This is a genomic window from Enterobacter sp. 4974935 (genome assembly GCF_058661735.1).
On sequence record NZ_JBZWGT010000003.1, the window covers coordinates 4,223,338 to 4,452,170 of the forward strand.

General features: G+C 54.8%; 214 protein-coding genes, 2 tRNA genes, 3 rRNA genes, 3 pseudogenes and 1 other annotated feature (2 of these 223 only partly in view). Of the genes and pseudogenes, 109 read left to right on the forward strand and 113 right to left on the reverse strand.

The genetic code is table 11. The annotated features are described in order from the left end of the window. From AC4OVS_RS21425 to coaD, 6 genes are all read left to right on the forward strand, one after another. Positions 1-534: the final stretch of a glycosyltransferase family 4 protein gene (locus tag AC4OVS_RS21425; protein ID WP_023299023.1), read on the forward strand. The gene continues 594 nt to the left of window position 1, outside the view; only the last 534 of its 1,128 coding nucleotides appear in the window; its start codon lies beyond the left edge, outside the window; the stop codon is at positions 532-534. 2 nt (positions 535-536) lie between these two features. After that, positions 537-1,637 (forward strand): glycosyltransferase, encoded by a 1,101-nt coding sequence (locus AC4OVS_RS21430; RefSeq protein WP_023299022.1) that lies wholly within the window; start codon positions 537-539, stop codon positions 1,635-1,637. Between the two features lie 11 nt (positions 1,638-1,648). After that, on the forward strand, positions 1,649-2,638 hold the full coding sequence (locus AC4OVS_RS21435) for a glycosyltransferase (RefSeq protein WP_491922696.1): 990 nt from the start codon (positions 1,649-1,651) through the stop codon (positions 2,636-2,638). Positions 2,639-2,704: 66 nt separating this feature from the next. Continuing rightward, the gene (waaA, locus tag AC4OVS_RS21440) at positions 2,705-3,979 is read left to right on the forward strand and encodes a lipid IV(A) 3-deoxy-D-manno-octulosonic acid transferase (RefSeq protein WP_003860874.1); all 1,275 of its coding nucleotides are present in this window, start codon (positions 2,705-2,707) and stop codon (positions 3,977-3,979) included. Next, entirely contained in the window at positions 3,979-4,749 is a 771-nt protein-coding gene (locus AC4OVS_RS21445; RefSeq protein ID WP_045621030.1) for a glycosyltransferase family 2 protein, read from the forward strand. Before waaA ends, AC4OVS_RS21445 begins: the two co-directional genes overlap by 1 nt. Before the next feature lie 3 nt (positions 4,750-4,752). After that, positions 4,753-5,232, forward strand: coding sequence for a pantetheine-phosphate adenylyltransferase (gene coaD, locus AC4OVS_RS21450; protein ID WP_022646622.1), 480 nt, complete (start codon positions 4,753-4,755; stop codon positions 5,230-5,232). Between the two features lie 2 nt (positions 5,233-5,234). On the opposite strand, the gene mutM is transcribed toward coaD, so the two are convergent. From mutM to radC, 4 genes are all read right to left on the reverse strand, one after another. Beyond that, positions 5,235-6,044 (reverse strand): bifunctional DNA-formamidopyrimidine glycosylase/DNA-(apurinic or apyrimidinic site) lyase, encoded by an 810-nt coding sequence (gene mutM / locus AC4OVS_RS21455; RefSeq protein WP_003860879.1) that lies wholly within the window; start codon positions 6,042-6,044, stop codon positions 5,235-5,237. Between the two features lie 72 nt (positions 6,045-6,116). Continuing rightward, complete coding sequence (rpmG, locus tag AC4OVS_RS21460) at positions 6,117-6,284, reverse strand: 50S ribosomal protein L33 (RefSeq protein ID WP_003024094.1); 168 nt, start codon at positions 6,282-6,284, stop codon at positions 6,117-6,119. Between the two features lie 22 nt (positions 6,285-6,306). Next, positions 6,307-6,543, reverse strand: a complete 237-nt coding sequence (rpmB, locus tag AC4OVS_RS21465; protein WP_002436699.1) for a 50S ribosomal protein L28 — start codon at positions 6,541-6,543, stop codon at positions 6,307-6,309. A 217-nt stretch (positions 6,544-6,760) separates the two neighbouring features. Then, positions 6,761-7,426 (reverse strand): RadC family protein, encoded by a 666-nt coding sequence (radC, locus tag AC4OVS_RS21470; RefSeq protein ID WP_022646621.1) that lies wholly within the window; start codon positions 7,424-7,426, stop codon positions 6,761-6,763. Positions 7,427-7,599: 173 nt separating this feature from the next. Here radC and coaBC point away from each other — a divergent pair, with 173 nt between their 5' ends. The 3 genes from coaBC to slmA all read left to right on the forward strand — a co-directional run bounded on the left by coaBC (position 7,600) and on the right by slmA (position 9,965). Beyond that, positions 7,600-8,811 carry a bifunctional phosphopantothenoylcysteine decarboxylase/phosphopantothenate--cysteine ligase CoaBC gene (coaBC, locus tag AC4OVS_RS21475; protein ID WP_087878399.1) on the forward strand — a complete coding sequence of 404 codons (1,212 nt, stop codon included), beginning with the start codon at positions 7,600-7,602 and terminating at the stop codon, positions 8,809-8,811. Further along, complete coding sequence (gene dut / locus AC4OVS_RS21480; RefSeq protein WP_015570042.1) at positions 8,789-9,247, forward strand: dUTP diphosphatase; 459 nt, start codon at positions 8,789-8,791, stop codon at positions 9,245-9,247. Before coaBC ends, dut begins: the two co-directional genes overlap by 23 nt. 121 nt (positions 9,248-9,368) lie before the next feature. Further along, positions 9,369-9,965: a nucleoid occlusion factor SlmA gene (gene slmA / locus AC4OVS_RS21485; protein ID WP_003860901.1), complete on the forward strand. Its 597-nt coding sequence runs from the start codon at positions 9,369-9,371 to the stop codon at positions 9,963-9,965. A gap of 82 nt (positions 9,966-10,047) precedes the next feature. Here the strand turns inward: slmA and pyrE are convergent, their stop codons facing one another. Together pyrE and rph are read right to left on the reverse strand one after the other, a co-directional pair. Next, positions 10,048-10,689: an orotate phosphoribosyltransferase gene (gene pyrE / locus AC4OVS_RS21490; protein ID WP_023305206.1), complete on the reverse strand. Its 642-nt coding sequence runs from the start codon at positions 10,687-10,689 to the stop codon at positions 10,048-10,050. Positions 10,690-10,755: 66 nt separating this feature from the next. After that, positions 10,756-11,472, reverse strand: a complete 717-nt coding sequence (gene rph / locus AC4OVS_RS21495; RefSeq protein ID WP_015570044.1) for a ribonuclease PH — start codon at positions 11,470-11,472, stop codon at positions 10,756-10,758. Positions 11,473-11,597: 125 nt separating this feature from the next. Between rph and AC4OVS_RS21500 the strand changes: the two genes are divergently transcribed. Both AC4OVS_RS21500 and AC4OVS_RS21505 read left to right on the forward strand, forming a co-directional pair. Further along, positions 11,598-12,461 (forward strand): YicC/YloC family endoribonuclease, encoded by an 864-nt coding sequence (locus AC4OVS_RS21500; protein ID WP_003860907.1) that lies wholly within the window; start codon positions 11,598-11,600, stop codon positions 12,459-12,461. Between the two features lie 205 nt (positions 12,462-12,666). Next, a complete protein-coding gene (locus AC4OVS_RS21505) occupies positions 12,667-13,284 on the forward strand; it encodes a trimeric intracellular cation channel family protein (protein WP_023299016.1) in 618 nt (205 codons plus the stop codon). Between the two features lie 2 nt (positions 13,285-13,286). Here the strand turns inward: AC4OVS_RS21505 and ligB are convergent, their stop codons facing one another. Further along, positions 13,287-14,957, reverse strand: a complete 1,671-nt coding sequence (ligB, locus tag AC4OVS_RS21510; RefSeq protein ID WP_491922697.1) for an NAD-dependent DNA ligase LigB — start codon at positions 14,955-14,957, stop codon at positions 13,287-13,289. 251 nt (positions 14,958-15,208) lie between these two features. Here ligB and gmk point away from each other — a divergent pair, with 251 nt between their 5' ends. From gmk to recG, 5 genes are read left to right on the forward strand one after another with little or no spacing between them, the layout of a single operon-like run. Then, the gene (gene gmk / locus AC4OVS_RS21515) at positions 15,209-15,832 is read left to right on the forward strand and encodes a guanylate kinase (RefSeq protein ID WP_006177710.1); all 624 of its coding nucleotides are present in this window, start codon (positions 15,209-15,211) and stop codon (positions 15,830-15,832) included. 54 nt (positions 15,833-15,886) lie between these two features. After that, positions 15,887-16,162, forward strand: a complete 276-nt coding sequence (gene rpoZ, locus AC4OVS_RS21520) for a DNA-directed RNA polymerase subunit omega (protein ID WP_000135058.1) — start codon at positions 15,887-15,889, stop codon at positions 16,160-16,162. Between the two features lie 19 nt (positions 16,163-16,181). After that, positions 16,182-18,296, forward strand: a complete 2,115-nt coding sequence (gene spoT / locus AC4OVS_RS21525; RefSeq protein ID WP_022646616.1) for a bifunctional GTP diphosphokinase/guanosine-3',5'-bis pyrophosphate 3'-pyrophosphohydrolase — start codon at positions 16,182-16,184, stop codon at positions 18,294-18,296. Positions 18,297-18,300: 4 nt separating this feature from the next. Beyond that, a complete protein-coding gene (trmH, locus tag AC4OVS_RS21530; RefSeq protein WP_032622047.1) occupies positions 18,301-18,990 on the forward strand; it encodes a tRNA (guanosine(18)-2'-O)-methyltransferase TrmH in 690 nt (229 codons plus the stop codon). 3 nt (positions 18,991-18,993) lie between these two features. Continuing rightward, complete coding sequence (recG, locus tag AC4OVS_RS21535; RefSeq protein WP_023299014.1) at positions 18,994-21,075, forward strand: ATP-dependent DNA helicase RecG; 2,082 nt, start codon at positions 18,994-18,996, stop codon at positions 21,073-21,075. A 3-nt stretch (positions 21,076-21,078) separates the two neighbouring features. Here the strand turns inward: recG and gltS are convergent, their stop codons facing one another. Next, on the reverse strand, positions 21,079-22,281 hold the full coding sequence (gltS, locus tag AC4OVS_RS21540; protein ID WP_006812438.1) for a sodium/glutamate symporter: 1,203 nt from the start codon (positions 22,279-22,281) through the stop codon (positions 21,079-21,081). 225 nt (positions 22,282-22,506) lie between these two features. Here gltS and xanP point away from each other — a divergent pair, with 225 nt between their 5' ends. Next, on the forward strand, positions 22,507-23,898 hold the full coding sequence (gene xanP / locus AC4OVS_RS21545; protein WP_032626600.1) for a xanthine/proton symporter XanP: 1,392 nt from the start codon (positions 22,507-22,509) through the stop codon (positions 23,896-23,898). Positions 23,899-24,016: 118 nt separating this feature from the next. After that, positions 24,017-25,711: an AsmA family protein gene (locus tag AC4OVS_RS21550; RefSeq protein ID WP_395036727.1), complete on the forward strand. Its 1,695-nt coding sequence runs from the start codon at positions 24,017-24,019 to the stop codon at positions 25,709-25,711. 129 nt (positions 25,712-25,840) lie between these two features. Here AC4OVS_RS21550 and yicI read toward each other — a convergent pair whose 3' ends face one another. Then, positions 25,841-28,159, reverse strand: coding sequence for an alpha-xylosidase (yicI, locus tag AC4OVS_RS21555; RefSeq protein ID WP_491922698.1), 2,319 nt, complete (start codon positions 28,157-28,159; stop codon positions 25,841-25,843). 12 nt (positions 28,160-28,171) lie between these two features. After that, positions 28,172-29,563: a glycoside-pentoside-hexuronide family transporter gene (locus AC4OVS_RS21560; protein ID WP_491922699.1), complete on the reverse strand. Its 1,392-nt coding sequence runs from the start codon at positions 29,561-29,563 to the stop codon at positions 28,172-28,174. 288 nt (positions 29,564-29,851) lie between these two features. Between AC4OVS_RS21560 and AC4OVS_RS21565 the strand changes: the two genes are divergently transcribed. Continuing rightward, a tRNA-Sec gene (locus AC4OVS_RS21565) sits at positions 29,852-29,946 on the forward strand. A gap of 121 nt (positions 29,947-30,067) precedes the next feature. Further along, positions 30,068-31,867, forward strand: a complete 1,800-nt coding sequence (locus AC4OVS_RS21570) for a hypothetical protein (RefSeq protein WP_491922700.1) — start codon at positions 30,068-30,070, stop codon at positions 31,865-31,867. Positions 31,868-31,884: 17 nt separating this feature from the next. On the opposite strand, the gene AC4OVS_RS21575 is transcribed toward AC4OVS_RS21570, so the two are convergent. Then, a complete protein-coding gene (locus AC4OVS_RS21575; protein ID WP_049042829.1) occupies positions 31,885-32,076 on the reverse strand; it encodes a toxin-antitoxin system HicB family antitoxin in 192 nt (63 codons plus the stop codon). A gap of 125 nt (positions 32,077-32,201) precedes the next feature. Between AC4OVS_RS21575 and AC4OVS_RS21580 the strand changes: the two genes are divergently transcribed. From AC4OVS_RS21580 to AC4OVS_RS21595, 4 genes and pseudogenes are all read left to right on the forward strand, one after another. Beyond that, positions 32,202-32,543 carry a SymE family type I addiction module toxin gene (locus tag AC4OVS_RS21580; RefSeq protein WP_491922701.1) on the forward strand — a complete coding sequence of 114 codons (342 nt, stop codon included), beginning with the start codon at positions 32,202-32,204 and terminating at the stop codon, positions 32,541-32,543. Positions 32,544-32,593: 50 nt separating this feature from the next. Beyond that, positions 32,594-33,004, forward strand: a pseudogene (locus AC4OVS_RS21585) (virulence RhuM family protein); the annotation flags it as partial. A 154-nt stretch (positions 33,005-33,158) separates the two neighbouring features. Continuing rightward, positions 33,159-33,509: a type II toxin-antitoxin system RelE/ParE family toxin gene (locus AC4OVS_RS21590; protein WP_491922702.1), complete on the forward strand. Its 351-nt coding sequence runs from the start codon at positions 33,159-33,161 to the stop codon at positions 33,507-33,509. Continuing rightward, positions 33,506-33,805, forward strand: a complete 300-nt coding sequence (locus tag AC4OVS_RS21595) for a helix-turn-helix domain-containing protein (protein ID WP_023299004.1) — start codon at positions 33,506-33,508, stop codon at positions 33,803-33,805. Before AC4OVS_RS21590 ends, AC4OVS_RS21595 begins: the two co-directional genes overlap by 4 nt. Before the next feature lie 64 nt (positions 33,806-33,869). On the opposite strand, the gene AC4OVS_RS21600 is transcribed toward AC4OVS_RS21595, so the two are convergent. The 3 genes from AC4OVS_RS21600 to AC4OVS_RS21610 form a co-directional block, all read right to left on the reverse strand. Beyond that, a complete protein-coding gene (locus AC4OVS_RS21600; RefSeq protein ID WP_491922768.1) occupies positions 33,870-34,751 on the reverse strand; it encodes a GlxA family transcriptional regulator in 882 nt (293 codons plus the stop codon). A 242-nt stretch (positions 34,752-34,993) separates the two neighbouring features. After that, positions 34,994-35,473, reverse strand: coding sequence for a YqeJ family protein (locus AC4OVS_RS21605; protein WP_491922703.1), 480 nt, complete (start codon positions 35,471-35,473; stop codon positions 34,994-34,996). A gap of 1 nt (position 35,474) precedes the next feature. Further along, the gene (locus AC4OVS_RS21610) at positions 35,475-36,263 is read right to left on the reverse strand and encodes a winged helix-turn-helix domain-containing protein (RefSeq protein ID WP_046621813.1); all 789 of its coding nucleotides are present in this window, start codon (positions 36,261-36,263) and stop codon (positions 35,475-35,477) included. Positions 36,264-37,097: 834 nt separating this feature from the next. Here AC4OVS_RS21610 and AC4OVS_RS21615 point away from each other — a divergent pair. The 6 genes from AC4OVS_RS21615 to AC4OVS_RS21640 are packed head-to-tail and all read left to right on the forward strand — an operon-like array spanning position 37,098 to position 43,133. Beyond that, positions 37,098-37,700, forward strand: a complete 603-nt coding sequence (locus AC4OVS_RS21615; protein WP_491922704.1) for a helix-turn-helix domain-containing protein — start codon at positions 37,098-37,100, stop codon at positions 37,698-37,700. Positions 37,701-37,752: 52 nt separating this feature from the next. After that, positions 37,753-38,337: a fimbrial protein gene (locus tag AC4OVS_RS21620; RefSeq protein WP_491922705.1), complete on the forward strand. Its 585-nt coding sequence runs from the start codon at positions 37,753-37,755 to the stop codon at positions 38,335-38,337. Positions 38,338-38,390: 53 nt separating this feature from the next. Next, positions 38,391-39,068: a fimbrial biogenesis chaperone gene (locus tag AC4OVS_RS21625; RefSeq protein ID WP_232934669.1), complete on the forward strand. Its 678-nt coding sequence runs from the start codon at positions 38,391-38,393 to the stop codon at positions 39,066-39,068. A gap of 23 nt (positions 39,069-39,091) precedes the next feature. After that, positions 39,092-41,617, forward strand: coding sequence for a fimbria/pilus outer membrane usher protein (locus tag AC4OVS_RS21630; RefSeq protein ID WP_491922706.1), 2,526 nt, complete (start codon positions 39,092-39,094; stop codon positions 41,615-41,617). Next, positions 41,608-42,126, forward strand: coding sequence for a fimbrial protein (locus AC4OVS_RS21635; RefSeq protein ID WP_038415006.1), 519 nt, complete (start codon positions 41,608-41,610; stop codon positions 42,124-42,126). The genes AC4OVS_RS21630 and AC4OVS_RS21635 overlap by 10 nt, the downstream gene beginning before the upstream one ends. Then, entirely contained in the window at positions 42,126-43,133 is a 1,008-nt protein-coding gene (locus tag AC4OVS_RS21640; protein ID WP_491922707.1) for a fimbrial protein, read from the forward strand. Before AC4OVS_RS21635 ends, AC4OVS_RS21640 begins: the two co-directional genes overlap by 1 nt. Before the next feature lies 1 nt (position 43,134). On the opposite strand, the gene AC4OVS_RS21645 is transcribed toward AC4OVS_RS21640, so the two are convergent. Next, positions 43,135-43,659 carry a lipocalin family protein gene (locus AC4OVS_RS21645; protein ID WP_023305169.1) on the reverse strand — a complete coding sequence of 175 codons (525 nt, stop codon included), beginning with the start codon at positions 43,657-43,659 and terminating at the stop codon, positions 43,135-43,137. A gap of 117 nt (positions 43,660-43,776) precedes the next feature. On the opposite strand from AC4OVS_RS21645, the gene AC4OVS_RS21650 reads away from it, so the two are divergent. From AC4OVS_RS21650 to AC4OVS_RS21670, 5 genes are all read left to right on the forward strand, one after another. Further along, a complete protein-coding gene (locus tag AC4OVS_RS21650) occupies positions 43,777-44,502 on the forward strand; it encodes a MerR family transcriptional regulator (protein WP_022646597.1) in 726 nt (241 codons plus the stop codon). A 99-nt stretch (positions 44,503-44,601) separates the two neighbouring features. Beyond that, entirely contained in the window at positions 44,602-45,012 is a 411-nt protein-coding gene (uraH, locus tag AC4OVS_RS21655; RefSeq protein ID WP_017383647.1) for a hydroxyisourate hydrolase, read from the forward strand. Between the two features lie 102 nt (positions 45,013-45,114). Next, on the forward strand, positions 45,115-46,074 hold the full coding sequence (locus AC4OVS_RS21660; protein WP_022646596.1) for a YbgA family protein: 960 nt from the start codon (positions 45,115-45,117) through the stop codon (positions 46,072-46,074). A gap of 145 nt (positions 46,075-46,219) precedes the next feature. Then, positions 46,220-47,308, forward strand: a complete 1,089-nt coding sequence (locus AC4OVS_RS21665; protein WP_023298997.1) for an AAA family ATPase — start codon at positions 46,220-46,222, stop codon at positions 47,306-47,308. A gap of 262 nt (positions 47,309-47,570) precedes the next feature. Next, positions 47,571-48,053 carry an Hcp family type VI secretion system effector gene (locus AC4OVS_RS21670; protein WP_023298995.1) on the forward strand — a complete coding sequence of 161 codons (483 nt, stop codon included), beginning with the start codon at positions 47,571-47,573 and terminating at the stop codon, positions 48,051-48,053. A gap of 24 nt (positions 48,054-48,077) precedes the next feature. On the opposite strand, the gene AC4OVS_RS21675 is transcribed toward AC4OVS_RS21670, so the two are convergent. The 14 genes from AC4OVS_RS21675 to AC4OVS_RS21740 all read right to left on the reverse strand — a co-directional run bounded on the left by AC4OVS_RS21675 (position 48,078) and on the right by AC4OVS_RS21740 (position 61,327). After that, positions 48,078-48,395 (reverse strand): DUF1493 family protein, encoded by a 318-nt coding sequence (locus tag AC4OVS_RS21675; protein ID WP_023298994.1) that lies wholly within the window; start codon positions 48,393-48,395, stop codon positions 48,078-48,080. Continuing rightward, complete coding sequence (locus tag AC4OVS_RS21680) at positions 48,395-48,847, reverse strand: STM2901 family protein (protein WP_032646726.1); 453 nt, start codon at positions 48,845-48,847, stop codon at positions 48,395-48,397. Before AC4OVS_RS21680 ends, AC4OVS_RS21675 begins: the two co-directional genes overlap by 1 nt. 123 nt (positions 48,848-48,970) lie before the next feature. After that, positions 48,971-50,221 (reverse strand): HlyD family secretion protein, encoded by a 1,251-nt coding sequence (locus AC4OVS_RS21685; protein WP_491922708.1) that lies wholly within the window; start codon positions 50,219-50,221, stop codon positions 48,971-48,973. A 6-nt stretch (positions 50,222-50,227) separates the two neighbouring features. Then, a complete protein-coding gene (locus AC4OVS_RS21690; protein ID WP_491922709.1) occupies positions 50,228-50,977 on the reverse strand; it encodes a hypothetical protein in 750 nt (249 codons plus the stop codon). Then, a complete protein-coding gene (locus tag AC4OVS_RS21695; protein ID WP_032626638.1) occupies positions 50,974-53,070 on the reverse strand; it encodes a peptidase domain-containing ABC transporter in 2,097 nt (698 codons plus the stop codon). The genes AC4OVS_RS21690 and AC4OVS_RS21695 overlap by 4 nt, the downstream gene beginning before the upstream one ends. 67 nt (positions 53,071-53,137) lie before the next feature. Then, the gene (locus tag AC4OVS_RS21700; protein ID WP_001196016.1) at positions 53,138-53,323 is read right to left on the reverse strand and encodes a hypothetical protein; all 186 of its coding nucleotides are present in this window, start codon (positions 53,321-53,323) and stop codon (positions 53,138-53,140) included. Positions 53,324-53,346: 23 nt separating this feature from the next. Next, positions 53,347-53,541, reverse strand: a complete 195-nt coding sequence (locus AC4OVS_RS21705; RefSeq protein ID WP_022646586.1) for a hypothetical protein — start codon at positions 53,539-53,541, stop codon at positions 53,347-53,349. Positions 53,542-53,614: 73 nt separating this feature from the next. Next, positions 53,615-54,268 carry an EcpB family pilus assembly chaperone gene (locus AC4OVS_RS21710; protein ID WP_006812468.1) on the reverse strand — a complete coding sequence of 218 codons (654 nt, stop codon included), beginning with the start codon at positions 54,266-54,268 and terminating at the stop codon, positions 53,615-53,617. A 6-nt stretch (positions 54,269-54,274) separates the two neighbouring features. Then, entirely contained in the window at positions 54,275-55,873 is a 1,599-nt protein-coding gene (locus tag AC4OVS_RS21715) for a fimbrial adhesin EcpD family protein (RefSeq protein ID WP_491922710.1), read from the reverse strand. Further along, the gene (locus AC4OVS_RS21720; RefSeq protein WP_491922711.1) at positions 55,851-58,445 is read right to left on the reverse strand and encodes a CS1-pili formation C-terminal domain-containing protein; all 2,595 of its coding nucleotides are present in this window, start codon (positions 58,443-58,445) and stop codon (positions 55,851-55,853) included. Before AC4OVS_RS21720 ends, AC4OVS_RS21715 begins: the two co-directional genes overlap by 23 nt. A 6-nt stretch (positions 58,446-58,451) precedes the next feature. Continuing rightward, positions 58,452-59,129, reverse strand: coding sequence for an EcpB family pilus assembly chaperone (locus tag AC4OVS_RS21725; protein WP_022646582.1), 678 nt, complete (start codon positions 59,127-59,129; stop codon positions 58,452-58,454). 45 nt (positions 59,130-59,174) lie between these two features. Beyond that, positions 59,175-59,798: a common pilus major fimbrillin subunit EcpA gene (locus AC4OVS_RS21730; protein WP_003860995.1), complete on the reverse strand. Its 624-nt coding sequence runs from the start codon at positions 59,796-59,798 to the stop codon at positions 59,175-59,177. Between the two features lie 227 nt (positions 59,799-60,025). Further along, positions 60,026-60,496: a FidL-like protein gene (locus AC4OVS_RS21735; protein ID WP_022646581.1), complete on the reverse strand. Its 471-nt coding sequence runs from the start codon at positions 60,494-60,496 to the stop codon at positions 60,026-60,028. Positions 60,497-60,514: 18 nt separating this feature from the next. Then, on the reverse strand, positions 60,515-61,327 hold the full coding sequence (locus tag AC4OVS_RS21740; protein WP_022646580.1) for a winged helix-turn-helix domain-containing protein: 813 nt from the start codon (positions 61,325-61,327) through the stop codon (positions 60,515-60,517). Between the two features lie 374 nt (positions 61,328-61,701). On the opposite strand from AC4OVS_RS21740, the gene AC4OVS_RS21745 reads away from it, so the two are divergent. The 4 genes from AC4OVS_RS21745 to AC4OVS_RS21760 are packed head-to-tail and all read left to right on the forward strand — an operon-like array spanning position 61,702 to position 66,619. Next, entirely contained in the window at positions 61,702-62,286 is a 585-nt protein-coding gene (locus tag AC4OVS_RS21745) for a fimbrial protein (RefSeq protein WP_022646579.1), read from the forward strand. 52 nt (positions 62,287-62,338) lie between these two features. Then, on the forward strand, positions 62,339-63,031 hold the full coding sequence (locus tag AC4OVS_RS21750; protein ID WP_232934673.1) for a fimbrial biogenesis chaperone: 693 nt from the start codon (positions 62,339-62,341) through the stop codon (positions 63,029-63,031). A gap of 15 nt (positions 63,032-63,046) precedes the next feature. Beyond that, positions 63,047-65,539 (forward strand): fimbria/pilus outer membrane usher protein, encoded by a 2,493-nt coding sequence (locus AC4OVS_RS21755; RefSeq protein ID WP_058677111.1) that lies wholly within the window; start codon positions 63,047-63,049, stop codon positions 65,537-65,539. 15 nt (positions 65,540-65,554) lie between these two features. Next, the gene (locus AC4OVS_RS21760; RefSeq protein ID WP_022646577.1) at positions 65,555-66,619 is read left to right on the forward strand and encodes a fimbrial protein; all 1,065 of its coding nucleotides are present in this window, start codon (positions 65,555-65,557) and stop codon (positions 66,617-66,619) included. 6 nt (positions 66,620-66,625) lie between these two features. On the opposite strand, the gene AC4OVS_RS21765 is transcribed toward AC4OVS_RS21760, so the two are convergent. Continuing rightward, positions 66,626-67,261, reverse strand: coding sequence for a LuxR C-terminal-related transcriptional regulator (locus AC4OVS_RS21765; RefSeq protein WP_032622107.1), 636 nt, complete (start codon positions 67,259-67,261; stop codon positions 66,626-66,628). Positions 67,262-67,830: 569 nt separating this feature from the next. Here AC4OVS_RS21765 and AC4OVS_RS21770 point away from each other — a divergent pair. After that, entirely contained in the window at positions 67,831-68,451 is a 621-nt protein-coding gene (locus tag AC4OVS_RS21770) for a LuxR C-terminal-related transcriptional regulator (protein WP_015570093.1), read from the forward strand. A gap of 76 nt (positions 68,452-68,527) precedes the next feature. Then, positions 68,528-69,208, forward strand: a complete 681-nt coding sequence (locus tag AC4OVS_RS21775; RefSeq protein ID WP_491922712.1) for an EAL domain-containing protein — start codon at positions 68,528-68,530, stop codon at positions 69,206-69,208. 18 nt (positions 69,209-69,226) lie between these two features. Here the strand turns inward: AC4OVS_RS21775 and nlpA are convergent, their stop codons facing one another. Further along, positions 69,227-70,027 carry a lipoprotein NlpA gene (gene nlpA / locus AC4OVS_RS21780; protein WP_048966522.1) on the reverse strand — a complete coding sequence of 267 codons (801 nt, stop codon included), beginning with the start codon at positions 70,025-70,027 and terminating at the stop codon, positions 69,227-69,229. 229 nt (positions 70,028-70,256) lie between these two features. Then, positions 70,257-71,756: an MDR family MFS transporter gene (locus tag AC4OVS_RS21785; RefSeq protein WP_032626657.1), complete on the reverse strand. Its 1,500-nt coding sequence runs from the start codon at positions 71,754-71,756 to the stop codon at positions 70,257-70,259. Positions 71,757-71,834: 78 nt separating this feature from the next. Here AC4OVS_RS21785 and AC4OVS_RS21790 point away from each other — a divergent pair, with 78 nt between their 5' ends. Further along, positions 71,835-72,482, forward strand: coding sequence for a TetR/AcrR family transcriptional regulator (locus tag AC4OVS_RS21790; protein ID WP_032622106.1), 648 nt, complete (start codon positions 71,835-71,837; stop codon positions 72,480-72,482). Here AC4OVS_RS21790 and AC4OVS_RS21795 read toward each other — a convergent pair. Further along, positions 72,479-72,898 (reverse strand): GNAT family N-acetyltransferase, encoded by a 420-nt coding sequence (locus AC4OVS_RS21795; protein WP_058677106.1) that lies wholly within the window; start codon positions 72,896-72,898, stop codon positions 72,479-72,481. The genes AC4OVS_RS21790 and AC4OVS_RS21795 overlap by 4 nt on opposite strands. A 185-nt stretch (positions 72,899-73,083) precedes the next feature. Between AC4OVS_RS21795 and AC4OVS_RS21800 the strand changes: the two genes are divergently transcribed. From AC4OVS_RS21800 to AC4OVS_RS21820, 5 genes are all read left to right on the forward strand, one after another. Continuing rightward, positions 73,084-73,653 (forward strand): TetR/AcrR family transcriptional regulator, encoded by a 570-nt coding sequence (locus tag AC4OVS_RS21800; protein WP_022646570.1) that lies wholly within the window; start codon positions 73,084-73,086, stop codon positions 73,651-73,653. Between the two features lie 147 nt (positions 73,654-73,800). Continuing rightward, entirely contained in the window at positions 73,801-74,922 is a 1,122-nt protein-coding gene (locus tag AC4OVS_RS21805) for an efflux RND transporter periplasmic adaptor subunit (protein ID WP_421767847.1), read from the forward strand. Further along, the gene (locus AC4OVS_RS21810) at positions 74,922-78,032 is read left to right on the forward strand and encodes an efflux RND transporter permease subunit (RefSeq protein ID WP_367075526.1); all 3,111 of its coding nucleotides are present in this window, start codon (positions 74,922-74,924) and stop codon (positions 78,030-78,032) included. The genes AC4OVS_RS21805 and AC4OVS_RS21810 overlap by 1 nt, the downstream gene beginning before the upstream one ends. Further along, positions 78,032-79,396 carry an efflux transporter outer membrane subunit gene (locus AC4OVS_RS21815; RefSeq protein ID WP_023298975.1) on the forward strand — a complete coding sequence of 455 codons (1,365 nt, stop codon included), beginning with the start codon at positions 78,032-78,034 and terminating at the stop codon, positions 79,394-79,396. The genes AC4OVS_RS21810 and AC4OVS_RS21815 overlap by 1 nt, the downstream gene beginning before the upstream one ends. Before the next feature lie 120 nt (positions 79,397-79,516). Continuing rightward, a complete protein-coding gene (locus AC4OVS_RS21820) occupies positions 79,517-79,813 on the forward strand; it encodes a YicS family protein (RefSeq protein ID WP_022646567.1) in 297 nt (98 codons plus the stop codon). A gap of 50 nt (positions 79,814-79,863) precedes the next feature. Here AC4OVS_RS21820 and AC4OVS_RS21825 read toward each other — a convergent pair whose 3' ends face one another. Then, positions 79,864-80,814, reverse strand: a complete 951-nt coding sequence (locus AC4OVS_RS21825; protein WP_022646566.1) for a LacI family DNA-binding transcriptional regulator — start codon at positions 80,812-80,814, stop codon at positions 79,864-79,866. A 293-nt stretch (positions 80,815-81,107) separates the two neighbouring features. Here AC4OVS_RS21825 and AC4OVS_RS21830 point away from each other — a divergent pair, with 293 nt between their 5' ends. The 6 genes from AC4OVS_RS21830 to AC4OVS_RS21855 all read left to right on the forward strand — a co-directional run bounded on the left by AC4OVS_RS21830 (position 81,108) and on the right by AC4OVS_RS21855 (position 87,032). Next, a complete protein-coding gene (locus tag AC4OVS_RS21830; RefSeq protein ID WP_003861034.1) occupies positions 81,108-81,422 on the forward strand; it encodes a PTS sugar transporter subunit IIB in 315 nt (104 codons plus the stop codon). Positions 81,423-81,433: 11 nt separating this feature from the next. Next, complete coding sequence (locus tag AC4OVS_RS21835) at positions 81,434-82,759, forward strand: PTS sugar transporter subunit IIC (protein ID WP_022646565.1); 1,326 nt, start codon at positions 81,434-81,436, stop codon at positions 82,757-82,759. Between the two features lie 17 nt (positions 82,760-82,776). Next, on the forward strand, positions 82,777-84,153 hold the full coding sequence (locus AC4OVS_RS21840; protein WP_491922713.1) for a glycoside hydrolase family 1 protein: 1,377 nt from the start codon (positions 82,777-82,779) through the stop codon (positions 84,151-84,153). A 5-nt stretch (positions 84,154-84,158) separates the two neighbouring features. Continuing rightward, positions 84,159-84,461 (forward strand): PTS lactose/cellobiose transporter subunit IIA, encoded by a 303-nt coding sequence (locus tag AC4OVS_RS21845; protein WP_014168006.1) that lies wholly within the window; start codon positions 84,159-84,161, stop codon positions 84,459-84,461. A 138-nt stretch (positions 84,462-84,599) separates the two neighbouring features. Then, positions 84,600-85,979, forward strand: a complete 1,380-nt coding sequence (locus AC4OVS_RS21850; protein WP_022646562.1) for a carbohydrate porin — start codon at positions 84,600-84,602, stop codon at positions 85,977-85,979. A gap of 147 nt (positions 85,980-86,126) precedes the next feature. Then, complete coding sequence (locus AC4OVS_RS21855) at positions 86,127-87,032, forward strand: EamA family transporter (RefSeq protein WP_023298973.1); 906 nt, start codon at positions 86,127-86,129, stop codon at positions 87,030-87,032. A gap of 113 nt (positions 87,033-87,145) precedes the next feature. Here the strand turns inward: AC4OVS_RS21855 and nepI are convergent, their stop codons facing one another. The 12 genes from nepI to AC4OVS_RS21915 form a co-directional block, all read right to left on the reverse strand. Next, complete coding sequence (gene nepI, locus AC4OVS_RS21860; protein ID WP_023298972.1) at positions 87,146-88,336, reverse strand: purine ribonucleoside efflux pump NepI; 1,191 nt, start codon at positions 88,334-88,336, stop codon at positions 87,146-87,148. 100 nt (positions 88,337-88,436) lie between these two features. Beyond that, positions 88,437-88,889, reverse strand: coding sequence for a DUF1198 domain-containing protein (locus tag AC4OVS_RS21865; RefSeq protein WP_014830062.1), 453 nt, complete (start codon positions 88,887-88,889; stop codon positions 88,437-88,439). A gap of 151 nt (positions 88,890-89,040) precedes the next feature. Next, positions 89,041-90,045 (reverse strand): alpha/beta fold hydrolase, encoded by a 1,005-nt coding sequence (locus AC4OVS_RS21870; protein WP_023298971.1) that lies wholly within the window; start codon positions 90,043-90,045, stop codon positions 89,041-89,043. A gap of 161 nt (positions 90,046-90,206) precedes the next feature. Beyond that, positions 90,207-91,598: a hexose-6-phosphate:phosphate antiporter UhpT gene (gene uhpT, locus AC4OVS_RS21875; protein WP_023298970.1), complete on the reverse strand. Its 1,392-nt coding sequence runs from the start codon at positions 91,596-91,598 to the stop codon at positions 90,207-90,209. A 132-nt stretch (positions 91,599-91,730) separates the two neighbouring features. Continuing rightward, positions 91,731-93,041: an MFS transporter gene (locus AC4OVS_RS21880; protein ID WP_491922714.1), complete on the reverse strand. Its 1,311-nt coding sequence runs from the start codon at positions 93,039-93,041 to the stop codon at positions 91,731-91,733. Further along, positions 93,034-94,539, reverse strand: a complete 1,506-nt coding sequence (gene uhpB / locus AC4OVS_RS21885; RefSeq protein ID WP_491922715.1) for a signal transduction histidine-protein kinase/phosphatase UhpB — start codon at positions 94,537-94,539, stop codon at positions 93,034-93,036. The genes AC4OVS_RS21880 and uhpB overlap by 8 nt, the downstream gene beginning before the upstream one ends. Then, on the reverse strand, positions 94,536-95,129 hold the full coding sequence (gene uhpA, locus AC4OVS_RS21890) for a response regulator transcription factor UhpA (protein WP_022646555.1): 594 nt from the start codon (positions 95,127-95,129) through the stop codon (positions 94,536-94,538). Before uhpA ends, uhpB begins: the two co-directional genes overlap by 4 nt. 125 nt (positions 95,130-95,254) lie before the next feature. Next, entirely contained in the window at positions 95,255-95,542 is a 288-nt protein-coding gene (ilvN, locus tag AC4OVS_RS21895) for an acetolactate synthase small subunit (RefSeq protein ID WP_045336030.1), read from the reverse strand. A 3-nt stretch (positions 95,543-95,545) separates the two neighbouring features. Continuing rightward, positions 95,546-97,234 (reverse strand): acetolactate synthase large subunit, encoded by a 1,689-nt coding sequence (gene ilvB / locus AC4OVS_RS21900; protein ID WP_491922716.1) that lies wholly within the window; start codon positions 97,232-97,234, stop codon positions 95,546-95,548. Positions 97,235-97,340: 106 nt separating this feature from the next. Continuing rightward, a complete protein-coding gene (gene ivbL / locus AC4OVS_RS21905; protein WP_057979964.1) occupies positions 97,341-97,439 on the reverse strand; it encodes an ilvB operon leader peptide IvbL in 99 nt (32 codons plus the stop codon). A gap of 100 nt (positions 97,440-97,539) precedes the next feature. Continuing rightward, a complete protein-coding gene (locus tag AC4OVS_RS21910; RefSeq protein ID WP_127350064.1) occupies positions 97,540-97,983 on the reverse strand; it encodes a helix-turn-helix domain-containing protein in 444 nt (147 codons plus the stop codon). Continuing rightward, positions 97,980-98,294 (reverse strand): type II toxin-antitoxin system HigB family toxin, encoded by a 315-nt coding sequence (locus tag AC4OVS_RS21915; protein ID WP_479438235.1) that lies wholly within the window; start codon positions 98,292-98,294, stop codon positions 97,980-97,982. The genes AC4OVS_RS21910 and AC4OVS_RS21915 overlap by 4 nt, the downstream gene beginning before the upstream one ends. A 486-nt stretch (positions 98,295-98,780) precedes the next feature. Between AC4OVS_RS21915 and tisB the strand changes: the two genes are divergently transcribed. From tisB to emrD, 4 genes and pseudogenes are all read left to right on the forward strand, one after another. Continuing rightward, a complete protein-coding gene (gene tisB / locus AC4OVS_RS21920) occupies positions 98,781-98,870 on the forward strand; it encodes a type I toxin-antitoxin system toxin TisB (RefSeq protein WP_022646551.1) in 90 nt (29 codons plus the stop codon). 64 nt (positions 98,871-98,934) lie between these two features. Next, complete coding sequence (locus tag AC4OVS_RS21925) at positions 98,935-99,381, forward strand: GNAT family N-acetyltransferase (protein ID WP_023298965.1); 447 nt, start codon at positions 98,935-98,937, stop codon at positions 99,379-99,381. 62 nt (positions 99,382-99,443) lie between these two features. Then, positions 99,444-99,862, forward strand: a pseudogene (locus AC4OVS_RS21930) (EamA family transporter). 175 nt (positions 99,863-100,037) lie between these two features. Continuing rightward, the gene (emrD, locus tag AC4OVS_RS21935) at positions 100,038-101,222 is read left to right on the forward strand and encodes a multidrug efflux MFS transporter EmrD (RefSeq protein WP_171936585.1); all 1,185 of its coding nucleotides are present in this window, start codon (positions 100,038-100,040) and stop codon (positions 101,220-101,222) included. Here emrD and AC4OVS_RS21940 read toward each other — a convergent pair. After that, positions 101,128-102,213 (reverse strand): annotated as a pseudogene (locus AC4OVS_RS21940) (cellulase family glycosylhydrolase); the annotation flags it as partial. The gene emrD and the pseudogene AC4OVS_RS21940 overlap by 95 nt on opposite strands. Positions 102,214-102,310: 97 nt before the next feature. Between AC4OVS_RS21940 and dsdA the strand changes: the two are divergent. Next, entirely contained in the window at positions 102,311-103,597 is a 1,287-nt protein-coding gene (dsdA, locus tag AC4OVS_RS21945; RefSeq protein ID WP_126291609.1) for a D-serine ammonia-lyase, read from the forward strand. Between the two features lie 32 nt (positions 103,598-103,629). Here the strand turns inward: dsdA and AC4OVS_RS21950 are convergent, their stop codons facing one another. The 4 genes from AC4OVS_RS21950 to AC4OVS_RS21965 all read right to left on the reverse strand — a co-directional run bounded on the left by AC4OVS_RS21950 (position 103,630) and on the right by AC4OVS_RS21965 (position 107,348). Continuing rightward, the gene (locus AC4OVS_RS21950) at positions 103,630-103,977 is read right to left on the reverse strand and encodes a DUF202 domain-containing protein (RefSeq protein WP_022646545.1); all 348 of its coding nucleotides are present in this window, start codon (positions 103,975-103,977) and stop codon (positions 103,630-103,632) included. Continuing rightward, a complete protein-coding gene (locus AC4OVS_RS21955) occupies positions 103,967-104,314 on the reverse strand; it encodes a YidH family protein (RefSeq protein ID WP_003861080.1) in 348 nt (115 codons plus the stop codon). Before AC4OVS_RS21955 ends, AC4OVS_RS21950 begins: the two co-directional genes overlap by 11 nt. Positions 104,315-104,406: 92 nt before the next feature. Continuing rightward, positions 104,407-105,729, reverse strand: coding sequence for a 6-phospho-alpha-glucosidase (locus tag AC4OVS_RS21960; protein WP_063199808.1), 1,323 nt, complete (start codon positions 105,727-105,729; stop codon positions 104,407-104,409). Further along, positions 105,726-107,348 carry an alpha-glucoside-specific PTS transporter subunit IIBC gene (locus AC4OVS_RS21965; RefSeq protein WP_171936799.1) on the reverse strand — a complete coding sequence of 541 codons (1,623 nt, stop codon included), beginning with the start codon at positions 107,346-107,348 and terminating at the stop codon, positions 105,726-105,728. Before AC4OVS_RS21965 ends, AC4OVS_RS21960 begins: the two co-directional genes overlap by 4 nt. A gap of 221 nt (positions 107,349-107,569) precedes the next feature. Here AC4OVS_RS21965 and AC4OVS_RS21970 point away from each other — a divergent pair, with 221 nt between their 5' ends. Next, positions 107,570-108,316 (forward strand): GntR family transcriptional regulator, encoded by a 747-nt coding sequence (locus tag AC4OVS_RS21970; RefSeq protein ID WP_022646541.1) that lies wholly within the window; start codon positions 107,570-107,572, stop codon positions 108,314-108,316. Here the strand turns inward: AC4OVS_RS21970 and AC4OVS_RS21975 are convergent. The 3 genes from AC4OVS_RS21975 to ibpA all read right to left on the reverse strand — a co-directional run bounded on the left by AC4OVS_RS21975 (position 108,284) and on the right by ibpA (position 111,093). Continuing rightward, positions 108,284-109,945, reverse strand: coding sequence for a putative transporter (locus AC4OVS_RS21975; protein ID WP_022646540.1), 1,662 nt, complete (start codon positions 109,943-109,945; stop codon positions 108,284-108,286). The two genes, AC4OVS_RS21970 and AC4OVS_RS21975, sit on opposite strands and share 33 nt — an antisense overlap. A gap of 172 nt (positions 109,946-110,117) precedes the next feature. Then, on the reverse strand, positions 110,118-110,546 hold the full coding sequence (gene ibpB / locus AC4OVS_RS21980) for a small heat shock chaperone IbpB (protein WP_491922717.1): 429 nt from the start codon (positions 110,544-110,546) through the stop codon (positions 110,118-110,120). 136 nt (positions 110,547-110,682) lie between these two features. Continuing rightward, positions 110,683-111,093: a small heat shock chaperone IbpA gene (ibpA, locus tag AC4OVS_RS21985; RefSeq protein WP_003861094.1), complete on the reverse strand. Its 411-nt coding sequence runs from the start codon at positions 111,091-111,093 to the stop codon at positions 110,683-110,685. Further along, positions 111,087-111,161, reverse strand: a sequence feature (ROSE (Repression Of Heat Shock gene Expression) occurs in the 5'-region of heat shock genes and acts as an RNA thermometer to modulate expression.). Its footprint overlaps the gene before it by 7 nt. Before the next feature lie 247 nt (positions 111,162-111,408). On the opposite strand from ibpA, the gene AC4OVS_RS21990 reads away from it, so the two are divergent. Then, a complete protein-coding gene (locus AC4OVS_RS21990; RefSeq protein WP_032622035.1) occupies positions 111,409-111,741 on the forward strand; it encodes a YceK/YidQ family lipoprotein in 333 nt (110 codons plus the stop codon). Here AC4OVS_RS21990 and AC4OVS_RS21995 read toward each other — a convergent pair. From AC4OVS_RS21995 to AC4OVS_RS22030, 8 genes are all read right to left on the reverse strand, one after another. Further along, positions 111,738-112,967 carry a YidR family protein gene (locus tag AC4OVS_RS21995; RefSeq protein WP_491922718.1) on the reverse strand — a complete coding sequence of 410 codons (1,230 nt, stop codon included), beginning with the start codon at positions 112,965-112,967 and terminating at the stop codon, positions 111,738-111,740. The two genes, AC4OVS_RS21990 and AC4OVS_RS21995, sit on opposite strands and share 4 nt — an antisense overlap. 51 nt (positions 112,968-113,018) lie before the next feature. Continuing rightward, on the reverse strand, positions 113,019-114,356 hold the full coding sequence (locus AC4OVS_RS22000) for an MFS transporter (RefSeq protein ID WP_161177384.1): 1,338 nt from the start codon (positions 114,354-114,356) through the stop codon (positions 113,019-113,021). Positions 114,357-114,536: 180 nt separating this feature from the next. Beyond that, positions 114,537-115,685 carry a galactonate dehydratase gene (dgoD, locus tag AC4OVS_RS22005; RefSeq protein ID WP_003861103.1) on the reverse strand — a complete coding sequence of 383 codons (1,149 nt, stop codon included), beginning with the start codon at positions 115,683-115,685 and terminating at the stop codon, positions 114,537-114,539. Next, on the reverse strand, positions 115,682-116,299 hold the full coding sequence (locus AC4OVS_RS22010; RefSeq protein ID WP_063150660.1) for a 2-dehydro-3-deoxy-6-phosphogalactonate aldolase: 618 nt from the start codon (positions 116,297-116,299) through the stop codon (positions 115,682-115,684). Before AC4OVS_RS22010 ends, dgoD begins: the two co-directional genes overlap by 4 nt. Then, the gene (locus AC4OVS_RS22015) at positions 116,283-117,161 is read right to left on the reverse strand and encodes a 2-dehydro-3-deoxygalactonokinase (RefSeq protein ID WP_023298955.1); all 879 of its coding nucleotides are present in this window, start codon (positions 117,159-117,161) and stop codon (positions 116,283-116,285) included. Before AC4OVS_RS22015 ends, AC4OVS_RS22010 begins: the two co-directional genes overlap by 17 nt. Then, positions 117,158-117,847 carry a D-galactonate utilization transcriptional regulator DgoR gene (gene dgoR / locus AC4OVS_RS22020; RefSeq protein WP_003861109.1) on the reverse strand — a complete coding sequence of 230 codons (690 nt, stop codon included), beginning with the start codon at positions 117,845-117,847 and terminating at the stop codon, positions 117,158-117,160. The genes AC4OVS_RS22015 and dgoR overlap by 4 nt, the downstream gene beginning before the upstream one ends. Positions 117,848-118,073: 226 nt before the next feature. Further along, a complete protein-coding gene (gene yidA, locus AC4OVS_RS22025; protein ID WP_023298954.1) occupies positions 118,074-118,886 on the reverse strand; it encodes a sugar-phosphatase in 813 nt (270 codons plus the stop codon). Positions 118,887-118,999: 113 nt separating this feature from the next. Next, positions 119,000-120,025: a zinc-dependent alcohol dehydrogenase family protein gene (locus AC4OVS_RS22030; protein WP_491922719.1), complete on the reverse strand. Its 1,026-nt coding sequence runs from the start codon at positions 120,023-120,025 to the stop codon at positions 119,000-119,002. A 110-nt stretch (positions 120,026-120,135) separates the two neighbouring features. Between AC4OVS_RS22030 and AC4OVS_RS22035 the strand changes: the two genes are divergently transcribed. Continuing rightward, positions 120,136-121,071, forward strand: coding sequence for a LysR family transcriptional regulator (locus AC4OVS_RS22035; protein ID WP_155019283.1), 936 nt, complete (start codon positions 120,136-120,138; stop codon positions 121,069-121,071). A 34-nt stretch (positions 121,072-121,105) separates the two neighbouring features. Here AC4OVS_RS22035 and gyrB read toward each other — a convergent pair whose 3' ends face one another. Genes gyrB through dnaA form a run of 4 tightly spaced genes read right to left on the reverse strand, consistent with a single transcriptional unit; the run spans position 121,106 to position 127,118 of the window. After that, positions 121,106-123,517, reverse strand: a complete 2,412-nt coding sequence (gene gyrB / locus AC4OVS_RS22040; RefSeq protein ID WP_063137909.1) for a DNA topoisomerase (ATP-hydrolyzing) subunit B — start codon at positions 123,515-123,517, stop codon at positions 121,106-121,108. A gap of 28 nt (positions 123,518-123,545) precedes the next feature. Then, the gene (gene recF, locus AC4OVS_RS22045; protein WP_022646527.1) at positions 123,546-124,619 is read right to left on the reverse strand and encodes a DNA replication/repair protein RecF; all 1,074 of its coding nucleotides are present in this window, start codon (positions 124,617-124,619) and stop codon (positions 123,546-123,548) included. After that, positions 124,619-125,719, reverse strand: a complete 1,101-nt coding sequence (gene dnaN, locus AC4OVS_RS22050; protein ID WP_003861122.1) for a DNA polymerase III subunit beta — start codon at positions 125,717-125,719, stop codon at positions 124,619-124,621. Before dnaN ends, recF begins: the two co-directional genes overlap by 1 nt. Before the next feature lie 4 nt (positions 125,720-125,723). After that, positions 125,724-127,118, reverse strand: a complete 1,395-nt coding sequence (dnaA, locus tag AC4OVS_RS22055) for a chromosomal replication initiator protein DnaA (protein WP_003861124.1) — start codon at positions 127,116-127,118, stop codon at positions 125,724-125,726. Between the two features lie 638 nt (positions 127,119-127,756). On the opposite strand from dnaA, the gene rpmH reads away from it, so the two are divergent. The 6 genes from rpmH (at position 127,757) to AC4OVS_RS22085 (ending at position 133,116) form a co-directional block, all read left to right on the forward strand. Then, a complete protein-coding gene (gene rpmH / locus AC4OVS_RS22060; RefSeq protein ID WP_000831330.1) occupies positions 127,757-127,897 on the forward strand; it encodes a 50S ribosomal protein L34 in 141 nt (46 codons plus the stop codon). A 16-nt stretch (positions 127,898-127,913) separates the two neighbouring features. Beyond that, positions 127,914-128,273, forward strand: coding sequence for a ribonuclease P protein component (gene rnpA, locus AC4OVS_RS22065; protein WP_006808764.1), 360 nt, complete (start codon positions 127,914-127,916; stop codon positions 128,271-128,273). Continuing rightward, positions 128,237-128,494, forward strand: coding sequence for a membrane protein insertion efficiency factor YidD (yidD, locus tag AC4OVS_RS22070; protein ID WP_001307474.1), 258 nt, complete (start codon positions 128,237-128,239; stop codon positions 128,492-128,494). The genes rnpA and yidD overlap by 37 nt, the downstream gene beginning before the upstream one ends. Before the next feature lie 2 nt (positions 128,495-128,496). Next, the gene (gene yidC, locus AC4OVS_RS22075) at positions 128,497-130,140 is read left to right on the forward strand and encodes a membrane protein insertase YidC (RefSeq protein ID WP_023298949.1); all 1,644 of its coding nucleotides are present in this window, start codon (positions 128,497-128,499) and stop codon (positions 130,138-130,140) included. A 72-nt stretch (positions 130,141-130,212) separates the two neighbouring features. Next, complete coding sequence (gene mnmE / locus AC4OVS_RS22080; protein WP_022649885.1) at positions 130,213-131,577, forward strand: tRNA uridine-5-carboxymethylaminomethyl(34) synthesis GTPase MnmE; 1,365 nt, start codon at positions 130,213-130,215, stop codon at positions 131,575-131,577. A 318-nt stretch (positions 131,578-131,895) separates the two neighbouring features. Further along, positions 131,896-133,116 carry a tyrosine-type recombinase/integrase gene (locus tag AC4OVS_RS22085; protein WP_491922720.1) on the forward strand — a complete coding sequence of 407 codons (1,221 nt, stop codon included), beginning with the start codon at positions 131,896-131,898 and terminating at the stop codon, positions 133,114-133,116. Between the two features lie 56 nt (positions 133,117-133,172). On the opposite strand, the gene AC4OVS_RS22090 is transcribed toward AC4OVS_RS22085, so the two are convergent. Further along, the gene (locus AC4OVS_RS22090; RefSeq protein WP_324286082.1) at positions 133,173-134,618 is read right to left on the reverse strand and encodes a caspase family protein; all 1,446 of its coding nucleotides are present in this window, start codon (positions 134,616-134,618) and stop codon (positions 133,173-133,175) included. 755 nt (positions 134,619-135,373) lie between these two features. Here AC4OVS_RS22090 and AC4OVS_RS22095 point away from each other — a divergent pair. The 7 genes from AC4OVS_RS22095 to AC4OVS_RS22125 all read left to right on the forward strand — a co-directional run bounded on the left by AC4OVS_RS22095 (position 135,374) and on the right by AC4OVS_RS22125 (position 142,620). Beyond that, the gene (locus AC4OVS_RS22095) at positions 135,374-135,682 is read left to right on the forward strand and encodes a phage integrase N-terminal domain-containing protein (RefSeq protein WP_228339091.1); all 309 of its coding nucleotides are present in this window, start codon (positions 135,374-135,376) and stop codon (positions 135,680-135,682) included. Between the two features lie 312 nt (positions 135,683-135,994). Further along, on the forward strand, positions 135,995-138,178 hold the full coding sequence (locus AC4OVS_RS22100) for a M23 family metallopeptidase (RefSeq protein WP_324286081.1): 2,184 nt from the start codon (positions 135,995-135,997) through the stop codon (positions 138,176-138,178). Continuing rightward, complete coding sequence (locus AC4OVS_RS22105) at positions 138,175-138,870, forward strand: hypothetical protein (RefSeq protein ID WP_228339089.1); 696 nt, start codon at positions 138,175-138,177, stop codon at positions 138,868-138,870. The genes AC4OVS_RS22100 and AC4OVS_RS22105 overlap by 4 nt, the downstream gene beginning before the upstream one ends. A 162-nt stretch (positions 138,871-139,032) precedes the next feature. Continuing rightward, positions 139,033-140,208, forward strand: a complete 1,176-nt coding sequence (locus tag AC4OVS_RS22110) for an MFS transporter (RefSeq protein ID WP_032677160.1) — start codon at positions 139,033-139,035, stop codon at positions 140,206-140,208. Beyond that, positions 140,177-141,148, forward strand: a complete 972-nt coding sequence (yidZ, locus tag AC4OVS_RS22115; protein WP_022649883.1) for an HTH-type transcriptional regulator YidZ — start codon at positions 140,177-140,179, stop codon at positions 141,146-141,148. Before AC4OVS_RS22110 ends, yidZ begins: the two co-directional genes overlap by 32 nt. A 122-nt stretch (positions 141,149-141,270) precedes the next feature. After that, positions 141,271-142,017, forward strand: coding sequence for a 4'-phosphopantetheinyl transferase family protein (locus AC4OVS_RS22120; protein WP_023298947.1), 747 nt, complete (start codon positions 141,271-141,273; stop codon positions 142,015-142,017). Between the two features lie 36 nt (positions 142,018-142,053). Next, positions 142,054-142,620, forward strand: coding sequence for an NADPH-dependent FMN reductase (locus AC4OVS_RS22125; protein WP_022649881.1), 567 nt, complete (start codon positions 142,054-142,056; stop codon positions 142,618-142,620). A 91-nt stretch (positions 142,621-142,711) separates the two neighbouring features. On the opposite strand, the gene adeP is transcribed toward AC4OVS_RS22125, so the two are convergent. Next, the gene (gene adeP / locus AC4OVS_RS22130) at positions 142,712-144,049 is read right to left on the reverse strand and encodes an adenine permease AdeP (RefSeq protein WP_139152660.1); all 1,338 of its coding nucleotides are present in this window, start codon (positions 144,047-144,049) and stop codon (positions 142,712-142,714) included. Between the two features lie 165 nt (positions 144,050-144,214). Between adeP and yieH the strand changes: the two genes are divergently transcribed. Continuing rightward, the gene (yieH, locus tag AC4OVS_RS22135) at positions 144,215-144,880 is read left to right on the forward strand and encodes a 6-phosphogluconate phosphatase (protein ID WP_022649879.1); all 666 of its coding nucleotides are present in this window, start codon (positions 144,215-144,217) and stop codon (positions 144,878-144,880) included. 85 nt (positions 144,881-144,965) lie between these two features. On the opposite strand, the gene phoU is transcribed toward yieH, so the two are convergent. The 20 genes from phoU to asnC all read right to left on the reverse strand — a co-directional run bounded on the left by phoU (position 144,966) and on the right by asnC (position 164,907). Further along, positions 144,966-145,691 carry a phosphate signaling complex protein PhoU gene (gene phoU, locus AC4OVS_RS22140; RefSeq protein WP_003861153.1) on the reverse strand — a complete coding sequence of 242 codons (726 nt, stop codon included), beginning with the start codon at positions 145,689-145,691 and terminating at the stop codon, positions 144,966-144,968. 26 nt (positions 145,692-145,717) lie between these two features. Beyond that, complete coding sequence (gene pstB, locus AC4OVS_RS22145) at positions 145,718-146,491, reverse strand: phosphate ABC transporter ATP-binding protein PstB (RefSeq protein ID WP_003861154.1); 774 nt, start codon at positions 146,489-146,491, stop codon at positions 145,718-145,720. A gap of 47 nt (positions 146,492-146,538) precedes the next feature. Further along, positions 146,539-147,429: a phosphate ABC transporter permease PstA gene (gene pstA / locus AC4OVS_RS22150; protein ID WP_022649878.1), complete on the reverse strand. Its 891-nt coding sequence runs from the start codon at positions 147,427-147,429 to the stop codon at positions 146,539-146,541. Continuing rightward, on the reverse strand, positions 147,429-148,388 hold the full coding sequence (gene pstC / locus AC4OVS_RS22155) for a phosphate ABC transporter permease PstC (protein WP_022649877.1): 960 nt from the start codon (positions 148,386-148,388) through the stop codon (positions 147,429-147,431). The genes pstA and pstC overlap by 1 nt, the downstream gene beginning before the upstream one ends. Positions 148,389-148,515: 127 nt before the next feature. Beyond that, on the reverse strand, positions 148,516-149,556 hold the full coding sequence (gene pstS, locus AC4OVS_RS22160) for a phosphate ABC transporter substrate-binding protein PstS (protein WP_022649876.1): 1,041 nt from the start codon (positions 149,554-149,556) through the stop codon (positions 148,516-148,518). Between the two features lie 278 nt (positions 149,557-149,834). Then, complete coding sequence (gene glmS, locus AC4OVS_RS22165) at positions 149,835-151,664, reverse strand: glutamine--fructose-6-phosphate transaminase (isomerizing) (protein WP_032626716.1); 1,830 nt, start codon at positions 151,662-151,664, stop codon at positions 149,835-149,837. A gap of 240 nt (positions 151,665-151,904) precedes the next feature. Then, positions 151,905-153,275: a bifunctional UDP-N-acetylglucosamine diphosphorylase/glucosamine-1-phosphate N-acetyltransferase GlmU gene (gene glmU / locus AC4OVS_RS22170; protein WP_491922721.1), complete on the reverse strand. Its 1,371-nt coding sequence runs from the start codon at positions 153,273-153,275 to the stop codon at positions 151,905-151,907. Between the two features lie 138 nt (positions 153,276-153,413). Beyond that, a complete protein-coding gene (locus AC4OVS_RS22175; protein WP_006177560.1) occupies positions 153,414-153,833 on the reverse strand; it encodes a F0F1 ATP synthase subunit epsilon in 420 nt (139 codons plus the stop codon). A gap of 20 nt (positions 153,834-153,853) precedes the next feature. Then, a complete protein-coding gene (atpD, locus tag AC4OVS_RS22180) occupies positions 153,854-155,236 on the reverse strand; it encodes a F0F1 ATP synthase subunit beta (protein WP_003862362.1) in 1,383 nt (460 codons plus the stop codon). A 31-nt stretch (positions 155,237-155,267) separates the two neighbouring features. Next, complete coding sequence (gene atpG / locus AC4OVS_RS22185) at positions 155,268-156,131, reverse strand: F0F1 ATP synthase subunit gamma (RefSeq protein ID WP_003862364.1); 864 nt, start codon at positions 156,129-156,131, stop codon at positions 155,268-155,270. A 51-nt stretch (positions 156,132-156,182) separates the two neighbouring features. After that, positions 156,183-157,724, reverse strand: coding sequence for a F0F1 ATP synthase subunit alpha (atpA, locus tag AC4OVS_RS22190; RefSeq protein WP_006808751.1), 1,542 nt, complete (start codon positions 157,722-157,724; stop codon positions 156,183-156,185). Between the two features lie 12 nt (positions 157,725-157,736). Continuing rightward, a complete protein-coding gene (atpH, locus tag AC4OVS_RS22195) occupies positions 157,737-158,270 on the reverse strand; it encodes a F0F1 ATP synthase subunit delta (RefSeq protein ID WP_003862369.1) in 534 nt (177 codons plus the stop codon). A gap of 14 nt (positions 158,271-158,284) precedes the next feature. Next, entirely contained in the window at positions 158,285-158,755 is a 471-nt protein-coding gene (gene atpF / locus AC4OVS_RS22200) for a F0F1 ATP synthase subunit B (protein ID WP_003862370.1), read from the reverse strand. A 48-nt stretch (positions 158,756-158,803) separates the two neighbouring features. Further along, complete coding sequence (gene atpE / locus AC4OVS_RS22205; RefSeq protein ID WP_000429386.1) at positions 158,804-159,043, reverse strand: F0F1 ATP synthase subunit C; 240 nt, start codon at positions 159,041-159,043, stop codon at positions 158,804-158,806. A gap of 49 nt (positions 159,044-159,092) precedes the next feature. Then, a complete protein-coding gene (gene atpB, locus AC4OVS_RS22210; RefSeq protein WP_022649873.1) occupies positions 159,093-159,908 on the reverse strand; it encodes a F0F1 ATP synthase subunit A in 816 nt (271 codons plus the stop codon). Between the two features lie 8 nt (positions 159,909-159,916). Beyond that, the gene (gene atpI / locus AC4OVS_RS22215; RefSeq protein ID WP_003862375.1) at positions 159,917-160,297 is read right to left on the reverse strand and encodes a F0F1 ATP synthase subunit I; all 381 of its coding nucleotides are present in this window, start codon (positions 160,295-160,297) and stop codon (positions 159,917-159,919) included. A 616-nt stretch (positions 160,298-160,913) separates the two neighbouring features. Continuing rightward, positions 160,914-161,537: a 16S rRNA (guanine(527)-N(7))-methyltransferase RsmG gene (rsmG, locus tag AC4OVS_RS22220; protein WP_022649872.1), complete on the reverse strand. Its 624-nt coding sequence runs from the start codon at positions 161,535-161,537 to the stop codon at positions 160,914-160,916. A 107-nt stretch (positions 161,538-161,644) separates the two neighbouring features. After that, positions 161,645-163,534, reverse strand: a complete 1,890-nt coding sequence (gene mnmG / locus AC4OVS_RS22225) for a tRNA uridine-5-carboxymethylaminomethyl(34) synthesis enzyme MnmG (protein ID WP_022649871.1) — start codon at positions 163,532-163,534, stop codon at positions 161,645-161,647. Positions 163,535-163,908: 374 nt separating this feature from the next. Beyond that, positions 163,909-164,358: an FMN-binding protein MioC gene (gene mioC, locus AC4OVS_RS22230; RefSeq protein ID WP_032626719.1), complete on the reverse strand. Its 450-nt coding sequence runs from the start codon at positions 164,356-164,358 to the stop codon at positions 163,909-163,911. 90 nt (positions 164,359-164,448) lie between these two features. Continuing rightward, complete coding sequence (gene asnC, locus AC4OVS_RS22235; protein WP_003862383.1) at positions 164,449-164,907, reverse strand: transcriptional regulator AsnC; 459 nt, start codon at positions 164,905-164,907, stop codon at positions 164,449-164,451. A gap of 151 nt (positions 164,908-165,058) precedes the next feature. Here asnC and asnA point away from each other — a divergent pair, with 151 nt between their 5' ends. Continuing rightward, positions 165,059-166,051: an aspartate--ammonia ligase gene (gene asnA / locus AC4OVS_RS22240; RefSeq protein ID WP_491922722.1), complete on the forward strand. Its 993-nt coding sequence runs from the start codon at positions 165,059-165,061 to the stop codon at positions 166,049-166,051. On the opposite strand, the gene viaA is transcribed toward asnA, so the two are convergent. Both viaA and ravA read right to left on the reverse strand, forming a co-directional pair. Continuing rightward, positions 166,052-167,503 (reverse strand): ATPase RavA stimulator ViaA, encoded by a 1,452-nt coding sequence (viaA, locus tag AC4OVS_RS22245; protein ID WP_048966198.1) that lies wholly within the window; start codon positions 167,501-167,503, stop codon positions 166,052-166,054. It abuts the gene before it with no gap. After that, positions 167,497-168,993 (reverse strand): ATPase RavA, encoded by a 1,497-nt coding sequence (gene ravA, locus AC4OVS_RS22250; RefSeq protein WP_022649869.1) that lies wholly within the window; start codon positions 168,991-168,993, stop codon positions 167,497-167,499. The genes viaA and ravA overlap by 7 nt, the downstream gene beginning before the upstream one ends. A 222-nt stretch (positions 168,994-169,215) precedes the next feature. Between ravA and kup the strand changes: the two genes are divergently transcribed. The 7 genes from kup (at position 169,216) to rbsR (ending at position 177,601) form a co-directional block, all read left to right on the forward strand. Continuing rightward, a complete protein-coding gene (gene kup, locus AC4OVS_RS22255) occupies positions 169,216-171,084 on the forward strand; it encodes a low affinity potassium transporter Kup (RefSeq protein ID WP_006808744.1) in 1,869 nt (622 codons plus the stop codon). A 662-nt stretch (positions 171,085-171,746) separates the two neighbouring features. Next, positions 171,747-172,166 carry a D-ribose pyranase gene (rbsD, locus tag AC4OVS_RS22260; RefSeq protein WP_003862392.1) on the forward strand — a complete coding sequence of 140 codons (420 nt, stop codon included), beginning with the start codon at positions 171,747-171,749 and terminating at the stop codon, positions 172,164-172,166. A 7-nt stretch (positions 172,167-172,173) separates the two neighbouring features. Continuing rightward, entirely contained in the window at positions 172,174-173,679 is a 1,506-nt protein-coding gene (gene rbsA, locus AC4OVS_RS22265) for a ribose ABC transporter ATP-binding protein RbsA (RefSeq protein WP_150312272.1), read from the forward strand. 4 nt (positions 173,680-173,683) lie between these two features. Beyond that, positions 173,684-174,649: a ribose ABC transporter permease gene (gene rbsC / locus AC4OVS_RS22270; protein ID WP_022649866.1), complete on the forward strand. Its 966-nt coding sequence runs from the start codon at positions 173,684-173,686 to the stop codon at positions 174,647-174,649. A gap of 27 nt (positions 174,650-174,676) precedes the next feature. Continuing rightward, the gene (rbsB, locus tag AC4OVS_RS22275; protein WP_003862397.1) at positions 174,677-175,567 is read left to right on the forward strand and encodes a ribose ABC transporter substrate-binding protein RbsB; all 891 of its coding nucleotides are present in this window, start codon (positions 174,677-174,679) and stop codon (positions 175,565-175,567) included. Positions 175,568-175,675: 108 nt separating this feature from the next. Next, entirely contained in the window at positions 175,676-176,605 is a 930-nt protein-coding gene (gene rbsK, locus AC4OVS_RS22280; RefSeq protein WP_003862399.1) for a ribokinase, read from the forward strand. Between the two features lie 3 nt (positions 176,606-176,608). Beyond that, entirely contained in the window at positions 176,609-177,601 is a 993-nt protein-coding gene (rbsR, locus tag AC4OVS_RS22285) for a ribose operon transcriptional repressor RbsR (protein WP_072202236.1), read from the forward strand. On the opposite strand, the gene mdtD is transcribed toward rbsR, so the two are convergent. Both mdtD and AC4OVS_RS22295 read right to left on the reverse strand, forming a co-directional pair. Then, entirely contained in the window at positions 177,567-179,000 is a 1,434-nt protein-coding gene (mdtD, locus tag AC4OVS_RS22290) for a multidrug transporter subunit MdtD (protein WP_491922723.1), read from the reverse strand. The two genes, rbsR and mdtD, sit on opposite strands and share 35 nt — an antisense overlap. Continuing rightward, a complete protein-coding gene (locus AC4OVS_RS22295; RefSeq protein ID WP_023298937.1) occupies positions 178,997-179,704 on the reverse strand; it encodes a FadR/GntR family transcriptional regulator in 708 nt (235 codons plus the stop codon). The genes mdtD and AC4OVS_RS22295 overlap by 4 nt, the downstream gene beginning before the upstream one ends. Before the next feature lie 455 nt (positions 179,705-180,159). Between AC4OVS_RS22295 and AC4OVS_RS22300 the strand changes: the two genes are divergently transcribed. The 4 genes from AC4OVS_RS22300 to rrf all read left to right on the forward strand — a co-directional run bounded on the left by AC4OVS_RS22300 (position 180,160) and on the right by rrf (position 185,133). After that, positions 180,160-181,701 (forward strand): 16S ribosomal RNA (locus AC4OVS_RS22300). A gap of 84 nt (positions 181,702-181,785) precedes the next feature. Next, positions 181,786-181,861 (forward strand) — tRNA-Glu (locus AC4OVS_RS22305). Positions 181,862-182,043: 182 nt separating this feature from the next. After that, positions 182,044-184,948: ribosomal RNA gene (locus tag AC4OVS_RS22310) — 23S ribosomal RNA — on the forward strand. A 69-nt stretch (positions 184,949-185,017) separates the two neighbouring features. Then, positions 185,018-185,133, forward strand: a 5S ribosomal RNA gene (gene rrf, locus AC4OVS_RS22315). The 16S, 23S and 5S rRNA genes sit together here with 1 tRNA gene alongside, the layout of an rRNA operon. Positions 185,134-185,232: 99 nt before the next feature. On the opposite strand, the gene mobB is transcribed toward rrf, so the two are convergent. Continuing rightward, positions 185,233-185,736 carry a molybdopterin-guanine dinucleotide biosynthesis protein MobB gene (gene mobB / locus AC4OVS_RS22320; RefSeq protein WP_491922724.1) on the reverse strand — a complete coding sequence of 168 codons (504 nt, stop codon included), beginning with the start codon at positions 185,734-185,736 and terminating at the stop codon, positions 185,233-185,235. Further along, positions 185,733-186,317: a molybdenum cofactor guanylyltransferase MobA gene (gene mobA, locus AC4OVS_RS22325; protein ID WP_022649860.1), complete on the reverse strand. Its 585-nt coding sequence runs from the start codon at positions 186,315-186,317 to the stop codon at positions 185,733-185,735. Before mobA ends, mobB begins: the two co-directional genes overlap by 4 nt. 68 nt (positions 186,318-186,385) lie before the next feature. On the opposite strand from mobA, the gene AC4OVS_RS22330 reads away from it, so the two are divergent. The 3 genes from AC4OVS_RS22330 (at position 186,386) to dsbA (ending at position 188,368) form a co-directional block, all read left to right on the forward strand. Next, positions 186,386-186,655: a YihD family protein gene (locus tag AC4OVS_RS22330; protein WP_003861904.1), complete on the forward strand. Its 270-nt coding sequence runs from the start codon at positions 186,386-186,388 to the stop codon at positions 186,653-186,655. A gap of 75 nt (positions 186,656-186,730) precedes the next feature. Continuing rightward, complete coding sequence (locus AC4OVS_RS22335; protein WP_022649859.1) at positions 186,731-187,717, forward strand: serine/threonine protein kinase; 987 nt, start codon at positions 186,731-186,733, stop codon at positions 187,715-187,717. A 27-nt stretch (positions 187,718-187,744) separates the two neighbouring features. Then, entirely contained in the window at positions 187,745-188,368 is a 624-nt protein-coding gene (gene dsbA, locus AC4OVS_RS22340) for a thiol:disulfide interchange protein DsbA (RefSeq protein WP_022649858.1), read from the forward strand. Positions 188,369-188,389: 21 nt separating this feature from the next. On the opposite strand, the gene yihG is transcribed toward dsbA, so the two are convergent. Beyond that, the gene (gene yihG / locus AC4OVS_RS22345) at positions 188,390-189,298 is read right to left on the reverse strand and encodes a 1-acylglycerol-3-phosphate O-acyltransferase, YihG family (protein ID WP_022649857.1); all 909 of its coding nucleotides are present in this window, start codon (positions 189,296-189,298) and stop codon (positions 188,390-188,392) included. Positions 189,299-189,737: 439 nt separating this feature from the next. Between yihG and polA the strand changes: the two genes are divergently transcribed. Continuing rightward, a complete protein-coding gene (polA, locus tag AC4OVS_RS22350) occupies positions 189,738-192,530 on the forward strand; it encodes a DNA polymerase I (RefSeq protein WP_022649856.1) in 2,793 nt (930 codons plus the stop codon). Between the two features lie 166 nt (positions 192,531-192,696). After that, positions 192,697-192,744, forward strand: a complete 48-nt coding sequence (spfP, locus tag AC4OVS_RS22355) for a small protein SpfP (protein WP_071892919.1) — start codon at positions 192,697-192,699, stop codon at positions 192,742-192,744. A gap of 97 nt (positions 192,745-192,841) precedes the next feature. Here the strand turns inward: spfP and yihA are convergent, their stop codons facing one another. After that, positions 192,842-193,471 (reverse strand): ribosome biogenesis GTP-binding protein YihA/YsxC, encoded by a 630-nt coding sequence (yihA, locus tag AC4OVS_RS22360; protein WP_003861913.1) that lies wholly within the window; start codon positions 193,469-193,471, stop codon positions 192,842-192,844. A 580-nt stretch (positions 193,472-194,051) separates the two neighbouring features. On the opposite strand from yihA, the gene yihI reads away from it, so the two are divergent. Together yihI and hemN are read left to right on the forward strand one after the other, a co-directional pair. Then, positions 194,052-194,567 (forward strand): Der GTPase-activating protein YihI, encoded by a 516-nt coding sequence (gene yihI / locus AC4OVS_RS22365; RefSeq protein WP_022649854.1) that lies wholly within the window; start codon positions 194,052-194,054, stop codon positions 194,565-194,567. A 188-nt stretch (positions 194,568-194,755) separates the two neighbouring features. Beyond that, positions 194,756-196,129, forward strand: coding sequence for an oxygen-independent coproporphyrinogen III oxidase (gene hemN / locus AC4OVS_RS22370; protein WP_491922725.1), 1,374 nt, complete (start codon positions 194,756-194,758; stop codon positions 196,127-196,129). Positions 196,130-196,229: 100 nt separating this feature from the next. Here hemN and AC4OVS_RS22375 read toward each other — a convergent pair whose 3' ends face one another. From AC4OVS_RS22375 to glnA, 4 genes are all read right to left on the reverse strand, one after another. Further along, positions 196,230-196,340, reverse strand: a complete 111-nt coding sequence (locus AC4OVS_RS22375) for a YshB family small membrane protein (protein ID WP_017382667.1) — start codon at positions 196,338-196,340, stop codon at positions 196,230-196,232. A 110-nt stretch (positions 196,341-196,450) separates the two neighbouring features. Beyond that, entirely contained in the window at positions 196,451-197,863 is a 1,413-nt protein-coding gene (gene glnG, locus AC4OVS_RS22380; protein WP_022649852.1) for a nitrogen regulation protein NR(I), read from the reverse strand. 11 nt (positions 197,864-197,874) lie between these two features. Then, positions 197,875-198,924 (reverse strand): nitrogen regulation protein NR(II), encoded by a 1,050-nt coding sequence (gene glnL, locus AC4OVS_RS22385; protein ID WP_003861923.1) that lies wholly within the window; start codon positions 198,922-198,924, stop codon positions 197,875-197,877. Positions 198,925-199,091: 167 nt separating this feature from the next. Then, positions 199,092-200,501 (reverse strand): glutamate--ammonia ligase, encoded by a 1,410-nt coding sequence (glnA, locus tag AC4OVS_RS22390; RefSeq protein ID WP_023298930.1) that lies wholly within the window; start codon positions 200,499-200,501, stop codon positions 199,092-199,094. A gap of 377 nt (positions 200,502-200,878) precedes the next feature. Here glnA and typA point away from each other — a divergent pair, with 377 nt between their 5' ends. Further along, positions 200,879-202,702: a ribosome-dependent GTPase TypA gene (gene typA / locus AC4OVS_RS22395; RefSeq protein ID WP_022649851.1), complete on the forward strand. Its 1,824-nt coding sequence runs from the start codon at positions 200,879-200,881 to the stop codon at positions 202,700-202,702. Between the two features lie 79 nt (positions 202,703-202,781). Here typA and ompL read toward each other — a convergent pair whose 3' ends face one another. The 7 genes from ompL to yihU all read right to left on the reverse strand — a co-directional run bounded on the left by ompL (position 202,782) and on the right by yihU (position 211,519). Next, positions 202,782-203,468, reverse strand: a complete 687-nt coding sequence (gene ompL, locus AC4OVS_RS22400) for a porin OmpL (protein ID WP_032626918.1) — start codon at positions 203,466-203,468, stop codon at positions 202,782-202,784. 74 nt (positions 203,469-203,542) lie between these two features. Further along, complete coding sequence (locus AC4OVS_RS22405; protein ID WP_022649849.1) at positions 203,543-204,967, reverse strand: MFS transporter; 1,425 nt, start codon at positions 204,965-204,967, stop codon at positions 203,543-203,545. 43 nt (positions 204,968-205,010) lie between these two features. Beyond that, positions 205,011-206,393 carry an MFS transporter gene (locus tag AC4OVS_RS22410; protein WP_022649848.1) on the reverse strand — a complete coding sequence of 461 codons (1,383 nt, stop codon included), beginning with the start codon at positions 206,391-206,393 and terminating at the stop codon, positions 205,011-205,013. A 45-nt stretch (positions 206,394-206,438) separates the two neighbouring features. Continuing rightward, the gene (locus AC4OVS_RS22415; protein WP_252066429.1) at positions 206,439-208,463 is read right to left on the reverse strand and encodes an alpha-glucosidase; all 2,025 of its coding nucleotides are present in this window, start codon (positions 208,461-208,463) and stop codon (positions 206,439-206,441) included. 16 nt (positions 208,464-208,479) lie between these two features. Continuing rightward, complete coding sequence (gene yihS / locus AC4OVS_RS22420; RefSeq protein WP_252066430.1) at positions 208,480-209,721, reverse strand: sulfoquinovose isomerase; 1,242 nt, start codon at positions 209,719-209,721, stop codon at positions 208,480-208,482. A gap of 14 nt (positions 209,722-209,735) precedes the next feature. Next, a complete protein-coding gene (gene yihT / locus AC4OVS_RS22425; RefSeq protein ID WP_023298926.1) occupies positions 209,736-210,611 on the reverse strand; it encodes a sulfofructosephosphate aldolase in 876 nt (291 codons plus the stop codon). Between the two features lie 17 nt (positions 210,612-210,628). After that, the gene (gene yihU / locus AC4OVS_RS22430; RefSeq protein WP_022649844.1) at positions 210,629-211,519 is read right to left on the reverse strand and encodes a sulfolactaldehyde 3-reductase; all 891 of its coding nucleotides are present in this window, start codon (positions 211,517-211,519) and stop codon (positions 210,629-210,631) included. A 155-nt stretch (positions 211,520-211,674) separates the two neighbouring features. Between yihU and AC4OVS_RS22435 the strand changes: the two genes are divergently transcribed. The 8 genes from AC4OVS_RS22435 (at position 211,675) to nadS (ending at position 217,170) form a co-directional block, all read left to right on the forward strand. Then, entirely contained in the window at positions 211,675-212,571 is an 897-nt protein-coding gene (locus AC4OVS_RS22435) for a sugar kinase (protein ID WP_332954010.1), read from the forward strand. A gap of 34 nt (positions 212,572-212,605) precedes the next feature. After that, positions 212,606-213,406, forward strand: a complete 801-nt coding sequence (locus tag AC4OVS_RS22440; RefSeq protein WP_023298924.1) for a DeoR/GlpR family DNA-binding transcription regulator — start codon at positions 212,606-212,608, stop codon at positions 213,404-213,406. A gap of 118 nt (positions 213,407-213,524) precedes the next feature. Continuing rightward, positions 213,525-214,124: a glucose-1-phosphatase gene (gene yihX, locus AC4OVS_RS22445; RefSeq protein ID WP_023305109.1), complete on the forward strand. Its 600-nt coding sequence runs from the start codon at positions 213,525-213,527 to the stop codon at positions 214,122-214,124. After that, complete coding sequence (locus tag AC4OVS_RS22450) at positions 214,118-214,999, forward strand: virulence factor BrkB family protein (RefSeq protein ID WP_023298923.1); 882 nt, start codon at positions 214,118-214,120, stop codon at positions 214,997-214,999. Before yihX ends, AC4OVS_RS22450 begins: the two co-directional genes overlap by 7 nt. Further along, positions 214,996-215,433, forward strand: a complete 438-nt coding sequence (gene dtd, locus AC4OVS_RS22455; protein WP_063146849.1) for a D-aminoacyl-tRNA deacylase — start codon at positions 214,996-214,998, stop codon at positions 215,431-215,433. The genes AC4OVS_RS22450 and dtd overlap by 4 nt, the downstream gene beginning before the upstream one ends. Before the next feature lie 44 nt (positions 215,434-215,477). Next, the gene (fabY, locus tag AC4OVS_RS22460) at positions 215,478-216,419 is read left to right on the forward strand and encodes a fatty acid biosynthesis protein FabY (protein WP_022649838.1); all 942 of its coding nucleotides are present in this window, start codon (positions 215,478-215,480) and stop codon (positions 216,417-216,419) included. Between the two features lie 148 nt (positions 216,420-216,567). Further along, complete coding sequence (locus AC4OVS_RS22465; RefSeq protein ID WP_045308723.1) at positions 216,568-216,879, forward strand: toxin HigB-2; 312 nt, start codon at positions 216,568-216,570, stop codon at positions 216,877-216,879. Continuing rightward, the gene (gene nadS / locus AC4OVS_RS22470) at positions 216,880-217,170 is read left to right on the forward strand and encodes a NadS family protein (RefSeq protein WP_032626927.1); all 291 of its coding nucleotides are present in this window, start codon (positions 216,880-216,882) and stop codon (positions 217,168-217,170) included. A 41-nt stretch (positions 217,171-217,211) separates the two neighbouring features. Here nadS and fdhE read toward each other — a convergent pair whose 3' ends face one another. The 4 genes from fdhE to fdnG are packed head-to-tail and all read right to left on the reverse strand — an operon-like array spanning position 217,212 to position 222,735. After that, on the reverse strand, positions 217,212-218,141 hold the full coding sequence (fdhE, locus tag AC4OVS_RS22475; protein ID WP_022649835.1) for a formate dehydrogenase accessory protein FdhE: 930 nt from the start codon (positions 218,139-218,141) through the stop codon (positions 217,212-217,214). Then, positions 218,138-218,773 carry a formate dehydrogenase cytochrome b556 subunit gene (fdoI, locus tag AC4OVS_RS22480; protein WP_006808711.1) on the reverse strand — a complete coding sequence of 212 codons (636 nt, stop codon included), beginning with the start codon at positions 218,771-218,773 and terminating at the stop codon, positions 218,138-218,140. The genes fdhE and fdoI overlap by 4 nt, the downstream gene beginning before the upstream one ends. Continuing rightward, entirely contained in the window at positions 218,770-219,672 is a 903-nt protein-coding gene (gene fdxH / locus AC4OVS_RS22485) for a formate dehydrogenase subunit beta (protein ID WP_491922726.1), read from the reverse strand. The genes fdoI and fdxH overlap by 4 nt, the downstream gene beginning before the upstream one ends. A 12-nt stretch (positions 219,673-219,684) precedes the next feature. Further along, positions 219,685-222,735 carry a formate dehydrogenase-N subunit alpha gene (fdnG, locus tag AC4OVS_RS22490; RefSeq protein WP_124304381.1) on the reverse strand — a complete coding sequence of 1,017 codons (3,051 nt, stop codon included), beginning with the start codon at positions 222,733-222,735 and terminating at the stop codon, positions 219,685-219,687. A gap of 371 nt (positions 222,736-223,106) precedes the next feature. Here fdnG and fdhD point away from each other — a divergent pair, with 371 nt between their 5' ends. Continuing rightward, positions 223,107-223,943 carry a formate dehydrogenase accessory sulfurtransferase FdhD gene (gene fdhD / locus AC4OVS_RS22495; protein WP_045308722.1) on the forward strand — a complete coding sequence of 279 codons (837 nt, stop codon included), beginning with the start codon at positions 223,107-223,109 and terminating at the stop codon, positions 223,941-223,943. A gap of 114 nt (positions 223,944-224,057) precedes the next feature. Then, a complete protein-coding gene (locus tag AC4OVS_RS22500) occupies positions 224,058-224,270 on the forward strand; it encodes a YdgH/BhsA/McbA family protein (RefSeq protein ID WP_003861966.1) in 213 nt (70 codons plus the stop codon). Positions 224,271-224,310: 40 nt separating this feature from the next. Here AC4OVS_RS22500 and AC4OVS_RS22505 read toward each other — a convergent pair whose 3' ends face one another. Together AC4OVS_RS22505 and AC4OVS_RS22510 are read right to left on the reverse strand one after the other, a co-directional pair. After that, complete coding sequence (locus AC4OVS_RS22505; RefSeq protein ID WP_022649832.1) at positions 224,311-224,634, reverse strand: AzlD domain-containing protein; 324 nt, start codon at positions 224,632-224,634, stop codon at positions 224,311-224,313. Next, on the reverse strand, positions 224,634-225,293 hold the full coding sequence (locus AC4OVS_RS22510) for an AzlC family ABC transporter permease (protein WP_003861971.1): 660 nt from the start codon (positions 225,291-225,293) through the stop codon (positions 224,634-224,636). The genes AC4OVS_RS22505 and AC4OVS_RS22510 overlap by 1 nt, the downstream gene beginning before the upstream one ends. 103 nt (positions 225,294-225,396) lie before the next feature. On the opposite strand from AC4OVS_RS22510, the gene AC4OVS_RS22515 reads away from it, so the two are divergent. The 4 genes from AC4OVS_RS22515 to AC4OVS_RS22530 form a co-directional block, all read left to right on the forward strand. Further along, the gene (locus AC4OVS_RS22515; protein WP_022649830.1) at positions 225,397-225,945 is read left to right on the forward strand and encodes a helix-turn-helix domain-containing protein; all 549 of its coding nucleotides are present in this window, start codon (positions 225,397-225,399) and stop codon (positions 225,943-225,945) included. Between the two features lie 465 nt (positions 225,946-226,410). Beyond that, on the forward strand, positions 226,411-226,950 hold the full coding sequence (locus tag AC4OVS_RS22520) for a fimbrial protein (RefSeq protein WP_022649829.1): 540 nt from the start codon (positions 226,411-226,413) through the stop codon (positions 226,948-226,950). Positions 226,951-227,009: 59 nt separating this feature from the next. Continuing rightward, a complete protein-coding gene (locus tag AC4OVS_RS22525) occupies positions 227,010-227,738 on the forward strand; it encodes a fimbrial biogenesis chaperone (RefSeq protein WP_491922727.1) in 729 nt (242 codons plus the stop codon). 35 nt (positions 227,739-227,773) lie between these two features. Next, on the forward strand, positions 227,774-228,833 hold the start of the coding sequence (locus tag AC4OVS_RS22530) for a fimbria/pilus outer membrane usher protein (protein WP_491922728.1). The gene runs 1,463 nt beyond the window's last position; 1,060 of the gene's 2,523 nt are visible here — the first part of the coding sequence; its start codon is at positions 227,774-227,776; its stop codon lies beyond the right edge, outside the window.

Below are 228,833 nucleotides of genomic sequence, written 5' to 3' on the forward strand. Positions count from 1 at the left end.
TTTGGCTTACCCGCTGATGCCGTCATTTTCTGCTTCGTGGGTTCAGGGTTTGAACGCAAGGGGCTGGCAAGCGCTATTCAGGCTATAGCAGGAACATCGGCGTGGCTGGTTGTGGTCGGTCAGGATAAAGCGGAAAGCCGTTATCGCGACCTCGCCCGTTCATTAGGCTGTGAGGGGCAAATCCGTTTCCTGGGGATGCAAAAAGAGACGCTGCCATTTTATCAGCTTTCTGATGGTTTACTGCTGCCGACGCTGTATGATCCTTTCCCTAACGTCATACTTGAAGCAATGGCCTGTGGATTGCCCGTCATTACGTCAGAGAGTTGCGGTGGTTCAGAATTTATTGAGCAAGGCCAGAACGGGTTTTACTGTGATGCACTTGATATCCACACATTGAAGGAGGCCGTCATGTCCATCCCTTCACTGGAAAAAAATAACAATATGGGGCTTGCGGCGCGTGAACGCGTTAGAGAAGCAACCCCTGAAAAACTATCAAGTCAGCTTATTTCGCTTTATCAAAAATTACTGGATTAATAATGCGCATCCTAATGATTATTGATGGTTTACCCGGTGGAGGAGCCGAAAAAACGGTTCTCACCCTCTCCAGCGGACTGACAGAACTGGGGCATCAGGTCACCCTTTTCTCCTTACGGAAGGTGTGCGACTACGCCATTCCGGAAGGCATCGATTTTCAGGTCGTGCAGGATACCTGTAAAAAACCCTGGCGGAAGCTGACCGAGATCCCGCGTCGCGCCCGTTTGCTGGATCGCGCCATTGAGCAGGCAGAACGCAGCGGTAAATTTGACGTCGTCTTCTCGCATCTGCATAAAACCGACCGTATCGTGGCGCACAGCCGCGTGCTGGATCGCGATAAGGTCTGGTTTTGCGTACACGGGATGTTCTCCTTCTCCTATTTGCGCCATCGCAGCGGGCTTTCTCGCTGGTTTAAGCATTATAAAATTCGTCATACCTATGAAAACCGCAACGTGGTGGCGGTATCCGGCGCCGTGCTGCACGATCTGTCTGAAGTACTCGCGATCCCCCTGCGGCGCAAAGCGGTTATCCATAACCCGTTTGATATCCCTGAAATTCAGCGTCTGGCGGAAGCGCCCTTTGAGATGCAGGGGCAGAATTACATTATCCACGTTGGCCGTTTTCATGAGCACAAACGTCACGACCGGCTGCTTCGCGCGTTCGCGATGAGCAAGATTGACGCATCACTGGTGTTGATGGGCAAAGGCTCTGACGTGAAAATTAACCAGCTCAAACAGCTTGCCGCTAAGCTGGGAATTGAAAACAAGATCGTCTTCCGCCCGTTTGAAACCAATCCTTATCCGTGGATCAAAGGTGCACGCCTTTTAGTGTTAAGTTCCGACTGCGAAGGTTTTGGTAATGTACTGGTAGAGTCCATTATCTGTCAGACCCCACCGGTGAGTACAAACTGCCCTGGCGGCCCTGCTGAGATCCTTACTGGCCCCCTGGCGCGCGGTCTGACCGCGTTAACCGACGAATCACTGGCGAATACCCTGGCAGAACTGTATGCCTCTCCGCCGGTTGTTGATCGCGAAACGATCGCATCGTTCGGTATCAACGCCATTTGCCAGCAATACATTGCTTTGGTCGACAACCAAAAATAATCAGGTTTCATATGCAAAATTCAGCGCCTTTATTAAGCGTGGTGGTTGCCGTTTATAACGGTGAAGCTTTTCTCGATCAGTTCTTTACCTGCCTTGTAAATCAACACATCGACAGTATGGAAGTCATCATCGTGAATGACGGCTCCACTGACCGCTCGATGCAGATTGTCGAAAAATGGTGCGAACAGCTGCCACAGATGCAGGTTATTGAACAACCTAATCAGGGCGTGTCCATCGCGCGTAATACCGGCCTGGCCGTTGCGACCGGCCAATATCTCTCTTTCCCGGATATTGATGATGTCTTCAAACCCGGCATGTACCAGCGTCTGCTGGATATGGCCGTCACACAGAACCTGGATGTCGCCACCTGCAATGGCAACTACGTCTGGGAAAATAACAAAAAACCGTCTCGCCCTATCTTCCCTGAAGATAAGCTCGCCTCAACGAGCGTCATGAATGGCGCGGCATGGTTAAAAAAGGCGCTGGATTCACGTAAGTTCCTGCATGTGACCTGGCTGAATATCTATCGTCACGATTTTATTCGTCAGCACGGCTTCCGTTTCGAGCCTGGCCTGCGCCATCAGGATATCCCGTGGACGACTGAGGTGCTGCTTGCTGCGGAACGCGTTCAGTACACCAGCGAACGCTTTTACGACTACTACATTCACTCCGCCTCGGTATCGCACACCCCGGATAATGACGACACGCTGATTCGCTCAGCACGCCATTACATGAAGATCCTGAAGATGCTTGATGCCATTAACCAGCGCTACCCGGATAAAGTGAAAAATATCCCGGCCTGTCACTGGCAAATCGCCAAAGAGGGTCTGGGAATTATTCATACCTTCGGCAACATGAAGGATGAAGCGAAGAAATCAATGATAATCAAAGAGTTCTTCGACACCGGGATCTGGAAGCTCATCTGGAAAAGTGCCAAAAGCCCGCGTTTGCGCTGGCGCCTGGGCCGACGCTACTTCCGTTTAAAACGGTATCTGGCATAAGAGATAGCTTTAGCACGCTTAAATGCTTAGAATTTCCCGGCCGAAACTAAAAAAACGGATAATCGCTTGGAATTGTTGTATACCGCCCTGCTCTACATCATTCAGCCACTGGTGTGGCTGCGACTGTTGCTTCGTAGCCGTAAAGCGCCTGCGTACCGTAAACGCTGGGCCGAACGCTATGGCTACTGCCGCAATAAAGTGGCGCCGGACGGTATTCTGCTGCATTCCGTGTCAGTTGGGGAAACGCTGGCCGCCATTCCACTGGTGCGTGCCTTACGCCATCGTTATCCGTCACTGCCCATCACCGTCACCACGATGACGCCAACCGGCTCAGAGCGCGTGATGTCTGCCTTCGGTAAAGACGTGCATCACGTCTACCTGCCGTACGATCTCCCCTGCGCCATGAACCGTTTCCTGAATACCGTTCGCCCTAAACTGGTGATCGTCATGGAAACTGAACTGTGGCCGAATATGATTTCCGCCCTGCATGCCCGTAAAATTCCTTTGGTTATCGCCAACGCGCGTCTGTCGGAACGCTCGGCGAAAGGGTACGGCAAGCTGGGTAAATTTATGCGTCGCCTGCTCAGCAAAATTACGCTGATCGCCGCGCAGAACGAAGAAGATGCCGCGCGCTTTATCGCCCTCGGCCTGAAGCGCAACCAGCTTGCGGTCACGGGTAGCCTGAAGTTTGATATTTCCGTCACCCCTGAACTCGCCGCCCGTGCGGTAACGCTGCGTCGTCAGTGGGCGCCGCGTCGCCAGGTCTGGATTGCCACCAGCACCCATGACGGCGAAGAGGCCATTATTCTTCAGGCTCACCGCCAGCTGCTGGAAAAATTCCCTGATTTACTGCTGATTCTGGTTCCTCGACATCCTGAGCGTTTTAAAGATGCCCGGGAGATGGTGCAAAAAGGCGGTTTCAGCTTCACCCTGCGCAGCAGCGGCGAAATCCCCTCTGGCAGCACGCAGGTGGTGATTGGCGATACGATGGGCGAACTGATGCTGCTGTACGGGATTGCCGATCTTGCATTCGTTGGCGGAAGCCTGGTGGAGCGCGGTGGTCATAACCCGCTGGAGCCGGCAGCCCACGCCATTCCCGTGCTGATGGGTCCACACACGTTTAACTTCAAAGATATCTGCGCGAAATTGCAGCAAGCCGATGGCTTAATCACCGTGACCGATGCGGACTCGGTGGTCAAAGAGGTCTCAACCCTTCTGACTGACGAAGATTACCGCCTGTGGTACGGTCGTCACGCCGTTGAAGTCCTGCATCAGAACCAGGGTGCACTGACCCGTCTGCTGCAACTTTTGCAACCTTACCTGCCGCAGCGGAGCCACTAATGTCAACGCGTCTGTCGGTCGTGATGATCGCCAAAAACGCCGCCGACCTGCTTCCGGATTGCCTGGCCTCTGTTGCCTGGGCTGACGAAATCGTCATTCTCGATTCCGGAAGTACGGACAATACGGCGGACGTTGCCCGTGCAGCCGGGGCAAAAGTCTTTACCGACACCGACTGGCAGGGCTACGGTATTCAGCGTCAGCGTGCGCAGGGTTACGCCACAGGCGATTACGTGTTGATGATCGATACCGATGAGCGCGTCACCCCGGAACTCCGACAGGCCATTCAAACGGTGCTTGCCGCGCCACAGCCCGGCGCGGTCTACAGTATCGCGCGTCGTAACTATTTCCTGGGCCGCTTTATGCGCCACAGCGGCTGGTACCCCGACCGCGTGATGCGCCTCTATGCCCGCGAGCGTTATCAGTACAACAACAACCTGGTCCATGAGTCTCTGGCCTGCGATAACGCTCAGGTCATCCCCCTGACGGGCGATCTGCTTCATCTGACCTGCCGCGATTTCGCCAGCTTCCAGCGGAAACAGCTGAACTATGCCACCGCCTGGGCACAGGAGCGGCATGCGCGCGGCAAGAAGGCCACGCTGACCGGCATCTTCACCCATACGCTGGGCGCGTTTCTGAAAACGCTGCTGCTACGTGGCGGCGTGCTGGACGGCAAGCAGGGCTGGTTACTGGCGGTAGTGAATGCCCAGTATACTTTCAATAAATACACCGAGCTGTGGGCGCTGAACCGCGGCTACTCAGAGAAAACGTGAGCCATGAGCACAAAAGCGATTTATCCGGGTACCTTCGATCCGATCACTAACGGTCATCTTGATATCATCACCCGTGCGGCGTGTATGTTCGACAAGGTGATTCTGGCCATTGCCGCCAGCCCGAGCAAAAAGCCGATGTTTGACCTGAACGAACGCGTGCAGCTTGCCACCGATGCGATTTCGCATTTGTCGAATGTTGAGGTCGTCGGATTCAGCGATTTGATGGCAAACTTTGCCCGTGCCCAGCAGGCCAATATCCTGATCCGCGGTCTTCGCGCGGTAGCAGACTTCGAATATGAGATGCAGCTGGCGCACATGAACCGCCATCTGATGCCGGAGCTGGAGAGCGTATTCCTGATGCCCTCCAAAGAGTGGTCCTTCATCTCTTCTTCGCTGGTGAAAGAGGTGGCGCGCCATCGCGGGGACGTTACCCACTTTCTGCCGGTTAACGTCCACCAGGCGTTGATGGAAAAGTTAAAGTAACCCTACTTCTGGCACTGACGGCAGTAAAACGTGGCGCGCTGAGCGTGCTTCGTGGCAATAATCGGCGTCCCGCATGCTCTGCACGGTTCCCCCTTACGACCATAAACCTGCAACTCCTGCGCAAAATAGCCCGGCTTCCCGTCGCTTTGCAGAAAATCCTTCAGCGTCGTCCCGCCCTGCTCAATTGAGCGCAGCAGTACCGCTTTAATCACTCTGACCAGCAGCTCGCACTCCTGCGCAGACAGCGAAGAGGCCAGCCGATCGGGATGGATCCCGGCGGCAAACAACGATTCGCTGGCATAGATATTCCCCACGCCCACGACCAGCTTGTTATCCATCAGCCAGGGTTTAATCGGGGTTTTCTTTTTCGCGCACTTCTCTTTGAGATAATCTGCGTTAAACGCCTCTGAGAGCGGCTCAGGTCCAAGATGCGCCAGCACGTTGTGCCCTTCCAGCTCTTTGGTCCACAGCCATGCACCAAAGCGACGCGGGTCGGTGTAACGCAGCACCTTGCCGTTACTCATCACCAGATCAACGTGGTCGTGCTTTTCCGCAGGCAACTCTTCGGTGAGGATGCGCAGGCTTCCCGACATGCCCAGATGGATAATGATCCAGCCGTCAGGCAGCTCCAGCAGCAGGTATTTCGCGCGGCGCTGTACGCTCAGGACGGGTTTATCGCTTAACGCGTGGATCTCATCGGACACCGGCCAGCGCAGACGCCCGTTGCGAACGACAGCATGAAGAATAGTCGCGCCAACCAGATGGGGCTCAATGCCGCGGCGGCTGGTCTCTACCTCAGGTAATTCAGGCATGGTTCCTCCGTTGAGATGCAGAATGCAAAAAACCCCGCAGTTGCGGGGTTTTTCAATACAAGGAGACTAAAATTATTTGATTTTAGCTTCTTTGTACAGTACGTGCTGGCGTACAACTGGATCGAATTTTTTCAGTTCCAGTTTTTCCGGCTTAGTACGTTTGTTCTTCGTGGTGGTGTAGAAGTGACCTGTACCAGCAGAAGAAACCAGCTTGATTTTCTCGCGAATACCTTTAGCCATGATTTATTTCCTCTTTAAGTACTTAGTACTTTTCGCCACGGGCACGCAGTTCGGACAGAACTGTATCGATGCCTTTCTTATCGATTACACGCATACCTTTAGCAGATACGCGCAGGGTGACAAAACGCTTCTCGCTCTCAACCCAGAAACGGTGAGAGTGCAGGTTCGGCAGGAAACGGCGTTTAGTCGCGTTCAGTGCGTGGGAACGGTTGTTACCGGTCACCGGACGCTTGCCAGTAACTTGGCAGACTCGGGACATGTCTATTCTCCAAAAATCAAATTAGCTCGAGCTTCGTATGGGGTATCGGCGCCTCGTCAGGCTTTACAGCCCGGTCATCGCATAGTTCTATTGAACTCTCGATTGCCAGGCCCAAATGCCAAACCCGAGATTCTCAAAGGTGGCGTAGTATACGCTGACTCGGCGGTGTGCTCAAGTCCCGAACAGACAAAGATCCCGATGGATCGCGAGAAAAGGCCTAAATCCAGCCACGTTCGGCAAAAGAAATGTACTCTCCGCGGCCAATTATCAGATGGTCCAGCACACGAATGTCCATGAATTGACAGCATTTGATAATACGTTCGGTAATTGCTTTGTCAGCTCTGCTTGGTTCTGCACAGCCAGAGGGGTGATTATGCGCGAGGATCACGCCGGCTGCATTCACTTTTATCGCTTCCCGCACAATTTCACGCGGATGCACCTCAACGTGGCTCAATGTTCCCGAAAAAAGGCGGGTATGTTTCAGTACCCGGTTTTTGTTGTCGAGAAAGATCACCATAAAGATCTCCCGCTCCAGATCGGAAAGCTGGCTTTGCAGAAATTCGCGGGTCATATCGGGGGTGAGGATCGGGTCTTCTTCCTCCATACGCACGTTGTAAAATCGCCGGGCCAGCTCCGCAATGCCCCGCAGCTGGGCATATTTCGCCACGCCAATGCCCTCAACGTGCGTAAACGCCTCCAGCTCGGCGGTCAACAATCCATACAGTGAGCCGAAATGCTCTATCAGCTCTTTCGCCAGCGTAAATACCGTTTTCCCCGGCGTGCCTGTGCGTAAAAAGAGCGCCAGCAGCTCGTCGTCCTTTAACAACGTGACGCCATGGCGCAGCATTTTTTCACGCGGTAGCAGCAGTTCAGTCTCTTCCATGCCCGGCCTCCTTCTGTTTGCCATTATGCTGCCACAGGCAAATTCGGGGCTCGACGCTGGCGTTTCGTTCTTGCGTAGCGCCTCGCAAAGTGAATTAAGGACATCATCACCCCGTTTTAGGGATTGTGATAAAATGCCCGCTCTCTGGTGAAACCCAACAGGAAAGAATCATGATGAGCCTGGCCGGTAAAAAAATCGTTCTTGGCGTCAGCGGCGGTATTGCTGCCTATAAAACGCCAGACCTGGTGCGCCGTTTGCGCGAGCGCGGGGCCGACGTACGGGTCGCGATCACCGAAGGCGGCAAAGCCTTTATCACCCCGCTGAGCCTGCAAGCCGTCTCGGGATACCCGGTATCCGACAGCCTTCTCGACCCGGCAGCCGAAGCCGCAATGGGCCATATTGAGCTGGGGAAATGGGCCGATCTGGTTATCCTTGCCCCCGCCACGGCAGATGTAATTGCCCGCGTGGCGGCCGGGATGGCGAACGATCTGGTAACGACCATTTGCCTCGCCACGCCTGCGCCCGTCGCGGTTGTACCCGCAATGAACCAGCAGATGTATCGCAACGCCGCTACCCAGCATAATCTGGATACGCTGGCCTCGCGCGGCCTGCTAATTTGGGGACCGGAGAGCGGCAGCCAGGCCTGTGGCGACGTGGGGCCAGGGCGTATGCTCGACCCATTGACGATTGTTGATATGGCCGCCGCCCATTTCTCGCCTGTCAACGATCTGCAACATCTCAACATCATGATTACCGCGGGCCCCACGCGCGAGCCGCTGGATCCGGTGCGATACATCACCAACCACAGCTCCGGCAAAATGGGCTTTGCGATTGCTGCCGCGGCAGCCAAACGAGGCGCGAACGTGACGCTGGTGAGCGGCCCGGTGTCGCTTACCACCCCTGCGTTTGTGCGGCGTATTGATGTAACTACCGCGCTGGAAATGGAAGCCGCCGTACAGGCGCATGCTCAACAGCAGCATATTTTTATCGGCTGTGCGGCCGTCGCTGATTACCGCGCCGAAACCATTGCCGACGCCAAAATTAAAAAGCAAGGTGATGAATTAACAATAAAAATGGTGAAGAATCCGGATATCGTTGCCGGTGTCGCCGCATTGAAAACTCATCGTCCTTACGTTGTTGGGTTTGCCGCAGAAACGAATAATGTGGAAGAATATGCCCGGCAAAAACGTACCCGCAAAAACCTCGATTTGATTTGCGCGAACGACGTATCGCTGTCCACGCAAGGATTTAACAGCGACAGCAACGCATTGCACCTTTTCTGGCAGGATGGAGATAAAGTCTTACCGCTTGAGCGCAAAGAACTCCTGGGCCAACAATTACTGGACGAGATCGTTACCCGTTATGATGAAAAAAATCGACGTTAAGATTCTGGACCCGCGCGTTGGCGAGCAATTTCCGCTGCCAACGTATGCCACCTCCGGCTCTGCCGGTCTTGACCTGCGCGCCTGTCTCGATGACGCCGTAGAACTGGCGCCGGGTGCAACGACCCTGATCCCGACCGGGCTGGCGATTCACATTGCTGACCCGTCACTGGCAGCGGTGATCCTGCCGCGCTCTGGCCTGGGCCATAAGCATGGCGTCGTGCTGGGTAACCTGGTCGGCCTGATCGACTCTGACTATCAGGGTCAGCTGATGGTATCCGTCTGGAACCGTGGCCAGGACAGCTTCACCATTGAACCGGGCGAGCGTATCGCGCAGATGGTGTTTGTACCGGTGGTGCAGGCAGAATTTAACCTGGTGGCAGACTTCGACGCTACCGACCGTGGCGAAGGCGGCTTCGGCCATTCCGGGCGCAAATAACCGCCCGACAAACACGCATCTCACAGCGCCATAATGCAATAACAAACCGCAAACGTCAGTTTGCGGGTCGCTGTGTGGTTGCCAGCCTGACAAGTGCTTATTTTCAGGGGTATTTTGTAACATGGCAGAAAAACAAACCGCGAAAAGGAATCGTCGCGAAGAAATACTTCAATCTCTGGCTCTGATGCTTGAATCCAGCGACGGCAGTCAACGCATCACCACCGCCAAGCTGGCGGCCTCTGTGGGCGTGTCAGAGGCGGCGCTGTATCGTCATTTCCCGAGCAAAACCCGGATGTTCGACAGCCTGATCGAGTTTATCGAAGATAGCCTGATCACGCGCATCAACCTGATTCTGAAGGATGAAAAAGACACCAGCACGCGTCTGCGTCTGATTGTGCTGCTGATTCTGGGCTTTGGTGAACGTAACCCGGGTCTGACCCGTATTCTTACCGGCCACGCGCTGATGTTTGAACAGGATCGTCTGCAAGGCCGTATAAACCAGCTTTTTGAGCGTATCGAAGCCCAGCTTCGTCAGGTTCTGCGCGAGAAGAAAATGCGGGAAGGCGAGGGATATAATACGGATGAGACGCTGCTGGCAAGCCAGATCCTGGCATTTTGCGAAGGGATGCTCTCCCGGTTTGTGCGCAGCGAGTTTAAATATCGACCAACGGACGATTTTGACGCCCGCTGGCCGTTAGTGGCAGCACAATTACAGTAACGCCATCGCCGGATGGCGGCTTCGCCTTATCCGGCCTACGAACAGGTAGGCCCGGTAAGCGTAGCGCCACCGGGCAACGCAATTAAACCCCGAACTCTTCGCGATACGCTTTTACCGCCGCCAGGTGATCCGCCATCTCAGGCTTCTCTTCCAGATATGCAATCAGGTCTGTCAGCGTGATGATAGAGATCACTTTGCAGCCATAATCGCGTTCCACTTCCTGAATAGCAGAGATGTCGCCACGCCCGCGTTCCTGACGATCAAGCGAAATCAGCACACCCGCAAGCGTTGCACCGTTAGCCTGGATAATCTCCATCGATTCACGGATCGCGGTGCCTGCGGTGATCACGTCATCCACCAGCATCACGCGGCCCTGCAACGCACTGCCGACCAGATTGCCGCCTTCACCGTGGGTTTTGGCCTCTTTACGGTTAAAGCAGTACGGTACGTCGCGGTCATGGTGCTCCGCCAGCGCCACCGCCGTGGTGGTTGCAATTGGAATGCCTTTGTACGCGGGGCCAAACAGCAGATCGAAATCAATCCCGGAATCCACCAGCGCTTCGGCATAGAAGCGGCCTAACAGTGCCAGGTCGCGCCCGGTATTAAACAGCCCGGCGTTGAAGAAATACGGGCTTTTACGCCCGGATTTCAGCGTGAACTCGCCAAACTTAAGTACCTGCTTGTTAAGCGCAAACTCAATAAACTGGCGCTGATACGATTTCATGGATTTGCTCCTTTGTCTTTTCAGTCTTACAGGCAAAAAAAAGGCGACTCATTGGTCGCCTTAAAATCAATTTTCTAACGCCGCTTTCTGCGTCGCTACAATAGATTCAATACCCCCTCGGGCCAACGCCAGCAAGGTGAGCAGTTCTTCGTGAGTGAATGGCTCGCCTTCTGCCGTGCCCTGCACTTCAATGATGCGACCATCTTCGGTCATCACCACGTTCATGTCGGTTTCTGCGGCAGAATCTTCAACGTATTCCAGATCGCAAAGCGCTTCGCCGTTAACAATACCAACGGAGACAGCAGCAACCATCCCTTTCATTGGGTTGGTTTTCAGCTTACCGGCGGCAACCAGCTTGTTCAGCGCATCTGCCAGCGCCACACAGGCACCGGTAATGGAGGCCGTACGCGTGCCGCCATCGGCCTGGATCACGTCGCAGTCCAGCGTGATGGTGAACTCACCCAGCGTTTTTAAGTCAACCGCGGCGCGGAGCGCACGTGCGATCAGGCGCTGGATCTCCATAGTACGGCCGCCCTGCTTACCTTTTGCCGCTTCACGGGCATTACGGGTATGGGTTGCGCGCGGCAACATACCGTATTCGGCGGTGATCCACCCCTGCCCCTGACCTTTCAGGAAGCGAGGCACGCCCTCTTCGATGGACGCGGTGCAAAGCACCTTGGTGTCACCAAACTCAACCAGCACGGAGCCTTCAGCGTGTTTTGTATAGTTACGGGTCAGGGTGACGGGACGCACCTGGTTGGCGCTACGACCTGCTGGACGCATGATGGATTCTCCGGCTTGAAACGAATGTGGCTGCGCATTATACGGATAAAGGACGCTTATTCCTATCCTGAGAAGCCCCTGAAAGCTATAATCCCCCCATCTCTCCTTTAAAAACGGGAATGTCTATGATCCGCAGTATGACCGCCTACGCCCGGCGTGAAATCAAGGGTAGCTGGGGTAGCGCTACCTGGGAAATGCGCTCGGTAAACCAGCGCTATCTGGAAACATATTTCCGTATGCCGGAACAGTTCCGCAGCCTGGAGCCTGTGGTGCGTGAGCGTATCCGTACGCGTCTGACCCGCGGGAAAGTGGAATGTAACCTGCGTTTTGAGCCCGATGCCAGTGCACAGGGCGAACTGATCCTGAACGAAAAGCTGGCAAAACAGCTGGTTAATGCGGCGAACTGGGTCAAAATGCAAAGCGATGAAGGCGAGATCAACCCGGTTGATATTCTGCGCTGGCCTGGCGTGATGGCCGCCGGAGAGCAGGATCTGGACGCGATTACCGCTGAAATCCTGGCTGCACTCGACGGCACGCTGGATGACTTTATCGTTGCCCGCGAAACCGAAGGCCAGGCGCTGAAAGCGATGATTGAGCAACGCCTTGAAGGCGTGAGCGCCGAAGTGGCTAAAGTGCGCGCTCATATGCCAGAAGTGCTGCAATGGCAGCGTGAGCGTCTTGTCGCCAAACTGGAAGAGGCGGAAGTTCAGCTGGAAAACAACCGTCTGGAACAAGAGCTGGTGCTGATGGCGCAGCGTGTAGACGTGGCTGAAGAGCTGGATCGTCTGGAAGCGCACGTTAAAGAGACCTACAACATCCTGAAGAAGAAAGAAGCGGTAGGCCGCCGTCTCGACTTTATGATGCAGGAGTTCAACCGCGAGTCGAACACGCTGGCGTCTAAGTCTATCAATGCAGAGGTGACCAATTCAGCAATTGAACTGAAGGTCCTGATTGAGCAGATGCGCGAGCAGATCCAGAATATCGAGTAATACCTTTCAGGGTGGTGTCTGGCACATCACCCATTACTTTTTCTAAGCCTTATTTATCCTTACTTTCTTTGCCTCCCGCCTTATCACAAGCCCGCCTGGCATGCGTTGATAAATTCCTTTAGGGCAAATCCCCTCGCCTTAGAAAATCTCAATCGTGATCTTGCGCACAAATCGCTAACCTCCTCCACTTCATTCCGGAGGGTTTATGCTGCTTCACATTCTCTATCTTATTGGCATTACCGCTGAAGCCATGACCGGCGCGCTTGCCGCCGGACGTCGCCGAATGGACACCTTCGGCGTGATCATTATTGCCACGGCCACTGCGCTCGGCGGCGGGTCCGTGCGCGATATCCTGCTTGGCCATTATCCGCTCGGCTGGGTTAAAAACCCTGAGTACGTCATTATCGTGGCAACGGCAGCCGTGCTAACCACGATTGTAGCCCCGGTGATGCCTCATCTGCGCCGCTTGTTCCTGGTGCTGGATGCGCTTGGGCTGATTGTTTTTTCCATCATTGGCGCACAAATTGCTCTCGATATGGGTGAAGGCCCGGTTATCGCCACCATTGCGGCGGTGATCACGGGCGTGTTTGGCGGGGTGCTGCGCGATATGTTCTGCAAACGTATCCCGCTGGTTTTCCAGAAGGAACTGTACGCCGGCATCTCCTTTGCCGCGGCAGTGCTTTATGTCGCCTTGCAGCACTATGTCACAAACCACGATGTGGTCGTTATCTCCACGCTGCTGTTTGGTTTCACCGCGCGTATGCTGGCATTGCGCCTGAAGCTGGGCCTGCCGGTTTTTCATTACAAGCACAACGCGCATTAATGTCAGAACCCGTTAATGTGCTGCTCAGCCAGCCACCTTGCCAGCCTATCAACGGGAGGCGCATGCAGCCAGGTAACGACCTGCTGCGCCTTCTCTTCACCTGTTCCCGGCAAAGCCTGCCAGTCAGCGGCGCTCCGCTGATTCAGCGCCTGCCACGACGCCGCCCCAACCGCATTCAGCGTGGCTTTTGTCAGCGGGATCCCCATCGCTGTGACCCAGCGAATAAAAGGTTGTTTGCGCACAATATTAAAACGATGCCAGAGCGATAACCCGCGCCCGGCGGAAAAGCCAGGCGTGGACTGTAGCTGCGCCTGCGTCAGTGTTAACCACGAAAAAATATGCTCGAAACGATGCGCCTGATGAAGCGTTCGCCAGCCCGCCTCGCCTAACCCCTCGATCCCTAGCCCTTGTTTCGAGCTAAGCCACGTCAACCGGGCAAAGAACTGTTCCATACACGCTGGTGAGGCATAAAAACAGGTCAGCGAGTGGTACTGCAGGGCCGGAGGTTTTGGTTTTTCCCTGTTCGCTCCCCGCCAGACAACTCGATCGAATCGGGGGATCCCCTGCCCGGCGAGGCTTATCAGAACCTGATCGCCGGGAACAATATCCAGCCGCTGCCAGCGTGTGACCGACCCCAGGCTCACCCGCCGCACCTGTTTATCATCAAGCTTTACTGGATCCAGTTCGGCTACAACGGACACCTTGCCCGTTCGCCCGACGCCAAACTGTATCCCTCGCACTTCAGCAACCTGAGCGACAGGCGTATATTTCCATGCGACAACCCAACGGCCTTCACCGGGTAACCAACCGTCGCCCGCGGGTTCATCCGCTGAACGCACCACAATGCCGTCCGTGGCAAAGGGCAATGCTGTTGTATGCCACGCTGAACGCTGCGCTTCGACCGCATTCACAGACGCGGCGGGCAGCGTATAACGCGCCGTCAGGGTGAACCCGGCTTTTGACAACGCATCCAGAGATACCTGCATCTCTTTAGGTCCATCCGGCCAGGCCCAGATAAACACGCCGAGCTGCCTGAGAAGTGCGCTATCGTTATGACGCATCATGGCGCCCGCCACTTTTGCCCGCATGTTCATCCCCCCCATCTGACGCTGGATGTGGTTTTCATGAATCCAGAACAGTTCACCCTGTAAGACGCTATTTGCCAGGGGGCCGGACAGGTTTTGCGGAACAGAGGGGATTGATCGAACCTGCGCCGTCCAGTCTTCACCTTTCACACCGTTGCCACGGCTAATGGCCCGGACAAGCTTCCCGCCCTGGTACACCAGCGTCACAGCCACGCCATCCACTTTGGGCTGCATCCAGAGATGTTGCCGGGCTCGCATCCACTGGCTGAGCTCAGCTTTACTGGCAACCTTATGCACGCCCGTATGCGCAACCGGGTGTGTCACACTACCTGTCAGAGGTGGCGGTCTCTCTTCGGAAGAGACATGACCAAAGCAGCGCTGCCACTGGTTCAACCGCGCGTTAAGCTGATCGTAAACCCCGTCATCAACGTCACTGACTCCCTGCTTCCAGTAAGCATCGTCCCAGCGTTTGATCTGCGCGCTCAGCGCTACAATTTCCTTTTCTGCTTTTGCCTGCGACCATACCGGGCATACCGCTAACCCGGTGCTACACCACAACAGCGCAAACCCGCTTATCCATCGCCACATTATTACCCCTCCTTTGCGTTGGAGGAGGTATAACCCGGTATTGAAAACGACGCGAATGGCAACGTTACGCTTTACGAGGCGTTATCCAGCGTTTCTTTTTGTTGCTGCAAACCGCAGACAAAACCTGAAAACGGCACGCAAAATTTAATCATCCACGGGAAAAAGTGTGACAAAGGCTACGTCACACAGCGGCGACGTGTATAATAAGCCCGTATGTAGGACTTCTTCGTTAACACATACAAAAGACTCTCATGGCTCAAGGCACGCTTTATATTGTTTCTGCCCCTAGTGGCGCGGGTAAATCCAGCCTTATTCAGGCACTGTTAAAAACCCAACCGTTGTACGATACGCAGGTTTCTGTTTCTCACACCACGCGAGCACCGCGTCCGGGTGAGGTGCACGGTGAACACTATTTCTTTGTGAATCACGACGAATTCAGAGCGATGATTGGCAGAGACGCGTTTCTTGAACACGCAGAAGTATTCGGTAACTACTACGGTACTTCGCGTGAAACCATTGAGCAGGTTCTGGCGACCGGCGTGAACGTGTTCCTGGATATCGACTGGCAGGGCGCGCAGCAAATTCGTAAGAAAATGCCTGATTCGCGCAGTATTTTTATTCTACCGCCATCGAAAGATGAACTGGATCGTCGCCTGCGTGGTCGCGGCCAGGATAGCGAAGAAGTTATCGCGAAGCGTATGGCACAGGCTGTTGCAGAAATGAGCCATTACGCGGAATATGATTACCTTATTGTGAATGATGATTTTGATGCCGCGCTGAGCGATCTCAAAACTATCCTTCGCGCAGAACGTCTGCGTATGAGCCGCCAGAAGCAGCGACATGACGCATTAATCACCAAACTGTTGGCAGACTGAACCCACTTTCAGTATCATGCCCAGTCATTTCTTCACCTGTGGAGCATTTTAAGTATGGCACGCGTAACTGTTCAGGACGCTGTAGAGAAAATTGGTAACCGTTTTGACCTGGTACTGGTCGCCGCGCGTCGCGCTCGTCAGATGCAGGTAGGCGGTAAAGATCCGCTGGTACCGGAAGAAAACGATAAAACCACCGTTATTGCACTTCGCGAAATCGAAGAAGGTCTGATCAACAACCAGATCCTCGACGTGCGTGAGCGCCAGGAGCAGCAAGAGCAGGAAGCCGCAGAACTGCAGGCCGTAACCGCCATTGCTGAAGGTCGTCGTTAATTAAACCTGCGGGTCGCCCTTGTATCTGTTTGAAAGCCTGAATCAACTGATTCAAACCTACCTGCCTGAAGACCAGATTAAGCGTCTTCAGCAGGCGTATCTCGTTGCACGTGACGCTCACGAGGGCCAGACACGTTCAAGCGGTGAACCCTATATCACGCACCCGGTAGCGGTGGCCTGTATTCTGGCCGAGATGAAACTCGACTACGAAACGCTCATGGCCGCCCTGCTGCATGACGTGATTGAAGATACCCCTGCCACCTACCAGGACATGGAACAGCTGTTTGGCAAAAGCGTTGCCGAGCTGGTGGAAGGGGTCTCTAAGCTTGATAAGCTGAAATTCCGCGATAAGAAAGAGGCGCAGGCCGAAAACTTTCGCAAGATGATCATGGCGATGGTGCAGGATATCCGCGTCATTCTCATCAAACTTGCTGACCGCACCCACAATATGCGCACGCTGGGCTCACTTCGCCCGGATAAACGTCGCCGCATCGCCCGTGAAACCCTCGAAATCTACAGTCCGCTGGCGCACCGTTTAGGTATTCATCACATTAAAACCGAGCTGGAAGAGCTGGGTTTTGAAGCGTTATACCCGAACCGCTATCGCGTGATTAAAGAGGTGGTGAAAGCCGCTCGCGGTAACCGTAAAGAGATGATTCAAAAGATCCTCTCTGAAATCGAAGGGCGCTTGCAGGAAGCCGGTATTCCGTGCCGCGTCAGCGGTCGCGAAAAGCATTTGTACTCTATCTACTGCAAAATGGTGCTCAAGGAGCAGCGTTTTCACTCGATCATGGATATCTACGCGTTCCGCGTCATCGTCCACGACTCGGACACCTGCTACCGCGTGCTGGGGCAGATGCATAGCCTGTACAAGCCACGTCCGGGGCGCGTCAAAGATTACATCGCCATTCCAAAAGCGAACGGATATCAATCTTTGCACACCTCCATGATTGGCCCGCACGGCGTTCCGGTTGAGGTGCAAATTCGTACCGAAGACATGGATCAGATGGCGGAAATGGGTGTCGCGGCGCACTGGGCTTATAAAGAGCATGGCGGCGAAAGCAGCACCACCGCGCAAATCCGCGCCCAGCGCTGGATGCAGAGCCTGCTGGAGCTGCAACAGAGTGCAGGTAGCTCGTTTGAATTTATCGAGAGCGTTAAATCCGATCTCTTCCCGGATGAGATTTACGTTTTCACGCCGGAAGGGCGCATTGTCGAACTGCCTGCGGGCGCGACGCCGGTCGACTTCGCTTACGCCGTGCATACCGATATCGGCCATGCCTGCGTGGGTGCCCGCGTCGACAGGCAGCCTTATCCGCTGTCGCAGCCGCTCTTCAGCGGGCAGACTGTCGAAATTATTACCGCGCCGGGCGCACGTCCTAACGCCGCCTGGCTGAACTTTGTCGTGAGCTCAAAAGCGCGCGCAAAAATCCGCCAGCTGCTGAAAAATCTCAAGCGCGACGACTCCGTTAGCCTGGGGCGTCGTCTGCTCAATCACGCGCTGGGTGGCAGCCGCAAACTGGCAGAGATCCCCCCAGAAAACATTCAGCATGAGCTGGAGCGTATGAAGCTCGCCTCGCTGGATGACCTGCTGGCAGAGATTGGCCTCGGAAACGCCATGAGCGTGGTCGTAGCGAAGAACCTGCAACAGGGCGAAACGACAGCCGTTCCTGCTAACGCGCAAAATCATGGTCACCTGCCAATCAAAGGCGCTGACGGGGTGCTCATCACCTTCGCCAAATGCTGCCGCCCTATCCCGGGCGACCCGATTATTGCGCACGTCAGCCCGGGTAAAGGGCTGGTGATCCACCACGAATCCTGCCGTAACATCCGTGGCTATCAGAAAGAGCCTGAGAAGTTCATGGCGGTCGAATGGGATAAAGAGACAGCGCAGGAATTTATCACTGAAATCAAGGTGGATATGTTTAACCACCAGGGTGCACTGGCGAACCTGACGGCAGCGATCAACACGGCCTCGTCAAACATTCAGAGCCTGAATACTGAAGAAAAAGATGGCCGCGTTTACAGCGCCTTTATTCGCCTGACCGCCCGTGACCGCGTACATCTGGCCAATATTATGCGCAAGATCCGCGTGATGCCGGATGTCATTAAAGTCACCCGTAACCGAAACTAGCATTATGAATTCAACACGTTACGAGCGAATCTGCGAAATGCTCGCCAGGCGTCAGCCTGATCTGACGGTCTGCATGGAGCAGGTCCATAAACCTCATAACGTCTCTGCTATCGTCCGCACCGCAGATGCCGTCGGCGTGCATGAAGTCCACGCCGTCTGGCCAGGCGCACGTATGCGTACCATGGCCTCCACCGCCGCAGGCAGCAACAGCTGGGTATCCGTGAAAACTCACCAGACTATTGGTGAAGCGGTCTCGCACCTGAAAGGGCGTGGCATGCAGGTCCTGGCAACCAACCTCTCTGCTAAAGCCGTGGATTTCCGTGAGATCGACTACACCCGTCCGACCTGCATTTTAATGGGCCAGGAGAAAACGGGGATCACGCAGGAAGCACTGGATTTGGCTGACCGGGACATCATCATTCCGATGATCGGCATGGTCCAGTCACTCAACGTGTCGGTCGCCTCAGCGCTGATCCTGTATGAAGCGCAGCGCCAGCGTCAGAATGCCGGAATGTACGAGCGCAGCAACAGCATGCTGCCGGAAGAGGAGCAGCAGCGCCTGCTGTTTGAAGGTGGCTATCCGGTGCTGGCTCGCGTTGCGAAGCAGAAGAAATTGCCTTACCCCCACGTCAACGCGCAGGGCGAAATTGAAGCCGATGCCGAGTGGTGGTCCACCATGCAGTACGCAGGGTAAATCATGAAAGGCCGCCTGCTGGACGCCATACCGCTCAACAGCCTGACGGGCGTGGGCGCGGCACAAAGCAGTAAACTGGCGAAGATTGGCCTGCACACCGTGCAGGATCTCCTGCTCCACCTCCCCCTGCGTTACGAAGACCGTACTCAGCTTTATAAAATTGGCGATCTGCTGCCCGCTATTTACGCCACCGTTGAAGGGGAAGTGCTGAACTGCAACATCACCTTTGGCGGACGCAGGATGATGACCTGCCAGATCAGCGACGGCACCGGCATTCTCACCATGCGCTTTTTCAACTTCAATGCGGCGATGAAAAACAGCCTTGCCACTGGACGACGCGTACTTGCGTACGGTGAAGCCAAACGGGGCAAATACGGCGCGGAGATGATCCACCCGGAATACCGCGTGCAGGGCGATCTCAGCTCACCTGAGCTACAGGAGACGCTCACGCCGGTCTATCCAACCACCGAAGGCATTAAGCAGGCCACGCTGCGCAAGCTCACCGACCAGGCGCTGGAGCTGCTCGATACCTGCGCCATTAACGAGCTGCTGCCGCCGGAGCTGGCGCAGGGCATGATGAGCCTGCCGGAGGCGTTGCGCACCCTGCACCGTCCACCGCCAACGCTTCAGCTTGTTGATTTAGAAAGCGGTAAACATCCCGCCCAACGGCGTCTTATCCTTGAGGAATTACTGGCTCACAACCTGAGCATGCTGGCCCTGCGCGCAGGTGCGCAGCGTTTCCACGCGCAGCCATTAAGCCCGCATGATGAGCTCAAAGATAAGCTGCTGGCCACACTGCCGTTTAAACCCACTGGCGCCCAGGCGCGGGTCACCGCCGAGATCGAACGCGATATGGCGCTGAATGTGCCGATGATGCGCCTGGTGCAGGGCGACGTGGGTTCCGGGAAAACGCTGGTTGCCGCATTGGCCGCTTTACGCGCTATCGCCCACGGCAAGCAGGTGGCGCTGATGGCACCGACAGAACTGCTGGCCGAGCAGCACGCCAACAATTTCCGTAACTGGTTCGCCCCACTGGGGATCGAAGTGGGCTGGCTGGCCGGGAAGCAGAAGGGCAAAGCACGTCTTGCGCAGCAGGAAGCTATTGCCAGCGGGCAGGTGCAGATGATTGTCGGCACGCACGCCATTTTCCAGGAACAGGTGCAGTTTAACGGCCTGGCGCTGGTCATTATCGACGAACAGCACCGCTTTGGTGTTCATCAGCGTCTGGCGCTGTGGGAGAAAGGTCTGCAACAGGGCTTCCACCCGCATCAGCTGATCATGACCGCCACGCCGATTCCGCGCACCCTGGCGATGACGGCCTATGCCGATCTGGATACCTCCACCATCGACGAGTTGCCGCCGGGCCGAACGCCGGTGACCACGGTTGCCATACCGGACACGCGGCGCAGCGACATCATTGACCGCGTGCGCAACGCCTGTACGCAGGAAGGGCGTCAGGCGTACTGGGTCTGCACCCTGATTGAAGAGTCTGAGCTGCTGGAAGCGCAGGCTGCCGAAGCCACATGGGAAGAGTTAAAGCTCGCCCTGCCAGAGCTGAACGTCGGTCTGGTTCACGGGCGCATGAAGCCTGCCGAGAAGCAGGCGGTGATGCAGTCGTTCAAACAGGGCGAGCTGCACTTACTCGTTGCGACCACGGTTATCGAAGTGGGCGTGGATGTGCCGAACTCCAGCCTGATGATTATTGAGAACCCGGAGCGTCTGGGCCTGGCGCAGCTCCACCAGCTACGAGGCCGCGTGGGCCGTGGCGCGATCGCCTCTCACTGCGTGCTGCTCTACAAAGCCCCGCTGTCGAAAACCGCGCAGATGCGTTTGCAGGTATTACGCGACAGCAATGACGGCTTCGTCATTGCGCAAAAAGATCTGGAGATCCGCGGCCCGGGTGAACTGCTGGGCACACGTCAGACGGGTAACGCCGAATTTAAAGTGGCGGATTTGCTGCGCGATCAGGCCATGATCCCCGAAGTACAACGCCTTGCGCGTCATATTCATGAACGCTACCCCGAACAGGCGGCAGCGTTAATTGAACGCTGGATGCCGGAAACCGAGCGGTATTCCAACGCCTGACGGTCAGCCAAACATCGGCAGCATCAGGTAGAGCTTAATGACCAGCGCGTTGACGATATCAATGAAGAATGCGCCCACCATCGGCACCACCAGAAACGCCATGTGCGACGGGCCGAACCGTTCGGTGATCGCCTGCATATTCGCGATGGCCGTTGGTGTCGCTCCCAGACCAAATCCACAGTGACCCGCAGCCAGTACCGCCGCATCATAGTTTTTGCCCATCATGCGCCAGGTAACAAAGATGGCATACAGCGCCATAAACACGGCCTGTACCGCCAGGATCGCCACCATCGGCAGCGCCAGCGAGGCCAGTTCCCACAGCTTGAGGCTCATCAGCGCCATCGCCAGGAACAGCGACAGGCTGACGTTCCCCAGCACGGACACCGCGCGTTCGAAGACGCGGTAGAAGCCCATCTGCGCCAGACCGTTGCTCAGGATCACCCCGATAAACAGCACGCAGACAAAGGTTGGCAGTTCGAAAGCCGTTCCCGCCAGCCATTGCGCAACGATTTTGCCCACGGTGAGGCAGATGGCAATCATGGCGATGGTTTCAATCATCACCAGCGAGGTGATGCTGCGACCAACGTCCGGTTTTTCGAACGCGGTCGGCACCATTTCATCGTCTGGTCTGCCTTCCGGCGTAGTGGAATGTTTCACCAGATAGCGCGCCACCGGGCCGCCAATCAGCCCGCCAAGCACCAGGCCAAAGGTCGCGCAGGCCATAGCCACTTCCGTTGCGTTTTCAAAGCCATAGCGTTCGATGAACAGCTTGCTCCACGCCGCGCCCGTTCCGTGACCACCTGACAGGGTAATCGACCCCGCCAGCAGACCCATCAGCGGATCCAACCCCAGCAGCGACGCCATACCGATGCCGATGGCGTTTTGCATCAGCAGCAGGCCCACCACAACAATCAGAAACACGCCCAGCACCTTGCCGCCTGAACGCAGGCTTGCGAGGTTAGCGTTCAGGCCGATAGTGGCAAAGAAGGCCAGCATCAACGGATCTTTCAGGGACATATCAAAATCAATTTCCCAGCCCATGCTTTTTTTCAGCACCAGCAGGGCAAGCGCCACCAGCAATCCACCGGCGACAGGTTCAGGAATGGTGTACTTTTTCAGAAAGGAAACACTGTGTACCAGCTTGCGACCAAGCAGAAGAACCAGCGTTGCGGCAACAAGGGTCGACAACGTATCGAGATGAATCATAAAAGGCTCCTGTTATGCGCGTGTTCCATACACACGCGGCGTTATCCTGGGCCGGGTGATGCTCGTCATGAGCCGCCGGCGCGAAAAGTGTAATTTTTTTTTCCTGTTCGTTGTAGAAAACCTGCTCACACCGGCAGATTTTCTCTCTTTTTTTTGCCGGCAATCGTTTGCTTTTACCAGGTGGTCAGCTAAAATGCCCGCTTTTCCACCGTGGGATTGCCGCCGATGTCTGTTAACACTCTGGAGTCTGCTGATGCGCAACCGATTGCGCAGAAGCAAAACAGTGAACTGATTTACCGCCTTGAAGATCGTCCCCCGCTGCCTCAAACCCTGTTTGCCGCCTGCCAGCATCTGCTGGCGATGTTCGTTGCGGTCATCACGCCGGCTCTGCTGATTTGTCAGGCGCTGGGGTTACCGGCGCAGGATACGCAACACATCATCAGTATGTCTCTGTTCGCTTCCGGTGTAGCCTCCATCATTCAAATTAAAGCCTGGGGTCCGGTGGGTTCGGGGTTGCTGTCGATTCAGGGCACCAGCTTTAACTTTGTGGCGCCGCTGATCATGGGCGGTACGGCACTGAAAACCGGCGGCGCAGATGTCCCGACGATGATGGCGGCGCTATTCGGCACCCTGATGCTGGCAAGCTGCACAGAGATGATAATCTCCCGCGTTCTGCACCTTGCGCGCCGGGTGATCACCCCGCTGGTCTCCGGCGTGGTGGTGATGATTATCGGCCTGTCGCTGATTCAGGTGGGTCTGACCTCCATCGGGGGCGGCTACGCGGCAATGAGCGACCATACCTTCGGCGCGCCGAAAAACCTGCTGCTGGCAGGCGTGGTGCTGGCGATCATTATTCTGCTTAACCGCCAGCGTAACCCGTACCTGCGCGTGGCTTCGCTGGTGATCGCCATGGCGGCCGGTTACCTGCTGGCGTGGGCGCTGGGCATGCTGCCGGAAAACACCACCCCAACCAACAGCGCGTTGATTACCGTGCCAACGCCGCTCTACTACGGCCTGGGCATTGACTGGAGTCTTCTCCTGCCGCTGATGCTGGTCTTTATGATCACCTCGCTGGAAACCATTGGCGATATCACTGCCACCTCCGACGTGTCCGAGCAGCCGGTCTCCGGCCCGCTGTACATGAAACGTCTGAAAGGCGGCGTGCTGGCGAACGGACTGAACTCGTTTGTCTCGGCGGTGTTCAACACATTCCCGAACTCCTGCTTCGGCCAGAACAATGGCGTGATCCAGTTGACCGGCGTGGCCAGCCGCTACGTGGGCTTCGTGGTGGCGCTGATGCTGGTGGTCCTCGGCCTGTTCCCGGCGGTAAGCGGGTTTGTGCAGCACATCCCTGAGCCGGTCCTGGGCGGCGCGACGCTGGTCATGTTCGGTACCATCGCGGCCTCCGGCGTGCGTATCGTCTCCCGCGAGCCGCTGAACCGCCGCGCAATCATGATTATTGCGCTGTCTCTCGCCGTAGGACTTGGCGTCTCCCAGCAGCCGTTGATTTTGCAGTTTGCCCCGGACTGGGTGAAAAACCTGCTCTCTTCCGGCATCGCCGCGGGCGGTATTACCGCTATCGTGCTGAATCTCATTTTCCCGCCTGAAAAGAACTGATCCCCACACGGCAGGCTGTCAATGCCTGCCGTGACATCTCTTTACACCATTCCCGCCTTGAGCATTGCGCATAAATCGTGCATAACACCCTTATGTGCGTTTCGCGGGAAGGAAGACCATGAAATTTATTGGAAAGCTGCTTATCTATCTTCTGGTAGCCCTGCTCATTGTAGTGCTCGCCTTTTATTTTCTGCTCCAGACCCGCTGGGGCGCATCGCAGGTCAGTAGCTGGATCACGGTGAATACCGATTACGAGCTCAACTTTGACCTGATGGATCACCGCTTTTCATCCCCTTCTCACATTCTTCTGGAAAACGTTACCTTCGGACGAGATGGCAAACCGGCCACGCTGGTCGCTAAAAAAGTGGATATTGGCTTAAGCAGCCGCCAGATCACCGACCTGCTGCATATGGACGCCATCACCCTGTTCGATGGCACGCTGAATTTATCTCCACAGACGGCGCCGCTGCCGTTCCAGGCCGATCGTCTGCAACTGAATAACATGGCCTTTAACAGCCCGAATACGGAGTGGGATCTCAGTGCGCAAAAGGTGACCGGTGGCGTCAGCCCGTGGCAGCCCGAGGCGGGGAACGTACTGGGGAAAAATGCGCAAATCCAGATGAGCGCCGGGTCGCTCACGCTCAACGGCATACCGGCCAACAACGTGCTGATTCAGGGACAACTCAACGGCAAAGAGGTGGTGCTCAATACCATCGGTGCCGATATGGCGCGCGGCTCGCTTACGGGGTCGGCTCAGCGTAATGCCGACGGTGGCTGGGTTATCGACACCCTGCGTCTGAATGAGATACGCCTGCAAAGCGACAAATCGCTGCTGGATTTCTTCGCCCCTCTCTCCACCCTGCCTTCGTTACAGATTGGGCGGCTGGAAGTGACCGATGCCCGTCTACAGGGGCCAGACTGGGCGGTAACCGACCTTGATCTTAGCCTGCGTAACCTCACCCTGAGTAAAGGAGACTGGCAAAGCCAGGAGGGACGGTTATCCATGAACGCCAGCGAATTTATCTACGGCTCGCTGCATCTTTTTGACCCTATCCTGAACGCGGAATTCTCCCCACAGGGCATTGCGCTGCGTCAGTTCACTTCCCGCTGGGAAGGGGGCATGGTGCGCACCTCCGGCAACTGGCTGCGCGACGGGAACGCGCTGGTGCTGGACGACGTTGCCATTGCCGGGCTGGAATATACGCTTCCGGAAAACTGGAAAACGCTGTGGATGGATCCGCTCCCGGCATGGCTGAACAGCGTGACGCTGAAAAAATTCGGCCTGAGCCGCAACCTGGTGATCGACATCGATCCGGCGTTCCCATGGCAGATCACCTCCCTCGACGGTTATGGCGCTAATCTGCGTCTGGCGCAAGACCATAAGTGGGGCGTGTGGGGCGGTAACGCAACCCTGAACGGGGCGGCAGCAACCTTTAACCGCGTCGACGTGCGACGCCCGTCGCTGGCGCTGAATGCCAACGCCGCAACGGTAAACATTACCGACCTGAGCGCCTTTACCGAGAAAGGGATCCTGGAAGCGACCGCCACCGTGTCACAGCTGCCACAGCGACAAACCACCGTGAGCCTGAACGGGCGCGGTGTACCACTCAACGTTTTGCAGCAGTGGGGCTGGCCAGCGCTGCCGATTGCGGGCGACGGCAATATTCAGCTCACCGCCAGCGGCAGCGTGCAGGCGAATGCGCCGCTGAAGCCGACGGTGAACGGGAAGCTTAGCGCGGTGAATATGGATAAACAGCAGGTGCAACAGACCATGACCCGCGGGATGGTGTCGGCGGTGGCTCCGGCACAGTAAAAAGCCGGGTGGCGGCTTCGCCTTACCCGGCCTACGAGGTTTTGGTTCCCTCTCCCCGTGGGTGAGGACATCAGACCGCATAATTACCGTAGGCCCGGTAAGCAAAGCGCCACCGGGCATTTTTCCAGCTCAGAGGTGGATCACCACCTCATCCCCCTCGGCTTTCACCACCACACCCCACTCGCTGCCCGCATGTGAACCGCCTTTCACGCCGCCAACCTTTTGCACGTTGCGCAAGCACACCGACCAGTTTTGCGCATCTCCCGCGCCGGTAAAGGTCACGACGTCGCCCTGACGTGACGCCTTCAGCGTAAACACCACAGAACCGTCCGCCGCAGGCACTTCGCTTACCGCCGTTGCGCCATCGCTCAGGTTGAAGAGCTGGAAGGCTGTCCCCTCGTGCCACGCATAGTCCGGCTTCTGGTTATTATTGCCGAGCGCCAGCAGCGTGTTGTCGCGCACATAGACCGGCAGGCTCTGGAAATCGTGCTGCTGCTTATGCCAGCGGCTGCCCTCGATTACATCGTTGTGCCACAGGTGCGTCCAGCGCCCTTCCGGCAGCCAGAACTGCACGTCGCCCGCCTCGGAGAACACCGGCGCCACCATCATTGAATCCCCCAGCATGTACTGGCGGTCAAGGTAATCGCACGCCGGGTCGTCCGGGAACTCCAGCATCATCGCCCGCAGCATCGGCGTGCCGAACTCGCGGGCCAGCGCAGCCTGACGATACAGGTACGGCATCAGCTGGCATTTCAGCTGGGTGAAGTGGCGCACCACGTCGCAGGACTCATCATCGTACGCCCACGGCACGCGGTAGGATTTGCTGCCGTGCAGGCGGCTGTGGCTGGAGAACAGCCCGAAAGCGCACCAGCGTTTGTAGACGTGTGCCGGAGCGGTGTTTTCGAACCCGCCGATATCGTGGCTCCAGAATCCGAAGCCGGACAGGCCAATCGACAGCCCGCCGCGCAGGCTTTCCGCCATCGATTCATAGTTGGCGTAGCAGTCGCCGCCCCAATGCACCGGGAACTGTTGCGCACCCACGGAGGCAGAACGGGCAAACAGCACCGCCTCTTCTTCTCCCACCGTCTCTTTCAGCACGTTCCACACCAGTTCGTTGTAGATGTAGGCGTAATGGTTGTGCATCTTCTGCGGATCGGAACCGTCAAACCACTGGACGTCCGTCGGGATACGCTCGCCGAAGTCGGTCTTGAAGCAGTCGACGCCGATCTCCACCAGGCCTTTCAGCTTGTCGGCGTACCACAGGCACGCGTCCGGGTTGGTGAAGTCGTAGATCGCCAGCCCCGGCTGCCATTTGTCCCACTGCCACAGGGAGCCGTCCGGGCGCTTGAGCAGGTAGCCCTTCTCTTTCAGCTCACGGAAGATCGGCGATTTCTGGCCGATGTACGGGTTGATCCACACGCAGACCTTCAGCCCTTTCTCTTTCAGGCGGCGGATCATCCCTTCCGGGTCGGGGAAGGTCACCGGGTCCCACTCAAAATCGCACCACTGGAAGGCTTTCATCCAGAAGCAGTCGAAGTGGAACACGTGCAGCGGCAGGTCGCGCTCGGCCATGCCGTCGATAAAGCTATTGACCGTCGCTTCGTCGTAGTTAGTGGTGAAGGAGGTGGTCAGCCACAGGCCGAACGACCACGCAGGCGGCAGCGCCGGACGGCCGGTGAACTGCGTATAGCGGTTTAATACCTCTTTTGGCGTCGGGCCGTCGATCACGAAGTACTCCAGATACTCCCCTTCCACGCTGAACTGCACTTTGGAGACTTTTTCGGAGCCGACTTCAAACGAGACGTTCTCGGGGTGATTCACCAGCACGCCGTAGCCGCGGTTGGTCAGGTAGAACGGGATGTTTTTGTAGGACTGCTCGGTGCTGGTGCCCCCGTCGCGGTTCCAGGTTTCGACCGTCTGGCCGTTGCGCACCAGCGCGGTAAAGCGCTCGCCCAGGCCGTAGACCGTTTCCCCCACGCCCAGATCCAGACGTTCAAACACATAGTTGCGATCGGTGTTGGTATCCTGCACGTAGCCGTTGTTTTTCAGCTGGCTGCCGGTAATGCGCTGGCCGTTGCGCAGGAAATCCAGCGCCCAGAACTCGCCTTTGGCGACGCGCACGCTGACGCTGCCGCTTTTCAGCTCGGCAAATTCGGCGTTGTTTTCAATCTCAACTTTTACATCCTTCAGAACGTTCAGCGGATAGTGCGGGCCGTTGTTCAGCGCACCCTGGAAGTGTTCGATGCGCACCCCGACAATCCCCTCCTGCGGGGCAAACAGGCGCACCGTGAACATCAACGTGTCCAGCTGCCAGGTGCGTTCGCGCACGTCACGCGGCGCGACGTACACCACCAGGTCATTGCCCTGCTGCTCCACGTCGAACACCTGGACCGGATACGTCACGTTAAGGCCCGGTTGAATAAGCCAGTTTCCATCACTGATTTTCATGCATACGTCCTCTTAGTTCTGCAATTCTTTGCTGACCGGCAGGTTTTCAAACTCCTGCTGATTGCGGCGCGCGCCCTGCGCCAGCTCGCGCAGGATTTTGGTCAGGAAGGGGGTTTTCAGCGTGTAGTAGCGTTTGGCGATAATGGCGCTCAGCACGTAGCAGATCGCCGGTGCCAGGGTAAATAGACCGATAATGATGCTGATGGTCGCGCTGTTCTGGGTTTTGGCCGCCGCGTTGTAGCCGCCGCCTGCCAGCATCCAGCCGATCATCGCCCCGCCCAGCGCCAGGCCGAGCTTCAGCACAAACAGCGTGCCCGCGAAGCTGATGCCGGTCAGACGTTTGCCGTTGGTCCATTCGCCGTAGTCGACGGTATCGGACATCATTACCCACTGAATCGGCGTCACCAGCTGGTGCAGCACGCCGATAACGAAGATGAAGCCGAACATCAGCACGGTGGCATGCATCGGCACGAAGAACATCGCCACGCTGACCACCGCCAGCGCGGCGTTGGTCCACCAGAAGATGCTGACCTTGCACTTCCAGTCGGTGAGCGGTTTCGCCAGCGCGGAGCCAATCAGGTTGCCGACGCAGTAGGTCGTCAGGAAGGCGACGAACACCTCCGGCGAGCCCATGATCCAGGTGCAGTAATACATCATCGCGCCGCCGCGCACGCAGACGGCGAGGATGTTGAGGATGGTCAGCACGCCGACGATGCGCCACTGGTCGTTTTGCCAGATATCACGCAGATCTTCACGCATGGAGGTGGTGCTCGGCGGCACCTGGATGCGCTCTTTGGTGGTGAAGAAGCAGAACGCCAGCATCAGGAACGCGACCACCGACAGCACGGCGATCCCGCCCTGGAAGCCGAATGCCTTATCGTCGCCGCCAATCAGGTTCACCAGCGGCATCATCAGCACCGTAGAGAGCATGCCGCCCGCCGTCGCCAGCACAAAGCGCCAGGACTGGAGGGAGATACGCTGCGTCGGGTCGTTGGTGATCACGCCGCCCAGCGCGCAGTACGGGATGTTGACCACGGTATAGAGCAGGGTCAGCAGGGTGTAGGTGATGGCGGCGTAAACCATTTTACCGTTGAGGCTGAGGTCCGGCGTGGTATACGCCAGCACGCAGACGATGCCGAACGGGATCGCGCCGAACAAAATCCACGGGCGGAACTTACCCCAGCGGCTGCGGGTGCGGTCGGCAATCAGCCCCATGCAGGGGTCGGAGATTGCGTCCAGCGCACGCGCCAGCAGGAACATGGTGCCGACAAACCCGGCGGGAATACCAAAAATATCGGTGTAGAAAAACATCATGTAAAGCATGACGTTATCAAAAATGATATGGCTGGCGGCGTCTCCCATGCCGTAGCCAATCTTCTCTTTTACTGACAATACTTCGCTCATATTTTTATCCTTCACGCTGTAGGGGGCGCTGAGACCGGTTGCATTGGTTTTAAACCATTGTTTCAGGAGCGGGTATTGCGTTTTCTGGTTAAGAGATTACGTTTCTTGTTTTTTGTGATCGGGATAAAAGTTGATGAGCACGAAATGCTAACCTGAGGATTTTCTTAAGAATTAGCTGAAACAGGGGGATTCAGGTCAAAAGAGAGGTGAAAAAAGTGGTGTGGGGTATGTGGTAAATGCCTGAAAGTAGCTATAATGCGCCCCGCCTCCATGTAGCAATCGAGGCGCGGAAGATCGTCATCTCCGGTGAGGTGGCTGGACTTCAAATCCAGTTGGGGACGCCAGCGTTCCCGGGCAGGTTCGACTCCTGTGATCTTCCGCCAAAAATGTCATAGATTTCCAAGTATTTACCTACGTTTTGTTCATTTTGCGGTCTACTTCACATTTTCATTTGTAAAATAAATACAATCATCTTATTTCTATCTACAAATAAATGAGATCGTTATGAACGATATTCAAAAGGAACACCTTTCACCTTTTTTCTCTATTCTAGTTGGTTTTAATAAATCAAATTACACAGCTAAATTTTTACATGAATCCATCATGAAAATCATTGATACAAAAATTCATAATGAAGGAGAAATAAAGAAATATTTAACCACTACTGAAATCATTAAAGAATCCACCGTGTTCATTTCTCCTTACTCAATAAATAAAGTACCCAGTTGGACTAAAAAAAATGATATACATGATATTGAAAATCATGTTGCACTGACTTTTACTCGAGGCAATTATGTTGCTTTTTATTTTTCTGAAAAAGGAATGAAAGATTCGATAAGAGAATATTTTAAGAGTACCATATTGCCAAATCTACATCCTGTAGAAATATCGCATTTAAATCATTTGTTTATTGACGAAGACAATATCAAGATGCTTTGGCTTTTAGGCATACATGGAAAAAATACATTTAAGGCTGATTCAAAAGTACTAGGTGGTAATAGCGTAGCAGAGTCTTTAGATCCACTTGAAGACCAATCTTACATGATGTCTGCTGTAAGAACAGAAATCGGAAATAATAATAAAACCATTGGTCTAAATCCTTTCAAGTCATCTATCTGGAAGGGACCTTGCAAAGATTGGGTTACTTTTGAAAACAACGTCATAGAAATATTGGACATGCTAAATTCCAATAATCAAAACAATTTATCTCCTATAGGTATTCTCGCTAGCCCAATAAATGATCTCAAAAATGTAATTGATGCCTATGATTTTTCGATAATTGACCCAGATTTCATTTCCTATGAATTGCCACTTAAAAAATTAGATTTATTAAGGAACATCAGAAATAAATATAGAATAGAAATTTCATTAACGCTTAATGCATCATTTACCCTAAAGGTGTTTTATGAAAACTCCTACTGCGGTGATATTCAAGTAGCGCTTAAAATAAAAGATTATATTACTAGTTTTGAAATTATTAGCCAGCAGCATGCCCCACAAAAGAAAGATTTACTTAATAAGTATGCGAAAGTTTTTAAACATTCTGATTTAATTAAGTGCTGGTATGAATCAGGACATGCAGTAGTAAACAGTTGGACTTTTAAGACTGACTACAAAGATGTTACTTATAATGGTTTTATCTGGGCAGATTTTGAAAAGTATGATATTTGTAAAGAAAAACCATTAAACTCAGAAAAACTCGATTTAAAACAAATAGGAAAACAAGATTCTCTATTTTGTTGGGTTAAAAACCGCTGGAATAGCCGCTGGGACACGTTTGATAAATTCAACACAACCGAAAAACCGAATGGATGGCTCTATTGTGACGATGGCGCTGGTGAGAAAGCAGACTTTATCCATATTGACGATCATAATGATCAAACGATCATATCATTGATTCATATTAAAGCAGCCAATAGTAATAGTAGCAGCAGAAGAGTATCAGTTGGCGCTCATGATATTGTCTTAAGTCAAGCAGTCAAAAATTTGAGATATGCAAACCGTAAAAATCTCATCCAAGATCTTACAGAAAGAACTACCAGCTCTCAGTACAAGATGTGTTGGTTTGAGAATAAATTAATTCAATCTTCGGACTTTCTTACCAAACTTTCATCATTGAACTCAAACCCGACTAAAATAAAAACTCGGGTCATAGTTATACAACCTCATACAACAAAAAGTTATTATACAAAAACACAAAATAATAACATCAAAAGACAGTTGGATGTTTTATTAGTCAGTTCAGACAATGCGATAAAATCATCTGGCGCAGATTTTCATATAATTGGTTTTAACGACGACTGATTTTAAATAAAAAAATTTTAACCGTTAGGCTTTATTCCCTTATTACGCAACGCCTCCCTCGCCAGTTCCTTCAACCAGCTGGCGAGGCTCACCCCTTCCTCAGCCGCTACCGCATCCAGCTGTTCCTTCAATGCCGGATCAATACGCATTTTAAACTGCGGAGACTGCCCACCGCCTTTTGGTTTTTTTTCGCGCGATATGATTGACATGAGGCCACCTATCCATCTACTCTGACATGCATAGGAGGCCACCTAATCCTCCTGTATTAGCAACGCTCCGAAGTGCGGGAACACAACCGGAGCATCTAACCTCACCAACTATCAAGGAGTTGATTATGGCTGATTCGCATTCTACCCCAGACACCGACCAATCCGGAACCGAGCGTTCGTTAATTGTGGGATACCGCCCGAATGTTTACGACAAATCTACGCCAAAAATCATCCTTTCCGGCAAGTGGCTGCGCGCGGCGGGGTTTGATACCGGGCAGCAGGTCACGGTAAAGGTCATGAAAGGATGCATCGTTCTGGTGGCGTATAACGAGCATGAGCAGCGTTTGCAGGACGATTATAAACGGACGAAAGCAAAGCTTATTGAGATAGAGGACGCGCTTGCAGCGATCCAAATTCCACATGCTGGAAAGCGCCTCGCAAAATCAAATACAAACCACCTGGCTTAGCGGCTGTTTCTGGCATACTACCTGCCTGGTGCATTAGATGTGGAGGCGACATGGCAGATAAAGACGTAATCCAATCCCCGGCAGGCGAATTTGTTATGTTTGCCAGTGATGATGGAACGGTTCGCATCACATGTCGCTTTAAAAATGAAACACTCTGGCTGTCGCAAGCAGCCAGAGCGGCTCTTTTTCAGGTCACACCGCAAGCCATAACTCAGCATATCAAAGCAATTTATGAAGAGGGTGAACTTGAATAAAAAGTAACTTGTAAGGCTTACTTACAGGTTCAGCAAGAAGGACAATCGCAACACATTTCACTATTGCCTTTCCGGCTTCCTCGCTTTCGGTTAGGGCAGATCAGGCGCTCCAGGAATAACTGGTAAATGGCTTTGTTATGGATAACAAGTGCCTGAAGAATCTCCCTGTTGGATCCCCTACATGTTTATTTCGAAGAAATGCTGGAAAGCGCCTCGCAGTTTCTCACTTGCACCATCCGTTTGATATCCCTTCTTTGTCATACTCCTGCCACTCACGCCCTGGCTGCCACTGACAGCCATTGCATTTATCAACTACAGCTTATATTCTTTTTATAAGCTACAGCTTATCATGGACGAAAGCATGTGGACGGTACTGTTTAGTAAGGTATTCGAGCAATGGTTGCTTGAACAGGAAGATGGGTTGCAGGAAAAGGTACTGGCAGACCTGTTAAATCTACAGAATTATGGACCGCGTCTTCCTCGTCCCTATGCGGATACCGATAAGGGCTCACAGTATAAGAATATGAAAGAGTTACGTATTCAATATGCAGGTCGCCCGGTTCGTGCGTTCTTCGCGTTTGATCCTGTACGTCAGGCCATTGTGCTTTGCGCGGGCGATAAGCGTAATGACAAAACCTTTTATGAAAAACTGATTCGCATTGCAGATGCCGAATTCACCCTTCATCTGACAAGCCTGGAGGCAGCCAAGTGAAAACCTTAAATGAAGTGATTGCGTCACGCTCACCGGAAAGCCAACAGCGCATTCAGGAGATGGCAGAGGAAATGTTCCTCGAAACCGGTCTGCAACTTCTGCGTGAAGAGCTCCAGCTTTCGCAAAAACATGTCGCCGATCTTATGGGCGTAAGTCAACCTGCGGTAACACAGCTGGAGCAGCGTGGAAACGATCTGAAGATTGCTACGCTTAAGCGTTACATCGAAGCGATGGGCGGAAAACTTAGCATTAACGTGGAACTACCCACTGGCAAGCAGGTTGCGTTTCATCTCTAGCGCGATTGTATCTGTAGTTGATGGCGCAACTATATAAGCCGCATTTTACATCCACCTCAGAAAATTAATTCTGCGACGTGCGCCACACCCCAGGCGTACAACCATACTCCGTCTGAAAATGACGAATAAAGTGCGCGCAGTCGCTGAATCCCATCCGCTGCGCAATATCCGTCACGCTTTGCTGCGAGTTCTTCAGCAGCCAGCAAGCATAGCGCAGTCTGGCGCTGCGGATAAATTCGCGGGCCGTTTTGCCGAATTCTGCGTGGAACAGACGGTTGAGCTGGCGTTCACTCAATGCCACTTCTCGCGCAAGCCCGGCGGTAGTGAGCGGCCGGGTCAGGAACTGTTCAATCAGCATGACGGCGCGGCGCAACCGCGAGTCAGGGATAAGCGCAAAATTAGCCGGACGCGGGGTGGCAATTTCATGCGGAACGAGCGACAAACGCTGACAGATGGTGCTGGCGATATCATCCCCGGCATGGGCGCGGATAAGCTCAGTTGCCAGCGTCAGGGTGGAAATACCGCCCGGGCAGGTCAGCACATCACCATCGTCGATGAAATCATACCCTTGCTCAGCATAAACCAGCGGGAAAGCCTGCCGAAATGCATCAAGGTGGAAAGGATGGATGGACGCTCGTCGTTCATTCAGCAATCCTTCCTGTGCGAGGACAAAACTGCCGGTGCCAATGCCAATGAGCGGAACCCCGGCATGGTGGGCATGTGCCAGATACGCTTTATCCCCCTGATATCCTAAGTCCAGATACTGCAATTCACCGCCGATAACAGCAAGGTAGTTAAAACTGTCCGGCGGCCCATGGGGAGAATCCGGCCTCATGATAATCCCCGCATTGCTGATAATCGGGATATCAGGAAATTCACTTATCAGGCTGATTTTAAATGCTAATTTATCCTGAGCTTTCGCTGCATAACGCAGCGCTTCCAGCAATCCAGATACCGCCAGAAGTGAATAACGGGGCCATAATATCAACCCAATATGCAGACACTTTTCCGGTACTGATTTCCCCCCATCGGAGGAGTCAAATACACTTTTCATTTACTTGCCAAATTTAAAATTAATTACATTATCGCAACATGATCTGTCGCACTTTATATTTCTAAGATAATCCTGATATTTTAAATCAAGCATAAATGAGACGGGAGGAAAATATAATGCTTTTCTCGTTTACATCATTCTTTTTTTGAACCACGACACACATATGTCGGTAATGTTCCTAAGGTAAAGATATAGTTACCATTATGTTGTTCATTGATACGCATATAAATACTCTTGCCCGGATAGACAAAAAATTGCGGTTCATATTTTTCCAGCCAGCTGTCTTCGACATTATCGTCCGGGAACGTCATATTTTTTTCTGACGTCAGCAAATAGAGGCGATCTTTTCTCTCCACCCGAAAGGAAATTTTCCTGTCGATGGTTTTACCCGGATCGCTCTTTGCCCGGCCATTCATGCTCAGGGTGCCGAATTTCCCGTCGAAGGTGTAATTCAGCCAGACCGTCAGCGTCTCATCCGGATGGTGCTGTACCAGATTAGCCTGGCATGAAAAAGGCTGAACGTAAGATCGGTGCCACAGGTAATAGCCCGTCAGCACGCCTGACGTGACGAGGCCCGTCACGATGACATACAGCATCTGCCGAAAACGAGTCATGCTAGCTATCCTTCAGGAAATAATCAGATATACAGCGGTTCGGTTCTTTCATTGGCCGGTCGCAGCGAATAACCGACGCACGAGGAAGCAGGGCGTACCAGCTGATGTAAACCCAGGGATATTGCGCGCATTCAGCCTTGAATTGTTCTACATAGGTCAGCGCGGAAGCGCGTTCAGCGTGAGTCTGAATGTCGTTCGCAAGATAAACGCGACAGGCCCCGACGGATGCCGCAAAACGATAATCCTCAACAAAACGGTTTTCCCTGGCGCTCATATATCCCGTCACGCCTGCCCCGGCCAGGATGACCAATAGCCCCATGACGACAGCCAGCCAGCGCGTGGGCTTCCTGGCAACGGGCGCTGCTGGCTCGGAGGATGCAGAGACCTCCTCGATCGCTGGCACCTCCTCACATTGTCCCTCTGCGGGTTGAGGCGCGACAGGCGAAGGCTCTCTGACGGTTATTTGCGTGTCGCTTGCCAGCGTCAGCCCAATACGGGGAATGGTAACGATAGGGTCAGTTTCAAAACCAATCTTTTTGAGCCCTTTGCGCAGAATGGAGATGTTCTGGTAATAGGTATTGGAGGAGACAAGCATGCCGCGGCTTTGCCAGACAATATCAAGGAACTCTTGCTGAGTGACAATCGACCCCGCTCTGTCGATTAATAACAACAGGCATCGGCCTGCTGGCGAATTTAACACAACCACACGGTCAGGATTGTTGATATCACGTAACGTGCTGGCCGCAGGATGAAATTCGACGATATTATTTATAATGTAATGCTTATGCATAGGGGCAGTATGAATTCTCCGGTTAACAGATGTTGAACCTGAGTCACCGCATGTATGTGATGACATTCGCGTCGGGATTAATGTGACTGATTAACGGCATGCTGTATATCTTCGCCATTGGCGAAAAATCTTAATTTATATTTCATCCCTTAAACTTCACTGAACCTGCATAAGAACTCAACCCTTGTAGAATGCGGCTTGCAGAGCCGCTTCATCCGCGATCATCCTCATTATGATGTTTTGTGAAGTGAATTTCCGCTCCACAGAAGTATCTGACTATCGGCAGCATCTCATTTATCAGAGCCTCTCCTTTTGGCGCACCCCTCGCCTCTTGACATTGACAAATATCTACATAAAAAAACATTGTACGCCACGGACATACGTGTCTGAAATATTCAGCCCCCTTAAGCCTTAAGTTTTCTCAACCTGACCAATATCAATAAGTTACATGGTTTTTGTATGCTTTTTACCCACCTCTCTATCAGTTTTTATCGATGATAACATTCGTAAATTGTTATTCCCCGTCAGCAACTTCACACCCGCACTGACACCAGATGACAAACTCCTTACAAAACATTTATCAAAGCTAAATTTTCATTAAAAATAGCGGCTATCATAATTTACAGAAAGCGAAGCGGAATAAGACCAATCAGAGGGAAGCGTCGTAACCGGTCTCGATCTCAGTAATTAATACAATTTTAGATTAATTCAGATTACCTCTTTATTGGCCGACGTATAGTAGGCCTACACTATGCAATACGTCATTGCTTCGAGAATACTGGCGATACCCTTATAAATAATTCGCCTGATTACTATTATAAATCGAGGAATAACATGACGAACAATAACCAAATAACACAGCATATTACTGTTGCATTGATGGGCGGCGATCATTATGCAAGAAACGGCATTAAAACGTTATTACTCAGCATCCGCGACGACCTACACATCATTATCATCGAAGGAGGTTATCAGGAACTGGATAAGGCGCTGTCATCGATTCGTATCGATATCTTATTTATATCCGGCGCAGAGAAATACCATACAGGGTATGGCTCACTGAAATATTTAAAAAACATCAAAGCCACGCATCCAGAGGTGATTATCTGCCTGTACTCAACCTCTGCCCATTCCCTGTTATGGGCCAGGGAAGATATTGATGCCTATATCTCGCTACAGAACACGGTTTATCAGTGGCGGATAAAGCTAGCAAAAATGGTCGATAGCCATTATCGGCCCCAAAAGCAGCCAGCGGCGTTATCGCTGACGCCTGGAGAAAGGAGGGTATTAAAGGAACTCAGGAACGGACTGGATATACGTTACATCGCAGAACTGGAGAAACTTTCTTATCGCCGCGTGAGCGCTTTAAAAAGCTCAGCGATAAGAAAACTCGGGCTCAGGAATAAGACAGATTTGCTGGTCTTTTTAACCAGTTAGACCTGCCGCTTTCAGAGCAAATCTCGTAATAAAAAAACCAAGGAACCATGAAATGAAAGCACGCCTTACTTGCCATTCTCTGCTGGCATTAAGCATTGCCGCCCTGCTGCCAGAGGGCTCAGCACTGGCCACCACCACCAGCGGCGGCACGGTTAACTTTAGCGGTAAAGTGGTGACCTCCGCCTGTGCCATCAGCGCCGGTAGCGCGAATATCGACGTCGACATGGGTGAAGTGCGTACCGCCACGCTGGCTGCCGCAGGCAGTGAAGCCAGTACCGCAAAAGCCTTCTCCATCACGCTGGAGGATTGCGAAATCGCCGATACCTCCGCGTCCACGGAAGATAACCCCATTGCCGCAACGACCGTGGCTATCACCTTCACCGGTACGCCGGACAGTACCGATGTGAATAGCCTGGCCGCGGGAGTAAACGGCGGCGCGGGCTCGGCGCAGCATGTCGCTATCCGTCTTTATGACGAACAGGGCAACGTCGTCAGGCTGGGTGAGCCGGCAGCAGCGATCCCCCTGCGTGCGGGGGCGAACACCCTGAACTTCAGCGCGAAATATTACTCCCCACTGGGCAACGCCACGGCGGGTGATGCCAGCGCGGTCGCAACCTACACCGTGACCTATTCGTAATCTTCAGGCCCGGTCTGCTGGCCGGGTCTGACTCAGCTTTCAGGAGACGCACAATGCGCGTAAACACATGGATTTGTCTGGCTGGCACGTTATGTTCATCCGCCGTGTATGCAGGCGGCGTGGGGTTGGGTGCAACGCGGCTGGTCTACGCAGGCGCGACGACGCAGACGATGATGCAGGTAAGAAATACCCACCCTGATGCCACGTTCCTGATCCAGTCATGGATGGAAGACGAGAAAGGGAGCCGTACCAACGACTTCGTCATCACGCCGCCGCTGTACGTCATGAAGCCCGCCAGCGAAAGCGCGGTGAAAATCATGTTCAGCGGCAACGCACTGCCAGCCGATCGCGAAACGCTGTACTGGATGACGGTCAAAGCTATCCCACAGCAGGTTAAAAACGGTTCCGGCAATTCGCTGCAATTCGCCTCTGCCAACCGCATCAAGGTCTTTTATCGCCCTGAGTCGCTTCGGGAAGGCGCAGGAGAGGCATGGAAAAACCTTGCAGGCGCCTACCGCGCGGGCAAGGTCACGCTGACCAACCCAACGCCGTATTACCTCACCACCATTAACCTGAAAATTGATGGCAGGCCGGTGTCGCCCGTCATGGTGCCGCCGAAAGCCAGCGTGACGCTGGCAGACACCTTCAGCCATGCGAGCAGCATGAACTACCAGACGATTAACGATTATGGGGCCTGGACGCCCGTCACCCGCACGTCATTGTCCCAATAATAAAAACAGTAAGGCGTGACCACATGAAAATTAAAATCCTGTGCGCCACGGCGATCGCCCTGGTGATTCGGCAAGCCGTGGCTGCCGAAAGCGAGCTGCACTTTAATCCTGCGTTTCTTAACGGCGAACAGGCAAACAGCGCCGACCTCGCCTGGGTCAACGCCGGGAGCGCGTTGCCGCCGGGCGAGTACAATCTTAACGTGTATATCAACACCCAGTTCGCGTTCACAGGTAACGTCACGTTTCGCGTCGCTGAAAACACCGCCGGTGAAGCCCTGCCGTGCCTTACACCTGCGCAATTCGCCGCACTTGGCATCGACAGCCGTCAGGCGAAAGGGGGTGAGCTGTCGCCTGCGCAGCGCTGCATTTTTTTAACCCAGTCATTCGCCGATACCCGGTTTGATTTTGACCAGAGGACGCTTACCCTCAACTTCACCGTACCGCAAAGCGCGATGCGCGCTCTGCCGCGCGGGTACGTCAGCCCGGAGAGCTGGGAATCCGGCATCCCTGCCGCGTGGCTGAACTATGTGGTCAATGGCGCGAATAATGACTACCGGGGCGAGACGCGTACGCGGGAACAACAGCTGTTTGTGAGCCTGAACAGCGGCGCCAACCTGGGCGCATGGCGGCTGCGTGATTTCACCACGTGGACCAAAGAGAGTAACGAGCTCACCCACGTCCAGACCTGGCTACAGCGGGATATCCGCGCCCTGCGTGCCCAGGTTTATGCCGGTGAAACGTTCACCTCATCGCAGGTGTTTGACGCCGTTGGCCTGCGTGGGATTGCCCTGAAGACCGATGACAATATGTTGCCCGCCAGCCTGAGCGGTTACGCGCCTGAAGTGCGCGGCATCGCGCGCAGCAATGCCACGGTGACGGTTCGCCAGAACGGTAACGTTATCTATCAAACCTCGGTTCCGCCGGGGGCGTTTGTGCTGAAAGATCTCTATCCAACCTCTTCCGGCGGCGATCTCGCGGTCACCATTCAGGAGAGCGACGGCAGCCAGACGCAATACACCCTGCCCTTTGCCAGCGTGCCGAATCTGGTGCGTAACGGTCAGGTGAAATATGCTCTGGGGGCCGGGAAATACCGCCCTGCGGGCAATCAGATCTCGCCCTCCTTCGCGCAGGGCGAGCTGTTCCTGGGCTGGCGATACGGTCTCACGTTTTATGGCGGGGCGCAGTTTTCCGATCGCTACAACGGCCTGGCCTTAGGTATCGGGCAGAATCTCGGCCGCTTTGGCGCCTACTCCCTCGACCTCACCCATGCCCGCAGCCAGCTGGCTGATAATCAGCACTACACCGGGGATTCGGTGCGCCTGCGGTACAGCAAGCTGCTGAACGATATCGGTACGCGGGTCAATTTCTTCTCGCTGCGTTACTCAACGGCAGGGTTTTATACCCTCAGCGATACCACTTACAAAGGCATGGCGGGCGGAGCGCCAGAACAGACCGTAGAAGACGATGGCACCGTCACCACCCGCTACGACACGGTTTACAACCTGCATATGTCGCGTAAGGCAAAAAATCAGCTGCTGTTGTCGCAGCCGATGGGCGAATACGGCGCGCTGTCTCTGTCCTGGGATCAACAAACCTACTGGAATACGTCAAAAACCACGCAAAGTTTGCAGTTCGCGTGGAACGCAACGTTTCGTAATCTGTCGCTTGGCATCAGCGCCCAGCGTAGCTCTAGCCTGTACGACAACAAGAAAGACAATATCCTTGCGTTGTCCCTGTCGGTGCCGCTGGGTAACCCGGCGCTGTCGACCCGTCTCCGTTTTACCGCTACCCATGCGGATCCCGCTGGCACCACCGCCAGTACCGGTGTCAGTGGTTATCTGCCGGGACAGGAGAATCTTTTCTATAGCGTCAACCAGCGCTACAGCGCGCAGCAGCACTACGGCGGCGATGCCGCGCTGCAATACGAGGGCGCGTGGGGAGACTATAACCTGGGCTACAGCTACGCCGGTGACTCCCGCAACCTCAGCTACGGGATGAGCGGCGGCGCGGTGCTGCATGAGGATGGCCTGACGCTGAGCCAGCCGCTCGGTAACACCAATATCCTGGTGAAAGCCCCGGGCGCCAGCCATGTCGCCGTGCTCAACCACAAGGGCATCAAAACCGACAGCCGGGGCTATGCGGTGATCCCGTACGCCACGCCGTATCGCGTTAATCAGGTTGCGCTGGATGTCACCACCGTGGGCAATGACGTGGAGCTTGAGAACGCCATCGCCAATAAAGTCCCCACCGACGGGGCACTGGTTCGCGCCACCCTCACCACGCGTCAGGGGGCAAAAGCGATGTTTATCGTGCGTCACGCTAAAGACGTGCTCCCCTTCGGCACGCTGGTCTCGTCAGAGGATGACAACGCCAGCGGTATCGTCGGCGATGGCGGCAGCGTGTATCTGACCGGCCTGTCAGCGAAGGGAACATTGCATGCCGTATGGGGACGCGACAGCGCCCAGCGCTGCACGATCCGCTATGCGTTGAACCCGAAAAATTATCAGGCCCGCACCGGGCTGTATTCCCAGGAGGTCATATGTCAGTAACCGTCCGGTTTCTCCCCCTGATCCTGCTGATGTTCATCACCGTCCCCGTACGCGGCTATGACGTGCTGGTTTCCGTTACCGGCAACGTGATCGGCAATACCTGTATTGTCTCGGAAGATTCGAAGGAGCAAAACGTGCCGCTGGGCACCCTCGGCGTAAAGCAATTTAGCGAGGCGGGGGCAGTCAGCAATATCAAAACGCCCTTCACGCTCACCCTTGAAGCGTGCGGCCCTACCTTTGCTGGCGTGAAAATCCGCTTCAGCGGTACGCCGGATGACGAAAACCCGCAGCTTCTGAAAGTCGCTGACGGCGGCGCGACCGGCGTGGCGGTGCAGATTCTGGATAAAGACAGCGTACTTATCCCGCTGGACACCCAAACCACTGCTTACGGCGCGGCGGGGGATGACAGCGTAAAAATGACCTTCTATGCGCGACTGGCCGCCACGGGTGCGCCGGTCAATGCCGGAGACGTTTCGGCAGTGGCGACCTGGACGACGGAGTATCAATAATGCGTTTACTGTTTTTAGGCCTGTTTTTCATGACGTCTCAGGCACTTGCCCTCTCCTGGACATCGGATATCACACTTTCACCCACGCCCATGTCCTGGTCCGGCCCGGCAGATTCCATCGTGCCTGGAAAGACGATCGGCTCTGAATGGAGCGCCACTGCGCGCGTCTCGGAAGTGTTCTGGTGCGGCCTGGTATTTACCTGCTCCAAAGGGACGCTGGAGCCGAGCAGCAGCGTAACGGCCACCGGCATCACGGTTATTCTTGATGGCGCAAATTACATGGTATTTGAAACGGGCGTGCCCGGCATCGGCTTCATTCTTGGGCTTAAAGATTATAACGGCACCACCTATGTCCCGATGCAGACGGGCATTACGCAGAGTTATCCGGCCGACGGGACTAACGGTTACGCCTCCACACTGGGCTGGTCGGCAAAAGTGACGTTTATCAAGACCGGCGTTCCGCTGAAATCCGGCGTATACCAGACCCCCACCATTAATGCGGCGATCCTGACGGCCTATAACAACGAAGTGAAAACCGCGCAGGTGATCATCAACCCGACCACCATCACGGTGACGGCAAGCGGCTGCACGGTAGGCACGAAAAGCGCCAACGTCGACCTGGGCACCATTGATGTTCACACGCTACCCAGCGTAGGCAGTACCTCGCCATCGGAGGCGTTTAACGTCAGCCTGACCTGCGATGAGAACGTGGCGGTTAACGCAGTAATGACCGATCAGACCACGCCGTCAAATACCTCGTCGGTCGTGACGCTGACCGGGGACTCCACAGCCTCCGGCATTGGCGTGCAGTTTTTCTATAACGGTACCGGGCCGCTGATGATGGGGCCAGACAGCTCGGCCGCAGGCACGACGGGACAGTTTTTCATCCAGACCACCAGCGCAGCACAAACGCTGTCGCTGCCGTTCCAGGCGCAGTACGTCCGAACCGGAGAGCTGGTCCCCGGCTCGGCTAACGCCCTGGCGAGCATTACGTTTTCGTATCAGTAGGTCAGTGTTTAACCCACACCAGCTGATCGACCCGGAATCCCAGATCGCGTGCGGTATTCAGGTAGTCCTGTTTTACCGCATCCGGAATGGTCGGGGTGCGCGATAAAATCCACAGGTAGTCGCGGTTCGGGCCGCTGACCAGCGCGTACTGGTACTTATCGTCCAGCTTGATCACGTTATAGCCGCCGTAGAACGGGCCGAAGAACGATACCTTCAGCGCAGCCGTAGTCGGTTCGCCGGTAAAGTACGCCTTTCCTTCGCTCTCATTCCACTTGTTCTTCACCGGATCATAGCCACGATTCAGCACGCTGATACCGCCATCGCTGCGCTTGCCGTACGTCGCGGTCACCTGTTCCAGACCGCGCTCGAAGCGATTTTCCAGTCGGGCGACTTCATACCATTTGCCGAGATAGCGGCTGGCATCAAAGCCGGTAATGGGCTGCACGCCTTTCGGCGGCGTGGGAGATTTACAAGCAACCAGCGTCAGCGCAATGGCGACACCGGTAACGACAGGCCATAGCCTCATGAGAACTCCTTTCATTTACGCGGTTGGACGTTAAGTGTAGCGCACCCGTGCGGCGCTTCATCCCGTCGGGGAATATTCGTAGTATATTGAGACTACTCCTTCTCTTCGGATGCAGACATGGCTTACTCCATCGGCGAATTCGCCAGACTCAGCGGCATCACCGCCACCACGCTGCGGGCGTGGCAGCGACGCTATGGATTACTCAAACCCGAGCGTACGGACGGCGGTCACCGCCTGTACAGCGATGAGGACGTTCAGCAGGCGCTGAAAATCCTCGACTGGGTTAAAAAAGGCGTACCCATCGGCCAGGTAAAATCACTGCTGGAACGCCCTGTGCCGCGCCGCGCCAATAACTGGCAAACCCTGCAACAGGCCATGCTGCAAAAGTTGCAGGAGGGGAAAATTGAATCCCTGCGTCAGATGATTTACGACGCCGGACGCGAATACCCAAGGCCAGAGCTGGTCACTAACGTGCTGCGTCCGTTGCGCAGCCAGATATCGGCCAACGTCGCCGCCGCTATGACGCTGCGTGAGATCCTCGACGGCATCCTCATCGCCTACACCTCGTTTTGCCTTGAGGGCGATAAAAAAGCGCCGGGCGATAACATCCTCATCAGCGGCTGGCATCTGAACGACCCGTGTGAGATCTGGCTTGAAGCCCTGACGCGCACCGGCCAGGGCCACCGCATCGACATACTGCCGGTTCCCCCTGCCGCGCTGGCCCCGGAAATTTTTCCGGATCGCAAATGGCTGCTGGTTACCAGCGGTAAACTTACCGCCGCGCGGAAAAAGCAGGTTGCGCAGTGGCAGCAGCAGGTTTCCCTTGAGGTAATTATCCTCTGATTATTTTCTGCTGTGGCAAACTTCACGAAAAGTTGAATATTTTTTCGCGCAGCGAGTGCTAACGTTTTCCTGTCACCGACAACTCAACAGGAAAACACGATGAAAAAGACACTCCCTCTGATGATGCTGGCTACAATGGCTTTCGCCCCTGCCGCATTCAGCGCCCCGGCAGGCACCCTGAGCGTCCACGTTCTGGACCAGCAAACCGGTATGCCGCCAGCGGATGTGGCCGTCACGCTGGAAAAGCAGGAGCAGGACAAGTGGACCCCGATTGCCAGCGGTAAAACCGACCACGACGGGCGTATTAAATCGCTCTATCCGCAGGATCAGGATATGGCGCCAGGCGTCTATAAAGTGACCTTCAAAACCGCAGATTACTTCCACGGCAAAAAGCTGGACTCCTTCTTCCCGGAAGTGCCGGTGCTGTTCACCGTCACCCGCACCAATGAAAAACTGCACATCCCGCTTCTGCTCAGCCAGTACGGTTACTCAACCTACAAGGGCAGCTGATTGCTCTTGATTTTAAAGACGATTAAAAAATAATCCCGCCAATACTTGGACAAACTCGCATTGTTGTGTAACTTTTAGATATGAGATCGGGAGGTGCACACCATGACAACAAAACCTGTGCTGGGTATTAGCGGATGTTTGACCGGTTCCGCCGTTCGCTTTGACGGCGGGCATAAGCGTATGGGCTTTGTGATGGATGAGCTGGCGCAGTGGGTCGCTTTCCGCCCGGTATGCCCTGAAATGGCTATCGGCCTGCCCACGCCTCGTCCGGCGCTGCGCCTGGTGATGACCACCGGCGGCGAGACAGAAATGCGGTTCAGCAAAGCGCCCCACGATGACGTCACGCAGAAGATGGCCGCATTTACGGCAGATTATCTGCCGAAAATCGGCGATCTGTCGGGGTTTATCGTCTGTGCAAAATCCCCCAGCTGCGGCATGGAGCGCGTGCGGCTGTACGACGAAAACGGCAACCGGGGCCGCAAGGAGGGTGTCGGGCTGTTCACCGCCGCCCTCCTTGAAACTTTCCCCTGGCTGCCCGTCGAAGAAGACGGTCGCCTGCACGATCCGGTACTGCGGGAAAACTTTGTTGAGCGCGTTTTTGCCCTCCACGAACTGAACGTAATGCGTAAAAATGGCCTGACGCGCCGTGCCCTGCTGGACTTTCACAGCCGCTATAAGCTTCAGCTTCTGGCGCACCATCAGGCAGGCTACCGTGAAATTGGCCCGTTCGTGGCATCACTGCACGAGTGGGACGATCTGGACGCGTTTTTCGTGGCCTATCGCGACAAACTGATGAATATCCTGAAAAAACCCGCTTCGCGGAAGAATCACACTAACGTGCTGATGCACATTCAGGGCTATTTCCGTAACCAGCTGAACAGCCGCCAGCGCGGAGAACTGCGTGATGTGATCCTGCATTACCGGGACGGACTGCTGCCGATCCTCGCGCCGCTGACGCTGCTTAAGCATTATCTGGCTGAATACCCTGACCGGTATCTGATGACGCAAAACTACTTTGATCCCTATCCTGATGATTTGGGTCTGCGTCTGGCCGTTACCTGATAAGAAAGAAGCGAAGGCCCATTGACCCACAGAGGCCCAAAGCTGTACCCCGTTTAGACGACACCCTCACTGTCGTCTTTTTTTTGCGCTCAGCGTAAAATACTGTAATTCTGTACAGGTTAAGCATGCACAGCGGAGTACCCCGATGATCAAAAATCTGCATATTCAGAACTACCGCTCAATTCGCGATATGTCGCTTGAGCTGGAACAGCTCAACATCGTGTTCGGCCCCAACGGCACCGGAAAATCCAATATTTATAAAGCGATTTACCTGATGCACAGCGCGGCGCAGGGGCAATTCTCCCAGGCGCTGGCAAACGAGGGGGGAATTTTGAAAGTGTTCTGGGCGGGCAAAACCCGCAGCGACCAGCTGCGGCGCATGAACCTGGCGGTGGAAACGGAAACCTATGAATATGAGCTTCAGGTCGGGTTCGTGGAAAAGCTGCCCTATCCCTCACAGTTTCAGCTCGATCCGGTGATCAAAGAGGAAGCTATCTGGCTGAGCGGCCAGCACCGTCGTCCGTCGTCACAGCTGATGAAGCGTAAGAATCAGGCGGTTTTCCTGAACAACGTGCATCACGAAAAAGTGACCCACAGCGGTACGCTGTATGAGAACGAGTCGGTGTTCGGGCAACTCGGTGAACCGCACCTCTATCCCGAAGTGTCGCAGATGCGCGAGTCCCTGCGTAACTGGCGCTTTTATCATGAGTTTTCCGTCTCATCCGGCTCGGCGATCCGTGCGCCGCAGGTGGGTTTTCGTTCCCCGGTGCTGGCCAGCGACGGCGCGAACCTGGCCGCCGCGTTTCAGACCATTGTCGAAATTGGCGACGAGCTGCTGCTGATGCGCATTCTCGACCAGGCCTTCCCCGGCTGCGTGTTTTACAGCGACAACACCGGCGGGCGCTTCCGCATGATGATGCAGCGCGAGGGGCTGAGCAGGCCGCTGGAACCGGCAGAGTTCTCCGACGGGACGCTGCGTTTTCTGTGCCTGGCGGTGGCGCTGCTAAGCCCGCGCCCTCCCGCATTTATCGCCCTCAACGAACCGGAAAACAGCCTGCATCCGCAGATGCTGCCCGCTCTGGCAAGCCTCATTGCCGAGGCCAGCCGCTACTCGCAGATCTGGCTCACCAGCCACTCGCCGGAGCTGGCGCAGTTGATTGAGAAGCACCGATCGTTTTCGCTGTATCAGCTGTCGATGGTGGAGGGGGAGACGCGGATGGAGCGGCTGGGGTAATTGTCATCCTCACCGGTAGTGCTGAGAGAACCGCTTTTTATCTTTTCTGGAAGCGTCATAAGTTAACTCCTTATTTTGGTTAAAATCTGCCTGGTCAATGTCTTAAAAGGACATCGATTGGGAGTAAACATGATCTGGTTTCACCTTTCCATGCGGATAGCGGACATACGCTGGAGCGTATTGACATACTTGATGGAAAAAATAGGTATGGGGTTTTCAAGCGCAATAATGACGTTATTCAACAAAATAAGGAAATAGGGAAATGTCTATACCAGCATACTTATGGCTTAAGGACGACGGTGGAGCATTAATCAAAGGCGGAGTTGATGTTCAGCACAGAGAGTGCAGCATTGAGGTTAAAGGGTTCCACCACAATCTCATGATCCCAACAGATAACGCAACCGGCAAAATAACCGGTACACGTATGCATTCCCCTATGCTGATCATTAAAGAATTCGACTGCTCTAGCCCATATCTTTATAAAGCAGTTGCGACAGGTCAAAGCCTGGTGTCAGCAGAAATAAAATGGTATCGGATCAACTACTCTGGTCAGGAAGAGGAATACTTCAACATGCTGCTTGAAGGCGTGCGAATAGTTTCGATTTCACCGGCAATGGCGCCAGGGGATAACCCTAACGAAAACCATATGGAAACGGTCGAACTGCGTTACGAGAAGATTACCTGGAAGCATAACGACGGGAACATTATCTTCAGCGATGCATGGAACGAACGCCAGTCAGCATAGAACGCACAAGGGGCGCTTAGCCCCTTAATCATACAACCAGCGCCCCGCTTTGGCAGACTCAATTATCATTTCGAGCGTTAGCGGCTTGTACTGACGATCTCGAAACTTCTTTCTTAGCCCAAACTGGAACCAAAAAAGCTCGGGCTCAAAGTAGTTATCCATGACAAAGTTGCTGTGCTCAATTTCATACCGGTTGAAAAGGTCGAGCAGCATCTCCTCCAGATCTTCAGGTACGAGGTTAAAATGCTCCTGGAAGGTCCATTCCTTCAGGGCAGGACGCTTGCGCTCACTGTAGTTCTCAGTAATGTAATCTAAAAATTCCTGCTCATCCGGCAACAACATTAGAAATAGGTCCAGGCAATCCGATCTTTCGGTCGGGCAATGAGGTTGTACTTGTTTCTGGTTTCTCTGGCAACTAGGGCAAAGATAATTACCGCCTGGGCATAGCCAACAAAGGGAACTGCTCTTCCCACGACGGCCCCAACCTTATTTGTCTGTCTGGTTTTACCCATACCGATGATAGTCTCCACTCTCATGCCTTCAGGAAAGTGGACCCCCTTTAAAATGCGACGCGCTACCTTGGACGCGATACTTGTACGCGAACCGGACGCACCCAACACCTTACGCTTGGGTAATATAGGCTGCCCCGCCAGGATTGTTGCAGCAGTCTCCACAGTTACGCCCAGATGGTTCGCCAGACCCTCAGCGAATATCAGCAAAAATAGCTCCTGTGGGGTTACGTTCGCATTCCCGTGATAGAAATACGTCCCGCCAGATTCCTCTACTGTGTCCATAGCATAATCCATTAATCAAAGAGATAAAGGTTAAACCCTTATATTTGTTAAGGATAACAAGGCAATACCACTTTGATTAAATTCAGAAAAGTGCCTGCATAAATGCTTCAAAATGAAATCGGGTCAATCGATAAACCGCTTGCGTACCCTTTCCAGCGGCGCAATCAGCAGATTGATGAGCGGCTTACGATCGATAACGATATCGGCGTTCACCGTCATCCCGCCCATCAGTATGCGCTTTTTCTTGTCCGGGTCGGTAAACCAGGAGGGGACGCGCACTTTAGCCAGGTAGTAGTTCTGCCCTTCCTGGAGCGGGATCAGCGCCGAATGGGCATCAATGTTTACCTCATAGAAATCGGACAGCGTCGCCTCCACGGAACCGTATTTGTCCACGGGCCAGGAGTCGAAGCGCAGCTTGACCTTATCGCCTTTCGCCACGCGCCCCACCCCCGTTGCCGGAACATACAGGTACCCCTCCATCGTCGCCGCGGTATTTTTACGGATCACCACCACCACCTCGCTGTTTTGCGTAATGGCCCGGCCTGGCGGGAAGTTAATCGCCACCACGTAGCCATCTGAAGGGGCCAGCATCGCCATGGTGGAACTCCCCCGGCTGGACAGGTTGCGATCGATTTCGCTGATGCGGTTTTTCACGTACAGCTGCTCTTCGCTCAGCGAGTCAATTTGCGACTGGGTGCTGTCGGTCAGGCTGGTTTTGCGCGCCTCAAGCTCAAGAATAGTGCTCTCCTCCAGCGTCAGGTTGAGCTGGGCGTTGAGCACATCGTTATGGCTTTTATCGAGATCCACTTTGGAGACATAGCCCTTCCCGGAGACGGATTTCCACGCCTCGTAGGTGTCGGTGCTGTTTTTTAACAGCGCGCGCAGCTTCTTCACCTTATCGCGGGAAACGGCGATCTGCTTGTCAGTGAGAGCCAGCTGCTGCGCCAGATTTTTGCGATACGACGCAATCGAGTCCTCAATGGCCTGGATGCGCTGCTCGCTGCGCTTTTTCTCCGCTTCCATCTGCTGGCGGTCAAACTGCACCACCGAGCCCTGCTTGCCGCCATAGTCCTGCGACACGGTGAACAGCGGATCGTTTTCCTTCACGTACTGGCCGGGCCGGACGGCAAAATCAACAAGGGTTCCGGACTCTCTGGCGCGCACCTCCACATCGCCCTGCGCCGGGATCAGCACCCCGCGTGCCAGCGTGGTTTCCGAAAAGTTGAAAGCAATCGCAAAGACCAGCAGGCAGAGAAAAAAGGCGATGAACAGCGTCAGCACGGTTTTCAGCCGCGGCGCGTTGATTTGATAGCTTTTTGAGAAGTGGTGCGGGATTAGCGCCCGACGCTGTCGGCTTCGGTTTTTTAATTTCACGATATGTCATCCATGATAAATCACTGAAAGATCGTCCCATCCACTCCAGAGCGTGGGGGTTTTGCGCAGCGCGTTCAGCGTGTCGGCGGCGGCCAGACGGTAATCCTCTGGCGCATACGCCTGGCTCTCCTGCCCAAACTCTGCCGCGTGCAGCGAACAGACCGGCAGCAGCGTTCGGACGCTGTAGCCATAACGGGATAAAAACCGCGTGGAGACGTCCGTTAACCACGCCTTGCGATCGCCTGCCTGAATTGGGAACAGTGGCGCATCCGGCAGGCGTTCATCCATCAGCAGCACCGTCACCAGGCGCTGAGGGGCGAAAAACGAGCCGGCGCGCCGTCCGTCGTGTGCGGCCATCAACTTGTGCAGCGCAGGGTGACGGGTAATAAACTGAAAGCGCACATCATCTGGCGCGGTGGCGAGCAACGCATCCATAATCAGGCCAAAGCCCGCCCAGCGCATGCCCAGTAGCAGGGTGCGAGATGAACTGTAAAACCCCTGATCCTGCGTCCACTGCGCCACGTACGCATGCAGATCGAAGCGAACGTTGCGCGCCCACAGCGCGGGCGGGAAAATCTGTTCCACGAAGTTAAACCCGCTCAGCTCATGGGCATTCTGATGCAGAAAATCAGCCGGCACATCGGCCTCCGGGCAGGGCATAAACTGGCTGTAGTTTTGCGCAATCCGGTTTGCCATTAAGGTGCGTCCGGCCTGGCGCGCGCAGAGTCGGGCATAGAGACGCGGCAGAAACATCATTGCTCACTCTCCCGCAGGGTGCCGTTTTCCATGGTATAGAGACGCCCCTGACAGCCCACCACGTCCGGCGAGTGGGTAACAAATACCAGGCCAATCCCCAGGCTACGCAGGTTCGCCAGCACCTTTTGCGCGGTGGTCTTATCCAGGTTCGCCGTCACTTCGTCGCAGAGCAGTAGCTTAGGCTGGCTGTACAGGGCGCGCGCCAGGACCAGACGCTGCATCTCCCCGGCCGAGAAAAAGGTGTTCCCCGGCAGCATCTCCGTTTCGTAACCGTGCGGCAGACGGGCGACGACGTGGTCCACTTCCGCCAGCCGACACGCGGCGATGACCTGCTCTTTATCCGGCGCGCTGTCAAAGCAGGCGATGTTGTCCAGAATCGAGCCGGTGAAGAGAATATCGTCTGCATGGACAATGCGGATGTGCTGGCGCAGCGAGGAAAGATCGCACTCTTCAATGGGGATCTTATTGATCCGCAGCGTGCCAGACGATGACAGCAACATGCCGGAGATCAGACGCAGCAGCGTGGTTTTTCCCGACCCGCTCTGGCCCACAATCACCGCCTCTTCGCCCTGCTTCAGGGTCATGTTGATATGCTGTAGCGTGGCCTCCCGGCCCGGATAGGCAAATGAGACATCCTCAAATTGCAGACAGACCGGCGAGGTGACAATCCGCTTCCCAAACTGGCTGGTTTCAGAGGGGGCAAACAGCAGGTCGCCCACGCGATCCAGCGGCCCCTTAAGGGCATTTTTGTCCAGCAGCTTCTGCGCCACCTGCACCATGGCATCGGAAAAATAGCGCTTATAGCTGATATAGGCGTACAGCATCCCGATACTCATCTGCCCTTCCAGGATCAGCCACGCGCCAAAGCAGACCACCAGCAGCTGCTCGGCATTGATCACCAGCAGCGAAGCCACGTCAAAGCGGGCCAGCAGCCGCTCTTTACGCATCAGCCCGGCGATGTGTTCGCGCTGGGATTTGTCCATCACCGCATCCCGGGCCTGCTCCATATTGTTCGCCTTGAGCGTAATGATCCCTTTCTGTGTCTCTACCAGCAGAGATTCATACTGGGCGGTACGCTCGATGGAGTCATCCACCGCGCGTTGATAGGGGCCGATCAGCGAAAAGCGGATCAGGAAAAACACGCCCATCAGCAGCATCGTCAGCAGCGCAATTTTGACGTTATACAGCAGCATAAACAGCAGGCTGGTGACGGCGATCAGGCTGGAAAAGAGAATTTGCACGTAACCATTGCTGATGAACTCCGCGCAGGCGTGGAGCGATTTTTCAATAGCCAGCACGATGCCCGGCGGGCGCGAGCGGAACCAGCTGGTCTGGGTGCGCAGCATGTAGTGGCGCACGGACTGGCTTAAATCGTCATAGGCAATGTTACGCATCAGGATCTCAAGCAGCTGCTTGAGGAATTTACCGATGACTTCAAAGATAAAGACGATAGCGAAGATCGCGGTGAGCAGGATCACCAGATCGCTGTCGCTGCGGGAAATGGCCTCATCCATAATCAGCTGCACGTAGGTGGGGCTCGCCAGCATGGTGATGAGAGTAAAAATACAGAGCACAAACAGCAGCAGCTGGCGCTGGAACAGGCTCGGAGATTTATTGGCTAACCGGCCAAGCGTGAGCTTTTCATCCGGGGATTTCTTTTCGAAACACGGCGTGGGCTTAAGCTCAAGCACATACCCGGAAAACAGTTTTTCTGCCTCTTTCAGGCGGTAACGACGCACGCCGCTGGCCGGGTCGTGAACGGTCACGCTGCGGCTGTCGATCTTCACGATGACCACGAAATGGTTGCCGCGCCAGAAGGCGATGAGCGGCAGCTCAGACGTTTCTATTTCAGTGATTTCGCCTTTAAGCACCCGGCCAGACATATTTTTATCGCTGGCAAGGGTCAACAATTCCGCCATTGAGGTTCCCGCATCGGCGGAAACGGAAATCTCCCGGCGCAGCTGGCTGACGGAGACATGGTGGTCATAGTGCCCCAACACCATCGCCAGGCAGGCCAGTCCACATTCGGTAAATTCATGCTGGCGAATAACAGGGGTCTTACCCTGTTTTTTATACTGAAAGAGCGAAAACATAATGATCCGTGGCTGAAATAAAAAAATGGCCCGGCAATGCGGGCCATGCGTACAACGTGCTTCTCGCTTAGGCGCTGAAGAAACCGCCGATGAAGCCGCCCACCAGGCCGAATACGCCGCCGATGGTGCCGCCCAGCGCGCCTAACATCTGGCTGCCCGCGTTATAGCCCGCGCTTGCGCCCTGAATAGCGGCAGCAAACGGATCCCAACCACCGATGATGGCCTGTGCTTTTTTGAAATCGATAACTTGCATGATACTTTTCCTGTAAACGTGAATTAGTTGTAGCTACCAACCAGCGCGCCCAGGAAGCCCATTGCGCCACCCAGAACTCCGCCAACCACACCGCCAACCATGCCCATGATGCTGGCGCCAGTGTCGTAACCCAGCTGTGCACCTTTAACCAGACCAGCGAACGGGTTTAACGCGCCGCCAATAATGTCTTTCGCTTCTACGAATGAAATCGCTTTCATTTTTATCTCCTGTAGTGATGGATCTTTAGCATGATGCTAAAGGCTAATTTCCTTTTATGAAGGAAAGCGGTTGCTACGGGCAGGTGGTCAGCGGAATGATTTTATTGCCATAAATAATCATTCGCCTTGCAGCCTGCCCGGCATTATCTATTTCCAGCCGTTGCCCCGGAGGAATATATTTTGAATTATTGTATTGCGTACTGCACCCGACCGAGGAAACATATTTAAAATAGGTATTCCCGGTATTACTCACCACCCCGTTGCTAAACGCATAATCAAAATGTCGTGTCCATGGACGGACAATCAAAATAGCCTCAAGCGAGACCACCACATCCGACTGGATGCGCTGGCCTTTGCGCGTGATGACCTTTGCCTGGAGCGGCGTCTCGGTGAATTTTACGCGATAGTATCGCTCTTTGTTGTCATGCGGGCCGGTATAGTAAAATTTAAAACCCGCGCGCTCACCGCTCCCCAGCGTTAATTGCTTAGGCGAATACATGACTTCGCCGTCTTTTATTTCGGTTTCTTTTCCCTTCTCTTTAGGAACGTCTACCTGAATAAGCGAAACGGTATAATTCTGACGTTCGCTGGTATCGTTTTTTATCGGCTGAAAAACAACTTCTCTTTCGGGAAGAAAATCAATATTCAGACTTTCGATAATTAAAGCATTTGCCCCTGTGGAAATGAAGCAATTTATTGCAAAAATAGCCAGGAATTTTCCAGTCATGGTTGATTAATTCCAGGATGCGCTAACATCTATTCTTCCCTGCGCGGTCACTTCGCCAAACCAGCTATTTCCGTCATAGGTGGTCTTCGATACCGGATTATCCATAACGAACTGGAGGATCAGCGGTGTTTTCCAGAGCCACATATCGGTCACGCCGGAACTCATTTTGTCCCACTCTTCCGCATGGGTGGCCGGCGCCGGGATCGACAGTACCTCGCCTTTACAGTTATGCGCCATACGCGTCTGGCTTTTCCCCACCAGCACGTTGCCAGGAATGGGAACCGTAAAGCCGTTGCCGCTGAAGGCGCAGTAGTCCACCCCATTCAGGCTTTGAGTAGGCCCGGTGACTTTTACCGTGACCGCCATCGCCGCATCTTTTTGCGCCCCGCTGTAGGTGATGGTGTAGGGGATCTCAATGGGCGTTTCGCCGATGGCGCCTTTCCCGGAGCCGCCCAGACCGTCAGGATCGAGGGCGTAATCCGGGTTGTCGGGCGTAATCTCCAGCCCCGGCTGAATAGGGTTAATCACCAGGCCACCCCCCGGCTGGAAGCAGAAATCCGCCGCCAGCGAGCTGTTGCCGGGCGTCAGGCACAGGCTGACGATATTGCCAATGCTGCTGCCGTCCCCCGCCTGCGCCACGCTCAGAATTAACGCTTTCGGCAAAAATATTTTAAGGTACGCTTTGCCGCCGTTTTTCTGCGGCGCCGCGAGGAAGGTGTTTGCCAGGACACGCGTATCACTCAGGATACCGCCGGAGATACTGTACCAGGTGTTTTCATCGAAGGTCAGCTCGGCGGCAAGCCCGGTGCCGCCGTTCATGTGCGATTGCAGCACGCTGTTGACGCGGGAAGAGGTGAGCGCCAGCCCCCCGTTGTAACCGGAGATATCTTCCCCAACAAACGTGTATTCAAGCAGGTCGCACAGCACGCCAGAGACCGTGTTGCGGGTGTATTTGGTGCAGGTGGCCCCTGTTGATCCATCGACAATCGTCACCTCGCCGCTGATCGGGTCAATCCCCAGGTTGAGCGCCCTGGAGTTGGTCATGGTCAGCGTGCCCACCTTGTGAAGCGTATTGGTGGTGGTCACTTTGTTGATGGAGCTGATTTGCGGCGTGGAGGTGATGGTCACTTCATCCCCTGGCGCGGCGTTGAGCAGATAGTTAAAGAACGGATCGCCCAGGACCCAGCGCCCGTATGACGTGCCGGGCTCCATCACCGGCGGCTTGACCACCATCGACGTATCGGTATAGCGGGTCGTCGGGGTGTACCCCGTGTTGCCGCAGGACGAGGAACACGCCGTCCCTTTAAAGAACGGAGAGGCGCTGGAACCGGTCACCGAAAAGTCGATGGTCAGCGCGCTGCCTGCCGGACCGCTGTAGCTGTTGTCCGGGATGTAAGTGGCGATACCGTTATTCGTTTTCGCGCTCAGCGTCGGCCACTCACGCGAACCGTGTAAAAACGCGGTCGAGGTGCTGTTCAGACTAAACAGCCCCGCGCTGTTTCCCGTACCGTTATTGTCCGGATTATTAATGGCGAAATAGGGCAGCTCCTGCGCATGGGCCACCGCGCTCATCAGCAGCAAATTAAGAGCGAATATCTTTTTCATCGTCACGTTCCTGCGTTCCTTTTGCTTCCTGCCAGACGAAATCGCCTTTGTCGCAGGAGATGTCCCCGAGCCACAGCGCACCGCGGTTAGACTCAATGTCCAGGCGCACTTCGCAGACGCTGTCGTCCGGCGTGGCGATACTCAGGACAGGGTTGTTCTTATCAACGTCGATCACGAAGCGTCCGTCGTTCTCCGTCCGGGTCAGCCCAACGTGGTTTTTGATCTGCGTGGCGCCAATCGGATTGCCGTTTGCATCCACAAGGCGGCCAAACAGGGTGACGATTTTCTTCACCTGCGGCTTCATCACCACGGTATTGCCCGGATAAACCGTGATATGGCGACGCGCATTCGCGCCAATCTCATAGCTTTCCGTACCGGTTTCACTGTTCATCACTTCCAGGTCATAAGCCTGGTATGCCGGCAGCGACAGCCAGGTTTTATCCCCTTTGATGCGTTCTGCCCGGCCGTTAAGCTTCAGGGTCAGCGCTTCATCAGATTTGAGACCGGTACTGACAATCACCCCTGCGCTTTCGGTGCCTTTCCCGGCGGCGATGGCCTCTTTGGACCAGCCCACGCTGCCGTCACTGGTCAGCGTGGAGTTCCATCCTTTACTCATGCCGCTCTGGACGCTGAGGATGTTGCTGTTCCACGGCGTGTCGAAGTTCACGCTGCCGCCGCCGCTTACGCTGCGATCCTGGCGGCTGTTAAAGGCTTTCGAGACGTTGGCGGTGGCCGATTTCAGGTAATCGCCTTCAAACTGGCGGCTGGCGCTGACGTTCAGCGCCGTGCCGGTATCGCGATTGTGGGAAACGCCAACCGACACGGTATTGCCGAGCGGTATGGCGAAATCGAGCATCACGTAGCGATCTTTCTCTTCGTAATACCCGTCGTATTTGTTGCGCGACATCCCCACCCGCAGGCGCGCCGTACCGTAGCGACCGGCGTATAACCCCTGGGAGTAGTCCAGCTGATAGCGTTTATAGCGATAGAGGTCGTCCTCCTGACGCATCAGGCTCAGGTTGCCCGCTGAGGGCAGGCCGAACGACGGCAGGCTAAAGGAGGCGCCCCAGGTGTTGCCCTTGCTCTCATAGATATCGAGGAACTTGCCGCTGGAGAGCTGTTCATGGGAGTACCAGACCGAACCGATCTGCCACGGCAGGCTGAGATTCGCGCCGTAGTTGGCGCGGTACGTTCCGTCGGAGGCGGCCATGGTCTGGGTATTCACTGAGAAATAGCCCGTCAGGTTCATGGAGGCCCACAGCTCGCTGACGATGTGTTCCCGCATCATGTAGGTGGAGGCGTTCCAGTCGACCATCCCGCTGCGCTTGCTGAACGAGGCCCCCACCAGCGACATGGTGTCTTTATGTTTGGTGTCGTAATCGTAGTAGTAGGTGTTGTCCTGCTCGTTTTTGTGTTTCGCGTATTTTTTATAATTGACGACGGATTTATCGCGGCTATACATCCCGCCCCACATCTGCCAGCGCAGCGTTTCCGACACGTTGCTGGAGAACGGCTTATTCACGGTGTACATGCTACGCGACACGGTGCGGCTTCCGCTCACCACCTCAACTTCGATGCTGTAGATCCCGTAGGGCAGGCTGCTGGTGTCAATTTCATGGTTGCCGACATCAAAGCGCTGAATCCCGATAAGCTGCCCGTCACGACGAATACGGGCCTCGCCCGCCGTGGGGAAATAGACCACCACCGGCGTCAGAGAGAGCGAGTTATCGCGCTTACGGGAGTTGGCCTGGTTGCCCATGGAAACGCCGTAGACTTCACCGCCGGAAATCCCGCTGACGCTCGCCAGAGACTGCATCGCCCAGCCGTTCAGCATGCCCGCGGCGTAGCGCATCCCCTGATAGTCGCGCTCCCACATAACCGCATTCATCTGGGTATCGCTGCTGCTCTCGTTGACGTAGCCAGAGCCGTCGATCAGCACATGATCAACGCCCATTGAGATCCAGTTTCTTGCGTTCAGATACCCCGACGACCAGCTGTCACCGTAGCCGCTCTCGGTGTGATACGCCCCGAGGTTGTAGGAGAACGTGCCGCTCAGGTCGTCAGACTCCGGCGCATCAATGTCCACCTCACGCGGGCGAATATTCACCCCGTAGTCGCTCTGCGACAGATTCAGCAACAGGCGCATTTTTTTCTGATCCAGCTCGAACGCGGACCCCGTACTTACCGGAATGCGCATCTGGTCATCAAACTGCTTGTCGTTAATGCTCTGCAATAACGTTCTCATCTCTTTTGACAGACGAATGCCGTTATCAGACTCCTGGACCTGAACGTCCCTCAGCCCCAGCTTCAGATCTTTTGCAAAGAGCGTCACGTCACCGATACGAACATATTCGCTCGCCGTGCCTTCGTGGTTCCCTTGTTGTGCTGAGTGTGAACGCGTATTCACCAGATAGACGGGAATTTTGATCCCCTGCTCCAGCAGTGCATAAAGCGAGTCGGGAAAACGGTAATTAGCGATAACCACGGAGCTTGAGGCTGCATGCGCAAGCGCGGGCAGCGTGCCGGATGCGCAAGCCATCATCACCGGCAACACTAATTTATTTTTCACCATGCATCCTTACTTAACAGGTATGAACTGTTTCAGGTCCCATATTCCGAGATGAAAATGGTTATCCGTAACGTTGATATCCTCGATAGCGCGCGAGGTATCCGGCATCAGGTAGAAGTTTTTGGTACACGGCGTAGTCGGTGATTCCGGATTCGGCTTCAGGCAGGTTCCGGTCGCATTGACGCGAAAAGCGGTGTTGCCCTTATTCGTTATTTTCCCCGCCACATAGACGAAGTCGATCTTCTTATCACGGGGCTGAACCACCAGAATGGTGCTCACCACCGCGCGCGTCATCCCGGTACCGTTTTTTGGTGAACCGCTGTCCACCTCTTCGCTCACCCCTTCATCAGTGAAGGTAATGCGGTAGTAACGCTCTTTGTTATCGGCGTTCCCGTGATAGTAAAATTTGACAATATTGCTGGTACCGGCGGGCATTACCATGCGCGTGGGCGTCAGCAACAGCTCGTCCACTTTCTCCGGATTAATGACGATCCCTTCATCCATTGGGCTACTGATCCGCTGTGCGCGAACAGAAACAATACGCACGCTGTCTGCTTCGTTTTTTATTTCCTTGGCGGTGGAGTCAGCATCCGCAGGAATAATGGTGGTGACTTTTCCCACATTAATGGCCAGCGCGGAGGAAGAGATAAATAATAAAAATAAGAAGGCGGATTTGAGGTTAAACATGCTATTTCCCTAAACAGGGGCTTGCGCCCCTGGATCGATCAGGCCTTAGCCCCAGGTTGCGCGGAACGCAACAGATACGGTCCCTTCCCACAGGCTGTTGGTCAGGTCTTTGAACTCTTTCGCAGTACCCGCGTTGTCCTGAGCGGAGTCAACGTAGAAGACGAATTTGTCCTGGCCGGTAATTTCGGTATCTGCCGCCGCGCCTGCGCTGGTGGTCAGGTTCCACAGGCCAGAAGAGACGCCGGTGTTAGAAGAAGAATCAACCAGCGTGGTCCATGCGGTTGATTTCGCCCCCACGGTGCCACCGATAGAGCCCAGGTCGTTACCGCCCCAACGCGCACCCACTTTCAGCTTGGTCGCTTCACCGCCCACGCTGAACAGCGTGTTGTTTGAATCGTCGAGGATAGCTTCGAGTTTGAAGCTGGTCGCCGTAGAGTGATCGCCACGGATAGCCACATCAAACAGACCGGTATCGGTGTTGAAAGATTTGGTATTGGCGCTGTAAACGAAGTTCAAAGCACGCGTTGGCGTAACAACCAGGTCGGATTCGCTGTCTTTGGTCGCGGTTGCCTGCCAGGTGGCAGAAGCCGTCGTTTCTGCTGCATTAACTGCGCTCAGGGCAGAAACAGACAACAGGGAGCCCAGAACGATAGCGTTCAGTTTGTTCATTTATTTAGTCCTTCAAAAAAGAATCCACGTGTATAAAAAGGGGAGCCCCTTTTTCGAGGCGGAGTATAGACAGCCGCAAAATAACGAGGCAATACAGAAAAATTCACTCGCCGGAGAATAACAATAAAAATATAAATAAATTTCTCGTATCTTATTGTTACATATTGAGTAAATCACTCAATTTCCCGAGCAATAGATAAATATCGATTTTTCAATAAAGAGAAATATCAGGACGTCGGAACAGCCACACACATCATTACAGGCAAAACCAGCCCCTTAATTAACCAGGCGTGCGGTTTAACGCGGGTAATATAGAAGAAGTTGATATTATCAAGTAACATTTCGTTTACAACGCCATCCGGCGCCGCATCATCTTCAGATTTATTCAGCTTTTTATCCTTAATATAAAAGATATTGCTTCCGTCGACTTTTTCCACGCTGAGTGTGTAATTTCTGTCAATCAGGTAGCTTTTGCCCTCTTTCTTGAGTACGCCTTTATGAATAACCGTCACAACATCTTTGTTGTTAAACAGGAAAAGCGTGGTTAGCGACATATCGGTTAACTCACCCGTGGAATAGGTTTTCCAGGAAATGGTATCTGACTGGCAGCCAAACCCCTCATCCTGCGTTCTGGTAAAATAGATCCACAACAACGCGATGGCAGACAGCGCCAGTACGATACTGAACAGTACACTCATTTTAGTCCTTGACATATTTTAACTCCCGGTCAGGCTTCTGTAAGAAATGCAGTTCTTATAATCGTCGATACTGTCCTGCTGATAACAGATGGCCAGGAAATAATTTTCTATCTGCGACTTTTTAAACCTGGAATAGTAAGCATCTGCAACCTGGTGTTGACAGTCGATATGTTGACTGGCAATGACCTCTTTTACGTGATTAAAGTAGTGCTGTCGCGGCTGATACATATTCTTATCGATCAGGTATACCGTACACCGGTCCACTTTACCGAGCAGATGCATATCAGAATCTTTCAGGCTCTCGGCATAGGAATCCCTTTGGTGCAACAGTAAAACAGCGGTGCCGATAACGGTAATCAGTAATAACGTGCAAAGAGAAATAAAGAGTCTGTGCAGCGATATTAATTGTTTAGGCGGATCGGCATCTTTCTTATGCGCTAGCGTATCGAATGCTTCAGAGGCAGATTGCTCACTAAGCGTTGAAACGACCGGCGGCCTGACCGTGTGATGTTCAATATGCGCGGCAAGGCTAAATCCCTTGCCACGTATCGTTTTTATCAGTAAAGGATCGCATCCTAAAGTACGAAATGCTTTTCTGATTTCACTTATGGCAACATTCAGACTTACCGAAGAACCAGAGAAACCATGATCCTCCCAGACCTTCTTTATCAGGTCGTCTCTGTCGAGAGTTTTACCATTATTGATGATAAGTTCATAAAGCAGACGACCCGCCTGGTTAGATAACTTAATGGATGACTCTTCCTCTCCATTAATCATGATCATACCGGTGTCGACTTCATAAAGCATTGTAAGATCAATGAGATACTTCATATTATTATTACGCCATTGTTAAAATTATGTGCATTTGCCAGGCAATAATAAGTCTAAAGTTTGTGTGGTCAAGTCGCGTGATATTAATTGAGAGATGAATTCATAAAGCTTCATTAATTAACAATTATTAAATCATTAATAAAAATATTCGAACTAACGCATTTAGGTTAAAACATTAAAAAAAACTAACTCGCAAGATTATAATCTTAAACTTTAGAAGTTGTTGGAATAATGTTTTGTTATGTACTTTTTTAGTGCAACATAATATCGTCAAAGCATTCTCCCGAGTCGCCATGCGTCTAGCCGGTACATCAGGGACATGTGTAGCCGATTAACATTCATTTTAAATAACACAAATCTTCATGGAGTTTATCATGTTCAAATCGATCATGACCGTATCACTGCTGGCCGCCGCTATTGCTTCTACCAGCGCAGTTGCCGCAGACAATTCGGCGGGTGGTATCATTAACTTTACCGGCGCTATTACCGATACAACCTGTACCATTAACGGCGGTAAAAGCGCGGACTTTACCGTTGCGCTTTCCCCTATTTCGGTAAAAGATGCAGGCACCACGGTTGGCCTGATCACTAAGAATAAAAAATCTATTGCGCTGACGTTCTCAGGTTGTTCACCAGCAGCCGGAACAACCGGTACCCCGCTGAAAGTGTATTTCTCCAGCGCGGATAATATTTCCACTGACGGTAAATACCTGCTGAATAACAGCGTGAACGAAAGCGATGCCAGTGTGGCACGTAATGTCGGTTTTGCGTTAGTGGAGCCAGGTTCGTCTACGCCAATTACCCTGAACCAGCCTTACACTACGGATATTATGGGTACAGCGACCGCGCCAGATTCCGAGACGCTGACGCTGGATGTTTATTACTATAAAACGAACGCCGCTGCCGCCACCGTGGGCGAGTTAAGCTCCAACGTAACGTATACCATTTCCTACCTGTAATAATGATTATACAGGCTCTGTTTTCGCAGAGCCTGTATTTAAGGTTGCAATCATGCGCAAGACAATTTTGCTGGCAGGCTTACTGCTAAGCACCGGTCACTCATGGGCCAATATTGTCATTAATGGAACCCGTGTCCTTTATCCTGAAAATAACAAAGAGGTGATCGTCCAGTTAATGAATACGGGCGATGCGCCCGCTCTGGTGCAATCCTGGATAGATGACGGTGATATTAATTCCACGCCGGAAACAGCCAATGTGCCGTTTCTGCTGTCGCCGCCGGTGATAAAAGTTAACGAACATAATGGCCAACAGCTTCGTATTAAAAAGCTGCCGTCCAGCTTGCCTGCGGATCGCGAATCCGTCTTTTTCCTGAATGTCCTCGACATTCCGCCCAGACCTGAAAATCTGCAAAATCAGAATACCGTTCAGCTGGCGATTAAATCCCGTATCAAACTTTTTTACCGGCCCGCTGCGCTGAAAGGCACGCTGGATGACGCGGTGGCGAAACTGACGCTCGCCGCCGAAGGCGATCGCTTTCGCATTACAAATAACAGTCCGTTCCATATTACGGTCGCCAATATTTCGCTGGGTAAAACGAAATTGCTCCAGGAGTCCCCGATGGTTTCCCCATTTGGGCAGCTGACGGTCGCCGCAAAAAATACGGTTAATCGCGGACAGACCTTCCAGCTGATGTATGTGGACGATCTTGGCGCGTATAAAACCCGGACTTTCACCAGTCAGTGATCGGAAAGACTCACCATGAAAATGAAACAAAACAGACTCTGTCTGCTGGCAGTCTGCACGCTTCTGCTTTCGCATAAATCAGGGGCCGTCTCGTTTGATCCCTCCCTGCTTGCTGGCGCATCCGGTGAGTCCGATCTGTCTCGCTTTTCCGAAAACAACGCCATGCCTGCCGGCAGTCAGGAGATGGATATCTACGTAAACGGCAGCTGGAAGGGACGTTATACCGTCATCTACGGCGAGCAGCGTGACGACATCCGCCTTGCCTGGAAAGATGCCCGGTCGCTTGGCATCAACACCACGTCCGTGCCTGCGCCCGCCATTGCGCACGGGCAGGTGCAGCTGCGCGATCTGGTTCAGGGCGGTGAAGTCAAAACCGATACCAGCACCCTGAGTCTGGCGCTTACCGTTCCGCAGGCGGCCGTGCTGCGTACTGAAGAAGGTTACATTGCCCCCCAGTTTTGGGACGAGGGGATCCCGGCGCTGATGCTCTCGTGGAACACGACCTGGTATAACACCCGTGCAAAAGGCGCTGCGAAAGACACAAATGATGATTTTTATGCCGGGCTGGATTCCGGCGCCAACCTGTTCGGCTGGCAGTTTCGCGACAGCAGCGCCTGGCGGAAAACGGCCAGCGGAGAGAGTAGCTGGCAGAATAATACCCGCTACCTGCGCCGTCCCCTGGCCTCGCTGAAATCCAACCTGACGCTGGGTGACTTTTATATTCCTGGCGATCTGTTTGATTCCCTGCGCGTGCGCGGCGTGTCGCTGGCGTCGGACATGAAGATGCGCCCAAATTCACAGCAGGGTTTTTCACCGGTGGTTCACGGCGTGGCACGGACGAACGCCCTGGTGAAAGTTATCCAGAATGGCAACGTGATCTATCAGGAGAACGTACCGCCGGGCCAGTTTACCCTCGACAGCATTCAGCCTACCGGCTCTGCGGGCGATTTGCTGGTGGTGGTGCGTGAAGCGGACGGTTCACAGCAGTCCTTCACGGTGCCGTTTTCCGCCGTGCCCGGGATGCTAAAAGAAGGGGTGAGTCAGTACAGCGTGGTGGCGGGTAAAGTGCACCAGAACACGCTCGATGCCGAACCCGCATTCATGCAGGCCACGCTGCGCTACGGGTTTAATAACCTCATCACCGGGTATACCGGGACGATTATTAGCGATAACTACCAGGCCGGGCTTGTCGGTACCGGGTGGAACCTTCCGTTTGGCGCGGTCTCGTTTGATGTCACCCACGCCAAAACCACCCTCCAGGATCGCACCAGCAGCGGTCAGAGTTATCGCGTGTCGTACAGCAAATTTATCGATACCACCGCCACCAACTTCACCCTGGCGGCCTATCGCTATTCCACTAAAGGCTATTACAGCTTCAGCGACGCGCTCTATTCGCGCGAAGGGTATCAGCGCCTGAGAGCGCAGTACGACGACTATGAAGATCGATTTGGCGTTGCGCCCGACATGTCGCTAAGCACCTGGGATGCCCTGCGCGCGGCGCAGCCCAAGAATACCTTTACGCTTAACCTTAATCAGCGCCTGCTCAATAACTGGGGCACGGTATTTGTCTCCGGCACACAGCGCGATTACTGGAACTCACAGCAAACCACGCGCGAATACCAGATGGGCTATTCCAACGCCATCGGCCGCGCCAGCTATACCCTGTCGGCCAGCCGGGTACGGAACAGGGACAGTGAAGAAGAGACGCGCCTTTACCTCTCCCTCAGCCTGCCGTTCTCGCTGTTTGATAATAATGCCTGGATCACCTCCAGCCTGACGGCCAGCGATTCGCATTACGAGCAGAGCAATATCAGCATGAGCGGGAACGCGCTGGCGTCGAACCGCCTGAGCTACACCCTCTCCGGCAGTAATGCGCGGGGGGGTAAAAATGCGGCAAGCGTTAACGCCGCGTACCGTTCGAACTTCGCGACACTCGGTGGCTCTTACAGCGAATCCTCCGACTACCGCCAGACCGGGCTCAGCGGACGGGGAAGCCTGGTGGCCTACCCGTGGCACGTTCTCGCCTCAAACGAAACCGGCACAACCATGACTATCGTCGATGCGCCAAAAGCGGAGGGACTGATGGTGAACGGCGATGAAAGCATTATGACGAACCGCGATGGCGTGGCGCTGGTGCCTTACGCCACCCCGTATCGCAAAAACGCCATTACGTTATCGCAAACGGAAAACAGCGCTGGCGCGGAGGTGATCGGCAACATGGCTAACGTGGCCCCTTACGACGGGGCGGTGAGCTACATCCGCTTCGAAACAGACAAACGCCAGTCATGGGTACTTCATGCGACGCGTGCCGACGGCAAACCGCTGCCCTTTGGTACCGAAGTGCTTGATGAACACGGTGAATCTGTCGGGTATGTCGGCCAGGCCAGCGTACTGTATATCCGCGCTGAACAGCCGCCACGCGCGCTCAACGTGCATCTCCGGGGCGGGAAGTGCGAAATCTCCGCCCCAGCCTGGGGGTTGAACAGCCCCTCATCGGTTTGCCATTAATTACGGATTATCAAAATGTTACGATCATTCATATTCCTGCTCCTCTCCAGTATTAGTGGGATGAGCTATGCCACCTGCTCCGGCAGCAGCATCGTTTATGGCACACCGATTACCATTGATTTATCGGATAAGCTGAGCCCGGCCACGCCCACATGGACCGGCAGCTTCAGCACCCAGTACAGCGGCTCATTCAACTGTACGACAGGTAACAGTGAATTTTCTTACACGCCGATCCTCTCGACCGACAGCAAATACGCGACCATCCTCGGGTTCAGCAATAACAAGTATATGGTGCGGGCGGAGATCACCAATCCCCCGGCCAATAAAACCCTGACTGCCAGCGGTAGCCATACGGCGTCTGAGCTGAACACACCGTTTACGGTTCGCTTCACCCTCGTTAACCAGAGCGGCACTACCCTGACGGGGGATACGGCGAACATGAGCGACGTTCTGTTCGTCAGCGACATGAGTGGGCTATCCTTCTGGGAAATCATCACCTGGCCAATCAATCAGGTCATCAAGATAGCGCAGTGGTTATTCAGCGGGTTCAAGTGGCCTTACGACAACCGCGATATGTTTGGTCAGCCGATGATCATCAAATACGCGCCAAAACTGACTACCTGTTCCTTTGATAATGCGGGGCTGACCGTAGCGCTGCCGACGCTCGGCATTCCCCAGCTCAGTGCATCCTCACAGCCGGGGCTGACGCCTTTTTCACTGAACATGAGCTGTCAGAACGTCGGGGTTAACGGCAATTCCGATCGGGCAATTGAGATGTTTCTGTCCAGCACGCAGCTGCTCTCAACCGACAGCTCAGTGCTGATCGACAGCAGCAGTAGCGCGGCGCAGGGCGTGGGGCTACGCCTGATAAAACGTGACGCCCCGCAAACGCCGGTGACCTTCTCTACCTCAACCACCAGCCGTGGCAACGCCACGATGATTTTCAGCGTGGCGGCTGGCGCGGCGCTGGACGAACATTTCACCCTTCCGATGGCGGCGTACTATTACGTGTGGGCGCCCGCCCAGGTGAGCCAGGGTAAGATCAATACATCGGCTACGCTGAATATTATCTATCCCTGATGTGAGCTATTTCTCCATCTTTCCAACCGCTTGCACATACTTAATCAGTTCGCTGTGGTTGGAAAGATTCAGCTTTTTCATCGCATTGTGCTTCTGCGTCGCAATGGTACTGACCGAACGGTTTCGATGACGGGCAATCTCCGTCGTTGAAAATCCTTCCACGATAAGATGGAGCACCTCCCACTCTCTGGCCGAGAGGATGGAGCGCGCCCGGGAACCGGACCGCATTACCCGCCTGAGCCACGAAGAGATCGACGGTGTTTGCCCGTCCGCCATGAGCAACGCGGGTAATTCCTTTTTCAGTTCAGTCAATTCATCCTGCTGACTGATGGTTAATTCAAATTTCATCTCCAGAACTTTTTTTAACAGCCCGTAAGGCAGCTCGGGCACCAACAGAACACGCCTGACGTGATGGGTTTTACATAAAGATGTAAAACGGCTGCTGACCTCCGCACTCCACTCTTTATGATTAAGCAGATAATTAAATTCAGTGAAGAAAACATCCACGTTATTATCCGCGACCGCCGCCAGCGCCTGTTCAGTGGAATCGACCTGAGTAATGTTCAGTACGTAATCGGGTAAAAGATCATGGAGCGCCCGGAATATTATCTCTTTAAATATATTTATTTTGTAAAACACCATTACCCTTACGATACGTTCAGTATTATTCATGTCTTTTCTAAATTCTCGTGACCGGAGGAAAATGATAATAGTTTATGTACTCACCACTCACAACCTCTTCGCGCCAGGATTTTATCCTTCTCAGGCTTAAAAATCTGAACAAGGACATTAAATTTATAGAAAAAATTCTATTTTATTCTGCACGCCGTTTCCTCTTGCAGATAAAGCCTTGTCGATAACCCTGCCGCGATCACAATTTTTCTTTCAGGAATAGCAGTAAACCACTGAAAAAACGGTGGATAAACCCCATCAATCGACCTTCTGATGCTTATTAACCGCCCATTCACAGAATAAAAATCTGGCATGAATATTATTAGAAGATTAAAACAATTGCATATACCATTAAAACCATTTTTCAATTTTATCTTCCTCTAATAATTGGCATCGGCTTTACTCGACGGTTTGTATTGGCTTACATTGATGCCATCGCATCGCGTTATTTAAAAAGTGCTCGCCATTCTTTTAATAAGAGAGTGCGAACCGCCATTTTCTCTTATATGGACTGTTTACTCAGCGAAAGGAGAATGCCAATGCAAAATAAAAAAACAATTCACGTTGCCGTTGTTGACAGCTGCGAATTCACGATGATTGGCCTGCAATCGCTCGGAAAGCGTGAGCCTGATGAAAAACACGACGTTATTTTCCATGGGTTTACCCATATCGAAGAACTTGCTATGAGTGAACAACTCTTTGATATCATCATTTATGATCCGTTGAATACGCGTCATTTCCGGGTGACGACGAATGACGACATTCTCTGTATTAAACAGAAACAAGTGACGGCGAAGATCTATATCTATTCGTTATCCGCTGGCTATTTGAAATTCAAACATGTTGATGGGGTAATCAGCAAAAGAGTCTCCCTGGGGGATATCAAAGCGCTGTGGCAAATACTGATGAGCCAGACGCCGCAAGAGTCTGGTCGTTACAACGTAGGCATGACTACCCGCTTACGCACCCCGGCGAGGCTGTCCAGCGAGGAGGCCAGCGTATTGCGCGGCTATTCCTGTAATCTCAAAACCAAGCAAATCGCCCGTCAGCTGGGGTGTAACGTCAGGCTGGTTTACTTTTATAAAAACAACGCCATGAACAAGCTTAAGGCCGTGCGTGGCCCCTCGTTTTACCAGAGCATTCGCTGGATCCTGAATTAAGAATTTGACCGTGTGTCGTTTGCCTTTTGTTCCCGTGTCCGCGGGAACCTTTTTTTCATTTCCTGAAGGCTGTTCCATGTATACCGTTCTTCCCTCTCCCCTGTTGCAACGTATCTCAGGGCTGCGATTCCAGCCGCTTGTCGATCTTCATTCGGGCCAGATGTTCGCGCATGAAGTTCTCGTGGAGATCCATAACGTCAATCTGGAGATATTGTTTGCTTCTCTGCCTTCGCGCAGCGCGCTGCAAATCTTCTTCTGGCAGGCCAACACCCTGTTACAGATACCCGTCCGGGACGCTTACTGGCTAAACCTTCTGGCAGAGCACCTTCTCGACGAACGCGCTATCCGGTTGTTGCTGGCGTTACGCCATCAGCAGCGGTTAACGATTGAAATTCAGGATCCTCTCACCATCACACGGCTGAGTAAGGCTGAGCAACATCGTCTTCATGCCACGCTTGTTCGGTTAAAAGAGGCGGGATGGCAAATCTGGCTGGACGATTTAACCCGGGAGTTGGCTGAGGCGTTCGCGCGGCTTGCGCTGCCACTGGATGGGGTAAAAATTGACCGCTCAGCGCTGCGCGAGCGAGCGCCGCTTGCCCCGTTTGTGCAGGAGGTCAGGGCAGGTATCGCGCAATCAATTCTTATCGAAGGCATCGAGAATTCGCGGGATCTGGCGCGCGCCCGCACGTCTGGCGCACAGTCTGGCCAGGGTTTTCTGTGGCCCGAAAGCCGCACCGATGCCCGCGTAACGCTGTGAGGGCCAGCTTACCGTGGCCTACCAGCCCGGCACCGCACCGCCGTTAAAAATGGTCTCTGCCGCTTTCGCCACTTCCGGCGACTGATAGGACTGGATAAATTCCTTCACGTTTTCGGCGTCTTTGTTGTCTTCTCGCGTGACCACTATATTCACGTAAGGCGAGTTTTTGTCCTCAATAAAGACGCTGTCATGTACCGGAGACAGCCCCGTTTGCTGAAGATAGGTGGTACTGATGATGGCCACATCCACTTTCGGATCGTCCAGCACGCGCGGCAGCTGCGCCCCTTCCAGCTCCATAATCTGTAAGTTTTTGGGATTCGCGGTAATATCCAGCGCCGTCGGCAGCAGGCCAACATCTGGTTTAAGGGTAATCAGCTTCTCTTTTTGCAGCAGCAACAGCGCGCGGCCGAGGTTGGTGGGATCGTTTGGAATCGCAATGGTTGCGCCATCCTTCAGCTCAGACACCGATTTAATCTTTCTGGAGTAACCCGCCATCGGGAAGACGAAGGTATTGGCCACGGCGACCAGCGTGTAATTGTGCGCCTTGTTATCTTGTGCAAGGAATGGGCGATGCTGGAAGACGTTGGCGTCCAGTTCGCCCTGGTTGGTGGCATCGTTGGGTAGCAGCGAGCCGCTAAAGCCCACCAGCTCAACATCCAGACCGTATTTCTCCTTTGCCACCTTTTTGGCGACTTCCGCCACGTCCTGCTCAGCGCCATTAATCACGCCGACTTTAATGTGTTTGGCATCATTGCCGCCTTGATCGCAACCTGCCAGCAGCAGGGCCGCGAGCACCAGAGCACTCAACTGAAATTTCACGAGACAGTTCCTTTCGACAGTGGTTTTGAAGACTATATCGACAACGAGACGGCAGGCTAAAAAACGAAAAGGAATCAGTAAGACGGTTAAGTTATATGCGGCCTGTTGCCGGGTGGCGCTGCGCTTACCCGGCCTACGTAACGGGCGAAGTGTAGGCCCGGTAAGCGTAGCGCCACCGGGCGATGGGCATCAGGCTACGGTAGTCCAGGCGCAAGCAGAACCGCTAACCTCACGCCTGCCGACGCAGCGGCGCTTCGCGCAAAAACCACGACAGCACAAACGCCAGCACCATAATCCCCGCCGCCAGCATAAACACCGCATGGATAGCCGAGCCGAACGCATCCAGATAGTCCAGACGCAGGGCATCAGGCAGATGGTGAATGGCAACGGGATTAAGTTCGCGCGGCAGTTCCGCCCCTTCCGGCAGCCTGTCGATCAGCCCTGATTGCAGAATATGGGTGAACACCGCGCCAAACAGCGCAACGCCAATCGCCCCGCCAATGGAACGGAACAGCGTCACCCCAGAGGTCGCTACGCCGTATTGATCGGCTGACACGCTGTTCTGCACCGCCAGCACCAGCACCTGCATCACCAGTCCCAGCCCCATGCCCAGCACGCCGGTAAACAGGTACAGCTGCCAGGTTGGGGAGGTGATTGAAATGCGCGTCAGTAACGCCATCCCCACCACGCCGAGCAGCGTGCCGAGGATCGGGAACAGACGGTATTTCCCGGTGCGGCTGATGATGCGCCCGCTGATGATGGAGGTGAGCAACAGCCCGCCCATCAGGGGGATCAGCTGCAAGCCGGCCTGCGTTGGCGTGGCGTCTTTCACCACCTGTAAATAGAGCGGCAGGAACGTTACCGAGCCAAACAGGGACATGCCGATGATAAAGCCAATCAGGCTACAGAGCAGGAAGCTGCGGTCGCGGAAGAGCGACAGCGGGATAATCGGCTCCCACGCCAGCCGCTCTTCGTAAATAAACCCGGCGATCCCCGTCAGGCCGAAGGCCAGAATGCACCACAGCTGCGGGTCGTTCCATTGGCGGATCGTACCGCCCTCGGTGGTAAACAGAATGATGCACAGCAGCGCCATGCTGAGGTAAATCGCCCCCAGGTAATCAATCTCATGCTTGCTGCGCCGCGCGCTGCCGTGGAATACCGCGCCAATCACCAGCAGCGCAAACAGCCCCAGCGGCAGGTTGATGTAGAAAATCCAGCGCCAGGATGCATGCTGAACGATAAACCCGCCGATCAGCGGGCCTATCACCGTCGCCAGGCCAAACACGCCGCCAAACAGCCCCTGATAGCGACCCCGATCGGCAGGCGGGATCACGTCCGCCACGGCGGCCATGCTGATCACCATCAGGCCGCCGCCCCCCAGCCCTTGCAGGGCGCGCATCAGCACCAGCTGGGTCATGTTCTGCGCCAGGCCACACAGCGCAGAGCCCACCAGGAAAAGCACTATTGCGATTTGCAGGACGATTTTACGGCCAAACAGATCGCCGAATTTGCCATACAGCGGCACCACGATGGTCGAACTGAGGATATAGGCTGTCACCACCCAGGAGAGCTTATCCAGCCCGCCCAGCTCGCCGACGATGGTCGGCAGCGCGGTGGAGACAATGGTCTGATCCAGCGCCGAGAGCAGCATCACCAGCAGGAGTGCGCTGAACAGCAGCTTAATCGACGGCGCCTTTTTCGCAGGTTGAGTCATTACGTCAGACTCCATAAGAGATCGCTTGAAATTAATTAATCGAATAATTAATATTCAGGTAAGTTATGGATAAGATCAAGAGACAGCGTGACCGTGCCAGCACTAAAAGACAATTCTGAACCCCGCCGCCCCGGACGTCCGCGCGGCGGCAAGCGCGTTACCGCCAGCCGCGAACAGCTGCTGGACATCGCCCTGAACCTCTTCTCCCGCCAGGGGATCGCCAATACGTCGTTGAACGCTATTGCCCGCGAAGCCGGCGTGACGCCCGCCATGCTGCACTACTACTTCAACTCCAGAGAACAGTTGCTGGATGCGATGATTGAGGAGCGCTTCCTGCCGTTACGTGAGCGGATCGGGGCAATTTTCGCCGACAACCGGGATTCGCCGGTGGATGCCCTGACGGAAATGGTCAGGGTGCTGGCCGAACTGGCGGAAAAGTATCGCTGGTTTGCCCCGCTGTGGATGCAGGAGGTGATCGGCGAGATGCCAGTACTGCGTACGCATTTGCAGGAGCGCTTTGGCGATGAGAAATATCACACCACGCTGGCAACCATCAAAGGCTGGCAGCAGGAAGGAAAGCTGAATCCGGCGCTGGCCCCCGAACTGCTGTTCACGACGCTGCTGAGCCTGGTGCTGGTGCCGTTCTCTCGCATGCGCAATGACGAGAGGCTTAATGCCCTCTCGCCGGAGATCGTTGTGCGCCACGTGTTAGCCGTGATCGGCAACGGGATCGGCGGTTAAAGATCCCTGGTCAGATAGTGTCTCTGCATTCCCTGATAAGGGTAATCCTGTAAGGACATCTGCACCTGATAACCCTGTTTTTCATAGAACGGACGCGCCTGGAAGCTGACCGTATCCACCAGCGCGTGACGGCACCCTTTGCGACGGGCCTCCTCTTCAGCCGTTTTGATCAGCTGGCTGCCGACGCCCGTTCCCCGCACCCTGTCGCTGACCCACAGAAAGTCGATATTCAGCCAGTCGCCTTTACGTACGCCGATTAACCCGCCCAGCATGACGCCGCTGTCGTCCCGCACATATACGCCAATATCGCCACTAAACGTCGCCAGATCTAAATACTGCGCGTTATAGGCTCTTAGCCCCGTTAATAATTCTTCTTTTTCTTCAGCCGTGACTTTATCTGTAATGCTCAGGTGCATAAATCTCTCCTTATTTTCAGCGCAATCTGAATATCTCACAGCTTAACCTTCATAAAAACTCCTTATTTCCTCCATTGTTTAAACAAGGAAATATTCATTCAATATGTAAATAAAAAAAACCTTTCCAATAGGCTCCGAAAACGTATAATGAGAACGATCATTCTCACTTTTTACGGTAGCCGACGATGAGCACAAAGCTGGAAGAACGACAAAAACTACGGCAGGACGAAATCATCACCGCCGCGCGCCGCTGCTTTCGCGCCAGTGGATTTCACGCTGCCAGCATGTCGCAGATCGCCAGCGAAGCCAGGCTCAGCGTCGGACAAATCTATCGCTATTTCAGTAACAAAGACGCGATCATTGAAGAGATGATCCGGCGCATTATCGACTCACGTATTGAGGAGATGCAGGGCAAAACCCTGGTTGAAGGGATGCCGCAGGCGCTTGCCTGGCGCCAGACGCTTAACGAAGATGATGACGCGCTAATGCTCGAAATGTCCGCAGAGGCCACGCGCAATCCGCTGGTGGCAAACATGCTGATCGAAGCCGAAGCCCGCATGTTCGCCAACGCCTGTGAGCACCTGAAAAAGCAGTTCCCCCACCTGAGCGATGAGCATATTCGCTGCTGCGTGGAGATTACCGCCGTGATGATCGAAGGCACGATTTACCGTCGACTCACGCCTTTAAAAGTACCGTCAGAACAATTAGAGCCCATATACCAGAATATTTTAAATATGCTTTTCTCTGCGAAGTAATCGCATGTGAATAATTAGCGGAAATAAGTAATTTCCCTTTTTTCATTTCTGGCTCTGCCAGAGATGCGGGATCGCTGTGCTTTTAATTAGCCCTCCTCCCTGTTAAGCGATTAACAGGGCAGGCTTCGTTCACCCTGGAAAAAGATTATGAAAACCATAACAACCTCCATCGCAGCATTACTCCTCCTGACAGGGTGCGATAATGCGCAAACATCTGCTCCCCAGCGTCCTCTTCCGGAAGTGGGGATTGTCACACTCATGAGCCAGCCGGTGTCCGTGGTCAGCGAGCTGACCGGCCGCACCGCCGCCGCGATGAGCGCCGAAGTGCGCCCTCAGGTGGGCGGCATTATTAAGAAACGGCTCTTCACCGAAGGCGATACGGTCAAGGCCGGGCAGGCGCTGTATCAGATCGATCCTTCCAGCTACCGCGCCGCTTATGATGAAGCTGCCGCCGCACTGAAACAGGCGCAGGCGCTGGTGCAGGCCGACTGCCAGAAAGCCCGGCGCTATGCGCAGCTGGTTAAGGATGACGGCGTATCACGTCAGGATGCGGAAGACGCGAAGTCCACCTGCGCGCAGGACAAGGCCAGCGTCGAGTCAAAGAAAGCCGCGCTGGAAAGTGCCCGCATTAACCTCAACTGGACCACCGTCACCGCGCCGATTGCCGGACGTATCGGCATCTCCTCTGTGACCCCCGGCGCGCTGGTGACCGCCCAGCAGGATACCGCGCTGGCCACTATTCGCGGGCTGGACAGTATGTACGTCGATTTAACCCGTTCCAGCGCCGATCTGCTGCGATTACGCAAGCAAACCCTCGCCAGCAACAGCGATACGCTGAACGTGTCGTTGATCCTCGAAGACGGCAGCAGCTACAGCGAAAAAGGCCATCTGGCGTTAACCGAAGTGGCGGTGGATGAGTCTACCGGCTCAGTCACCCTGCGCGCCGTCTTCCCGAACCCGCAGCATCAGCTTCTGCCGGGCATGTTCGTCCGCGCCAGAGTGGATGAAGGCATCATGAATGACGCGATCCTCGCCCCGCAGCAGGGCATCACTCGCGACGCCAAAGGCACCGCCACCGCGCTGGTGGTGAACGCCAGCAACAAGGTCGAACAGCGTCAGCTGGAGACGGGTGACACCTACGGCGACAAATGGCTGGTGCTGAATGGCCTGAAGGCGGGCGATAAGCTGATTGTGGAAGGCACCGACAAAGTCACCGCCGGGCAGGAAGTGAAAGCTGAAGAGATGAAAACCAACGGAGGAAACGCCTGATGTTTTCCCGTTTCTTCGTGCGTCGCCCGGTCTTTGCCTGGGTTATCGCCATTCTCATCATGCTCGCCGGGATACTGGCGATCCGCACGCTGCCCGTTGCGCAGTACCCGGACGTTGCCCCGCCGTCGATCAAAATCTCCGCCACCTACACTGGCGCCTCCGCACAAACGCTGGAGAACAGCGTAACGCAGGTGATCGAACAGCAGCTCACCGGGCTGGATAACCTGCTCTACTTCACCTCCACCAGCAGCTCGGACGGGTCGGTGAGCATTAACGTCACGTTTGAACAGGGAACCGATCCGGACACCGCTCAGGTACAGGTGCAGAACAAAGTCCAGCAGGCGGAATCGCGCCTGCCGACCGAGGTGCAGCAGTCCGGGATCACCGTCGAAAAATCCCAGAGCAACTTCCTGCTGATCATGGGCGTATATGATAAAACCGACACCGCCAGCAGCTCGGATATCGCCGACTGGCTGGTGAGTAATATGCAGGATCCGCTGGCGCGCGTGGATGGCGTCGGCAGCCTGCAGGTGTTCGGTGCAGAATACGCGATGCGCATCTGGCTCGACCCGGCTAAGCTGGCGTCGTACTCGCTGATGCCCTCCGACGTGCAGAGCGCGATTGAAGCGCAGAACGTGCAGGTCTCCGCCGGTAAAATCGGCGCGCTGCCCTCGTCGAACGCCCAACAGCTGACCGCCACCGTTCGCGCTCAGTCGCGTCTGCAAACGGTCGATGAGTTCAAAAAAATCATCGTCAAGAGCGAGTCCAACGGTGCGGTGGTGCGCATCAGCGACGTCGCGCGCGTGGAGATGGGCAGCGAAGACTACACCGCCACCGCGAAGCTGAACGGCCACCCGGCGGCGGGTATGGCGGTGATGCTCTCGCCGGGCGCCAACGCGCTTAACACCGCCACGGCGGTAAAAGACAAGATCGCCGAGTTCAAAAAGTCGATGCCGGAAGGCTACGACGTGGCCTACCCGAAAGACAGCACCGAGTTCATCAAGATCTCCGTTGAGGACGTGATTCAGACCCTGTTCGAAGCCATTATCCTCGTGGTGGTGGTGATGTACCTGTTTCTGCAAAACATCCGCGCGACGCTGATCCCGGCGCTGGCGGTGCCGGTGGTGCTGCTGGGCACCTTCGGCGTGCTGGCGCTGTTCGGTTACTCCATCAACACCCTAACGCTGTTTGCCATGGTGCTGGCGATAGGACTTTTGGTGGATGACGCCATCGTGGTGGTGGAAAACGTCGAGCGTATTATGCGCGACGAAGGGCTGCCCGCCCGGGAAGCGACCGAAAAATCGATGGGCGAAATTTCCGGCGCGCTGATCGCCATTGCGCTGGTGCTCTCTGCGGTATTCCTGCCGATGGCCTTCTTCGGCGGCTCTACCGGGGTCATTTACCGTCAGTTCTCGGTCACCATTATTTCGGCGATGTTCCTCTCCGTGGTGGTGGCGCTGACCCTGACGCCCGCGCTGTGCGGCTCGATCCTGAATCACACCGCTCCGCACAAAAAGGGCTTCTTCGGCGCGTTTAACCGCTTCTACAGTAAGACCGAGCACGGCTATCAGAATAAGGTTCTGCGCGCCCTGCGCCGTTCCGGCGGCATGCTGGTGATCTTCGCCCTGCTCTGCGGCGCGATGGGGTTCGCCATGCTGAAACTGCCGGGCAGCTTCCTGCCAACCGAAGACCAGGGTGAAATCATGGTGCAGTACACCCTCCCTGCCGGCGCAACCGCGGTGCGTACCGCAGAGGTAAGCCGCCAGGTACGCGAGTGGTTCCTCACCAAAGAGAAAGCCAATACCGACGTGATCTTTACCGTTGAAGGCTTCAGCTTCAGCGGCAGCGGCCAGAACGCCGGGATGGCGTTCGTCTCCCTGAAAAACTGGTCAGAGCGTAAAGGCGAGGAAAACACCGCGCAGGCCATTGCCCTGCGCGCCACGCAGGAGCTGAGCGCCATCCGCGATGCCACCATCTTTGCGATGACACCGCCGGCAGTGGACGGTCTGGGCCAGAGCAACGGCTTTACCTTTGAGCTGATGGCGAGCGGCGGCACCGACCGCGACGCGCTGCTGAAACTGCGTAACCAGCTGATTGGCGAAGCGAATCAGGACAGCTCGCTGCACGCCGTGCGCGCCAACGATCTGCCGCAGATGCCGCAGCTTCAGGTGGATATCGATAACAACAAAGCCGTGTCGCTGGGGCTCTCCCTGAGCGACGTCACCGACACCCTGTCCAGCGCCTGGGGCGGCACCTACGTGAACGACTTCATTGACCGTGGCCGCGTGAAAAAGGTCTACATCCAGGGCGACAGCGACTATCGTGCGGTGCCGTCGGATCTCAACAAATGGTATGTGCGCGGCAGCGACAGCACTATGACCCCATTCTCCGCCTTCGCCACTACCCGCTGGGAGTATGGCCCGGAAAGCCTGGTGCGCTACAACGGCTCGGCGGCGTATGAAATTCAGGGCGAGAACGCCAGCGGCGCCAGCTCCGGTACGGCGATGAGCAAAATGGAGCAGTTGGCGAATAACCTGCCGTCCGGCAGCACCTGGGCGTGGAGCGGTTTGTCGTTGCAGGAAAAACTGGCGAGCGGTCAGGCGATGAGCCTTTATGCCCTCTCCATCCTCGTGGTGTTCCTGTGCCTGGCGGCACTGTATGAGAGCTGGTCGGTGCCCATTTCGGTGATCCTCGTGATCCCGCTTGGGGTGCTGGGCGCGGCCATTGCCGCCTCCCTGCGCGGCCTGAGCAACGATGTCTATTTCCAGGTGGCGCTGCTGACCACCATCGGTCTGTCGTCGAAGAACGCCATTCTGATTGTCGAGTTTGCCGAAGCCAAAGTGGCCGAAGGCTACTCACTGACGCGCGCCGCCCTGCGGGCCGCCCAGACGCGTCTGCGTCCGATCATCATGACCTCACTGGCGTTTATCGCAGGGGTTACGCCGCTGGCCGTGGCAACCGGGGCAGGTGCCAACAGCCGCGTGGCGATCGGTACCGGCATTATCGGTGGGACGCTGGCCGCGACGCTGCTGGCCATCTTCTTTGTTCCTTTATTCTTTGTACTGGTGAAACGTCTGTTCTCCGGTAAGCACGCAAACCGGAGGTCATAATGTTTCGTGTAACTGTTTTAGCGTTAGCACTGCTGAGCGCAGGCTGTGTGTCATTAGATCCCACGTATCAGCGCCCGGACGCGCCCGTTCCGGCCACACTGCCCGGCGCGCACGGCGAAGCCAGCGCCGTGGTGAACCAGTGGCAGCAGGTGATGAATGATGCGCGGCTGAAAAGCGTGGTGACGATGGCGCTCAACAGCAACCGCGACGTGCAAAAAGCGATTGCGGATATCGACGCCGCCCGTGCCCAGTATGGCGAAACGCGATCCTCCCTGTTCCCGACGGTGGACGCGGAACTGAGCCACACCCGCAGCCGCACGCTGGCGAGCGGCGTCGCGACGAGCGACGAAGCCAACGGCACGGTCTCCAGCTTCGAACTGGATCTGTTTGGCCGCAACCAGAGCCTGTCGCGCGCCGCGCGTGAAACCTGGCTTGCCAGCGAGTTCACCGCGCAGAACACGCGCCTGACGATGGTCAGCGAGCTGACCACGGCCTGGGTGACGCTGGCGGCGGATAACAGCAATCTGGCGCTGGCGAAATCCACCCTGGAGAGCGCCGCGAACTCGCTCAAAATCGTCAAACGTCAGCAGGAAGTAGGTGTGGCAGCGGCCACGGACGTCAGTGAAGCGATGGCGGTTTACCAGCAGGCGCGCGCCAGCGTGGCGAGCTACCAGACGCTGGTGATGCAGGACAAAAACGCCCTTAACCTGCTGGCGGGCGATACGGTGCCCGAGAACCTGCTGCCCGGCACGCTGGAGAGCCTGAGCGATAACGCCATCACGCTGATCCCGGCGGGCGTAAGCTCCAGCGCGCTGCTGCGTCGCCCGGACATTCAGGAGGCGGAACATAACCTGCTGAGCGCTAACGCCAACATCGGCGCGGCACGCGCCAACTTCTTCCCGACCATTTCACTGACCGCCAGCGCGGGCGTCGGCAGCGATTCGCTGTCATCCCTGTTCAGCCACGGCATGAAGGTCTGGTCGTTCGCGCCGTCCATCACCCTGCCGCTGTTTAGCGGGGGCAACAATATGGCGCAGCTGCGCTATGCGGAAGCGGAGAAGAAGGGGCTAATCGCCACCTATGAGAAGACCATCCAGAGCGCGTTTAAGGACGTGGCCGACGCGCTGGCGCGGCGCGAAACGTTGAGCGAACAGCTTGATGCCCAGCGTGAATACGTGGCGGCGGAGCAAAAAACGCTGGATGTGGCGACGCGCAGTTACAAGGCTGGCGCGGGCGATTATCTGACGGTGCTCACCGCGCAGCGATCGCTGTGGTCAGCACAGGAATCACTGATTGCCTTGCAGCAAACCGACCTGGAAAACCGCATCACGCTGTGGCAATCGCTGGGTGGAGGGGTTCAGTAACGGCCTGAGAGGGCGATTCTCATACCAGGTGAAAAGTAAATTCATACTTTCGGCTGGAATCGCCTGCCTGAATGTAACGATACATTTCAGGGAAAGCCTGTGACTTTACCGGAGGTCTCAATGAAATCTGCACACCTGGTTTGCCTGCTCGTTTGCCTGATTTTCGCTGCGTTTGTTCACGCGCTGGAGAAGAGCGCTCCGGAGAAAGAGGCCCAGATAAAACAGCAGGTCCTGAAAGATGTGAAGAAAACCTGTACCCCGCAGAAAAAGCAGAGCGATAAGGCCTGGCAGGCGATGATTTTGTCGTCTGAGGCCAATCAACTGCTGATCAAAAATGCCATCACCGCCGTGAAGCGTGACAACCTGGACGCCTACTGGGATGCAGTAAGTCAGGTGGATTGTATGGAAGATTACTGAGGGTTGAGCGCCGGGTGGCGGCTGCGCCTTACCCGGCCTCCATCACATGTTTAACGCTTCCGCACATCCGGAATAATCAAATCCCCACGCAGAACGTAGGACCCGAGCATCTGCGTTTTCGCCGTCAGCCAGCTCACGATGCGCGCCGCCATGGCGTCCATGGAATACTCAATGGCCGGGATCACCGGAATACCCGGGAGATGCAGCGAACCGCCGAGGCTGAAGACCATGATGTCTTCCGGTACCGATTTATTAAACGCCTGTAACTGCGGGATCACCCGCTGGGCTTCCTGCTCGTCTGCCACCAGCAGCGCGTTGAAGTTCAGCGTGGACGCGTTGTTGAGTAATTCCTGAAGCGCAACGGACGATGAAGTCGCGTCCATAAACACGAGGTTGCGATTAAAGGGCAGGAAGTTTTTCTCCAGCGCATGTTTGTAACCCAGCAGCACCTGATCGGCAAAGCCGCTGCCGTGCGGGTGGATCAGTGCTATCTGGCGACGCCCCTGGCTGGTGAGATAGTTGCAGGCCGTTTCAGCCGCGAACGCGTGATCGAACTGAATGCTGTTGGCGTTATCGGCTTCCATACAGTCGACCAGAATGACGTTGTCCATGTCCACGTCCAGCGGGAAACGCGCGCCAATCACCAGAATGTCATCACATAAGCCGCAGGAGAGTTCTTCAAGGGCGTTCATCACTTCTGTTTTCGTGTGTGCGAAACGCAGCAGCAGATGTTTTTGATGCTGGCTGAGGTGTTTTTCCAGCGCGTACAGGTAACCGGTGGTCTGGTTAATGTTCTCCTGCGCGCAAATCACCCCAATGCAGCCCGTCGACTGGCTGAGCAGCGACTGGGCGATCACGTTGGGACGATAGTTCAGCTCATCCACCGCTCTCAGAACAGCCTGTCGGCTGGCTTCTTTAACGCCACGCGACCCGCTCAACACCCGTGATACCGTGGCTTTGGACACCCCGGCCAGACGCGATACATCGTTGATTGTAGACATCTCTCTCCCCTGTCAGACGCAACTGGCGTCTGTAATTTCCATCACCGCTACGGCTCACATTATAGCCAGAACGGAGTATATCCGTTTCCGTTTTCCATGGAAACCGATTTTCCGTTTCCACTCAATTTGATGTCAAAACAGCCAAATTATGTGACCCACATCCGGTTAATTAGCGTCATAAGTAGTGGATATTGATGGTTGTCACACTTCTGTCTTTTATGAATGGAAACCGGTTTCCGTATCATGTCCAATCATCATCGCAATAACTTTTTACATTTTGAGGATGGTCGTCGATGTTCAAGATTATGCTGTGCTGCTCTGCCGGGATGTCCACCAGCCTGCTGGTCAGCAAAATGATCGATGTTGCAAAAGAACGGGGCTTGCCCGTGAAGATAGATGCGTATGGCGTATCCGAATTTGATACGCAGTTTCCGCACTATCAGGTGGTGCTTCTCGGACCGCAAGTGAAATACATGTTAAAGACGCTCTCAGACAAGGCAGCGACGCAAGGCATACCGGTGCAGCCCATCGACATGATGGATTACGGCATGCAGCGTGGCGATAAAGTACTGGACTATGCTCTGTCGCTCATCGAAGCGGCACACTAAAAGGTGTTCACATGAGTTCGTTATATCAATCCATGGTCGCGGTGATTGAACAGTCAATTACGCCGCTGGCCGCGAAGCTCGGTCAGCAAAAGTATGTGATTGCCATCCGCGACGGCTTTACCGCCGCGCTGCCGTTTATGATCATCGGCTCGTTTATGCTGGTGTTTATCTTCCCGCCGTTTTCGGCGGATACCACCAACAGCTTCGCCCGCGGCTGGCTGGATTTCTCCGAGACCTACCGCGAACAGCTGATGCTGCCCTTTAACCTCAGCATGGGCGTGATGACCTTCTTCATCTCGGTGGGGATTGGGGCGAGCCTGGGACGTCAGTTTAACCTCGATCCGGTGATGTCCGGTCTGCTGGCCTTTATGGCCTTCCTGCTGGTCGCCGCGCCGTATGCCGACGGCAAAATTTCGACGCAGTATCTGTCGGGTCAGGGCATCTTCACTGCGCTTATCACCGCGATCTACTCCACCCGTGTGTACGCGTGGCTGAAGCAGAACAACGTCACCATCCGCCTGCCGAAAGAGGTGCCGACCGGCGTGGCGCGTTCGTTTGAGATCCTGATCCCGGTGATGGTGGTGATTGGTACCCTACATCCGCTGAACCTGTTCATTGAAGCGCAGACCGGGATGATCATCCCGCAGGCGATTATGCACCTGCTGGAGCCGCTGGTGTCTGCGTCTGACTCGCTGCCCGCGATTCTGCTCTCCGTTCTGCTGTGCCAGATCTTCTGGTTTGCCGGTATCCACGGGTCGCTGATTGTCACCGGCATCATGAACCCGTTCTGGATGGCGAACCTCTCTGCAAACCAGGCGGCGCTGGCGGCGGGCGCGGCGCTGCCGCACGTTTATCTGCAAGGTTTCTGGGATCACTACCTGCTGATTGGCGGCGTAGGCTCGACCCTGCCGCTGGCGTTCCTGCTGCTGCGCAGCCGCGCCACTCACCTGCGCACCATCGGCAAAATGGGCGTTGTGCCAAGCTTCTTTAACATCAACGAACCGATTCTGTTCGGCGCGCCGATCATCATGAACCCGATGCTGTTTATCCCGTTCGTGTTTGTTCCGCTGGTCAATGCCTGCCTGGCGTACGGCGCAACCAAACTCGGCTGGCTGGCCCAGGTGGTTTCGTTAACCCCGTGGACCACGCCCGCGCCGATTGGCGCCTCGTGGGCGGCGAACTGGGCGCTGAGCCCGGTGGTGATGTGCCTGGTCTGCATGGTGATGTCCGCCCTGATGTACCTGCCATTCCTGCGCGCCTATGAGCGTACGCTCATCAAAAATGAAGAGCAGAAAGCCCAGGCAACCGTCGGCACCGCTGAAACAGTTAGCAATTAAGTCAAAGAGGAAGGGTCATGAAATACGCATTTCCCGATAACTTCTGGTGGGGCAGCGCAAGCTCCGCTCTCCAGACGGAAGGGACACGAGAGGGTGAAACCACGTGGGACTACTGGTTTTCCCGCGAGCCGAACCGTTTTCACAACGGCGTGGGACCGCAGCATACCTCCACGTTTTATCAGCACTGGAAAACGGACATTCAGCTGTTGAAGCAGCTGAACCACAACAGCTTTCGCACCTCGATTAGCTGGGCGCGCCTGATCCCCGACGGTATCGGTGAAGTGAACCCGGACGCGGTCGATTTTTATAATCAGGTCATTGATGAGCTGAATGAACAGGGCATCACGCCGTTTATCACCCTGTTCCATTTCGACATGCCGATGGCGATGCAGGAGATAGGCGGCTGGGAAAACCGTGACGTAGTGGACGCCTACGCCCGCTATGCGCAGATCTGCTTCGAGCTGTTTGGCGACCGCGTGCTGCACTGGTTTACCTTCAACGAGCCGATCGTGCCGGTGGAAGGCGGTTATCTGTACGATTTCCATTACCCGAACGTGGTGGATTTTCGTCGGGCGGCGACCGTGGCGTATCACACGGTGCTGGCCCATGCGAAGGCCGTTCAGGCTTACCGCGCCGGGCATTACGCGGGGGAGATCGGCATCGTGCTGAACCTGACGCCGTCATACCCGCGTTCGCAGAACCCGGCGGACGTGAAGGCGGCGCATATCGCGGATCTGATGTTTAACCGTAGCTTCCTCGACCCGGTGCTGCGCGGGGAGTATCCGGCCGACCTGGTGGCATTGCTGAAATCTTACGATCATCTACCCGCCTGCAAGCCGGAAGACGGTTTCCTGATTGCGGAAGGGAAAATCGACCTGCTCGGCGTTAACTACTATCAGCCGCGTCGCGTGAAGTGTCGCGACAGCGCGGTGAACCCGCAGGCGCCGTTTATGCCGGAGTGGTTCTTTGATAGCTACGAGATGCCGGGCCGTAAGATGAACCCGTACCGCGGCTGGGAAATCTACGAGCCGGGTATTTACGATATTCTGGTTAACCTGCGCGACAATTACGGTAACCCCCGCTGTTTTATTTCTGAAAACGGGATGGGTGTCGAAAACGAGCAGCGCTTTATTGAAAACGGTCAGATAAACGATCGGTACCGCATCGAATTTATTTCTGAGCATTTAGCGTGGCTGCATAAAGGTATTAGCGAAGGCTGCAATTGCCTTGGCTACCATATGTGGACGTTTATTGATAACTGGTCGTGGTGCAATGCCTATAAAAACCGCTACGGTTTTATTCAGCTCGATTTGGAGACGCAGCAGCGCACCATTAAAAAAAGCGGAGAGTGGTTTGCCGCTACCGCCTTAAATAATTGCTTTGATAAAGAGTAAAAATGATGATCGCATTAGAAGAAGCCGTAATGGAAATTATCGTCAACGCCGGTCAGTCCCGCAGCCTGTGCTTCGAAGCGCTGCATGCGGCGCGCCAGGGCAACCTTGACGAAGCCAAAAGCCTGCTGCGTGAAGCCGATGGCTACGCGCGCCAGGCACACAAGATGCAGACCAAACTGATCGAGCAGGACGCGGGCGAAGCCCGCCAGCCGATGACGTTAATTATGGTGCACGCGCAGGATCATTTAATGAATTCGCTATTAGCGCGTGAATTATCTGAAGAGATTATTCATTTATATCAGAGATAGTCTATGGCGAAATAATTTAATGTAATACCTCTGTACCTAAAACTAGAAATCCACTTGTTCTGATGATAGCGACATATTCTGTCAGATCGGAGCGGGATGGTTATTGTCTGAATAAAATTAAACTATATTGAGATAACCATGAATACGATTAAAAAACTTCCATTAACCATGGCGGTTATCGCCGCGCTTTGTCCAATTTCCGTGCTCGCGCAAGAATTTACGCAGGAGCAAATCGACGCCATTGTGGCGAAAGCGGTGGATAAAGCCCTGGCCGAGCGTCAGGCGAAAATGGATGCGGCGGTCGCGAAAAAAGCGGACGTCATCACCGAGCCGCAGAGCGCAGCGCAATCCCCGGACATGGCGATTCCGTTTGGCATCAAATTTACCGGCTACGCCCGCTACGGCGCGCACTTCCAGGCCGCTGACCAGAAGTATGTGGCGGTGGACGGCTCCTACAACGGCGCGTCCGCGATTGGTCGTCTGGGTAACGAAGGCAACGGCGGGGAATTCCAGCTCTCCAAGGCCTTCAAGGGTGATAACGGCGCCATCTGGGACATCAACGTGATGATCGACCACTGGGGCGACGAAGTTAACCTCAAAAAAGCCTACGCCGGGGTGACCAACATTATGGCCTCCAACCCGAACGCCTACTTCTGGGCCGGTCGTGACTTCCACCAGCGTCCGCAGCAGGGCATCAACGATTACTTCTGGATGAACCACGATGGCCAGGGCGCCGGGGTGAAGAACTTCGACATCGGCGGCGTGCAGTTCGACGTGGCTGCCGTGGCGGCGGTGGAATCCTGTAGCCCGGAAGTGATGGAAGATGAAGCCAACCCGTCGCGCATCACCTGTACCGGCGGCTCCGGCACGGGTGACAAGGGCAACTACGCTGCCACCTCAAAAATCCACGGCATGAAGCTCGGCCCGATCGACCTGGAGCTGTACGCCAACTACGGTTTTGACTCCAAAGCCGTTGAGAGCGACGAGCGTCTGAACGCCTGGCAGGGCGGCGTGGTGCTGAGCCACACCAACGACAGCGGTGTGAACAAGGTGATCGCCCGCTACTCCGATAATTCGGACAACAGCGTGTTCAATAAAACCGAAGACCTGACCACGGTCTACGCCAGCTTCGAAGGGCTGTATAAATTCACCCAGGCCACGCAGGTGGAGTACATCCTCGCCTTCCACGACTATGACAACAGCCGTGATGACACCGATAACCGTAAGAACTACAACGCCATCGTGCGCCCGATGCACTGGTGGAACGACGTTCACTCCACCTGGCTGGAAGCGGGCTGGCAGCACGTAGATTACGACAACGGCGGCGACAACAAGGGCTGGAAGCTGACCCTGTCGCAGAACATGTCTATCGCCATGGGGCCGGAGTTCCGTCCGATGCTGCGCTTCTACGTGACCGGCGGCAAAGTGGACAACGAACGCACCGCGCGCGTGAACAACACCAAAGACGAAACGCTCGATGACTTCAACGTCGGCGCGATGTGGGAGGCGTGGTTCTAAGGTCAACAACATGCCGGGTGGCGCTACGCTTACCCGGCCTACGGTTTTCCCCCTCTCCCCGTGGGAGAGGGCCGGGGTGAGGGCATCATGCCGCACACAACCATGCTATGCTGTTGGCCAATTAACGACAACATAACAGGGGAGAACATGGGTTCCACACGCAAAGGGATGCTCAACGTCCTGATCGCCGCCGTTTTATGGGGCAGTTCCGGGGTTTGCGCGCAGTACATCATGGAGAAAAGCCACATTTCTTCACCTTACCTGACCATGGTTCGCCTGCTGTTTACCGGCGTGATCCTGCTGACGCTCTCCTTCGTTCACGGCGACAAGATTTTCTCGGTCATCAAAAACCGCAAGGACGCCCTCAGCCTGCTGTTTTTCTCGCTGGTTGGCGCGCTCACCGTGCAGCTCACCTTCCTGCTGACGATTGAAAAATCCAACGCCGCTACGGCCACCGTGCTTCAGTTCCTGTCGCCAACCATCATCGTGGCGTGGTTCGCCCTGGCGCGGAAGAAGCGTCCCGGCATGTTTGTCCTGTCGGCTATTTTGACATCGCTTGTGGGTACCTTCCTGCTGGTGACCCACGGCGACCCGACGTCGCTCTCCATCTCGCCTGCCGCACTGTTCTTCGGTATCGCCTCGGCGTTTGCCGCGGCGTTTTACACCACCTATCCATCAACGCTTATCGCCCGCTACGGCACGCTGCCGATTGTCGGCTGGAGTATGTTGATTGCGGGACTAATGCTGACGCCGTTCTACGCCGGACGCGGCACCACCTTCGCCATTGACGGCGGCCTGCTGCTGGCGTTTTTCTACCTGGTGGTGATTGGCACCGCGCTGACGTTCAGCCTGTATCTGAAGGGCGCGCAGATGATCGGCGGGCCGAAGGCAAGCATTTTGAGCTGCGCCGAACCCCTGAGCAGCGCGCTGCTGTCGGTGGTTTTGCTGGGGGTGGCATTCACCCTGCCGGACTGGCTGGGAACGCTGCTGATTGTGTCGTCGGTGGTGCTGATTTCGATGGATTCACGCAGAAGGGTTAAGGCATCGGCTTAAGCGAACGTCCCCTCACCCCGGCCCTCTCCCCAAAGGGGCGAGGGTGAAAAGACAGCACCGAGCAGTCCCCTCTCCCCTATGGGGAGAGGGTTAGGGTGAGGAGGAAAATTGACTTACTTCGCCTTCACCTTCCCCGCCACCAGCAGCGCGGTCAGCAGCATCAGCGTACCGGAGATCACCAGCGGTGACGTCAGCCCCAGATGGTCGAGCGCTACGCCGCCCACCGCCGCGCCGCAGGTGTTCGCCAGCTGGATCACCGCCACCTGAATCGACCCGGCTTTTTCCGCCTGATCGGCAAGCGAGCGGGTGATCCACGTCGACCAGCCCACCGGCACCAGCGCAAAGGCAAAGCCCCAGACAATCGCAATCGCCGATGCGACCCACTTGTCGCTGCCCCACAGCACCAGCACCGCGGCACTGATCGCCAGCACCAGCGGCGCACCCGCCAGCGCCACCTTCAGGGAGCGCTTCAGGAACTGAGACGACAGTGAGGTGCCGACGAAGCTGGCGATACCGAAGCTCAGCAGCACCAGCGTCAGGCCATCCACGTCAAAGCCCGCCATGGTCATATACACCGGGCGAATATAGGTAAAGAAGGCAAACTGCCCGGCAAAGGCCATGAAGATGGCGGTCATCCCCGCCAGCACGCCCGGACGCTTGAGCAGCGCGAACATGTTCTGTTTGTGGTGCGCCGCTTCACCCGGCAGAGACGGTAGCGCTTTCCACACCCAGATAATGCACAGCACGCCCATCACTGCCGCCGCGTTAAAGACGTTACGCCAGCCGATAATCCCACCAAGGAAGCTGCCCAGCGGCGCGGCAATCACCAGCGCAATAGAGACCGCGCCGAAGATAACGGACAGCGCTTTTGGCACGGTGCGCGCGGGCACCAGGCGCATGGTCAGCGAGGCCGACATCGCCCAGAAGCCGCCTAACCCCAGCCCCAGGCAGGCGCGACCCAGCAGCAGCAGGGTGAAGCTTTCAGCGAAAGAGACCAGCAGGCAGGAGAGCGTCAGCAGCACGCTGAACAGAATGACCACTTTACGACGGTCAATGGTGCCAATCGCCTGGGTGATAAACAGGCTGGCGAACATCGCCACAAAGGCGGTGACGGTAACGGACTGCCCCGCCACGCCTTCGGAAATGCCCAGATCCTGCGCCATCGGCGTCAGCAGGCTGACCGGCAGAAACTCAACGGTGATCAGGCAGGCGACGCAGAACGCCACGGAGAAAACCGCCGACCAGTTGGGGCGAGACACCTCTTTGGCCTGCGGCGGAGTCGTGGGCTGGATATGTTCTGTCATGGCATCACCTGAGATTAAAACGTGCGGAAAAGTCGCGCAGTTTATCATCAAAAGTGTGACGGATTTAACGATTTGACAACTTTTGTGGTTTTAGAGGGGATCAGTGCAGATAAAACACACCTTCTTCCGGCAGAAATAGCTGGTTATAGCGCAGCTGGAAGGCGTTCAGCTCCTGCGGATCGGGCTCCATTTCGCGCATAAAGCCAAGTGCCAGTCGAATTTGCGCATCGGTAATGGGTGCGGCAAGGCGGGCTTTACGCAGCATACGGTGCCAGGTATGCAGATTCTCTTCACTGCCGTCAACAATGCAGACCTGCCAGATGAGCAGCACCTGCGCCGCATTTTGCAGATGTGCCTCGTCGGGGCGCTCAAGGTAGCGGATAAACTCATTGCCCGGCGTTTTACCGAACTGATCGATCATCGACTCGACCGGCATCGGGGTGATGCCCAGCCGCTCGCTTAAACGTTTGATGGCGCGGCGGGAGTCTGAGGTCAGGACACGAAATCCAACCACAAATACCACGGCAAGCGTTGCCAGCATTATCCAGACCATGCGTTCTCCTTAGACTAGCCGCCCATCATAGCGGGAAACGCAGCGCGTCAACAGCGGGAACGGCCAGAATAGTGAACCGAAAAAAGCTGGATAATTGCGATGAAAGCAATCCCGCGCAGGCGTGGCTGCGCGGGCTGTTGCTGGAGACCCTTCAGCGCGCCTGAAGCCCTTTCAGCAGCGCGTCGTGGAAACGTTCAGGATCCTGCATCTGCGGCGCGTGGCCCATGTCGTTAAACTCGACCAGCGTCGCGTGCGGAATGCGCTTCGCCGTCTCTTTGCCCAGCACCGCGTAATTGCCGAGCGTCTTGCGGATCTCCGGTGGGGCGAGATCTTTCCCGATGGCGGTATTGTCCTTCGTGCCGATCATCAATAATACCGGCATCTTCAGCTCGCTAAATTCATAGACAACCGGCTGGGTATAAATCATGTCGTAGAGCAGCGCCGAGTTCCACGCCACGCGCGCTTTACCCGGCCCGTTGTTCAGCCCGGCGAGCATAGTGACCCAGCGCTCGTACTCCGGCTTCCACTCCCCGGCGTAGTAGGTGTTTTTCTCGTACTGACGAATACCGTCGGCGCTAACTTTCAGCTCGCGCTGGTACCACTGGTCGACCGTAATATGCGGCACGCCGCGCGCTTTCCAGTCTTCCAGACCAATCGGGTTCACCATCACCAGCTGCTCCACCTGCTGCGGCCACATCAACGCATAGCGGGTTGCCAGCATGCCGCCGGTCGAATGTCCTATAACCGTCACGCGCTCGACGCCCAGCGTTTTCAGCAGCGCGTGGGTGTTATCCGCCAGCTGCTGGAAGGTGTACTGGTAATGCTCCGGCTTGGTGGATTTACAAAAACCAATCTGGTCAGGGGCGATCACGCGATACCCACCGGCCGACAGCGCGCGGATAGTGCCGTCCCAGGTGCCAGCACAGAAGTTTTTGCCGTGCATCAGCACCACGGTGCGGCCGTTGGGTTTTTCCGGTTTCACGTCCAGGTAAGCCATATCCAGAGGCTGGTTCTGCGAGGTAAAGGTAAAGTGTTTTACCGGCCAGCCGTAGTCAAAACCTTCCAGCTTCTCGCCGTAGGTGGGGGCATCCGCGGCCATTGCGGGGGACGCCAGCGCCATCAGCAGCGCAAGGCAGGACAATCGTCGGGTTAACATGCAAGCTCTCCGTTAGCAAAAGGGCTAAGGCTGCACGAAAGGCGGCAGCAAAAACACTGTAGAGCATAGAGAGGAGCGAGTGTGTAAAGCGGAGTAAAGGTAGGCCGTGCAAAATAAAAAAGCCCGGCATCACACACCGGGCAAAGAAGTTACCTGCACACTCAGGCTACTTTTAATTTCTGCGCACGATTCTCACGTCGGATCTTACGCTCTTCCAGCACCGCAACCATCGCCATCAGGACGATACAGCCAATCGCGGCGGCATCCAGCGCGGCGAAGGTGCCCGCCCAGCCGGTAAGGCCGAAAATTGGCGTGCCGTCGGCGATCATCCCCAGACCCAGCTTGGCGAAGCTGTCGCCGATCAGGTAGGCGAAGGTGCCCTTAATCCCATCGGCGGCGCCGATCGCTTTTTTCGGGACGAAGCCCACTGCCGCCACACCGATCAGTAATTGCGGACCAAACACCAGGAAGCCGAGCGCGAACAGGGACGCCAGGTAAATGTACTGGTTGCTGGCGTGCTGGTAGACGCCAAGGGTGGCGATAATCAGCGCCAGCGCGACGCAGGCCACCAGCGCGCGGCGGCCATTGGCGAGGTCGGAGAGCCATCCCCACAGCAGCGTGCCGACCAGCGCGCCCACTTCAAACAGGGTGAAGCCCTGAATCGCCACTTCTTTAGAAAGCTTCAGCTCCTGGAAGGCATACACGGTGGACCACTGGTCGATACCAATGCGCACCACGTACAGGAAGATGTTCGAGAAACAGAGCAGCCAAATCACTTTGTTTTTCAGCACGTACTCAACAAAGATCTGCCATTTGGACATCTCGTTTTCTTCGGTCTCTTTGTCCTCTTCGCTGATCTCTTCCCCGAACAGCTCTTCGGCTTTGCCGAGGCCGTACGACTCCGGGGAATCGCTGCCGTAGCGCAGGCCGATAAAGCCAACAATCAGGGCAATAATCGACGGGAAGATAAACATGCCGATGACGTGGCCGTCGAACAGGTAGTTCGCGCCGAACAGCGCCACGCCTGCCGCACCCGCTCCGCCGAGGTTGTGGGAGATGTTCCACATGCCGAGGTACGACCCCCGCTTGCGGCGCGGCGTCCATTTGGTGATGGTGGAGTAGCTGCACGACCCGCCGGTGCTCTGGAAGAAACCGCTCAGGGCGTAAAAGGCGATCATCAGGAACAGGCTGACGGAGCCCGCGCCCATGCTGGCGCTGAAGCCGAGCATACAGATGGCAGAGAGGATCAGCATAAACGGCAGGAACTGCTTGGTGTTTTTGCCGTCCGCATAGTAGGAAACAACGGTTTTCCCCACGCCATAGGTGATGGAGAAGCCCAGGCCAATCATCCCCAACTGCGTCATGCTCAGCCCGTAGGTGGAGATCATGTCGTTCTGCGCGATGTTAAAGTTTTTGCGGATCAGGTACATGGTCAGGTAGCCGATGAAGACCACCAGATAGGACTGCATGAACGGTTTGAACCACATTTTGCGCCGCACGTCGAGCGGCAGATCCAGGGTCGGCTTGCGCACCTGATTTAAGAAGGCCAGCATGACTGAGTTACTCCTGAGCTGATTTTTGCAGCATTGTAAAAACCAGCCAGGAGAGATGCCTGAGACAGCGTCCAGGTGAAACCGGGAAAATTTCTTAGTTTTGCGCGACTCGGCAGCAAAAGGTGAGGCGCGTCACGCTTCGCGCGGTGCCTGCGCGTGCAAAAACGGCAGCAACAGCAGGGCGGAGATGCCCGCCGCGATAGCGATCACCGCGAAGAACCCGCTCCAGTGCCAGATGTCGATCACCCGCGCCAGCGGCCAGCCGGAGAGCGATGCGCCGAGGTAGGCAAACAGCCCGACAAAGCCCGTCGCCGCGCCTGCCGCCTCTTTGTGGGAGCACTCTGCCGCCGCCATGCCGATCAGCATCTGCGGGCCAAAGACGAAAAAACCGATGGTGAAGAAGCACGCCGCCTGCATCACGTAGCTGGCGAACGGCATCAGCCACAGCGAGCCGACGGAGAGCAAAATTCCGGCGGCGAAAATCAGGTTCATCGGCCCGCGGTTGCCGTTGAAGAGCTTGTCCGAGCCCCAGCCCGCCACCAGCGCGCCGATAAACCCGCCCAGTTCAAACATGGTCACCGCCGAGTTGGCGGTCACCAGATCCACACCGAGCGTCTCGGACATGTACAGGTTGCCCCAGTCGTTGATGGCCGCGCGCACCACGTAGACCAGCACGTAGCAGAGCGACAGCAGCCAGATGTAGGGGTTTTTCAGTACGTATTTGGTGAGGATCTGCTGGCGGGACAGCCCGGCCCCCTCCTGCTGCTGGGCGATCTCCATCTCGTCGTGCCGCCAGTCGCCCACCGGTGGAAGGCCGACGGTTTGCGGCCTGTCGCGCAGGCGCCAGCAGAGGAACAGCCCGGCGATAATTGCCAGGCCACCGGCAATCATCATCCCCGCACGCCAGCCGTAGTGCAGCGCGGCAGCCCCCACCACCATCGGGATCAGCGCCCCGCCGACGTTATGCGCGGTATTCCATATCGCCCACCAGCCGCCGCGCTCGTTGCGTGAGTACCAGGCGGTGAGCAGGCGGGCGCAGACCGGCGCGCCCCAGCCCTGGAAGAAGGCGTTCAGCGCCCACAGCAGGGCGAAGGCCCACAGCGACGTCGAGAAGCCAAACAGGATGTTCACCACGCCGGTGGTGATCAGCCCAACGCCCATGAAATAGCGCGCATTGGAGCGGTCGCTGACGATGCCGGAGAAGAACTTCGACAGACCGTAGGTGATGTAAAACAGCGTCGCCAGCAGGCCGATATCGGTGCGCGCCATCACGCCGCTGGCGAGGATCTCCGGCGCGGCGGCGTTGAAGCTTTTGCGGGTGAAGTAGAACAGCGCGTAGCCGAGCCAGATAGTGACCAGGATATGACGTCGCCAGTAGCGGTAGCGGGCGTCGATTTCCGCTTTGTTGCCTAACGGGGCGGCGCTGACGGGGGTTTTAAACATGGTGCGTCCTTAACGGCAAACTGACGCTGACGCGCGTCCCGTGGGTGCAGGAGATCGTCAGCGTGCCGCCCAGCGCCTTCACGCGCTCGCGCATCCCCGCCAGGCCAAAGCCCTGCTGGCCGGAGCCCGGCGGCAGGCCGCAGCCGTCGTCTTCAATCACCAGCATCAAGCGCTCGTCCTGCTGCCAGCCCTGGATCGTGACCGCGCGGGCACTGGCGTGTTTGACGATGTTGTTCAGCCCCTCCTGACAGACGCGGAACAGCGTCACGCGCTGACCTTCGCTCAGGATAGCTTCATTGATGCGCCAGTCGAGATGGCTGACTATCCCGCGGCTTTCCAGCTCCATCTCGCGCATCAGGGAACGCACCGCCTGCTCCAGGGACAGATCGTCAAGCTGGCGCGGGCGCAGCCGCCCTAACAGGCGGCGAACGGAGTCATAGACACCCAGCGAAAGCTGTTCGATATGCGCCCCGCCCTGCTTCACACCCGTGTTTTCTGCCGCCAGGCGCTGGACAATGCCCGCCTGGGTGCGGATGGCAGTGATGGTCTGGCCGATGTCATCGTGCAGCTCGCGGGCAACCTCCTGGCGCACGCTCTCTTCCGTCTCCAGCAGACGCTCCGCCAGACGGCGATTGCGCGCCAGCTCGGCTTGCAGAGACTGGTTCAGCTCGCGCAGGCGCTGGATGCCCGCCCCCAGCAGCAGCCCGGTCAGGCTCTGGGCCAGCAGCGAGAGCAGCAGATCTACCGGATGATCGTGCCAGGTCTGGCTGGCGATCAGCGCGATGGCGTTCATTAGGGTCGCGATCAGCGCCCCCTGCCAGCCGTAGTGCCAGGCGAGGGCGATGATCGGCAGCGCCAGACAAAACGGCGTGAAGCGTGATAATTCAGCGGGCAGACCAAGCTGCAACCACAGGCTCACCACAAACAGCAGCAGATACCAGATCAGGTGCCGGGCGCGCCAGTTCACCGGCTGGGAGACCAGCGCCGGGCCGAGCGGCTGCCAGACGGTGCTGGTAAGGTAATGCCAGAAAACCAGGCAGGTCGGGGCCAGCGTCAGGCCGCCGGTGAGGGTCAGCAGCAGGGCGTTGAGCACCTCCTTTTCGCCCACCCACGGCAGGGACTGCAACAGCGCGGCGGCAATCAGCGCCGCCCCCTGACGCAGCAGCGTGCGCCAGTCGCGCTGGTGACGGTAGCGGGAAATCAGGGCGACCGGGATAAGCGTGAGCAGGCTTCCGGTCATCAATAAAGGCAGATGCGCCAGCGCCACTTCCTGCGCCAGCCAGATCAGCATCAGCCACTCTGCACCGAGCAAAACGGGCCAGTATCCGCGCGGGCACTGAAGCATCAGTCCCAGACGCAGGCCAAAGGGGAACAGCAGCACCGCCAGCTCCGGGCGTTCCACCAGATGCAGGCTGATGCTCCACAGGCAGAACCATGCGGCGGAGAAGATAAAAAAGCTGGCGACGACGGCGATCAGCCGTGAAAAAACGGGACTCATTGCCAGCTGTCAAACATACGGCGCGCCAGCTCGACATCGTTACTGACGTTGAGTTTTTCCATCAGGTTGGCGCGATGAACATGCACGGTTTTCGGGGACAGATCCAGCTCCGCGGCAATCTCTTTTACCGACATGCCCTGGGCAAGTTTCTCTGCCACCTGACGCTCGCGTCTGGTGAGCGGATCCTGCCGTCCCGCCGCCAGCTTGATGGCGATATCCGGCGTCAGGTAGCAGCCGCCGGTGGAGACGGTGCGCACGGCGGCAATCAGCTCGTCGGGGCTACAGCGTTTAGAGAGGAAGCCGCGCGCGCCCGCGTTGAGCGCCTGCTCGACCAGCGCCGGGCTGTCGTGGACCGAGAGCATAATGGTCGCCATCCCTTTCGGCAGCTGGCTTAACAGCTCCAGCCCGGAGAGATCCGGCATTGAGATGTCGCAGATACAGACCTGCACCCCGCGTCCCGGCAGGCCCGCCAGCGCCTCGCGACCGGAGCCAAACTCGGCCACGACCTGAAAATCCGGTTCGAGGTTTAAAAGCTGGGCAAAGCCGGAGCGGACGATAAGGTGGTCGTCGATAAGGGCGATGGTGGTCATGGTTTGATCCTGATGCGTGAACACGCCGGATGTCGGCGTAAACGCCTTATCCGGCCTACGTGTAACGTCCTTGCAGGCTGGATAAGCGCAGCGCCATCCGGCAAAAGCCTTTTACCTTAAGTGATTTACTCGAAAAACACCGCAATTTTGTTAAACATGGTGGGATCGGACTGGTTGCGCGCCACGTTGGTGACGTCCTCCAGCTTGTCGATCTGCGCCATCATCTGCTCCAGACGCTGGTCGTCGTTCACCAGTAGCCAGATGCGGCTGTGCTCGCTGCCCTGAATCGGCAGACAGAGAATGCCTTCCACGTTAAACGCCCGTCGGGCAAACAGCCCGCAGACGTGGGTCATGACGCCAGGGTGGTTGCGGACGGTGAGTTCCAGAATGACGTTATCATATTGTTTCTGCATGGTTTATTCCCCCACCATCTCAGTATTGGCCGCACCCGGCGGCACCATCGGATACACTTTTTGTTCAGGGTCGATACGCACGTGGATCAGTGCCGGGCCAGGGCGAGAAATCGCATCCTGCAACGCCGCGTGGGCATCTTCTTCGGCGTTCAGATCGCAGGTGTGCAGGCCAAAACCAGCGGCAATCTGCATGAAGTTGATCATCCCCGGATAGGTCGCCGCAAACACGCCCTGCTTATAGAACAGGCTCTGCTGCTGGTGTACCAGGCCCAGCGCCTCGTTGTTCATCAGAATGATTTTGACGTCTAACTGATTTTCGGCTGCGGTGGCCATCTCCTGAATGTTCATCATCAGGCTGCCGTCACCGGAGAAGCAGATCACCTTACGGTCCGGGTTGGCGAGCGCCGCGCCAACCGCTGCTGGCAGGCCGAAGCCCATGGTGCCAAGGCCGCCGGAGGTCAGCCACTGGCGCGGGCGGTTAAGCGGATACGCCTGGGCGGTCCACATCTGATGCTGGCCGACGTCGGTGGTGATAATCGCGCTGTCATCCACGCAGGCGGCAACGGCGTTGATAAGACCATAGTGGCTCAGCGGGTCGCCCTCGGTTGGGATAGCGCCCGGGAACTCGCGTTGCAGATCGGCCACCAGCTGGCGCCAGTCGGCGCGGTCGGTTGCCTCCGTCTGTGGGATCAGCTGTGCCAGCACCTCGGCCACGTCGCCCTGAATCGCCACGTGCGGCTGCTTGATTTTACCCAGCTCGGCGCGGTCGATATCCACGTGAATGATTTTGGCGTTCGGGCAGAACTCCTCGGTTTTGCCAATCGCCCGGTCATCAAAACGCGCCCCCATAACAATCAGCAAATCCGCCTCTTGCAGGATGTAGTTGGTGCTGCGCGCGCCGTGCATGCCCAGCATCCCTAAAGACAATGGGTGCGCTTTTGGCAGCATGCCGAGCGCCATCAGGGTCATGGTGGTAGGCAAATTAGCTTTTTCAGCGAACTGACGAATTTCATCCGCGGCGTTGATCGCCCCGCCGCCCAGATAGAGCACCGGGCGTTTCGCCGCGTTAATCATGGCGGCGGCGTCGCGCACGCTCTCAGCGCTGAATTCCGGCGCCGGGGCACGCTTGCCCGGCTCGGGCAGGACGTCGATCTCAATTTCTGCGGTCTGGACATCCTTAGGAATGTCTATCCACACCGGACCCGGGCGGCCAGACTGGGCAATGCGAAACGCATCGCTGATCACCTGAGGCAGCTCGCTGATATCGCGAACTAAATAGTTATGTTTGGTGATGGGGATAGAGATACCGTAGGTATCCACTTCCTGGAACGCATCGGTACCGATCATCGAGGACGGCACCTGGCCGGTAATGCAGATCAGCGGAATGGAGTCGAGGCGCGCATCGGCGATGGCGGTCACCAGGTTAGTGGCGCCCGGCCCGCTGCAGGCCATACAGACCGCCGGTTTACCCTGGGTACGCGCCATGCCCTGAGCGATAAAGCCTGCGCCCTGCTCGTGGCGCGCCAGCACGTGGCGGATCTGTGTGCTTTGGCTTAACGCATCATACAGCGGCAGCACGGTCCCACCCGGGATGCCCGCAACGGTGGTGATGCCCTGTCGTTCCAGTAAATGAACAATCAGCTGCGCGCCGGTGAAACGCGTTTTTGTGGATGTTGTGCCCGAACTTGCCATGCTCCAGTCCTTTTCTTCTGGGCCGACTTTCCGGGGAGGCTCTTAAACGAAAAACCCCGCCCGGTTTGCGCCGGCGGGGTTTTGGATTCGTGTGTTGATCCAGTCCCTACGGCGCATTGCCGACGACCACCACCACACGCACGACGACCACTGCGGCAGGTTGCGCAGTTTTTAGTAGGGTCGAAGTGAAGATGGATGAAGTCATTGGGGACCTGTGTTTGGAATCATTGATTGAATTTATACAAACACAGGTTTTCGGATGTGACAATGGAAATATTTTCATCTGCGCAAAAATGCGTCAGGGATCACGTTTCGTTTGTTGGGTGATGACACTCAATAAATAGCGCAGGTGATACCCCAAATCTGACCGCCAGCTTTTTAATATGGTTCAGAGTAAGCTGTCTCTGACCATTCAGAACCCGTGAAACCATCGATTTACTACCAATTTCATCCTGAAAATCCGATATCGTCAGATTGTATTGATCCATCAATGTTCTTAAAACTGCAATTCCGACAGGAACAGACTCCATCTCCTTGCGTAGTGCGACTATCTCTGGCCGATTAGCTTCGTAACGGCTAATTCTGGCACACACAATATCCAGCAAGGGGCTATTGGGCTCGTTCATAAGGAGATACTCAACCAGCTCAAGCGCATCCTTATAATCTTTCTCGCTCGGCTGTTCACCCAGTAAAGGAACGGCCGCAACAAGGGCGTGCGTAGCTTTCATTGCATCAGCGACGATCATCATTTCTTCCCCTTAGTGCGATGTTTCTCCGTAAAACGGTCATATTCCTTATGAGTAAAAACATGGCGCACATAAAACTTTTGGCTTTCAAAGAATATGAGAGCCACTACTCTGAGATTGTTATTTGCAATATCAATAACATAATGCTTTTCAAGATACTTGAAGTTATCCAGCGTTGGGAAAAGTTTTCTCAGTGCAGCGGGCGTCGGGCAGTGGCTCTTTTCAATAACTCGTCCTAAAAAGAGAAGCTCTTCTCTGTATTGCGGGAACTGGCTTACCGCATCCAAAATTGCCTTCATTGAGATTAAATGCATCCTGCTTGCCTGCCGCGTCCGTTGCCATTATGGCAACGATAACACCTATTGCCAATAAGTCAACGGAGGATACTATTTTCACTTCGTCAGAAAACAAAAAACCCCGCCTAAGCGAGGTTTTTATCAGGGTTTTGCGGTTGGTTGCCGCAGAACACACTGTGTTACGTCAACGCAAAAAGTATACGCGATCGAAGACGAACGCGCAATTCCGGCACGGATTTTGACGTTTTTGAGTATGGATCGCCTTCCAAAATTTGTCCATAAAATACTGTTCATGCATACAGTATTTATCTATACTGAGGGTGTTCGCAGTGAGCGAGGGGGCCGCAGTTTACCGGCGCAACGAAGTCCTGGCTGAAACGGGTGGTGCCGTCAGTGCCTTAACCCCTGAAGTGAGCACACTGTGTTACGTCAATCCAGGTGCTGGCCACAGGCGGCGGAAAGGTACGCCAGCATCGTGCTCCTTTTAACCAAAAGGAGACGCGTATGAGCGTCGTGGATATGGTCATACTTGTCCTCAAACTCATTGTTGCTGTATTGCAACTGCTTGATGCTGTCCTGAAATACGTTAAGTGATTCAGGTTCAAGTCGCACCTGAGAGGGGCGGGCAACCGCCCCTCTTTAATAACGAGGGAATGCTATGTCGCGTCTGTTAATTGAGCCTGTTACCCCTGATGAACCGGGCTATATCGCCCTGAAGGCCGAGAGTATCGCGTTAAATTTCAATATGCTGCGCAGGCTGGAAGAGAACTGGCAGCGCGGTGAGAATCGCTTTAACGCGCCGGGTGAAAAGCTGCTGGGGGCGTTTCTTAACGGCAGGCTGGTGGGCGTGTGCGGTCTAAATCGCGATCCATTCAGCCAGCAGCCGCGCGCCGGACGTATTCGTCATCTCTACGTCAGCGAAAAGTGCCGTGGGCTGGGGATTGGAAAACAACTTTTGACCGTGGTGATGGCGGATGCCAGCATCTGGTTTGATTTTCTTAATACCCATGCGCCGGAAACCGCGTACGGATTTTATCATCGGGCGGGCTTCAGGCTTGTGTCAGACGAGCCCCGGGTGACGCACCGCCTTTTTTGCGCAGTGTAAGCGGCTGGCAGCCTCGACGGGGGAATGTTACAGTTGGATGACATTTCACCAACCGATCCGCCATGTCCATCACCGTTTTCTGCATTTTACTGTTCGCCGCACTGCTGCATGCCAGCTGGAACGCCATCGTTAAGGCCGGAACGGACAAGCTCTACTCGACGATCGGCGTTAGCGGTTCAGCCGCGCTTATTGCCCTGATTTTACTGCCTTTCTCTCCCCAGCCGACGGCTGCAAGCTGGCCATATTTGTTCGTCTCCTGTGCGTTACACTGCTCGGCGGCGTCGGGACGATGGGATCTTACGGTCTGGCACTCTGGGCGATGACTCAGGCGCCGCTGGCGGTGGTCGCCGCACTACGTGAAACCTCTATTCTCTTCGGCGCATTCATCGCATTTGTGCTTTTAAAAGAGAAGGTTGTGGGCCTGCGCATCGCGGCGGCGCTGGGTATTGCAGCCGGTGCGGTCCTGCTGCGCCTGGCGTAATTCGCTGGCAACATTAGTTGCCGATCTTGTTTACAAATCCTGCCTTCACGCCTTCTGTCATTCATCACAGTAATGCTTAAATTGTCATCTCTCTGTGGTAGATTCCTCGCGCATTTATGGGAATGCGTAGTCACTTATTCTTTATTTATCTCTTTTGGCAAAAGTATTCAGCGACATGAAAAAGCAACGGAACGTGAACTTATTGTTGATGCTGGTGTTACTGGTGGCCGTCGGGCAGATGGCGCAAACCATCTACATTCCGGCGATTGCCGATATGGCAAAAGATCTGAGCGTCCGCGAAGGTGCGGTACAGAGCGTGATGGCAGCCTACCTGCTGACCTATGGCGTTTCACAGCTGGTTTATGGTCCCCTGTCCGATCGCGTCGGGCGTCGTCCGGTCATTCTGGTGGGCATGAGCATTTTCATGGTGGCGACGGTGATTGCCATTACTACGCACAGCCTGACCATCCTGATTGCCGCCAGCGCCCTCCAGGGCGTGGGCACCGGCGTCGGCGGGGTCATGGCGCGTACCCTGCCGCGTGATATGTACCAGGGCACCCAACTTCGCCACGCCAACAGTCTGTTAAATATGGGCATTCTGGTCAGCCCGCTGCTCGCCCCGCTGATTGGGGGTCTGCTGGACACCGTCTGGTCCTGGCGCGCCTGTTACGCCTTCCTGCTGGTGCTGTGCATTATTGTCACCTACAGCATGGCGCGCTGGATGCCGGAAACACGTCCGCAGGACGCGCCGCGCACGAAGCTCATCGCCAGCTACAAAACGCTGTTCGGTAATGGGTCGTTTACCTGTTATCTGTTGATGCTAATCGGCGGCCTGGCGGGCATTGCGGTGTTTGAAGCCTGTTCCGGCGTGCTGCTGGGCGCAGGCCTTGGCCTGAGCAGCATGGTGGTGAGCATTTTGTTTATTCTGCCGATCCCGGCGGCGTTCTTCGGCGCATGGTTCGCCGGACGTCCGAACAAACGCTTCTCTACGTTGATGTGGCAGTCGGTGATCAGCTGTCTGCTGGCCGGGCTGATGATGTGGATCCCGGGGCTTTTTGACGTGATGTCGGTCTGGACGTTGCTCATCCCGGCGGCGCTGTTCTTCTTCGGCGCGGGCATGCTGTTCCCGCTCGCCACCAGCGGCGCAATGGAGCCGTTCCCGTTCCTCGCGGGCACGGCAGGCGCGCTGGTCGGCGGTTTACAGAATATCGGTTCCGGCGCGCTGGCCTGGCTTTCGGCTATGATGCCGCAGACCGGGCAGGCGAGTTTGGGCCTGCTGATGACCCTGATGGGGCTGCTGATTTTGCTGTGCTGGCTGCCGCTGGCGTCGCGCGTCCCGCATCACGAACAGCCGGTTTAACCGCATGATGGCCCGGCTTCTCGCCGGGCTTTTCACACACGGGCGCAATCATCGCCTGTAATAACGGCTCTGGCGCAGGCCGCCAGGCGCCCTCTTCCCCGTCGTAAAACTGGAAGTCCGCGTTAAGCGCATACGGGATTTTCGCCTTTTGCAGCTCGCAGGCCATAAAGTTGGCGAAGGCCATTTGCGAAGCGGTTGGCGTGAGGTGGTTTGACTCCCCCACGCCCCAGCCCCCGACCCAGCTAATGTGCCCGGTTTTTTGCTGCCAGTGCAGCGCGGCATTGATTCGGTTACGGATAGCCGCTTTCTCAGCCGCGGTTCCGGACGTCCACGGGTATTTGCCGTTCGTTTTCAGCGGACCCCAGGGGAAAATATGCCATTCCGCCAGCAGGTAATTCTGGCTGTGTGCGGGCAGCTTCAGGCTGGATAAATCCTCCGGCGCGGCGCGCAGACGAGGGGCGATAAAAATCATGCGGCTGGCATCAATGGCGTGAATGTCTTTGATCGCTTTCTCATACACCCGGTTGAGCGAAGCAACGTTGTGGTTGAGCTTGTCCGCCGGTTCGTAGATCAGGTCAAACCCCAGCAACGGCGAGCGCTGACCAAAATAGTGCGCCACGGCAATCCACCAGTTGATCACCGCTTTTTCGGTATCCGCTTTCGGATCGTTTTTATATTCATCGGCCTGATAGGCGATGATGGGGATGACGCCGTATTGCTCGCAAGCCTCCACCAGCTTACGCAGGTGAATCAGCCGCGCTTCCGTCGGTTCGCCCGCCACCCGAATACGGACATGATGTATGCCTTTCGCCTGGAAATCACGGACCACCAACGGGTCGAATTCGCGTATACCGCGCTCGGTGCGGGCCCAGTCGACATCCATTCCGACGCCCAACATCTGCGCGTAACGGGCAGCCGTCAGGGGTGGCTCAGCGGCACAGGCCCAGCCGGAAGCGAGCGCTAACACGGTGACAATTAACGGCTTTAACACGACGCCCCTTGCAAATAATCAAATGCTTTACTCTGTATTTAGCATGCTTTTTCACAATTGGTGTAGAGTCAAAACGAACTAAATTCTGAGACAGATTATGAAAACGACTGACCTGACCGGCCTCATTGACCGGTTTCCGCTGCTGGCGGATTTGATTGCCCTGAAAGAGATCACCTGGCTTAATCCGAACACCACGACGCTGGCGGAAGGGTTGCCATATGTCGGGCTGACCAAAGCCGACGTGGACGACGCGCATGCGCGCCTGAAACGCTTCGCGCCGTATCTGGCGAAAGCCTTCCTGGAAACGGCGGCAACGGGCGGGATTATCGAATCCGAACTGGTCGCGATCCCGGCGATGCAAAAGCGGCTGGAGAAAGAGTCTGGCAAGGCCATTCCAGGCACGCTGCTGCTGAAAAAAGACAGCCATCTGCCGATTTCCGGCTCCATTAAAGCGCGCGGCGGTATCTATGAGGTGCTGGCCCATGCGGAAAAACTGGCGCTGGAAGCCGGGTTGCTGAGCGTTGAAGATGACTACAGCATCCTGCTGGAGCCACGCTTTAAAGCCTTCTTCAGCCAGTACAGCATCGCGGTGGGTTCAACCGGCAACCTGGGGATGTCCATTGGCATTATGAGCGCGCGCATCGGCTTTAAGGTCACGGTGCATATGTCCGCAGACGCTCGCGAGTGGAAGAAAGCCAAACTGCGCAGCCACGGCGCGATCGTCGTGGAATATGAGCAGGATTATGGCGTGGCCGTGGAGCAAGGGCGCAAAGCGGCGGAAAGCGATCCAAACTGTTTCTTTATTGACGATGAGAACTCACGCACGCTGTTCCTGGGCTACGCGGTTGCAGGTGAGCGCCTGAAAGCGCAGTTTGCCGCGCAGGGGCACGTGGTGGACGCTGCACATCCTCTGAACGTTTATCTGCCGTGCGGCGTCGGCGGCGGCCCCGGCGGCGTGGCGTTTGGCCTGAAGCTGGCCTTTGGCGATAACGTCCACTGTTTCTTCGCCGAGCCCACGCACTCCCCGTGCATGCTGCTGGGCGTTTACACCGGGCTGCACGATGAAATCGCCGTGCAGGATCTGGGTATTGATAACGTGACGGCGGCGGACGGTCTGGCGGTAGGTCGCGCGTCCGGCTTCGTGGGCCGCGCGATGGAGCGTCTGCTTGACGGGTTCTATACCCTCTCCGATCAAAGCATGTACGACCTGCTCGGCTGGCTGGCGCAGGAAGAAGGTATTTGTCTGGAGCCGTCGGCGCTGGCGGGGATGGCCGGGCCGGTACGCATAACGGCGAATGCTAACACTACACACCTGGTCTGGGCGACCGGCGGCGGCATGGTGCCGGAAGACGAGATGGCGAAATATTTAGCGAAAGGGAAGTAAATATGCCGGGTGGCGGCTGCGCCTTACCCGGCCTACAGGTGCAAAATTTGTTGAATGTGGGTGACCGCAAACAGCAGTGACAGCGACAGCACGGCCAGGGCGATAAGGAACTTATCCCGCACCGCCTTCGGCTGTACAAAGTCGCTCTGCGCCACGTCCATCAGGTTACGGCTGCGGGTGTAGCGCCATAAAATGATGGCTACCAGCGCCAGCACAACAATGGAGATCCAGAATGGCGCCCCCGTGCGGTGCCAGTTGTGCTTAATGGCAAGCGCGATCAACGCACCATACCCCAGCAGCGTGCGCAGCCAGGCCAGCGAGGTTCGCTCCGGCTGAAGCCCGGGGTCCGCTTCCCGCCGCGCTTTGCGGCTATCCGGCATACAGCACCAGTAACATCACTACGCCCGCAACCATCAGCAAAATCGTACTGATGATGAGCAAACCGCGCGTGTAGGGGAGATCCTGCTTCAGACGCATCGCCTTTTCATTTCTCAGCCAGCGCAGATAGCCATAAATCGCCAGCACGCCGGCAATCAGGCACAGCAGCAGGGCCAGCACTTCGCGAATCAACGGAGTGGCAAAATCGGGGGCGAGCTGATCAAGGCCGACGCCTGCGGCCAGAAAGCCCAGGGCGGTGCGGATCCACGCTAAGAACGTGCGTTCGTTAGCCAGTGAGAAGCGGTAGTCCGGCGCTTCACCGAGGCGGGAAATGTTCATGAAGATTCCTTGTCGTGCATCATGCAGGCTTCAGCATAGCGTAATTCAGCCAGGACAAGGAGACCGGCATCTGGCGATGCCGGTCAGAAAGATTAGTGCAGCTCTGGCCAGTAATCCTTATTAGCTTCAATCAGCTCGTCCAGAATCGCCTTCGCCACCGATGCGCTCGGTACGGTTTTCGACAGGGTAATCGCCTGCCAGAGTTTCTGATACGAGCGCTGCTCCCAGGCGTCCACCACCAGTTTTTCCACCGCCACCTGCTGGCTCATGAGCCCTTTCTGGAAGTGAGGAATATCACCCACGGTCAGCGGCTCCGGTCCGTTGTGGCCGACCAGACACGGAATTTCTACCATCGCGTCGGCGTCAAAATTATGGATAGCCCCATTGTTAGGCACAATCAGCAACATGCGTTCCTGGGTGTTAAAGGCAATCGCGGTCGCCAGATCGACGATGTACGACGCATGTTCGTCGATTTCCAGTTCACCGGCAGAAGAATGACCGGCTTCGATAATCGCCCGGCATGAACTGAATACATGCTTCTCACGGTGATCCATCACTTCATTGGCGCGGGTACGCTCCGGGTTGGAATGGGCGACCACATAGTCCGGGAACAGGTAATACTTCAGGTAGGTGTTCGGCATGGTGTCCGGATCCAGCGCCTGTACGTCTTTGGCCTTGGCGAAGGTATCGTTCCAGCTCGCTTCAGTATGCGCATCTTCCGAAGGCGGAACATAACCGTTTTTCGCCACGTATTCGCGCAGTTTCGGCATCAGATCGTTTCCGTTCAGATCTTCAATCGACGTCCACCAGCCGAAGTGGTTCAGACCGTAGTAGCGCACGCGCATCTCTTTGCGATCTTTCAGGCCGACGATTTGCGCCATACGGCCTTCAATGCCGATCGGCATGTCGCAGATGTTGAGGATTTTCGCGTTCGGACGCAGGCGGCGCGTGGCTTCCGCGACAATCGCCGCCGGGTTGGAGTAGTTCAGCATCCACGCGTTCGGGGAGTACTGTTCCATATAATCTACCAGCTCAAGCACGCCGCCGATGGAGCGCATGCCGTAGGAGATGCCACCCGGCCCGCACGTTTCCTGGCCCAGCACGCCGTGGCGCAGCGGGATTTTTTCATCTTTTTCACGCATCGGGTATTTGCCCACGCGAATATGCGCCATCACGAAATCCACATCGGTAAAGGCTGCTTTCGGATCGGTGGTGTAACTAAATTCAATCTCAGGCGCCTGCTCCCTGAGGATGATTTTGCACGCCTCGGCGATAACCTCCTGACGTGCTCCGTCATTGTCATAGAACTTCAGCGCACGCAGCGGGAAACGGTCACGGTTGGCTAACAGCATCAGGACGATACCAGGCGTGAATGTACTGCCGCCGCCTGCAATAACAACTGAGAATTTTTTCATGATATAGCCTCTGTCAGAGTGGTTTGTTCGTTTGTTAAAGGGGTTTTCATCAGCGATTCCAGCTGGTCGCGCACCTGAGGAACGTGCAGACCGACAATCACCTGAATGCCGTTGCCGCGCCGCACCACACCGTGTGCGCCCAGGGCTTTGAAGACGTCGTCGCTTTGGGTTTTCGTCATATCCACCAGGGCGATACGCAGGCGGGTGGCGCAGTTATTGATACTTTCGATATTTGCTGCGCCGCCGAGCGCCTGTAAGAACCCAGCGGCCTGTCCGACCTGCTGGCTGGCTGCTGCCGGGGCGGTGGTTTGCCCACGCGCCGCCTTATAGTCGGCCTTGCTGTAGAGCTTGATTTCGCTCTCTTCCCGGCCCGGCGTTTTTAGATTCAGACGTTCGATAAGCGTCCTGAAGACCACGAAATAGAGAGCGGTGAAGCAGAGGCCGATGCCAATCTGGGTGAATACCGTCGAGGCGTGGTTATGGAACATCGGGATCCAGTTTTGCGGCAGGAACTGGTCCAGCAGACCGCCCCCCATGTTCCCCACCACCCCGAAGGTATACATCACCGTCGCCATCGTTGCGGCCAGCACGGCGTGGATAGCAAACAGCAACGGCGAGATAAACAGGAAGGTGAACTCCAGCGGTTCGGTAATACCCACCAGCACGGCGGTAAGCGTGGCCGGAACCAGCAGCCCCGCAACCTTGACGCGGTTTTCCGGCGACGCGGTGTACCAGATCGCCAGCGCAATCCCGACCGAGCCAAACACTTTCGAATTGCCGTGCAGGGCGAAGCCGCCTTCAGGGAACAGTGTTTTCAGCGGCACAGTGCTCTGGCTGAATTCCTGCAGGTGCTGCGCCCAGTAAACCTGAATGCCGCCCTCTACCGCCGCCGGGCCGAAGATAAACGGACCGTAGACAAAGTGGTGCAATCCGGTTGGGATCAGAATGCGTTCCAGGAAGGTATAGACCCATACGCCGAGCGCACCGGCAGAGCGCAGGAACGCCTGCAGGGACTCAATGCCCATCTGCACTTTCGGCCAGCCCAGCAGCGTCAGCCAGGCGCAGGGGATCATCACGAAGAACGCGAGGATAACGACAAACGAGGTACCCTGGAAAATCCCCAGGAAGACTGGCAACGGCTTTTCGAAAAATCGGTTGTGGATGGCGGTGACGAGCCCGGAAATGATAATCGCCCCGATGATGCTGGTATCAAGCGTTTTGATTCCGGCAATCATCGCCAGCCCGCTGCCAGCAGTGGGTTCAGCAGAGAAGTCGACGCCAAAGAAGTGACCCCAGGTCATCCCCATCGCGTTGATAAAGTAGTTCCAGGTCAGAAAGCTAATCAGCACCGCCAGACAGGCGCGGCCCTGCGCCTGCTTTGCCAGGCCAATCGGTAAGCCGACAGCAAAAATCAGCGGCATATTGCGGAACACCGCCCAGCCGCCCTCTTCGATGATGTGAACAATCTGCGCGAACAGATGATCGGGGGCCGTTAAAGCTTCGCCGACAAACAGCGGGTTGCGAAGCATGATGGCGATCCCGACCACGATCCCGGCAAAGGGAAACAGTAAAACCGGGGTGAACATGGCGCCGCCAAAACGTTGTATTTGACTGAGCATTTTTAAATCCTCATGAAACAACCTGTAGGGGTAGAGGCCTTTATGATTTTTTACTGGCCTGAGGTGAGCATAAGAAGTTACTGATGCGGGAACATGGCGTGCCGCTGCGATTCGTGATCGCATTCATGGTTTTAATTTGACCAATCAGGTCTACTTTTGATAGCAAATATGGACAAGTTAAGACGTAATCCACGCCATAACGGGCGAGCAGAGGTCTACAGGTGATCTACAAATCTATTGCCGACAGATTGCGGCTACGGCTCAATTCGTCGGACTACAACATTGGCAGCCCGTTACCCGGCGAAAAAGCGCTGGCAAAGGAGTTTGGCGTAGCCCGGATGACCATCCGCAAGGCATTGGATCTGCTGGTAAGCTGGGGGCTGGTTGAACGTCGACACGGCAGCGGGACGTTCGTGGCGCGCAAAGACGTTCATCATGAAACGACTAACCTGACCGGGCTGGTGGAGGTACTGCGCCAGCAGGGGAAAGAAGTGCAGAGCAAGGTGTTGCAGTTTGAAGTGATGCCCGCGCCGCCCGCCATCGCCAGCCAGTTGCGGATTCAGGTTGATGAGCGGATCTATTTTTCAAGGCGGGTACGTTACGTGGACGGAAAACCGCTGATGCTGGAGGACAGCTTTATGCCGGTGAAGCTGTTCCGCAATCTTTCCCTGGCGCATCTCGAAGGGTCTAAGTTTGATTACATCGAGAAGGAGTGCGGGATCACCATTAGCGGCAACTACGAGAGCCTGACGCCAGTGCTGGCAGATAAACAGCTGGCCGGTTATATGAATCTGCCGGAACAGACGCCGCTGCTGCGCATCACCTCTCTTTCCTACAGCGACAGCGGCGAGTTCCTCAACTATTCCGTGATGTTCAGGAACACCAGCGATTACCAGGTGGACTACCATCTGCGGCGTATCCACCCGGAAGACTTATTAGCCCATCCCCCAGAACAGCACCGCCAGTAGTTGCGGGGTGATAATGCGCAAAAACATCACCAGCGGATAGACCGTGGCGTAGGACAACGCCGCCGCGCCGCTGGTGGCGTGCAGGTTATTGGCGAACGCCAGGGCGGGCGGATCGGTCATGGAACCGGCCAGCATGCCGCACAGCGTGAGATAGTTCATTTTAGCGAACATACGCGCCAGTAATCCGACCGTTATCAGCGGGATGGCGGTAATGAATATGCCATAGCCTACCCAGCTCATCCCTTCGCCGTTCACCAGAGTATCGACAAAATCGCCGCCGGATTTCAGCCCCACCACCGCCAGAAACAGCACGATGCCCAACTCCCGCAGGGCCAGGTTAGCGCTCGGCGGCATAAACCAGTAGAGCTTACCGATGGAGCCGATACGCCCGAGGATCAGCGCCATAATGAGCGGCCCGCCTGCCAGCCCCAGCTTCAGTGCTACCGGGAAGCCGGGCACGTACAGGGGGATGGAGCCAAGCATGACGCCAAGCCCGACGCCGATAAAGACCGGCAGCATCTGCACCTGCTGGAGTTTTTGCTGGGCGTTGCCCACCATGTTCGCTACGGCATCAATAGATGAAGGACGCCCGACGAGGTTGAGAATATCACCGAATTGCAGGCTGGCATCCTGGCTGGCCACCAGCTCGACACCGGCGCGGTTAAGCCGGGAGATCACCACGTCATAACGCTCTTTTACCTGCAAATCGCGTATTTTCTTGCCCAGGACCTTCTCATTGGTCACTACCACGCGCTCCACGCGCATGTCCGTTCCACGGGTTGAGAGCGAGGTATCCACCTCCTGACCAATCACCAGCCGGGCATTGTTTAAATCCGCCGGTTGCCCTACCAGATGCAGGAGATCGCCGTGTTGAATGAGGGTGTCAGGTGAAGGCACCATCAGCGTGTCGTCACGTTTCAGGCGTGAACAGATAATGGTCGCGCTGTTCAGAATGGGGACATCCTGTATCGCCATATTATTCAGGTTGGGGTTTTCGACGCGAATGTTGATGGTTTTAATGAGCGCATGGCCGTTGGTCAGCGTGCTTTCATGCTCTTTCGCCTCCTGCTCGACGTTTATGCGGAACAGCACGCGCACCAGCCACATGGAGAGCAAAATACCGCAAATGCCAAACGGATAGGCCATGGCGTAGCTCATCCCCATCTGATCGACGACATCAGCAGGGATACCCAGATCGCGCAGAATTTGCTGGCCCGCCCCGAGCGCGGGCGTGTTGGTTACGGCGCCGGAGAAGATGCCCAGCACGACGGGCAGCGGAATAGCGAAGAGTTTGTGCAGAATGGCGGTGACCAGCCCACCCATCACGACGATGCCGAAGGCAAAGAGATTAAGGCGTAAACCGGAGACGCGCAGGGAAGCGAAGAAGCCCGGCCCCACCTGAATACCGATGGTATACACAAAGAGGATCAGGCCGAACTCCTGGATGAAATGCAGCATATCGGCGCTGAGCACCCACCCAAGCTGGTCGGCAAAATGGCCGACAAAAATCCCGCCGAAAAGCACCCCGCCAATCCCAAACCCGACGCCGCGGATTTTGATATTCCCCAGCCATAGCCCCACTACCGCGACAAGGGCCAACACGCTGACGGTTAACGCGATATCACTCATGTTCCACATCCTGTGTATAACCTTAGTTATATCAAGGATTCTCTCAGAGCTGGCGGCGGTTGTATGGGCGATGGCGCACAAAAAAGCCCTGCCGGGGCAGGGCCTTGTGCGGTCTGTGAGCGTTGTCGGGTGGCGGCTGCGCCTAACCCGACCTACAGTTTCGGCGGGTTTGTTAACTGTTTAACGCCGGCCTGTCGCTAATGGCGATGCGCTGCGGCGCGATAGCTTCCGGCACGTTACGGGTGAGGTCAATATTCAGCAGCCCGTTAGTGAACGTCGCGCCAGAAACTTCCATATGGTCTGCCAGGGTAAAGCTCAGGCTAAACGGCTGAGTGACAAGCCCCTGATGCAACCATTTGGTCTCGGTGTCTGGTTTTTCCGGTGACCCTTTAACGGTCAGGCGCGTACCCTCAAGCTGGATGTCGAGATCTTCCTGATGAAACCCGGCCAGCGCAAGCGTGATGCGGTAGTGGTTATCATCGCTTTTTTCGATGTTGTACGGCGGAAACGTCTGCTGTTCGGTTGCGCTTTGCAGCGCGTTAGCCAGTTTGTCAAAACCGATCCACTGACGCAGCAGGGGGGAAAAATCATAGTTACGCATACTAAATCTCCTTCTGAGAAGCGAGTTCGGCACAGTTTATTTTTGTGCGCAGTTGTACCTGCAAACCCTTGCGGATTCACATATGCTCCCTTTACGGCAAGCAATTTCAGGTGGGCCGCAGCCGCGACCCGCTTAATTAATTGATTTCGATACGACGCGGTTTTTTCTCTTCCGGAATCACACGTTCCAGTTCGATAAACAACAGGCCGTTCACCAGGTTCGCGCCCTTGACGTGGATGTTCTCAGCCAGCTGGAACTTGCGTTCAAAGTTGCGCTCTGCGATGCCCTGGTAGAGGTAGGTTCGTTCTTTCTGCTCGCCCGCATGGGAGCCTTTCACCACCAGCAGATTGTCCTGCGCGGTGATCTCCAGTTCGCTCTCTGCGAAACCGGCGACAGCAATCGCAATGCGATAGTGGTTTTCGTCAACCAATTCAACGTTGTAAGGAGGATAGCCGTTGCTCTGGCTCTGGTTGTTTTCTAAGTGGTTGAACAGACGATCAAAACCAATGGCAGAACGGTATAGCGGAGAGAGATCGAAATTACGCATAGATAAAAACTCCTGGAATCAGCGAGAAAATGTAGCCTTCCACCATGGACAGGCTTCTGCTTCCCCGAACACCCATCAGGCGTGTCCGTTATCGGGTTACATTCTTAAAATGGGTCTGGATACGGCCTTTTCAAGCCTGTTGATGTGAGATTTTTTTGCACTTTGCTGGTTGTCGCATAGACTCAGGGGCACAGCACAAAGGGTTAAATTGCGATGGCGACCACAGTGCGGGAGTTTTGAGCTATCCATTTTGGACGCGCCTCGCTATAACCCTGAGTTGCAGGTCAATGCCGTGCTACTAATGATGACTGAGTGATGATGAGAAATGTTCTGATTAAGCTGGCGACGTTCAGCGGGGTTGTTTTACTTTGCGGGTGTTCGAGCGTGATGTCGCACACCGGCGGTAAAGAAGGAACATATCCGGGGACGCGCGCCAGTGCCGCCATGATCTCTGATGATGAGACAAACTGGGGTACCAAATCTCTGGCGATTCTTGATATGCCGTTTACGGCGGTTGCCGATACGCTTCTGCTGCCGTGGGATATGTTCCGCACCGACAGCTCAGTGCGTTCGCGCGTTGAGAAAAGCGAGCAGGAGACGCTGGCGACTAACTCCGTCATCCCGCCCGCAGAGATGACCCCGCGCTAATTCTGTGCGGTTTCCGTTAGCCACAGCTGGCGGAAACCGTCCTTCTCTTCCATCCACGCAACAAAACGTCCGTCCGGGGAAAACACCACAGCGTCAGCAGACGGCGGGTTGCCATGATCGGACGTCAAAAACGTCACCTCTCCGGTCTGCGCATCGCAGCAGGCAATGCGGCCTGCAAGCACAAATCCCAGCCCGTTGCCGGAAGGATGCCAGTTAAAGGCCGACTGAATATCGCTCTCAGCGTGGGTCAACTGACGCGGCTCACCGCCTTCAGGGGAGATAAGCCACAGCTGCACAATGCCGTTATCGTCCCGCATTAAAAACGCAATCTGCGTCCCCTGTGGATTGCTGCGCACCCAGTGGCGCGGCACGTTCACCAGCCCCGGATACGCCTTCTGATGGGTGAAGGTAAGGCGGCGTTGCATGATGCCCGCAGGCGGCGCGGGCATTGTATCCGGCGTCCCCTGCAACGGCGCATCGCCCGCCCGTTTCCAGCCCTGCTCGTCCTTGGGAAGGTCCACAATAAACAGTTCGGGCACTTTCTCGCCTTTCGCAGACACCGTATCGCCGATAAACGCCAGCCTGTCGTTGCCCACCCAGCCCTCTTCATAGGCGCGGTTAATCTCATCGCTGCCCGGTTGCGGGTTCGGCGTTGTCCGGCTTACCAGTACGCTCCAGAAGGTTCCGGCATATTCCCGCGGATGGTTCCCCTGTGGGTTTACCGGACCAAAAGGCGCCGCCACCCCGACGTTACGCAAATCCAGCTGCGGATCGCGCGCGTGCAGTACATGGTCGTTGTAGGTAAAGCTGACGAACTGCCCGTTCGGGCTAAAAACGTGAACGTGGCTGCCGCCACGCAGCGCCCCCGCCGTGTAAGGCGCGGTGATATCCATCGCATCAAGATTGCTCACCTGGCCGTTGTGCGCAATCACTCCCTGACGATGGTGAAAATCATACTGCCAGTCTGCATCCGGGTTTTTCGGGCCGTGGATAAAAACATATTTCTCCTCGGCAGGATGAACGGTCACCACGCCGACATGCGCGCCGTCAGTCGCACGGTAGATCACCTCAACCTCGCCCGTAATGACATTGACCCGCTCAATGGTTTTACCGGTAAACGACGCGCCGGACGGGCGGACATCATAGACAAGCCACTGGCTGTCTGGCGTCCAGATGTTGATGTTAGTGAGCTGGTGGTTGCGGGAAGCGAAGGTGATTTGTTTCATGAAAATACCCTGATGCGCGGTTATCGCATCAGGGTAAAACATCCGAAGGGATTAACCTACTCGTTTCACGTCACCTACCAGCAGGATGTAGGAGAGCGCGCCGATCAGCGCCACGGCAGAGATATACACCAGAGCCGGACCAAAGCCGTAGTCCTGCGCCAGGTAACCGATGACCAGCGGCACGGTGATCCCGCCCAGGCCGCCAACGAAGTTGAATACGCCACCAGTCAGGCCAATCAGCCGCATCGGTGCCAGGGACGACACCAGCGACCAGGTGATGGAGGCAAAACCGTTCCCGAAGAACGCTACCGCCATCAGGGTCATGATCCACACTGGATCGTTGGTGTAGTTCGCTCCCATGATGCAGGTAGAGATCAGCAGTCCGCAGATAATCGGCGTTTTACGCGCAACGCCCAGTGAGAAGCCTTTTTTCACCAGCTTATCCGCCAGCCAGCCCGAGAGCAGGACGCCGAAAAACGCCGCAAGGAAGGGTACGGTGGTCATAAAGCCCGCCTTCAGCGCGGTTATCCCTTTTTCCTGGGTCAGATAGTTCGGGAACCAGGTGAGGAAGAACCACAGCGTGGAGGTCACCGCGAACTGGCCCAGATATACGCCCACCAGCTTACGGTGGAAGACCAGCTTCCAGTCCGCTCTGGTCAGCGGCTGGCGCGCCTCTTTTTTCACTGGCGCATCGCCGTCCACCAGACCGCCGCCGTCGCGGATGTAGTCCAGTTCGGCTTTGGTGATGCTTTTGGTCAGACGCGGCGGCTGATAGACCTTAAACCAGATTAACGACCAGATAATGCCGATCCCGCCGGTGACGATGAACACCCAGTGCCAGCTCAGCAGCTCCTGGATCCAGATTAACAGCGGCGTCAGAAACGCCAGACCAACAAACTGCCCGGAGGTGTAAAAACCAACAGCGGAAGCACGTTCGTGTTCAGGGAACCAGCTGGTCACCATGCGGTTGTTGGTCGGGAACGCGGGCGCTTCAAACACCCCGGTGATGGCGCGCAGGCCTATCAGCGACATCAGCCCGGTGGCGAAGCCCTGGAACAGGGTCGCCACGGACCAGCCCAAAATAGCGATAAAGTAGGTCAGACGTGACCCCACGCGGTCAAGGAACCAGCCGCCGGGGATCTGGCAGAGCGTATAAAGCCAGGCAAACGCCGAGAAGACGTAGCCCATTTCCGCTTTGGTGATGCCAAACTCTTCCTGAATATGGGCCGAGGCCACAGCAAGGTTGGCGCGGTCGACATAGCAAATGACCACGGTAATAAAAATCATAATTAGCGTCAGGTAGCGGCGACGCCCGGTTTTTGTAGCAGTAACTGGAATATCCATCGCAATCTGTCTCCAGATTTTGGGCATAGCGAAGCCGCTCACCATGCCCTGTAATTTACAGAGGGTGTATTTGGTTTTTTTAATTAAAAACGTAAACGGAATGCGCTAAATAATTCGTGCTGGGGGAAGGCGGCAAGTTTTCGCATCCCCGGGAGCATACAAAAGTATGTGACCGGGGTAAGAAAACGCAGCCAACGCATCACCAGCGCGAAGTATGACGCGCATTTACCACTCGGCTACGGAACCGTCTTCATGACGCCACAGTGGGTTACGCCAGTCCGGCGCACTTTTACTCAGCTCAATGACTTTGGCTTCGTCGATCTCCACGCCAAGGCCCGGCTTCGTTAACGGTTTAAAGAAACCGCCTTCCATGCTGAAGTCTTCCTTGTTTTTCACAAAGTCGAGCAGCTCCGCGCCCTTGTTATAGTGAATGCCCATGCTTTGTTCCTGGAACACCGCATTGCGGGAGACGAAGTCCACATGCAGACAGGCTGCCAGCGCAATCGGCCCAAGCGGACAGTGCGGTGCCAGCGCCACATCGTAGGCTTCTGCCATGCCGGCAATTTTGTAGCATTCGGTGATGCCACCCGCGTGGGAGAGGTCCGGTTGCAGGATCGCAATGCCGCCCGCTTCCAGCACGCGCTTAAACTCGAAGCGCGAGAACATACGCTCCCCCGCCGCGATGGGAATGTGCGTCTGTTCAGCCAGTTTTGGATAGTATTCCGCCTGCTCGGCCAGAACAGGCTCTTCAATAAACAGCGGGCGATACGGCTCCAGCTCTTTAATCAGCACTTTGGCCATTGGCGCGCTGACGCGGCCGTGGAAATCCAGGCCAAACTCAATCTCGTTGCCGAAAGCCTCGCGGATTTGCGCCACGGTGTTCACCGCCCGGTCTACCGCGCGCGAGTTGTCGATAACGCCCATCTCTTCGCAGCCGTTGAGTTTGAAGGTGTCAAAACCGATGTTGCGCAGCTGCCGGATACCGTCGATCACTTCCGCAGGGCGGTCACCGCCCACCCAGCTGTAGGCTTTGATTTTGTCTCGCACCAGGCCGCCCATTAATTGCCAGACCGGGGCATTCAGCACTTTGCCTTTGATATCCCACAGCGCCTGATCGATACCGGCGATGGCGCTCATCAGGATCGGACCGCCACGGTAAAATCCCGCCCGGTACATGACCTGCCACAGGTCGTTGATGCGCGCCGGATCCTGGCCAATCAGGTATTCACCCAGCTCGTGAACCGCGGCTTCAACCGTACGCGCACGGCCTTCAATCACCGGCTCGCCCCAGCCAACCACGCCTTCGTCGGTTTCGATTTTCAGGAACATCCAACGCGGGGGTAAACGGTACGTGGTAAGTTTGGTTATTTTCATTGCACTGCCTCTCGATACGCTTTCACAAATGCTGCCGCCTGCTGTGCGGTACGCTCAACGGGCTGTCCGGCACGATAGAGATCGCTGCCCAGCCCCGCGCCCGCACAACCTGCTTTTATCCACTGCACCAGGTTTTCCGGCGTGACGCCGCCCACGGCAAAGACCGGCACGCTGGCGGGTAAGACCGCTTTCAGCGCTTTGATGTAATCCGGACCAAAGGCCGACGACGGGAAAATTTTGAGAGACTGTGCGCCCGCATCGAGGGCGGCAAAGGCTTCTGTGGCCGTGGCGCAACCCGGGCATACGGTCATGCCGTAATCCACCGCCCGGCGGATCACCTCGGGGTTGATATTCGGTGTGACGATAAGCTTGCAGCCCATCTTCGCCAGTTCATCCACCTGCTCCGGCTGTAATACGGTACCAGCACCAATCAGCGCCTTATCACCGAACGCCTTAACAACTGCCGGAATGCTTTTTTCCCATTCCGGGGAGTTGAGCGGGATTTCCACCGCGTCGAACCCGGCGTCGATCACCGCGCCAACGTGCGCTAAGGCCTCACCGGGCGTGATACCGCGCAAAATCGCGATCAGGGGAAGATCAGTTTGCCACTGCATGAGCGATGCTCCTTATGCCTGCCTGAAATGCCGTGTCGCCTTCCACCGCAGCAACATCCCGTCCGATAGCGTGGAACGCCTGGCGGTAACGAGACGTCAGCGATGAACCCGCGACGAGCGTGATGGCCTGCTGCCCGGCGAACCCGTCGCTCAGGGCGGCGACTTCTGCGCCAATCAGCAGGCCGGACAGAAATTCGCTGACCTGCTCGCGCGGAAGATTTCCCAGCACGTGCGAGGCGCGAACCTCAAAAAGTTGCGGCAAAACGGCAGGGGATGCGATCCCGCGCTCAAGCCCGGCGGCAAACGCTTCCGGCGAAGGGGTTTGCTCCGGCAAACCGGCCCCCACCAGCGAATGCTTAAGCAGCAAGTGGTGCAGTTCGCCGGTCATCACCGTGCGGAAATCATGAATTTGCTCAGCATCCGCCTGGACCCATTTGCAGTGCGTCCCGGGCATGACGTAGACAGAAGAAGGAGAAAGGGTGCGCGCCCCGAGCAGCTGCGTCTCTTCGCCGCGCATCACGTTATGGTTATCGTCGCGAGAGACGCATAAACCGGGAATAATCCAGACATTGTCGCCAACAGACGTTAACTGCTCGCCAACGGCGGTGAAATGCACCGGAACCGACAGGTAAGGCGCAACCTTCCAGCCCACGTTACTGCCGACCATTCCGGCCATCACCACTGGCGTAGTACCGTCGCGCCAGTTTTGTGTCACCTCTGCTAACACCGCTTCGGGGGATTTACCGTTCAGGCGCGTCACACCTGCTTCTGATTGCCTGCTTTCCAGACACTGCTCCCCCTGGTAGAGCCAGGCGCGCAGATTGGTCGATCCCCAGTCAATTGCGATGTAGCGTGATGTCATGTGATTTCCTTCAACCTTCGTGTCGAGCTGGCGATCATGGTCAGCGCCGCCTGCTCTGCCGCATCGCCGTCCTGATGCCGTATCGCATCGAACAGCGCTTTATGTTCCTGAAGCGTTTTCGGCATGTTGGCCTCATCGCCCATCCAGGTACGTTCAAATACTGCTCGCTGTAGCGAGCTGATCGCCACGCTAAGCTGCTGTAACACCGGGTTATGCACCGACTGCAGTACCGCCTCGTGGTAGCGAATGTCCGCCTCGTTGAACGCCTCCCGATTCTGGTTATTGGCGATCATGTCGTTTAACGCCGACTCAATCTGTGCCAGGTCACCTGACGTTGCGCGCTCTGCCGCCCAGCGGGCGATGGCCGGTTCCACCAGATTTCGGACTTCGCTCATCGCGCCGATAAGCCGTGGGTCGTAGTCGTTTTCCAGTACCCATTGCAGAACATCGGTATCGAGGTAGTTCCACTGGTTACGCGGCGCAACAAACGCGCCGCGATAGCGCTTCATTTCAATCAGCCGCTTCGCCATCAGCGAGCGGAACACTTCCCGGATGATGTTGCGCGAGGTTTCAAACTCCTCGCACAGTTCCGCCTCTGCTGGCAGCGGCGAACCGGGAACGTATTTGCCACCCACAATCTGAGTGCCCAGCGTGATGACAATGCGATCGGTTTTATTGAGTGTCATGGAGAGTCCTTGTGCTCTGTAAGTCCATCACTACTTTACCGCGACCGCTGAATTTCGCCTCACTTTTGCAGTACAAACGTGAGTCCTTTCGCCTTAGCCGTGGTGATAATGTAGTACAATCAATTAATGTTGTAGTACAATCCAGATCACAAAAAGAACAATTCGATAAATTCAGCGCAAAAAAAAGCCCCGGTTGATAACCGAGGCTGATGATTACAGACAGCTGTTAGGACAGGACAAATTTCTCAATCGCATAAGCCACGCCGTCTTCCAGGTTAGATTTGGTGACGAAGTTCGCCACTTCTTTCACCGACGGGATGGCGTTATCCATCGCCACGCCCATGCCTGCATATTCGATCATCGCAATATCGTTTTCCTGGTCGCCCAGCGCCATGATCTCCTCAGGCTTGATGCCCAGCGCATCGGCAAGCGATTTGACGCCCGTGCCTTTATTGACGCGTTTATCGAGGATTTCGAGGAAGTACGGCGCACTTTTCAGCACGGTGTATTTCTCTTTTACCTCAGCCGGAATGCGTGAGATGGCTTTGTCGAGAACCGCAGGTTCATCAATCATCATCACTTTCAGGAACTGGGTTGCCGGGTCCATGTTTTCCGCTTCGCAGAACACCAGTGGAATGGTTGCAACGTAGGACTCGTGCACCGTGTAGTAGCTGATATCGCGGTTGGCGGTGTAAAGCGTATTGCGATCGAGCGCGTGGAAGTGAGAGCCCACTTCGCGGGAGAGTTTTTCAAGGAACAGGTAGTCATCATAGCTCAGTGCAGTTTGCGCCACCGTGCTGCCATCTGCTGCCTTTTGCACCAGTGCGCCGTTATAGGTGATGCAGTAATCGCCAGGCTGATTCATGTGCAGCTCTTTCAGGTAGCTGTGCACCCCGGCATACGGGCGTCCGGTGGTGAGCACCACGTTCACACCTTTTTCGCGTGCGGCGGCGATCGCATTTTTAACGGCAGGAGAGATAGTGTGGTCTGGCAGCAGCAGCGTGCCGTCCATATCGATTGCAATGAGTTTGATAGCCATGAGGTCCCCAGGATAAATGAGTGCTATCTCATGCTAACGCGATTAAGCACACAAAAATAGAGCTACCTTGCGCAACAAAAAGCCCCTTTTGTATTTATCCCGGGAACAAGAACTCACTCGCGGGTGAGAACGATTTTGCCAAACGCACCGCGATCCAGATGCTCAAGCGCCTGTTCCAGTTCGTCAAAACGATAGCGATGTTCAATCACCGGTTTTAACTCCGTGACATCAACAGAACGGACGAAATCTTCCAGCGCCCGGCGGTGTCCAACCCCAATCCCCTGAATGACGGGGGATTTCAGCAGCAGCTCGCCAGCAGGCAGGGAAATGTCCGTTCCGGCCAGCACGCCAATAACGGAGATACGCCCGTGAACGGCTACCGCGCGAAGGGAATGTCTCAGATTCTCCCCACCCACGGTTTCGATAATATGGTCGATGCCGCGATCCTGCGTCAGTGCCAGCGTATTTTCAGCCCAGTCGCCTTTCAGTCGGTTGATGCCCTGGCTGGCTCCCAGCTTTTTGGCCAGAGCCAGTTTTTCATCACTCCCCGACGTAACAATAACTTCTGCGCCGTGCGCTTTTGCTATCTGCAAAGCGAATAGCGCCACACCGCCCGTGCCTTGTACCAGCACCGATTGCCCGGCGCGTAAATGACCGCGCTCCACCAGCGCGAACCATGCGGTAAGCCCCGCGCAAGGAAGCGTGCTGGCCTCAGCGTCATCCAGGCTTTCCGGGGACGCCACCAGCGCGTTTTCACTCACAATCACATATTCGGCCAGCATGCCCTGGAAGTATCCACCGGACGTTTTATAGGGCAAATCGCGCGCGTCTGCCTGCGGCTTGCCGTCGATCCATTCCGGGAAGAAGGTTGAGATGACGCGTGCGCCGGGTTTGAAACGCGTAACGCCTTCGCCAATGCTGTCCACCACGCCTGCCATGTCAGATGCTGGGGTAAACGGGAAGGAAAGCGGAATCGGCATCGTGCCTTCAATCACCATTTTATCCCGGTAGTTGAGCGCAACGGCATTAACCCTTACGCGAACCTCCCCCGGGCCTGGCTGTGGCACAGGCACCTGAACAAGCTGAAGGCTCTCGCGCCCAAGGGCGTTCATTGACCAGCGCTGCATTGTTTCTGTCATTTTTTCTCTCCTGCCATCAAATAAGCTTTAGGACTGACAGTCTACCGTTGACGTTTGGTCGCCAGTGGCGATAAGTTTTCCCATAATTGATGACGCAGTGGATACAATTCATGACCGATACGCTGAAGGATATACCTGTATTTGTGGCCGCCGTTGAGGCGGGAAGTTTTGCGCAGGCCGCCGTCCGTCTGCATTTGTCGCGCTCGGCGGTAGGAAAAAGCATTGCTCGTCTTGAAGAGCGGCTGGGGGTTCGTCTTTTCCAGCGTACCACCCGCAGCCAGAGGCTGACCGACAACGGCGCTCTGTTTTATGAACGCTGCCTTCGCGCGCTGGAGGAGATTCGGGGCGCGGAGTCGCTGCTTGAAACAGGGAAGCAGCAGGTCAGCGGCCGCCTGCGCGTCGCCATGCCGGTTCTGTTTGGTCGCCAGTGCGTCGCGCCACTGCTGATAGAACTGACGCAGGAACATCCTGGGCTTGAGCTTGAAATGTCATTCAGCGACCGCGTGGTGGATCTGGTAGAGGAAGGCTTTGATATGGCGGTACGTAACGGCACGCTGCAGGACAGCAGCGTGCTGGTCGCCAGAAGGCTGGGCGAGCATCGCATGGTGCTGTGTGCCGCCCCGGATTACCTGATGAAGAACGGCCATCCAGAAAACGTTGCTGATTTACCCCACCACACTGCCATTAACTATCTGCGATCAGGCAGAGTGCTGCCCTGGCAGCTAATGGATAGCGAAGGGAGATCGCACACCTTTACTCCCCGCTCATCGCTCAATATGGATGATTTACAGGCAATCTGCGACGCTGCGCTGGCCGGACACGGCCTTGCGTGGTTGCCCTGCTGGATGGCCCGCAGAGAAATACATCAGGGAAAACTCATCCCGCTTTTAAAGCAGGCACCGGACGTGCGCTTCGACGTTCATGCAGTCTGGCAGCAGACGCCGCATCTGCCGCTGAGGGTTAGAATAGCGATAGATACGCTGGCGAGCCGTTTACCGTCCGTGATGTCGCTGGATATGCCTGCGCCCATAAAAAAGCCGCGCTAAAAGCGCGGCCTGTTATCGTGCGGTATAACGACGATTAAATATCGATGTTCGCCGCTTTCAGGGCGTTCTCTTCGATGAAGGCGCGACGTGGTTCAACCGCGTCACCCATCAGGGTAGTGAACAGCTGATCCGCTGCGATTGCGTCTTTAACGGTGACGCGCAACATGCGACGGCTTTCCGGATCCATGGTGGTTTCCCACAGCTGATCCGGGTTCATTTCGCCCAGGCCTTTATAACGCTGAATAGAGAGGCCACGACGGGACTCTTTCACCAGCCACTCCAGCGCCTGTTCGAAGCTGGCTACCGGCTGACGACGCTCGCCACGTTCGATAAACGCGTCGTCTTCGATCAGACCACGCAGCTTCTCGCCGAGGGTGCAGATACGGCGGTATTCCGGACCGGTAACAAACTCGTGCTCCAGCGGGTAGTCGGTATCGACGCCGTGGGTACGCACGCGGACGATCGGCTCGAACTGCTGCTCAGCGTTCTGCTGAACGTCGAACTTCCACTGGCTGCCGTGCTGCTCTTTCTCGTTCAGCTCGCTCACCAGGGTGTTCACCCAGCGGGTGACGGTCTGCTCGTTGCTCAGCTCGGCTTCGGTCAGGGTTGGCTGATAAATCAGCTCTTTCAGCAGCGCTTTCGGATAGCGACGCTCCATACGGCCAATCATTTTCTGCGTGGCGTTGAACTCGGAGACCAGACGCTCCAGCGGTTCACCGGCCAGCGCTGGCGCGCTGGAGTTTGCGTGCAGGGTCGCACCATCAAGGGCGATCGCGATTTGGTACTGATCCATCGCCTCGTCATCTTTAATGTACTGTTCCTGCTTGCCTTTCTTCACTTTATACAGCGGCGGCTGGGCAATGTAGACGTGGCCGCGCTCAACGATTTCCGGCATCTGACGATAGAAGAAGGTCAACAGCAGCGTACGAATGTGCGAGCCGTCGACGTCCGCATCGGTCATGATGATGATGCTGTGATAGCGCAGTTTGTCCGGGTTGTACTCGTCGCGACCGATGCCGCAGCCGAGCGCGGTGATGAGCGTCGCCACTTCCTGAGAAGAGAGCATCTTGTCGAAGCGCGCTTTCTCAACGTTGAGGATTTTACCCTTCAGCGGCAGAATCGCCTGGTTCTTGCGGTTACGGCCCTGCTTTGCAGAACCGCCCGCGGAGTCCCCTTCCACAAGGTACAGTTCAGACAGCGCCGGATCGCGTTCCTGGCAGTCAGCCAGTTTGCCCGGCAGGCCTGCCAGGTCCAGCGCGCCTTTACGACGGGTCATTTCACGGGCTTTACGCGCCGCTTCACGGGCACGCGCCGCATCGATAATTTTACCCACCACGATTTTCGCGTCGGACGGGTTTTCCAGCAGGTATTCGCTCAGCAGTTCGTTCATCTGCTGTTCAACCGCCGATTTCACCTCAGAAGAGACCAGCTTGTCTTTGGTCTGTGAGGAGAATTTCGGATCCGGCACCTTCACGGAGACCACGGCAATCAGGCCTTCACGGGCATCGTCACCGGTGGCGCTGACTTTCGCTTTTTTGCTGTAGCCTTCTTTGTCCATGTAGGCGTTCAGGGTACGGGTCATCGCCGCGCGGAAGCCCGCAAGGTGCGTACCGCCGTCGCGCTGTGGAATGTTGTTGGTAAAGCAGTAGATGTTTTCCTGGAAACCATCGTTCCACTGCAGTGCCACTTCCACGCCGATACCGTCTTTTTCAGTAGAGAAGTAGAAGATATTCGGGTGAATTGGCGTTTTGTTCTTGTTCAGATACTCAACGAACGCCTTGATACCGCCTTCGTAGTGGAAGTGGTCTTCTTTGTTGTCGCGTTTGTCGCGCAGTCGAATCGACACGCCGGAGTTCAGGAACGACAGTTCACGCAGGCGTTTCGCCAGGATCTCGTACTCGAATTCGGTGACGTTGGTGAAGGTTTCAAGGCTCGGCCAGAAACGCACCATGGTACCGGTTTTGTCGGTATCACCGGTAACGGCCAGCGGTGCCTGCGGCACACCATGGGTATAAATCTGGCGGTGAATTTTGCCTTCGCGCTGGATAACCAGCTCCAGCTTCTGCGACAGGGCGTTTACTACGGATACGCCTACGCCGTGCAGACCGCCGGAAACTTTATAGGAGTTATCATCGAACTTACCGCCTGCGTGCAGAACGGTCATGATAACTTCCGCAGCAGATACGCCCTCTTCCGGGTGAATACCGGTTGGGATGCCACGACCATCATCGGTAACGGACACGGAGTTGTCCGCATGGATCGTGACCACGATGTCTTTACAGTGACCCGCGAGCGCTTCGTCGATAGCGTTATCTACCACCTCGAATACCATGTGGTGCAGACCGGTGCCGTCATCCGTGTCGCCGATATACATACCCGGGCGCTTACGCACCGCATCCAGTCCTTTCAGGACTTTGATACTGGAGGAGTCATAAGAATTCGACATCAACGTTTCTCGCTCATTTCAACTTGGGTTAATCCGTTATTTTACCCTTTTCCACGGTAAACATCTTCGAATTTTCGTCCGACATGTCCATAACGTGTTCAGCGCTAATGGCGCTGACGAAAACCTGCGACTGCGTGGCTTTTAAGCGGCTGGCAAGTAGCCCGCGCCGCGCGTCGTCAAGTTCCGAGGCAAAATCATCTATCAGGTACAGGCAGCGTCGCCCACTTTCGCGGGTGAGGAACTCCCCCTGCGCCAGGCGCAGCGCGCACATCAGGAGCTTCAGCTGCCCGCGCGACAGCGTGTCTTCCACCGGCGCACCGTCGGCACGAATGCGGAAATCCGCCTTGTGCGGGCCGTGCGCGGTGTAGGTCAACATGCGATCGCGCTCGAAGCTTCTCTCTAACACCTCGGCATAATCCGTCTCTTTTTCCCAGCCACGCTGGAAAGAGAAGGTGAGAGAGAACTCGGGTAAAAACTGTTTGCAGGTGTCGGCCATGTCTTCGGCGATACCTGCGCTGTATTCGGCACGCCAGCGGCTGATTTGTTCCGCAAGAGGAATTAATTCCATGTCCCACGGACGCAGCTGGGCGTAGCGCGTGACCTGGCGCAATGCGGCGTTACGCTGTTTAAGCAGACGCTTCAGATTGCTCCAGGCGTTAAAGAAACCGGCTTCATTGTGAAAGCATCCCCAGTCGAGGAACGCTCTTCTGTATTTGGGGCCACCGTTGAGTAAAGTAAACCCCTCCGGCGTAATCAGCTGCATCGGCATCAGCAGTGCCAGCTCCGCCACCTTGTGGCCGTCGGTGCCGTCGATGCGCACCTTGCTGTCGCCCTGCTTGTCTTTGGTCAGGCCGATGGCGGTTTCCCGCTCGGCACCCTGCAAGCGCCCATGCAGCACAAACGCATCCTGCTCGTGGCGAATCACGCGACCAATCTGCAAACTGCGAAACGCCCGGCCATGACCGAGCGTATAGATGGCTTCCAGCACGCTGGTTTTGCCGCTGCCGTTCGCGCCAACCAGGAAATTAAAGCCAGGGGATAAAGCGAGATCCGCGCTCTCGATGTTGCGAAAGTCGCGGATCAACAGACGGGTGAGCGACATTACAGTCTCATTGGCATGACAACATAAGCAGCCGACTGTGATGCGGCATCTTCAATCTGTACGCTCGAAACGGAGTCAGTCAGCAGGATGCGAACGTTCTCGCATTTCAGTGCATTCAGCACATCCAGCACATAGCTGACGTTGAAGCCGATTTCCATCTCAGCCCCGGCGTAGGTGACGTCCAGAATCTCTTCTGCCTCTTCCTGCTCCGGGTTGTTGGCGGTGATTTTGATCTGGTTTTCACTCACGTACAGACGTACGCCGCGGAATTTCTCGTTGGAGAGAATAGCGGCGCGCGCGAACGCCTGCTTGAGGATGTCGCAACCTGCCTCCAGCGTTTTGTCCGGGTTCTTCGGCAATACGCGGCGATAATCCGGGAAACGTCCGTCTACCAGCTTCGATGTGAAGACAAAATCGCCCACGTGGGCACGAATATTGTTGCTACCAATCTGCACGCGCAGCGGGGTGTCGCCGCCGTCGAGCATACGCATCAGTTCAATTACGCCTTTACGCGGTACGATCACCGAATGGTTTGGCAGTGAATCGCCAATAGGCATAGAACAGACCGCCAGACGGTGACCGTCTGTAGCCACGGTACGCAGCTCTTCACCTTCGGTTTCGAACAGCATGCCGTTTAAGTAGTAACGAACGTCCTGATGCGCCATAGAGAACTGCGTGGCTTCAATCAGACGCTTCATCGTCGCCTGCGGCAGGGTAAATTCAACTTCGCTCTGCCAGTCATCCAGGTTCGGGAAGTCCGCAGCGGGCAGCGTGGAGAGGGAGAAACGGCTGCGGCCAGAGCGCACCAGCATGCGGTCGCCCTCCAGCTGCACGGCGATTTCAGCGCCTTCCGGCAGCCCACGGCAAATATCAAAGAATTTACGTGCCGGAACCGTGGTCGCGCCCGCGTCGTGCGGCTGAGTCAGCGTAACGCGCGCGATCATTTCCATTTCCAGATCTGTGCCGGTCAGCGACAGCGTACCGTCAGCGACCTGAAGCAGCAGGTTTCCAAGAATAGGCAGCGTAGGGCGGCCGCCTAATGGGCCACTCACCTGTTGCAGCGGTTTTAATAAATGTTCACGTTCAACGGTAAATTTCATAGCGTCACGATGATAATGTTCTGATTAAATTGGAAAAATCTTCTTTTATGTCGTGGCTTTCTTCGCGTAACTGCTCAATCTTGCGACAGGCGTGCAGCACGGTCGTATGGTCACGGCCACCAAACGCATCACCGATTTCCGGCAGGCTGTGGTTGGTGAGCTCTTTTGCCAGCGCCATCGCCATCTGACGCGGACGCGCCACCGAGCGGGAACGACGTTTAGACAGTAAATCTGCCACTTTGATCTTGTAGTACTCAGCCACCGTCTTCTGAATATTGTCGATGGTGACCAGTTTTTCCTGCAATGCCAACAAATCGCGCAGCGCTTCACGCACAAAATCGATGGTGATCGCACGACCGGTAAAATTGGCGTTGGCGATAACGCGGTTCAGTGCCCCTTCCAGCTCACGAACGTTGGAACGCAGGCGCTTGGCAATAAAGAACGCCACTTCACCCGGCAGGCGAATGTCGTTCTCGTCGGCTTTTTTCATCAGGATCGCGACGCGGGTTTCCAGCTCCGGCGGCTCGATCGCCACGGTCAGGCCCCAGCCGAAGCGGGATTTGAGACGATCTTCAACGCCGTTGATCTCTTTTGGATAACGATCCGAGGTCAAAATGATCTGCTGATTGCCTTCCAGCAGGGCGTTAAAGGTGTGGAAAAACTCTTCCTGCGATCGTTCTTTATTGGCAAAGAACTGGATGTCATCGATCAGCAGCGCATCAACGGAACGGTAGTAGCGTTTAAACTCTTCGATCGCATTGTTTTGCAGGGCTTTTACCATGTCCTGAACGAAGCGTTCGGAGTGCATATACACTACTTTGGCATTGGGCTTACGCGCCATAATGCCGTTGCCCACCGCATGCAGCAGGTGCGTTTTACCGAGACCCGTGCCGCCATAAAGGAACAGCGGGTTGTAAGCACCACCGGGATTATCGGCAACCTGGCGGGCCGCCGCGCGCGCCAACTGGTTCGACTTACCTTCAACGAAGTTATCGAACGTGTGTTTCACGTTAACATTAGAGCGGTAGGTAGGCTCAGCGGGGGCCGGAACGTTATCCCAGCCCTGACGAGCCGGTGCAACGCGAGGCGCTGGAGCGGGCGCCGCCTGTGCAGGGGCTGCCACATTGACAACTTCACGAACGGTTTGGGTGACCGGCTTTGTGCCCACTTCAAAACGCAGCTGTGGGGCATCTGACCCGCAGAAATCGTTAAGCAGTCCATTGATGTTATTAAGGTATTTATCCCTTACCCAATCGAGCACGAAACGGTTTGGCGCGTACAAAGCCAGCGTGTTATCGCTCAGTTCCGCCTGCAATGGGCGGATCCACATACTGAATTCTGTGGCTGGTAACTCATCCTGCAATCGGGCAAGACACTGCTGCCAAAGCGAAAGTGACACGGCGGACTCCACTCGAACAATAAAAGAAAACTATTGAATATTCATGATTGTTGGCGCACATCGACATGACCCCATCAGGGTGATGTGCGAACCGCTATCTGCGGTTATACACGCTATCGTTGATACAGCCTGAACGATGTTGTGTTTATGCCCGGCCAGGATCGCTGGATCCCGATCAGGACCGCGGATCATAGCCTAAACTGAGCCAGAGATCTTCTGTTTCTCACAGATTCTTCCCGATTTATCCACAGGAAGATCCGGAATCGGGTAAGTGTAAACGATCCTGACACGAGTGCCTCGCGATTTAGGCCGCATATTGGAAAATTTAATGAGCACAGACAATTTTGGGCTTAAATGATCTAACGAAGATCCAGGAGGATCCTTGCGCTTTGTTGGCGAGCCCGTATAATCCTCGACCCGGCGCGTGATGCTCATCTTCCTGCGTCGTTCGTTGCTCATTTTCCACGCGAAATCGTGCGGAAATACGCAGGGATTTAAGGAAAGAGAATTGACTCCGGAGTGTACAATTATTACAATCCGGCCTCTTTAATCACCCACGCTGAGGCGTTAGTCGTTCGAATCTCGTTCGGGTATACGCAAAAGTCAGTGAATTTATTCAAGTTTAGGTAGAAATCGCCATGAAACGCACTTTTCAACCGTCTGTACTGAAGCGCAACCGTTCTCACGGCTTCCGTGCTCGTATGGCTACTAAAAATGGTCGTCAGGTTCTGGCACGTCGTCGTGCTAAAGGCCGCGCTCGTCTGACCGTTTCCAAGTAATAAAGCTAACCCCTGAGTGGTTAAGCTCGCATTTCCCAGGGAGTTACGTTTGTTAACTCCCACTCATTTCACTTTCGTCTTCCAGCAGCCACTACGGGCTGGCACGCCGCAAATCACCATCCTCGGCCGCCAAAATTCGCTGGGGCATCCCCGCATCGGTCTCACAGTCGCCAAGAAAAACGTTAAGCGTGCGCATGAACGCAACCGGATTAAACGTCTGACGCGTGAAAGCTTCCGTTTACGTCAGCACGAACTGCCTTCAATGGATTTCGTGGTGGTGGCTAAAAAAGGGGTTGCCGACCTCGATAACCGTGCTCTCTCGGAAGCGTTGGAAAAATTATGGCGCCGCCACTGTCGCCTGGCTCGCGGGTCCTGATAGCCCTCATTCGGGTCTATCAACGCCTGATTAGTCCGCTACTCGGGCCACATTGCCGTTTCACGCCAACATGCTCAAGCTACGGAATTGAGGCATTGCGCAGGTTTGGAGTGATAAAAGGCAGTTGGTTGACGGTGAAACGCGTATTAAAATGCCACCCTTTACACCCAGGTGGAGACGACCCCGTCCCTCCAGGACCTTTTGATACCAGAGAACACTAACGATGGATTCGCAACGCAATCTTCTTATCATCGCTTTGTTGTTCGTGTCTTTCATGATCTGGCAGGCATGGGAGCAGGATAAAAATCCTCAACCCCAGCAGCAGACCACGCAGACCACGACCACCGCAGCGGGTAGCGCCGCCGACCAGGGCGTACCGGCCAGTGGCCAGGGGAAACAGATTACGGTTAAGACCGATGTGCTTGAGCTGACTATCAACACCCGTGGTGGTGATGTTGAGCAGGCGCTGCTGTTGACCTACCCGAAAGAGCTGAAGTCTACCGAACCGTTCCAGTTACTGGAAACCACGCCTGAGTTTATCTACCAGGCACAGAGCGGCCTGACCGGTCGTGATGGCCCGGATAACCCGGCGAACGGTGCGCGTCCACTGTATAACGTCGAGAATGACACCTTTGTGCTGGCTGATGGTCAGAACGAACTGGTTATTCCGATGACCTACACCGACGCGGCAGGCAACACCTTCACCAAAACCTTCACCCTGAAACGCGGTGAATATGCGGTGAACGTGGGCTACAGCGTACAGAACACCGGTGCGAAACCGCTGGAAATCTCTACCTTTGGTCAGCTGAAGCAGTCCATCAATCTGCCGTCTCACCGTGACACCGGAAGCAGCAACTTTGCGCTGCATACCTTCCGTGGCGCGGCTTACTCCACGCCAGATACTAAGTACGAGAAATACAAATTCGACACCATTGCCGATAACGAAAACCTGAACGTCAGCTCTAAAGGCGGTTGGGTCGCAATGCTGCAACAGTATTTCGCGACGGCGTGGGTACCGAATAACGACGGTACGAACAACTTCTACACCGCGAACCTCGGCAACGGTATTGCAGCCATCGGCTACAAATCTCAGCCGGTTCTGGTGCAGCCGGGTCAAACCGGTAAGCTGGCAAGCACCCTGTGGGTCGGCCCGGAAATCCAGGATAAAATGGCTGCCGTTGCGCCGCACCTGGATCTGACCGTTGATTACGGTTGGTTGTGGTTCATCTCTCAGCCGCTGTTTAAGCTGCTGAAGTTCATCCACAGCTTCCTGGGTAACTGGGGCTTCTCCATCATCGTTATCACCTTTATCGTTCGTGGCATCATGTACCCGCTGACTAAAGCTCAGTACACCTCCATGGCGAAGATGCGTATGCTACAGCCGAAGATTCAGGCTATGCGTGAGCGTCTGGGCGATGACAAACAGCGTCAGAGCCAGGAGATGATGGCCCTGTATAAAGCAGAGAAAGTGAACCCACTGGGTGGTTGCTTCCCGCTGCTGATTCAGATGCCAATCTTCCTTGCGCTGTACTACATGCTGATGGGTTCCGTTGAGCTGCGCCACGCGCCGTTCGCCCTGTGGATCCATGACCTGTCCGCACAGGACCCGTACTACATCCTGCCGATCCTGATGGGCGTGACGATGTTCTTCATCCAGAAGATGTCTCCGACCACCGTGACTGACCCGATGCAGCAGAAGATCATGACCTTTATGCCGGTCATCTTCACCGTGTTCTTCCTGTGGTTCCCGTCAGGTCTGGTGCTGTACTATATCGTCAGCAACCTGGTGACCATCATCCAGCAGCAGCTGATTTACCGTGGTCTGGAAAAACGTGGCCTGCATAGCCGCGAAAAGAAAAAGTCCTGATTCGGTAACTTAACGCTAAAATAAGGGCGGTCGATTGACCGCCTTTTTTATTTGTATTGAACGAGAGCAACCATGAGCCATAACGACACTATCGTCGCCCAGGCAACCCCACCGGGACGCGGTGGTGTAGGCATTCTGCGCATCTCCGGCCTGAAGGCGCGTGAGGTGGCCGAAGCGGTGCTGGGTAAACTGCCAAAGCCGCGCTACGCTGATTATCTGCCATTTAAAGATGCCGACGGCACCTCGCTGGACCAGGGCATTGCGCTGTGGTTCCCCGGCCCAAACTCCTTTACCGGCGAAGACGTGCTGGAGCTTCAGGGTCACGGCGGCCCGGTGATCCTCGACCTGCTGTTGAAACGTATTCTGACCCTGCCTGGCCTGCGCATTGCGAAGCCGGGTGAGTTCTCCGAGCGTGCCTTCCTGAACGATAAGCTCGACCTGGCTCAGGCCGAAGCGATTGCCGACCTGATCGACGCCAGTTCCGAACAGGCAGCCCGCTCCGCGCTGAACTCGTTGCAGGGGGCATTTTCCGCACGCGTGAATCACCTTGTGGAAGCACTTACTCACCTGCGAATCTATGTTGAAGCGGCTATCGACTTCCCGGACGAGGAGATTGACTTCCTTTCTGACGGCAAAATCGAAGCCCAGCTCAACCAGGTGATGAACGATCTGGATGCCGTTCGCGCCGAAGCGCGCCAGGGCAGCCTGCTGCGTGAGGGCATGAAGGTGGTCATTGCTGGTCGCCCCAACGCCGGGAAATCAAGCCTGCTGAACGCCCTGGCGGGCCGTGAAGCGGCGATCGTGACCGACATAGCCGGTACCACCCGCGATGTTCTGCGCGAGCATATCCATATCGACGGCATGCCGCTGCACATCATCGATACCGCTGGCCTGCGCGATGCGAGCGATGAAGTCGAGCGTATCGGTATCGAACGCGCCTGGCAGGAGATCGAGCAGGCCGACCGCGTGTTGTTTATGGTGGACGGCACCACGACCGACGCCGTTGACCCGGCTGAAATCTGGCCAGACTTTATCGCCCGTCTCCCGGCCAAACTGCCGATCACCGTGGTGCGCAATAAGGCCGACGTTACCGGCGAAACGCTGGGCATCAGCGATGTGAATGGCCACTCACTTATTCGTCTGTCGGCCCGTACCGGGGAAGGCGTGGAAGCCCTGCGTAACCATCTCAAACAGAGCATGGGTTTTGACACCAGCATGGAAGGCGGCTTCCTGGCGCGTCGTCGTCACTTGCAGGCGCTGGAAGAGGCGGCTCGCCACCTTGAGCAGGGCAAAGCCCAGCTGATCGGCGCTTGGGCCGGCGAGCTGCTGGCGGAGGAACTGCGTCTGGCGCAGCAGAACCTGAGCGAGATCACCGGGGAGTTTACGTCGGACGATCTGCTGGGACGGATTTTCTCGAGCTTCTGCATTGGTAAGTAAGTTTTAGTCCATCTTCGTCCGTGAACGTTCACTAACCCGCATTAACTATTTGTTAATGCGGGTTTTTACTTCCATACTCGTCCATAGTCGTGCGGGTTCATCCGCGATTTTTGTGTACTGAATTGTGCCCATCTTTAAATCCCTCGTGTGACATTGTTTATTTTTTGAGCTAAAAATCACATCAAATGACACAAAAAACGGTATAAAAAACGCTCAAACATGCCTTCTCATGGACACAGTGAAAAAGAAGGCGTTAATAATCCAATATTAAACAATCTATTAGAAAGTATGCCCATGGACACACTGTAGAGGTGAGATATGGCACTTTCAGATACCAAACTACGCACACTTGCTCCCAGAAACCGCCCCTGGCAACTTGCCGATCATGACGGGTTGGTGATTGAAGTTCTTCCCACCGGACGAAAAATCTGGCGTTTCCGCTACCGCTTTGACAACAAATCGCAAAAGATCACGCTGGGTGAATACCCGGCTTTCTCACTTGCAGAAGCGCGGCTCTGGCGTGAAAAGTGCCGCACACTGGTTGCCCATGGCATCAATCCCGCGCAGAAAAAGCAGGAAGAAAAGCTTAAACAGAAAGACCCAACGACAGTCAAAACATTCGCCAAACGCTGGCTGACCGTTATCGTTGAAAAAAGTAACCGCGATCCGCGCAACATCGCTCGCGTTATCGAGAAGGACAACATTCCCATCATCGGGAAGCTGGAACTGGAAGAACTCACAACTGCCCATATTCAGGTCGTGCTCGACCGCATCAAGCAACGAGGTTCGGATCACGTCGCGCTACTGACGCGAAACGTGCTTAAACGCATGCTGGCCTACGCGATTTCGAGGGGAATCATCTTCAACAACCCGGCAGCCGCTATCGAGGCTCGTTATACCGCACAAGCAACAAGCCGCGACGTGGCGCTAACGGCAGAAGAGATCGGTATCCTGCTACGGGGGATCTACACCTCTAACATGAACCGACGCCACAAGCTGGCTTTGCACCTGCTGATCATCGGCATGGTGCGTAAATCGGAGATGATTGAAGCGACATGGAGCGAAGTTAACTTCAACGTGCTGGAATGGCGTATACCCGGCGAAAGAATGAAGATGGATAACCCGCATATTGTTCCGCTGTCAAAGCAGGCGCTGGCGATGTTCGAAGAGTTAAAATTTCTGGCCGGAGATTCTCCATACGTCTTCCCCAGCCGAAACGACTACCGACGTCCGATCTTCAAAACAACGCTGAACTGTGCGGTGCGTACGCTGGATCTTAACGTCAGGGATTTTGTTATTCATGACTTCCGGCGTACTGCCAGCACATTGCTCCATGAGCAAGGCTACAACTCCGACTGGGTAGAGAAATGCCTGGCGCATAAAATCGGCGGCGTTCGCGGTGTCTACAACCGCGCGGAGTACCTGAATCAGCGGCGGGAGATGCTTCAGTCCTGGGCGGACTTGGTTGATGCGCAGATTGAGGAGGGGCGGAAGGTGGTTATCGGGAAGTTTGGGAAATTATATGAGACCAATACTTAAAATGAACATTGGCCCTTTTAAAAGGGCCAACATTAAAAGGGCCAACATTAAAAGTATTATTTCTTTTCTTTTTTTGATGCCACATCAAAATTACTAAGTAAGGGTTGATAAATTGAATCATAAAATTGTTTATATGATTCACTAACATATTCCGATAATTTTTCCTTTTCTAGAAGTTCTACAATCCTAGGAATCCACTTACAATCATCAGTTATTATTTGCTCTTTATCCCAACCAACATTTTTATAAGAAGCAATCGTAGAAAAAATCATTAGCTTCGTTCTTGATATTAATGGTAAAAAGAACATTGTCACACTATTAAGATTAGGGTAAAGCGGTTTAACTTTTATTTGTATAACATGAAACGGCACTTCTGTAGTCGTGGCCAAAGAAGTTGGTACATTTCTATATTTAGTAACTGTTTTATAAGCATCCTCACTAAATATATCTAACCCTAAGACACCAGGTTTGCGGACTCTATCTTCATATGATTCATTTGTAACTATAGCTCTCACAAAAAATCCGTCGTTATTATTACTAATCCATTCGGATAGTGATTTTATTTTTGGGATTGAATTATAATCGTTATGAATAATAATCTCTCTTTCAAACAGAGCCTGTAACTCCCCATCAAGTGTAAAAGAAGATTCAATTAGTTCAGGTATAGAATTATAAATCTGCATAGCTGCATCTTGTTCAAAGAATCTTTTCGCATCGTTTTCGATTAATTGTTTCAAAGAATAATGCTTGTCTTTTTTTTCTATTTTAACATCATCCCGACGAAGAATTTCTTTTAGAAAAACTTTTTCATCTGGTAGTGCATTAACAAATACATCTGTAAAATTAGCTTGACTAACGAATACTGGTGATTGTTTTTCATTCCCCTGAAATTCATCAGACACATAATCAATAATATCTTTATACCTAACTAACTCTGTTTTACTGCTAAGTACAGCCTCTCCAATAGCCTTAGTAAAGAAACTCAACTTATTATCAGCGTAAGAATACTGCAAACTTTCCGAAGAATACATAAAATAACATTTATCAAAACTCTGTTTAGACGTATTTATATACTTATCAAAAGCCGTCGGATCTTTGATGTATGGGATCCCAGAGTTACAAGCATCTACTATTTTCACAGTTAGTTTAGGGGAGATAGATTTGATCAGAATATCTAACTCTGAGTTTTCTAGAGATGTTGATTTAATCCTTTTCGAATCAAAATCACTCATTATATAGTGAAATTCTTCACCATCAAAATAGCCATGCCCACTAAAATAGAAAAAAAGCTGATCAATTTCCTTACCAAAATTACTTTGCAAAAATGATGTTAATTTAGCCTTAACTGTTTGTGTGTTTGTTTCGTTGTCGATCATTAATATCGAATCATAATTATCACCAATCGATATCAATGAATTCATCAATAAAACATCATTCTTACTTGCCATTAAATTTTGCTGAGAGTCATACTCACTAACACCAATCAAAATAGCTATTTTCATATAAACCTCTTAAAAGCGTGATGCAACCATCATATAACAGTAACTTTCTATGGTTAACCCAATGAATCTTTTCAGAATTTCACTACGCTTACTCATTAATTTCAAGCATAATTAAAATCTTCAAATCCCAAAAACAGTTTCCCACAGCTTTCCCCTTCCCCCAGATCTACCCTATCCCCTACTCATAGCAGTACCCCTAAAAGCTTCCTGTTCTAAGACGAACTGTGACCTGTAAGAAGCGCCTTTGGCGGTCAGCCCCCCGGTCAACCAGGGAACGAAGCGTGGTCTGAAACTGACATCCTGTCTCGATACAGGTGGCCACACCCTTTATCGCTACCCTGTTGCAAGCGTAGCGACAGACAGAACGCTGTAGAGAAGTCGGGCGGCATTGCCGAAGGCTTTGCGTCCGTACTTCCTGCTGAATGTACAAAATGCGGCGTCACTATTAAGAGCATAAGCGAGTGAAAGTGACGCCAGCTCAACCCAGCTACTGCCTGCAAATCCACTGCAAAAAACAGGCTGACACTCAAACAGATGTCAGAAATTCACTTACCAGGAGGAGAAACCAGCACTACCGAACCGATACCGGAGGACAGGTTATTTTACCTGTGGGGATATACCTGCCTGAGCAGGCGGCTGCATTCGTACATCACCGTACCCCGTCTTACCTCATCTGCGCATTCTCCGCCGCACCGGTATCGTTCAGCACAGCACGCTGTGTCCAACCGCGCGTCGGAGAATTGAGTGGAATAGCTATGTCGAAACTTACAAAACGCATGGAAAAACTCGCCCTGCCGGTTGGTGGCAGTTTTAAAACAGTCCATGATCGCCTCCGTATCGCCAGGCGTTTAAGCCAGCATCTGCACAAGCTGAATATCCAGATTCAGGATCTCCAGCATCTGAAATCGTCACATATCGAAAGCTACGTGATGGCACGACGGGAAGCAGGAATTACGCCACGCACGCTACAAAACGAGATGGCCGCCCTGCGCACCATTTTTGCTCAGGCTGGACGCGAAAGGTTTACCCAATCGGAACGAAGCGTTCGAGTTGGGCAACGCTAGGCCCACTGGTAGTGAACCAGACAGGGTTGGCGTACCGGTTATCCGACCCCGTGCTTTTTTCGAAGCCCCTGCTGGGGGCGGAAATCTATTAAAATGAAAGCTTACATTAGTTAAGTAACCATCTGATATATAGGAATTTATAGGACATAGATAATGCCCTCAAAACAGTGTCTTTTTAATCAAAAATGGGCATCGCTACTAGCTAAATCCAGTTGTCGCTCTTTTTGCCTTTTCTCTTAGTCTTCCAGTACGCTATCGTAATTAGTCATACGAAAAACAGGGATTTTCCCGCCACACAGACAGGAAGTCATCATGATTATCAGCCCGCCTTTTAACCGCGAACAGAACGCTGGTGAAAATGATTATACCTGGGTAAACAATATGCTTCCCATCGATGCACGCCGAAGTTTTCCGCTGAATACACATGGTTCCTGGCATGGTGGCGTGCATGTCACCCATACCGATGCAACCAGCCGCCCGGAAATGCTCCGGGCTATTGCTGATGGTGTGGTGGTTTCTTTTCGCAAACCTTCTGGTCTGGAAAAGCGCGATGCGTTCCCGCTGAACTACAACGGAAAAACAGATGACGGCTATGTGCTGCTAAAGCATGAAACAGCCATTGGTAGCGGAGACAGCGGCAGCATTGTTTTCTATTCCCTGTACATGCATCTGCGGGAGCGGCTGGACCCAGCCATCGTGGAAGGGGCCAAAATCTGGCGCAAGGATGTCATTGGACAGAGTGGCATGGTGGATGGCGCGAATGCCTTCCATTTTCAGGTGTTCTGTGACGATCAGAACATGATGAAGCTAACCGGCCGCACCACTCCGGGGCTGAATATTGCGTCAGACGGCAGAACGGACACCGTATACGGTGATATTCATTTTTATCTGCCTGCCGGGACCGTGTTTTACGAGCAGATCCCGGACATGGCGTCACCGGATGCCTCTCAGCTCAAAGTCATTCATACCAGCACAGAGTCGCTATACGTCAGTATGACCTTCGAAAAAGGTAGCTGTACGATGGTTACACGCAGGAAAAATTCTACTTGTGATGCTGCCTATGATGTTATCGGCGAAGCTCTGATTGATGTGGACCACAAAAATTATGAGTACACACTCTATGAACTGGCTAAACAACTTTATCCTCAAAACCGTTCTGCTGGTTTTGAGTTACTACGTTTTGGGCGCGTCATCAGTACCAATGTCACACTGACGCCAACAGATTCGCCATTATGGCGAACGATTAACTTCCCTGGTGGTTCAGGCATGGTCAATCTGGCCGTCCCAGAGATAAAAAAATTCAGCGACGCTGATTTTCCCCACTGGACAGGATGGTGGATGGTTGACGACGATACCGACAACAACAGCCAGTGCAATTCGTTATTCGTGAAATCATTACAGAAAGATGGGCATTTCAGTGCACTCAGCAATCGGCTGGTTTGCCAATTCCCACTGGAGTGGAATGCAGCCACCTTCGATCAGCGTTATTCGTGGCTAAAGTCGGGCAACGATGATATTACAGCCATGCAGGATGCTGATTACGACAAACTGAAAACCCACGCATCAGCGTTATGTTTCGACCTGGGAGAACTGGGCTCAGGCCGTTTATGGCATTTTCACCCGGCTGAGTTTATTAGCCATTTCCGCAAATGCGGCTGGCTAAGCCAGCAGGAACTGAAGCAAATAGTACCCATGCACGCCATCCGTAATGCAGGGAAAGTAAAAGGTATGGTATGGGAATCCATCCCTTGGCATGACGGGGAAAAAAGCCTTGCTGAACGTCTTAATATCCCTCTGAACCGGGCGATGCAGAAATACCTTATCACTACTCCTCTGCGCACTGCCTGCTTCCTGGGAAATGCCATTCAGGAAACCCAGTGGCTAACGCGCACGGAAGAAGGCGGAAGCACTCACCTCTGGTACTACCCGTGGCACGGCCGCGGGCTGCTGCAACTGACGAATCCAATCAACTATTTCACCTATTTCACTTTCTGCGGCAAATCATACCCGGAAACGGTCAGTCAGAATCTGATGACGGAATACAGACGATTATCTAACCTCCCGGCAGACCAGCGGCATAAAAACAGTAAGCTGCCCGACGACGCTCACCCTGATTTACCAGCAAATGTGATTGAGTGGCGAAATTATGTCGCCAGCTCTGATGAAACAGTAGCAGACAGTGCAGGGTTTTACTGGGCTTTAAACCCAATGGCCTTTTATGCCGATGAGGAACACAGCTTAGAACGATGCGCTGTTAGTGCCGGTATGCAAACACGTGTTTATTATCGTAGCCCAGCATTCTGGAAGGCTTGCGCCACAGTGAATCTACCAGGGAAAAGAGATGATCAATATTCACACGCCCTGAACGGTTTTGAGGCCCGCTGCTGTGTGTATGGTAATGCCATCTCTGTGCTGACGGAGATGAAATTCCCGGATGCAAATCAGAAGACAGTAAACGATAAACCAGAATCAAATCAGCTAAGGAGAGCAAAATGAGCAAACATTTTTTACCTTTAATATTAATTCTTTGCTCATCAACAGCATGGGGAAATATCACACCAGGCATAACCATGCCTGGTGGATTTAATAAGAGCTCATTTTCAGCCGTTCGTCTTGATGCCGGTGGATTTGAAGGATACAACGCAGTGACAAATAACGGCTGTGGAGGGGTGACATATAAAGACTTCACTCCAACACCCTATCGCACACTAAAAGATAAAAACAACGATCCTGTGTATAAAGGGATAGATTTTTGGTACTGCGAGTTTGAGAACACAGTAAGAAAGGATGGGTATGGTCCTGGTCGCCTGCTCCCGGAAAAAGTCTATTTTGATGAAAAAAACGGGATCTGGAAGAAAAAGAAATACCACCTGAGCAAGGAAGAAACGAAGGCGTCATTACGCACTTACGGGATCAGCGTTATCAACACCCTGCAACCGGTAACGGTATATAACATTGATTCAGTGAACGCCAAAGGGTATGCCGTCATTGACAGCAACATCCCCAAAGAAGACCGCAACCACGGAATGAAAGGTAAAAGAATTTCATTCTGCCTAATGCACGATGGCGATGCTCTGTGTGGCTCTGGCCCGATGGTTTACACATTTGACGGCAAGGATGTTGATTTCAGCCCCTATGTGCTCAAATCCCTTGAATCGATTGAAATGGGTCTTCCGGCAAAGCTGTAAAAGAGTGGCTCCGATAAAGAACCAGGAAGCTATTAACGTCTTAGCCATTTCCCGGTTGCTGTATCGGTGATTTCCTTCCTGGAAATCACCATTGTCCAAATGGCAACTCGCTTTATCCCCTCCATGCCCCCTATCCTGCATGCCTGCATCCATGGGGGATTTATGGCTCGTTTTCTGTTCTGTAGTTTTGCACTCGTTCTGCTTTATCCATCCGGCATTGATATGTATCTGGTAGGGCTACCGCATATTGCCCGCGATCTGGGGGCCAGCGAGGCGCAGCTGCACATCGCGTTTTCGGCCTACCTCGCGGGAATGGCGTCGTCGATGGTATTTGCCGGGAAAATCGCGGACAGAGCCGGCCGTCAACCCGTCGCCATTACGGGGGCGGTTATCTTTACGCTGGCATCGGTACTGTGTTCAATGGCTCAGGAAAGCACAATGTTCCTGTCAGGGCGCTTTATCCAGGGCATTGGCGCGGGCGGCTGTTACGTGGTGGCGTTTGCCATTCTGCGCGATACCTTGAGCGCCCAGCGCCGCGCCAGGGTGCTGTCGATGCTGAACGGCATTACCTGCATCATCCCGGTGCTGGCACCGGTTGTAGGCTACCTGATCATGCTGAAATTTCCATGGCAGAGCCTTTTCTGGACCATGGCCACAATGGGCGCCATCGTCTTTATACTGTCCGTGACGGTGTTGAAAGAGACCCATCCCGGTTCGCAGCAGACGCACCACGCTGCTACCATTCATCCGGCTGAAAAGCTTCTGAATCGCTTTTTCCTGAGCCGCCTGGCCATCATCACGCTCAGCGTGGCGGTGATCCTCACCTATGTAAACGTTTCCCCGGTGTTACTGATGGAGACGATAGGCTTCGATCGCGGTGAGTATTCGACGGTGATGGCGCTCAATGCGATGGTCAGCATGGCAGTTTCATTCTCGATGCCCTTTGCGCTCAATATCTTCCGCCAGCGCACGCTGATGCTCACTTCACAGACGCTGTTTCTCGCCGCAGGCGTGATTCTGGCGACCGCCACCTCACATGCGCTGATGCTGGTGGGTATGACCCTGATCTGCGCCGGATTCTCCGGCGGCTTCGGCGTGGCGATGAGTCAGGCGCTTGGCCCGTTCTCACTGCGGGCAGGCGTGGCAAGCTCGGTGCTGGGCATTGCGCAGGTCTGCGGTTCGTCGCTGTGGATTTGGCTGGCGGCGGTGATCGGCCTTAACGCGCTGAATATGCTGATCGGGGTTCTGATTGGCTGTAGCATACTCTGCATTACCTTACTTATGGTCATCCAGCCCGCGGCGCACTATGAAGAAGCCCATCAGCAGTCTCGATCTTAATCTTTTACTTTGCCTGCAGTTGTTGTTGCAGGAGCGCAGCGTCACCAAAGCCGCGAAGCGAATGAACGTGACGCCGTCCGCAGTGAGTAAATCGCTGGCGAAGCTGCGCGACTGGTTCGACGATCCGCTGTTTGTGAAAACGCCTTTAGGGCTACTGCCCACGCCGCTAACGGTGAGTCTGGAACAGGATCTGGCCGACTGGATGCAGATTGGCAATCAGATCGTCGATAAATTCCACCATAGCTCTCCAGGCGGGCTCAAGTTTGTGCTCGCCGCCGAAACGCCGCTGATGCTGATTCGCTTCAACACCCTGCTGGAGCAGGTGAATGAGCGCTACCCACAGGCGACGGTGAAGTTGCGCCAGTGGGATTATGATTCGCTGGACGCCATTACGCGCGGAGAGGTCGATCTCGGTTTTACCGGCCGCGAAACGCACCCGCGCTCCCGCGAGCTGCTAAAGCTGATGCCGTGGTTTATTGACTACGAAATCCTGTTCAGCGACCGTCCGTGCGTCTATCTGCGAGAAGATCATCCGGCACTTCACGAAGCGTGGAACCTTGAGACGTTTCTGCGCTACCCGCATATCAGCATCTTCTGGGAGCGCAGCGATACCTGGGCGCTTGATGAAGTGCTAAAAGAGATGGGCCGCGAGCGCAACGTCGCCATGAGCCTGCCCGGCTTTGAACAGTCGATGTTTATGGCGGCTCAGCCGGACCACAACTACATTGCCACTGCGCCCTACTACTGCCATCACTACAATCAACTCCACCAGCGTAATCTGGTCTGCCTTCCCATTCCCATCGATGAGGCGCAGGCAGAAAAGCTGACCGTACCCTTTACGCTAATCTGGCATAAGCGGAACAGCCATAATCCAAAAATTATCTGGCTGCGCGAAACTATAAAAGCCCTGTATACCGCGCCAGGTCAGGTTTTTGCCTAAGATAATGTAAAGTTCGGTCCTCAGGCTTCTCTTATTTCTATTTACTGATTAAAACAGAAGCTGAGTTAAGCGATAATCATGTAACCGTTTAACCGACTACGACCATTATCAGGGAGCGAAAAATGGCTACGCACTTTGCACGAGGAACATTAACGGAAGGGCATCTCGTATCGGCCAGAATTTCTTCAGCCTGTCACAGTGAGGCGCTCAAACTACCTGAACACCGCAGGACGCGGTTTTTAGCTTCCAGAGCGCTCCTCGCAGAACTGCTTTTTATGCTGTACGGCACCAGCGAATTACCGGACATACTCACCCAGCCAGAAGGTCGCCCGGTTTTTGCGGACCCGGCACTCCCCCATTTTTCCATTGCGTATACCGGCAACATTGTTGGCGTCGCGCTGACGACTGAAGGTGATTGCGGCCTGGATATGGAGCTGCAACGCGTCACGCGCAGCTTCCATGGTGCTAACGCGCTCGATGAATACCCGCTCTCCAGCAATGAAAAGCTGTGGATACGTAACCAGAACGATCCCGTTGAAGCCAGAGCGCAGCTCATCACCCTTCGCCAGAGCATCCGTAAACTGAGCGGCGCGGCATCAGACGACGCCAGCCTGTTGCAGCTGCTTCCCGGCTCCGGACGCCTGCGTGCCGCGAAAGCCTCGCTGGTAGAGGCGCTCAGCGACGCTGAGGACGTGTTGATCTGGTCCGTTGCGGTGAGCCCCGCCATCGAACGGCTGAAAATCTGGGAGTTTGACAGTATTCGCGGTTGGCGTAGTCTTCCGGATGTACCTGAGCGCGCCAACGAGCCCGCCGCGCGCCTGATGCGATTAACCAGTTTACCGGCAGAAAAAGCATACACCCATAGCTGATCCGTCCAGGGTCATCATGATGAAACAGGAGTAATCATGTCTGATACGTTGAAAGTTGTTACGTTACTGGGAAGCCTGCGCAAAGGTTCTTTTAACGGGATGGTAGCGCGCACGCTGCCACAGCTGGCGCCTGCGGGAATGGAGATCAGCGCCCTGCCGTCTATTGGCGACATCCCGCTTTATGATGCTGACGTTCAGCAGGAAGAAGGGTTCCCGCACAGCGTGGAGGCGATAGCCGAGCAGATCCGTCAGGCTGATGGTGTAGTGATTGTAACGCCAGAATATAACTACTCGGTTCCGGGGGGTCTGAAGAACGCGATTGACTGGTTATCCCGTTTACCGGAGCAGCCGCTGTCAGGCAAACCGGTGCTGATCCAGACCAGCTCAATGGGCGCCATCGGCGGTGCGCGCTGCCAGTATCACCTGCGACAGATCCTGGTGTTCCTGGATGCGATGGTGATGAACAAGCCGGAATTTATGGGCGGCGTGATTCAGAACAAAGTCGACCCGCAGACGGGTGAAGTGGTGGATCAGAGTACGCGTGACCATCTCTCTGGTCAGCTGACTGCGTTTGGGGATTATATTAAGCGGGTTAAAACCTGATAAAAAAGCCCGGTGGCGCTAGCGCTTACCGGGCCTACACTCGTCAGTAGGTCAGGTAAGCGAAGCGCCACCTGACACCACAAACCGCACCTTAGTGCGCGTCAATAAACACAATCTTGAGCACAAACAGCAGCGCCACAATCATCACGCACGGGCTGAGTTCGCGGAAACGGCCGGTACCGATCTTCATCACACAGTACGAGATAAAGCCCAGCGCGATACCTTCGGTGATCGAGAAGCTGAACGGCATCATCACCGCGGTAATAAACGCCGGAACGGCTTCCGTCAGATCTTCCCACTTCACGCGCGCCAGGCTCGAGGTCATCAGCACGCCGACGTAGATCAGCGCGCCAGCTGCCGCGTACGGTGGCACCATCCCCGCCAGCGGAGAGAGGAAGATCACCAGCAGGAACAGCAGACCCACGACTACCGCCGTCAGGCCAGTACGGCCGCCCACGGACACGCCGGAAGAGGATTCAATGTAAGCGGTAACAGACGAGGTGCCGATGAAAGAACCCGCAACGGACGAGATGCTATCCACATACAGCGCCTGCTTCATGCGCGGGAATTTGCCTTTCTCGTCCGCCAGACCCGCTTTGTCCGTCACGCCAATCAGCGTACCGGAGGAGTCAAACAGGTTGACCAGCATGAAGGAGAAAATCACTCCGGCCAGACCCAGGTTCAGCGAGCCCGCCAGATCAACGTGACCAATCACGGTAGAAACGCTCGGTGGCGCAGAGACAATACCGCTGTAATGCACGTCACCCAGCATCCAGCCCAGCAGCGTGGTCACGATGATAGAGACCAGCACCGCAGCGTGGATGTTACGCGACGCCAGGATCGCGATAATAAAGAAGCCCAGCACGCCCAGCAGCACGCTGTGAGAGGTCAGGTTACCAATACTCACCAGCGTTTCCGGGTTCGCCACGATTACGCCAGCGTTTTTCAGCCCCATCATGCCGATAAACAGACCGATACCGCTGGTGATACCCACGCGCAGGCTCACGGGAATGTTCGCAATCATCCAGTAGCGCACACGGAAGATGGTCAGCAGCAGCAGGCCGACCGCGCCCCAGAAAATAGCGCCCATCCCGACCTGCCACGGCAGGCCCATCGCCTGAACCACCACGAACGCAAAGAACGCATTCAGACCCATTGCCGGGGCCAACGCCACGGGCAGATTAGCGAAAACGCCCATCAGGATGCTGCCAAGCGCCGCGATCAGACAGGTGGTAACAAAGACGGCGCTGGTGTCCATGCCAGCCACGCCCAGAATTTGCGGGTTAACGAAAACGATATAGACCATCGTCAGGAAGGTAGTAAAACCGGCGATCACTTCGGTGCGTGCCGTTGTGCCGTGCTCGCGCAGTTTGAACACGCGCTCAAGCAGCCCCTGACCAGATGTCTGGGTAGTGTGTTGTTGACTCATCATCAATTTCCGAACAAGGAGGGAAAATTCGTCGCTATCCTATACCAAAATGCGACAATAGTGGCGGTTACGGGATACTTTTTTCATTGATTTTGCTTATACGGCAACGATTGCGTCTCGTTAAACTGTCGTACGTAAACGTTAAACTTGTTAAAAGGGAAAGGCATGTCCGGAATTGAAGCGGTATTTTTCGACTGTGACGGTACGCTGGTCGACAGTGAGGTCATTTGTTCCCGCGCGTATGTCGCCATGTTCCAGGAATTTGGCATTACGCTCGATCTCGAAGAGGTGTTTAAACGCTTTAAGGGCGTGAAGCTGTACGAGATCATCGACATCATTAACGAAGAGCACGGGGTGGATCTGGCGAAAGCGGATCTGGAACCGGTGTACCGCGCCGAGGTCGCACGCCTCTTCGACGCCGAGCTGGAAGTTATCGCCGGCGCTAACGCGCTGCTGGATGCGATGACGGTGCCGATCTGCGTGGTCTCTAACGGCCCGGTCAGCAAAATGCAGCATTCACTCGGCAAGCTGGACATGTTGCACCACTTCCCGGAAAAACTGTTCAGCGGCTACGATATCCAGCGCTGGAAGCCGGATCCGGCATTGATGTTCCACGCGGCGAAGGCGATGAACGTCAACGTGGAGAACTGCATCCTGGTGGATGACTCGTCTGCGGGCGCGCAGTCGGGGATTGATGCGGGGATGGAGGTGTTTTACTTCTGCGCCGATCCGCACAACAAGCCGATCGATCATCCAAAAGTGACGACCTTTACAGACCTGGCGCAGCTGCCGGAATTGTGGAAGGCGCGCGGGTGGGATATTACTCGCTGAAAAAACAAAGCCGGATGGCGCTAACGCTTATCCGGCCTACAAGGATCGTAGGGCGGGTAAGCGATAGCGCCACCCGCCACACACATCACTCTTTCGGATCTTTACCCGCCAGCAGCTTGTCCAGCTCGTCGCCGCCCACGTGACGGAAATCCTGTCCCTTCACGAAGTAGAAGATGTATTCGCAAATGTTCTGGCAGCGGTCGCCAATACGCTCAATTGAGCGCGCGCAGAACAGCGCGGTCAGCACGCTTGGAATGGTACGGGAATCTTCCATCATGTAGGTCATTAGCTGACGCACTATGCCTTCGTATTCCTGGTCAACTTTCTTATCTTCACGGTAGATACGGACCGCTTCGTCCAGATCCATGCGCGCGAAAGCGTCCAGCACATCGTGCAGCATCTGCACGGTGTGGCGACCGAGAGACTCCAGGCTCACCAGCAGCGGCTGGTGCTGCTGGGAGAATTTCTCCAGCGCGGTGCGGCAGATTTTATCCGCCACGTCACCAATACGCTCCAGCTCGGCGATAGTTTTGATGATCGCCATTACCAGACGCAGGTCGCTCGCGGTTGGCTGACGCTTGGCAATGATGCGCACGCACGCTTCGTCGATGGCGACTTCCATCATATTGACGTTGTGATCGCCTTCGATAACGCGCTTCGCCAGCTCGCTGTCCTGGTTGTGCATTGCCGTAATCGCATCAGAAAGCTGCTGCTCGACCATGCCGCCCATGGTCATCACCTGGGTGCGAATGCTTTCCAGCTCTGCGTTAAACTGGCCGGAAATGTGTTTATTAAGATTGAGGTTGTCCATGGTTTCTCCACATGCACTAAGGCAAATCAACCGTAGCGGCCAGTAATATAATCTTCGGTTTGTTTCTTCGCAGGACGGGTGAACAGCGCGTCCGTATCGCTGAACTCAATCAACTCGCCCAGGTACATAAACGCCGTGTGGTCAGAGCAACGGGCTGCCTGCTGCATGTTGTGAGTGACGATCACCACGGTGTAATCCTGCTTCAGCTCGGTGATCAGCTCTTCGATACGCCCGGTTGAGATCGGGTCAAGGGCTGAGCACGGCTCATCCAGCAGCAAGACTTCCGGGCGAATGGCGATACCGCGCGCAATGCACAGACGCTGCTGCTGTCCACCGGAGAGAGAGTACCCGCTCTGGTGAAGTTTATCTTTGGTTTCGTTCCATAATGCGGCCTTGGTCAATGCCCACTGCACGCGCTCGTCCATATCCGCACGGGAGAGCTTCTCAAACAGACGCACCCCAAAGGCGATGTTGTCATAGATCGACATCGGGAACGGCGTGGGTTTCTGGAACACCATCCCCACTTTCGCACGCAGCAGGGCGATATCCTGGGTATTGGTCAGGATGTTGTCACCGTCCAGCAGAATTTCACCTTCTGCGCGCTGCTCCGGATAGAGCGAATACATTTTGTTAAAGGTGCGCAGCAGCGTGGATTTACCACAGCCAGACGGACCGATAAATGCCGTGACCTGGTTCTTCGCGATATCCAGGTTGATATTCTTCAGGGCATGGAATTTGCCGTAGTAGAAGTTCAAATCACGAACCTGAATCTTACCCGGGGCAGTATCAACCATACTCATTGACTCATTTCCTCATTCGGCGCCGCGATGTGCCGCGCCGTAAAAATTTAACCGTGTTTCTGCTTCGCGAAAATGACGCGCGCCAGAATGTTCAGCAACAGTACGCAAAGGGTGATGATCAGCACCCCGGCCCAGGCCAGCTGCTGCCATTCCGCGAATGGGCTCATCGCAAATTTAAAGATCGTCACCGGCAGGTTGGCGATCGGCTGCATCATGTCCGTACTCCAGAACTGGTTGGAGAGGGCGGTAAACAGCAGCGGTGCGGTTTCACCAGCGATACGGGCGATAGCCAGCAGGATACCGGTCATGATCCCCGAGACGGACGCTTTCAGGGTGATCGCCGAAATCATTTTCCATTTCGGCGTGCCCAGCGCGTAAGCCGCTTCACGCAGGCTGTCCGGCACCAGTTTCAGCATGTTTTCAGTGGTACGAATAACGATAGGCACCTGCAACAGCGCCAGCGCAATCACACCCGCCCAGCCGGAGAAGTGTTCCATTTGCGCCACCACGATGGTGTAAACAAACAGACCTACCACAATCGACGGGGCAGAAAGCAGAATGTCGTTAATAAAGCGGATGACTTCAGCGATCCAGGACTTGCGGCCATACTCCGCCAGATAGATACCCGCCATGATGCCCAACGGCGTACCGAAAACGGTCGCCCACAGGATCAGCAGGCCGCTGCCCGCCAGGGCGTTTGCCAGGCCACCACCCGCCGTGTTTGGCGGCGGCGTCATCTCGGTGAACAGCGCCAGGGACATTCCATCAATACCACGGGTGATGGTGGACATCAGGATCCAGATCAGCCAGAACAGGCCGAACGCCATCGTGGCCATGGAAAGCGTCAGCGCAATGCGGTTTTTAATCCGGCGCTTTGACTGCATTTTGCGACGAGATTCCGCAAGCTGAGCGGTGTTTTGCATGTCGAGAGTCGCCATTAGCGTGCCCCCTCGTTTTTAGCCAGACGCATAATCATCAGCTTGGAGATAGCCAGCACAATAAAGGTAATAACAAACAGGATCAGACCCAGTTCCATCAGCGCTGCGACGTGCAGCCCGGATTCCGCTTCGGCAAATTCGTTCGCCAGCGCAGAGGTAATACTGTTCCCCGGCATGTAGAGCGACACGCTGTCGAGCTGGTAGGTGTTGCCGATGATAAAGGTCACCGCCATGGTTTCACCCAGCGCGCGGCCTAAGCCCAGCATGATGCCGCCGATCACCCCATTCTTGGTGAACGGAAGGACGATGCGCCAGATAACCTCCCAGGTGGTGCAGCCGATGCCGTAGGCCGACTCTTTCATCATCACCGGGGTTTGTTCGAAGACATCGCGCATGACCGCCGCAATGTACGGAATAATCATGATGGCGAGGATCACGCCAGCCGCCAGAATACCGATACCGAATGCCGGGCCAGAGAACAGGGCCCCCACAAACGGAACGGCGGAGAGAACATTACCCACCGGCTCCTGGAAGTACGTCGCAAACAGCGGAGCAAAGATAAACAGGCCCCACATGCCGTAAACGATACTTGGGATGGCCGCCAGCAGTTCAATGGCGATACCCAGCGGACGTCGCAGCCAGCCTGGTGCCAGCTCCGTCAGGAACAGGGCAATACCGAAGCTTACCGGCACCGCAATCAGCAGAGCGATAAAAGAGGTCACCAGCGTGCCGTAAATCGGCACCAGCGCACCGTAAATATCGTTCGGCGCATCCCACTCTTTGGTCCACAGGAAGGCGAAACCAAATTTTTGAATGCTCGGCCAGGAGGAGAAAATGAGGGACACGATAATGCCGCCCAGCAGCAATAGCACAATCAGCGCAGCCAGTTTCACCAGCGCGCTGAAAATCATGTCACCTTTTTTACCCGGAGGGTTAAATGCAGGCTTGGTTGCAGCCATAAATTACTCTTCTTTATGAGACGTCTTACGAATATGCCCGGTGGCGCTGGCGCTTACCGGGCCTACAGGATGAACCGTAGGGCGGGATCGCTGCGCGCCACCCGCCATCTTCGTCAAAAATATCCTGTTAGTACAGCGCTTTACCGCTGCTGTCTTTCACGTTGGTTTTCCATGCAGCACGGATCTGCTCAACCACGCTGTCTGGCAGGCTGGCGTAATCCAGGTCATTCGCCTGTTTGCCGCCGTTTTTGTATGCCCAGTCGAAGAACTTCAGCACTTCAGCACCCTGCTCAGGCTTCTTCTGCTCTTTGTGGACCAGAATGAAGGTGGTAGACGTGATAGGCCATGCATCGTCGCCTTTCTGGTTGGTCAGGTCCTGAGCGAAGGATTTGCTCCAGTCAGCGCCTTTTGCGGCGTTAGCGAAGTTCTCTTCGGTCGGGCTAACCGGTTTGCCGTCAGCAGAAACCAGTTTGGTGTAAGCCAGGTTGTTCTGTTTCGCGTAAGCGTACTCTACGTAGCCGATAGAGCCAGGCAGACGCTGTACGAAGGCAGCGATACCGTCGTTGCCTTTACCGCCCAGACCGGTTGGCCAGTTAACGGTAGAGCCGGAACCGACTTTAGATTTCCACTCTTCGTTCACTTTCGCCAGGTAGCTGGTGAACACGAAAGAGGTACCAGAACCGTCAGCACGACGAACCACCGCGATATTCTGCGAAGGCAGCTTAACGCCCGGGTTCAGTTTGGTGATGGCTTCGTCATCCCATTTTTTGATTTTGCCCAGGTAGATATCACCCAGGGTTTTGCCGTCCAGCACCAGCTCGCCTGATTTCAGGCCAGGGATGTTAACAGCCAGCACAACGCCGCCGATCACGGTCGGGAACTGGAACAGGCCTTCCTGATTCAGTTTCTCATCAGACAGCGGAGCGTCGGATGCGCCGAAATCAACGGTATTCGCGGTAATTTGTTTTACGCCACCGGAGGAGCCGATACCCTGATAGTTGACCTTGTTACCGGTCTCTTTCTGGTAGGTATCCGCCCATTTGGCATACACCGGCGCAGGGAAGGTTGCACCAGCGCCAGTCAGGCTTGCTGCTGCGAAAGCAGAGAAAGCGCTCAGAGATAAGGTCGCGGCGACAACAGTTGCGACAGTGGTACGCATAACTTTCATAATGTCTCCTGCAAGGATTTCGTAAATCATTGTTTAAGTGGCTACGATGAGCAAAATAGGACAAACAGGTGACAGATAAATGTACGAAATATGACAGTTTTATGACAAAGAAAATTTCACTTAAAATTAAGCAAAAATCCATAAATAAATCATAAACTTAATGATTATTATGACAGCTTGTTTTCAGTAATATTTTCTTTATGTGACACTGATAAAATAGCTGAAAATGACGGATTGTCATAAAAAAAGGCTCCACCGGATGGCGGAGCCTGGAAGGATTATTCTACGGTAACGGACTTCGCCAGATTTCGCGGCTGGTCAACGTCGGTGCCTTTGATCAGCGCGACGTGGTAAGCCAGCAGTTGCAGCGGTACGGTGTAGAAGATCGGCGCAATCACCTCTTCCACATGCGGCATCTCGATGATGTGCATGTTGTCGCTGCTGGCGAAACCGGCATCTTTATCCGCAAAGACGTACAGTACACCACCACGGGCGCGCACCTCTTCGATGTTAGATTTCAGTTTTTCCAGCAGTTCGTTGTTCGGTGCCACCACGATAACCGGCATATCCGCGTCGATCAGCGCCAGCGGACCGTGTTTCAGCTCGCCTGCCGCGTAGGCTTCCGCGTGGATGTAGGAGATCTCTTTCAGCTTCAGCGCGCCTTCCAGCGCGATAGGGTACTGATCGCCACGGCCCAGGAACAGAGCGTGGTGCTTATCAGAGAAATCTTCAGCCAGCGCCTCAATGCGCTTGTCCTGAGACAGCATCTGCTCGATACGGCTCGGCAGCGCCTGGAGACCGTGAACGATGTCATGCTCAACGGAAGCATCTTCGCCTTTCAGACGCGCCAGCTTCGCCACCAGCATCAGCAGAACGGTCAGCTGCGTGGTGAACGCTTTGGTGGAGGCCACGCCGATTTCGGTGCCCGCTTTGGTCATCAGCGCCAGATCGGATTCACGCACCAGTGAGGAGCCCGGTACGTTACAGATGGCCAGCGAACCCAGGTAACCCAACTCTTTAGACAGACGCAGCGCCGCCAGGGTATCGGCCGTTTCGCCAGACTGGGAAAGAGTGATCATCAGGCTGTTACGGCGCACAGCGGATTTACGATAGCGGAACTCAGATGCGATTTCGACGTCGCACGGCACGCCCGCCAGGGATTCAAACCAGTAGCGAGAGACCATACCGGAGTTGTAAGAGGTACCGCAGGCCACGATCTGAATGTGCTCGACTTTGCTCAGCATTTCGTTGGCATTGGCGCCCAGCTCGCTCAGATCCACTTCACCATGGCTGATGCGCCCGGTCAGGGTGTTTTTAATGGCGTTTGGCTGTTCGTAGATCTCTTTCTGCATGTAGTGACGATAAGCACCTTTGTCGCCCGCGTCGTATTGCAGGTTTGATTCGATTTCCTGGCGCTTAACCTGCTCGCCTTTCGTGTCGAATACGGTCACGCTGCGACGTGTCACCTCGGCAATGTCGCCCTCTTCCAGGAAGATAAAGCGACGGGTAACCGGCAGCAGCGCCAGCTGGTCGGAAGCGATAAAGTTTTCACCCATGCCCAGACCAATCACCATCGGGCTACCGGAACGCGCGGCCAGCAGCGTGGACGGGTCACGGGAATCCATGATCACCGTACCGTAAGCACCACGCAGCTGAGGGATAGCGCGCAGCACCGCATCACGCAGTGTACCGCCCTGTGCCAGCTCCCAGTGCACCAGGTGAGCAATCACTTCGGTGTCGGTTTCAGAGACGAAGGTATAGCCGCGCGCTTTCAGTTCTTCACGCAGCGGTTCGTGGTTTTCGATAATGCCGTTATGCACCACCACAATGTGTTCAGACACATGCGGGTGTGCGTTGCCTTCAGATGGCTCACCGTGAGTCGCCCAGCGGGTATGCGCAATACCGGTGCCACCGTGCAGCGGATGTTCCTCCGCCGCCTGGGCCAGCATCTGCACTTTACCGAGACGACGCAGACGGGTCATATGACCTTCTGCATCGACGACAGCCAGACCGGCTGAGTCATAACCACGGTATTCCAGACGACGTAAACCTTCGAGAAGGATTTCAGCAATATCACGCTGCGCAACTGCGCCAACAATTCCACACATAGTTAGATTTCCTGATTATGGCGTTATGCCATGCGTTGTCGCTGACCTGTATTTGCCCTTTCCGGGCCCCCCGAGCCTTGTAGAGAGTGGGGTTATTTTTATGGGTACTGCTGGTGGGGGGAGGATTATGTTATCCCCTCACCCCGGCCCTCTCCCCATAGGGGAAAGGGTGAAAACCGCACCATTCAGTTCCCCTCTCCCCTATGGGGAGAGGGTCAGGGTGAGGGGTGTATATTGTCGTTACTTTTTCTTCACCGGGCGTTTCCAGCCCTGCTTACTGACCTGCGGAACGCGGCTTAACACCAGCTCGTTCTCGGCCACATCGCGCGTAACGGTTGTCCCGGCGGCAATGGTCACGCCTTTGCCCACGGTGACAGGCGCCACCAGCTGGGTATCGGAACCTACAAACACGTCATCACCGATGATGGTTTTAAACTTATTGGCACCGTCATAGTTACAGGTAATCGTCCCTGCACCGATGTTTACGTTGTCGCCAATTTCCGCATCGCCCAGATAGGTCAGATGACCGGCTTTCGAGCCTTTACCGAGACGTGCTTTTTTCATTTCCACGAAGTTACCTACATGAGCGCCTTCCAGCAGCTCAGCGCCCGGGCGCAGACGCGCAAACGGGCCGATGGTACAGGCGGAATCCAGACGCGCATCTTCTACCACGCTGTACGGGCTGATTTCGCAGTCGTCACCGATCACGCTGTTTTTAATCACACAGCCGGTGCCGATTTTGACGCGGTTGCCCAGCGTGACGTTACCTTCCAGGATAACGTTAGTATCTATTTCAACGTCGCGCCCGTGGGTCAGCGTGCCACGCAGATCGAAACGCGCCGGATCGCGCAGCATAACGCCCGCCAGCAACAGTTTTTCTGCCTGCTCGGACTGGTAAATACGCTCCAGGCGTGACAGCTGTAGACGGTTGTTTACCCCGTCCGTTTCGCTGATACGCGCCGGATGAACGGCAGCAATCTCACGCCCTTCCTGGTACGCCATCGCAATGATGTCGGTGATGTAGTATTCACCCTGCGCGTTGTTATTATTGAGTTTGGACAGCCAGCGCTTCATATCCGCACCGTTCGCAATCAGGATGCCGGTGTTGATCTCCTGAATCTGACGCTGTTCGTCAGTGGCATCTTTATGCTCAACAATCCCGGTTACCTTGCCGTTTTCACGCGTAATGCGGCCATAGCCGGTTGGATCGTCCAGCACGACGGTTAACAACCCAATGCCACCCTGCGGTTTGGCTTCACGCAGGCGAGTGAGGGTTTCAACGGAGATCAGCGGGACGTCGCCGTAGAGCATCAGGATGTCTTCATCATCAGCGAAGAAGGGTGCAGCCTGCTGCATTGCATGACCCGTACCCAGCTGTTCTGCCTGTAGCACCCAGTTGAGATTGTCGTCACGCAGCGTTTTTTTCAGCAGATCGCCGCCATGTCCATAAACCAGATGCACCTGGCTGGCAGCTAATTCATTAGCTGCATCAATAACATGCTGCACCATTGGCTTTCCTGCCAGCGTGTGGAGCACTTTAGGCAGATCGGAATACATGCGGGTACCTTTGCCTGCGGCAAGGATCACCACGCTCATCGCACTGTTTAACATACGCATCCTGACGGTAGTTTGTGTGAGAAGTAAAAACGTTTGATGCTTAAAATTCTACATCTTTTTCATCATGAATTAAGGCCGAAAAAAAAAGCCAGCCTGGGATCCAGACTGGCTTTTGTGCTTTTCAAGCCGGTGTTACATCGCTTTTTTGGTCAACTCGATAACGCGCAGTTTCGCGATCGCTTTGGCCAGCTCCGCAGACGCCTGAGCGTAATCCACGTCACCATGAGAGCTGCTAATGTGCTCTTCAGCCTTACGCTTCGATTCCAGGGCTCGCGCTTCGTCGAGATCCTGGCCACGAATAGCGGTATCGGCCAGAACGGTCACACTGCCTGGCTGCACTTCAAGAATGCCGCCGGACAGATAGATAAACTCTTCATGACCGAACTGTTTAACGATGCGGATCATACCAGGCTTAATGGCGGTGAGCAGCGGTGCGTGACCCGGGAAAATACCCAGTTCACCTTCACTACCCGTTACCTGGATTTTCTCGACCAGACCAGAGAACATTTGTTGCTCTGCGCTGACGACGTCCAGGTGGTAAGTCATTGCCATATCACCCTCCGATTAAGGCGTTAAAGTTTTTTGGCTTTTTCCACGGCTTCTTCGATGGAACCAACCATGTAGAACGCCTGCTCTGGCAGGTGATCGTATTCGCCTTCCATGATGCCTTTAAAGCCACGGATGGTGTCTTTCAGGGAAACGTATTTACCTGGAGAACCGGTGAATACTTCCGCAACGAAGAACGGCTGGGACAGGAAGCGCTGGATCTTACGCGCACGTGCTACCACCAGTTTGTCTTCTTCAGACAGTTCATCCATACCCAGGATGGCGATGATGTCTTTCAGTTCCTGGTAACGTTGCAGCAGGGACTGTACGCCACGCGCGGTGTCGTAGTGTTCCTGGCCAACAACCAGTGGATCCAGCTGACGGCTGGTAGAGTCCAGCGGGTCAACGGCCGGGTAGATACCCAGAGACGCGATCTGACGGCTCAGTACCACGGTTGCATCTAAGTGAGCAAAGGTGGTGGCTGGAGATGGGTCAGTCAAGTCATCCGCAGGTACGTATACCGCCTGAACGGAGGTGATAGAACCAGTTTTGGTAGAGGTGATACGTTCCTGAAGAACACCCATCTCTTCCGCAAGCGTAGGCTGATAACCTACCGCTGAAGGCATACGACCCAGCAGTGCAGATACTTCAGTACCGGCCAGGGTGTAACGGTAGATGTTATCAACGAACAGCAGAACGTCACGGCCTTCGTCACGGAACTTCTCAGCCATCGTCAGGCCAGTCAGCGCAACGCGCAGACGGTTTCCTGGTGGCTCGTTCATCTGGCCGTAAACCAGGGATACTTTATCCAGAACGTTGGAGTCGGTCATTTCGTGGTAGAAGTCGTTACCCTCACGAGTACGTTCACCAACACCCGCAAACACGGAGTAACCGGAGTGCTCGATCGCGATGTTACGGATCAGCTCCATCATGTTTACGGTTTTACCTACACCCGCACCACCGAACAGACCAACTTTACCGCCCTTCGCGAACGGGCACATCAGGTCGATAACTTTGATGCCGGTTTCCAGCAGTTCCTGAGAGCTGGACAGCTCTTCGTAGGAAGGTGCCGCGCGGTGGATAGCCCAACGCTCTTCTTCACCGATGTCGCCTTTCATGTCGATTGGTTGACCCAATACGTTCATGATACGACCCAGTGTTGCTTTACCTACCGGGACTTCGATCGGGTGCTCAAGGTCTTTCACTTCCAGACCACGACGCAGACCGTCGGAAGAACCCATGGCGATGGTACGCACGATACCGCCGCCGAGCTGCTGCTGAACTTCCAGCACCAGGCTCTCGTTACCATTTTGTACCTCAAGCGCGTCGTACACGCGTGGTACGGCGTCCTGAGGGAACTCGACGTCCACCACGGCGCCGATTACCTGGACAATCTTTCCAGTAGCCATCTTGAATCCTCTACGTAATTCGTAAACCTGGTTAAACCGCGGCGGCCCCCGAGACGATCTCGGTGAGTTCCTGAGTAATGCTGGCCTGACGAGCTTTGTTGTAAACCAACTGCAGCTCTTTAATCAGGCTGCCGCCATTATCGGTCGCGGCTTTCATCGCCACCATTCGTGCGGCCTGCTCGCTGGCCAGGTTTTCTACAACGCCCTGATAAACCTGAGATTCAACGTAACGACGCAGCAGGGTATCCAGCAGCGGTTTCGGATCGGGTTCATACAGGTAATCCCAGGCTTTCTGTTTCAGCTCGTCATCTTCTGATGCCGGTAACGGCAGCATCTGAGTGAGCGTAGGCACCTGAGACATGGTGTTAATAAATTTGTTGCTGACAACGTACAGTCTGTCCAGACGGCCTTCATCGTAGGCCTGCAACATCACTTTAACCGGGCCGATCAGTTCGGACAGGGACGGGTTATCACCCATACCGGTCACCTGAGCGACAATGTTGCCACCAACGGAGTTAAAGAAAGAGACGCCTTTAGAGCCAATCAGTGCCAGATCGCACTGAACGCCTTTATCGGACCAGCCTTTCATATCCGCCAGCAGTTTTTTGAACAGGTTAATGTTCAAGCCGCCACACAGACCACGGTCAGTCGACACCACCAGGTAGCCCACGCGCTTAACGTCGCGTTCTTCCAGGTAAGGGTGCTTATATTCCAGATTACCGTTTGCAAGGTGACCAATCACTTTGCGCATGGTCTCTGCATAAGGACGGCTGGCCGCCATGCGATCCTGCGATTTACGCATTTTGGAAGCGGCGACCATCTCCATCGCTTTAGTGATCTTTTGCGTGTTCTGGACGCTTGCGATCTTACTACGTATCTCTTTTGCGCCGGCCATGAGCTTCTCCTCAATGCCAGACGGCTTGTCCTGAGACAAGCCGCCGGACGATTACCAGGATTGGGTTGCTTTGAAGGAATCGAGGATAGCTTTCAGCTTGCCTTCGATTTCGTCGTTATAGCCACCGGTCTGGTTGATCTCTTGCATCAGCGGAGCGTGATCACGGTCGACGTAAGCCAGCAGAGCGGCTTCGAAGCTACCGATTTTCGCCAGTTCCACATCTTCGAGGTAACCGCGTTCAGCCGCGAACAGTACCAGGCCCTGCTGAGCAACAGACATTGGCGCGTACTGTTTCTGCTTCAGCAGCTCGGTCACTTTCTGACCGTGGCTCAGCTGTTTACGGGTTGCTTCGTCCAGATCGGATGCGAACTGAGAGAACGCAGCCAGTTCACGATACTGTGCCAGCGCGGTACGGATACCACCGGACAGCTTCTTGATGATCTTGGTCTGAGCAGCACCACCCACACGGGATACGGAGATACCCGGGTTAACCGCCGGACGAATACCGGAGTTAAACAGGTTGGTTTCCAGGAAGATCTGACCATCGGTAATGGAGATTACGTTGGTCGGAACGAACGCAGAAACGTCACCCGCCTGGGTTTCAATGATCGGCAGAGCGGTCAGAGAACCTGTTTTACCCTTCACTTCACCTTTGGTGAAGTTCTCGACGTATTCCGCATTAACGCGGGAAGCACGCTCCAGCAGACGAGAGTGGAGGTAGAATACGTCGCCCGGGAATGCTTCACGTCCTGGTGGACGACGGAGCAGCAGGGAAACCTGACGATAAGCAACAGCCTGTTTAGACAGGTCATCGTATACGATCAGCGCATCTTCACCGCGGTCACGGAAGTATTCGCCCATTGCGCAACCAGCGTATGGTGCCAGGTATTGCAGTGCAGCAGATTCAGACGCGGTAGCTACCACAACGATGGTGTTAGACAGTGCGCCGTGCTCTTCCAGTTTACGAACCACGTTGGAAATGGTGGACGCTTTCTGGCCGATAGCCACGTACACACATTTGATGCCGGAATCACGCTGGTTGATGATGGCGTCGATTGCCATCGCGGTTTTACCGGTCTGACGGTCACCGATGATCAGTTCACGCTGACCACGACCGATTGGGATCATGGCATCAACGGACTTATAACCCGTCTGCACTGGCTGATCAACGGACTGACGGTCGATAACGCCTGGTGCGATAACTTCGATTGGAGAGAAGCCATCGTGCTCAACCGGACCTTTACCGTCGATTGGCGCACCCAGGGTGTTAACAACGCGACCCAGCAGGCCACGGCCAACCGGCACTTCCAGAATACGGCCAGTACACTTAACCTTCATGCCTTCGGCAAGGTCAGCGTATGGACCCATCACAACGGCACCTACGGAGTCGCGCTCCAGGTTCAGTGCGATAGCGTAACGGTTACCCGGCAGGGAAATCATCTCACCCTGCATACAATCGGCCAGGCCGTGGATGCGGATAACACCGTCACTTACAGAAACAATAGTACCTTCGTTGTGAGCTTCACTCACAACACTGAACTGAGCAATGCGCTGCTTGATCAGTTCGCTGATTTCGGTGGAATTCAGTTGCATGCTCCAGTCCCCTTAAGACTGCAAGACGTCTGCAAGGCGCTCAAGACGGCCGCGTACGCTGCCATCAATGACCATATCACCCGAACGGATGATTACGCCTGCCATTACAGACTTATCGATTTTGCAATTCAGCTTAACTTTGCGTGACAGACGTTTTTCCATCGCGGCGGTGATTTTCGCAAGCTGTTCATCACTCAGTTCAGTCGCGGAAGTTACTTCAACTTCAGCGGTAGCTTCACTAAGGGCACGTAAGTGCTCAAACTGCTCGAGAACATCCGGGAGCACACGGAGACGACCATTTTCCGCCATCACCTTAATCAGGTTCTGGCCGTTGGCATCCAGTTGCTCTCCGCACACGGCGATAAACGACGCGGCGAGGGTTTCAGGCGCTAACGCACCAGAAAGCAACTCGGCCATTTGTTCGTTTTTCGTCACCTCAGCGGCAAACGCCAGCATATTCTGCCAGCGATCGACATTTTGGTGTTCGACAGCAAAGTCAAAAGCTGCTTTGGCGTAGGGGCGAGCTACCGTAACAAATTCAGACATCAGCCCCTCCCTCCTTACAGTTCAGCGACAAGTTTGTCCACGATGTCGCTGTTAGCAGCTTCATCCACGGAACGTTCGATGATCTTCTCGGCGCCAGCAACAGCCAGAATCGCAACCTGCTTACGCAGTTCTTCACGAGCACGTTTACGCTCAGCTTCAATTTCAGCCTGAGCCTGTGTCACGATCTTAGTACGTTCCTGTTCTGCTTCAGCTTTGGCTTCGTCCAGGATCTGAGAACGGCGTTTGTTAGCCTGTTCAATGATTACCTGAGCTTCAGCTTTCGCTTTTTTCAGCTGGTCTGTCGCGTTGGCCTGTGCAAGGTCCAAATCTTTCTTAGCGCGTTCTGCGGAAGCCAGACCGTCAGCAATTTCTTTCTGACGTTTTTCGATGGCAGCCATTAAAGGCGGCCATACATACTTCATGCAGAACCAGACAAAGAGAATAAACGCGATGGCCTGGCCGAGGATTGTTGCGTTCATGTTCACAGCACAATACCTCTTAAATTTCTGTGGCTTGGGGTTTTAAAACAACTACTACGCGACAGCAAACATCACGTACAGACCCAGACCTACAGCGATCATTGGGATTGCATCCACCAGACCCATAACGATAAAGAACTGAGTACGCAGCAGAGGAATCAGATCAGGTTGACGCGCTGCGCCTTCCAGGAATTTGCCCCCGAGGATGCCGATACCGATCGCAGCACCGATAGCCGCCAGACCCATCATCACAGCGGCAGCCATGTACAGCAGATCCATATTCAGGTTTTCCATGACAGTCTCCAGTTTGTTTCAATTAAAACGTAGTAGTGTTGGTAAAAAATCAGTGCTCTTCAGACGCCATCGACAGATAGACGATCGTCAGAACCATGAAGATAAAGGCTTGCAGCGTAATGATCAGGATGTGGAAAATGGCCCATGGCACATTCAGAATCCACTGTGACCACCACGGCAGAAGACCCGCGATCAGAATGAAAATCAGCTCACCCGCATACATGTTGCCGAACAGTCGCAGACCCAGTGAAACAGGTTTGGACAGCAGGCTAACGCCTTCCAGGATCAGGTTGACCGGAATAAACGCCCAGTGGTTGAACGGCTGCAAGGTAAGCTCTTTCACAAAGCCGCTTACGCCTTTCATTTTGATGCTGTAGAAAAGAATCAGGATAAATACGCCCAGCGCCATCGACAGGGTGATGTTCACGTCGGCAGACGGAACCACGCGCAGGGCAGGCAGACCGAAGACATGTTCGCCGATCCACGGCAGGAAATCGATAGGCAGAAGGTCCATCAGGTTCATCAGGAAGACCCAAACGAACACGGTCAGGGCCAGCGGAGCAATCAGCTTGCTCTTACCATGGTACATGTCTTTGACGCTGCCATGGACGAAGCCGATGATCATCTCGATGAACGTCTGGAATTTCCCTGGAACACCGCTGGTCGCTCGTTTAGCAACACCGCGGAACATGGCCAGGAACAGAAGACCCAAAACCACCGAGAAGAACATGGAGTCGATGTTGATCGTCCAGAAGGTGGCCGGGGGGTTATGTGGATCCACCAGCGAGAATGTACGCAGGTCCAGCTGAAGGTTATTCAGATGGTGACCTATGTAATCCTGCGGCGTCATATTTTCTGAAGCCATGATGCCTTTTACCCTTTGTTATTGATTACAGCTGGAGCCAGAACTTGTACCACCAGCACCAAAACCCACGTTGCTATCAGCGGCATGAATACCACTTTCAAAACCGCCAGCGCCATCACCAGTAGAGCAAAGGTCAGCAACACCTTACACACTTCGCCGAGAGCGAAGGACCAGGCCACGCGGCCTTTGGCGGGTGTATGCGCCTGATGACGCCAGGCAAAAATCATAAACAACACGTTTGGCAGAACCACCGCCAAACCTCCGCACGCGGCGGAGATGCCCCAGAAGGGGTCTTTGAGGCTAAACAGCAGTCCACTTGCTATCACAGCCAGAAACTGAATGAACAGAAGCTTACGAGCAACGTTTCTACTCAAGAGCGACACAGACATCACGTTTTTACTCCTGCTCCCTTCGAGGTATGCCGCGTGTCGTATAAAACGTCCTTTAAGGCTCAGAGTCAAGCATCAAAAAGCGGTCAAATTATACGGTGCGTACCCGTGATTTCAAACATTAAGTAGCGAAAAGGTGAATAAATGTTTAAATATTTTTCCCCAGTCCTATTTTTCAACTTTTGAACTCAGTGCCAACCTTCAGGCAAAACTGCAAACAGCGCGGAAACGTTGGTGATAAAGCGTGCACGAGATCACAAAATACACATTTGCGATAAAGTGGTATTTATCAAAGACGTAAAACGATTTATTTCATCCGATTGAAATTAAAGCAAAAAAATCGCAACTATTTTTAAAACAGAGCCGTATACAACAAAAACCTTTTATTGACATTCTTAATAAATATTTAACATTTCATTCTTGTTGCCTTTACCCACTTTTAGCAGGCTGATATTTTCATGGTTGACTATCTTCAGGGTGAACGAATCACTTCAGGTTAACCATAAGAAAATCCATGGTGACAACAAGGTTAAATTAACTACGGCCAAATCTGACTGGATGTGCTGCTTTTTAACACCATCAGAACAGCACAAATTCCACATTTTTTATTAATTTTTTAAAATGTGTTTGGCTTAATTATCACCAGATGACGCTCACCTTCGAGCTGAGGGATCTGGAGTTTTTCAATGGATTCCACTGCAAAACCGTCCGGAAGCTGCTCTATTTCGTCCCCCGGAAGTTGTCCTTTCAGCGCATAAAAACGGCCCTTATCCGCCGGCAGGTGTTTGCACCAGCTCACCATGTCATTGAGTGAGGCAAACGCGCGGCTGATAACGCCGTCAAACGGTGGCTCTGCCGGGAACTCCTCTACCCTGCTCTGCACGGGCGTGATGTTTTCCAGCTTCAGCTCATGCTGAACCTGTCGTAAAAAGCGTACGCGCTTGCCCAGACTGTCCAGCAGCGTGAAATGACTCTCCGGTCGAACAATAGACAACGGAACGCCCGGCAAGCCCGGACCGGTGCCCACGTCGATAAAACGTTCACCGGTAAGATACGGCGCCACAACGATGCTATCGAGAATATGGCGAATCAGCATCTCGTTGGGATCGCGTACGGAGGTGAGGTTGTACGCTTTATTCCATTTGTTCAGCATATCGACATAGGCCACCAGCTGATTTTTCTGGTGATCGGTGAGCGAAATACCTGCCTGTTCCAGCAGACGAGAGAGTTTATTGAGCACGGTGGATACCTGTTAAGAGATTTTTCGCCCGGTGGCACAGCCGCTTACCGGGCCTACGATTAAGTAGGGCGGGTAAGCGAAGCGCCACCCGCCAAAAGCAATGTTAATTACGCGCTGCGGCGCAGCATACCCTGCTTTTTCAGCCACACCAGCAGAATCGAAATCGCGGCAGGTGTGACACCGGAGATACGTGAGGCCTGGCCAATCGACACAGGTTTGTGATCGTTCAGCTTAGCGATCACTTCGTTGGAAAGCCCCGTCACCTGACGATAGTCCAGCATTTCCGGCAGCAGCGTATTTTCGTTGCGCTGCTGTTTTTCGATCTCATCCTGCTGACGCGCGATGTAACCTTCGTATTTCACCTGAATCTCGACCTGTTCAGCCGCTTCAGCGTCTTCAAGGCCCGGTGCGAACGCGGTCAGTTTGACCAGATTCTCGTAGGTGACTTCAGGACGGCGCAACAGATCTTCACCACTGGCTTCGCGCGAAAGCGGCGCAGTTAAGTGAGCGTTCACTTCAGCAGCAGTTTCCGCCTGCGGATTCACCCAGGTGGTTTTCAGGCGCTGACGTTCCTGTTCGATACGCTCTAGCTTCTCGTTGAAGCGCGCCCAGCGTTCGTCATCCACCAGACCCAATTCGCGGCCCACCTCGGTCAGACGCAGATCGGCATTGTCTTCGCGCAGCATCAGGCGATATTCCGCACGAGAAGTAAACATGCGGTACGGTTCTTTGGTCCCCAGCGTGCAGAGATCGTCGACCAGAACGCCCAGGTAAGCCTGAGAACGCGCTGGTGCCCAGCCCTCTTTCTCGGCAGAGAAGCGAGCGGCGTTCAGACCGGCCAGCAGCCCTTGTGCGGCAGCTTCTTCGTACCCGGTGGTGCCGTTAATCTGGCCTGCGAAGAACAGACCCTGGATGAATTTGCTTTCCAGCGTCGGCTTCAGGTCACGCGGATCGAAGAAATCGTACTCAATAGCGTAGCCAGGACGAACGATCTTCGCGTTTTCCATCCCCTGCATTGAACGCACAATCTGCATCTGCACGTCGAACGGCAGGCTGGTGGAGATGCCGTTCGGGTAAATTTCGTTCGAGGTCAGCCCTTCAGGTTCGAGGAAGATCTGATGCTGGTTACGATCGGCAAAGCGCATCACTTTATCTTCGATCGACGGGCAATAACGTGGGCCGATCCCTTCGATCACGCCGGCGTACATTGGGCTGCGATCGAGGTTGCTGCGGATCACGTCATGGGTTTTTTCATTGGTGTGCGTGATGTAGCACGGCACCTGCTGCGGATGTTGCGCCGCATTGCCCATGAACGAGAACACCGGCATCGGGTTATCACCGTGCTGCTGTGCCAGTACGCTGAAATCAATGGTACGCGCATCAATTCGCGGCGGCGTACCGGTTTTCAGGCGGCTTACGCGCAGCGGCAGCTCACGCAGACGACGAGACAGCGGAATCGACGGCGGATCGCCCGCACGGCCACCGCTGTAGTTGTCCAGACCAATATGGATTTTACCGTCCAGGAATGTCCCGACCGTCAGCACCACCGCTTTTGCGCGGAACTTGAGACCCATCTGGGTCACGGCGCCAACAACACGATCGTTTTCCACGATAAGATCTTCTACAGCCTGCTGGAAGATCATCAGGTTCGGTTGGTTTTCCAGCGCGGTGCGCACAGCCTGACGGTAAAGCACGCGGTCTGCCTGTGCACGGGTGGCGCGAACAGCCGGTCCTTTACTCGCGTTTAGTATCCTAAACTGAATGCCCGCATGATCGATCGCTTTCGCCATCAGGCCGCCAAGTGCATCCACTTCTTTTACCAGGTGTCCTTTCCCAATGCCGCCAATCGCCGGATTACAGGACATTTGTCCCAGCGTGTCGATATTGTGTGTCAAAAGCAGGGTCTGCTGACCCATTCGCGCTGCGGCCATTGCGGCCTCAGTGCCTGCGTGACCCCCGCCAATGATGATGACGTCAAAAGGATCCTGATAAAACATGGTGGTCTGCCTCGCGTAAAGCGGTATGAAAATGGATTGAAGCCCGGGCCGTGGATTCTACTCAACTTTAGTCTTTCGAGAAAGCATTGGGATCCTGGGCTATTAAAAAGAAGATCTTTTTATTTAGAGATCTGTTCTATTGTGATCTCTTATTAGGATCGCAGACCTTTGTGGATAAGTCCGATCCCATAAATAAGATCATGCAGTTAGGAAGGATCGTTTGCTGTGAATGATCGGTGATCCTGGACCGTATAAGCTGGGATCAGATCGCCACTTTATACACAGGTCAAAAACTAAACTAACGTTGTTCTTTGGATAACTACGGGTTAATACGAGCTTTTAACCAGAGTTATCCACATCTGATCGCACGATCTTTAATCGTTTTTGAGTAAATTTTTCCATTCCGCGAGCCAGATCTCAGCTGGATCTTCGGGAATATCATGATCGAGGATGTTGATCTTCAGTGTTTCACCCAGCTGTTTTGCTCCGCAGGCGGTCACCGCAGCTTCTACTTTCTCTATGGCGCCACAGAAAGTGTCATATTCACGGCTGCCGATCCCTACAGCGCCAAACCGGACGTTTGCCAGATCGGGCTGTTGTTCCAGCAGTTCGTCATATAAAGGTTGCAGGTTATCCGGCAGATCGCCCGCGCCGTGCGTGGAGGTGATCAGCAGCCAGACCCCGTCAGTCGGGAGATCTTCCAGCAGCGGTCCGTGCAGCGTTTGTGTAGAAAAGCCCGCGTCTTCCAGCTTCTCAGCCAGATGTTCCGCTACATATTCCGCACCGCCCAGGGTGCTGCCGCTGATAAGAGTAATGTCCGCCATTGATCGCTCGCTCAGATAAAGAGGCGGCCATTGTACGCTGTGAACGAGCTGGGATCTACCTGTGGAAAATGTGGGAATGAAATTGCCCGATCACGGGCGGATAGTACGCATGATCGGGTTTTGCAGGGAGATCAGGGTTTCGGTGGACTGAATTTCATCGATTGTTTGGATCTTGTTGATAAGTACCTGCTGGAGGGCGTCGATGGATCGGCACATGACCTTTATAAAGATGCTGTAGTGCCCGGTGGTGTAGTACGCCTCAGTGACTTCATCCAGCGCGTTCAGCTTCTCCAGCGCGGAGGGGTAATCTTTGGCGCTTTTCAGAATAATGCCAATGAAGCAGCAGACGTCGTAGCCGAGTTGCTTCGGGCTGACATCAATGCGTGCGCCGGTGATGATCCCGGCCTGCTTCATTTTCTCTACGCGAACGTGAATGGTCCCCGGGCTGACGCCAAATTGTTTCGCCAGTTCGGCATACGCGGTGCGTGCGTTGGCCATGAGCGCTTCCAGAATGCCGCGGTCCAGATTGTCGATCTGATAATTTTCCATAGGTTTTTCTTATGAAGATTAATGATTCCTTCTATTCTAGCGTCTTATTTTAACGAATCAAAAGTGAAGGTGGCTTTTTGTTGATGGGTTATTGAATTAAGCGCCTGTTCTGTTGCTTAATCAGTATCAACAGGACGCAGGAGTATAAATAATGAAAACCGCTTACATCGCAAAACAACGCCAGATCAGTTTCGTTAAATCCCATTTTTCTCGGCAGCTGGAAGAGAAGCTTGGCCTTATTGAAGTGCAGGCGCCGATTCTGAGCCGCGTGGGTGACGGGACGCAGGATAACTTGTCTGGTTGCGAAAAAGCGGTACAGGTAAAAGTGAAAACACTGCCAGACGCCCAGTTCGAAGTGGTTCATTCCCTGGCGAAGTGGAAGCGTCAAACCCTGGGACAACACGACTTCAGCGCGGGCGAAGGGCTTTACACGCATATGAAAGCCCTTCGCCCCGATGAAGACCGCCTCTCCCCCATTCACTCTGTCTACGTTGACCAGTGGGACTGGGAGCGCGTAATGGGTGACGGCGAGCGTCACGTCGGTACGCTGAAATCTACCGTTGAGGCGATCTACGCCGGGATCAAAGCGACCGAAGCGGCCGTGAGCAAAGAGTTTGGTCTGGCACCGTTCCTGCCGGAAACGATCCACTTTGTTCACAGCCAGGAGTTGCTGAGCCGTTTCCCGGATCTGGATGCCAAAGGCCGTGAACGCGCGATCGCCAAAGAGCTGGGCGCGGTATTCCTGATCGGCATTGGCGGGAAATTGTCTGATGGTAAACGTCACGACGTCCGTGCGCCGGATTACGATGACTGGAGCACCGTGGGCGAGAGCGAATATGCCGGTCTAAACGGCGATATTCTGGTCTGGAACCCGGTTCTGGAAGATGCGTTTGAACTCTCTTCGATGGGGATCCGCGTGGATGCTGAAGCACTGAAGCGTCAGCTGACCGTGACCGGTGATGAAGATCGTCTGCAACTGGAATGGCACCAGGCGCTGCTGCGCGGTGAAATGCCGCAGACCATCGGCGGTGGTATTGGCCAGTCTCGTCTGACCATGCTGCTGTTGCAACTGTCCCATATCGGTCAGGTACAGTGTGGGGTCTGGCCGCAGCAGGTACGTGAGAGCGTCGGTTCTCTTCTTTAATTAACGTCGCCAGCGTCTGAGCAGGCGGCTACGCAACCCGGTATCAAAGCGCCAGATGTGATCGAAGATGCGCATGATGCCGGGTTTTCCATGTGCAGACATCGCCACGGCATGGAAACGGTGCTGGTGCACGCGCTGCATCTCCTTCACTTTATTCACGACGTCGTCCGGCAGCCGCTGGGCAATAAAATCGGAAATCACCACCGCATCCGCGTCGTACCAGTCTCCGCCCTGCATGCGCTCAATGATGCTGCGAAAACAGCTGGCCAGATCGGTGCCGCCGCGAAAGCGCTGGCTTAAAAAGCGGATCGCCTGCTCCAGCCCCTGTGGGCTGGTCAGTTCATACCCCACCACTTCGCTGGAAAATAACATGATGTAGCAGCGACGACGATCGGCGAGCGCCACGCGCATCAGAGCCAGGCAGAACGCTTTTGCACACTGCTCGTTAAATCCCCCCATCGATCCGGACGTATCTACGCAAACAATGAATGGACCGCGCGGTTGCTCATCAAAGTCCTGATGCACCACCGGGCGCTGGCTGATTTTTTCGCGCCAGGCTTCGCCATGCAACCGATAGGTAAGAAGCTGTTTTTCCACCAGACGGCGATAAAACTCATACTCCAGTTCGGTCATTCCCAGCGTGCTGAGTTCCGTAGGCAACAGGCGCAGGATATCATCGCTTTGCTGTAAGCCGTCCACCTGCTCCGGTACGGTGGACGGCTCGCGTACCAGCGTACGAAAGGTTTCCATCGGCGCATCTTTCTTTGGAACTGACCTGGCCTCCCGGGAACGACCAAGCTGTTCAGCAAGCTTCATCAGCTCCGGCTGTTGTGCCAGAAAGTCGCCGTACTTCACGATCAACTGATAATCGCCACGTTTTAACTGACCGGCACTCATATCCCAGAGTCGACCGGCGGCGTTTTCATTCTCCACCAGCACCTGTTCTAGCTGGCCGCTTAACGTCATCCGCTCCTGAACTTCGCTTAACAGCTGTTCGCGCTCTTCGTCCAGCAACTGCTGGTTGAGAGAGGTGGCCTGAACGACAAGACTGAGCCGCCAGCGCTGTAAAAACAGCGTATGCAGGGCGGGAGTAAAGCTGGGGTTGTCCGTGACCAGCGCTCTGGCCTGGCTGGCAAACGGGGAGTGAACGTTATCTAGCAGCGTCAGGGTTTGCTGTAGCTGGGCAATAAACTGCGGCGTTGAAAGCCGCTGGCACTGCTGGTAACCAGCCACTTCCTCTGTCAGTTCCGGCGGGACTTCCGTCTCCTTAAACCGCTGGCGCAGGTTATCGCGCCAGCGGGGAAGATCGTCCGTCATTGCTTTTCTGAGCTTCGGAAATTTTTCAAAGAAGGCCGCCAGCTGCGGTGAAGCGAGCAGGGTAATGACGACCTCTTCGATCAACCCTTCCTCGCTAACCGCCAGCATGACGTTAAGCGTGTCCAGCGTTAGCATTGACGCGCCTGTTTAATCTGCGCGCTGACATCCTGCAAGCTGGCTTCAATGCGACCTAACCAGTCGCTATGGATAAAGAGGCATTTCTGCTGCTCGCTGAAGCGCGTGTGCTGCTGATGCCATTCGTTATCCAGCGCTTCGAGCTGCTGTTTGATCTCCTCCGGAAGACTGTCAGAGGCCGTGCCCGGCAGCGCCAGGCGCGATCCCTGAAGGCTGACGTCGCGGATCACAAGGTGCTGGCTGCTGTCGACTTCCATCGACAGCGGCTGTGCAAAGCCGATACCGTTGAGTTTACCGCGGATCTCGCCGCCCTTATCCAGCCACTGAACCAGCGCAACGCGTTCGATCGTCACGTGCACCACCTGCATATCATGAAGCTTCAGCGGCTGCTGAAGAAGAAGCGTGAGCGAGGCGTCAGTCAGCTCGGCTGGCAGTTCATAGTGCGGTTTACGGGCAAACATCCCGCCAAGACGGTTCACCTTCAGCGCGGTTTTGTCACTTTGCTGCTGCTGAAGCTGAAGACGACGTTGGGCAATCGCCCCCAGTTGATTAAGCATGGATTGCTGACCCCACGCGTGCCCGGTCATCAAAACGTCCAGCTGCTGCTGCATCAGATTCATCCCTTCTGCGTCGTGCCACAGACAGTCTTTCAGCAGGATTAGATCGATGGGGGCGACAGCATCGCGGCCGCTGAACAGGGCGCTTGCCTGAAGCAGACGAATGGCTTTTTTCCAGCGACGGTCGGAGACGTACGGCGCGGAGGGCAATAAATCAAGCTGCTGGCGCAGCATGAAGATCAGCTCAAAGACGGCATCGGGCAGCTTAATTTTGCCTATCTCTTCCTGCCACTGGTCATACTCTTCGTCCGTGACCTGTAATGATGGTGCCACCGGATTTTCGTTTTCGTCCTGCTGGCTTACCAACATTGAGCGGAAGTTCGATTTGTCCTGGACTTTATCCAGCCACAGGCGGATCAGCATGCGGTCATACAGTGCTTCCAGGCTGCTGTCGGCTTCGGGAAGTTCGTTAGACGCGGCCACCAGCAACCGCATGGGGATCTTCTCTTCGCTCGCGCCGTTGCGGAAGCGGCGTTCGTTGATTGCCGTCAGCAGGGTATTCAGAATGGCCGGGCCGGCTTTCCAGATCTCATCAAGAAAGACGATTTCCGCTTCCGGGAGATAGCCCGCCGTCAGACGTTCATAGCGTCCCTCATCTTTTAACGCCTGAATGGAGAGCGGGCCGAAAACTTCTTCCGGCGTGGAGAAGCGCGTCATCAAATACTCGAATGCGCGAGCGTTCTGGAAAGCGAATTTGAGGCGGCGTGCGATCAGACTTTTGGCAATGCCCGGCGGACCCAGCAGAAACACGCTTTCCCCGCTCAGCGCCGCCAGTAAACAGAGGCGAATGGCGTGGCTACGCTCGTAAAGGCCTTTCTCCAGCGCACTGCTGAGGCGGGAAATTCTTTCTGCTAATAAATGTGAGTGAGCCATAATAGTTTTGCATCCTTTCGCCGTCGTGGCGGCTAATTGAAGCGAGTATAGACGTTTCGGTCTGGCCTGGTAATAGGCTGAAGTGCGGCGCTATTTTCTTTGCGCTACATTAATGCGGCTGCATTTAGGGGTACGATTTTGCATTGAATCGTGCATACTGTGCGCTTTTTGTGGGCCAAGGGACTAAGCACACATTTGTTATTCAAACGAAAAGACTAGTCTATGAGCACTGATAATAAGCAATCATTACCCGCAGTAACGCTTGCAGCGATCGGGGTTGTCTACGGTGATATCGGCACCAGCCCGCTTTATACGCTTCGTGAATGTTTGTCCGGTCAGTTTGGTTTTGGTGTAGAGCGTGACGCCGTATTTGGTTTCCTCTCGCTCATCTTCTGGCTGCTGATCCTGGTGGTCTCCCTTAAGTATCTCTCTTTCGTTATGCGGGCTGATAACGCGGGCGAGGGCGGTATTCTGACCCTGATGTCCCTTGCTGGGCGCAATACGTCTGCAAGAATGACCTCCGTGCTGGTCATCATTGGCCTGATTGGCGGCAGCTTCTTCTATGGGGAAGTCGTGATTACGCCAGCGATTTCGGTGATGTCGGCCATAGAGGGGCTGGAGATTGTCGCGCCTCAGCTTGATACGTGGGTGGTGCCACTCGCTATTATCGTGCTGACGTTGCTGTTTGCTATACAAAAACACGGTACCGGGCTGGTGGGTAAGCTGTTCGCGCCTATTATGCTGGCCTGGTTCCTGATCCTGGCGGCGCTGGGCTTACGCAGTATTATTGCCAACCCGGATGTCCTGCACGCGCTGAACCCAATGTGGGCGGTGCATTTCTTCCTGGAATATAAAGTGGTGTCGTTTGTGGCGCTGGGCGCGGTAGTGCTTTCCATTACCGGTGTTGAAGCGCTGTATGCAGATATGGGCCACTTCGGGAAACTCCCAATTCGCGTCGCCTGGTTTAGCGTTGTTCTGCCTTCACTGGTGCTGAATTACTTCGGCCAGGGCGCGCTGCTGCTTGCCCATCCTGAAGCGATTAAAAACCCGTTCTTCCTGCTGGCGCCGGACTGGGCGCTGGTTCCGATGCTGATCCTGGCGACGCTGGCGACGGTCATTGCCTCTCAGGCTGTTATTTCCGGCGTATTCTCCCTGACGCGTCAGGCCGTGCGTTTGGGTTATCTCTCCCCAATGCGCATTATCCATACCTCTGAGATGGAGTCAGGCCAGATCTACATTCCGTTCGTCAACTGGCTGCTCTATTTCGCGGTGGTGATTGTTATCGTCAGCTTCGAGCACTCCAGTAACCTGGCGGCGGCGTACGGTATCGCGGTAACCGGAACGATGGTGTTGACCTCTATTCTCTCCACCACCGTGGCGTACCGTAACTGGCACTGGAATAAGTTCCTGGTGGGGCTGATCCTGGTTGGCTTCCTCTGTATCGACGTACCGCTGTTCTCTGCGAACCTCGATAAGATTGTCTCCGGTGGCTGGCTGCCGCTGACGCTGGGTCTGGTGATGTTCATCGTGATGACGACGTGGAAGAGCGAACGTTTCCGCCTGCTGCGTCGTATGCATGAGCACGGTAATTCTCTGGAGGCGATGATCGCCTCGCTGGAGAAATCCCCGCCGGTGCGTGTGCCGGGTACGGCGGTGTATATGTCTCGTGCGCTGAACGTGATCCCGTTTGCGCTGATGCATAACCTTAAGCACAACAAAGTGCTGCACGAGCGCGTGATCCTGCTGACGCTGCGTACCGAAGATGCGCCGTATGTTCACAACGTGCGACGCGTACAGATTGAGCAGCTGTCGCCAACCTTCTGGCGCGTGGTGGCAAGCTACGGCTGGCGCGAAACGCCGAACGTGGAAGAGGTATTCCACCGCTGCGGTCTGGAAGGGCTGAGTTGCCGCATGATGGAGACATCGTTCTTTATGTCCCACGAGTCGCTGATCATCGGCAAGCGCCCATGGTATCTGCGCCTGCGCGGCAAGCTGTATCTCATCCTGCAACGTAACGCCCTGCGTGCGCCTGACCAGTTTGAGATCCCGCCCAATCGCGTGATTGAGCTGGGGACGCAGGTCGAGATTTAATTCTCAGTGCGGCCTGATGCCCTCACCCAGCCCCTCTCCCACAGGGCTGAGGGATCCCCAGTAATTTTTTTATGCAGAAGCAATAAAGTTGCTTTCTAAATGACTGAGGGCTGTCAGCGATGCCCTGGTCCGGCTGTAAATCGCTGAGGCGTTTGCCTTCCGGCCGGGGCGAGGCGCAGGGATGCGCCGAGAGGGCGGCTTTACAGGGACGTTGCCTCCGCCCGTACCCGATAAGCCGGAAGGAATAAGCTGAGGGCACCGCGAAGCGGCGATTTACCGCCGGGAGCCCGGGTCGCCAGGGTGGTGGCGACTGAGCCACCCTGGCACGTTCACCGGTCATGTCGTTACAGAGTAGCAAGGAACATAAAGTGAACGGAATGACCACCACCGCCGTATGTTCCCCTCACCCTAACCCTCTCCCCGGAGGGGCGAGGGGATTGCTCAGTGCTCGCATTAATTTGTGGGGAACCCTCAGCCACAGGGAGAGGGCGCAAACATAAAAAACGGTAACCTGACGGTTACCGTTTTGCATTTACCTCCTTTGCATTTCACTTAGCGAAACGTTTCGACGCCGATCACAAATCCGTTACGTCATGATGGTTTTCTGAACACTTCTGCGGCTACACTGTTTTTAGCGAAACGTTTCGCTAGTGGAGCAAAAAATGAAGAAAGGCACAGTACTCAACTCAGAAATATCATCGGTAATTTCCCGTCTTGGGCATACCGATACGCTGGTGGTTTGCGATGCAGGCTTACCGGTTCCGCGCAGCACAACCCGTATCGATATGGCGTTAACGCAGGGCGTACCCTCGTTCATGCAGGTACTGGAAGTCGTGACGGCGGAGATGCAGGTTGAGGCGGCCATTCTCGCGGCGGAAATCAAACAACATAATCCGCAACTCCACGAAACGTTGCTCAGCCACATTGAGCAACTGCAACAGCACCAGGGAAACACCATAGAAATTCGTTACACAACGCACGAGCAGTTCAAACAACAAACCGCAGACAGTCAGGCGGTGATTCGCAGCGGGGAGTGTTCCCCGTATGCGAATATCATTCTCTGTGCTGGCGTCACCTTCTGAGGCCATCATGGACGTATTACTGCAACTCAAAGGGATCGATAAGTCGTTCCCGGGCGTTAAAGCCCTCTCTGGCGCGGCGCTGAACGTTTATTCCGGGCGCGTAATGGCGCTGGTGGGCGAAAACGGCGCGGGCAAATCCACCATGATGAAAGTGCTGACCGGGATCTATCAACGCGATGCCGGTTCGCTGCTGTGGCTGGGTAAAGAGACCACCTTCAACGGCCCGAAATCCTCTCAGGAAGCGGGCATTGGCATCATCCACCAGGAGCTGAACCTGATCCCGCAGCTCACCATTGCGGAGAACATCTTCCTCGGCCGTGAGTTCGTGAACCGGTTTGGCAAAATCGACTGGAAAACCATGTATGCCGAAGCGGACAAACTGCTGGCGAAGCTGAATCTGCGCTTTAAGAGCGACCGACTGGTGGGCGACCTTTCCATCGGCGATCAGCAGATGGTGGAGATCGCGAAGGTGCTGAGCTTCGAGTCGAAGGTCATCATTATGGATGAACCGACCGACGCCCTGACCGATACCGAAACCGAATCCCTGTTCCGCGTGATCCGTGAGTTGAAATCCCAGGGGCGCGGCATTGTCTATATCTCTCACCGCATGAAAGAAATTTTCGAGATCTGCGACGACGTCACCGTCTTCCGCGACGGGCAGTTCATTGCCGAGCGTGAAGTGGCCACGCTGACCGAAGATTCGCTGATTGAAATGATGGTGGGACGTAAGCTCGAAGACCAGTATCCGCGTCTGGACAAAGCGCCAGGAGAGATCCGCCTGAAGGTGGATAACCTCTGCGGGCCGGGTGTGGATGACGTCTCCTTTACCCTGCGCAAGGGCGAGATCCTTGGCGTCGCGGGCCTGATGGGCGCGGGACGTACCGAACTGATGAAAGTGCTCTATGGCGCACTGCCGCGCACCAGCGGCTACGTTACCCTTGACGGCCATGAGGTGGTCACCCGCTCGCCGCAGGATGGCCTGGCGAACGGCATTGTCTATATCTCCGAAGACCGTAAGCGTGACGGCTTAGTGCTGGGCATGTCGGTAAAAGAGAACATGTCCCTGACCGCGCTACGCTATTTCAGCCGCAGCGGCGGCAGCCTGAAACACAAAGATGAGCAGCAGGCGGTCAGCGATTTTATCCGTCTCTTTAACGTTAAAACCCCATCGATGGAGCAGGCGATTGGCCTGTTGTCCGGCGGTAATCAGCAGAAAGTGGCGATTGCCCGCGGGTTGATGACTCGCCCGAAAGTACTGATCCTCGATGAGCCAACTCGCGGCGTTGACGTGGGCGCGAAAAAAGAGATCTATCAGCTGATTAACCAGTTCAAGGCCGACGGTCTGAGCATCATTCTGGTCTCTTCCGAGATGCCAGAAGTATTAGGCATGAGCGATCGCATTATCGTCATGCATGAAGGGCATCTCGGTGGTGAATTCACTCGCGAGCAGGCCACCCAGGAAGTTCTGATGGCTGCCGCTGTGGGCAAGCTTAATCGCGTGAATCAGGAGTAAGAAGATGACTACCCAGGCTGTTTCTGGTCGCCGCTATTTCACAAAGGCATGGCTGATGGAACAAAAATCGCTGATTGCCCTGCTGGTGCTGATCGCGATTGTCTCGACCATGAGCCCGAACTTTTTTACCGTTAATAACCTGTTCAATATTCTTCAGCAGACCTCCGTCAACGCCATTATGGCGGTGGGGATGACGCTGGTGATTTTGACCTCGGGTATCGATCTGTCCGTCGGTTCCCTGCTGGCGCTCACCGGCGCGATTGCCGCGTCGATTGTCGGTATTGAGGTCAACGCGCTGGTAGCCGTTGCTGCTGCGCTGGCGGCAGGCGCGGCAATTGGCGCGGTAACCGGCGTGATTGTGGCAAAAGGCCGCGTACAGGCGTTTATTGCCACGCTGGTGATGATGCTGCTGCTGCGCGGCGTCACCATGGTGTACACCAACGGTAGCCCGGTGAATACCGGCTTTACCGAAAACGCCGATCTATTTGGTTGGTTTGGTATCGGACGCCCGCTGGGTATTCCGACGCCAGTCTGGATCATGGCTATCGTCTTCCTGGCGGCGTGGTACATGCTGCATCATACCCGTCTGGGTCGTTATATTTATGCGCTGGGCGGTAACGAATCGGCAACGCGTCTGTCCGGTATTAGCGTCAACAAAGTTAAAATTATCGTTTACTCCCTGTGCGGTCTGCTGGCATCTCTGGCGGGCATCATCGAAGTGGCGCGCCTCTCTTCCGCGCAGCCAACGGCGGGTACGGGCTATGAGCTGGATGCCATCGCGGCAGTGGTTCTGGGTGGTACGAGCCTTGCGGGCGGTAAAGGTCGCATTGTTGGGACATTGATCGGCGCACTGATCCTAGGTTTCCTGAATAATGGCTTGAATTTGTTAGGTGTTTCCTCCTATTACCAGATGATCGTTAAGGCAGTGGTGATTTTGCTGGCGGTACTGGTAGACAACAAAAAACAGTAACTGACGACACTACAGGACATCTTAGATATGAACATGAAAAAACTGGCTACCCTGGTTTCTGCTGTCGCGCTGAGCGCAACCGTAAGTGCTAACGCCATGGCGAAGGACACCATCGCGCTGGTTGTCTCTACCCTGAACAACCCGTTCTTCGTCTCCCTGAAGGATGGCGCGCAGAAAGAAGCAGACAAACTGGGTTACAACCTGGTGGTGCTGGATTCTCAGAACAACCCGGCGAAAGAGCTGGCTAACGTTCAGGACTTAACCGTTCGTGGTACCAAAATCCTGCTGATCAACCCAACCGATTCCGACGCGGTCGGTAACGCCGTGAAGATGGCAAACCAGGCGAAGATCCCGGTAATCACCCTGGACCGTCAGGCGACCAAAGGCGACGTTGTTAGCCATATTGCGTCTGATAACGTACTGGGCGGCAAAATCGCCGGTGACTACATCGCGAAGAAAGCAGGTGAAGGCGCGAAAGTGATCGAGTTGCAGGGTATCGCCGGGACTTCCGCGGCCCGTGAACGTGGTGAAGGTTTCCAGCAGGCTGTAGCGGCGCACAAATTTAACGTGCTGGCGAGCCAGCCGGCAGACTTCGACCGTACAAAGGGTCTGAACGTCATGCAGAACCTGCTGACCGCGCATCCTGATGTGCAGGCGGTATTCGCACAGAACGACGAAATGGCGCTCGGTGCGCTGCGTGCGCTCCAGACTGCGGGTAAATCAGATGTGATGGTTGTCGGATTTGACGGCACGCCGGATGGTGAAAAAGCAGTAAATGATGGCAAACTGGCTGCGACCATCGCTCAGCTGCCTGAGCAGATTGGCGCGACTGGCGTGCAAACTGCCGATAAAGTGCTGAAGGGCGAAAAAGTTCAGGCCAAATATCCTGTTGACCTGAAACTGGTCATTAAGCAGTAAAGGCGATTCAGGCAGTCGCTGGCTGCCTGAGGGACACCAAATAAAAGAAAAGTGTGGCATACGCCACCGGGTAATACCGGTGGCGCTCTCAGATGGACACCTCAATACATGAAAACCGCAGGCAACCTCGTCGTCCTTGGCAGTATCAATGCCGATCACATTCTTAACCTTGAAACGTTCCCCACTCCGGGCGAAACCGTCACCGGCAATCAGTATCAGGTGGCGTTCGGCGGTAAGGGCGCAAACCAGGCAGTTGCCGCCGGACGCAGCGGGGCGAATATCGCGTTTATCGCCTGTACGGGTGATGACGATACCGGCGAGCGCGTACGCAAACAGCTCGCAAGCGACAACATCGACATCGCACCCGTCAGCGTGGTTGCAGGGGAATCTACCGGCGTGGCGCTGATTTTCGTCAATGCGGAAGGTGAGAATGTCATCGGTATTCATGCGGGGGCTAATGCCGCGTTAACGACTGAACGCGTCGAAGCGCAGCGTGGGATCATCGCCGGAGCGGAAGCCCTGCTGATGCAGCTGGAGTCACCGGTTGAAAGCGTGCTGGCCGCTGCGAAAATTGCGCATGAAAATCATACGTCTGTCGTACTTAACCCGGCGCCTGCCCGTGTATTATCAGACGAGCTGCTGGCGCTGGTGGATATCATCACCCCGAACGAAACCGAAGCGGAAAAGCTGACGGGTATCCGTGTCGAAAATGATGACGATGCCGCGCGTGCCGCGCTTGCGCTGCATGATAAAGGCATCGGCACCGTGATCATCACCCTCGGCAGCCGTGGGGTGTGGGCTAGCGTCAATGGCGAAGGCCGTCGCGTACCGGGCTTTAAGGTCAAAGCCATTGATACCATCGCCGCAGGTGACACCTTCAACGGTGCGCTGGTAACGGCGCTGCTGGAAGGAAAAGCAATGGATGACGCGATTCGCTTCGCGCATGCCGCCGCCGCGATTGCGGTGACGCGTAAAGGCGCTCAGCCTTCTGTTCCATGGCGTAAAGAGATTGATGAATTCTTAAGTCAGCAGGGGTAACGCTTGGCCACAATGAAAGATGTCGCCCGTATGGCGGGCGTTTCTACCTCGACTGTCTCCCACGTTATCAATAAGGATCGCTTCGTCAGCGAGGCGATTCGGGAGAAAGTTGACGCTGCAATTAAAGAACTCAACTATGCGCCGTCTGCGCTGGCCCGCAGCCTGAAGCTTAACCAGACGCGCACCATCGGCATGCTGATCACCGCCAGTACCAACCCTTTTTATTCTGAACTGGTGCGCGGCGTGGAGCGCAGCTGCTTCGAGCGCGGCTACAGCCTGGTGCTGTGCAATACCGAAGGCGATGAGCAGCGCATGAACCGAAACCTGGAGACGCTGATGCAAAAACGCGTCGACGGGCTGCTGCTGCTCTGTACCGAAACGCATCAACCCTCGAAAGAGATCATTCAGCGCTACCCTTCTATTCCTACGGTCATGATGGACTGGGCGCCGTTCGACGGCACCAGCGATCTGATCCAGGATAACTCGCTGCTGGGTGGCGATATGGCGACCCAGCATCTGATAGATAAAGGCCATACCCGCATCGCCTGTATTACCGGCCCGCTGGATAAAACCCCGGCGCGCTTGCGTCTGGAAGGCTATCTTTCGGCCATGGAACGGGCGGGGCTTGCCATTCCTGATGGCTATCGCATCACCGGCGATTTCGAATTTAATGGTGGATTTGAAGCAATGCAGAAACTGCTGGCGCAAGAGCCGCGCCCGCAGGCGGTGTTTATCGGTAACGATGCGATGGCATTCGGAGCTTATCAGGCGCTGTATCAGGCGGGATTACGTGTTCCGGACGACATGGCGATCGTCGGTTATGATGATATCGAACTGGCGCGCTACATGACGCCGCCGCTGACCACCATTCATCAGCCGAAGGATGAACTGGGTGAGCTGGCTATCGATGTGTTGATCCACCGCATGGCTCAGCCCACGCTGCAACAGCAACGTTTGCAGCTTACTCCTGTTCTGATGGAACGCGGTTCGGTTTAGCCTTCTCTTTATGACGCTCTTTAATCAGGTTCCGGCCGTCTTTTGGTTTTAACAACATAAAGACCACCGCCGATACCACGGTAAGGGCGCCCATGGTGATAAAGGTATAGTGGAACTGCTCAACGGTATTTGTACCGTCAAACCCTTCATAAAACCGCAGTACCGCCGCGCTCATGGCAACCCCGAGGCTGATCGACAGCTGTTGAGTGACCGCCAGTACGCTGTTGCCGCTGCTGGCATTCTCGTCGGTGAGGTCCCCAAGGGTGATGGTGTTCATCGACGTAAACTGCGTCGACATGGCCATACCCAGCACAAACAGCGGCAGGATCAGCATCCAGATGGGTAACGCCGCAGATTGCAGGGAGAACTGCGCAATCATCAATCCAATAAAGATCGTCACGCCAACCAGCGTCTTACGATAGCCAAACCAGCGCAGCACCTGCGTGACCGTCGATTTTGCCAGAATTGAGCCCATCGCTGTGGGGGCCATCATGCAGCCAGCAATCAGGGCCGGATAGCCGAAACCGACCTGGAGCATCAGCGGCATCAGGAACGGTACGCAGCCCGTGCCCAGACGCGAGGCAATATTGCCCGCGATCCCGACGGAAAACGTTCGGGTGTTAAACAGAGATAAAGAGATAAGCGGTGTCGGATGGCGACGCGCATGACGGATATATAGAAGGAACAGCAGAATACCGCTAAGAATGATGGCCAGCGCCAGCCACGTCGCTACGATTTTCTCGCCAAACAGCTCCATCCCGCTGGAGAACAGGACCAGGCTCAGGCCAAACAGGAAGAAGCCGCCCATATCGAAGCTGCGTCGTGGTGTGGTGAAGTTCGGCATATATTTGCGGGCATAGATTAGCCCTGCCACACCAATCGGAATATTAATCAGGAAGATCCAGTGCCAGCTTGCCCAGGTCACCAGTACGCCGCCGAGAACCGGGCCAAGTATCGGACCGACCAGCCCCGGCATAGTCACAAAGTTGAGCACCGGGAGCAGTTCGCTGCGCGGATAGGCGCGTAATAACGCCAGACGTGCGACGGGCATCATCATCGCGCCGCCTATCCCCTGTAGAACGCGGAAGATAACCAGTTCCGTCAGAGAGGTAGAGAGGGCGCAAGCCAGAGAACCGAGGGTGAACAGCGTCACCGCCAGCATAAACACTTTGCGCGTGCCGAAACGATCGGCCAGCCAGCCGCTGACCGGAATGAGCATCGCCACCGTCAGGGTATAACTGATGATGGCGGATTGCATCGCCAGTGGGGAGCGGTTAAGGCTTTGGGCTATTGCGGGAAGGGCGGTATTGAGGATAGTGGCATCCAGTGCCTGCATAAAGAACGCCATGGCTGCAATCCACGGCAATCCGGCCATACTGCGTGCTTTTTTCTCTGTCATTTATTTACCTGCTGGTGGGTTGGCGCGGCCAGCAACGCCTGGCACGCACTCAGGGCTCGCTGCCCGTCGCTTTCCTGAATGGCATCGACTATCGCCTGATGCAGATCCAGCTTCACCACCTCATCCTGTGTGATAGAGGCAAAGTAAGTGTGGTACACAGAATGGAATAAAGAAGCAAAGGAGGTCAGGAAAGGATTTCCGCTCATATTATAGATATGTTCATGCCAGGCCATATCGACCTCTATCCAGCGCTCGCGGTTAAAGTGCTTTTTCAGATCCACCATCTCTTCCATAAAAGTATTGAGCTGCGCTTTTTGCTCTGCTGTGCCGAGCGTGGCGGCAAGCAGACAGGCCTGAGGCTCAAGACTGCTGCGCATGACCAGAAAGTGATCGACGACCTGATTAAAGTTATCTTCGGTCATCCACCAGGTGAGTAACTCCTGATCGAGAAAGTTCCAGTTCCCCTGAGGCATAACGCGGGTGCCAATGCGCGGGCGTGGAAGCACCATCCCTTTCGCCGTTAATGTTTTTACCGCTTCGCGAACGGCGGTACGGCTTACACCAAACTGATCCCCCAGCTCCATCTCGCTGGGCAGGATGCTACCTGGGGCATATTTACCCGCTAAGATCAGCTGAGCCAGCTTTTCTGCCAGCACATAGGACAGGTTTTTTTGAGCTGCCAGCTGTTGTGCGCTTAATGGCATCGCTTTTATTCCTTAAATATTGATGCGGCTAATTATGCCATCTCAGGGGTGATTGTGGTTGCAGATACATCAATTAGAACAATTTGTAGCTTGATCTCATCGCTTTTGGTGAAAAAAAACACGGTCAGAAACTTTTTTTAAATTACCTCTTGTCACTTCAGAAGAACTCCCTATAATGCGCCTCCACTGACACGGAACAACGGCACGCAAGCCGCCGGGTCAGCAGAGAAAAGCAAAATAAACGCTTGACTCTGAAGCGGGAAAGCGTAATATGCACACCCCGCGCCGCAGCGAAAACGTAGCGGCACTGCTCTTTAACAATTTATCAGACAATCTGTGTGGGCACTCAAAGTGACATGGATTCTTAACGTCCTCGGACGAAAAATGAATACCAAGTCTCAACGAGTGAACACGTAATTCATTACGAAGTTTAATTCATTGAGCATCAAACTTTTAAATTGAAGAGTTTGATCATGGCTCAGATTGAACGCTGGCGGCAGGCCTAACACATGCAAGTCGAACGGTAACAGGAAGCAGCTTGCTGCTTCGCTGACGAGTGGCGGACGGGTGAGTAATGTCTGGGAAACTGCCTGATGGAGGGGGATAACTACTGGAAACGGTAGCTAATACCGCATAACGTCGCAAGACCAAAGAGGGGGACCTTCGGGCCTCTTGCCATCGGATGTGCCCAGATGGGATTAGCTAGTAGGTGGGGTAACGGCTCACCTAGGCGACGATCCCTAGCTGGTCTGAGAGGATGACCAGCCACACTGGAACTGAGACACGGTCCAGACTCCTACGGGAGGCAGCAGTGGGGAATATTGCACAATGGGCGCAAGCCTGATGCAGCCATGCCGCGTGTATGAAGAAGGCCTTCGGGTTGTAAAGTACTTTCAGCGGGGAGGAAGGCGACAGGGTTAATAACCCTGTCGATTGACGTTACCCGCAGAAGAAGCACCGGCTAACTCCGTGCCAGCAGCCGCGGTAATACGGAGGGTGCAAGCGTTAATCGGAATTACTGGGCGTAAAGCGCACGCAGGCGGTCTGTCAAGTCGGATGTGAAATCCCCGGGCTCAACCTGGGAACTGCATTCGAAACTGGCAGGCTAGAGTCTTGTAGAGGGGGGTAGAATTCCAGGTGTAGCGGTGAAATGCGTAGAGATCTGGAGGAATACCGGTGGCGAAGGCGGCCCCCTGGACAAAGACTGACGCTCAGGTGCGAAAGCGTGGGGAGCAAACAGGATTAGATACCCTGGTAGTCCACGCCGTAAACGATGTCGACTTGGAGGTTGTGCCCTTGAGGCGTGGCTTCCGGAGCTAACGCGTTAAGTCGACCGCCTGGGGAGTACGGCCGCAAGGTTAAAACTCAAATGAATTGACGGGGGCCCGCACAAGCGGTGGAGCATGTGGTTTAATTCGATGCAACGCGAAGAACCTTACCTACTCTTGACATCCAGAGAACTTTCCAGAGATGGATTGGTGCCTTCGGGAACTCTGAGACAGGTGCTGCATGGCTGTCGTCAGCTCGTGTTGTGAAATGTTGGGTTAAGTCCCGCAACGAGCGCAACCCTTATCCTTTGTTGCCAGCGGTCCGGCCGGGAACTCAAAGGAGACTGCCAGTGATAAACTGGAGGAAGGTGGGGATGACGTCAAGTCATCATGGCCCTTACGAGTAGGGCTACACACGTGCTACAATGGCGCATACAAAGAGAAGCGACCTCGCGAGAGCAAGCGGACCTCATAAAGTGCGTCGTAGTCCGGATTGGAGTCTGCAACTCGACTCCATGAAGTCGGAATCGCTAGTAATCGTGGATCAGAATGCCACGGTGAATACGTTCCCGGGCCTTGTACACACCGCCCGTCACACCATGGGAGTGGGTTGCAAAAGAAGTAGGTAGCTTAACCTTCGGGAGGGCGCTTACCACTTTGTGATTCATGACTGGGGTGAAGTCGTAACAAGGTAACCGTAGGGGAACCTGCGGTTGGATCACCTCCTTACCTTAAAGAACCTGCCTTTGCAGTGCTCACACAGATTGTCTGATGAAAAGTAAATAGCAAGGCGTCTTGCGATTGAGACTGTACGTCCCCTTCGTCTAGAGGCCCAGGACACCGCCCTTTCACGGCGGTAACAGGGGTTCGAATCCCCTAGGGGACGCCACTTGCTGGTTCGTGAGTGAAAGTCACCTGCCGTCATATCTCAAAACTGACTTGCGAGTCATGTTTGAGATATTTGCTCTTTAAAAATCTGGATCAAGCTGAAAATTGAAACGACACACAGCTCATGTGTGTTCGAGTCTCTCAAATTTTCGCAATCAGAAGTGAAACATCTTCGGGTTGTGAGGTTAAGCGACTAAGCGTACACGGTGGATGCCCTGGCAGTCAGAGGCGATGAAGGACGTGCTAATCTGCGAAAAGCGCCGGCGAGGTGATATGAACCTTTGACCCGGCGATGTCCGAATGGGGAAACCCAGTGCAATCCGTTGCACTATCGTTAACTGAATACATAGGTTAACGAGGCGAACCGGGGGAACTGAAACATCTAAGTACCCCGAGGAAAAGAAATCAACCGAGATTCCCCCAGTAGCGGCGAGCGAACGGGGAGCAGCCCGGAGTCTGAATCAGCTTGTGTGTTAGTGGAACGGTCTGGAAAGTCCGACGGTACAGGGTGATAGTCCCGTACACGAAAGCACACATGCTGTGAACTCGAAGAGTAGGGCGGGACACGTGGTATCCTGTCTGAATATGGGGGGACCATCCTCCAAGGCTAAATACTCCTGACTGACCGATAGTGAACCAGTACCGTGAGGGAAAGGCGAAAAGAACCCCGGCGAGGGGAGTGAAAAAGAACCTGAAACCGTGTACGTACAAGCAGTGGGAGCCTCTTTATGGGGTGACTGCGTACCTTTTGTATAATGGGTCAGCGACTTATATTCTGTAGCAAGGTTAACCGTATAGGGGAGCCGAAGGGAAACCGAGTCTTAACTGGGCGTTAAGTTGCAGGGTATAGACCCGAAACCCGGTGATCTAGCCATGGGCAGGTTGAAGGTTGGGTAACACTAACTGGAGGACCGAACCGACTAATGTTGAAAAATTAGCGGATGACCTGTGGCTGGGGGTGAAAGGCCAATCAAACCGGGAGATAGCTGGTTCTCCCCGAAAGCTATTTAGGTAGCGCCTCGTGAATTCATCTTCGGGGGTAGAGCACTGTTTCGGCTAGGGGGCCATCCCGGCTTACCAACCCGATGCAAACTACGAATACCGAAGAATGTTATCACGGGAGACACACGGCGGGTGCTAACGTCCGTCGTGAAGAGGGAAACAACCCAGACCGCCAGCTAAGGTCCCAAAGTCATGGTTAAGTGGGAAACGATGTGGGAAGGCACAGACAGCCAGGATGTTGGCTTAGAAGCAGCCATCATTTAAAGAAAGCGTAATAGCTCACTGGTCGAGTCGGCCTGCGCGGAAGATGTAACGGGGCTAAACCATGCACCGAAGCTGCGGCAGCGACACTATGTGTTGTTGGGTAGGGGAGCGTTCTGTAAGCCGTTGAAGGTGTCCTGTGAGGGGGGCTGGAGGTATCAGAAGTGCGAATGCTGACATAAGTAACGATAAAGCGGGTGAAAAGCCCACTCGCCGGAAGACCAAGGGTTCCTGTCCAACGTTAATCGGGGCAGGGTGAGTCGACCCCTAAGGCGAGGCCGAAAGGCGTAGTCGATGGGAAACAGGTTAATATTCCTGTACTTGGTGTTACTGCGAAGGGGGGACGGAGAAGGCTATGTCAGCCGGGCGACGGTTGTCCCGGTTTAAGCATGTAGGCGGAGGTTCCAGGTAAATCCGGTACCTTATTAACGCTGAGGTGTGATGACGAGGCACTACGGTGCTGAAGTGATAAATGCCCTGCTTCCAGGAAAAGCCTCTAAGCATCAGGTAACACGAAATCGTACCCCAAACCGACACAGGTGGTCAGGTAGAGAATACCAAGGCGCTTGAGAGAACTCGGGTGAAGGAACTAGGCAAAATGGTGCCGTAACTTCGGGAGAAGGCACGCTGATATGTAGGTGAAGCCCCTGCGGGCGGAGCTGAAATCAGTCGAAGATACCAGCTGGCTGCAACTGTTTATTAAAAACACAGCACTGTGCAAACACGAAAGTGGACGTATACGGTGTGACGCCTGCCCGGTGCCGGAAGGTTAATTGATGGGGTTAGCGGCAACGCGAAGCTCTTGATCGAAGCCCCGGTAAACGGCGGCCGTAACTATAACGGTCCTAAGGTAGCGAAATTCCTTGTCGGGTAAGTTCCGACCTGCACGAATGGCGTAATGATGGCCAGGCTGTCTCCACCCGAGACTCAGTGAAATTGAACTCGCTGTGAAGATGCAGTGTACCCGCGGCAAGACGGAAAGACCCCGTGAACCTTTACTATAGCTTGACACTGAACACTGGTCCTTGATGTGTAGGATAGGTGGGAGGCTTTGAAGCGTGGACGCCAGTCTGCGTGGAGCCAACCTTGAAATACCACCCTTTAATGGCTGGTGTTCTAACGTAGACCCGTAATCCGGGTTGCGGACAGTGTCTGGTGGGTAGTTTGACTGGGGCGGTCTCCTCCCAAAGAGTAACGGAGGAGCACGAAGGTTGGCTAATCCTGGTCGGACATCAGGAGGTTAGTGCAATGGCATAAGCCAGCTTGACTGCGAGCGTGACGGCGCGAGCAGGTGCGAAAGCAGGTCATAGTGATCCGGTGGTTCTGAATGGAAGGGCCATCGCTCAACGGATAAAAGGTACTCCGGGGATAACAGGCTGATACCGCCCAAGAGTTCATATCGACGGCGGTGTTTGGCACCTCGATGTCGGCTCATCACATCCTGGGGCTGAAGTAGGTCCCAAGGGTATGGCTGTTCGCCATTTAAAGTGGTACGCGAGCTGGGTTTAGAACGTCGTGAGACAGTTCGGTCCCTATCTGCCGTGGGCGCTGGAGAATTGAGGGGGGCTGCTCCTAGTACGAGAGGACCGGAGTGGACGCATCACTGGTGTTCGGGTTGTCATGCCAATGGCACTGCCCGGTAGCTAAATGCGGAAAAGATAAGTGCTGAAAGCATCTAAGCACGAAACTTGCCCCGAGATGAGTTCTCCCTGAGACCTTGAGTCTCCTGAAGGAACGTTGAAGACGACGACGTTGATAGGTCGGGTGTGTAAGCGCAGCGATGCGTTGAGCTAACCGATACTAATGAACCGTGAGGCTTAACCTTACAACGCCGAAGCTGTTTCGGCGAAGAGACAGACACGATTTTCAGCCTGATACAGATTAACAGAATTTGCCTGGCGGCTTTAGCGCGGTGGTCCCACCTGACCCCATGCCGAACTCAGAAGTGAAACGCCGTAGCGCCGATGGTAGTGTGGGGTCTCCCCATGTGAGAGTAGGGAACTGCCAGGCATCAAACAAGTGAAGAGGCCATCCGAAAGGATGGCCTTTTTGCGTTTATACGTCGAAAAACGGTAGGCCGGGTAAGGCGAAGCCGTCACCCGGCAGATCTCAGACTGCACACCACGCCAAAATAAACTCTGCAATCCCCTCCACATTATTCAAATCCAGAACCGGTACTTCCAGCGTCAACGCAGCGTCACTGACCACAGCAATCACATGTTCATCCAGCGTTAACTCACTTACATCATGCCCGGCACCGTTTCTGAACAGCAGGATCTTCGCAACAGCCTCGTGCTTAAACCCCTCAACCAGCACCAGATCCAGCGTGGAATGATCCATCCGGCTGACAAGATAAGCGAGATCCAGCGATGCTTCATCCGGAGTTTCTGTCATTAACGCCCAGCGCTGGTTACTCGCCACCATCGTTTGTGCAGCGCCAGCCTTACGCAGCTCATAGCTGTCTTTCCCCGGCTTATCGACATCCATGTTATGGTGCGTGTGCTTAATCAATCCGGGACGAATACCTTTAGCGCAAAGTGCAGGTATCAGCTTTTTTAGCAGCGTAGTCTTCCCGGTGCCGCTCCAGGCAGAGATCGCTAATACGGGTATCATTTCTTCTCCTGCATCATCTGCAAATCTTCCGTCGTGTTTACATTCACAAACGCCGATTTCATGTCACTGAAATCAACGGAATGCCCTCCTGACTGGCGCATAAATACCATGACGCGTCGCTCTCCTGCGGCCAGGTAATCTTCCAGCGCAGATATTAACGAGCGATTAATCAATGCGATCGTCGGATGGTCGCGTTCGCCGTCGTGTACCCAGACGACGGGAGCACCCTCGCACCGCTGCACCAGACGTTCAACCAGACAGGACGGGATGAAGGGCGTATCACATGAACAAAAGAGAAACCACTCTCCATGCGACTGCTGCATAACGGAAAGCATTCCCGCCAGCGGGCCGGGGTAGTCCACAAGCTTATCCTGATAAACCGGATATCCACTGCGCTGGTAAATATCAACATGTCGGTTAGCGCTGATCGCCATCGACGACACCTGATTTGCCAGGGTATCAGCAACATGCTGCCATAAGGGGGTGTTGTTCAGGAGCTGAAGACCTTTATCTTTTCCGCCCATTCGCGTTGCCCTGCCTCCGGCAAGAACGACCCCGATGATTTCCTGGCATTGATTCACGAATATCGCCTCTTTTATTGTGGGATTGACCCTGCTAACGTGTCTCTCTAAATGAAAGGAGCACTACCATGAAATGTAAACGTCTTAATGAAGTCATTGAGCTTCTCCAGCCGGCCTGGCAAAAAGAGCCAGAGCTGAATCTGATGCAATTTTTACAGAAACTGGCGAAAGAGTCAGGTTTTGATGGCGAACTGGCAGACCTTTCTGATGACATCCTGATCTACCACCTCAAAATGCGTGACTCGGCTAAAGATGCTGTTATTCCTGGTATTCAGAAAGATTATGAAGAGGATTTTAAAACTGCATTACTGCGCGCCCGAGGCGTAATTAAAGAGTAAAAGCTTGTAAGCGGAGCCACCGAAATCGCCACAAGATGATATCCTGAATCATTCGTATAATTTCCGGATGATCGGATGAACGACCAGGCTTTTACTTTCCAGACACTACACCCGGATACCATTATGGATGCGCTGTTCGAGCAGGGTATTCGGGTGGATTCCGGGTTAACCCCTTTAAACAGCTACGAAAACCGTGTCTACCAATTTCAGGACGAAGAGCGCCAGCGCTTTGTCGTAAAGTTTTACCGGCCACAGCGCTGGTCCGCAGAACAAATTCAGGAAGAGCATCAGTTTGCCCACGATCTGCTGGATGACGATGTTCCCGTTGCGGCACCGCTCAAATTTAATAACCAAACGCTGCTGACCCATCAGGGTTTTTACTACGCGGTATTTCCGAGCCTGGGCGGAAGACAGTTTGAGGCAGATAATATCGATCAGATGGAATGGGTTGCCCGTTATCTGGGGCGCATTCATCAGACGGGACGTAAAAAATCGTTTGTTGCCCGACCGACGATTGGTGTTCAGGAATATCTTATTGAGCCGCGAGAGGTATTCGAAACATCGGCGCTGATCCCAAAGGCGCTTAAGGATAATTTCCTCACGGCGACCGATAAGCTTATTGATGCTGTAAAAGCCTGCTGGCGGGATGATATTACCGCACTACGCCTGCACGGTGACTGCCACGCCGGGAATATTCTCTGGCGCGACGGCCCGCTATTTGTCGATCTTGATGACGCTCGTATGGGACCTGCGGTGCAGGATCTGTGGATGCTGCTCAACGGTGATAAAGCCGAGCAGCGCATGCAGCTTGAGACCATAATTGAAGCTTATGAAGAATTTAGCCCCTTTAATTCAGACGAAATTGCCCTGATAGAGCCTTTACGTGCGATGCGATTTGTTTATTATCTCGCGTGGTTAATCAGGCGTTGGGAAGACCCGGCTTTTCCCCGAAATTTCCCCTGGCTTACCGGGGAGGATTACTGGCGCAACCAGATATCCACATTTACCGAGCAGGTTAAGGTTCTACAGGAACCCCCTCTGCAATTAACGCCGATGTATTAATTGGACACACCCAGGAGAGAGTTAATCATGAAAAAAATTTGGCTGGCGCTGGCTGGTATGATTCTGGCATTTAGCGCAACTGCTGCGCAGTTTACCGACGGCAAGCAGTACATTACGCTGGACAAGCCTGTAGCTGGCGAGCCTCAGGTGCTGGAGTTCTTCTCCTTCTACTGCCCGCACTGCTACGAGTTTGAGCAGGTACTTCATGTTTCTGACAACGTGAAGAAAAAGCTGCCGGAAGGCACCAAAATGACGAAATACCACGTTGAGTTCCTTGGCCCATTGGGTAAAGATCTGACTCAGGCATGGGCGGTTGCGATTGCGCTGGGTGTGGAAGATAAGATCACCGCGCCTATGTTTGAAGCCGTACAGAAAACCCAGACCGTACAAACTACGGCAGATATCCGTAAAGTGTTTGTTGATGCCGGTGTGAAAGGTGAAGACTACGACGCTGCCTGGAACAGTTTTGTGGTGAAATCTCTCGTGGCACAGCAGGAAAAAGCTGCCGCTGACTTCCAGTTGCAGGGCGTGCCGGCGATGTATGTTAACGGTAAATACCAGGTAAATATGCGTGGTATGGACACCACCAGTATGGATATCTTCGTACAACAGTACGCTGATACCGTGAAACACCTGGTTGAGATGAAGTAACAAACATAAAGAAAACGCCGGTCATTGACCGGCGTTTTTGTATGAAGATTTTAACTCCGCTATCTGTTCGTCTTTCTCTTTCCAGAGTGTATTGAGCCAAAGCTGGAAACGACGTTTGAAGTTTTTATCGTTAACGTAATCACCGTGCAGTTCCGTATCGATGGGCAACAGATCAACGCGGACTACGATACGCGTCAGCTTGCCGCTGAGCATATCGTAGAACGGCGTCCTGTCGTTTTCCGGATAGCAGAGCGTTACGTTCAACAATTTATCAAACTGCTCACCCAGCACGTTGAGGGCCATTGCGATACCCGCTGCCTTTGGCGGCAACAGGTGCTGATACGGAGAGCGAGTCTGCTGGCGCTTCTCTTCGGTAAAGCGCGAACCTTCGACGAAATTAACTATGGTGGTGGGATGCGCGCGAAACTTCTCGCAAGAACGGCGCGTAGTTTCCACGTCCATACCGCGGCGTTCCGGATGACGAATCAGATAGCTGCGTGAATAGCGTTTCATAAACGGCATATCCAGCGCCCAGCAGGCCAGACCAATGAAAGGCACCCATGCCAGTTGCTGTTTCAGAAAGTATTTGTTCATCGGAATATGTTTGCGAAACAGCACGCACAATACAACGATGTCGGCCCAGCTGTGATGATTGCAGATCAGCAGATACCAGTTCTTTTTATTCAGCTTCTCAAGGCCCTGAACGTCCCACTTTAACCAGGGGTTCAGATACAACAGGATCGCCAGCCCTTCACACCAGCAGTACATCATAAAATTACAAAAAGCAGACACTGCACGCCATACCGGAGGGACGGGCAGCAGGAGCTTAATTATTCCGGCAACGATGATTGGCACAGAACAGGCGATGGTAACCAGAATAGTTAAAATGACGCTTAGCAATAAGGTTATCGCAGCGAGTATTTTCGACATAATGAATTTTTTCAGATAGTTAGCTGTAATTAAGCAGCCGGCTATCCGGTGCTGGGCGCCGATCTTATCAGATATTGGCCCAGACCAGGGCGCTTTCGCACGAAGAGGCTGCGGCTTTTCCTACCATGCAGCGAAATTTTCTATATAGACAGGGTGCTTACGTCTTATATCCACATAGACTAAATAACCATCAGCGGGGTGGGATCTTAAGTGATCTAATTTCAACTAATTGATTTTATTTGATAAATAAGTTTTCAGTATCAGTTTTATAGAACTGTTATTCACCTGTATTAAAAATATGCACAAACTTATCCACAGTTTGTTTTTGCGAGCGATCTTCACGATCGCAAAATCTTTTTCTGTATAAAGCGCTAAAACCTGATGTTTTCATCCTTCTGTGGCATCCTTTACCCATAAATTAATTAAAGGCACGGACATTATGGTTCAGATCCCAGAAAACCCACTTATACTCGTCGATGGCTCTTCTTACCTTTATCGGGCGTATCATGCGTTTCCTCCTCTGACCAACAGCGCAGGGGAACCTACCGGCGCAATGTACGGCGTGCTGAATATGCTACGCAGCCTGATTCTGCAATACCACCCAACCCATGCGGCCGTGGTGTTTGATGCGAAGGGGAAAACCTTCCGCGATGAATTATTTGAGCATTACAAATCTCACCGTCCTCCCATGCCTGACGATCTGCGTGCGCAGATTGAACCGCTGCACGCTATGGTCAAAGCGATGGGGCTGCCTTTGCTGGCTGTCTCGGGCGTTGAGGCTGACGACGTTATTGGCACCCTGGCGCGCGAAGCTGAAAAGGCTGGCCGTCCGGTGCTGATCAGTACCGGTGATAAAGACATGGCGCAGCTGGTAACACCTGGGATCACGCTGATTAATACCATGACCAACACTATTCTTGGCCCGGAAGAAGTGGTTGCCAAATATGGCGTGCCGCCAGAACTCATTATTGATTTCCTCGCCCTGATGGGGGATTCCTCGGATAACATCCCTGGCGTGCCGGGCGTGGGCGAAAAAACAGCTCAGGCGCTGCTGCAAGGGTTAGGTGGGTTGGATACGCTGTACGCTGAGTCCGACAAAATTGCCGGACTTACCTTCCGTGGTGCAAAAACCATGGCCGGAAAGCTCGCCGATAACAAAGAGGTGGCTTACCTCTCTTATCAGTTAGCCACCATCAAAACCGACGTCGAGCTGGAGCTTACCTGCGACCAGCTTGAAGTGCAGGAACCCGCCGCAGAAGAACTGCTTGGCCTGTTCAGAAAATACGAATTTAAACGCTGGACCACGGATGTCGAAGCCGGGAAATGGCTTCAGGCGAAAGGGGCAAAAGCTGCGGCGAAGCCGAAAGAAACTATTGTTGTCGATGCCGAAGAGCAGGCAGAAGAAGAAGCGGCAGCGCTCTCATTCGATAACTATGAAACCATCCTTGAAGAGTCGCAGCTCGTCGCCTGGATTGAAAAGCTGAAAAAAGCACCGGTATTTGCGTTCGATACCGAAACGGACAGTCTCGATAACATATCTGCCAATATGGTGGGCCTGTCATTCGCGACGGAGCCGGGTATGGCAGCCTATGTTCCGGTAGCGCATGACTATCTGGATGCGCCGGAGCAGATCTCGCGCGAGCGCACCTTAGAACTGCTGAAGCCGATTCTGGAAGACGAGAAAGCGCTGAAGGTCGGGCAAAACCTGAAGTACGACCGCGGTATTCTGCAAAACTACGGCATTGAGCTACGTGGTATCGCTTTTGACACCATGCTGGAATCTTACATTCTGGACAGCGTGGCGGGCCGCCATGATATGGATTCCTTATCCGATCGTTGGCTGAAACACAAAACCATCACCTTTGAAGAAATTGCCGGTAAGGGCAAAAATCAGCTGACCTTTAACCAGATCGCGCTGGAAGAAGCAGGCCGCTACGCCGCGGAAGACGCTGACGTCACGCTACAGCTGCATCTCAAAATGTGGCCGAAATTGCAGAAGCACGAAGGGCCGCTGAATGTTTTCCAGAACATTGAGATGCCGCTGGTGCCTGTGCTGTCCCGCATTGAGCGTAACGGCGTCAAAATCGACCCAACGGTGCTGCATAATCACTCTGGCGAGCTGGCGCAGCGCCTGACCGAGCTTGAACAGAAAGCGCATGAGCTTGCTGGAGAGGCATTTAACCTGTCGTCACCGAAACAGCTGCAAACCATCCTGTTTGAAAAGCAGGGTATTAAACCGCTGAAGAAAACGCCGGGCGGCGCGCCTTCAACCTCTGAAGAGGTGCTGGAAGAGCTGGCGCTGGACTATCCGCTGCCAAAAGTTATCCTGCAGTACCGTGGTCTGGCGAAGCTGAAATCGACCTATACCGACAAACTGCCGTTGATGATTAACCCGAAAACGGGCCGCGTACATACTTCCTATCACCAGGCTGTAGCGGCGACCGGGCGACTTTCGTCAACCGATCCTAACCTGCAAAACATTCCGGTGCGTAATGAAGAGGGCCGCCGTATACGCCAGGCTTTCATTGCCCCAGAGGATTATCTGATTGTCTCCGCAGACTACTCGCAAATCGAACTGCGTATTATGGCGCACCTGTCGCGTGACAAAGGCCTGCTGACGGCATTTGCCGAAGGGAAGGATATCCACCGGGCGACAGCTGCCGAAGTGTTTGGCCTGCCGCTGGACAGCGTGACAAACGAACAGCGTCGTAGCGCAAAAGCGATTAACTTTGGCCTTATTTACGGCATGAGCGCATTTGGCCTATCACGCCAGCTCAACATTCCGCGTAAAGAGTCGCAGAAGTATATGGATCTCTACTTTGAGCGCTATCCGGGCGTGCTGGAATATATGGAGCGTACCCGCGCGCAGGCGAAAGAGAAAGGCTACGTTGAAACGCTGGATGGCCGTCGTCTTTACCTTCCGGACATCAAATCCAGCAACGCCGCGCGCCGTGCTGGCGCTGAACGTGCTGCTATCAATGCCCCGATGCAGGGCACTGCGGCAGATATCATCAAACGCGCGATGATCGCCGTTGATGCCTGGCTGGAAAAAGAGAAACCGCGCGTGAAAATGATCATGCAGGTACACGATGAACTGGTATTTGAAGTCCATAAAGACGACCTGGAAAAGGTCTCTCAGAAGATCCATGAACTGATGGAAAACAGCATGAAGCTGGACGTTCCGTTGCTGGTGGAAGTGGGTAGCGGCGAAAACTGGGATCAGGCTCACTAAACGTTATCGGAATAACGCGCGTTTTATGTAAGTAAGCAACATAAGTACGCGCGTTTTGTGACGATCATTAGAATTCCCTATGTAAAGAATGAAAAAAAACTACAAAAAGTGCTTTTTCAAGAGACAAAAAAAGAGTAGAGTTAACGACGTAGGGTACAGAGGTAAGATGTTCTATCTTTCAGACCTTTTACTTCACGTAATCGGATTTGGCTGAATATTTTAGCCGCCCCAGTCAGTAATGACTGGGGCGTTTTTTATTGCGGAAAGGAGAGTTTCGGGCGAAAAAAACGCGGTCATCGCCGCGCCTGTTGTTACTCTGCTTCCGCTTCTGTCGCCGGTTCCAGATCGTTAAACCAGCTGTCTAGCTTCTGTCGCAGTTTGTCCACACCCTGCTTTTTCAGCGAGGAGAACGGTTCAACCTGTACATCACCGTTGAATGCCAGCACCGCTTCACGCACCTTGTTCACCTGCGCCTTGCGCGCGCCGCTCGCCAGCTTATCCGCTTTTGTCAGCAGCACCAGCACCGCAATATCGCTTGCCACCGCCCAGTCAATCATCTGCTGGTCGAGATCTTTTAGCGGGTGTCGAATATCCATCAGCACCACCAGACCTTTCAGACACATGCGTTTTTCCAGGTATTCACCCAGCGCACGCTGCCATTTGATCTTCATCTCTTCCGGTACCTGCGCGTAACCGTAGCCCGGTAAATCGACCAGGCGTTTGCCTTCAGCCACTTCAAACAGGTTAATCAGCTGAGTACGGCCAGGTGTTTTTGAGGTACGCGCCAGGTTTTTCTGATTGGTCAGCGTATTCAGAGCGCTGGATTTTCCCGCATTGGAGCGGCCAGCAAATGCCACTTCAATCCCTGTGTCTGAGGGCAGGTGGCGAATATCGGGCGCACTGGTGACAAAATGCGTCTGTTGGTAGTTCCAGGTAGTCACGTGGTCGTCTCCAAAAATCGTAATCTGCGGGGGATTATACCTGAATGCGGGCAAAAGGCTTTTCCCTTCGTCATTGACGTGTAAGTGAAAGCCCTACGGAATGTAAGAGATCTGCCCTTAAACGTATGAGAAATTTAAGAGAAATCGCAGGCACTAAAAAACTCAAAAGATTAAAATTCAAAGAGTTATTAATGAGTAATTATCTGAAAATCCGGTTTAGTACCTTTTCGTTGCTTGTTAGTTTAAGAGAACAAGGTAAAGTGTGCGTCAAGGCGAGGATGCCAGCAGGAAAACGACTTAAGGATAAGGGTCAGGAGCGCCAGGAGGCGAAGACTCAGGATTGTCAGGACGACCGGCGCCTGGAGGCGTTTTTAACAGGAAACGGAACCGTATCACGGACGGTAGTAGCCAAGGGATAAACAGGGTTTGTTGAAGGCAAACAGGGAATGTCTGACCCGTTAAGGGTTGTGAGTCAGGAAAAAAGGCGACAGATTGCTCTGTCGCCTTTTTTCTTTGCTTGCTTTCTGCTAGATTTCGCCGCAATTCTATACTGAAGAAAACGACTTAAAGATAAAACATCATGAAAAAACCGACCTCCGCTGCGGGCGCGAAACGCCCTGCAAAAGCACGCCGCAAAACGCGCGAAGAACTGAATCAGGAAGCGCGCGATCGCAAACGCGATAAAAAGCATCGTGGCCATACTGCGGGTAGCCGTGCTAACGGTGGCGGTGCCGCAGGCGCTTCTGCAAAAGGCAAACAGCAGAAAGATCCTCGTATCGGCAGTAAAACTCCCATTCCACTGGGCGTGACAGACACGCCGGTCACTAAGCAGCACAAACCAAAGAGCGAGAAACCTATGCTTTCACCGCAGGCTGAGCTGGATATGCTGGAGAACGATGAGCGCCTGGATGCGCTGCTGGAACGTCTTGAAGAGGGTGAAACCCTGACCGCTGAAGAGCAGTCCTGGGTAGATGCCAAACTGGATCGCATTGATGAACTGATGCAGAAGCTGGGTCTGTCCTACGATGATGAAGAAGACGAAGAGGAAGACGAAAAGCAGGAAGATATGATGCGTCTGCTGAAAGGTGGAAACTAACATTTGCACCCGGCAGGTACACTCGTCCTGCTTATAACCCTTCCGGTTATATGTTATCTGGTGTGGTTATTCGTTAAACTACGGCGGTTGTCGCGGCGACAGAAGTGGCTGCGCACCCGAATGATGGCCCGCAACGGGACCAGAACGGGCCGCCGTATACGAACGCGACACCAACGGAAGGAGTGAGCATGTCTGTACCATCTATCGACTGGGATTTGGCCCTGATCCAGAAATATAACTATTCCGGGCCGCGTTATACCTCATACCCCACCGCGCTGGAGTTTTCTGACGCTTTCGGCGAGGCGGATTTTCAGCAAGCTGTGGCGCGCTATCCCGAGCGCCCGCTGTCGCTCTACGTCCATATTCCGTTCTGCCACAAGCTCTGCTACTTCTGCGGCTGCAATAAGATCGTTACCCGCCAGCAGCACAAAGCCGATCAATACCTCGATGCGCTTGAACAGGAAATTCTGCACCGCGCACCGCTGTTTAAAGGCCGTCACGTCAGCCAGCTTCACTGGGGCGGCGGTACGCCAACCTATCTGAATAAAGCGCAGATCAGCCGCCTGATGGCGCTACTGCGCGGCAATTTCAGTTTTAACGACGACGCTGAAATTTCGATCGAGGTCGATCCGCGTGAAATCGAGCTGGATGTGCTGGATCATTTACGCGCCGAAGGCTTCAACCGCCTGAGTATGGGCGTACAGGACTTCAACAAAGAAGTACAGCGCCTGGTCAACCGCGAGCAGGATGAAGCGTTTATCTTTGCCTTACTCAACCATGCGCGTGAAATCGGCTTTACCTCAACGAATATAGACCTGATTTACGGCCTGCCGAAGCAGACGCCGGAGAGCTTCGCCTACACGCTTAAACGCGTGGCTGAGCTCAACCCGGACCGTCTGAGCGTCTTTAACTATGCGCACCTGCCGACGCTGTTCGCCGCGCAGCGCAAAATCAAAGATGCGGATCTGCCTTCCGCCCAGCAGAAGCTGGACATTTTGCAGGAGACCATCGCCTCGCTGACCGAAACCGGCTATCAGTTTATCGGGATGGATCACTTTGCCCGCCCTGACGACGAACTGGCGATTGCCCAGCGCGAAGGTGTTCTCCACCGTAACTTCCAGGGTTACACCACCCAGGGCGATACCGATCTGCTCGGAATGGGTGTCTCCGCTATCAGCATGATTGGCGACTGCTACGCCCAGAACCAAAAAGAGCTGAAGCTGTATTACCAGCAGGTTGATGAAACGGGCAACGCGCTGTGGCGCGGCATTGCGTTAACGCGCGACGACTGCCTCCGTCGTGATGTGATTAAGGCGCTTATCTGCAACTTCCGTCTCGAATTCCGCGAGGTGGAGTCGCAATGGGATCTGCAATTCAGCGATTACTTTGCCGAAGACCTGAAGCTTCTTGCGCCGCTGGCGAAAGACGGGCTGGTGGATGTGTCGGAGAGCGCGGTGGTCGTCACGCCGAAGGGGCGTCTGTTGATTCGTAATATCTGCATGTGCTTCGATGCCTATCTGCGCCAGAAAGCGCGTTTACAGCAGTTCTCGCGCGTGATTTAAGTTGCAATGCCGGATGGCGCTTCGCTTACCCGGCCTACAACTCGCAACTATGTAGGCCGGGTAAGGCGAAGCCGCCACCCGGCTTTTCATCGACAGCTCGTTAGCTAAACAGCCCAACCAGCGCCGCACACAGCACCGCCGCAACGGCAGTTTGTGGCGTGTGGCTTTCTGCTGCTCCGCTCGAAAGCAAAGTCACTAATGATTCCAGCATGATGCTCCCCCCTGTTTCCGGGCACGATCATACAAAACTCATCGGAACAGTAAAGCGCAAAATAACGGCACTTTGCGCTCAATTAGTAACCTTTACACAGCGGAGTAAGATCACTCCATTCCCAGCTCTTTCAGCTTGCGCGTCAGGGTGTTTCGACCCCATCCCAACAGGCGAGCCGCTTCCTGTTTGTGGCCCTGGGTATGACGAAGCGCGGTGGTCAACAGCGTGCGCTCCATTTCAGGCTGTGCTTCAGAGAGCAAGTTTTGATGACCGGAACGCAGCGCGCGATCTGCCCACTGCGCCAGCAGCGTCGCCCAGCTGTCCGGCAACGTATGTCCTGCGGTGCTCTCGGGCACGGTGGCTTCAAACAGTTCTGCCGGTAAATCCTGAATCAGCACTTCCTGGCCGGCGGCCATCACCGTCAGCCAGCGACAGGTGTTTTCCAGCTGACGCACGTTGCCCGGCCACGCCAGACGGGTGAGGGCGGCATCCGTTTCCGGATGAAGCTGCTTGGCTTCCACGCCCAGCTCGCGGGCCGCCACCTGCAGGAAATGTCGCGCCAGACGCGGGATATCTTCCCGACGCTCGCGCAGCGGCGGCAGGTGGACGCGGATCACGTTCAGACGATGGAATAAATCCTCACGGAATTTCCCCTCCTGTACGCGCAGCTCCAGGTTCTGGTGCGTCGCGGCGATAATGCGTACGTCCACCTTCACCGGCGCATACCCGCCCACGCGGTAAAACTGTCCATCTGCCAGCACGCGCAACAGTCGGGTCTGTACATCCAGCGGCATATCGCCGATTTCATCCAGGAAAAGCGTGCCGCCGTCAGCCTGTTCAAAGCGTCCCTGACGAATGGTATTGGCTCCGGTAAATGCCCCTTTTTCGTGGCCGAACAGCTCAGATTCAATTAAATCCTTAGGGATCGCTGCCATGTTCAGGGCGATAAAGGGGGCTTTCGCCCGCGGGCTGTGGCGATGCAGGGCGTGTGCGACCAACTCTTTACCGGTCCCTGATTCACCATTAATCAAGACGCTGATAGACGAACGCGAAAGACGCCCGATGATGCGAAACACGTCCTGCATGGCTGGCGCTTCACCGATGATGTCCGTCGTTGGTCCAAAGTCGGGGGCATTGCGGGGCTGCTGTTGCTCCTGATAGTGGCTGATAGCGCGCTCAACCAGCGCAACGGCTTCGTCGATATCAAACGGTTTTGGCAGGTAATCAAACGCGCCCTGCTGGTACGCGCTGACGGCAGCATCCAGGTCGGAGTGGGCGGTCATTATGATGACCGGAAGCATAGGGTGGCGCTGTTTGATCTGCTTTAAGAGCGCCAGTCCGTCCATTCCCGGCATGCGAATATCCGAGAGCAGAACGTCCGGCGTTTTGGTGGTGAGTGCGTCGAGCACCTCGCTGCCACTCTCAAACGTCGTGCAGCTTAATCCCGCTCCTGTGAGCGCGCGTTCAAGCACCCAACGGATGGAGCTATCGTCATCGACTACCCAGACTATCCCTCGTTGCATAAACGTCACCTTTATTTTTTAATCGGCAGGAAAACCGAAAACTCGGTATGTCCCGGCCAACTGGTAAATTCAATTTTGCCGGAGTGTTGGTCAATCAAATTTCGGGCTATGGATAACCCCAGCCCGGTGCCGCCTTCGCGACCGCTGACCATCGGGTAGAACAGGGTGTCCTGGAGATGCGGCGGGATCCCCGGTCCGTTATCTTCCACATCAATACGTGCTGCCAGACGATAACGTACGCCGTGCAGCGTCAGCTGGAACGCGGTGCGGGTACGCAGAATAATTTCGCCACCCTCCGGGCCCAGCGCCTGCAACGCGTTACGCACAATGTTCAACAGCACCTGTTCAATCTGGTCCGGATCGTGCGCCAGCTCCGGCAGGCTTGGGTCATAGTCACGCACCAGCGTGACGTTATCCGGCAGCTCCATCGAGACGAGTTTCACCACCCGCTCCGCGACCTTGTGAATGCTTTCTGAAACGTGCATCCCTGGCTGCTGCGGCCCGAGCAGGCGATCGACCAGATTACGCAGACGGTCCGCCTGCTCAATAATGACGTTGGTATACTCCGCCAGGGCAGGGTCAGGCAGCGCTTTGGTCAAAAGCTGTGCCGCACCGCGTAAGCCGCCCAGCGGGTTTTTGATCTCATGGGCCAGCCCGCGCACCAGGTCGCGCGCCGCAATCTGCTGCGCATGCTGAAGCTGCTCCTGGCTGAGACGACGCTGGTTATCCATCGGCGCCATTTCCAGCAGAATCATGCCATCTGGCAGACGCTGTGCGGTGAGGGACAAAATATGCGAGCGTCCGTCAATCACCAGCGTCACTTCGTTATCGGTGAAGCCCTGACCCGCCTGCAAACTCTCCTGCATCAGGCCAATATTCAGCGAGAAATAGCTCAGCAGTTCTGGCAGCGGCGTGCCAAACAGTTTACGGGCGCTTTGGGCGAGCAGCTGCTGCGCCGCCGGGTTGGCGTAATGCACCGCCAGCTCGTCGTCGACCAGCAAAATACTGTTAATTAAAGAATTGAGGATCTGCCCAGCATCGGGCAGCGTGCCAGTTGCCATTCAGCAGTCTCCTGGAGTCGTTGCACTATTTTAGTGCAGTATAGCGTTTTAGAGGTAAAAAGCGCGTGAGATCAGGTTGTTGGTGGAGAAAAAAGCCCATCCGAAGATGGGCTAAAGTTTCCACGGCAACGACTCCCGACGCGTATGCGCCGGGTAAAACAAATCAATTAAACGCTGTAGTACAGTTCGAACTCAACCGGGTGCGGCGTCATGCGAACGCGGTCGTTTTCTTCGGTACGCAGCGCGATGTAAGCGTCGATAGCTTCATCGGTGAACACGCCGCCAGCGGTCAGGAACTCGCGGTCTGCGTCCAGCGCCTGGAGGGCTTCTTCCAGAGAGCCGGCAACCTGTGGGATCTCTTTCGCTTCTTCTGGCGGCAGGTCGTACAGGTTTTTGTCCATGGCTTCGCCCGGATGGATCTTGTTCTTGATACCGTCCAGACCGGCCATCAGCAGTGCTGCGAAGCACAGGTATGGGTTAGCCGCCGGGTCCGGGAAGCGCACTTCGATACGACGCGCTTTCGGAGACGCAACCACCGGGATACGGATAGAAGCAGAACGGTTACGGGCAGAGTACGCCAGCATTACTGGTGCTTCGTAGCCAGGGACCAGACGCTTGTAGGAGTTAGTGGTTGGGTTCGCCAGGGCGTTGATCGCTTTAGCGTGTTTGATAACACCACCGATGTAGTGCAGCGCCTGCTCGGACAGACCCGCGTACTTGTCGCCAGAGAACAGGTTAGTACCGTTCCTGGACAGGGACATGTGGCAGTGCATACCGGAACCGTTGTCGCCAAACATGGGTTTTGGCATGAAGGTCGCGGTTTTACCGAAACGGTGCGCAACGTTGTGCACAACGTATTTGTAGATCTGAATCTCGTCCGCTTTTTTGGTCATGGTGTTGAAGCGGGTGGCGATTTCGTTCTGGCCAGCCGTTGCCACTTCATGGTGGTGCGCTTCAACAACCAGGCCCATCTCTTCCATGATCAGACACATGGTAGAACGGATGTCCTGTGAAGAATCGACCGGAGGAACCGGGAAGTAACCGCCTTTCACGCCCGGACGGTGACCTTTGTTACCACCTTCGTACTTGGTGGAAGAGTTCCATGCGCCTTCGATGTCATCGATAGCGACGTGGGAACCAGAAATGGAAGCACCAAAACGGATGTCGTCGAACAGGAAGAACTCTGGCTCTGGCCCGAACAGAACGGTGTCTGCAATACCGGTAGAACGCAGGTACTCTTCAGCGCGTTTTGCGATGGAGCGTGGGTCACGGTCATAGCCTTGCAGCGTGCCAGGTTCCAGGATATCGCAGCGGATGATCAGCGTAGGTTCTTCGTAGAACGGGTCAATGAGCGCAGTGGTTGCATCTGGCATCAGAACCATGTCGGATTCGTTAATGCCTTTCCAGCCGCCAATGGAGGAGCCGTCAAACATTTTGCCTTCTTCAAAGAATTCGGCGTTCACCTGATGAGCAGGGATCGTGACGTGCTGTTCTTTACCTTTGGTATCGGTGAAGCGCAGATCAACAAACTTCACTTCATGTTCGTTCAGCATCGTCAAAACGTGTTCAGCGGACATACTTAACTCTCCAGATTGGTCATTGTCGTCGTGGTAACGAGGTCTTCAAATCGGCTGGGCTGCCATATTTTTACTGTATTTCTGTAAAGCGAAATCTGTGCCAACTTTTAAAACACCCCAAAAAGGCGTTATCATGCGCACCATAGTGCAGAAGGGCTGCACCACATTGGATTCGTTGCACCATTATAGTGCTTCAGTGTGAACATTGAGCACCATATTGGTGCAATTTACGTTAAAGTGCCCTTTTACCGCTCCGTGAAAGCGATCACAAAGCATCTCTGCAATACTTGTTTGCGGGGGATGTTTGTGATCCTGTTTTGTAGTGCGATTAATCCGTGTACAATAACGCGCTATTTCTAAATGCCTGAGGCAAAGTTGTGATCGAAAAATTGCGTAATATCGCCATCATCGCGCACGTCGACCATGGTAAAACTACCCTGGTTGACAAGCTGCTACAGCAGTCCGGTACGTTTGATGCTCGTGCCGAAACTCAAGAGCGTGTGATGGACTCCAACGATTTGGAGAAAGAGCGTGGGATTACCATCCTCGCCAAAAACACCGCTATCAAATGGAATGACTACCGTATCAACATCGTTGATACCCCAGGGCACGCCGACTTCGGTGGTGAAGTTGAGCGCGTGATGTCCATGGTGGATTCCGTGCTGCTGGTGGTTGACGCATTTGATGGCCCTATGCCGCAAACGCGCTTCGTGACCAAAAAAGCATTTGCCCACGGCCTGAAACCTATCGTTGTGATCAACAAGGTTGACCGTCCTGGCGCGCGTCCTGACTGGGTTGTTGACCAGGTCTTCGACCTGTTCGTTAACCTCGACGCGACCGACGAACAGCTGGACTTCCCTATCGTTTATGCGTCTGCGCTGAACGGTATCGCCGGTCTGGATCACGAAGACATGGCGGAAGACATGACTCCGCTGTACCAGACGATTGTTGACCGCGTTCCTGCGCCAAACGTTGACCTGGAAGGCACCCTGCAAATGCAGATCTCCCAGCTCGACTACAACAACTATGTTGGCGTAATCGGCATTGGTCGTATCAAGCGCGGTAAAGTGAAGCCTAACCAGCAGGTCACTATCATCGATAGCGAAGGCAAAACCCGTAACGGTAAAGTCGGTAAAGTTCTGACTCACCTGGGTCTTGAGCGTATCGAGAGCGACATCGCTGAAGCGGGCGACATCATCGCTATTACCGGTCTGGGTGAACTGAACATCTCCGATACCATCTGCGATCCGCAGAACGTCGAAGCGCTGCCAGCCCTGTCCGTTGATGAACCAACCGTATCCATGTTCTTCAACGTCAACACCTCTCCGTTCTGTGGTAAAGAAGGTAAGTTCGTTACCTCTCGTCAGATCCTTGACCGCCTGAACAAAGAGCTGGTGCACAACGTTGCGCTGCGCGTTGAAGAAACCGAAGACGCTGATGCATTCCGCGTTTCCGGTCGTGGTGAGCTGCACCTGTCTGTTCTGATTGAGAACATGCGTCGTGAAGGTTTCGAGATGGCGGTATCCCGTCCGAAAGTTATCTTCCGCGAAATCGATGGCCGTAAACAAGAGCCATTCGAAAACGTAACGCTGGACGTTGAAGAGCAGCACCAGGGTTCTGTCATGCAGGCACTGGGTGAGCGTAAAGGCGACCTGAAAAACATGAATCCAGATGGCAAAGGCCGCGTACGTCTCGACTACGTGATCCCAAGCCGTGGCCTGATCGGCTTCCGTTCTGAGTTCATGACCATGACCTCCGGTACCGGCCTGCTGTACTCCACCTTCAGCCACTATGACGACATCCGTCCGGGCGAAGTGGGCCAGCGTAACAACGGCGTACTGATCTCCAACGGTCAGGGTAAAGCGGTTGCGTTTGCGCTGTTCGGTCTGCAGGATCGCGGTAAGCTGTTCCTGGGTCACGGTGCTGAAGTTTACGAAGGCCAGATCATCGGTATTCACAGCCGTTCTAACGACCTGACGGTAAACTGCCTGACCGGTAAGAAACTGACCAACATGCGTGCGTCCGGTACTGACGAAGCAACGGTTCTGGTTCCACCGATCAAGATGACGCTGGAGCAGGCTCTGGAATTCATCGATGATGACGAACTGGTAGAAGTGACGCCTCAGTCAATTCGTATCCGTAAACGTCACCTGACCGAGAACGATCGTAAACGTGCTATGCGCGGTGCGAAAGAAGAGTAATTCGGTTATGCCGTAGGCCGGGTAAAGCGCAAGCGCCACCCGGCAACGAAAAGCCGCTGAGCGATCAGCGGCTTTTTTATTAGAACGAATAACGTAACCCTAAACGGATCCGGTACTGCTCGCGGTTGTAATCATTCCATCGGTCCAGCCACTGTAGTTCGAGGTACGGCAGCCAGTTTCTGTCGATCTTATAGCTGAACTTGTTGGTAATTTCCCAGTGATGATCTTTGCCATTTTTGCTGTGGTAATCATTCACCCGCTGGAAAAAATGCGGCTCAAAGGTGTAGAAAAACGCATCCGTCACTTTGAAATTCCAGTAGTTGGCGAATTCGTGCGTGTCGTTTTTATCCATCTGCCCGTTATAGTCCGGCGTATCGTAATTGTTATGGTTATAGCGATAGCGGAACGTCAGATTGAACCAGTCCGTAAATTTATAGTTAGTATCTAAATAGAGTGCTCCACCCGATCCTGCGCTGCTGTCATTGATCAAGCCGCCGGGCTGGAAGGTGAGTTTGTCGGTCGGTTTGAAGAGCGGATACCAACCCTCGATTTCGTTATAGCTGTGCTTCAGTTCGTCCCATTTCCCCACGTTATAAGCGTTGGTGAACATCAGCCCCGCGCCCATATCGAAGTTATAGCCCGCACGCAGGATCACCTCGTGCAGCTCAGAGGCCGTATTGTACGCTTCGCGCGTTTCGACATAGGCCCCGGCAAAAACCGGGCAGGACACAGACGACACGATCAGTACGGTGATGATTCTATTCATAATTTGTCCATGTATCAGGTACAGAAAGGCCTCCCTCCTGATTAACAGGAAGGACATATTGGCCGGATTTATAGTTATAAAGTGACTGCTGACGCTTTATTGTTGGTGGTTATCTCAGGGGTATTTGCTGTCTGTTTTTTCCGTTTTCCAATCTCCTCGATAATAAAGGCGAAGCGCGCTTCGTTGAGTTTATAAAACAGCCCCATGGTCACGGCAGCAACGATCGCCAGGCCGCACGGCCAGAGGAAAATCAGCTGACGCAAACCCAGCAGCGTGCCCGCGCTCTGCACGGCATGGGGAACGTAGCCAATCTGGGTCAGCATTATGCCGGGCAGAAAACCGGCGAGCGCAGCGGAGATTTTGCGCGAGAAGGTATAGCCGGTATACACCGACCCTTCGGCGCGAATCCCGGTTTTCCACTCGCCGTAATCAACCGTATCCGGCACCAGCGCCCAGTTCAGGCTGTTCACAAACGCCGTGCCGAAGAAGGCCATGCAGGAAAAGAGCACAAACAGCAGGGAGCTGGTCCCCCAGAAGAAATTCAGCACGTCGCCCACCGCCCACAGCGCCAGCCCGCCCAGATAGACCGGTTTCTTGCCAAAGCGCTTTACCGCACCGGGCACCAGAAACACGCCAATCAGAATGCAGCCCATGCTGAAAAAGCCCATCCACGACAGGAGATGCAGATCGTTCAGCACGTACTGGGTGTAGTAGACCTGAATCGCCAGCTTGATGTTAAACGCGGCGAGGGTACAGAGGTTGGCGATGCACAGCACCAGCAGCGGCGGATTGCGGAAAATTGCGCAGAATGATTTCAGAATGCCGGGCTTATGGTGATCGGGCGTAAGCTCGACGTAGCGCTCTTTCACCCCGCTGTAGCACCACCACATGCAGAACAGCCCCCCGGTGACGAACACCAGCGCAGCCACCAGATAGCCGAGTGAGGGCTGGCTGACGAACAGCGCCTGAATCGGCATAAAGCCGACGGTGCAGAGCAACAGTCCTACCGTTGCGCCGCCCTGACGCCACGCCGCAAGCTGCGCGCGCTCGTTCGGGTTTTTGGTGATGGCCGGAACCATTGCACCGTAGGCGCAGTTCATCAGGCTGTAGCAGAGGCCAAACATCATGAAGAGCACGGTGGCGAGGGCCGTTTTCACCGTCAGGCTAAAGTCGTTGGCCATAAACTGCGCCGTGGCCACCAGCGCCACCGGGACGGAGGCGTAGAGAATGAATGGCCGGAATTTCCCCCGCGCGCCGATATTACGCCGGGAGTCCAGCAGCACCCCGGTCAGCATGTCGGTAAACGCGGTAAAGAACTTGGCGACCAGAAAAATGATGCCGCCGTAGAACGCGGGCATGCCCAGCTCGTCCGTGTAAAACTTCAGCAGATACAGCGTGCCAATACAGAGCATCAGGTTCGAGCCAAAATCGCCCATCCCGTAGGCGCACTTCTCTCGCAGGCTCAATTTCAGGGTTAACGGATCAGTATTGTGTGTCATGGTCGATCCTCAAAGCGCCCCGCAGGGCGCTCAATCACGTCATTTATGCCGTACGTTTGCGCAGCTCAATTTCTTCCACGATGCGCACATACATCTTCTCGTTGAGGTTGTAGAAGCAGCCCATCGCCACGATGGTGATGACCGCCAGCAGGCTCGGGTAGATAAATATCAGCTGCCGCAGCCCTTCAACCGTGCCGGCGGATTGCACCACGTTGGGCACATAGCCAATCTGCGTAAGCATGATCCCCGGGAAGAAGCCCGCCAGCGCCTGCGATACCTTGCGGAAGAAGGTAAAGCCGGTATAGACCGTCCCCTCGGAGCGTACGCCGGTGCGCCACTCGCCGTACTCCACGGTATCGGAGACCAGCGCCCAGTTCAGGCTGTTCACGAACGCGGAACCGAAAAACGCCAGGCAGGAGAACGCCACAAAGCTCACCGAGCCGCCGCCGAAGAAGTAGTTAAGCAGATCGCCTGCCACCCAAATTGCCAGGCCGCTGATATAGACCTTTTTCTTACCAAAGCGCCGCACCGCGCCAGGCATCATAAAGACGCCGATAAAAATACAGCCCATGCTGAAGAAGCCCATGTACGACAGCAGGATCGGGTCGTTCAGCACGTACTGCGTGTAGTAGACCTGAATGGCGAGTTTGACGTTAAAGGCACCCAGCGTGCACAGGTTAGCGATGCACAGGATAAACAGCGGACGGTTCCCGGCGATGGCGCGAAACGACTGCAACAGCCCCGGTTTCTGCGCCGGGTTAGCAGGTTGCGTCTCAACGTAACGCTCGGTTACGCCCTTATAGCACCACCACATAAAGAACAACCCGAACAGCGAGAAGAGGGTGGCGGCAAAGATGTAGCCAAGCTGGTCATTGCCCTCAATGAGGTTCATCACCGGGACAAAGCCCACCGTACAGAGCAGCAGGCCGAGCGTGGCGCCGCCCTGACGCCAGGCCGCCAGCGAGGCTCGCTCGTCCGGGTTTTTGGTAATGGCGGGCACCATCGCGCCGTAAGAGCAGTTCATCATGCTGAAGAACAGGCCGTACAGCATGAACAGCACCGTTGCCATCACCGTTTTGCCGGTCATCTCAAACGGTGTGCCGACGAAGTTGGCAATCGCCAGCAGCGTCACAGGGAAGGCTGCATACAGCACGAACGGGCGGAATTTCCCTTTCGGGCCAATCTTGCGCCGGGAGTCGAGCATGATCCCGGTGCCCATATCGGTGAAGGCGGTAAAAAACTTCGCAATCAGGAAGATAATCCCCCCGTAGGTACCGGGCAGTCCCAGCACGTCGGTGTAGAACTTCAGCAGATACAGCGTGCCGATATCCAGCAGGATGTTAGAGCCGAGATCGCCCATCCCGTAGGCGAGTTTTTCTTTAAACGGCAGGCGCAGGGTTGCCGGGTCAGAAGTATGTTGACTCATTATTGTTCTCCGTCTGCCCGCAGGTTTCCCCGCGGGCGAGCCTTATCAGATATGACGTAAGGTGCTAAACAGATCTGCCCATTCGCTTTGCTGGCGATAGAAGACCGGCGGTTTGCCGAGCGGGGCATCAACGGTGATGTCACCGCCCTGGCAGGTTTCCCCCGTCCACGCATTGACCCAGCTGTCCTGCGGCAGATAGAGCGACCAGTCGCGGCGTCCCTCTTCATGAACCGGGGCCACCAGCAGATCGCGGCCAAACAGGTACTGGTATTTCAGCGTGTAGGCGCGCGCGTCGTCCTCGTAGTGCAGGAACAGCGGACGCATCACCGGCAGGCCGCTTTTCGCGTTCTGCGCAACCGCAGCTTTGATGTACGGCTTCAGAGTGGTGAACACGGTGGTCATGCGCGCGAAGTGCGCGATGGTTTCGGCGTCGCCGTCGAACTGCCAGTTGTCGCCAGGGCGATTGCCCTCGTGGGTACGCATCATCGGCGTAAAGGCGCTGAAGTCGCACCAGCGCAGCAGTAGCTCTTTGCTGCGCTTCATCTCGAACAGCGTCGTATAGCCGCCAATGTCGCTGTGGTGCAGCCCGTGCCCGGTCATCGCCAGAGACAGCGCCGCCGGTACGACGGACGCCAGACCATCGTCCAGGCTCCAGTCGACGTTCTGATCCCCCGCCCACATCATCACCGAGTGCTTCTGGCTGCCGGTGTAGCCCGCGCGCATGAAGAACAGGATCTCCCCGAGCTTGCCGGTCTCCTCCAGTGCTTCGTAGTTACATTTCGCCCACAGGGCAGGCCAGGCGTTATGCATGATCTCCGCGCTAACGCCGTTGTGCAGGAAGGTATCGGTCGGCAGATATTCCCCGAAATCGGCCATCCAGCCGCCGCAGCCCAGTTCGATCAGGTTCTTTTTGATGACCTCTTTGTACCAGCCGTAGGCTGCCGGGTTGGTCAGGTCGATAACGCCCGCGTAGAATTCGCCGAACTCAACGTGGTAATCCTCGCCGTTGGCGTTTTTGGTCAGATAGCCGCGTTTCGCCGCCTCTTCGCAGAGATCTTTATCGCTGGCGACGTACGGGTTGATATAGGAGAGGAACTGCACGCCTTCCTGTTTCCACTGCGCAATCCGCTCATCAAGCTGCGGATAGAGCGCGCTGTTCCACTTCCAGTTCCACATCACGCGTTTGCCGAAGGAGGTCATCCGGATGCCGGACCAGTCCTGCGCCCAGATGCCGTTCACCTTCACGCCGCCCTCGCGCATGGCGTCGAGCTTCTGCTGACACACCTCGGTGCCACCCTGAATACCCAGCGTCACGCCGTCGTAAACCCAGTCCGGCAGTTCAGGCTGACGCCCCAGCAGGCCGGTCAGTTTTTCCAGCAGATCGACGTAGGTTTCTGCGCATTCGAAGCGCAGCGTGGCGTTATCTTCCCAGAACGCCAGCTCGTGGAAGTCCGGCGCGCTGAAGTCGAAGTTCATATAACAGCTGTTATCCACGTGGCAGTAGTACTTCTGGGTGCTCACGAAGGTAGGCTGCGGGAAGAAGGTCCAGTAGTAATCGCCGCCCGCGTTCTCTTTGCAGTCGGCCTGCCAGGTGACGTAGGTCTGCTTATTGCGGCCCACGCCCTGCTCGCTGGTCCACAGCGGAAACGGCTTGCCGCGCAGATCGAAATACGAGAACTGCTCGCCGCAGCCGTAAATATGATCGTCAGGCTGAGCTGCCAGCCGCAGCCAGATGCGGTTATGGCTGGCGGCGTCATTTTTCAGCTTCAGCTCCAGACGGCCTTCAGCATCCACGCCGACCAGCAGCGTCGCGCTCACCGCGTCGCCGCGGGTAAAGCGGATTGCCCAGCCCGTGCTTTGCTGCGTAACGGTCGCGTTCGTCAGGGCAATCTTTTCGTTGAGCTTGTCTTTGATGCTGAAGTTGCCGCGAAACATCTCGATATCCGCCTCACCTGCGCCGATCCACAGGCAAGGGGCATCCGCAGAGTGGGATAAAATCAGACGGTCCTGCCAGCGCAGGGAAAAACCACTTTCGTTATTTTTCAGGTCAATATTGTGTAGGGTACGCATAAAAACTCCGTCTTTATTATTTGGCCAGGCTATCCAGTAATCCGACGGCTACGGCAGGCGCTAAGCCCGGCGCCAGCGGCAGGCGGGGGATCACCAGGCAGTGCAGCAGATGGTAAATATCCTGCTTGCCGTCCCAGACTTTGGTGGTCACTTCGTTATTGGTGTCCAGCTCCTGCCACCATGAACCGTTTTCGTAATCCATCAGGTACTTGATGCAGTAATCCCACCACTTCTGATACCAGGCTTCGTACTGCGCCTCACCGGTGACGGTGTAGAGCGCGTAAGCCGTGCCCATCGCTTCGACGATTGGCCAGCGCACGCGTTCGCGGACGATTGGCTTGCCGTCCCAGCCCACGGAGTAGACAAATCCATCGGCCCCGTCGGGTGCCCAGGCGTCCCGGATGGTGGCGTGGAACAGGCCTTTCGCATCTTCCAGCAGCCATTCCGGCGGGGTTTCAAAGCGCGCTTCCAGGGCGGCGCGCAGGTGCAGCATCAGGCGACCCCACTCAATCCAGTGCCCCGGCGTGCCGCCGTAGGCGCGGAAGCGGTGGGCGGGGTTATCGATGTTGTAGTCGCGGATCGGGTTCCAGTTGGTGTCGAAATGCTCGTTAACGCGGTACTCCCCTTTGCGCGCCACGTCGTGAATAATCACCGAGGCGATGCGCAGGGCGCGGTCGAGCCATTTACGGTCGTGGGTCACGTCATAAACGATCAGGAAGGCTTCCACGGCGTGCATGTTGGCGTTACCGCCGCGGTAATCTTCCGTTTTGCTGAAGGCTTCGTCCCAGGACTCCAGGCACATCTGCTCCTGTTCGCTCCAGAAGTAGCGCTCAATCACCTCGATGGCGTCGTCCAGCAACTTGCGTGCCTGCGGATGGCCGGTGGTGACGGCGCTCGCCGCGCCCAGCAGGACGAAGAAATGCTGATAGCCCTGCTTGGAGGCATCAATTACGCCTTCATCGTTTACGCAGGCGTACCAGCCACCGTGCTGCTTGTCGCGCAGCGGACCGTTCAGGGCATTAATGCCGTGCTCAACCAGGGCGTACGCACCAGGACGTCCCATGTTCGCCGCCACCGCGTAAACGTGCAGCATGCGGGCGGTGATCCACAGATGGGTGCCCATATCGCTACGCACCTGCCCGTTATTGCCCAGCCAGCCAAAGCCGGTCGGTACGGCGGCATTTTTACCGAAATCGAGAATGCGGTCGGTCTCTTGTTCGAGCCAGCGGTTATGGCTCAGGGTATTAAACCATTTCATGTTCGGATCCTTTCTTAACGGCGAGCCATCATTTCGTCGACGATCTCACCCAGACGCTGAAGTTTTGGTACGGAAATATCACGCAGCATCAGCTCGGTGTCCGGCAGGCCAATCACAGAGGACCAGACGGCGCGACCGGCTAAAAAGCCCGATGCCCCCGCCTGCATCGCCACGCTCACCGCGCGCGGGAATAACTTATCGTCCACGCCGGAGGAGAGGATCACCCACGGCATGGCGATGTTCTCGTTCAGCTTCTGCGAGGCCGCCAGCAGCTCCTGCTGCGTGCCCTTACCAAACAGCGGCATTTCCACTTTGTAGAGGTCGGCACCGCTGTCGCCCAGCTCTTTGGCCGCATCGATAATCGCCTGCTCGCGGTCAAACGCGGCGCCGCGGCGCGGTGGACGCACAACCGGCTCGATAATGCTCAACAGACCGTTATCGTGGCACAGCGTATTGAACGCTTTCACCATCTCCAGGCGCTGCTGCGGATCTTCATCGCTGCGCCACAGCACCAGCAGCTTCAGCGCCTTGCCGCCGTCGCGTTTGACCGCCTGCGCGTCAATGCTCTTATCGATCACCACGCTGTCGACCGGAATACCGTTCCCCGGAATAAACTCGTCGGCTGCCACAATCATCGCGCAGCTTTTGGCCACGGCCCGCTGCTCGACAATCTGGCGATAGCAGAACTGCTGGTCGACGAGAATGGCAGAGGCGTACGGCGACAGAATTTTTGCCGCGTTGACTTTAAAATCCGTCAGGTGCTGGTCGGTTACCGGTACCGGCGCGCCTGCCGCCGCAAACATCAGGCGCATCGCTTCGCGCTGATCCACGGCCAGCATCGCAAAACCGCCGGAAGGTCGGGTGATATCTTTCAGGGTGTACATCGTCATTCCTCAGTCCTTTCGTATCAGTGTGATTTTTTCAGCCCGGCAGATGCGCGAACCTGTTCAAGAATGGCTGTCCAGTCTTCGCGCCCGCGCCCGGCGGCGCGTGCCTGGTTGTAAACTTCTCGTGAAGCCGCGCCCAGCGGCATTGGGACATGCAGCTGGTTGGCCACGTCGAGGGCGATCCCCAGATCCTTATGCGCAAGGTCGATCATGAAGGCGGGTGAAAGATCCCCTTTCAGCACCTTGTTCGGCCATGACGTGGTGAAGTGGCCTTTGCCCGCAGGTGTGCCGCTCATCACCTTGAGCGCCACGTCAAAGGAGAGGCCAAGCGCTTCGCACAGTACGGCGGCCTCGGCGGAAAGGGCGTTCAGGGCGATGCTCATGTAGTTATTGATGAGCTTCACGCGGATGCCCATTCCCGGCCCGCCGGCGTTAATCAGTTCATTACCCATCGCCATTAAGACGGGGGTGGCGCGCTCAACCTGCTCTGCCGTGCCGCCTGCCAGCAGGAGTAGCGTACCGGCGATGGCATGATCAGAGGTGCGCCCGACGGGCACGTCCATCAGGCTGAAGCCTTGCTCTGCCATGTCGCGGATCAGCGCGTCGGTTTGCAGCGGGTGAATGGTGGACATATCAATGACCAGCGCGTCGCGGGATAATCCTTCGCACACGCCGTGCTCGCCGAACAGCACGCTGCGCACCAGGTCGCCGTTTGGCAGCATAGTGATCACGAATTCGGCATCCGTTGCTGCCTGTGCGGGCGTTGCCGCCGCCCGGGCGCCGCTCTCTACCAGCGCCTGAACCGCCTGCGGGTTCACATCAAAAACGTTAAGCTGGTGGCCCTGTTTCAACAGATTCTTCGCCATGGGCGCGCCCATCTGTCCTAAACCGATAAATGCGATTGCTGACATGCCTCTCTCCTGTCACATCGTGTCAATTTTTGCGCGTTTGTGGTGTCTGTTTTTGATCGTATTTGTAATTTATAGTCAAAAAATTGACACGGGTCACTTTTTAAACATTTGGTGAAATTAAAATGAAGGCATCAGAAATCGCAGAAGGAATCACCATGACTCGCATCGTTTGTGTCGGCATTACCGTGCTGGATCGCATCTGGTATCTCGATGATTTACCAAAAGAAGGTGGGAAATATGTCGCAAAAGACTACACGGAAGTGGGCGGCGGACCGGCGGCAACGGCGGCAGTGGCAGCCGCGAAACTGGGCGCGGAAGTGGATTTTATTGGTCGGGTGGGGGACGACGATACCGGCAGACGGTTGCTTGCGGAGCTGGAATCCCTGGGGGTGAACACTCGCTATACGCGCGTAGTTAAGGGGGCCCGATCGTCGCAATCGGCGGTGCTGGTGGATGCAGGTGGGGAAAGAGTGATTGCCAACTACCCCAGCCCCGATCTCCCTGCGTCGGCAGGCTGGCTGCATGAAATCGACTTCTCTCAGTGGGACATTGTCTTAGCCGACGTGCGCTGGCATGACGGGGCAAAACAGGCATTTACCCTGGCCCGTCAGCAGGGCGTTCCGACGTTGCTGGATGCGGATGTTACCCCGCAGGATATCGCGGAGCTGATCGCCTTAAGCGATCACGCGGCCTTCTCTGCGCCGGGACTGCGGCGTTTAACGCAGTTGGATGAAACAGAAGACGCATTAAAAAAAGCACAAATGCTCACAAATGGACATGTGTATGTCACGCAGGGGCGAGACGGCTGTTTCTGGCTGGAAAACGGCGCGCTATGTCATCAGCCTGGTTTTGAAGTGAACGTCATTGATACCACCGGCGCGGGCGACGTGTTCCACGGTGCGCTGGCGGTCAGCCTGGGGCAGAAATTGTCCGCCGCAGACGCCGTGCGTTTTGCCAGCGCCGTCGCAGCACTGAAATGCACAAAGCCCGGCGGGCGCGCGGGTATACCCGACTGTGATCAAACCCGCTCTTTTTTGTCACTTTTTGTATAAAATGCGGGGCGTGATGGTTTTCAGAGGACAGCCCATGAGCCTTACCGAACTGACCGGCAACCCGCGTCACGATCAGCTGCTGACGCTGATTGCCGATCGCGGCTATATGAACATTGATGAACTGGCGCAGCTGCTGGATGTCTCCACGCAAACCGTGCGCCGGGATATCCGCAAGCTTAGCGAGCAGGGGCTGATCACCCGTCATCACGGCGGTGCGGGCAGGGCATCCAGCGTGGTCAATACGGCGTTCGAACAGCGTGAAGTTTCGCTTACCGAAGAGAAACGGGCGATTGCCGAAGCGATTGCGGACTATATCCCGGATGGCTCGACCATCTTTATCACTATCGGGACGACCGTGGAGCACGTTGCCCGGGCACTGCTTAATCATAATCATCTGCGCATCATCACCAACAGCCTGCGGGTGGCGCACATTCTTTATAAGAACCCGCGTTTTGAGGTGATGGTACCTGGCGGTACGCTGCGCCCGCATAACGGCGGCATTATCGGGCCTGCGGCAACGGCGTTTGTGTCTGGCTTCCGGGCGGACTACCTCGTGACCAGCGTGGGGGCGATAGAGCACGACGGCGCGATGATGGAATTTGACGTTAACGAAGCCAGCGTGGTGAAAACCATGATTGCCCACTCCCGCCACATTTTACTGGCGGCCGATCATACGAAATACCACGCCTCCGCGGCGGTTGAAATTGGCAACGTGGCGCAGGCGACGGCACTGTTCACCGATGAGCTGCCCGGCCCGGCGCTGCAAAGTCACCTAAAATCCAGCAAGGTTGAGGTTGTCGAAGTGAATTCCGGAGAAGAGCAGCAGGCTGGCTGATCGTCTTATGGCCCGATATTGCGATTCGGGCCTTTCCTTTCTCTAAGCTGAATCTGGCGCATAGCTAAACTTTCTCTTTCCCGCTACAGTTACTTTTCCACGGCGAAAGGAGATAAACATGCTTTATATCTTTGACTTAGGAAATGTAATCGTCGATATCGATTTTAACCGGGTGCTGGGCGCATGGAGCGATTTTAGCCGTGTTCCGCTGGCGACGTTAAAGCAGAATTTCGCGATGGGTGAGACTTTCCATTTGCACGAGCGCGGTGAGATCAGCGACGAAGCGTTCGCAGAGCGTTTCTGTCAGGAAATGGGTCTCTCGTTAAGTTACGAGCAATTTTCCCACGGCTGGCAGGCCATATTTGTCGCGATCCGCCCCGAAGTGATCGACATCATGCACAAGCTGCGCGAGCAGGGGCATCGCGTTGTCGTGCTGTCTAATACCAACCGTCTGCATACCACCTTCTGGCCGGATGAATACCCGGAAATTCACGCGGCGGCAGATAAAGTGTATCTCTCCCAGGAGATGGGGATGCGTAAACCTGAGGCGCGCATCTATCAGGCGGTATTGCAGGAAGAAGGATTCACGGCAGCGGATGCGGTCTTTTTTGACGACAACGTCGATAATATAGAAGGGGCTAATCAGTTAGGTATCACCTCCATTCTGGTGACCGGAAAAGAGACGATACCGAACTACTTTGCGAAGCAGTTATGCTAAAAACCGTTCATCAAAAAGCCAATCACCACACGCGCCCGCTGAGGGCGTGGCTGAAACTCCTCTGGCATCGCATTGATGAGGACAACATGACCACGCTGGCGGGCAATCTCGCTTACGTGTCCTTGCTTTCGCTGGTTCCGCTGGTGGCGGTAATTTTTGCGCTTTTTTCGGCGTTTCCGATGTTTGCCGATGTGAGCATGCAGCTTCGCCATTTTGTTTTCGCAAACTTTATTCCTGCCACCGGCGATGTGATCCAGAACTACATTGAACAGTTTGTCGCTAACTCCAGCAAGATGACGGCGGTGGGGGCGTGTGGGCTTATTGTTACCGCGCTGCTGCTGATGTACTCCATCGACAGTGCGCTCAACACTATCTGGCGGAGCAAAAAAGTCCGCCCAAAGGTCTATTCCTTTGCCGTCTACTGGATGATTTTAACCCTCGGCCCCTTGCTGGCGGGGGCGAGCCTGGCGATCAGCTCCTACCTTCTTTCGCTGCGCTGGGCGAGCGATTTAAACAGCGTGATCGATAACGTGCTGCGCATCTTCCCGCTGATTCTATCGTGGCTTTCGTTCTGGCTGCTTTATAGCGTGGTGCCAACTACGCGCGTACCCAACCGGGATGCCGTGGTGGGTGCGCTGGTCGCGGCGTTGCTTTTTGAGTTGGGCAAGAAAGGATTCGCGCTTTATATCACCATGTTCCCCTCTTATCAGCTGATTTACGGCGTACTGGCGGTGATCCCCATTTTGTTTGTCTGGGTCTACTGGACGTGGTGCATCGTCTTGCTTGGCGCCGAAATAACTGTCACTCTCGGGGTCTACCGCGAACTTAAAAAAGCAGCAGAAGCTGAAAAACAACAAGAAGCAGACCAACCATGATTGCATTGATTCAGCGCGTAATCCGTGCCAGCGTCACCGTGGCGGATGAGGTGACGGGTGAAATCGGCCCAGGACTTTTGGTGCTCCTGGGTGTCGAAAAGGATGATGACGAACAAAAAGCCAACCGCTTGTGTGAGCGCGTGCTGGGCTACCGCATTTTCAGCGATGCGGAAGGCAAGATGAACCTGAACGTTCAGCAGGCGGGCGGTAGCGTGCTGGTGGTGTCCCAGTTTACGCTGGCTGCGGATACCGAACGCGGCATGCGGCCGAGTTTTTCGAAGGGCGCGGCACCGGATCGCGCAGAAGCCCTTTACGAGTACTTTGTTGAGCGCTGTCGCCAACAGGACATGAATACACAAACCGGACGATTCGCTGCGGATATGCAGGTTTCGCTGGTGAACGATGGCCCCGTCACATTCTGGCTCCAGGTATGAGCCAACTGGCGGCCTGGCCGCGGGTAACAAGAGAGAGTACAGCTATGTATCACCTTCGAGTACCGCAAACGGAAGAAGAGTTAGAGGTTTATTACCATTTCCGCTGGGAAATGCTGCGCAAGCCACTGCATCAACCGAAAGGGTCTGAACGCGACGCCTGGGACGCGATGGCGCACCACCAGATGGTGGTTGATGAAGAGGGCAACCTCGTTGCCGTGGGGCGTCTGTATATCAATGCCGACAACGAAGCTTCAATCCGCTTTATGGCCGTTCACCCCTCCGTGCAGGACAAAGGCCTTGGAACGCTGATGGCCATGACGCTGGAATCCGTCGCCCGTCAGGAAGGGGTCAAGCGCGTCACCTGTAGCGCCCGTGAAGATGCCGTTGAGTTCTTTGCCAAGCTTGGTTTCGTGAATCAGGGGGAAATCACCGCCCCGCAAACTACGCCGATTCGTCACTTTTTGATGATCAAACCCATCGCCACCCTGGACGATATTCTCCATCGTGCCGACTGGTGCGGGCAGCTCCAGCAGGCGTGGTATCAGCACATTCCGCTCAGTGAAAAAATGGGCGTGCGTATTCAGCAATATACCGGGCAAAAATTTATTACCACCATGCCGGAAACCGGCAACCAGAACCCACACCATACCCTGTTTGCCGGTAGCCTTTTTTCACTCGCCACGCTCACCGGCTGGGGACTGATCTGGCTGATGCTGCGCGAACGTCATCTCGGCGGCACCATTATTCTGGCCGATGCCCATATCCGCTACAGCGCGCCGATCAGCGGCAAGCCGAGCGCGGTAGCTGACCTGGGCGCATTGGGCGGCGATCTCGACCGTCTGGCGCGTGGGCGTAAAGCACGCGTACAAATGCAGGTTGAGCTGTTCGGCGATGAAACGCCGGGCGCGGTGTTTGAAGGCACCTATATCGTTCTGCCTGCGAAGCCGTATGGCGCGTATGAAGAGGGCGGGAACGAGGAGGAGTAGCAGTCGTCTGGAAAGCGGCTCGCAAATACACAACGTAGCAGGAATTATACTTCGCTTTATTCAGCGTATCCCATTAACGTAATCAGCTAGGGGTACGTCATTGACGTACATTGGATGTTTGCTACTATAAGCCAATGGCGTACGATATATGCTATTCATTGAAACGGATATTTTTACAGAAGACGTCAAAACGTTACTGGATGACGACGAATATCATAGGTTCCAAATATTCCTGGCAACGCAACCGGATTACGGCGATCTGATCCAGAATTCGGGAGGCTTGCGAAAGATTCGCTGGCTTGCTGGCGGTAAGGGAAAGCGTAGTGGAGTCAGAGTTATCTATTTTCACCGTACGCGTGAGTGTGAAATCAGGTTGCTGCTCATCTATCGCAAAGGGATCAAAGATGACCTCTCCGCGGGTGAAAAAGCCATACTGAAAAAGATGATTGAGAGGTGGTAAATGGATAAGGCGCTGTTTGAGCGATTAACCCAAAGCATTGCGCAAATCAACGAAATTGCCGAGGGCCAACGAGAGCCGTCGCGTACGTTTCAAATTGATGCGATGAAAATAAAAGAAATTCGTCAGGCGTCCGGGTTGTCGCAGAGTAAATTCGCGAACTTAATCTCAGTTAGCGTTGATACGTTGCGTAACTGGGAACAAGGCAGACGCTCACCTACAGGCCCCGCTAAAGCGCTATTGCGCGCCATTGCTAACGACCCTCAACATGTCATCCCAGCCCTATCGCAGTAAATAGCCCGGTTGCACAGAGGCTCGCCGGGCTTTAGTGGAGATTACTCCCCTTCCCCCGGGAACAGGAACGGGTTGATCGAGCTACGGGCAAAGCCCTCCTGCTCCATCTTCGCGTCCAGGATCAGCGAGGCGAGATCGTCGGCTACCGCTTCGACTTTCGGGTCTTTTTCCTGATACAGAATCTTCAGGTAGGTCCCGCAGTCGCCGCAGCTTTCGGCTTTCACCGCCGCGTCTTCGTTTTCCAGCGACCAATAGTTCAGATCGCGGGTCTGTTCGCAGTTGCTGCACTTGATGCGCACCACGTGCCACTCGGTTTCACACAGGTTGCAGTGCAAGTAGCGCAGCCCCTGCGTCGTACCAATCTGTACCATGCTGGAGACCGGCATTGAGCCGCACACCGGGCAAAACTGGCGCGCTTCGCCATATTCAGCGCGGGCTTTACCCGGGATCAGGCTCGCCATTTGCGCCCAGTAGAGCGACAGCGCAGCCCAGATGAACGGCGCTTTATCGCTGCTCACCAGCGAGAAGTCGGAGGCAAACAGCGCGCTCGCCATCTCTTCCAGCTCTTGCTCTGAGGCTTTTTCCAGGTTCTCAATGACCGCCAGCGCCGTGCCGCTCATTTCGGGCTTCAGCTCGGCAATCAGCGAATGCAGCAGCTTATGCCAGTGCTTGTCGCGCGGCAGAACGTGAATGTCCAGCGGCGGCTTGCCCTGCGCGTTGGCTTCTTTGATGCGTGCGGTCAGATCCATTTGCAGCGGGTGGTCGTATAGCACCACTTCCTGCGCATGGGCGACCAGCGCGGCAAAACGCAGAAAATCGCCCAGCGGGTTGTTCTCTGCCAGCTCGCGCAGACGCTCTGCGCGGCGGTTGTAGAGGTTCTTGAGTCTGGGGAACAACAACGGCGGAATATAATCCGCCGTGCGTTTCTCGCTCGACCCCAGCTCATCTTGCGGGATTATGCGAATACTCATTCAGATGACTTTTCCTGTTTCTGGCGGACTTCACGGTACCAGCGCGGGTGATGTTTCTTCGCCCACGTACTGGTTACCCATCCTTCCACCATCGCGGTAATGGTGCCTTTCACCCAAAGGGCGGCGTAGATATGCACCATGATAACCACAATTAACGCCACTGCGGCAAATGAATGCAGCATCAGCGCAAATCGGATCACCGGGATTGAGAAAGCAGGCGCAAAGTACGGACGCCAGATGATCACGCCGCTCACCAGCAACAGGACCAGGAAGATAATCGCCGCCCAGAATACGCATTTCTGGCCGAAGTTATAACGCCCGGTATCACCCACTTCCTCGTTGACGACGATCTTACGAATATTCTTCGCCCAAAAGATATCATCCCGATTGATTAGGTTATGGTGCCAGTAGCGGAAAAACATGATGATAAACGAGGCAAACATCACCACACCCACGAACGGGTGCAGGATGCGCGCCAGCTGCGGCGTGCCCAGTATCTGCATCAGCCAGTTGAAGGAGGGGAAGAAGAACCCCAGCCCGCTTATCGCCGCCAGCATGAAGCAGAAGGCGGTGACCCAGTGGTTGATGCGTTCCGGCGCGGTGTAGCGCACGATGGTGTCACGTTTTCTCATTTGCGCACCTCGTCTTTCTCTTCATGCAGGTTATCGTCTTCCTCTTCCGCGCGGTTCGGACCAACGCCGACGTAGTGGAAGATGCTCGCTGCAAAGGTGGCCGCAAAACCGACCGCGGCCAGCGGTTTCCAGATACCTTTCCAGAACTTCACGGTGGCGCTGATTTCCGGGTTCTCCGGCAGGCCATGGTACAGATTCGGCTTGTCGGCGTGGTGCAGCACGTACATCACGTGCGTACCGCCAACCCCGGCCGGATCGTACAGGCCCGCGTTATCGTAACCACGGGTTTTCAGCTCGCCCACGCGCTCTGCCGCCAGCATTTTCATATCCTCTTTAGAGCCAAAGTGGATAGCGCCGGTTGGGCAGGTCTTCACGCAGGCTGGCTCCTGACCGACATTTACGCGGTCAACGCACAGCGTACATTTGTAGACGCGGTTGTCTTCCGGGTTCATGCGCGGCACGTCGAACGGACAGCCCGCGATGCAGTAGCCGCAGCCAATACACTGCTCAGACTGGAAGTCGACGATGCCGTTGGCATACTGAATGATAGCCCCTTCTGACGGACACGCCTTCAGGCAGCCCGGATCCGCACAGTGCATACAGCCGTCTTTGCGGATAAGCCATTCCAGTTTGTCGTTCTGTTCCACTTCCGAGAAACGCATTACCGTCCAGGACTTGGCGGTCAGGTCCGCCGGGTTGTCGTACACCCCGACGTTGTGACCCACTTCGTCACGGATGTCGTTCCACTCTGAACAAGCCACCTGACAGGCTTTACAGCCGATACAGGTGGTCACGTCGATAAGCTTCGCCACTTCCTGCTGGTGGTCCCGCGCCTGAGGCGCGGGCGTGAAACCGTTAGTCGCGGAACGACGGATAATGTCTTGAGATTGATAAGCCATAAGTCGTCTCCGTTACACCTTTTCCACGTTCACGAGGAAGGCCTTAAACTCCGGCGTCTGCGTGTTCGCATCACCGACGAACGGCGTCAGGGTATTCGCAATGAACCCTTTCTTCGCCACGCCCTCATAACCCCAGTGAATTGGGATGCCGATGGTATCCACCTGCTGACCATGAACGTTCAGCGTGCGAATACGCTTGGTCACCACCGCCTTGGCTTTGATGTAACCGCGGTTAGAGGAGACCTTCACGGTATCGCCATGGGCGATGCCGAGTTTGTTCGCCAGCTTCTCGCCGATCTCCACAAACTGTTCCGGCTGCGCGATGGCATTCAGCAGCGCGTGCTTGGTCCAGTAGTGGAAGTGCTCAGTCAGACGGTAAGTGGTGCCGACATACGGGAACTTGTCCTTTTTACCCAGCGCTTCAAAATCGCCCTTGAAGATACGGGCTGCCGGGTTAGAGACCACGTTCGGGTGCAGCGGGTTAGTACCCAGCGGCGTCTCAAACGGCTCATAGTGTTCCGGGAACGGACCTTCCGCCATCTTATCGATAGCAAACAGGCGCCCCATCCCTTCAGGCTGCATGATAAACGGCCCGACATCGCTGCCTGGTGCGGCAGTGCTGTAGTCCGGAATATCCACACCGCCCCATTTCGCGCCGTCCCACTTGAGTAGCTGACGCTTCGGATCCCACGGGTTGCCCTGCGGGTCAGCAGAGGCACGGTTATAGAGGATGCGGCGGTTAAGCGGCCATGCCCATGCCCAGCCCAGCGTATTACCGAGGCCCGACGGGTCGGCGTTATCGCGGTTGGCCATCTGGTTGCCTTTCGGCGTCCAGCTACCGGCAAAGATCCAGCAGCCGCTTGACGTCGTACCGTCGTCACGCAGGTGTGCGAAGGTGCTGAGCTGATCGCCTTTCTTCGCCAGCACGGTGCCGGTCGCCGGGTCGATAACGTCCGCCAGCGCCTTACCGTTGCTCTCCATGGCCACTTCTTCCGGCGCAGGGTTTTCCGGCGTCGAATAGTTCCAGGTCATGTTCAGCACCGGCTCAGGCGTTGCGCCGCCTTCAGCCGCGTACATTTTACGCAGGCGTAAGAAGATACCGGCCAGGATCTCGCCGTCGTTCAGGGCGATGCCCGGGGCGTCCGCACCTTTCCAGTGCCACTGCAACCAGCGGCCAGAGTTGACGATAGAGCCGTTCTCTTCCGCGAAGCAGGTGGACGGCAGACGGAACACTTCGGTCTGAATCTTCGACGGGTCGACATCGTTCGACTCACCGTGGTTCTGCCAGAACGTCGAGGTTTCGGTATTGAGCGGGTCAATCGTCACCAGGTACTTCAGTTTCGACAGAGACTCGACAACCTTGTTCTTGTTCGGGAACGACGCCACCGGGTTAAAGCCCTGGCAGATATAGCCGTTGACCTGGCCCTGGTGCATCATTTCGAAGTACTGGAGGACGTCGTACCCTTTGTCCCACTTCGGCAGCCAGTCAAAGCCCCAGCTGTTTTCCGCCGTCGCCTTGTCGCCGTAGAAGGCTTTCATCAGCGAGACGAAGAACTTCGGATAGTTGCCCCAGTAGTTTACCTGGCCTTCGAGCAGCGGTTTTGGCGTGCTGGCCGTCAGATAGGTTTGCAGGTCGGTCTGTTTCTCGCTCGGCAGGTTCATGTAACCCGTCAGGCTCTGAGACAGCAGGCCAAGGTCGGTCAGACCCTGAATGTTGGAGTGACCGCGCAGGGCGTTAACGCCGCCGCCTGCCATCCCCATGTTGCCGAGCAGCAACTGAACCATCGCCATGGTGCGGATGTTCTGCGCGCCGATGGAGTGCTGCGTCCAGCCGAGTGCATACAGGAACGACGCGGTTTTATCTTTCGCGCTGGTTTCCGCAATCAACTCGCACACCTTCAGGAAGTCCGCCTTCGGCGTCCCACAGATGTTTTCGACAACCTCTGGCGTATAGCGGGACACGTGCTCTTTCAGCAGGTTCCACACGCAGCGCGGGTGTTGCAGGGTGGTGTCGCGCTTCGCAAAGCCGTTTTCGTCCAGCTCGTAGTTCCAGCTGGTTTTGTCGTACCTGCGTTTTTCGGCGTCATAACCGCTGAACAGGCCATCTTCGAAGTGGTAATCCTCACGCACGATCAGGCTGGCGTTGGTATAGGCTTCGGTGTACTCGCGGTTATATTTTTCGTTGGTCATCAGGTACAGCAATACGCCTGACAGGAAAGTGATGTCAGTACCTGAACGAATAGGGGTGTAGAAATCCGCCACTGACGCTGTACGCGTAAAGCGGGGATCGATCACAATCAGCTTCGCGCCGTTGTGGATTTTGGCTTCCATCGCCCAGCGGAACCCGACAGGGTGCGCTTCAGCGGCGTTACCGCCCATCACCACAATAAGGTTGGCGTTCTTGATGTCGACCCAGTGGTTGGTCATCGCACCGCGACCAAATGTTGGAGCAAGACTTGCTACCGTTGGTCCGTGTCAGACACGCGCCTGGTTGTCGACCGCGAGCATACCGAGTGCGCGCGTAAATTTCTGGGTTAAATAGCCGGTTTCGTTACTGGACGCTGAAGCACACAGCATGCCGGTGGAGAGCCAGCGGTTAACGGTGGTGCCTTCGGCATTCTTCGCAATAAAGTTGGCATCGCGGTCTTCTTTCATCAGCTTAGCGATGCGATCGAACGCCTCTTCCCAGCTGATTTGTTGCCATTTGTCAGAGCCGGGAGCGCGGTACTCAGGAAACTTCAGGCGGCTTTCGGAGTGGATAAAATCTACCAGACCGGCCCCTTTCGGACACAGCGCACCACGGTTGACCGGATGATCCGGATCGCCTTCGATGTGGAAAATAGATGCTTTGGCGTTTTTCGCACCGTCGCCGAGGCTATACATTAACAGCCCACAGCCGACGGAGCAGTACGTACAGGTGTTACGGGTTTCGCGGGTGCGCAGCAGTTTATACTGCCGAGTTTCCGCCAGCGCTACACCGGGCGCAAAGCCCAGTGCCGCCGCCGTGGTGCCTGCCATACCGCCAGCGCAGATCTTAAAGAACTGCCTTCTGCTGACCTGCATGGGTCACTCCTTGGTTCATTACGACATTGCTATGTAGTTTTACTTTGCGGTTGAGAATTAACCGCAAAGGAGAAAAATTTGCGTTAATCCCTCATTTCTCCGAGGGATAAGCCCAGAATACCACAATGTCGGTACGCCTGTTCCAACGGCGTTAAAACAAAGTGAACGTATTATCACGGCATTGATTATAAAGTGTGATATCAATCACATTTCTCTCTGCGGATGTTAAGGGTGTGTAGCAGATGACCGGTTGCACCCCTCCGAATTGAGTAGGAGAATGGATGCTGAAAAGTTGATCCATACTATGCGTAAGGTCCGCTGTTTGTGGTGCAATAGCAGGCTCACTTCCGTGGTTGTTCAGGAATACCGTCGTGTTTAAACAAAACCGTGCTACCCACGCGTCGCCACTGCCTGCGGGCATTGTGGAACTGTCGGTACACAGACCGCCTCACATTTCACATGCCACGCCGGATTTTCTGGCGGAAGAGGTCCCCGTTGCCCTTGTTTACAACGGGATTTCGCATGTGGTGATGATGGCCTCGCCGAAAGATCTCGAGCTGTTCGCCATCGGTTTCTCCCTCTCGGAAGGCATCATTGCGCATCCGCAGGAGATCTACGGCATGGACGTCGTACCGGCCTGTAACGGTCTCGAAGTGCAAATCGAACTCTCCAGCCGCCGCTTTATGGGGCTGAAAGAGCGCCGCCGGGCGCTGGCCGGACGTACCGGCTGCGGCGTGTGCGGTGTTGAACAGCTTAACGATATCGGCAAACCCATTATCCCGCTGCCGTTCACCCAGACGTTCAATCTGGCGCATCTTGATCGGGCGCTTGTGCACCTGAATGACGTTCAGCCCATCGGCCAGCTCAGCGGTTGTACGCATGCGGCGGCGTGGGTATTGCCGTCGGGGAGCATTGCAGGCGGGCATGAAGATGTTGGCCGCCACGTCGCGCTGGATAAGCTGCTGGGCCGTCGCGCTCGGGAAAACAACGTCTGGCAGCAAGGGGCCGCGCTCGTTTCCAGCCGCGCCAGCTACGAGATGGTGCAAAAATCCGCCATGTGCGGCGTGGAAATTTTGTTTGCGGTGTCAGCGGCAACCACGCTGGCGGTTGAAGTGGCGGAGCGCTGCAACCTGACGCTGGTGGGGTTCTGCAAGCCAGGCAGGGCGACAATTTACACCCATCCGCAGCGATTAATTGTTAATCAGTAATTTTGAATGAGTATAGCAAATCCTTCCGCTTTTAGTTGTTCATGATGAGGTCTAGTATTTATCTCATCAAGGCACGGTGCCTTATCTAAACAACTTAACGAAAGGGTTTATCTCATGAAAAGCATCAAAACTTTTGTCGCAGTAATCGCTCTGGCTACATCTTTCGGTTCTTTCGCTGCGCAGACTGTGACCGCATCCGCCTCTACGCTGGACGGTGCAGAAGCTAAAATCGCCGCACAGGCTCAGGAAGCGGGCGCGTCATCCTACAAAATTACTCAGGCATTCACCGGTAACCGCGTACACATGACCGCTGAACTGAACAAATAATTTCGCAGTACCGTCGAAAGAGCGCCCCTGGGGCGCTTTTTTAGTTTATGCCCGCCAGACGCAGCAGCGCCGTCACCACCGCCGCCGCGACGATCACCACAATTAACGGCATTTTGCGCCAGGCCAAAAACACCGCGAACCCCACCCCCAGCACGCGCGCCATCCCGGCAAAATGGTCCCCTTCATAAAACGTTGTCGCCAGCGCGACGGAGAACAACAAAACGGTAGCCGCATCTGAAAGCAGCGCCTGCGACCGTTCAGAAAGCGCCAGCCGGCTGCCGAGTTTTGCCCCGCCGAGACGCATCAGATAGGTTCCGGCAGAAAGAATGGCGATGCCGAGAATAAAGACCGTCATGTTTTCCATTATTTTTTCCTCGCGGCAAGGCCGAGCAAAGAGAGCAGCACCGGCAGGCCAACCGGCGCAAACGGTACGGCGGCCAGCGACAACACCGCGCCGCTACAGGCGCGGATCAGCGTGGTACGGTTTTTAAATGCCGGCACCACTAACGCCAGCAGGATCGCCGGGAACACCGCGTCCAGCCCGATGGTTTCCGGGTCTGGCAGTAGCTTGCCGACCATCGCCCCCAGCACCGCGCCCAGCGGCCAGATGATTGCCACGCCTAACCCGCACAGCCAGTAGGCCGCTTTACGCTGCTCGGCGGTTTTTTGCGACAGGCCAAACACCACGCTTTCATCGTTCATGATATGGCAGCCCAGAAAGCTCAGGCCGCGCTTGCCCACCAGGTCACGCACCGTCACGCCGAACGGCACATGGCGCGCGTTTACCAGTAAACCGGCTGCGGCCGCCGCCAGCGGATTGCCGCCGCTCGCCACGATGCCGATAAACATAAACTCGGATGCGCCTGCCAGCACCGTGAGGGAGAGAACAAACGGCACCCACAGCGGGAAACCGTAGGCCATCGCCAGTGAGCCATAAGACATGCCGACCACGCCCACCGCGAGGCAGACCAGGACGATCGCTTTTATCGTGTCGCCTTTCAGGCAAGAGAGGTGATTCTTCATACCATTTTAGCCATATCGAACGTATTTCCATTATAATGAACGCATCAAAAACGTTTTACAAGGCGAACGATTCGTTCGTTATAGAGAGAATGAGGCCGTTATTATGACGCAGCCAATCAGCGTAATCGCCAGAAGCCTGGTGCGAGAACGCCTGCGAACCGGACTTTCGCTGGCGGAGATCGCCCGCCGTGCCGGGATCGCCAAATCCACGCTTTCACAACTGGAGTCTGGCAACGGCAACCCTAGCCTGGAAACGCTCTGGTCGCTTTGCGTGGCGCTGGATATTCCGTTTGCCCGGTTACTGGAGCCACAGCAGCCCGTCACGCAGGTGATCCGCCGCGGCGAGGGCACAAAAGTTGTCGCCGGGCAGGCGAACTACGAGGCGATTTTGCTCGCGGCGTGTCCGCCGGGGGCGCGTCGTGATATCTACCTGCTGCTGACTCAGCCGGGGGCAGACCGTATTTCCCAGCCGCATCCGCCAGGGTCGGTTGAGCATATTATCGTGACCCAGGGGCGGGCGATGGTCGGCCTGATCGACGCGGCGGAAGAGCTCGGCCCGGGGGATTACATTTGCTATCCCGCTGACCAGCCGCATATCTTTAAGGCGCTGGAGCCAGATACGCACGCGCTGCTGGTGGCGGAACAAAGCTAAACAGCGGCAAACCCGCTGCCGGTAAGACGACAGCGGGGCGATAAAATGAGACTAAGATCATAAAACAAAATATCCATATTAAATATATTCGACAATTAAATCATTTATGGCGTGAATTGTTCTTTGTACTTTAATTTAAGTTTAATACAGTTTTTAGAATATTTAATCATTTGGATTATAAATAAATATGAAAGACTAATTGTTCGTTTATGCGAGAATTCATTGGGTTAGGTGGGAGACGTCACGTTTAATGGCGATACTTTATCCTGTTAACCTATTTTTGTTATTCATGGAATTTATGTGTGATTACCTTGTTTTTTCGCAGGGCTGCTTATTTTTATGATTTGTTAACCTCTGAAATATATTTACACATAATTTTTATAGGGGTATGTTTGTTCTAAGAAATAATCATTATTCGCGCATTGGCTCTTATAACGATAAGGGCATGTAAAGGAGACAATAAAAATGAAAAAAAGAGTGCTGGTAGCATTTATTGTATCTGTCGGAGTAAGTGGCGCTGTCTATGCAAATAATACCGTACGTTTTTTAGGAGAAGTTACCGATCAAACCTGTACCATAAAAATTAATGGCACCGATTCTTATCCGGTTGTCCTGTTGCCTGCCGTCAGTAAAAGCGAGCTGACGGCCGCGGGGTCCAGCGCAGGGCAAACGCCTTTCACTGTGACGTTGAGCGGCTGCGATGTTACTGCGACGTCGTCATCTTCGGCAGGCGTACGTTTTGTCAGTAATTATCTGGACGGTAACAACCTAAAAAATATCGCGGCGGCAAGCCCGGCGACGAACGTTGCTATTCAGCTACTTGAAGGCACGACCGAGCTGGACTTCACCAGCGGCATAGCAAAAACGTCTATGCAGACGGTAGGTGGAACGAGCGGTCCAGACTCTGTCTCTTTTGATATGGCTGCACGTTACTACTCTTCTGCTGGCGGGGCTACGGCCGGAGCAGTAGAAGCGCAAGCACAGTTCGCAATTACCTATTTGTAACTCTTTTAGGCGCTACTTAACGTAGCGCCATTTATTCCCTATTAATTAGGGAGGTGTATATGCTGTACACTAATAAATGCTGTTTTATTGCTGTAATGGCATTTTTGTCTTCTGTTTTTATATCGAACATAGCATCTTCCAGTGTTATTCTTAAAGGTAATAGAATAATTTATTCTGCTGATGCAAAAGATAAGGTTGTAGAATTTTCTAACAATGGTGATACACCGATGCTGGTGCAGGTGTGGCTGGATAAAAATAACCCAGATTCAACGCCAGACACAGCGGATGCACCTTTTATCGTCACGCCACAAATATTTCGGATTAATGCGCTGAATGGTCATGCGCTGCGGCTAAAATTTACAGGGCAGACCCAACAGATCCCACAGGATCGCGAGTCCGTGTTCTGGTTTAATTATTTGCAATATCCCGCCATTAAATCGTCCGATCTTGCACAGAATCGCCTGGCATTGATTGTAAAAAGCCGGCTCAAAGTATTTTATCGCCCGCCCGGTCTGCGCGGCGACGCCAGTCAGGCTCTGACGCAACTTCAGGTGCAGCGTAAAGGAAATATGCTGACGTTACAAAACCCTACGCCATGGCATATTTCACTGCGCAACGCGCTGTTAACCCGAGGTGAGAAATCTACGGCGGTTGGCCAATCGGTGATGATTCCACCATTTGGCGACACACGCTGGGTTTTAACCGATCCGGTGGCCACATCTGTCACGGTTTACGCCATGAATGATTATGGCACGGCGGTGAGCCACACCTTCACGCTGCCTCGCTAGAAGTCGACATGGAAAGAGTGGGCAGGGAGGGTTTTATGCTCCGACATCGCGCGTATCCCCGGTGTTGTCTGTTTGTCTCGACGCTGACGTTAATCAGCGCCTCTTTCGTGCAAGCGCAAGAAGCGTATGTCTTTGACGCGTCGCTACTTCGCGGGTCTGGCCTGAATAAGGTTGATATTGAACAGTTAAACCAGGATTCAATGATCAAGCCCGGCAGTTATACACTGGATCTATATGTTAACGGTACGCTGGCCGCGAGGGATGACATCGTATTTACAGCCGTGGAACATCGCGTAATGCCGTGTTTTAGCTGGGGTACCTTAAAAAAGATTGGGCTGAAATCGTTGCCGGAAGAGCCTGGAGAAGGCTGCTATCGTCCGGACAATGCGCTTTTTTCCGGCATCACGGTGAGCAGCGTGATGTCGCAAATGCGTGTTGATTTTTCGGTACCACAAACCCTGCTGGATAAACTGCCGCGAGGAGGAATACGTGAAGAGAGCCTGGAGTCCGGAGAAAGTATGCTCTTTCTCAACTACATGGCTAACCAGTACCACGTCACGCAAAAGCAGGATGGCGGTGGCACGACAGACTCCACTTACCTGAACCTGAATGGCGGGTTAAATCTGGGACTGTGGCGCTATCGTCAGCAGTCTGCGCTCAACTATGACAGCGATCTGGGCAGCCATTGGACAACAACGCGGCGCTATGTCCAGCGAGCGATTGTGCCGCTGCGCAGTGAAATGATGATTGGCGAAGGCTACACCGACGGCAGATTTTTTTCCGGGATCAGCTTTCGCGGCGTGCAGCTCACCTCCGATACCCGAATGCGTCCGGAATCTCAGCGCGGCTACGCGCCAGTGGTGCGTGGGATTGCGCGAACCAACGCCAAAGTAACCATTCGCCAGGGCAACAACACGCTCTATGAAACCACGGTCGCGCCCGGTGCGTTTGCGATTGACGATCTTTATCCCACTAATTACGCAGGCGATCTGAACGTCATTGTCACGGAAGCGGATGGGAGTGAAAGTACGTTTAACGTACCCTTTTCCGCGCTGGCGGAATCCATGCGCGCGGGGTTTTCGGAATACAGTGCGA

Bases quoted from the DNA above. Each gene is read 5' to 3' on its own strand.
- AC4OVS_RS21430 (WP_023299022.1), top strand. From the start codon at position 537: ATGCGCATCCTAATGATTATTGATGGTTTACCCGGTGGAGGAGCCGAA.
- AC4OVS_RS21435 (WP_491922696.1), top strand. From the start codon at position 1,649: ATGCAAAATTCAGCGCCTTTATTAAGCGTGGTGGTTGCCGTTTATAAC.
- AC4OVS_RS21445 (WP_045621030.1), top strand. From the start codon at position 3,979: ATGTCAACGCGTCTGTCGGTCGTGATGATCGCCAAAAACGCCGCCGAC.
- coaD (WP_022646622.1), top strand. From the start codon at position 4,753: ATGAGCACAAAAGCGATTTATCCGGGTACCTTCGATCCGATCACTAAC.
- mutM (WP_003860879.1), bottom strand. From the start codon at position 6,044: ATGCCTGAATTACCTGAGGTAGAGACCAGCCGCCGCGGCATTGAGCCC.
- rpmG (WP_003024094.1), bottom strand. From the start codon at position 6,284: ATGGCTAAAGGTATTCGCGAGAAAATCAAGCTGGTTTCTTCTGCTGGT.
- rpmB (WP_002436699.1), bottom strand. From the start codon at position 6,543: ATGTCCCGAGTCTGCCAAGTTACTGGCAAGCGTCCGGTGACCGGTAAC.
- radC (WP_022646621.1), bottom strand. From the start codon at position 7,426: ATGGAAGAGACTGAACTGCTGCTACCGCGTGAAAAAATGCTGCGCCAT.
- coaBC (WP_087878399.1), top strand. From the start codon at position 7,600: ATGAGCCTGGCCGGTAAAAAAATCGTTCTTGGCGTCAGCGGCGGTATT.
- dut (WP_015570042.1), top strand. From the start codon at position 8,789: ATGATGAAAAAAATCGACGTTAAGATTCTGGACCCGCGCGTTGGCGAG.
- slmA (WP_003860901.1), top strand. From the start codon at position 9,369: ATGGCAGAAAAACAAACCGCGAAAAGGAATCGTCGCGAAGAAATACTT.
- pyrE (WP_023305206.1), bottom strand. From the start codon at position 10,689: ATGAAATCGTATCAGCGCCAGTTTATTGAGTTTGCGCTTAACAAGCAG.
- rph (WP_015570044.1), bottom strand. From the start codon at position 11,472: ATGCGTCCAGCAGGTCGTAGCGCCAACCAGGTGCGTCCCGTCACCCTG.
- AC4OVS_RS21500 (WP_003860907.1), top strand. From the start codon at position 11,598: ATGATCCGCAGTATGACCGCCTACGCCCGGCGTGAAATCAAGGGTAGC.
- AC4OVS_RS21505 (WP_023299016.1), top strand. From the start codon at position 12,667: ATGCTGCTTCACATTCTCTATCTTATTGGCATTACCGCTGAAGCCATG.
- ligB (WP_491922697.1), bottom strand. From the start codon at position 14,957: ATGTGGCGATGGATAAGCGGGTTTGCGCTGTTGTGGTGTAGCACCGGG.
- gmk (WP_006177710.1), top strand. From the start codon at position 15,209: ATGGCTCAAGGCACGCTTTATATTGTTTCTGCCCCTAGTGGCGCGGGT.
- rpoZ (WP_000135058.1), top strand. From the start codon at position 15,887: ATGGCACGCGTAACTGTTCAGGACGCTGTAGAGAAAATTGGTAACCGT.
- trmH (WP_032622047.1), top strand. From the start codon at position 18,301: ATGAATTCAACACGTTACGAGCGAATCTGCGAAATGCTCGCCAGGCGT.
- recG (WP_023299014.1), top strand. From the start codon at position 18,994: ATGAAAGGCCGCCTGCTGGACGCCATACCGCTCAACAGCCTGACGGGC.
- gltS (WP_006812438.1), bottom strand. From the start codon at position 22,281: ATGATTCATCTCGATACGTTGTCGACCCTTGTTGCCGCAACGCTGGTT.
- xanP (WP_032626600.1), top strand. From the start codon at position 22,507: ATGTCTGTTAACACTCTGGAGTCTGCTGATGCGCAACCGATTGCGCAG.
- AC4OVS_RS21550 (WP_395036727.1), top strand. From the start codon at position 24,017: ATGAAATTTATTGGAAAGCTGCTTATCTATCTTCTGGTAGCCCTGCTC.
- yicI (WP_491922698.1), bottom strand. From the start codon at position 28,159: ATGAAAATCAGTGATGGAAACTGGCTTATTCAACCGGGCCTTAACGTG.
- AC4OVS_RS21560 (WP_491922699.1), bottom strand. From the start codon at position 29,563: ATGAGCGAAGTATTGTCAGTAAAAGAGAAGATTGGCTACGGCATGGGA.
- AC4OVS_RS21570 (WP_491922700.1), top strand. From the start codon at position 30,068: ATGAACGATATTCAAAAGGAACACCTTTCACCTTTTTTCTCTATTCTA.
- AC4OVS_RS21575 (WP_049042829.1), bottom strand. From the start codon at position 32,076: ATGTCAATCATATCGCGCGAAAAAAAACCAAAAGGCGGTGGGCAGTCT.
- AC4OVS_RS21580 (WP_491922701.1), top strand. From the start codon at position 32,202: ATGGCTGATTCGCATTCTACCCCAGACACCGACCAATCCGGAACCGAG.
- AC4OVS_RS21590 (WP_491922702.1), top strand. From the start codon at position 33,159: ATGTGGACGGTACTGTTTAGTAAGGTATTCGAGCAATGGTTGCTTGAA.
- AC4OVS_RS21605 (WP_491922703.1), bottom strand. From the start codon at position 35,473: ATGACTCGTTTTCGGCAGATGCTGTATGTCATCGTGACGGGCCTCGTC.
- AC4OVS_RS21610 (WP_046621813.1), bottom strand. From the start codon at position 36,263: ATGCATAAGCATTACATTATAAATAATATCGTCGAATTTCATCCTGCG.
- AC4OVS_RS21615 (WP_491922704.1), top strand. From the start codon at position 37,098: ATGACGAACAATAACCAAATAACACAGCATATTACTGTTGCATTGATG.
- AC4OVS_RS21620 (WP_491922705.1), top strand. From the start codon at position 37,753: ATGAAAGCACGCCTTACTTGCCATTCTCTGCTGGCATTAAGCATTGCC.
- AC4OVS_RS21625 (WP_232934669.1), top strand. From the start codon at position 38,391: ATGCGCGTAAACACATGGATTTGTCTGGCTGGCACGTTATGTTCATCC.
- AC4OVS_RS21630 (WP_491922706.1), top strand. From the start codon at position 39,092: ATGAAAATTAAAATCCTGTGCGCCACGGCGATCGCCCTGGTGATTCGG.
- AC4OVS_RS21635 (WP_038415006.1), top strand. From the start codon at position 41,608: ATGTCAGTAACCGTCCGGTTTCTCCCCCTGATCCTGCTGATGTTCATC.
- AC4OVS_RS21640 (WP_491922707.1), top strand. From the start codon at position 42,126: ATGCGTTTACTGTTTTTAGGCCTGTTTTTCATGACGTCTCAGGCACTT.
- AC4OVS_RS21645 (WP_023305169.1), bottom strand. From the start codon at position 43,659: ATGAGGCTATGGCCTGTCGTTACCGGTGTCGCCATTGCGCTGACGCTG.
- AC4OVS_RS21650 (WP_022646597.1), top strand. From the start codon at position 43,777: ATGGCTTACTCCATCGGCGAATTCGCCAGACTCAGCGGCATCACCGCC.
- uraH (WP_017383647.1), top strand. From the start codon at position 44,602: ATGAAAAAGACACTCCCTCTGATGATGCTGGCTACAATGGCTTTCGCC.
- AC4OVS_RS21660 (WP_022646596.1), top strand. From the start codon at position 45,115: ATGACAACAAAACCTGTGCTGGGTATTAGCGGATGTTTGACCGGTTCC.
- AC4OVS_RS21665 (WP_023298997.1), top strand. From the start codon at position 46,220: ATGATCAAAAATCTGCATATTCAGAACTACCGCTCAATTCGCGATATG.
- AC4OVS_RS21670 (WP_023298995.1), top strand. From the start codon at position 47,571: ATGTCTATACCAGCATACTTATGGCTTAAGGACGACGGTGGAGCATTA.
- AC4OVS_RS21675 (WP_023298994.1), bottom strand. From the start codon at position 48,395: ATGTTGTTGCCGGATGAGCAGGAATTTTTAGATTACATTACTGAGAAC.
- AC4OVS_RS21680 (WP_032646726.1), bottom strand. From the start codon at position 48,847: ATGGACACAGTAGAGGAATCTGGCGGGACGTATTTCTATCACGGGAAT.
- AC4OVS_RS21690 (WP_491922709.1), bottom strand. From the start codon at position 50,977: ATGATGTTTCTGCCGCGTCTCTATGCCCGACTCTGCGCGCGCCAGGCC.
- AC4OVS_RS21695 (WP_032626638.1), bottom strand. From the start codon at position 53,070: ATGTTTTCGCTCTTTCAGTATAAAAAACAGGGTAAGACCCCTGTTATT.
- AC4OVS_RS21700 (WP_001196016.1), bottom strand. From the start codon at position 53,323: ATGCAAGTTATCGATTTCAAAAAAGCACAGGCCATCATCGGTGGTTGG.
- AC4OVS_RS21705 (WP_022646586.1), bottom strand. From the start codon at position 53,541: ATGAAAGCGATTTCATTCGTAGAAGCGAAAGACATTATTGGCGGCGCG.
- AC4OVS_RS21710 (WP_006812468.1), bottom strand. From the start codon at position 54,268: ATGACTGGAAAATTCCTGGCTATTTTTGCAATAAATTGCTTCATTTCC.
- AC4OVS_RS21715 (WP_491922710.1), bottom strand. From the start codon at position 55,873: ATGAAAAAGATATTCGCTCTTAATTTGCTGCTGATGAGCGCGGTGGCC.
- AC4OVS_RS21720 (WP_491922711.1), bottom strand. From the start codon at position 58,445: ATGGTGAAAAATAAATTAGTGTTGCCGGTGATGATGGCTTGCGCATCC.
- AC4OVS_RS21725 (WP_022646582.1), bottom strand. From the start codon at position 59,129: ATGTTTAACCTCAAATCCGCCTTCTTATTTTTATTATTTATCTCTTCC.
- AC4OVS_RS21730 (WP_003860995.1), bottom strand. From the start codon at position 59,798: ATGAACAAACTGAACGCTATCGTTCTGGGCTCCCTGTTGTCTGTTTCT.
- AC4OVS_RS21735 (WP_022646581.1), bottom strand. From the start codon at position 60,496: ATGAGTGTACTGTTCAGTATCGTACTGGCGCTGTCTGCCATCGCGTTG.
- AC4OVS_RS21740 (WP_022646580.1), bottom strand. From the start codon at position 61,327: ATGAAGTATCTCATTGATCTTACAATGCTTTATGAAGTCGACACCGGT.
- AC4OVS_RS21745 (WP_022646579.1), top strand. From the start codon at position 61,702: ATGTTCAAATCGATCATGACCGTATCACTGCTGGCCGCCGCTATTGCT.
- AC4OVS_RS21750 (WP_232934673.1), top strand. From the start codon at position 62,339: ATGCGCAAGACAATTTTGCTGGCAGGCTTACTGCTAAGCACCGGTCAC.
- AC4OVS_RS21755 (WP_058677111.1), top strand. From the start codon at position 63,047: ATGAAAATGAAACAAAACAGACTCTGTCTGCTGGCAGTCTGCACGCTT.
- AC4OVS_RS21760 (WP_022646577.1), top strand. From the start codon at position 65,555: ATGTTACGATCATTCATATTCCTGCTCCTCTCCAGTATTAGTGGGATG.
- AC4OVS_RS21765 (WP_032622107.1), bottom strand. From the start codon at position 67,261: ATGGTGTTTTACAAAATAAATATATTTAAAGAGATAATATTCCGGGCG.
- AC4OVS_RS21770 (WP_015570093.1), top strand. From the start codon at position 67,831: ATGCAAAATAAAAAAACAATTCACGTTGCCGTTGTTGACAGCTGCGAA.
- AC4OVS_RS21775 (WP_491922712.1), top strand. From the start codon at position 68,528: ATGTATACCGTTCTTCCCTCTCCCCTGTTGCAACGTATCTCAGGGCTG.
- AC4OVS_RS21785 (WP_032626657.1), bottom strand. From the start codon at position 71,756: ATGGAGTCTGACGTAATGACTCAACCTGCGAAAAAGGCGCCGTCGATT.
- AC4OVS_RS21795 (WP_058677106.1), bottom strand. From the start codon at position 72,898: ATGCACCTGAGCATTACAGATAAAGTCACGGCTGAAGAAAAAGAAGAA.
- AC4OVS_RS21800 (WP_022646570.1), top strand. From the start codon at position 73,084: ATGAGCACAAAGCTGGAAGAACGACAAAAACTACGGCAGGACGAAATC.
- AC4OVS_RS21805 (WP_421767847.1), top strand. From the start codon at position 73,801: ATGAAAACCATAACAACCTCCATCGCAGCATTACTCCTCCTGACAGGG.
- AC4OVS_RS21810 (WP_367075526.1), top strand. From the start codon at position 74,922: ATGTTTTCCCGTTTCTTCGTGCGTCGCCCGGTCTTTGCCTGGGTTATC.
- AC4OVS_RS21815 (WP_023298975.1), top strand. From the start codon at position 78,032: ATGTTTCGTGTAACTGTTTTAGCGTTAGCACTGCTGAGCGCAGGCTGT.
- AC4OVS_RS21820 (WP_022646567.1), top strand. From the start codon at position 79,517: ATGAAATCTGCACACCTGGTTTGCCTGCTCGTTTGCCTGATTTTCGCT.
- AC4OVS_RS21825 (WP_022646566.1), bottom strand. From the start codon at position 80,814: ATGTCTACAATCAACGATGTATCGCGTCTGGCCGGGGTGTCCAAAGCC.
- AC4OVS_RS21830 (WP_003861034.1), top strand. From the start codon at position 81,108: ATGTTCAAGATTATGCTGTGCTGCTCTGCCGGGATGTCCACCAGCCTG.
- AC4OVS_RS21835 (WP_022646565.1), top strand. From the start codon at position 81,434: ATGAGTTCGTTATATCAATCCATGGTCGCGGTGATTGAACAGTCAATT.
- AC4OVS_RS21840 (WP_491922713.1), top strand. From the start codon at position 82,777: ATGAAATACGCATTTCCCGATAACTTCTGGTGGGGCAGCGCAAGCTCC.
- AC4OVS_RS21845 (WP_014168006.1), top strand. From the start codon at position 84,159: ATGATCGCATTAGAAGAAGCCGTAATGGAAATTATCGTCAACGCCGGT.
- AC4OVS_RS21850 (WP_022646562.1), top strand. From the start codon at position 84,600: ATGAATACGATTAAAAAACTTCCATTAACCATGGCGGTTATCGCCGCG.
- AC4OVS_RS21855 (WP_023298973.1), top strand. From the start codon at position 86,127: ATGGGTTCCACACGCAAAGGGATGCTCAACGTCCTGATCGCCGCCGTT.
- nepI (WP_023298972.1), bottom strand. From the start codon at position 88,336: ATGACAGAACATATCCAGCCCACGACTCCGCCGCAGGCCAAAGAGGTG.
- AC4OVS_RS21865 (WP_014830062.1), bottom strand. From the start codon at position 88,889: ATGGTCTGGATAATGCTGGCAACGCTTGCCGTGGTATTTGTGGTTGGA.
- AC4OVS_RS21870 (WP_023298971.1), bottom strand. From the start codon at position 90,045: ATGTTAACCCGACGATTGTCCTGCCTTGCGCTGCTGATGGCGCTGGCG.
- uhpT (WP_023298970.1), bottom strand. From the start codon at position 91,598: ATGCTGGCCTTCTTAAATCAGGTGCGCAAGCCGACCCTGGATCTGCCG.
- AC4OVS_RS21880 (WP_491922714.1), bottom strand. From the start codon at position 93,041: ATGTTTAAAACCCCCGTCAGCGCCGCCCCGTTAGGCAACAAAGCGGAA.
- uhpB (WP_491922715.1), bottom strand. From the start codon at position 94,539: ATGAGTCCCGTTTTTTCACGGCTGATCGCCGTCGTCGCCAGCTTTTTT.
- uhpA (WP_022646555.1), bottom strand. From the start codon at position 95,129: ATGACCACCATCGCCCTTATCGACGACCACCTTATCGTCCGCTCCGGC.
- ilvN (WP_045336030.1), bottom strand. From the start codon at position 95,542: ATGCAGAAACAATATGATAACGTCATTCTGGAACTCACCGTCCGCAAC.
- ilvB (WP_491922716.1), bottom strand. From the start codon at position 97,234: ATGGCAAGTTCGGGCACAACATCCACAAAAACGCGTTTCACCGGCGCG.
- ivbL (WP_057979964.1), bottom strand. From the start codon at position 97,439: ATGACTTCATCCATCTTCACTTCGACCCTACTAAAAACTGCGCAACCT.
- AC4OVS_RS21910 (WP_127350064.1), bottom strand. From the start codon at position 97,983: ATGATGATCGTCGCTGATGCAATGAAAGCTACGCACGCCCTTGTTGCG.
- AC4OVS_RS21915 (WP_479438235.1), bottom strand. From the start codon at position 98,294: ATGCATTTAATCTCAATGAAGGCAATTTTGGATGCGGTAAGCCAGTTC.
- tisB (WP_022646551.1), top strand. From the start codon at position 98,781: ATGAGCGTCGTGGATATGGTCATACTTGTCCTCAAACTCATTGTTGCT.
- AC4OVS_RS21925 (WP_023298965.1), top strand. From the start codon at position 98,935: ATGTCGCGTCTGTTAATTGAGCCTGTTACCCCTGATGAACCGGGCTAT.
- emrD (WP_171936585.1), top strand. From the start codon at position 100,038: ATGAAAAAGCAACGGAACGTGAACTTATTGTTGATGCTGGTGTTACTG.
- dsdA (WP_126291609.1), top strand. From the start codon at position 102,311: ATGAAAACGACTGACCTGACCGGCCTCATTGACCGGTTTCCGCTGCTG.
- AC4OVS_RS21950 (WP_022646545.1), bottom strand. From the start codon at position 103,977: ATGCCGGATAGCCGCAAAGCGCGGCGGGAAGCGGACCCCGGGCTTCAG.
- AC4OVS_RS21955 (WP_003861080.1), bottom strand. From the start codon at position 104,314: ATGAACATTTCCCGCCTCGGTGAAGCGCCGGACTACCGCTTCTCACTG.
- AC4OVS_RS21960 (WP_063199808.1), bottom strand. From the start codon at position 105,729: ATGAAAAAATTCTCAGTTGTTATTGCAGGCGGCGGCAGTACATTCACG.
- AC4OVS_RS21965 (WP_171936799.1), bottom strand. From the start codon at position 107,348: ATGCTCAGTCAAATACAACGTTTTGGCGGCGCCATGTTCACCCCGGTT.
- AC4OVS_RS21975 (WP_022646540.1), bottom strand. From the start codon at position 109,945: ATGAGTGATATCGCGTTAACCGTCAGCGTGTTGGCCCTTGTCGCGGTA.
- ibpB (WP_491922717.1), bottom strand. From the start codon at position 110,546: ATGCGTAACTATGATTTTTCCCCCCTGCTGCGTCAGTGGATCGGTTTT.
- ibpA (WP_003861094.1), bottom strand. From the start codon at position 111,093: ATGCGTAATTTCGATCTCTCTCCGCTATACCGTTCTGCCATTGGTTTT.
- AC4OVS_RS21990 (WP_032622035.1), top strand. From the start codon at position 111,409: ATGATGAGAAATGTTCTGATTAAGCTGGCGACGTTCAGCGGGGTTGTT.
- AC4OVS_RS21995 (WP_491922718.1), bottom strand. From the start codon at position 112,967: ATGAAACAAATCACCTTCGCTTCCCGCAACCACCAGCTCACTAACATC.
- AC4OVS_RS22000 (WP_161177384.1), bottom strand. From the start codon at position 114,356: ATGGTGAGCGGCTTCGCTATGCCCAAAATCTGGAGACAGATTGCGATG.
- dgoD (WP_003861103.1), bottom strand. From the start codon at position 115,685: ATGAAAATAACCAAACTTACCACGTACCGTTTACCCCCGCGTTGGATG.
- AC4OVS_RS22010 (WP_063150660.1), bottom strand. From the start codon at position 116,299: ATGCAGTGGCAAACTGATCTTCCCCTGATCGCGATTTTGCGCGGTATC.
- AC4OVS_RS22015 (WP_023298955.1), bottom strand. From the start codon at position 117,161: ATGACATCACGCTACATCGCAATTGACTGGGGATCGACCAATCTGCGC.
- dgoR (WP_003861109.1), bottom strand. From the start codon at position 117,847: ATGACACTCAATAAAACCGATCGCATTGTCATCACGCTGGGCACTCAG.
- yidA (WP_023298954.1), bottom strand. From the start codon at position 118,886: ATGGCTATCAAACTCATTGCAATCGATATGGACGGCACGCTGCTGCTG.
- AC4OVS_RS22030 (WP_491922719.1), bottom strand. From the start codon at position 120,025: ATGACAGAAACAATGCAGCGCTGGTCAATGAACGCCCTTGGGCGCGAG.
- AC4OVS_RS22035 (WP_155019283.1), top strand. From the start codon at position 120,136: ATGACCGATACGCTGAAGGATATACCTGTATTTGTGGCCGCCGTTGAG.
- gyrB (WP_063137909.1), bottom strand. From the start codon at position 123,517: ATGTCGAATTCTTATGACTCCTCCAGTATCAAAGTCCTGAAAGGACTG.
- recF (WP_022646527.1), bottom strand. From the start codon at position 124,619: ATGTCGCTCACCCGTCTGTTGATCCGCGACTTTCGCAACATCGAGAGC.
- dnaN (WP_003861122.1), bottom strand. From the start codon at position 125,719: ATGAAATTTACCGTTGAACGTGAACATTTATTAAAACCGCTGCAACAG.
- rpmH (WP_000831330.1), top strand. From the start codon at position 127,757: ATGAAACGCACTTTTCAACCGTCTGTACTGAAGCGCAACCGTTCTCAC.
- yidD (WP_001307474.1), top strand. From the start codon at position 128,237: ATGGCGCCGCCACTGTCGCCTGGCTCGCGGGTCCTGATAGCCCTCATT.
- yidC (WP_023298949.1), top strand. From the start codon at position 128,497: ATGGATTCGCAACGCAATCTTCTTATCATCGCTTTGTTGTTCGTGTCT.
- mnmE (WP_022649885.1), top strand. From the start codon at position 130,213: ATGAGCCATAACGACACTATCGTCGCCCAGGCAACCCCACCGGGACGC.
- AC4OVS_RS22085 (WP_491922720.1), top strand. From the start codon at position 131,896: ATGGCACTTTCAGATACCAAACTACGCACACTTGCTCCCAGAAACCGC.
- AC4OVS_RS22090 (WP_324286082.1), bottom strand. From the start codon at position 134,618: ATGAAAATAGCTATTTTGATTGGTGTTAGTGAGTATGACTCTCAGCAA.
- AC4OVS_RS22095 (WP_228339091.1), top strand. From the start codon at position 135,374: ATGTCGAAACTTACAAAACGCATGGAAAAACTCGCCCTGCCGGTTGGT.
- AC4OVS_RS22100 (WP_324286081.1), top strand. From the start codon at position 135,995: ATGATTATCAGCCCGCCTTTTAACCGCGAACAGAACGCTGGTGAAAAT.
- AC4OVS_RS22105 (WP_228339089.1), top strand. From the start codon at position 138,175: ATGAGCAAACATTTTTTACCTTTAATATTAATTCTTTGCTCATCAACA.
- AC4OVS_RS22110 (WP_032677160.1), top strand. From the start codon at position 139,033: ATGGCTCGTTTTCTGTTCTGTAGTTTTGCACTCGTTCTGCTTTATCCA.
- yidZ (WP_022649883.1), top strand. From the start codon at position 140,177: ATGAAGAAGCCCATCAGCAGTCTCGATCTTAATCTTTTACTTTGCCTG.
- AC4OVS_RS22120 (WP_023298947.1), top strand. From the start codon at position 141,271: ATGGCTACGCACTTTGCACGAGGAACATTAACGGAAGGGCATCTCGTA.
- AC4OVS_RS22125 (WP_022649881.1), top strand. From the start codon at position 142,054: ATGTCTGATACGTTGAAAGTTGTTACGTTACTGGGAAGCCTGCGCAAA.
- adeP (WP_139152660.1), bottom strand. From the start codon at position 144,049: ATGAGTCAACAACACACTACCCAGACATCTGGTCAGGGGCTGCTTGAG.
- yieH (WP_022649879.1), top strand. From the start codon at position 144,215: ATGTCCGGAATTGAAGCGGTATTTTTCGACTGTGACGGTACGCTGGTC.
- phoU (WP_003861153.1), bottom strand. From the start codon at position 145,691: ATGGACAACCTCAATCTTAATAAACACATTTCCGGCCAGTTTAACGCA.
- pstB (WP_003861154.1), bottom strand. From the start codon at position 146,491: ATGAGTATGGTTGATACTGCCCCGGGTAAGATTCAGGTTCGTGATTTG.
- pstA (WP_022649878.1), bottom strand. From the start codon at position 147,429: ATGGCGACTCTCGACATGCAAAACACCGCTCAGCTTGCGGAATCTCGT.
- pstC (WP_022649877.1), bottom strand. From the start codon at position 148,388: ATGGCTGCAACCAAGCCTGCATTTAACCCTCCGGGTAAAAAAGGTGAC.
- pstS (WP_022649876.1), bottom strand. From the start codon at position 149,556: ATGAAAGTTATGCGTACCACTGTCGCAACTGTTGTCGCCGCGACCTTA.
- glmS (WP_032626716.1), bottom strand. From the start codon at position 151,664: ATGTGTGGAATTGTTGGCGCAGTTGCGCAGCGTGATATTGCTGAAATC.
- glmU (WP_491922721.1), bottom strand. From the start codon at position 153,275: ATGTTAAACAGTGCGATGAGCGTGGTGATCCTTGCCGCAGGCAAAGGT.
- AC4OVS_RS22175 (WP_006177560.1), bottom strand. From the start codon at position 153,833: ATGGCAATGACTTACCACCTGGACGTCGTCAGCGCAGAGCAACAAATG.
- atpD (WP_003862362.1), bottom strand. From the start codon at position 155,236: ATGGCTACTGGAAAGATTGTCCAGGTAATCGGCGCCGTGGTGGACGTC.
- atpG (WP_003862364.1), bottom strand. From the start codon at position 156,131: ATGGCCGGCGCAAAAGAGATACGTAGTAAGATCGCAAGCGTCCAGAAC.
- atpA (WP_006808751.1), bottom strand. From the start codon at position 157,724: ATGCAACTGAATTCCACCGAAATCAGCGAACTGATCAAGCAGCGCATT.
- atpH (WP_003862369.1), bottom strand. From the start codon at position 158,270: ATGTCTGAATTTGTTACGGTAGCTCGCCCCTACGCCAAAGCAGCTTTT.
- atpE (WP_000429386.1), bottom strand. From the start codon at position 159,043: ATGGAAAACCTGAATATGGATCTGCTGTACATGGCTGCCGCTGTGATG.
- atpB (WP_022649873.1), bottom strand. From the start codon at position 159,908: ATGGCTTCAGAAAATATGACGCCGCAGGATTACATAGGTCACCATCTG.
- atpI (WP_003862375.1), bottom strand. From the start codon at position 160,297: ATGTCTGTGTCGCTCTTGAGTAGAAACGTTGCTCGTAAGCTTCTGTTC.
- mnmG (WP_022649871.1), bottom strand. From the start codon at position 163,534: ATGTTTTATCAGGATCCTTTTGACGTCATCATCATTGGCGGGGGTCAC.
- mioC (WP_032626719.1), bottom strand. From the start codon at position 164,358: ATGGCGGACATTACTCTTATCAGCGGCAGCACCCTGGGCGGTGCGGAA.
- asnC (WP_003862383.1), bottom strand. From the start codon at position 164,907: ATGGAAAATTATCAGATCGACAATCTGGACCGCGGCATTCTGGAAGCG.
- asnA (WP_491922722.1), top strand. From the start codon at position 165,059: ATGAAAACCGCTTACATCGCAAAACAACGCCAGATCAGTTTCGTTAAA.
- viaA (WP_048966198.1), bottom strand. From the start codon at position 167,503: ATGCTAACGCTGGACACGCTTAACGTCATGCTGGCGGTTAGCGAGGAA.
- ravA (WP_022649869.1), bottom strand. From the start codon at position 168,993: ATGGCTCACTCACATTTATTAGCAGAAAGAATTTCCCGCCTCAGCAGT.
- kup (WP_006808744.1), top strand. From the start codon at position 169,216: ATGAGCACTGATAATAAGCAATCATTACCCGCAGTAACGCTTGCAGCG.
- rbsD (WP_003862392.1), top strand. From the start codon at position 171,747: ATGAAGAAAGGCACAGTACTCAACTCAGAAATATCATCGGTAATTTCC.
- rbsA (WP_150312272.1), top strand. From the start codon at position 172,174: ATGGACGTATTACTGCAACTCAAAGGGATCGATAAGTCGTTCCCGGGC.
- rbsC (WP_022649866.1), top strand. From the start codon at position 173,684: ATGACTACCCAGGCTGTTTCTGGTCGCCGCTATTTCACAAAGGCATGG.
- rbsB (WP_003862397.1), top strand. From the start codon at position 174,677: ATGAACATGAAAAAACTGGCTACCCTGGTTTCTGCTGTCGCGCTGAGC.
- rbsK (WP_003862399.1), top strand. From the start codon at position 175,676: ATGAAAACCGCAGGCAACCTCGTCGTCCTTGGCAGTATCAATGCCGAT.
- mdtD (WP_491922723.1), bottom strand. From the start codon at position 179,000: ATGACAGAGAAAAAAGCACGCAGTATGGCCGGATTGCCGTGGATTGCA.
- AC4OVS_RS22295 (WP_023298937.1), bottom strand. From the start codon at position 179,704: ATGCCATTAAGCGCACAACAGCTGGCAGCTCAAAAAAACCTGTCCTAT.
- mobB (WP_491922724.1), bottom strand. From the start codon at position 185,736: ATGATACCCGTATTAGCGATCTCTGCCTGGAGCGGCACCGGGAAGACT.
- AC4OVS_RS22330 (WP_003861904.1), top strand. From the start codon at position 186,386: ATGAAATGTAAACGTCTTAATGAAGTCATTGAGCTTCTCCAGCCGGCC.
- AC4OVS_RS22335 (WP_022649859.1), top strand. From the start codon at position 186,731: ATGAACGACCAGGCTTTTACTTTCCAGACACTACACCCGGATACCATT.
- dsbA (WP_022649858.1), top strand. From the start codon at position 187,745: ATGAAAAAAATTTGGCTGGCGCTGGCTGGTATGATTCTGGCATTTAGC.
- yihG (WP_022649857.1), bottom strand. From the start codon at position 189,298: ATGTCGAAAATACTCGCTGCGATAACCTTATTGCTAAGCGTCATTTTA.
- polA (WP_022649856.1), top strand. From the start codon at position 189,738: ATGGTTCAGATCCCAGAAAACCCACTTATACTCGTCGATGGCTCTTCT.
- yihI (WP_022649854.1), top strand. From the start codon at position 194,052: ATGAAAAAACCGACCTCCGCTGCGGGCGCGAAACGCCCTGCAAAAGCA.
- hemN (WP_491922725.1), top strand. From the start codon at position 194,756: ATGTCTGTACCATCTATCGACTGGGATTTGGCCCTGATCCAGAAATAT.
- AC4OVS_RS22375 (WP_017382667.1), bottom strand. From the start codon at position 196,340: ATGCTGGAATCATTAGTGACTTTGCTTTCGAGCGGAGCAGCAGAAAGC.
- glnG (WP_022649852.1), bottom strand. From the start codon at position 197,863: ATGCAACGAGGGATAGTCTGGGTAGTCGATGACGATAGCTCCATCCGT.
- glnL (WP_003861923.1), bottom strand. From the start codon at position 198,924: ATGGCAACTGGCACGCTGCCCGATGCTGGGCAGATCCTCAATTCTTTA.
- glnA (WP_023298930.1), bottom strand. From the start codon at position 200,501: ATGTCCGCTGAACACGTTTTGACGATGCTGAACGAACATGAAGTGAAG.
- ompL (WP_032626918.1), bottom strand. From the start codon at position 203,468: ATGAATAGAATCATCACCGTACTGATCGTGTCGTCTGTGTCCTGCCCG.
- AC4OVS_RS22405 (WP_022649849.1), bottom strand. From the start codon at position 204,967: ATGACACACAATACTGATCCGTTAACCCTGAAATTGAGCCTGCGAGAG.
- AC4OVS_RS22410 (WP_022649848.1), bottom strand. From the start codon at position 206,393: ATGAGTCAACATACTTCTGACCCGGCAACCCTGCGCCTGCCGTTTAAA.
- AC4OVS_RS22415 (WP_252066429.1), bottom strand. From the start codon at position 208,463: ATGCGTACCCTACACAATATTGACCTGAAAAATAACGAAAGTGGTTTT.
- yihS (WP_252066430.1), bottom strand. From the start codon at position 209,721: ATGAAATGGTTTAATACCCTGAGCCATAACCGCTGGCTCGAACAAGAG.
- yihT (WP_023298926.1), bottom strand. From the start codon at position 210,611: ATGACGATGTACACCCTGAAAGATATCACCCGACCTTCCGGCGGTTTT.
- yihU (WP_022649844.1), bottom strand. From the start codon at position 211,519: ATGTCAGCAATCGCATTTATCGGTTTAGGACAGATGGGCGCGCCCATG.
- AC4OVS_RS22435 (WP_332954010.1), top strand. From the start codon at position 211,675: ATGACTCGCATCGTTTGTGTCGGCATTACCGTGCTGGATCGCATCTGG.
- AC4OVS_RS22440 (WP_023298924.1), top strand. From the start codon at position 212,606: ATGAGCCTTACCGAACTGACCGGCAACCCGCGTCACGATCAGCTGCTG.
- yihX (WP_023305109.1), top strand. From the start codon at position 213,525: ATGCTTTATATCTTTGACTTAGGAAATGTAATCGTCGATATCGATTTT.
- AC4OVS_RS22450 (WP_023298923.1), top strand. From the start codon at position 214,118: ATGCTAAAAACCGTTCATCAAAAAGCCAATCACCACACGCGCCCGCTG.
- dtd (WP_063146849.1), top strand. From the start codon at position 214,996: ATGATTGCATTGATTCAGCGCGTAATCCGTGCCAGCGTCACCGTGGCG.
- fabY (WP_022649838.1), top strand. From the start codon at position 215,478: ATGTATCACCTTCGAGTACCGCAAACGGAAGAAGAGTTAGAGGTTTAT.
- AC4OVS_RS22465 (WP_045308723.1), top strand. From the start codon at position 216,568: ATGCTATTCATTGAAACGGATATTTTTACAGAAGACGTCAAAACGTTA.
- nadS (WP_032626927.1), top strand. From the start codon at position 216,880: ATGGATAAGGCGCTGTTTGAGCGATTAACCCAAAGCATTGCGCAAATC.
- fdhE (WP_022649835.1), bottom strand. From the start codon at position 218,141: ATGAGTATTCGCATAATCCCGCAAGATGAGCTGGGGTCGAGCGAGAAA.
- fdoI (WP_006808711.1), bottom strand. From the start codon at position 218,773: ATGAGAAAACGTGACACCATCGTGCGCTACACCGCGCCGGAACGCATC.
- fdxH (WP_491922726.1), bottom strand. From the start codon at position 219,672: ATGGCTTATCAATCTCAAGACATTATCCGTCGTTCCGCGACTAACGGT.
- AC4OVS_RS22500 (WP_003861966.1), top strand. From the start codon at position 224,058: ATGAAAAGCATCAAAACTTTTGTCGCAGTAATCGCTCTGGCTACATCT.
- AC4OVS_RS22505 (WP_022649832.1), bottom strand. From the start codon at position 224,634: ATGGAAAACATGACGGTCTTTATTCTCGGCATCGCCATTCTTTCTGCC.
- AC4OVS_RS22510 (WP_003861971.1), bottom strand. From the start codon at position 225,293: ATGAAGAATCACCTCTCTTGCCTGAAAGGCGACACGATAAAAGCGATC.
- AC4OVS_RS22515 (WP_022649830.1), top strand. From the start codon at position 225,397: ATGACGCAGCCAATCAGCGTAATCGCCAGAAGCCTGGTGCGAGAACGC.
- AC4OVS_RS22520 (WP_022649829.1), top strand. From the start codon at position 226,411: ATGAAAAAAAGAGTGCTGGTAGCATTTATTGTATCTGTCGGAGTAAGT.
- AC4OVS_RS22525 (WP_491922727.1), top strand. From the start codon at position 227,010: ATGCTGTACACTAATAAATGCTGTTTTATTGCTGTAATGGCATTTTTG.